Annotated in this window: 134 protein-coding genes and 3 tRNA genes; 63 read left to right on the top strand and 74 right to left on the bottom strand. The window is 63.5% G+C overall.

Annotated features, from left to right (window positions below; translation table 11 throughout):
• Window positions 1–525: 525 nt before the first annotated feature.
• The 6 genes from rplM (at window position 526) to Pla111_RS13455 (ending at window position 5,499) form a co-directional block, all read left to right on the top strand.
• The gene (gene rplM, locus Pla111_RS13480; RefSeq protein ID WP_146574970.1) at window positions 526–987 is read left to right on the top strand and encodes a 50S ribosomal protein L13; all 462 of its coding nucleotides are present in this window, start codon (window positions 526–528) and stop codon (window positions 985–987) included.
• A 68-nt stretch (window positions 988–1,055) separates the two neighbouring features.
• Complete coding sequence (gene rpsI / locus Pla111_RS13475) at window positions 1,056–1,460, top strand: 30S ribosomal protein S9 (protein WP_146574969.1); 405 nt, start codon at window positions 1,056–1,058, stop codon at window positions 1,458–1,460.
• A gap of 246 nt (window positions 1,461–1,706) precedes the next feature.
• The gene (locus Pla111_RS13470; protein WP_231931032.1) at window positions 1,707–3,380 is read left to right on the top strand and encodes a DUF1549 domain-containing protein; all 1,674 of its coding nucleotides are present in this window, start codon (window positions 1,707–1,709) and stop codon (window positions 3,378–3,380) included.
• A 51-nt stretch (window positions 3,381–3,431) separates the two neighbouring features.
• On the top strand, window positions 3,432–4,700 hold the full coding sequence (locus tag Pla111_RS13465; RefSeq protein WP_197525029.1) for a DUF1501 domain-containing protein: 1,269 nt from the start codon (window positions 3,432–3,434) through the stop codon (window positions 4,698–4,700).
• A gap of 87 nt (window positions 4,701–4,787) precedes the next feature.
• Window positions 4,788–5,189 (top strand): ASCH domain-containing protein, encoded by a 402-nt coding sequence (locus Pla111_RS13460; RefSeq protein WP_146574966.1) that lies wholly within the window; start codon window positions 4,788–4,790, stop codon window positions 5,187–5,189.
• Between the two features lie 237 nt (window positions 5,190–5,426).
• Window positions 5,427–5,499: transfer RNA gene (locus Pla111_RS13455), tRNA-Lys, on the top strand.
• Between the two features lie 42 nt (window positions 5,500–5,541).
• Here Pla111_RS13455 and Pla111_RS13450 read toward each other — a convergent pair.
• Window positions 5,542–7,332 (bottom strand): glycosyl hydrolase, encoded by a 1,791-nt coding sequence (locus Pla111_RS13450; protein WP_197525028.1) that lies wholly within the window; start codon window positions 7,330–7,332, stop codon window positions 5,542–5,544.
• Window positions 7,333–7,650: 318 nt separating this feature from the next.
• Here Pla111_RS13450 and Pla111_RS13445 point away from each other — a divergent pair, with 318 nt between their 5' ends.
• Both Pla111_RS13445 and Pla111_RS13440 read left to right on the top strand, forming a co-directional pair.
• Window positions 7,651–9,402, top strand: coding sequence for a PTS sugar transporter subunit IIA (locus tag Pla111_RS13445; RefSeq protein ID WP_146574964.1), 1,752 nt, complete (start codon window positions 7,651–7,653; stop codon window positions 9,400–9,402).
• A gap of 237 nt (window positions 9,403–9,639) precedes the next feature.
• Window positions 9,640–10,080, top strand: coding sequence for a thiol-disulfide oxidoreductase DCC family protein (locus tag Pla111_RS13440; RefSeq protein ID WP_146574963.1), 441 nt, complete (start codon window positions 9,640–9,642; stop codon window positions 10,078–10,080).
• Window positions 10,081–10,183: 103 nt separating this feature from the next.
• Here the strand turns inward: Pla111_RS13440 and Pla111_RS13435 are convergent, their stop codons facing one another.
• The 5 genes from Pla111_RS13435 to Pla111_RS17300 form a co-directional block, all read right to left on the bottom strand.
• On the bottom strand, window positions 10,184–10,897 hold the full coding sequence (locus tag Pla111_RS13435) for a hypothetical protein (RefSeq protein ID WP_146574962.1): 714 nt from the start codon (window positions 10,895–10,897) through the stop codon (window positions 10,184–10,186).
• 209 nt (window positions 10,898–11,106) lie between these two features.
• Window positions 11,107–12,450: an ATP-dependent protease ATPase subunit HslU gene (gene hslU / locus Pla111_RS13430; RefSeq protein ID WP_146574961.1), complete on the bottom strand. Its 1,344-nt coding sequence runs from the start codon at window positions 12,448–12,450 to the stop codon at window positions 11,107–11,109.
• Window positions 12,451–12,718: 268 nt separating this feature from the next.
• Window positions 12,719–13,069 carry an NUDIX domain-containing protein gene (locus tag Pla111_RS13425; protein ID WP_146574960.1) on the bottom strand — a complete coding sequence of 117 codons (351 nt, stop codon included), beginning with the start codon at window positions 13,067–13,069 and terminating at the stop codon, window positions 12,719–12,721.
• Entirely contained in the window at window positions 13,066–13,620 is a 555-nt protein-coding gene (gene hslV / locus Pla111_RS13420; protein ID WP_146574959.1) for an ATP-dependent protease subunit HslV, read from the bottom strand. The genes Pla111_RS13425 and hslV overlap by 4 nt, the downstream gene beginning before the upstream one ends.
• Before the next feature lie 58 nt (window positions 13,621–13,678).
• Window positions 13,679–13,855 (bottom strand): hypothetical protein, encoded by a 177-nt coding sequence (locus tag Pla111_RS17300; protein WP_197525027.1) that lies wholly within the window; start codon window positions 13,853–13,855, stop codon window positions 13,679–13,681.
• A gap of 146 nt (window positions 13,856–14,001) precedes the next feature.
• Here Pla111_RS17300 and Pla111_RS13415 point away from each other — a divergent pair, with 146 nt between their 5' ends.
• On the top strand, window positions 14,002–14,580 hold the full coding sequence (locus Pla111_RS13415) for an isochorismatase family protein (RefSeq protein WP_146574958.1): 579 nt from the start codon (window positions 14,002–14,004) through the stop codon (window positions 14,578–14,580).
• 66 nt (window positions 14,581–14,646) lie between these two features.
• Here Pla111_RS13415 and Pla111_RS13410 read toward each other — a convergent pair whose 3' ends face one another.
• The 12 genes from Pla111_RS13410 to rsmH all read right to left on the bottom strand — a co-directional run bounded on the left by Pla111_RS13410 (window position 14,647) and on the right by rsmH (window position 26,021).
• Window positions 14,647–15,660 (bottom strand): hypothetical protein, encoded by a 1,014-nt coding sequence (locus Pla111_RS13410; RefSeq protein WP_146574957.1) that lies wholly within the window; start codon window positions 15,658–15,660, stop codon window positions 14,647–14,649.
• A gap of 90 nt (window positions 15,661–15,750) precedes the next feature.
• Window positions 15,751–16,629, bottom strand: coding sequence for a UDP-N-acetylmuramate dehydrogenase (murB, locus tag Pla111_RS13405; protein WP_146574956.1), 879 nt, complete (start codon window positions 16,627–16,629; stop codon window positions 15,751–15,753).
• 115 nt (window positions 16,630–16,744) lie between these two features.
• Window positions 16,745–17,227: a tRNA (cytidine(34)-2'-O)-methyltransferase gene (locus tag Pla111_RS13400; RefSeq protein WP_231931025.1), complete on the bottom strand. Its 483-nt coding sequence runs from the start codon at window positions 17,225–17,227 to the stop codon at window positions 16,745–16,747.
• Window positions 17,228–17,314: 87 nt separating this feature from the next.
• On the bottom strand, window positions 17,315–17,638 hold the full coding sequence (locus tag Pla111_RS13395; RefSeq protein ID WP_146574954.1) for an HU family DNA-binding protein: 324 nt from the start codon (window positions 17,636–17,638) through the stop codon (window positions 17,315–17,317).
• A gap of 785 nt (window positions 17,639–18,423) precedes the next feature.
• On the bottom strand, window positions 18,424–19,122 hold the full coding sequence (locus tag Pla111_RS13390; protein WP_146574953.1) for a hypothetical protein: 699 nt from the start codon (window positions 19,120–19,122) through the stop codon (window positions 18,424–18,426).
• A gap of 487 nt (window positions 19,123–19,609) precedes the next feature.
• Window positions 19,610–20,260, bottom strand: a complete 651-nt coding sequence (locus tag Pla111_RS13385; RefSeq protein WP_146574952.1) for an amino acid kinase family protein — start codon at window positions 20,258–20,260, stop codon at window positions 19,610–19,612.
• Window positions 20,257–21,339 carry a hydantoinase/oxoprolinase family protein gene (locus Pla111_RS13380; RefSeq protein ID WP_146574951.1) on the bottom strand — a complete coding sequence of 361 codons (1,083 nt, stop codon included), beginning with the start codon at window positions 21,337–21,339 and terminating at the stop codon, window positions 20,257–20,259. The genes Pla111_RS13385 and Pla111_RS13380 overlap by 4 nt, the downstream gene beginning before the upstream one ends.
• Window positions 21,336–22,355, bottom strand: coding sequence for an ATP-grasp domain-containing protein (locus Pla111_RS13375; protein WP_146574950.1), 1,020 nt, complete (start codon window positions 22,353–22,355; stop codon window positions 21,336–21,338). Before Pla111_RS13375 ends, Pla111_RS13380 begins: the two co-directional genes overlap by 4 nt.
• Before the next feature lie 56 nt (window positions 22,356–22,411).
• On the bottom strand, window positions 22,412–23,482 hold the full coding sequence (gene lipA / locus Pla111_RS13370; protein ID WP_146574949.1) for a lipoyl synthase: 1,071 nt from the start codon (window positions 23,480–23,482) through the stop codon (window positions 22,412–22,414).
• Window positions 23,483–23,600: 118 nt separating this feature from the next.
• The gene (locus Pla111_RS13365) at window positions 23,601–24,737 is read right to left on the bottom strand and encodes a DUF3500 domain-containing protein (protein WP_146574948.1); all 1,137 of its coding nucleotides are present in this window, start codon (window positions 24,735–24,737) and stop codon (window positions 23,601–23,603) included.
• A gap of 70 nt (window positions 24,738–24,807) precedes the next feature.
• The gene (locus Pla111_RS13360) at window positions 24,808–25,089 is read right to left on the bottom strand and encodes a hypothetical protein (RefSeq protein WP_146574947.1); all 282 of its coding nucleotides are present in this window, start codon (window positions 25,087–25,089) and stop codon (window positions 24,808–24,810) included.
• Window positions 25,090–25,121: 32 nt separating this feature from the next.
• A complete protein-coding gene (gene rsmH / locus Pla111_RS13355; protein WP_146574946.1) occupies window positions 25,122–26,021 on the bottom strand; it encodes a 16S rRNA (cytosine(1402)-N(4))-methyltransferase RsmH in 900 nt (299 codons plus the stop codon).
• A 197-nt stretch (window positions 26,022–26,218) separates the two neighbouring features.
• On the opposite strand from rsmH, the gene queA reads away from it, so the two are divergent.
• Window positions 26,219–27,286 carry a tRNA preQ1(34) S-adenosylmethionine ribosyltransferase-isomerase QueA gene (gene queA / locus Pla111_RS13350; protein WP_146574945.1) on the top strand — a complete coding sequence of 356 codons (1,068 nt, stop codon included), beginning with the start codon at window positions 26,219–26,221 and terminating at the stop codon, window positions 27,284–27,286.
• Between the two features lie 73 nt (window positions 27,287–27,359).
• Here queA and Pla111_RS13345 read toward each other — a convergent pair whose 3' ends face one another.
• The 5 genes from Pla111_RS13345 to Pla111_RS13325 all read right to left on the bottom strand — a co-directional run bounded on the left by Pla111_RS13345 (window position 27,360) and on the right by Pla111_RS13325 (window position 36,440).
• Window positions 27,360–27,536 carry a Flp family type IVb pilin gene (locus Pla111_RS13345; protein WP_146574944.1) on the bottom strand — a complete coding sequence of 59 codons (177 nt, stop codon included), beginning with the start codon at window positions 27,534–27,536 and terminating at the stop codon, window positions 27,360–27,362.
• Between the two features lie 250 nt (window positions 27,537–27,786).
• Window positions 27,787–28,119, bottom strand: a complete 333-nt coding sequence (locus Pla111_RS13340) for a HesB/IscA family protein (protein WP_146574943.1) — start codon at window positions 28,117–28,119, stop codon at window positions 27,787–27,789.
• A gap of 161 nt (window positions 28,120–28,280) precedes the next feature.
• Window positions 28,281–29,462, bottom strand: a complete 1,182-nt coding sequence (locus Pla111_RS13335; protein WP_146574942.1) for a cysteine desulfurase family protein — start codon at window positions 29,460–29,462, stop codon at window positions 28,281–28,283.
• A 59-nt stretch (window positions 29,463–29,521) separates the two neighbouring features.
• Complete coding sequence (locus tag Pla111_RS13330; RefSeq protein ID WP_146574941.1) at window positions 29,522–30,160, bottom strand: phosphoesterase; 639 nt, start codon at window positions 30,158–30,160, stop codon at window positions 29,522–29,524.
• 139 nt (window positions 30,161–30,299) lie between these two features.
• On the bottom strand, window positions 30,300–36,440 hold the full coding sequence (locus Pla111_RS13325; RefSeq protein ID WP_146574940.1) for an alpha-2-macroglobulin family protein: 6,141 nt from the start codon (window positions 36,438–36,440) through the stop codon (window positions 30,300–30,302).
• A gap of 225 nt (window positions 36,441–36,665) precedes the next feature.
• Here Pla111_RS13325 and Pla111_RS13320 point away from each other — a divergent pair, with 225 nt between their 5' ends.
• Both Pla111_RS13320 and Pla111_RS13315 read left to right on the top strand, forming a co-directional pair.
• On the top strand, window positions 36,666–38,213 hold the full coding sequence (locus Pla111_RS13320; RefSeq protein ID WP_146574939.1) for an undecaprenyl-phosphate glucose phosphotransferase: 1,548 nt from the start codon (window positions 36,666–36,668) through the stop codon (window positions 38,211–38,213).
• Between the two features lie 113 nt (window positions 38,214–38,326).
• A complete protein-coding gene (locus Pla111_RS13315; RefSeq protein ID WP_146574938.1) occupies window positions 38,327–39,796 on the top strand; it encodes a hypothetical protein in 1,470 nt (489 codons plus the stop codon).
• Between the two features lie 242 nt (window positions 39,797–40,038).
• On the opposite strand, the gene Pla111_RS13310 is transcribed toward Pla111_RS13315, so the two are convergent.
• The 4 genes from Pla111_RS13310 to Pla111_RS13295 form a co-directional block, all read right to left on the bottom strand.
• Window positions 40,039–40,887, bottom strand: a complete 849-nt coding sequence (locus tag Pla111_RS13310) for an HNH endonuclease (RefSeq protein ID WP_146574937.1) — start codon at window positions 40,885–40,887, stop codon at window positions 40,039–40,041.
• A gap of 257 nt (window positions 40,888–41,144) precedes the next feature.
• A complete protein-coding gene (locus tag Pla111_RS13305) occupies window positions 41,145–43,361 on the bottom strand; it encodes a YfbK domain-containing protein (RefSeq protein WP_231931023.1) in 2,217 nt (738 codons plus the stop codon).
• A gap of 77 nt (window positions 43,362–43,438) precedes the next feature.
• A complete protein-coding gene (locus Pla111_RS13300; protein WP_146574936.1) occupies window positions 43,439–44,023 on the bottom strand; it encodes a sigma-70 family RNA polymerase sigma factor in 585 nt (194 codons plus the stop codon).
• A gap of 44 nt (window positions 44,024–44,067) precedes the next feature.
• Window positions 44,068–46,986: a CHAT domain-containing protein gene (locus Pla111_RS13295; RefSeq protein WP_146574935.1), complete on the bottom strand. Its 2,919-nt coding sequence runs from the start codon at window positions 46,984–46,986 to the stop codon at window positions 44,068–44,070.
• Between the two features lie 267 nt (window positions 46,987–47,253).
• On the opposite strand from Pla111_RS13295, the gene Pla111_RS13290 reads away from it, so the two are divergent.
• Window positions 47,254–47,493: a hypothetical protein gene (locus Pla111_RS13290; protein WP_146574934.1), complete on the top strand. Its 240-nt coding sequence runs from the start codon at window positions 47,254–47,256 to the stop codon at window positions 47,491–47,493.
• On the opposite strand, the gene Pla111_RS13285 is transcribed toward Pla111_RS13290, so the two are convergent.
• Complete coding sequence (locus Pla111_RS13285; protein ID WP_146574933.1) at window positions 47,468–48,619, bottom strand: GNAT family N-acetyltransferase; 1,152 nt, start codon at window positions 48,617–48,619, stop codon at window positions 47,468–47,470. The two genes, Pla111_RS13290 and Pla111_RS13285, sit on opposite strands and share 26 nt — an antisense overlap.
• A gap of 303 nt (window positions 48,620–48,922) precedes the next feature.
• Here Pla111_RS13285 and Pla111_RS13280 point away from each other — a divergent pair, with 303 nt between their 5' ends.
• Window positions 48,923–50,065: a hypothetical protein gene (locus Pla111_RS13280; RefSeq protein WP_146574932.1), complete on the top strand. Its 1,143-nt coding sequence runs from the start codon at window positions 48,923–48,925 to the stop codon at window positions 50,063–50,065.
• Here Pla111_RS13280 and Pla111_RS13275 read toward each other — a convergent pair.
• Genes Pla111_RS13275 through Pla111_RS13265 form a run of 3 tightly spaced genes read right to left on the bottom strand, consistent with a single transcriptional unit; the run spans window position 50,046 to window position 52,714 of the window.
• A complete protein-coding gene (locus Pla111_RS13275; protein WP_231931022.1) occupies window positions 50,046–51,758 on the bottom strand; it encodes an FAD-dependent oxidoreductase in 1,713 nt (570 codons plus the stop codon). The genes Pla111_RS13280 and Pla111_RS13275 overlap by 20 nt on opposite strands.
• A 39-nt stretch (window positions 51,759–51,797) precedes the next feature.
• A complete protein-coding gene (locus Pla111_RS13270) occupies window positions 51,798–52,328 on the bottom strand; it encodes a rhodanese-like domain-containing protein (RefSeq protein WP_146574931.1) in 531 nt (176 codons plus the stop codon).
• 44 nt (window positions 52,329–52,372) lie between these two features.
• Window positions 52,373–52,714, bottom strand: coding sequence for an ArsR/SmtB family transcription factor (locus Pla111_RS13265; RefSeq protein WP_146574930.1), 342 nt, complete (start codon window positions 52,712–52,714; stop codon window positions 52,373–52,375).
• 229 nt (window positions 52,715–52,943) lie between these two features.
• On the opposite strand from Pla111_RS13265, the gene Pla111_RS13260 reads away from it, so the two are divergent.
• The 7 genes from Pla111_RS13260 to Pla111_RS13230 all read left to right on the top strand — a co-directional run bounded on the left by Pla111_RS13260 (window position 52,944) and on the right by Pla111_RS13230 (window position 60,184).
• Entirely contained in the window at window positions 52,944–53,951 is a 1,008-nt protein-coding gene (locus Pla111_RS13260; protein ID WP_146574929.1) for an ROK family protein, read from the top strand.
• A gap of 159 nt (window positions 53,952–54,110) precedes the next feature.
• The gene (locus Pla111_RS13255; RefSeq protein ID WP_197525025.1) at window positions 54,111–55,142 is read left to right on the top strand and encodes an acyl-CoA desaturase; all 1,032 of its coding nucleotides are present in this window, start codon (window positions 54,111–54,113) and stop codon (window positions 55,140–55,142) included.
• On the top strand, window positions 55,139–56,209 hold the full coding sequence (locus Pla111_RS13250; protein WP_146574927.1) for a transaldolase family protein: 1,071 nt from the start codon (window positions 55,139–55,141) through the stop codon (window positions 56,207–56,209). The genes Pla111_RS13255 and Pla111_RS13250 overlap by 4 nt, the downstream gene beginning before the upstream one ends.
• A 219-nt stretch (window positions 56,210–56,428) precedes the next feature.
• Complete coding sequence (locus Pla111_RS13245; protein ID WP_146574926.1) at window positions 56,429–57,370, top strand: hypothetical protein; 942 nt, start codon at window positions 56,429–56,431, stop codon at window positions 57,368–57,370.
• 190 nt (window positions 57,371–57,560) lie between these two features.
• Window positions 57,561–59,459: a translation elongation factor 4 gene (lepA, locus tag Pla111_RS13240; protein ID WP_146574925.1), complete on the top strand. Its 1,899-nt coding sequence runs from the start codon at window positions 57,561–57,563 to the stop codon at window positions 59,457–59,459.
• Between the two features lie 85 nt (window positions 59,460–59,544).
• On the top strand, window positions 59,545–59,820 hold the full coding sequence (locus Pla111_RS13235; RefSeq protein ID WP_146574924.1) for a DUF6868 family protein: 276 nt from the start codon (window positions 59,545–59,547) through the stop codon (window positions 59,818–59,820).
• Between the two features lie 10 nt (window positions 59,821–59,830).
• Entirely contained in the window at window positions 59,831–60,184 is a 354-nt protein-coding gene (locus Pla111_RS13230; RefSeq protein ID WP_146574923.1) for a DMT family protein, read from the top strand.
• Between the two features lie 152 nt (window positions 60,185–60,336).
• Here the strand turns inward: Pla111_RS13230 and groL are convergent, their stop codons facing one another.
• Window positions 60,337–61,956, bottom strand: coding sequence for a chaperonin GroEL (gene groL, locus Pla111_RS13225; RefSeq protein WP_146574922.1), 1,620 nt, complete (start codon window positions 61,954–61,956; stop codon window positions 60,337–60,339).
• A 166-nt stretch (window positions 61,957–62,122) separates the two neighbouring features.
• Entirely contained in the window at window positions 62,123–62,440 is a 318-nt protein-coding gene (locus tag Pla111_RS13220; RefSeq protein WP_146574921.1) for a co-chaperone GroES, read from the bottom strand.
• 402 nt (window positions 62,441–62,842) lie between these two features.
• Between Pla111_RS13220 and Pla111_RS13215 the strand changes: the two genes are divergently transcribed.
• Window positions 62,843–63,112, top strand: coding sequence for a hypothetical protein (locus Pla111_RS13215; RefSeq protein ID WP_146574920.1), 270 nt, complete (start codon window positions 62,843–62,845; stop codon window positions 63,110–63,112).
• Window positions 63,113–63,124: 12 nt separating this feature from the next.
• Here the strand turns inward: Pla111_RS13215 and Pla111_RS13210 are convergent, their stop codons facing one another.
• Window positions 63,125–65,395, bottom strand: a complete 2,271-nt coding sequence (locus tag Pla111_RS13210; protein WP_146574919.1) for a penicillin acylase family protein — start codon at window positions 65,393–65,395, stop codon at window positions 63,125–63,127.
• A 225-nt stretch (window positions 65,396–65,620) separates the two neighbouring features.
• Window positions 65,621–68,209, bottom strand: coding sequence for a hypothetical protein (locus Pla111_RS13205; protein ID WP_146574918.1), 2,589 nt, complete (start codon window positions 68,207–68,209; stop codon window positions 65,621–65,623).
• A gap of 353 nt (window positions 68,210–68,562) precedes the next feature.
• Here Pla111_RS13205 and Pla111_RS13200 point away from each other — a divergent pair, with 353 nt between their 5' ends.
• Window positions 68,563–68,952, top strand: a complete 390-nt coding sequence (locus Pla111_RS13200; RefSeq protein ID WP_146574917.1) for a fluoride efflux transporter FluC — start codon at window positions 68,563–68,565, stop codon at window positions 68,950–68,952.
• Between the two features lie 33 nt (window positions 68,953–68,985).
• Here Pla111_RS13200 and Pla111_RS13195 read toward each other — a convergent pair whose 3' ends face one another.
• The 6 genes from Pla111_RS13195 to Pla111_RS13170 all read right to left on the bottom strand — a co-directional run bounded on the left by Pla111_RS13195 (window position 68,986) and on the right by Pla111_RS13170 (window position 74,387).
• The gene (locus tag Pla111_RS13195; protein ID WP_146574916.1) at window positions 68,986–69,468 is read right to left on the bottom strand and encodes a DUF4198 domain-containing protein; all 483 of its coding nucleotides are present in this window, start codon (window positions 69,466–69,468) and stop codon (window positions 68,986–68,988) included.
• Window positions 69,458–70,582, bottom strand: coding sequence for a DUF1559 domain-containing protein (locus tag Pla111_RS13190; RefSeq protein WP_146574915.1), 1,125 nt, complete (start codon window positions 70,580–70,582; stop codon window positions 69,458–69,460). The genes Pla111_RS13195 and Pla111_RS13190 overlap by 11 nt, the downstream gene beginning before the upstream one ends.
• A 27-nt stretch (window positions 70,583–70,609) precedes the next feature.
• Window positions 70,610–71,908, bottom strand: coding sequence for a hypothetical protein (locus tag Pla111_RS13185; protein ID WP_146574914.1), 1,299 nt, complete (start codon window positions 71,906–71,908; stop codon window positions 70,610–70,612).
• Between the two features lie 146 nt (window positions 71,909–72,054).
• Entirely contained in the window at window positions 72,055–72,762 is a 708-nt protein-coding gene (locus Pla111_RS13180) for a lamin tail domain-containing protein (RefSeq protein ID WP_146574913.1), read from the bottom strand.
• 305 nt (window positions 72,763–73,067) lie between these two features.
• Window positions 73,068–73,508 (bottom strand): Hsp20/alpha crystallin family protein, encoded by a 441-nt coding sequence (locus tag Pla111_RS13175; protein WP_146574912.1) that lies wholly within the window; start codon window positions 73,506–73,508, stop codon window positions 73,068–73,070.
• A gap of 291 nt (window positions 73,509–73,799) precedes the next feature.
• The gene (locus tag Pla111_RS13170; RefSeq protein ID WP_146574911.1) at window positions 73,800–74,387 is read right to left on the bottom strand and encodes a YiiD C-terminal domain-containing protein; all 588 of its coding nucleotides are present in this window, start codon (window positions 74,385–74,387) and stop codon (window positions 73,800–73,802) included.
• A gap of 213 nt (window positions 74,388–74,600) precedes the next feature.
• Between Pla111_RS13170 and Pla111_RS13165 the strand changes: the two genes are divergently transcribed.
• A complete protein-coding gene (locus Pla111_RS13165; RefSeq protein ID WP_146574910.1) occupies window positions 74,601–75,824 on the top strand; it encodes a metallophosphoesterase family protein in 1,224 nt (407 codons plus the stop codon).
• Window positions 75,825–75,918: 94 nt separating this feature from the next.
• Window positions 75,919–79,539 carry an AAA family ATPase gene (locus Pla111_RS13160; RefSeq protein ID WP_146574909.1) on the top strand — a complete coding sequence of 1,207 codons (3,621 nt, stop codon included), beginning with the start codon at window positions 75,919–75,921 and terminating at the stop codon, window positions 79,537–79,539.
• A gap of 190 nt (window positions 79,540–79,729) precedes the next feature.
• On the opposite strand, the gene Pla111_RS13155 is transcribed toward Pla111_RS13160, so the two are convergent.
• Both Pla111_RS13155 and Pla111_RS13150 read right to left on the bottom strand, forming a co-directional pair.
• A complete protein-coding gene (locus Pla111_RS13155) occupies window positions 79,730–81,268 on the bottom strand; it encodes a hypothetical protein (RefSeq protein ID WP_146574908.1) in 1,539 nt (512 codons plus the stop codon).
• Window positions 81,269–81,501: 233 nt separating this feature from the next.
• Window positions 81,502–82,938 carry an AI-2E family transporter gene (locus Pla111_RS13150; protein ID WP_197525024.1) on the bottom strand — a complete coding sequence of 479 codons (1,437 nt, stop codon included), beginning with the start codon at window positions 82,936–82,938 and terminating at the stop codon, window positions 81,502–81,504.
• A gap of 145 nt (window positions 82,939–83,083) precedes the next feature.
• On the opposite strand from Pla111_RS13150, the gene Pla111_RS13145 reads away from it, so the two are divergent.
• The 3 genes from Pla111_RS13145 to Pla111_RS13135 all read left to right on the top strand — a co-directional run bounded on the left by Pla111_RS13145 (window position 83,084) and on the right by Pla111_RS13135 (window position 86,638).
• Window positions 83,084–84,028, top strand: coding sequence for a lysylphosphatidylglycerol synthase domain-containing protein (locus tag Pla111_RS13145; protein ID WP_197525023.1), 945 nt, complete (start codon window positions 83,084–83,086; stop codon window positions 84,026–84,028).
• 76 nt (window positions 84,029–84,104) lie between these two features.
• Window positions 84,105–85,085: a glycosyltransferase family 2 protein gene (locus Pla111_RS13140; RefSeq protein WP_146574905.1), complete on the top strand. Its 981-nt coding sequence runs from the start codon at window positions 84,105–84,107 to the stop codon at window positions 85,083–85,085.
• 14 nt (window positions 85,086–85,099) lie between these two features.
• On the top strand, window positions 85,100–86,638 hold the full coding sequence (locus Pla111_RS13135; RefSeq protein ID WP_197525022.1) for a hypothetical protein: 1,539 nt from the start codon (window positions 85,100–85,102) through the stop codon (window positions 86,636–86,638).
• A gap of 40 nt (window positions 86,639–86,678) precedes the next feature.
• Here the strand turns inward: Pla111_RS13135 and Pla111_RS17295 are convergent, their stop codons facing one another.
• A complete protein-coding gene (locus Pla111_RS17295) occupies window positions 86,679–87,665 on the bottom strand; it encodes a hypothetical protein (protein ID WP_197525021.1) in 987 nt (328 codons plus the stop codon).
• Window positions 87,666–87,841: 176 nt separating this feature from the next.
• The gene (locus Pla111_RS13120; RefSeq protein WP_231931030.1) at window positions 87,842–89,281 is read right to left on the bottom strand and encodes an RNA polymerase sigma factor RpoD/SigA; all 1,440 of its coding nucleotides are present in this window, start codon (window positions 89,279–89,281) and stop codon (window positions 87,842–87,844) included.
• Window positions 89,282–89,666: 385 nt separating this feature from the next.
• On the opposite strand from Pla111_RS13120, the gene Pla111_RS13115 reads away from it, so the two are divergent.
• From Pla111_RS13115 to Pla111_RS13095, 5 genes are all read left to right on the top strand, one after another.
• Window positions 89,667–90,722 carry a hypothetical protein gene (locus tag Pla111_RS13115; RefSeq protein ID WP_146574902.1) on the top strand — a complete coding sequence of 352 codons (1,056 nt, stop codon included), beginning with the start codon at window positions 89,667–89,669 and terminating at the stop codon, window positions 90,720–90,722.
• Between the two features lie 12 nt (window positions 90,723–90,734).
• Window positions 90,735–91,526, top strand: a complete 792-nt coding sequence (locus Pla111_RS13110; protein ID WP_146574901.1) for an enoyl-CoA hydratase/isomerase family protein — start codon at window positions 90,735–90,737, stop codon at window positions 91,524–91,526.
• A 186-nt stretch (window positions 91,527–91,712) separates the two neighbouring features.
• The gene (gene rpmG, locus Pla111_RS13105) at window positions 91,713–91,889 is read left to right on the top strand and encodes a 50S ribosomal protein L33 (RefSeq protein ID WP_146574900.1); all 177 of its coding nucleotides are present in this window, start codon (window positions 91,713–91,715) and stop codon (window positions 91,887–91,889) included.
• Between the two features lie 113 nt (window positions 91,890–92,002).
• Window positions 92,003–93,763, top strand: coding sequence for a single-stranded-DNA-specific exonuclease RecJ (gene recJ / locus Pla111_RS13100; protein ID WP_146574899.1), 1,761 nt, complete (start codon window positions 92,003–92,005; stop codon window positions 93,761–93,763).
• A gap of 361 nt (window positions 93,764–94,124) precedes the next feature.
• Window positions 94,125–94,766, top strand: a complete 642-nt coding sequence (locus Pla111_RS13095) for a DUF642 domain-containing protein (RefSeq protein ID WP_146574898.1) — start codon at window positions 94,125–94,127, stop codon at window positions 94,764–94,766.
• A gap of 21 nt (window positions 94,767–94,787) precedes the next feature.
• Here the strand turns inward: Pla111_RS13095 and Pla111_RS13090 are convergent, their stop codons facing one another.
• From Pla111_RS13090 to Pla111_RS13005, 18 genes are all read right to left on the bottom strand, one after another.
• Window positions 94,788–95,654 carry a menaquinone biosynthesis family protein gene (locus tag Pla111_RS13090; RefSeq protein ID WP_146574897.1) on the bottom strand — a complete coding sequence of 289 codons (867 nt, stop codon included), beginning with the start codon at window positions 95,652–95,654 and terminating at the stop codon, window positions 94,788–94,790.
• A 163-nt stretch (window positions 95,655–95,817) separates the two neighbouring features.
• Window positions 95,818–96,300: a flagellar export chaperone FliS gene (gene fliS, locus Pla111_RS13085; protein WP_146574896.1), complete on the bottom strand. Its 483-nt coding sequence runs from the start codon at window positions 96,298–96,300 to the stop codon at window positions 95,818–95,820.
• A 39-nt stretch (window positions 96,301–96,339) separates the two neighbouring features.
• Complete coding sequence (gene fliD, locus Pla111_RS13080) at window positions 96,340–99,474, bottom strand: flagellar filament capping protein FliD (protein ID WP_146574895.1); 3,135 nt, start codon at window positions 99,472–99,474, stop codon at window positions 96,340–96,342.
• Window positions 99,475–99,716: 242 nt separating this feature from the next.
• Entirely contained in the window at window positions 99,717–102,161 is a 2,445-nt protein-coding gene (locus Pla111_RS13075; protein ID WP_146574894.1) for a flagellin N-terminal helical domain-containing protein, read from the bottom strand.
• Window positions 102,162–102,854: 693 nt separating this feature from the next.
• Window positions 102,855–103,079: a carbon storage regulator CsrA gene (gene csrA / locus Pla111_RS13070; RefSeq protein WP_146574893.1), complete on the bottom strand. Its 225-nt coding sequence runs from the start codon at window positions 103,077–103,079 to the stop codon at window positions 102,855–102,857.
• A 189-nt stretch (window positions 103,080–103,268) separates the two neighbouring features.
• Window positions 103,269–103,721, bottom strand: coding sequence for a flagellar assembly protein FliW (gene fliW / locus Pla111_RS13065; RefSeq protein WP_146574892.1), 453 nt, complete (start codon window positions 103,719–103,721; stop codon window positions 103,269–103,271).
• Between the two features lie 132 nt (window positions 103,722–103,853).
• Window positions 103,854–106,478 carry a flagellin N-terminal helical domain-containing protein gene (locus Pla111_RS13060; protein ID WP_146574891.1) on the bottom strand — a complete coding sequence of 875 codons (2,625 nt, stop codon included), beginning with the start codon at window positions 106,476–106,478 and terminating at the stop codon, window positions 103,854–103,856.
• A 48-nt stretch (window positions 106,479–106,526) separates the two neighbouring features.
• Window positions 106,527–108,236, bottom strand: a complete 1,710-nt coding sequence (gene flgK / locus Pla111_RS13055; protein ID WP_146574890.1) for a flagellar hook-associated protein FlgK — start codon at window positions 108,234–108,236, stop codon at window positions 106,527–106,529.
• A gap of 55 nt (window positions 108,237–108,291) precedes the next feature.
• Complete coding sequence (locus Pla111_RS13050; protein WP_146574889.1) at window positions 108,292–108,816, bottom strand: flagellar protein FlgN; 525 nt, start codon at window positions 108,814–108,816, stop codon at window positions 108,292–108,294.
• Between the two features lie 54 nt (window positions 108,817–108,870).
• Window positions 108,871–109,227, bottom strand: a complete 357-nt coding sequence (locus tag Pla111_RS13045; protein ID WP_146574888.1) for a rod-binding protein — start codon at window positions 109,225–109,227, stop codon at window positions 108,871–108,873.
• 62 nt (window positions 109,228–109,289) lie between these two features.
• Window positions 109,290–110,393, bottom strand: coding sequence for a flagellar basal body P-ring protein FlgI (locus Pla111_RS13040; RefSeq protein ID WP_146574887.1), 1,104 nt, complete (start codon window positions 110,391–110,393; stop codon window positions 109,290–109,292).
• Window positions 110,394–110,395: 2 nt separating this feature from the next.
• Window positions 110,396–111,073, bottom strand: a complete 678-nt coding sequence (locus Pla111_RS13035; protein ID WP_197525020.1) for a flagellar basal body L-ring protein FlgH — start codon at window positions 111,071–111,073, stop codon at window positions 110,396–110,398.
• Complete coding sequence (flgA, locus tag Pla111_RS13030; protein ID WP_146574885.1) at window positions 111,070–112,233, bottom strand: flagellar basal body P-ring formation chaperone FlgA; 1,164 nt, start codon at window positions 112,231–112,233, stop codon at window positions 111,070–111,072. Before flgA ends, Pla111_RS13035 begins: the two co-directional genes overlap by 4 nt.
• 56 nt (window positions 112,234–112,289) lie before the next feature.
• Window positions 112,290–113,090, bottom strand: coding sequence for a flagellar basal-body rod protein FlgG (flgG, locus tag Pla111_RS13025; protein ID WP_146574884.1), 801 nt, complete (start codon window positions 113,088–113,090; stop codon window positions 112,290–112,292).
• Window positions 113,091–113,152: 62 nt separating this feature from the next.
• Entirely contained in the window at window positions 113,153–114,049 is an 897-nt protein-coding gene (locus Pla111_RS13020; RefSeq protein WP_146574883.1) for a flagellar hook-basal body protein, read from the bottom strand.
• Between the two features lie 73 nt (window positions 114,050–114,122).
• Window positions 114,123–115,061 carry a hydroxymethylbilane synthase gene (gene hemC, locus Pla111_RS13015; protein ID WP_146574882.1) on the bottom strand — a complete coding sequence of 313 codons (939 nt, stop codon included), beginning with the start codon at window positions 115,059–115,061 and terminating at the stop codon, window positions 114,123–114,125.
• Window positions 115,062–115,109: 48 nt separating this feature from the next.
• The gene (locus tag Pla111_RS13010) at window positions 115,110–116,150 is read right to left on the bottom strand and encodes a DUF502 domain-containing protein (RefSeq protein WP_146574881.1); all 1,041 of its coding nucleotides are present in this window, start codon (window positions 116,148–116,150) and stop codon (window positions 115,110–115,112) included.
• Window positions 116,151–116,350: 200 nt separating this feature from the next.
• Window positions 116,351–117,163, bottom strand: coding sequence for a ComF family protein (locus Pla111_RS13005; protein ID WP_197525019.1), 813 nt, complete (start codon window positions 117,161–117,163; stop codon window positions 116,351–116,353).
• A 239-nt stretch (window positions 117,164–117,402) separates the two neighbouring features.
• Between Pla111_RS13005 and Pla111_RS13000 the strand changes: the two genes are divergently transcribed.
• The 4 genes from Pla111_RS13000 (at window position 117,403) to Pla111_RS12985 (ending at window position 124,053) form a co-directional block, all read left to right on the top strand.
• Complete coding sequence (locus Pla111_RS13000; RefSeq protein WP_146574879.1) at window positions 117,403–118,542, top strand: LptF/LptG family permease; 1,140 nt, start codon at window positions 117,403–117,405, stop codon at window positions 118,540–118,542.
• Window positions 118,543–118,640: 98 nt separating this feature from the next.
• Window positions 118,641–119,960: an exo-beta-N-acetylmuramidase NamZ family protein gene (locus Pla111_RS12995; protein WP_231931021.1), complete on the top strand. Its 1,320-nt coding sequence runs from the start codon at window positions 118,641–118,643 to the stop codon at window positions 119,958–119,960.
• 254 nt (window positions 119,961–120,214) lie between these two features.
• Window positions 120,215–121,051: a PEP-CTERM sorting domain-containing protein gene (locus Pla111_RS12990; RefSeq protein ID WP_146574878.1), complete on the top strand. Its 837-nt coding sequence runs from the start codon at window positions 120,215–120,217 to the stop codon at window positions 121,049–121,051.
• 128 nt (window positions 121,052–121,179) lie between these two features.
• Window positions 121,180–124,053, top strand: coding sequence for an alkaline phosphatase family protein (locus Pla111_RS12985; protein WP_146574877.1), 2,874 nt, complete (start codon window positions 121,180–121,182; stop codon window positions 124,051–124,053).
• A 100-nt stretch (window positions 124,054–124,153) separates the two neighbouring features.
• Here the strand turns inward: Pla111_RS12985 and Pla111_RS12980 are convergent, their stop codons facing one another.
• The 3 genes from Pla111_RS12980 to Pla111_RS12970 all read right to left on the bottom strand — a co-directional run bounded on the left by Pla111_RS12980 (window position 124,154) and on the right by Pla111_RS12970 (window position 127,039).
• Complete coding sequence (locus Pla111_RS12980; RefSeq protein ID WP_146574876.1) at window positions 124,154–124,969, bottom strand: WecB/TagA/CpsF family glycosyltransferase; 816 nt, start codon at window positions 124,967–124,969, stop codon at window positions 124,154–124,156.
• A complete protein-coding gene (locus tag Pla111_RS12975; protein WP_146574875.1) occupies window positions 124,966–126,297 on the bottom strand; it encodes a glycosyltransferase in 1,332 nt (443 codons plus the stop codon). The genes Pla111_RS12980 and Pla111_RS12975 overlap by 4 nt, the downstream gene beginning before the upstream one ends.
• Before the next feature lie 121 nt (window positions 126,298–126,418).
• Window positions 126,419–127,039 carry a PH domain-containing protein gene (locus Pla111_RS12970; RefSeq protein WP_146574874.1) on the bottom strand — a complete coding sequence of 207 codons (621 nt, stop codon included), beginning with the start codon at window positions 127,037–127,039 and terminating at the stop codon, window positions 126,419–126,421.
• Between the two features lie 262 nt (window positions 127,040–127,301).
• Between Pla111_RS12970 and nrdR the strand changes: the two genes are divergently transcribed.
• The 17 genes from nrdR to Pla111_RS12895 all read left to right on the top strand — a co-directional run bounded on the left by nrdR (window position 127,302) and on the right by Pla111_RS12895 (window position 142,930).
• Entirely contained in the window at window positions 127,302–127,772 is a 471-nt protein-coding gene (gene nrdR, locus Pla111_RS12965; protein WP_146574873.1) for a transcriptional regulator NrdR, read from the top strand.
• Window positions 127,773–127,921: 149 nt separating this feature from the next.
• Window positions 127,922–129,910: a signal peptidase I gene (lepB, locus tag Pla111_RS12960; RefSeq protein ID WP_197525018.1), complete on the top strand. Its 1,989-nt coding sequence runs from the start codon at window positions 127,922–127,924 to the stop codon at window positions 129,908–129,910.
• A 33-nt stretch (window positions 129,911–129,943) separates the two neighbouring features.
• Window positions 129,944–130,720, top strand: coding sequence for an LPS export ABC transporter ATP-binding protein (gene lptB / locus Pla111_RS12955; RefSeq protein WP_231931020.1), 777 nt, complete (start codon window positions 129,944–129,946; stop codon window positions 130,718–130,720).
• A 99-nt stretch (window positions 130,721–130,819) separates the two neighbouring features.
• A complete protein-coding gene (locus Pla111_RS12950; protein WP_146574872.1) occupies window positions 130,820–131,182 on the top strand; it encodes a J domain-containing protein in 363 nt (120 codons plus the stop codon).
• 129 nt (window positions 131,183–131,311) lie between these two features.
• Window positions 131,312–132,448 carry a UDP-3-O-(3-hydroxymyristoyl)glucosamine N-acyltransferase gene (gene lpxD / locus Pla111_RS12945; RefSeq protein ID WP_146574871.1) on the top strand — a complete coding sequence of 379 codons (1,137 nt, stop codon included), beginning with the start codon at window positions 131,312–131,314 and terminating at the stop codon, window positions 132,446–132,448.
• Window positions 132,449–132,475: 27 nt separating this feature from the next.
• On the top strand, window positions 132,476–133,408 hold the full coding sequence (locus Pla111_RS12940) for an LpxI family protein (protein WP_146574870.1): 933 nt from the start codon (window positions 132,476–132,478) through the stop codon (window positions 133,406–133,408).
• A gap of 436 nt (window positions 133,409–133,844) precedes the next feature.
• Complete coding sequence (locus Pla111_RS12935; RefSeq protein WP_146574971.1) at window positions 133,845–134,825, top strand: sigma-54 interaction domain-containing protein; 981 nt, start codon at window positions 133,845–133,847, stop codon at window positions 134,823–134,825.
• 712 nt (window positions 134,826–135,537) lie between these two features.
• A complete protein-coding gene (locus Pla111_RS17290; RefSeq protein ID WP_197525017.1) occupies window positions 135,538–135,714 on the top strand; it encodes a hypothetical protein in 177 nt (58 codons plus the stop codon).
• Between the two features lie 230 nt (window positions 135,715–135,944).
• On the top strand, window positions 135,945–136,454 hold the full coding sequence (locus Pla111_RS12930) for a hypothetical protein (RefSeq protein WP_146574869.1): 510 nt from the start codon (window positions 135,945–135,947) through the stop codon (window positions 136,452–136,454).
• Window positions 136,455–136,751: 297 nt separating this feature from the next.
• Entirely contained in the window at window positions 136,752–136,940 is a 189-nt protein-coding gene (locus Pla111_RS12925) for a hypothetical protein (RefSeq protein ID WP_146574868.1), read from the top strand.
• A 73-nt stretch (window positions 136,941–137,013) separates the two neighbouring features.
• Window positions 137,014–137,085, top strand: a tRNA-Gly gene (locus tag Pla111_RS12920).
• 111 nt (window positions 137,086–137,196) lie between these two features.
• Window positions 137,197–138,408 carry a tyrosine-type recombinase/integrase gene (locus tag Pla111_RS12915; RefSeq protein ID WP_146574867.1) on the top strand — a complete coding sequence of 404 codons (1,212 nt, stop codon included), beginning with the start codon at window positions 137,197–137,199 and terminating at the stop codon, window positions 138,406–138,408.
• A gap of 45 nt (window positions 138,409–138,453) precedes the next feature.
• Complete coding sequence (locus Pla111_RS12910) at window positions 138,454–139,629, top strand: hypothetical protein (protein WP_146574866.1); 1,176 nt, start codon at window positions 138,454–138,456, stop codon at window positions 139,627–139,629.
• 55 nt (window positions 139,630–139,684) lie between these two features.
• Window positions 139,685–139,915 carry a DUF1580 domain-containing protein gene (locus Pla111_RS12905; RefSeq protein ID WP_146574865.1) on the top strand — a complete coding sequence of 77 codons (231 nt, stop codon included), beginning with the start codon at window positions 139,685–139,687 and terminating at the stop codon, window positions 139,913–139,915.
• 21 nt (window positions 139,916–139,936) lie between these two features.
• Window positions 139,937–140,003, top strand: a tRNA-Gly gene (locus tag Pla111_RS17285).
• A 237-nt stretch (window positions 140,004–140,240) separates the two neighbouring features.
• The gene (locus Pla111_RS12900) at window positions 140,241–141,683 is read left to right on the top strand and encodes a ParB N-terminal domain-containing protein (RefSeq protein WP_146574864.1); all 1,443 of its coding nucleotides are present in this window, start codon (window positions 140,241–140,243) and stop codon (window positions 141,681–141,683) included.
• On the top strand, window positions 141,680–142,930 hold the full coding sequence (locus Pla111_RS12895) for a bifunctional DNA primase/polymerase (protein WP_146574863.1): 1,251 nt from the start codon (window positions 141,680–141,682) through the stop codon (window positions 142,928–142,930). Before Pla111_RS12900 ends, Pla111_RS12895 begins: the two co-directional genes overlap by 4 nt.
• Here Pla111_RS12895 and Pla111_RS12890 read toward each other — a convergent pair.
• The 6 genes from Pla111_RS12890 to Pla111_RS12865 all read right to left on the bottom strand — a co-directional run bounded on the left by Pla111_RS12890 (window position 142,927) and on the right by Pla111_RS12865 (window position 153,143).
• Entirely contained in the window at window positions 142,927–143,178 is a 252-nt protein-coding gene (locus Pla111_RS12890; protein WP_146574862.1) for a hypothetical protein, read from the bottom strand. The two genes, Pla111_RS12895 and Pla111_RS12890, sit on opposite strands and share 4 nt — an antisense overlap.
• Before the next feature lie 679 nt (window positions 143,179–143,857).
• Window positions 143,858–146,662, bottom strand: a complete 2,805-nt coding sequence (locus tag Pla111_RS12885) for a DUF5695 domain-containing protein (RefSeq protein WP_146574861.1) — start codon at window positions 146,660–146,662, stop codon at window positions 143,858–143,860.
• Window positions 146,663–146,887: 225 nt separating this feature from the next.
• Window positions 146,888–147,994 carry an aldose epimerase family protein gene (locus Pla111_RS12880; RefSeq protein ID WP_146574860.1) on the bottom strand — a complete coding sequence of 369 codons (1,107 nt, stop codon included), beginning with the start codon at window positions 147,992–147,994 and terminating at the stop codon, window positions 146,888–146,890.
• A gap of 9 nt (window positions 147,995–148,003) precedes the next feature.
• Window positions 148,004–150,697, bottom strand: coding sequence for a beta-L-arabinofuranosidase domain-containing protein (locus Pla111_RS12875; RefSeq protein ID WP_146574859.1), 2,694 nt, complete (start codon window positions 150,695–150,697; stop codon window positions 148,004–148,006).
• An 11-nt stretch (window positions 150,698–150,708) separates the two neighbouring features.
• Window positions 150,709–152,565: a FecR domain-containing protein gene (locus Pla111_RS12870; protein WP_146446818.1), complete on the bottom strand. Its 1,857-nt coding sequence runs from the start codon at window positions 152,563–152,565 to the stop codon at window positions 150,709–150,711.
• Window positions 152,565–153,143 carry a sigma-70 family RNA polymerase sigma factor gene (locus Pla111_RS12865; protein ID WP_197525015.1) on the bottom strand — a complete coding sequence of 193 codons (579 nt, stop codon included), beginning with the start codon at window positions 153,141–153,143 and terminating at the stop codon, window positions 152,565–152,567. The genes Pla111_RS12870 and Pla111_RS12865 overlap by 1 nt, the downstream gene beginning before the upstream one ends.
• A 562-nt stretch (window positions 153,144–153,705) precedes the next feature.
• On the opposite strand from Pla111_RS12865, the gene Pla111_RS12860 reads away from it, so the two are divergent.
• The 6 genes from Pla111_RS12860 (at window position 153,706) to Pla111_RS12835 (ending at window position 163,995) form a co-directional block, all read left to right on the top strand.
• Window positions 153,706–154,665 (top strand): hypothetical protein, encoded by a 960-nt coding sequence (locus tag Pla111_RS12860; RefSeq protein ID WP_146574857.1) that lies wholly within the window; start codon window positions 153,706–153,708, stop codon window positions 154,663–154,665.
• Window positions 154,666–155,112: 447 nt separating this feature from the next.
• Window positions 155,113–156,402 carry a hypothetical protein gene (locus tag Pla111_RS12855; protein ID WP_146574856.1) on the top strand — a complete coding sequence of 430 codons (1,290 nt, stop codon included), beginning with the start codon at window positions 155,113–155,115 and terminating at the stop codon, window positions 156,400–156,402.
• 49 nt (window positions 156,403–156,451) lie between these two features.
• Window positions 156,452–157,555 carry a DUF1559 domain-containing protein gene (locus Pla111_RS12850; protein ID WP_146574855.1) on the top strand — a complete coding sequence of 368 codons (1,104 nt, stop codon included), beginning with the start codon at window positions 156,452–156,454 and terminating at the stop codon, window positions 157,553–157,555.
• Window positions 157,503–160,223 carry a glycoside hydrolase family 127 protein gene (locus Pla111_RS12845; RefSeq protein WP_315851490.1) on the top strand — a complete coding sequence of 907 codons (2,721 nt, stop codon included), beginning with the start codon at window positions 157,503–157,505 and terminating at the stop codon, window positions 160,221–160,223. The genes Pla111_RS12850 and Pla111_RS12845 overlap by 53 nt, the downstream gene beginning before the upstream one ends.
• Complete coding sequence (locus Pla111_RS12840; protein ID WP_146446813.1) at window positions 160,220–162,262, top strand: beta-L-arabinofuranosidase domain-containing protein; 2,043 nt, start codon at window positions 160,220–160,222, stop codon at window positions 162,260–162,262. Before Pla111_RS12845 ends, Pla111_RS12840 begins: the two co-directional genes overlap by 4 nt.
• Window positions 162,262–163,995, top strand: coding sequence for an arylsulfatase (locus Pla111_RS12835; RefSeq protein WP_146446812.1), 1,734 nt, complete (start codon window positions 162,262–162,264; stop codon window positions 163,993–163,995). The genes Pla111_RS12840 and Pla111_RS12835 overlap by 1 nt, the downstream gene beginning before the upstream one ends.
• A gap of 66 nt (window positions 163,996–164,061) precedes the next feature.
• On the opposite strand, the gene Pla111_RS12830 is transcribed toward Pla111_RS12835, so the two are convergent.
• Both Pla111_RS12830 and Pla111_RS12825 read right to left on the bottom strand, forming a co-directional pair.
• The gene (locus Pla111_RS12830) at window positions 164,062–164,448 is read right to left on the bottom strand and encodes a hypothetical protein (RefSeq protein ID WP_197525014.1); all 387 of its coding nucleotides are present in this window, start codon (window positions 164,446–164,448) and stop codon (window positions 164,062–164,064) included.
• A 107-nt stretch (window positions 164,449–164,555) separates the two neighbouring features.
• On the bottom strand, window positions 164,556–165,623 hold the full coding sequence (locus Pla111_RS12825; protein ID WP_146574853.1) for a DUF1559 family PulG-like putative transporter: 1,068 nt from the start codon (window positions 165,621–165,623) through the stop codon (window positions 164,556–164,558).
• Between the two features lie 189 nt (window positions 165,624–165,812).
• Here Pla111_RS12825 and Pla111_RS12820 point away from each other — a divergent pair, with 189 nt between their 5' ends.
• The 3 genes from Pla111_RS12820 to Pla111_RS12810 are packed head-to-tail and all read left to right on the top strand — an operon-like array spanning window position 165,813 to window position 171,801.
• Entirely contained in the window at window positions 165,813–168,017 is a 2,205-nt protein-coding gene (locus Pla111_RS12820; RefSeq protein WP_146574852.1) for a beta-L-arabinofuranosidase domain-containing protein, read from the top strand.
• Window positions 168,018–168,037: 20 nt separating this feature from the next.
• Window positions 168,038–169,507 (top strand): sulfatase, encoded by a 1,470-nt coding sequence (locus Pla111_RS12815; protein ID WP_146446808.1) that lies wholly within the window; start codon window positions 168,038–168,040, stop codon window positions 169,505–169,507.
• Window positions 169,508–169,512: 5 nt separating this feature from the next.
• Window positions 169,513–171,801 (top strand): hypothetical protein, encoded by a 2,289-nt coding sequence (locus Pla111_RS12810; protein ID WP_146446807.1) that lies wholly within the window; start codon window positions 169,513–169,515, stop codon window positions 171,799–171,801.
• Window positions 171,802–172,275 lie beyond the last annotated feature (474 nt).

Below are 172,275 nucleotides of genomic sequence, written 5' to 3'. Positions count from 1 at the left end.
GTCGGGTTTAACTTCTTTGGGAACGCCAACAATCATTGCTCGACTCGGGGAGGAAAGGCAGCCGACTGGATTCGGGGGGAGAGTTTCGGGGGGGGTGAGTGGGTGGGGCCAAAGAAGCCGGCTAAGCCCGCGGGGGGCACTCGGTGGGGGGGGAGCCCTCTGGCTCGAAGATGTCAGGCTTGTATACCCAGCCGCGGCCGAAGGTCCCAGTCGTTAGTTTGCGCAGCGAAACCCGCAAAAGCGGGGAGATCGGCCAACTCACCCCCCGCGAGCACCATCAGGCCCCGTTTGGGCAAAAACACGTGCCTCAGACCGCTTGCAGGGGTCTGGGGGGACCGCTATCCTCTTGGATTCGACCTGTCGGGCCGGGCCCGAGCAGGCAGCACTTAGTAACTCACTAAATGGCGTCCCCGACCACAGGGACGGGCCGATACTCGGTCCGCAACCCACTGGTCGCCTGCCACGGCCTCGCACAATCAGCGACGCCGCTCGACGAACTTAACGATCCGGCCGAGAGCCATCGCGATGAGAAAGATCAGCCAAACCCACCAGCGCACCACCATCATGAAGCCCGCGGAAACGGATCCGCAGTGGGTTCTGATCGATGGGACCGACCAGATCGTTGGTCGCATGGCGAGCAAGATCGCGATGATGCTCATGGGCAAGCATCGCCCCACGTATACGCCACATGTGCTCACGGGTGACTTTGTCATCGTGACCAACTGCGAGAAGGTGAAATTCACCGGCAAAAAGTGGGAGCAAAAGACTTACGCCTGGTACACCGGCTACACCCGTCAGCGGACCATGACGGCCGAAGATCGGTTGCAGCGTCGCCCGGAGAAGATCGTCCGCGAGGCGGTTCGCCGGATGCTGCCGAAGAACAAATTGGCCTCGCAGATGCTGGACCGTCTGAAGATCTACGAGGGTGCCGAGCACCCGCACCAAGCCCAGCAGCCGCAGACGCTCGAAATCGCCTCCGCGAGCTGATTTTGTAGCGTCTGCAGCGCGCGACCCTCACTCCCTAACCGCTTAACGCACTCCGACTTCCGCGATCTATGGCCACAGCAGAGAAGACAATCGACGCCCTCGGCACCGGACGCCGCAAGACCAGCGTCGCGCGAGTCCGGATCCGTCCGGGAAGCGGCAAGATCACCGTCAACAAGCGTGAGATGGAAGAGTATTTCCCCACGCCGCATCACCAGAATCTGGTGCTTGCCCCGCTCGATTTCTGCGAGGTCCGCGGGTCGGTTGATGTGGTCATCCTGTGCCACGGTGGCGGCCTGACCGGTCAATCGGGTGCCTGCATGCAGGGCATCGCCCGAGCGCTGATCAAGCACGATAGCGAGCTGCACGACAAGCTCCGCGAGAAGGACTTCCTGACCCGCGACTCACGCATGAAAGAGCGTAAGAAGCCCGGTCTGCGTGGTGCCCGCCGCGGAACGCAGTTCTCCAAGCGTTAATCGCCCGCTGCAACCACCTACAGATTTCAAAAAGGTGTCCTTCGATTCTCGAAGGGCACCTTTTTTTGTTTGCCCCCCCTTTTGTGCCGAAAACGTGGTGGGGCCGTCCACAGGCTACCCGGCATTCGACTTTCTTTCGGCACCCCGCGGTCCATCTGGGGTTAAACTGCGGGGGCAAAGGTCTGCTGCCCCCGACTCCGATCGCAGCGGACCGCTAAGCAAGCAATCGGGAGGCTGCAACCGGTGATGACCAATAGCCCGCAATCCGCTCGCTTACGCGTGGTCGCCATCGCTTTTGGCAGTCTGACGCTGCTGCTGGCTTCGGCGACCTCCGCTACAGAGGGGGTGGATTCTTCTGCCCTGTCGGTTGCCCGCCAAGTCGATCAGGTCCTGCAGCAGCTGCCAGAGAACCGCGCCGCTCAGTTTGCACCGCTGGTGAACGAGGCCGCTTTTCTGCGCCGAGCATCGCTGGATGTGGTCGGCGTAGCCCCCCCCACCGCCGATGCGCAGCAGGCATGTGCCGCTGGAGACGCTGCGGTGACTCCTCAGCGCCGCAGGGCGATCGCAACGCAACTGCTGGAGGACCCGCGCTTCGGCGACAACATGGCGCGCTACTGGCGCGACGCGATTTTGGCGCGACGGCTCGAGGAACGGGCCCGAGTTGTGGCCGAACCGCTGGTGAAGGATCTGGCAAAATGGATCAACCAGAACGACGGCTGGGACGAGATCGCCCGCCGCTTTATCACGGCCGAGGGCTCAACGGATGAGGACGGTGCCACCGCGATCATCATGGCTCAGGACGGTCGCAGCGAGGAGATCGCGGCCGAGGTATCGCGGGTGTTCCTTGGCATCCAGATCCAGTGCGCCCAGTGCCACGATCACCCGTGGGACGAGTGGAAGCGGGAAGAGTTTCACGAATTGGCGGCATTCTTTCCACGGATTGGCCTTCGTCAGCGGCGTGACACACGCCCTCCGGTGTTCGATGTTGTGGTGAACGACCGTGCGGATCGCCCGCGTTTCCGCAAAGCGGACAACGCTAATCGGCGGGGCCGACCCGAACACTACATGGCAGACCTGGAACACCCCGAGGAGCCCGGCAAGCGGATGACCCCCCGGTTCTTTCTGACCGGGCTCGAGGTTTCCGTGGGGACCGAGGACGCCGAGCGCCGCGCGGCGCTGGCGACGGCGGTGATCGAGAACCCGTGGTTCACACAAGCGATCGTCAATCGCGTCTGGAGCGAGCTGATCGGCTACGGTTTCTACCCGACGGTAGACGACCTGGGTGCCGAACGAGAGGTTGTCGCTAAGCCGGCTCTCGACGCGCTGGTGGCCGGTTTCGAAGCCAACGGCAGCCGGCTGAAATGGCTGTACGAAACCATTCTTCTGACCGACGCCTACGCGCGGCAAAGCCGTCCGCGCGACGAAGCAACGGCCGGCGTCATGACGGCGACGGTCGCTCAGCCGCTCCGCTCCGACGTGCTGTTCGACACGCTCGTCCAGGTGGTTGGCGTCGCGCGGGAAGAGGATCGCCGGGCAAAACGAGCCCGCGCACAGCAAGGACCCCGCGAGCGTCTAGCCGAGGTGTTTGGGTTCGACCCGAGTGATCCGCGCGAAGATGTTGTGGGGACCATTCCCCAGTCGCTGCTGCTCATGAATTCGCCGGCAGTCCATCGGCTGGCAAAAGCCCGGCCGGGCACCCCCTTGGCGGAGCTTATCGCACAGCACTGCCCGCCAGACGGCGAGGCCAATCACCAAGCAGCCATCCAGGAGCTGTACTTCACCGTTCTGACCCGTAAGCCGACTGCGGAAGAGAGCCAGCGTTTGGTCGCCTACCTCGAGTCGTCCGCCCGTTGGCAGCCCGCCTACGAAGACATTCTGTGGGCTCTGCTCAACACGGCCGAGTTCAGCCACCGGCGCTAGCCTTCCCCCCCTGCTGGAAATCTCGCCCCAATGAGTTCACCGTGGATCTCGATGAGTCACGTGCAACGCCGCTCGCGCGGTTTTGATCGCCGGGATTTCCTGAGCCTTGTTGCTGGTGGAGCCATGACGATGGGCCTGCCAGCGCGGCTGGCGTTGGCAGCCCCCGTGCTGCGGCAGCAGCAGAAGCGGTGCGTCGTGCTGTGGATGGCAGGCGGGCCGAGCCATCTGGAGACGCTCGACCCCAAAGAGGCTGTTGCCGGTGCCGTTGGCTCAGCATCGATCGCAACCGCCGTGCCCGGCATCCACCTTTCAGAGAACCTGCCCGAGCTGGCAAAGGTGATGGACGAGGTCGCGATCGTCCGCTCGCTCACCAGCCGGGAGGGAAGCCACCCACGAGCCCAGCACCTGATGCAGCACGGCTACCTGCCCATGGGCGGGGTGAAGTTTCCGGCGTTGGGGGCCAACGTTTGCGACCAATTGCAAGCCGCCGCGGGAGCGCTGCCCGGCTATGTGCGCATCGGCGGGGGTCGTGTCTACAACGGCGGCGCTGGCATGCTCGGCGTTGAATACGCTCCGCTGGGGGTGCGTGATCCCAGCCGTCCGCCCGACAACACCACGGCGATGGTTTCGGGCGATCGGCGCGAGCAGCGCCTCGCTCTGCTCGATCTTATTCAAGCCAACTTCGGGGCCGCCGAAGGAGCCGATCGTGTCGCTGAACGCCGCCAGCTCGTGAACGCCGCTGAAGCAATGATCCAATCGCCCGGCATGGAAGCGTTCGACCTCGCGCAGGAAAGCTCTGCCGCACGCCAAGCGTATGGCGAGGGCCGCTTTGCTGAGGGCTGTCTGCTTGCCCGACGGCTGCTCGAGGCAGGGGTGACTTTCGTCGAGGTTGTCCAGAACGGCTGGGACAGCCATCAAGACAACCATAAGCAGGTCGCCGCCCAATGCGCCCAGGTCGATCGGCCTGCGTCCCAACTGCTCCGCGACCTGCGTGAGCGGGGCATGCTCGATTCGACCCTGGTGGTCTGGCTGGGCGAATTCGGACGCACGCCGAAGATCAACGCCCGCGGGGGCCGCGATCACTACCCCAAGGCCTTCAGTGCTTGGCTGGCCGGTTGCGGCGTGCGTGGCGGGCAGGTTATCGGGGCCACTGACGAGCAGGGTGCCCAGGTGATCGAGCAGCCGGTTTCTCCGAAAGACCTGCACCAAACGATTTACGCGGCCCTGGGCATCGACGCCGACTACGAGAACACCAGCTCAACCGGCCGTCCGATTCGATTGGTCGATGAGGGGACGCCGATCGAGGGGCTGCTGGGGTAGCGGTGACAGACATGTGTCGCGAGGGGGGACGGCAAGGTGGTTAGCGGTGTCGATTGCGGGCAGTACGATGCGGACCAATCCCCGCTCATGCCCCTTGAGCCTCGGAAAAGCGCTCAGCCCTTCGACGCATCGGATGCCATGCTGCTCTTCAAGCGGAAGTTTCTGGAAGCGATCCGCGCGGGGGAGAAAACCCAAACCATCCGGCTGTGGAAGCACCGGATGATGCGTACGGGGCAACGTAGCTACATTCCGGGCGTTGGCCCTATCCGGATCACGCTGGTCAACTCGGTCGAGTTGGAGAACCTCACCGACGAAGACGCCCGGCCCGACGGCTTCGACACCGCCGATGCCCTCCGAGCCGAGCTGCACACCATTTACGGTGATAAGCTCGCCGCGGGCTACCAAACGTTCCGAGTCGTCTTCGAGCGTCAGCCAAGCCCTGAGCCCCCTGAGACGTCTCAAGCCCCTGAGTCCCCGGCCGAAAGCTGAAGGCTCGACCAAAACCACGTGCGAGTCGCACGAACGTCTCGCGTTAGCGGCGATCCCCATCACGATCGGTACCGCAAAAATGACGCTACGGGTATCAGCAGCGCGATCCCTTAGGATGCGAGGGGGTCAGCAACGATTCGGGCCGATCTCGCCGGCACAGGCCCCGGTTAACAGCCGGCCCGGCCGGCCGGTTGACGAAGGTGTCGTTCTGCGTAAAGCTATTGCTAGTAAAAGCTTGAGCCCGTAGCTCAGTCGGTAGAGCATCGGACTTTTAATCCGTGGGTCGTGGGTTCGAGTCCCACCGGGCTCACTCACGGCGTGGTTTGCCTCGGCATTCTGCCACGCTTCTCTTCTAGCGGCGGACAGCGCACGCGGCGCTCATCATCCCAAGCATCAGCCCCAGTAGGGCTAAGAGATGCGGTTCGGGAACTTCCGCGACCCTCTGCTGTGAATTGCCCTGCTGGGCCTCGTTCCGAGCGGGTCGGTTCGTGGCGGGCACCGTGAGCGCCAAATAGTTGTCACGCCAAACGGTGTAGTCAGCCAGATCGACAACGCCATCGGCATTGGCATCGGCAGGCGAGGCGGCCGTGGCGAGCGCTGTGCTCAACCCGAAGTGTGAGCGCCACACACCGTAGTCGTCGGGATCGACGTCGCCATCGCCGTCGAAGTCGCCGGGTACCGAGGCCGGAAGTCGCCAGGGCATTGTCGGCAGCTCCGAAAGGTCGATTACTTCTTCGGCACCGACAATCGCTTGGACCTCAGCGGGCGTGTGGTTGCTGGCAACGAACTGCTCGTTCCACGGCATGAAGTAACTCCAGGCGACCCCGTAGCGGTCCAGAACCTCGGTCGGCGGAAGCGTACCGGTCTCGGTCAGAGCGATCAGCTTCTTGCCATCGAACTCCTCGAGCAGAGCGCCCCATTGGGTGGTCATCGGGTCGCCCGCTTCGCTGTAAACATCGACCCCCACGACATCTACATACTCATCGCCGGGATACCAGTCGCGCCAAGCAGACTCTCCCACCTGCAGGGTCGAAGCCCAGATCAGATTGTCCAGACCATGGTGATCGGTCAGTCGGTCGTACATGAGACGATAGAGCTGCTTGAAGCTCTCGGGACCGCTATCGCCCCACCAGAACCAGGCACCACTGGAGTTACCCTGAGCCTCGTGCAGCGGTCGCCAGAGCACGGGAATCTGTGCATCGCGAAACTTGGTTAGCTCAACCGCGATCGCATCGATGTCGCGCAGCAAGAGCTGGTAGCGTGAGCCGCCGGGGTCCGCGAGCGCGGCCCCCAGATCGAACGTTGTCGCCTCGGTATAAAACCCGCGCCACCATTCTTGCCCCGAACCGTTGGGGCCATCGATGAGGTCGGTCGGCGCGTTCCAGTGCCACATCAGACTGACCACACCGCCCGACTGCTGGGCCCACTGGATCATCCGCTCCGATTCGCCCCGGGGATCCTCTCCCCGCGCTAGCCGCGACGGAGAGTAGTTAATCAAGTCCGAACCGATCAGCGCGGGGAACACCCCGCCGGTACGTGTGAGATAGGTATCGCTCAGGATCTGGTTCTGGTTAGAAAACTCTCGCTGCTGGCCGAAGAGTGTCTGTTCACCGTAAGTGTTAGCCAGATAGTTCATCAAGAATTGCGTCCGGGGCGTGGCGTTGGGATTCACCAGCGTCGGATTGACGGGCAGTGCTCGGCGAACCGTTGCCGGTCGAAATTCGAAGTAATCGACATCGTAGTAGCCCCAGCTCTTCATCAGATCGATCGAAGTTGTGGGGCTATCGAGATAGAACTGCCCCGCGTAGCTCTCGGTAAAACTACTGGATTGATCGAACATGCCCGCCGAGCCCGCCCCGCCCACATTTAGCGAGTAACCCTTCGGGCCGTACTGCGATCGGTAACCAATCCATAATTCGTAGAGGCCCTGGTCGACCGAGACCGACACACCAACCGCATCGCCCTCGTTGTCGAAGCCGGTCACGTAGCCGCTACCAGAAAATCCGGAAACATTGCTAGCGACCTGCACCCCGGTAAGCGTGCCCAGTTCTGCTTCGTAGCGATAATTCTGTGCGTTGCCTTGATGGACGGGTCCGGCAATCAACAAGAAGACGCCAACAATGCGCTGCCAGAAACCGGACATCAGAATCACCCTCGAGAAAAGCCGTGGAGCCTGCGAACGCGCCCTCATCGAGCACGCTACTAGCGACCGCGTTGGGCTGAAGCGGCGTTCATTCTAGCTGCTTTCGCGAATGAAGGGGATGTCGCAGGGGCCATAATACGCTCCCCGGCGAATGAAGCGCATAGCAAGGGCACCGACCACGCCTGTTTTGGAGCGCGCCGCAGAACCGCCATTCGACTAGGATGGGGGTTCGGGGGTGGGTCAGGCTGGAATCGGCTCGCCTAATAGGGCCGCTCTCTCGTAAACGGCCTCGAACAACCACCGCCTCTTCACCGCCTTATGAGCTTGCCGTTCAGTCCCTCCGACCCGCTCTACCAGCTTGCGATTGTGCTCGTGGCGGGCATCGTTGGGGGTGAGCTTTTTAGCGCGATCCGCCTACCACGGGTCACGGGCTGGATCGTCACCGGCATCTTGCTGCGGGCCACGTCGGGTTGGCACGGCGAGGCTACCGGTCTATCGGCGTTATCGACCGAGGCGTTTCGCCCCTACATGAGCTTTGTGCTGGGCTATATCGCGTTCACGGTCGGGGCCGCGTTGCACTTTGCGAGCCTCAAGAATTCGGGCATCCGGCTCGGGATGCTCTTGCTCTGCGAAGCGCTCATTACACCAACGCTGGTCGTTGCAACGATGATGACCTTGGGGGCCTATCTGGCTCCGCAACAGATCTCGCTACCGACAAGCGTGCTGCTGGGGGCGATCGCGATCGCCGGGGCTCCCGGCACAACGGTTCTGGTGATCGAAGAAGCTCGTGCGAAGGGGATCCTCACACGCACGCTCCTCGCGGCGATCCCGCTGATCGACATGGTGGCGGTAGGAATCTTCGTCTTTGCGGCGTACTTCTTCGCGGAGAGCGGCATGAGCGGTGGGGCGTGGCTCAACGCCGGACCGGTGGCAACCGCCTCGGTCGCACGCGAGTTTGGCTTGGCCTTTAGCGTGGCCGCTGTTGGCGCGGTCATTGCGCTCGGATTGAACCGCACCGTCGTGAGCCCCGCCTACTTGGGTCCGACGATGGTGGCGCTGATTTTGGGTGCCTGGGGAGCCGCAAAGGGGCTCGGTGCCTCGGGGATCCTCGCTTGTTCTTTTGCAGGAATCCTCGTGTCGAACCTCCGACACGATACCGTACGCTCGACCGAAGCCTATCTGCACTCAATCGGTGCGCTACTCTTTGCCGCGTTCTACACGCTTGCCGGCATGAACCTGGACGTGGCCATGGTGCGCCGCGTGGCGGGGCTTGTTGCGCTGTATTTCTTGGCCCGCTTCCTTGGCAAGTACCTCGCTGCCTTCTTAGCAATGTCGATCGCTCAAGCTCCGGTCCAGATCCGCAACTACCTGGGGCTGGCCCTCGTACCGCACGGCGGTGTGGCGGTGGGGCTGATTTTGGCCGTGCAGGCCAACCCACGATTGGCGGACATCGCTCCGACTGTGACCAGCGTGGGCCTCGCGGCACTGGTGATCAATCAGCTGTTGGGGCCCAGCGGGCTGCGACTCGCCCTGAAGAACGCGGGCGAAGCGGGCAACGGAGCGCCCCGTTTGCTCGATTTTTTGGACGAGAACCACATCACGATCGGACTCGTCGGCGGGTCGAAAGAAGAAATCATCCGCACGCTGACTGCCCAACTGTACGCGATGCCCGATCGCCCCAAGGTTTCGCAAGAGGTCTTTGTCAACAAGGTTTTCGAGCGTGAATCCCTCGCCAGCACCTGCCTGGCAGAGGGCTTCATGATCCCCCACGCGATCCTCGATGGCGGGCAGGCCATCACCGGAGTCCTCGGCCTCAGCTCCCAAGGCATCGATCTGGATGCGCCCGATGGCCGACCCGTTCATGCCGTTCTGCTGCTGGCGACACCGCAGGCGGACCGTCAACGGCATCTCGAAGTGCTCGCGGCGTTCGCGCGTGCGATCACGCGTGACGCCGGACTCCGTGAGCAGCTGTACCACGCCCGCAATGCGGCGCACGCCTATGTCGTTCTGCACGCCGAAGACTCGCACGACATCAACTACTTCTTGGAAGACGCGATTACCCGGGCCTGAACGCTGCACTGATTGGCTCAGCACTGATTGGCTCAGCACTGATTGGCTCAGCACTGATTGGCTCAGCACCGGTTAGCTCAGTACCGCAGTCTGCCGATCAAGCCTCGTCCGACGCGACTGATCGGCCTGGTGTGCACGGTGTGGCTTGCCGGCTTGAGCTTGGCAATCGAGAGAAGCGTCCTAGAGTGCTAAACTAAGGAACACCGTCCGCAGGAGTTCTTCACAACCTCAATTGCAATGACCGCATTCTCCGCTACCGGCACAACTTCACCGGACTCTGCTTGCCCCCCGGTGGCGGCCGGCAAAGCCGTTGAAGTCTTTTACGACGGGGATTGCCCGCTCTGCCGGAAAGAGATCGGGATGCTGCGCTGGATGGACCGGAACGAGCGCATTCAGTTTACCGACATCGCGGCCGCAGGTTTCTCTCCGCCCGATTACGGCAAGTCGATGGAGGAGCTGATGGCCGAAATCCACGGTCGGCTTCCTTCTGGCGAGTGGATCCTCGGCGTCGAGGTGTTTCGTCAGCTGTACGCTGCGGCGGGTTGGGGATTGCTGGTTGCCCCCACACGATTACCGGGCGTACGACACGCTTTAGACCTGGGCTACCGCTTCTTTGCTAAGCAGCGGCTGCGACTAACCGGTCGGTGCCACGACGGGGCCTGCCGAATCGATCGGTAGTGCCGCATCGCACCTCACGCTTCCACAGCTCAAGCATGTGGTCGATTTTAAAGCGGTCGTTGCCGGAACACTTTACCCGACTTAGCTGTGGCTACTAGTGTGGCTACTTTTCGGCGTCCGGATGAACTTCGGCCGATCCGTTAATGATCTTGTCGGCACCCGCAACCTGCTCCATGCGGTACAGGATCGCGTCGGTCTCTTCCCGCAGATACTTGTAATTATCAAGCACAAAGCGTCGTTGGCGATCGTTGTCATTGTAAGCGACGTAGGCGATCCCCTTATCGATCCACTTGCGTTTGTCGATTTGGGTAACCGCCGCGAGGGGGAAGCTTAGTCCGCCGCTGGTTATTAGCTCGTTGTCGTCCACCTCAATCCAGCGACCATTGGTACTGATCAGCACGCCAAAGAAGTACGTCGTCGCGAGCGTGCAGAGGCCCGCCATGACGTACTGCATGATGATATCGTTATCCGTGTGGGCCTTCTCCGGTGGCTCAACCGGCCAGCTCTTCTCTTCGGCGATCGCGAGCCAGCGCGCCCACGCATCACTCTGATCACGAAGCTTCTCAACGACCCGTTTGTAAACGTCGTTGAGATCATGGGCTCCGTCTTGGCACTCTAGAAGCTCAGAGCGTGAGAGCTCGTCCTCGGCGATCACCATGATGGCATCGGACCGCACTTTCATGTCGGGGTAATTCACATACCCGTCGTAAAGGCTCCACAATCCAAACGCGAGCGCTCCCAGACCGAGCCACTTAAAGCGCGCGTAGAAGCGGGCATTGTTGACAGCGCGGATCGTCGATTGGTCGTAAAAGTGCACTATCTGCCTCGAACGAGATAAGAGCTCAGGGCGGTGTTGGGGCTTCGCTGAGAGGCCCCTGGTGCCTGGTGTGCAACTGGGGGGCGTCCGCCCTAGTCTAGACGAGATAACGAATTTCGCATCAGGTGGTTCACCACGTCGGCCGGCTCGGTCGAGCCCGAGCCTGCGTATCCGCGCTATTCGCTACAACAATCGCGAAAACCGCCCCCCTACAGGATGTAGCGGCTCAGGTCCTCGTCCTGGGCTACCGCTTCGAGGCGTTCGCGCACATAGGCTGAATCGATGGAAGCCGAGCCGCCACGCATATCGGGGGCCTCAAAAGAGAGCTGCTCGAGCAACCGCTCCATGATTGTCGCGAGACGTCGGGCACCGATATTTTGGGTCGATTGGTTCACGCTGTAGGCGTACTCGGCAAGTGTCTCGATCGCATCCTCGGTGAAGTCCACACGGACCCCTTCGGTCTCCATCAACGCCACATACTGCGCCGTGAGCGAACCGCGTGGCTCTTGCAAGATTCTGACGAAGTCCGCTTGTGTGAGATCCTGCAACTCGACTCGGATGGGGAAGCGTCCCTGCAATTCGGGCATCAGGTCGCTCGGTCGCGCCTGATGGAAAGCGCCCGCGGCAACGAACAGGATGTGATCCGTGCTGACATAACCGTATCGCGTCTGCACGGTGGTGCCTTCGACAATCGGTAGCAAGTCGCGCTGAACGCCCTGGCGCGAGACATCTGCCCCTTTGCCCCCGTCGCTTGCCACGACCTTGTCGATCTCGTCTAAAAATATGACGCCCGACTCTTCGGCAAGCTGAACGGCTTCGCTATTGACCTTCTCTTCGTCGATCAGCTTTTCGCATTCCTGCTCAAAGATCAGCTCACGTGCTTCGGCGACCGAGACCTCTCGACGGCGGACCTGTCGGGGGAGCATCTTCTCGAGCATCCCCTGCATGTCGAAGTCCATCCCTCCGCCGGGTCCCCCCATCCCCGGCACCATCATCGCCTTGGGCTTGCTCTCGATCGTCATCTCGATCCGGCGCTCTTCAAGTTCCGCGGCAACGAGCATGGCACGCATCTTTTCGCGGGTCCGCTCGTGTCGCTCCGCGGCGTCTTCGACGCCTACGCCCGTATCGATGGTGTGCGGCGAGGGGACCAGCTTGTCTAGCAGACGTTCGTCGGTCCGGCGACGAGCCTCAGGCTGAACTTCCTCGCGGAGTCGTTCACGCACCAATCCGATCGCGTTCTCGACGAGCTCGCGGATCATGCTCTCGACATCGCGACCGTAGTAGCCGACCTCGGTGTACTTGGTCGCCTCGATCTTGATAAACGGAGCGCCGGTGAGCTTTGCCAGCCGCCGGGCGATCTCGGTCTTACCCACCCCGGTGGGTCCGATCATCAGAATGTTCTTCGGCGAGACCTCTTTACGCAGCTCTTCGCTCAGCTGTTGGCGGCGCCAGCGGTTACGGATCGCGATGGCGACGCTCCGCTTGGCGTCGGCCTGGCCGACGATGTAGCGGTCGAGTTCTTCGACAATTCGTTTGGGTGTCAGGTCGTTCACTGAGGATCAGCTTGGTGCAGGATGGCGTTCTATCGTGCGGAGGCCTTCGACGAGTCGGCCGGCATGGCCAATTGTCGCCCCTATCCGGCCAACTCGTTAGGGGCCTCGCCCCGCTCGCTTACTCGGCAAGTTCGATCGGCGCGGTTGGCAAGTTGTCCTTCAGGAGCAGCGACAGCAGCTTTGGCACCCCGCGTGGGGAGAAAACCTGTGTGGCCGCCGCGGCTTGCAACTCGGCGGTTGTCCACCAGCGATGCTCGCAGAAAATCTCTCATTCAAGCCGAGAGGCGTGGGCGTGGCTCACCTCGATAACGCTGTTCAAACGCAGCAAAAAGTAGTGTGAATCGGAATCGATGAGCCGCTTCCCCCAACGCCAGCGAAATTTCCGACGCCACACGCACGGACCAAGCTCACACGCTCGATAGCCGATCTCTTCGTACAGCTCACGCAGCGCTGCTTCGCGGGGCGACTCACCCTGCTCGCAACCGCCGCCGGGGGTGATCCACAGGCTCGGCTGATCGATCGCGGGGTCTTCGACGCGTAAGAGCAGCAGTCGCTCTTGGGCGTCGATGAGCAGGACACGTCCTTCAACGCGCGACTCGGCAAGCGGCGGGCCGCTCATGCTGCTGTCGGCCCGATCGTTTCCACGACCACATTGTGGTTCGAGTAGACACAGATATCCGCGGCGATCTTGAGCGCCTCGCGAACGATCTGTTCGGCCGGCAAGGTGGTGTGGGCGAGCAGGGCACGGGCCGCGGCGGTGGCGAAGTTGCCCCCCGAACCGATACCCAACACACCATCCGAGGGCTGGATAACGTCTCCGGTGCCCGAGATAAGCAGCGTGTCGCGGCCGTCAGCAACGGCGATCAGCGCTTCGAGTCGCCGCAGCACTCGATCGGTTCGCCAATCGCGAGCAAGCTCGGTCGCCGCGCGCGGCATGTTCTTCGGATGGTCTTTGAGCTTGGCCTCAAAGCGTTCGAGCAACGCAAAGGCGTCTGCCGCCGAGCCCGCGAAACCGGTCAGCACGCGTCCATCTGAAAGGGGACGCACCTTGCGGGCGTCGGCCTTCATGACGGTGTCGCCCAAGCTAACTTGGCCGTCACCCCCCATGGCGACAATGCCGTCACGGCGGACGGTGAGGATGGTCGTCGAGCGAATTCGGGGACGATTCATTGCGGTTATTCTCCGTGTTACGCTCCCTCTCGCTAGCCCCACGGACTACCGCAGCGGCTCATCCCGAGGCCGTCAGCAGCGTCTTGGGCTTGCAGAGGATCGCTTTACAAGCCGCTGCCCGACCGCATTTGACGCATACAAAGCGGGGCTCCGCAACGATCTGCGTTAGCTCAGCGAAGCGCTCGCGCAACTCCTTCTTTGACCAATCACACAGATTTTTGCGGGGCTTGCTCATGGCACCAAAATATAGGGAGGGGGTTCGAGCGGTAGCATCCTTCGGGTGAGCCTGCTTATCGTACCAATCTTGCTCCGTGCCAACGCCCCAGGGGGTCGGCTCGCGATCGATCCGACTCTCTCTCCCCCCAACCACACTCCCACCCGATGGCCGCTCCCCTGCTCCGCAGCCCTGACCTGATGAACCGCAACGACACCGTGCTGCTGGTGATCGATGTGCAAGAACGGCTGCTGGCGGTGCAGCCCGAGGCCGGCCGGATCATTTGGAACTGCCGACGCTTGCTCGACGCCGCGCAACCGTTGGGCGTGACCGTTGCGGCACGTGTGCAGGCACCAGAAAAGCTCGGTCCGCTCGCCACGCCGCTGGCCGAACGTTGCCCTGAGCCGATCGGCAAGACCTCGTTCTCCGCCGCTGACATCACGCTCCAGCTCGACGCGTGGCGCGACGCCGGCGTGCGGCATGTGTTGCTCGTGGGCATCGAGACCCATGTGTGCATCGCCCAGACGGCGATCGATCTGATCTCACGCGGCTTCGATGCGAAGGTCGCGGTGGATGCCGTCGGATCGCGTCACGAGGAAGACCACACCGTCGCGCTGCGACGCATGGAATCGAGTGGCGTGATGCTCACGACGACCGAAGCCGTTCTTTTTGAATGGTGCGTCAACGCCCAGGACCCGGCCTTCCGCAGCATCAGCGCGCTCGCCAAGGAAACGCTCGACACGTGATGGCTCGTGAAGCGGGAGAGTAAATCCAACCGATCGTTCGCCCCCGCAACCACGACGGGATGGCTTCTACTTGATAGCTTCGGGGGTTGTCGCTTGGGCCGTCTTGGCGGGCGTTTCGCCCTTGGCGACACGCGGCTCGATACGCAGCTGATAGCGAACATCGATCCGACGCGGCGTGCCGGCAACCGAGTCGAGCGGGCCCGTCTTGGCCACATACTGCTGGAGCCGATTGATTTTCGCTTGGAAGCTCGGCTCGCCGGCCGGTGCCATTCCTTCAACGGCACCCCAGACGATTACCGTGCCGCTCCGTGTCCTTAGCACAAAAGTCGGAAAGGCCGCTGATCCACGGCGTTCGGGTTGCGGATTTGCTGCAAGGTCTTCCAGGCTAAGCGTCTTCCACAGGGGTCCTAGCCTCGCCGCTAGCCGAGAAGCGCCCACAACGCGCACGTCGTTCCAAGCGGCCCCGACGGCAGGGGGCCCGGGCAGCCCAGCCGCCTCCAGCGGCGATAGCCGCAGGCGGGGCAACGCCGCGAGGTCTGCGCTGGTCATTCGACCCCGCGGCAGCCGGACAGCCGATTCATCGAGCGGTTCCGAGCCGGTGCTGGTAATCGCGAGGGCGGCCGGAACGCGGTAGTCGAGCTCGATTGCTACGCGATTGGGCGGCAGCCGGCGGACCCGCCCGACTCGCAAGACATAAGGGCTGCGGGCAAACGCGGCGGCCAAACGCTGCTCCACTTGCCCGGCCTCATCAAGCACCGAGAGCGATTCGCCCGCTCTGTCGAGTCCGGCCGACTGCAGCGCGGCACGCTTGAAATCCGGATCGATCCACGCTGGAGCTGGAGTCACCTGGATCGCATCGGCCTGGACCCGATAGGCCGCCGTAGCGCGAACGCTTGGCTCCACACCACGCCACCCCAGACGCCCGATACCGAGCACCGCGATCAGCCCCACCAGGGCCGTCAGCAGCCGGCCGCGCGAAGAGGCGAAGAGCAACGCCACACGCGAGTCCGTGTCCGGGGTGTGCTCCGCGGCACGAGCCGACTTGCTTGCGGGCTTCTTAGCGTTAACACGGGCGGGCATGCGATCCTCGGCACGGCAGAACACCGCGCCGAGCCGCCTAGCGGCGGCAGCCACGAGGCGCGCAAACGACCTCGACGCGGAACCGCCGGATTACCAAATCTCAATCGCGAGCTCTAGTTCGACTCCCATCCGCTGGCGGACGCGATCGCGCACGTTGTCGATCAGCTTCAGAATGTCGCTAGCAGTGGCACCATCGCTAGCGACGATAAAATTGGCGTGCTGTTGGCTGACCTCCGCGGCTCCGGAACTCGCCCCTTTGAGCCCCGCCTGGTCGATTAGCATGCCGGCGCTCATGCCACGCGGGTTGCGGAAAATCTGGCCTGTGCGCTGGTGCGACATCGGCTGGCTCGCCTTGCTGACGATCCACTGCTTTTGCATCCGCTTGGTCAAGACGGCCGGATCAACCGGTTCGAGCTGAAAGACGGTTTCGAGGATCACTAATTCGTCGAGGCTGCTCTCGCGATAGGCGAACACCAACTCATCGCGCTGGCGGACGATCGTCTCGCCCGAGCGGGTCAGGACGGTCGCCTCGACAACCCACTGCCCGATATCCCCTCCGCGACCGCCGGCGTTGTGGTGCAGCGCTGCGCCAACCACGCCCGGGATGCCGATCAGGGGGTCGAGCCCGGACAGGCCGGCTCGAACGGTCTCGTTGATGACTGTGGCCATGACCGCGCCGCCGCCCACACGAACGCGATCCCCTTCGACCGTCACGGACTGGAATGCCGGGTGATCGAGCGACGTGATAACCGCATCGACGCCGCTGTCGCCTACGAGCACGTTCGAGCCCCCGCCGAGCATGCGGATGGTGGCACCCTCGTCGCGGCAACGTTTGACGAGCGTCACAAGTTCTTCGAGGTCCGTCGGCTGCGCCAACCACGATGCCGAGCCGCCCACGCCAAACCAGGTTCGTTCGGCCAGCGGGGCGTCGGCCGTCAGGATCGATTCAAGACCAGTGGCGAAAGGCATCGCACAGCACCGTGTTTTGAGGGGGTCGGCAGCGTTGGCCGCTAAGCACGCGTCAGGCCTGTATTCAAGGGGAATCACGCCGCCAACGGAAGAGCCGGGGGGCGATCCGGTCCGGTCAATTGCCGGTCGGCCCGCTTTGCAAGCCGAACTGCCGATGCGCCTCGTAAGCGGCCACGGCGACGCTGTTCGAGAGATTCAGGCTACGGACCAGCTCAGAGGTGGGGATCCGCAAGCGGCGGCCGGCCGCCTGATCGAGAATCTCGCTGGGCAAGCCGCTCGACTCGCGACCGAAGACCAAGGCATCGCCCGGCTGGAAATCGGCGTCCAGATAGCCGCGGTCTCCCCGCTTGGTGAAGCACCATAGCCGCTCGGTTGGCAGCTCGGCGAGCAGCGTCGGCCAGTCGTCAACCACCTGCCAGTCGAGGTGCTGCCAGTAGTCGAGCCCGGCGCGACGCAGGTGGTGATGATCCACGCGGAATCCTAGCGGCCGCACCAACCACAGCTTCGCGCCCAGAGCAACACACGTCCTCCCGACACTTCCCGTGTTGAACGGGATCTCGGGCTGATAGAGAACGATATGTAATTGGGGCGAATCCACAGCGAGCCCGATCCTTGAGCAGCGAGAGCCAGCACAAAAAAAGGCGGGCCTTTCGGCCCGCCTTCTGGTTGTGATCCTAGGTGCGGATCAACCAACCATGTCCTTGAGCTTCTTGAGCGGGCGAATCTTCACCACGTTCTTGGCGGGCTTCGCCTTGAAGATCGTCATCTCGCCCGTGAACGGATTGCGACCTTCGCGTTCCTTCGTGGCGGGCTTGTGCTGCAGCGTGATCTTGCACAGACCGGGCAGCGCGAACACCTTGGGGGCGCCACGGCCGGTGAGTGACTTCTCGATCTGAGCGTCGAGCGCCTCAAACACCTCGCTGACCTGCTTCTTGGTCAGACCGGTGGTGTCGGCGATGTTTGCGTAGATCTCGGTTTTGGTAAGCGGTTTCGGGGCGGCTTTCGCCATGGGTTCAGATCCTCGTCCGGTAGCCTGAAATCCGTCGCAGGGTCCGCCCGGCAACGGTAAAACGTGACAGCTTTGTCGATTGGGTCAAACGACCGCGTGATTAAAACGTTGCCGATCGAATCGCGACAAGGCGAAAAATCGCCTATTTCCCGAGAAAAACAACCCCCCACCGGTTCACTTCCGACCGGGGGCACCGTTTGTAGGCCCCCTGCCGGATGCTCCATACAGACCGCGCAAAGCGCCTGGTCTGATGGATCTAACCCTAGTGCCCACTTTAGGTTAGCAGCCGAATCGGAATGATCCTCCGACAGCTCTTCTCGGCATTTCGTTGGCGTTAATCACGGCCGCGAAAGGTACCCCAGCCGCCTAAGACCGTCGCAAAGAAAACCGAGCCGAAACATGCGATCAGCAGGCTTTACTTCGGCTCACCGCTTCCCCGCGACCACCGAACGGACCCAATGCTTCGTCCTGCCGGGGGCTGGTCAGCGGGGGAGAGAACCGCTAGGTCGCGGCAGCGATCAAGGCCTCTTAAAGGGGGCTGCGAAGCGATGCTGCCCAAGGCGACGCGGTCGTAGGGCATCGGTATCCCGTGTGCTGGGGAGCCGCTTTTCGAACCGTTGTGAGGGCACCTACAAACCGGCCCGGTACGCTCATCGAGCAGGGGGCGATCGACAAAGCCATACCGCTGCTCACCGACCTGCTAACGCAGAGGTAGGTACAAGAAATCCCGGCGGTCGCAGGGCGACCACCGGGATCAGATCGATTGCTTGTTCTGCTTAAAGAGATCAGACGCGGCGACGCGTTGTGACTCCCGCAAGCAGCGTGCTTGCGACGAGGGCCAGCGAGGTCGGCTCGGGGATGGCCATTTCGCCGGTGATCGTCATCGCTCCGGAAGCCACAAGGCTACGGATGCCGTTTTGGCCATTGATGACCATCACCTCAGTGGCGGTAAAGCTGACGAGGACGTCTTCCGCGTACTCAATGCCGTTGGGAAGCGACTGACCGACCACCTTGCCCTCGGCGAACCAGTTGAAGAAGTTCAGGCTCGCGATGGGGGTCGTAACCAGCACGTAGTTGATGTCGGCGATGCCGATCTGCAGCTTGTGACCGGTCGCGGTAAAGAAGTCGAAGCCGAAAGCGGTCGGGTTGCCTGTTCCACCTGCGTTCGAAACCAGTGCGCCGGTTGACAGTTCCGAGCCAAGATTTCCGATCAGCAGGTCACCGAACAGAGCGTCCGGAGGATTCATCAGCATCGCGGCGGTGGAACCACCAACCTCAACCTCGAAGGAGCTAAACGTCCGTGCCTCAGCAGGATTCAGGTTGCCGCCAAGCGGACGGTTGAAGTCGGTCAACTCGCCGGTCGCGCCGTCGAAGGCGATGTCAAAGTTGCCGATAATGGTGTTGATGAGAGCCGCCTCGGAAGAGGTCGCGGCAAACAGCCCCGTAAACACAAACGCGATCGCCGTTGCAGTGCGTAGAAGCATGGGAGTCAGTCCTTAGATGGTGCGCCTAGACCGAAGGGTCGGGGCTGGGGCTTTTGGTTTTTCAGCTTGCGGCTGGAGGAAACGCGCTGCGTCAGTGCATCGCGGAATAAACTGGAGGCACAAAAAAAGAAGCGGCGACATGAAACTCGCCGCGCTGAGCACCCATATCGGGAGCCAGGGGGAGAGTCTCTTGTCACCGCTTCTGGATTAGTTCTGCTCGGTTGTTGGGCCGGTGGGCCGTCTGAATTTGCTGAATGCCAACAAAAAACGGCAATCAAACCCCACGCTACATCGGCAATATGCCGACTGCGAGAGAATTGATTGCCGTTTTCTGGATTAGCGGTCCGGTTATTAAGCTCATTAAAGGCGGGACGGGCCGACACGCTTCGCGTCGACTAACCTACCTCACACATAGTGATTAGAAAGTGCCGGCGGCTGGGAGTCAACGGATTTCCCCACTAGAACGGCAAAATTCTTCTTCATGCGGTTAACTGCACTCCGATTGGTTGCCTGCTGGGTCTGGTGCTAGGCCCGCCTCGGCAACCCCCAAGCACCTTACCGGAGTTCCCCGGGGCAAGATCCGGTCGATACTCGGATCAACGTAACCTAAAGCTGACAAGTCTTTTAGCGACCGGCAGCCGGCGGGAGGGGAAACCGCCTTGAGCAGCACCAGACGGCCTGGTAACAGCGCCGCGATGCGGGCCGCGATCGAGTCGCTCGTCACGTCCCACGAAGCCTCCAGCCGCTCGCCGGGAGCAGCGGGCTCGGCGGTCCTCAAGAAGTAACCGGTCGCCATGAGCCAGTCACCAGCCATATTCTGCCGCACCGTCTCGAACGACTCCGTGTAGCGCCAGTCCGGTAAGCGGCTTGCTAGCAGCCGGGTGTTGGTGTCCATCGCATCGATCGCGGCCCAGTGGCTTGCCTGCGCCGAAAAAGGGTTGGCCCGATCGATCTGCCGCAGACCTTCCACCATGGGCCCACCGCCGACGATCAGCAGGCGCTTCGTTGCACAGCGTGCAGCCGGACTGCCGAGCCAGCCGCACAGCGCTGCGACTCCCCCCGGCGACGCCAGCCAGCTGCCGCCGACTTTGATCACCATCGGCATCGCCATCTCAGCGGCTTCGTCCGATAAGCTCATTGAGCGGCGTGGCTCCCTAGCTTGGCGTCGGCCGAGGGCTGCGCGATCTCGAGGTCAGCCAACCGTGCCGCGGCATAGGCCGGCCCACACTCGCTGGCGATCGGACCGATCGTTTCCGACAAGCTAACAAGAGGGTTCTGCCAGCCGCGCAGTTGCTTAGCGTAGCGAACAACGAAGTCGCCCTCGCCGGCGGCGATCAAGGTCGCCCCGGTCGGGAGGAGCCGATCGAGGGCTTGAGCCGTTAGGGCGACCTGTTTGTCGGCGACGGCTTGGGCCACCGCGCGGGCGTCGGCGAGCGTAAAATCCTCTTCGTCGGCACACACACAGCGCGCTAGCCGTCGCTGCGTAGCCCCGAGCGACAGGGGCATGCCGTCTGCCGTATCGGTGCGTTCGCTGGCAGGCAGCGCCCCCTCAATCAGCCACACGTCGGCGGTGGTGGCGAACCATTCGGCGGCGATCGGGCACTGCGTACCGCGGTAGGGCAAACGATCCACTAGCGCACAGATCGGCGTGCGACGAACGCCTTGGTACAGCAGCTCGCCGGCGATGAGCCGCTGCGTATCATCAGGGCTTTGACCAAGGATGCGTCCCTCGCTGAGCAGCGTCAGGTCGGTCGTGGTTGATCCCACGTCAACCACCATCGCGACCGCAGCACCGGTTTGGGCCGCCGCCCACCGAGCCAGCAGCCGCCAATTAGCGGCAGCCACCAGCAGGGGTTGGGCCCGCGCCGCCGCGCTACCAACCCAGCGATCATCGTTCGTTGCGATCCACAGGGGCGAATCCCCGGCCAGCTGGCTCAGGGCGTTCACAATGTGCGTTACCCCGGCGGCCTTGGTCGGATAGCAATCCGCCAGCTCACCGGTCATCGTCGCGGCGTAGGCATCAGCCGGCGGCAGCCGTGTGATTAACGCGCGGAGTGCCTCGCTCAGCAGTTCGGGCGTACGCCACAGCGCGAAGGGGGTCGAGACGGAAACCACGCCGTCGCTCGCCTTGAGGTTCGCTCCGCCGACATCCAGGCCGACCCAGCGGGAAGGCTGACCGGGCGGCGACTTGGCGAGAGTTGGCGGCCCGGTGCTCATAACGCCGCGTAGTAGACCGTGCCATCGGCATCGAATTCCAGCGGGCGAGGATCGAATGAAAGTGTCGCCCGCCGCCCCTGTTGGGCGTCGATCATCGCGGCCACCAGCGACTCCCGACAGGCCGCCCGCAAGCCGACCAGCGACGTCGTTAACCGCGGGTTAACCTCAATGACCAAGTCTCGCGCACCGGCAGGATCATCTCCCAGCACGAGGTCGATCCCCAGATAGCCGACCGCCGCCGGGAGCGCCGCGAGCGTCGCGCGGGCCAAGCGGTGCGCCCGCTCGGTGAGCGCGTCGGGGAGCGGTGTCTGGCCGCCCAAGTAGCGGAAACGTCCGTCGCCACTGAGCCTTTGTCGGCACGCTGGCAGCAGCAACGGCTCGGCGGTACCGTCGCTAATCAACGCCACACTCGCCGGCATTCCAACCGCGTAGCGCTGCAACAGACGGGGCCAAGCGTAAGCCGGAGGAGCATCGGCGACGCTCATAACCGCATGGGTATCCTGCGAGCCCGCACCGTCAATCGGTTTGATCACCGCCGGATACGCGAAGTCACGTGGCAGGGGCGCACCGGCTTCGAGGTACAACGACTCGGGGGTCGGCACGCCGGCCTGCGACAGACACGCTGCGGTAAGGCGTTTGTCAGCCGTCAGACGCACCACCTCCGATCCGGGCGAGGCGAGCCGAGCGCCAACCTTCTCGGCAGCACTGACCGCTGCGAGCAAGGCCCCGTCGGTTTCCGGCGCGATCACAATCGTGGCGTCCGCTTCAGCGGCGAACTCGGCGAACAGCCGATCGTGCGCCGAGCGCGAGTCGACGCTAGTGATTTGGGCCGAGGGAACACCGATCAGTGGCACGCCGAGGTCACGCATCAAGGTCACCTCGATCCGAGCCGCGGCCGCATCGGCAGCAACGGCCTGAACCATCGCGAGGCCCTCGCGCAGCAACGAGTCGGGGAGGCGTCCCTCACGCCCGGCCATCCCCCCGCCGGTGACCCACTCGTAAACAAAGAGCCGCATGAAGCGCTACCGATAAAACGGGCCGACAACACGCTCCGAGCACAGCATGCCGCGCGTTAGGCGTCTGGTCTGGTAAGGGGCTCGCGACTGAGCGACACGACGTCGGGCTCAGTCGTGGTGAGCAGGTCTTCAACACGCCGCCCGGTGCGGGTGGCCTCGTAGAGGATCCCCGCCCGAAAACTGCTGCGCACCAGCGGGCCCGAGGCGACACCGGCGAAACCTAAGTCGTAGGCCGCATCGCGATAGGCATCGAAGCGCTCAGGCGAAACGTATCGATCGACCGGCAAGAAGCGCTCGCCCGGCAGACCGGGGGTGAGATACTGGCCCAGCGTGACAATATCGACAGAGGCTTCGCTGCGTAGCCGCTGGAGGGCGTCGAGCACTTCTTGGTCCGTTTCGCCCAGGCCGACCATCAGGCTGCTCTTGGTGGCCAGGCCGCCCTCCGCCACGCTGCCCGGGCGGAGTCGCTTGGCTTCGCGCAGGATCGCAAGCGATTGAGCGAAAGAGGCCCGCGGGTCGCGAACCTGCTTATCTAGTCGGGGCACACACTCCACGTTGTGCGCGAAGACCCGCAGGGGCAGCACTCGGGACTTATCCGCCTCCGAACTCAGCGGCTCGGGCAAGGTCGTGCCAAGCAGCAGGCGGAGCGCCGCAGGGTCGCCGGCCAGATCGCTGCCGAGCAGTTCGATCCCCACCTCAGGAACGCGGCGGTGTACCGCTTCGATGCAGGCTCGGTAGTGACCGGCACCGCCATCGGGCAGATCGTCGCGATTGACCACCGTCACCACCACGTACTTGAGTCCCATCCGCTCGACCGCGTTGGCCAGGTGCTCGGGCTCATCGGCTTCAGGCAGAGCAGGAGCCTTCAGCGTTTGGACGCTGCAAAAGCGACACCCGCGCGTGCACTCTTTGCCCGCTACCATAAACGTGGCGGTGCCGCGGCCCCAGCAATCGTGCAGATTGGGGCAGCGGGCTTCTTCGCAGACGGTGTGCAGCGCGTTGCCCTCCACCGCCCGATCCGTGCGATTGAACAGCCGCAACGCCTCGCCCGACGGCAGCTCGGCCCGCAGCCACGACGGCAGGCGTGGGCGGGTCGTCTTGGCGTCACGAGGGGTGGCGGTTGTCATTGAAAGCTGATCGCTGAGGGTTCCGTTCCGAGCAGAAGTGCTACGCACGCATTATTGACGTAACGCCGCTCTCGGCGAGGGGGCAAGAGCCGGCTTCTCACAAACAAACGAGGACTGCTCAGTGATCCTCGCGGTAATGCCGCCGCAGCGTTTGCTGGCCAAAGTCGTCGTCGGTCGAGTGCCAAACGGCGTGTACATGGTTCGCTTCGACAAAGTCGTATTCCAGCACAAACGTCGGTCCGTGGACCCGAAAGTAATGCCTATTGTCGGTGAGCCGATCCTCGGCGACGGACGCCCCACCAGCCCAGGCAAAGTACAACCGCTCAAACCCCGCGGTTTCGATCTGCTCAAGCAGTTGGCTGGCGAGTTCGGGCTTAAGCAGCCGCGCGAACGTTTCCACGAGTTGGTTGACCCGTCCACGTTGCTCCAGGGTCATCGCTTGCACCGACAAACCCAGAGGTCCTTCCACCGCGGGAGGTGCTCCCGGAACACCGAAGACGTCTGCCGGGGCGATATCGGCAATAGTGGCGAGGGCTTGTTGCTCGGCATCGAGCGAGGCCATGACCGCACACCCGAGATCGTCCTCCGCGCCGAGGGCCCGTCGGCCTTGCGGGGGGTCTCCCTCAACTTGGGCGGGGCTGGCACCAAGAAACAGCGGAGTCGCAACCACGGTGGGGGCCGTCTCCACCGACGTAAAGTTCAATGAAATGTGATGCCCCTCGATCCGCCATCCCCAGGCTTGGTCGTCCGCCGCGGCGGGATCACCAAAGACCGCGATCCAGTAGCGATCTGGGTCGCGAATCGATTCCACACCGGGGCGCTCGGCCTCGATCTCGCGGAGCACCAGTTCGAGCGAGCGGATCGCGGCGACCTTGTTCCAACCCCGTTCGCTTAGCACCGTCCGAAGCAGCACTTCAGCCGCAGCCCGTTGCGACGGGGTCATCGCGCCTAACGCGATGCCGCGACGCGGTTTGGGCACAAAGTGCCAGTCGGTGCGGATCTCGCTCCCAAAAGGGAACACCGCTTCCCTGCGTTGCGAAGGGTCTAACAAGGCGAGCCACGCAACCGTCGCGGTCCGCATGGCCTGGGACGCCGGTGCCGTTTGCTCAACCGGTTGCGAAGCCGCCTTCACCGCCGGTGCTGTGGGTTGGGCCCGAAGTGACACGGGAGCTACGAGCATCGCCAGGACAACGGCGAACGCGACCTGCCAGGACCTCTTCGAGGACCGCTCGGCGCGAGGGGAGTGGTTCTTCATTCCCCCAGTCTAGCTACGGGAAGACTCACACGGGTGCCCCCCTCATCAGCGTGGCTTTGCCGCCCGAGGGCTAGCGATAAAGCGGGGCGTCACGCCGCTGGTCGGCGATTTCCGCCGCGCGGAGCACGATCGGAGGAGGCGTTTTAGGGGTCGCCAACGCTTCGGACGGGTTGTCGGACGGTCGCGGAGCGATCGGTTCGGGACGCGGCCGACTGCCGGTTACGTAGTTGATGACCGCCAATCCGACGACGACGATCAGGCACGTGATGGCCGTGAGGAACCAGCCGACGCGCGAGGCGTCGTCGGTGGCCGGGGAGGGCTTCGGTTGGCTGGCGGGCTGTTCGGTCGGCATTGGCCGGCTTGTCGCAGGCTTTGCCCTGCGCGTCAACAACGCTCTGCGACCCGCAGCTTCGCGCTCCGCGAACGCGGATTCGCGGCGATTTCCTCCGCGGTGGGTATCAGCGGCTTGGATGCTAGCGGCCGCAACCGTTCGTCGCGTCGAAAGGCAACTTTCACCAGCCGATCCTCGAGCGAATGAAAGCTGATGACGACAAATCTGCCGCCCGGTGCGAGCAGCGTGGGAAGAAGTTGAAGGGCCCGCTCGAGGTGATCGAGCTCGGAGTTAACGGCAATCCGCAGTGCCTGAAACGTACGGGTCGCCGGATCGATACGAGGGTCGTAGTTCTTGGGCACGGCCCGCCGGATGATGTCCGCCAGATCCTCGCTCGTCTGGATCGGGCGCTCACGACGGCGATCCACAATCGCGGCAGCAATTCGCCGGCTGCACCGTTCTTCGCCGTAGGCATAGATCAAGTCCGCCAGGTGCTCGGCACTTAATCGAGCGATCAGCTTGGTGGCGGGCTCACCGTTGTTGGGATCAAAACGCAGATCGAGCGGTCCGCGGGCGTGGAAGCTGAACCCCCGTTGACGGTCTTCGAGCTGGTCGCTGGATAGCCCCAGGTCGAGCAAAATGCCGTTGAGCCGCTCGATCGAGGCCTCGGCAAGGACTTCTGCGGCTTCGGCATAGCTCGCGTTCGAGACGAGAACGGGCAGGCCTCGGAGGGTCGTTTCCGCGCGGGCGACCGCCACCGGATCGCGATCCACGGCCACAACGCAGCCGTTGGGGCCCACTTGCTGAGCGATAAGCCGCGTATGCCCGCCCCCCCCCAGCGTACCATCGAGGATGATATGCCCCGGCTGGATGGCGAGTCCTTCGATCGCCTCCCGAGGCATGACGGGGACGTGAAGGGTCGAAGCGGGCGGCGGCGATTGCGGTTGGTCCATTCTCCGCTTTGCTATCCTCTGGGCCCTGCGGCGGCAATGGGCTCTGGCTTCCGCGACGGCAATGGCCTTGGGGCGCAGCGGCGGCGACAGCCTCGTCACACTCTGGTGACAATCGCGTGACCCATCGCCGGGCCGCCCCGCCTTGCTTACGATGCCCCGTTCGATTGCTCTCCCCCCGCGAGCCGCCCCAAGAAACGATGCCTGACGACAACGATGCCCTGCTGTTTGACTACGATCTGCCGCGTGAGCTGATCGCGCAAGAGCCTCTGGCCAACCGGTCCGACGCGCGGCTGCTGGTCGTCGATCGTCAGGCGCAAGAGCTCTCGCACCACTACGTGCGCGACCTGCCCGGCCTGTTGCAGGCCGGCGACCGACTCGTGCTGAACGACACCCGGGTGATCCCCGCAAAACTCGTCGGCCACCGCTCTGCGACCGGCGGTGCTTGGCAGGGATTGCTGCTGGGAGTCGAGCCCAACGGCGACTGGCGGATCGTCTGCAAAACGCGCGGCCGACTGCAAGAACGCGAGTGCGTGACACTCACCGACCACGAGGGCCGGGAAACCCTTAAGCTGTGGCTGCTTGATCGACTCGAAGGAGGAGAATGGCTCGCCCATCCCGAGAGCGAGACCCCTTCGGATGAGTTGCTCGCCCAGGTGGGCCGCGTCCCTCTGCCGCACTACATCCGCGGCGGCGATATGGCCCCGACGGATATCGAGCGCTATCAGACCGTCTACGCCCGCAAGCCGGGGGCTGTTGCCGCGCCGACCGCCGGATTGCACTTCACGAAGCCCCTGCTGCGCAAGATCGAAGAGGTAGAGGTCGACTTCGCGGCGGTCACGCTGCATGTGGGGCTTGGAACCTTCCGGCCGATAACGTCCGACACCCCCGACAAACACCAGATGCACGCCGAATGGTGCGAACTAACGGCCGAGTGTGCGCAACGGATCAACGGCACGCGGGCCGCGGGGGGCCGGATCATCGCGGTGGGTACCACCGCGGTACGCACCCTCGAGACCGCCGCTCAACACGCTCAGCCGGGCGAGGCGGTTGGCCCGTGGCAGGGTGAAACGCAACTTTTCATTAGACCGCCCCACCGATTTGCCGCGGTAGACGGGCTGATGACCAACTTCCACTTTCCACGCACTACGCTGCTGCTGTTGGTACAGGCGCTGGGTGGGGTTGAGTTGGTTCGTCGTGCCTATGAAGAAGCCCTCCGCGAACGTTACCGCTTTTACAGCTACGGTGACGCGATGCTCATCTTGTGAGGCAGAGGGGAGGACGGCAGGAGCCGCACGCATCAGCTGCGCGGAGGAACGCTTCCCGTGGCGTGCGGTTCGGTTACGAACCCAACGCCCCCGAAAGCTGCGTCGCAGAGCTGTTGTAGCTGTTGCCCGCGGCGTTCGACATCGCCAGCACCGATGCGATGCACGCCCCCGCGATAAACGCCAGGACCACCGCGTATTCGACGGTGGTGGCGGCCTCTTCGCGGCGGATCAGACGCGAGACTCGACGCATCGGTGCGGCTCGGTTTGGCGACGAAAGGGCGGACAAGAAACGGCTCTGCCCAAGAAGGGCAAACCGACACACTCACCAGAAGCCTAGCCCGCGCGGACAGCGGGGGACCGCAAGAAACCGAGAACGGCCCCGCTGAGATGGCTCAGCGGGGCCGTTCTGCGCAATTTATGCTGATTGTGCGGGCAAAACCTACCCAACGCCGCGGGAGCACCCCAGCAACCTTGCTGGCCTTCCCGCGTGTCGGGTTCGATCAGGCCTGGAATGAGCTGCCGCAGCCGCACGACTTTACGGCGTTGGGGTTCTCGAACGTGAAGCCCCGCTTCTCGATGCCGTCGTAGAAATCGACCGTGGTGCCGTCGAGGTACAGCGCGCTCTTCTTGTCCACAACGACCGAGACGCCGTGAAAGTCGAACTTGCTATCGACGGTCTCGTCGTAACTGGTGTCGAATCCCAAAGCATAGGAAAAACCGCTGCATCCGCCGCCGGTAACCCCGACCCGCAGCACGGTGCCTTCCTCCAGCTTCTGGTCATCAACGATCCGCTTGACTTCGGCCGCAGCCTTTTCGGTGAGCACAACGCCCATAGAACTCTGCCCTTAATGGTTGACAGCCGGGTCAGACCCGGCGACTAGGTGATTCAATACCCAAGTATAGCCATCTGTGCCGTGGGGGGAACGGAAGTCGTCAAATCCGTGGCATATACCAGCGCTACCCCTGCCCCCCGATCTGCGCTATGACCGAGGAATCAGCCCTTACGCAGCCGGTGCACGGCGTCGCCGATGGCCTCGATGGCCTGCTCGATCTGGGCCATCGTGTTGAACCGCCCGACGCCTAGCCGGAGCGTGCAACGGGCCTCGTCGGCCGAAAGTCCCAGCGCGCGAAGCACGTGGCTCGGCTCGGGATCGGCCGAGGAGCAGGCGGCACCGCTGCTCATCGCGACTTGGGGGGCTGCAAGCATAATCGTCTCGCCATCGACCTGGGGGATCCACACGTTCAGATTGCCCTCCAGGCGGGCGGTTGTCGCGGGATCGGGGCCGCACATTCGGAGGTCGGGAATCTGGGCAACGAGTCCCGCTAGCAACCGATCGCGCAGGGTCCGCAGATGACGGCGCTCCTCCTCAAGCGTTTGCGTGCAAAGCTCCACCGCACGAGCGAAACCGACGATGCCCGGCACGTTGTGCGTGCCGCTCCGTCGGCCCCGTTCTTGGCCGCCCCCCACCACGAGCGGGGCAAGCCGCACGATCGGATCGCGACCACGGACATACAATGCCCCCACCCCCTTAGGCCCGTAGAGCTTGTGTGCTGAGAAGCTCATCAGATCAACGCCCAGAGCTTCGACATCGATCGGAAGCTTGCCGACCGCTTGTGTGGCATCGGTATGCAGCAGAGCCCCAACGGCGTGCGCCGCAGAGGCAAGCGGGGCGAGGGGCTGGATCACACCGATCTCGTTGTTCGCCAGCATGACCGAGACCAAACAGGTGTCCGAGTCGATCGTTTCGGCGGCTTGCTGCGGATCGACAACACCGGCTTGCGACGAGGTGTGGGGCTCGACCGATAGAAGCGAAAGTCGGTGCGTTCCCCGCGCGAGTCGTTCCAACGGTTCCAACACCGCGGCGTGTTCCGTGACAACACTCACCAGATGGTCGCCTCGCCGGCGGGGTCGCTCGGCAACGCCGCGGATGGCCAGATTGTTGCTCTCGGTCGCACCGCTGGTGAAGACGATCTCCCCCGGCCGCGCACCGATCGCCCCTGCAATGGTTTCGCGTGCTTGCTCAACCGCTTCGCGAGCGGCATGCCCGTAAGCATGCCCCACGCTACCCGCGTTGCCATACGCCTCGGTAAACCACGGGAGCATCGCTTCCACCACACGCGGATCGACCCGCGTGGTGGCGTGGTTGTCCAGATAGATCGGTTCGCTGGGTGCCATGCGGCTGACGTTTAAAACGCTAGCGCTTAAGGAAATGCCGTCGCAGCGCGGTCACGCGATCAGCCAAAGAGCGCGCGAACCGCGATCTGCGACCAGGACTCGTAGTGCTCGATCTGGGACAAGATCTCATTTACCGGCAGGAAGCGGGCGTCTGCCAGGTCGTCTTCACACGGTGTGACCTGAGGGGATTCGACATCGAAGACGTGAACGACCCCCAAGTGAACGAGGCCGACGGGGGTCTCATCGTCGTTGATCAAACCGACCATCTGTTCGCGATAGGGGCCTTCGATGCGCACTTCTTCCGCCAGCTCACGCTCCAAGCCGCGACGGTACAGTCCCGCATCGGCTGCCGCCTGCGAGTGGTTGGCGTCAAGCGTCGAGATGTGCCCGCCGACACCAACGCTTCGCTTGGCCCGCAACCGCGACTCGCCTCCGCCCTGCCCGCGCTGGTAGGTGAACAGCCAGACGACACCCTGAGAGTCCGTATGCCTCATCAAGACGTAGGGGATCAACTGCTTGAAGGAGGGATCCTCTTCCATCGCGCTGCGTGGCCGATAGGCAAGTGCGCTGCTCGCCAGCAACGGCTTCAGATAGCGATCCACCTCCGCCGAGAAACCCTGAAAGTGACCGATCGCGTGCAGCTCAGTGGTAGGGACCACGAGCACCTGCTCTTCGCTGACGGTAGAGGTAGCCGACATCTTCGCTCCTGATGTTGTATTACTTCTCCGCGGCCAAGGGGGCAGCGGGGTCGCGCCCGGCCTGGATCCGCTCGGGCCGGATTCCGCAGGGCCCTCAATTGACAGGCCTTTTGCCAGAAGCACCGGAGTATACCGGCTCTCACGGCTTGGCGGACCGGTCCACGATCTCCCAGCGGTTTTCATCGCTGTTGCCTCGAAGCCGCGGGGCATACATGCCGGTAACCGTCGCGGGCAGAGCGGCGTAAACACCCGGGCTCTCGGCCCGCAATCGATAGCGCAGCGCGTGCTCGCCGCGTGGCAAGGACCGCACATAGAACCGGGCCCCCGCGTCGCGATACTCGGCATAGGCCCCCAGCCCGGCTCCCAGGTAGCCGCTGCGGGTATCGACCGCCTCAAAACCGGCCGCGCGCGGGTCTTCGATCACGACATACTCGTAGTCGTTCTTGCTGGTGACGATCAGTTCGACCTCGAACACCGCCCCACTTGGTGCCACACCCCGGTGCGGCGTTGCCACGCGGCGCGGCGCGGCCTCGTCTGCGAGAGCGTCTTGCAACAGATACAAACGACGTTCGATCCGCACCTCAAGTCCGGCTGCGCGCAGGTCGGGCTCCAGCGAGAAGTAGCTCAGCGAAGCGCCCGCGTAGAGTCGGCCTGCGTCTCGTTTGCGTAGCTCAAGCGTATGCCGTCCGGAGTCAAGCTCTTCGCCACGCAGCACGAAGCGACCGTCAAACCGCAGCGCTTCACCGGACTCGACCCGCGTTTGATCGCGTTTACGACCGTCGAGCCACACCTCGTACTCGCCCTCGGCGGCGGCCTGACCGCTGGCAAGCGCGTACTCCGAAAGGGCCTCGATCACCAAGGCCGTATCGCGGGTGCTGTTCCACCGTGCGCCGTCCAGCCGGGCATCGACCAGATGCTTGACGATCCGCGAGGCGGTCTCGCCGAGCGGTTCGGTGGCCGCAAGCAGCCGCAAGAACATGGCGTGGGTCTCGTACTCGCTCCCGTACCAGCGCCACCAGTTGTCGTCGGGCAGGTTGAGCCGAGCGGTTTGGTTCTCATCATCGACGGCAACGTATTGCCGCAGGTTGCGCAGCACGCGGTCGCGTAGCATCGCAGGCCGCGGATTGTTCGCCGCTGCAGAGGAATTGGCCTCGGCGTGCAGGGCCAAACCGAGCATGGCCCGGCCGTAGACCGCCAGCTTGAGCCGATCCGTGAAGAGTCGCTCGCGCATCGCTTCGTTGTGCTGCCCGGCTTCGGCGAGCGTCAGATGGACAAGGGCGTCCAAGTCGTCAGCGTAAGGCTTGCTGGGCGAGTCGGGATCGTTCGGCTTGCCCTCCGGACCGTAGTTGTCCCGAGCGCTGAGCTCGACGCTGCGGTGCGCATTGAGCCACGCGATGCCGCGGTCGAGCATCGGCTCGGCAACGGCGACGCCGCTCGCCCGGGCAGCGATCAAACCCCGCACGACCACGGCCGTGGTGTGGGCTGTGCTACGTTCGGTGAGGCCACTGAACCAGCCCCACCCACCATTGGAGAGCTGCATCTCCTCCAGTCGGCGGAGTCCCTCGGCTACAAGCCGGTCGACCTCACGCAAGTTGTTCACGGATTGCCTGACGCCGTCCGGCGGGCCCACCAGACGATCTGCTCCGGCTCTCTCGGCGAGATCGACCCCCAACTGCTCGACTGTACGACGGGTAATGACCGCGGGCAAAAAACGGTTGAGGGTTTGCTCGGTGCAGCCGTGCGGATACTCGATCAGGTAGGGCAACGCGTCGAGCATCGCGCCGACCAGGGTCGGCGTATAGCGCAACTCCAGCCGGGTTGTCTCGACACGCCGTTTCTCGGGAACAACCAGCTCAAGAGTCGCTTGACGTTGGTCGGGGCCCAGCGTTGCGCTGAAGGTTTCCGTGCGGAGGGACCCGTGCACTAGCACCGTCAGGGGCAGTTGAACCCCGTCACTCGCGACCAGGTCCGCTTCCGGATTCGGTCGCGCCTCGGCAAAGACCTGAACCGGCGTCTCTCCGGCAGTGCTGGCCTGCACGGTCCAGTCGATGCGTTGTTCGGCACCGGCGGGAATCGGCACCACGCGGCGTGCGTCGCTGGGCAGCTTCAGCGACTCTCCCGCGGCTTCCAACCAAACCGTGACCGACTGCGGTGTTGTTAGTTTGTTGTGTACAACGGCCGAAAGGGTCGCGGTGTCGCCTTCGACTAGTTGGCGTGGCATCTGCAAGCGGACCATCAGGTCCTTGCGCGTCACGACCTCGGCAGAACCCTCTCCGACACGCACGCCATCGCTGATGGCCCACACCCGCACCCGCCACGCGGTAAGGCTCTCGGGAAGCGTGATCGGCAGCACGGCGAAGCCGTCGGCATCGGTCACTACCGCGCCGACCCACAAAGCGGTGTCAGCAAAGTTCGTGCGGAGCGTTGGTTTCTCGCCTGCTGGCTCGGATTTTGCCATGGCGCGCGTCGCCATGGGCATCCCGATTGCCATATCTGCAACTTCGCTGATAGCACCGGCTCCGCCTCCCCATCGCACGCCCCTGCCCAGGATCCTATCGCCAGGATCCGCGAGCAGTAGGTCATCAAAAACGCCCAGGTACCCCATCGTCAGGCTATCAGGCAGCTGAATCGGGTAGCTGCCCGGGCTCTCTAGCGAGGCAGCGCCTGCGGGCGAATGACTACGCCGCCACTGCCAGAACCGCTTGACGAAATCTCCAGCCGATGCCGCGCCCGCCAACGCATCGACGCTACGGTCATAAACCGCCACGGTCGCTTCGCCAACGATCGGCACGCCTTGCGCATCCGTTAGCCGAACGCGCAAGGTTCCTTCTTGTCCCGGCAAGTAAGCATCCGCCGAAGGCACCACCTCAACGTCCAGCACACGCGGAGCGGGAGGAACCACAATCTGCTTGACCGCCGTGTGCATTCGTCCCTCGGCAATCGTCACCGCCTCGACAAAGATGTTCGGCTGATCGGCTGCGGTGATCGGCAACTCGAACACGTAGCTCTTCCCGGGGATCCGGATCACCTGGGGAGGAGCGTAGCTGCTCTGTTCCGCCCGCAAGAACAACGCCACGGTCGAGTTGGGTGCGTCGGTGCTGATTAGCAGCCGTGCGGTGTCACCCACCGCATAGGTGGGTTGGTCGGGAACGATCTCAACCGCGTTGTAGCGGAAGCCGTCGCCGTCGTAGCCCGGCCCGAGAATCGAGAACAGCACGCCCCCCGTGACCTCCGCCCCGTCGATCGCACGGCACTGATACACCAGCCGATAGCGGCCCGGTTCCGATGCTTTGAGTTTGAGACTCGCTGCTCCTTGCAGATCGGTCGGAGTATCCCAGGCCTGCACTTCGGTCTCTTCCAGGGTCGTGAGCTTATCGGCAGGGTCCTGGTCCGATCGCTCAGAGCGGGTCACCTTGTAAAGCACAAATCGTCCGGCACCGCCGACCGCTTTACCGTCGGGCAGCCGCACTTGGGACGTGGCGTTGATCGTTTCACCGACCGAGTAGAAGCCCCGCGCCAACCAGACCGTCGTCACGGCCGGCTGCTTCGACACGAGCACTTTCCCCGTCGCCGATTGCGTTCGGCGTGAAGCGTCGGTCACTTCGACCGACACCGTGTACTCGTAGCCCGGGACCGAAGGCGCGAGATCCTGGTCATCGCCGTCGGTTTCGATGCTAAGGCGGAGCCGTCCCGAGGCGTCCAGCCGACCTGTGCCCGAAAGCACGGTGGTCGCCGGCGCGCTCCAGCCGGGCGTGTTCCACTCGGGCAGCGGTGCCGGGCATCCCCATCGACCCCACTGCGGATACCAAGGGGCGTCTTCGGCGAGCCAGCCATAGCCCCGTCCGTACAACCAGTCCCACGGAGCCGGCGGCAGTGGCGAGCCCGACTTAACTCGACGCTCGACGCGATAGGTAACGCTAGCGCCAGCCACCGGATCGCCAAAATAATAGTCGGCCCCGATCACGGCTTCGAACGGTTCGTTCCAGCGCACCGCTTCGGCCGGGCCCTCAACCGTCACTTCGAATTCGGGTTTGCGATACTCTTCGACACGAAATGCGCCGCCCCCAAAACCGACGATCTGGATCCGATACACCCCCAGCGGAGAGCCCGCCGCGGGAGTGAACTCTCCCGCCAAGCCGCCATAGGTTGTCGCGGTCAGCAATCCCTGCCAAACCTGCTCCCCTTGGGGGTCGGTGATCTCGACCTCAAACGCCTGGTGCGCAAACTCGTTGCTTGCCTCGGTCGGAGGCTTCGAGTAATCGGGGCGTGCGATCCACGCCTTAAATTTAACCGTTGCCTCCGGCCGATAAACCGGTCGATCGGTTACCACGTAGGTCCGTGTGGCATTAGGTAAGCCTTCGGCGGGCTGGCGCCGCCAAAGCCGCTCAAAACCCAGATAGGCAGAACGCCCATCGGTGCCGCGTGCACGGCAAAGCCATTGCATCGGCTCTTCATCGGCGGCGGCCGGTTTGAGAAACACTCCAACCCAGCCGCTCGCGTCGATCTTGGCTTCATCACGAAGGGTTTCGATACGCGGCTTGGTGCGCTCCTTGCCATAGCGCGAGCGGTAGCCAAATAGGCGGACCGTGGCGTCGGTAACGGGGCTTCCGTCGCGAGCGTCGAGCACGCCGAGCACCATGCCCTCAGCCGCAGGCTTGCGCACCAGTGCGGTGTCCACCACGCGCACGATCTGCTGAAACTCGCTCCCTCCCGCCGGTCGGCCTGTCACCAGATAGACGCCCGCTTCGGGGAGCGGCACAGAGACCACGGTCGCGGTGTCGCCGTGATCGGCGGCGCGTGGCGTCGGTGTCGACCATTCCGCTAACAAGGGCCCCAAGTACTTTGCCGCTTCAGTTTGGAGCATCTCCCAGCCGAGTCCCTCGAGCATCTGCAGACGTTCGGCCGACTCGCCATCGCTGGCTTCCAGGGCCTTTTCCAGATCATCGAGAAGCGTGTCTACCGCTATGCGTCGCGCGGTAAAATCAATCCGTTCGGTATTGCGATGCTCGATCCGCAACCGCGGGGCCTCGCCTGCCACGTGGCGGGTCTCGCCCCAAGCCGAGGTGCGGGCCCACGGACGTATGATCTGATCCAGTTGCTCTGCTGCCAATTCAGCGTCGAAATCGTTGGCCGACTTCTCGGCAGTTTGCAACGGCACTTCCGCCAGGGCCGTTCGGAGCACATCGGCCGCGCGACCGCGTTGACATCGATTCAGATACTCCTCCGCCAGCGACTGCCAGGCTCCGTACTTGGCCATCCGACTCATAAATCGGTGACCCTCGGGCAGGGCATAGCGCTTTGCTCCCTGCCCAACGTCGGCGATGACCTCGTCGTCCCCCAGCATCGATAGATCGGTGACAAACGCATCGTCTTCGGGATAATCATTGTTGAACGCGCCGATTCCAAGAAACTCTTGCAAGAACTCGGCGTAAGCGAGTTCGGCATCGGCCGGGCCATCGGGATCCAGGCGCCCCCATTCGGCGAGGGCCCATCGCCACCGCTCGCCGTCGGTACGCGCGGCCTCCCAGCTCTCCGGAATCTCGTGCAACACCAGCGTGCCGTCTTCCTTCAAGAGCAACGGCGTAAGGGTCTCTTCGTTTTGTCTGTCGAGCGGCGGCAGGCTTTCCAGATCGGTCAGCAATTGAAGCGGGGGCGCACCGCGCGAGTAACTCTGCGGGAAAACATTGCTGGCCAGTTCGCGGGCGATCTCGGCACGCAGATCAGCCTGGGAGTCGCTCAACCGTAGCGCTCGGGTCAGCAACTGCAAAATGCGCACCCGATCCCGGGCTGCGGCATTCACGGAGCGATCACCCCCGCGCCAGGTACCCCGCTGGAACACCTCTCGCAGCAGCACCCCATATGCGGGGAGCGCCCGATACCCGCGCGCCGCGGCAAGCAACAGCGCCGGATTGGTGGCGTAGCGTTCGACCGCCGCCTCGATCAACGCATCGGCTTGGTCAATCCGGTTGAGCTCGGACAAGCAGCTTAGCGCTGCGCTCAGATCCGTCGCATCGGCGTCGCCCACTTCGAGGCGCTGCTGAGCCTGTTGCAGGGCTTCCTCCCAATAGCCCTCCGTCATCGCGGCAGCGACGGCGGGACTGCTTGGAAGTGATTCGTTGAGAGTGATGGCAACACTCGGCAAAGGATCAGCGGCGCGTACCGGTCCGATGACTCCCAATGTGACCAGAACGACCAACGGGAACACCACTTGGCCCGTCCGCCGGTTAGCGGTCCCGAGAGCGGGCAGCAGGCGTTGTAAGAAAAGGCTGAAAATCGACATGCCGGCTCCGTCTGACACGCTCCCCCAAAAGTACCATCCTGCGCGACCGGCAGAATCCCCCTGGGCTACGGCCCTCAACCTACCGGATTCTGTGGCTTAGGGCATCCGAGGGGGGTCGTCTTTACCGCTTGGGGCCGGACAGAACCTAGGTTTGGGGGTCTGCCAGTCGAGGCCGAATCCGCCTCCGCTGCGCACTCCCTTCACCTAAGACCCGACGACCCGCTGATGAGCAACCTGCAACGCGGCATCACGACGGCCCCTTCGCTGCTATCCAGTCTGCATCGCCTGCTCGACGGGGTTGCGGTAACCGTGGTTTCGTACCTGGCGGCGCAGCTCACCCCGACCGGTGGCGACGCGGGACACTCGCTCGTCAACGAGTGGCTTGGCGTTACCGCGGCGGCAATTGTCGGCTTCCATATGATCAGCGAGCTGACCGGGGTCTACCGAAGCTGGCGCGGAGCGCGGCTGCGCGGCGAGTTGGGCTGCCTGGCGCTCACCTGGGCCTACACGGTCGCCACGCTACTCGGGGTCGGCTTGATCACGGGTTACAACGCGCGCTTCATGTATGAAACCAAGATCGTCTGGATCCTGGGCACACCGGTGGCCATGCTGGCGCTGCGCTCGCTGCTGCGCTTGGTCCAGCGTCGCTTGCACGCCGAGGGATGGAACGCCCGGCGGGTGGCGATCTGCGGCGTCAACCAGCTGGGCATTCAGCTCGCTCGCAACCTGCAAGAATCTCCCGAACTGGGTCTCAAGACGGTCGGCTTCTACGACGATCGGGCTTACGATCGGCGGCAAGGGCAGCGACGCTCAGCAAGCCGCGAGAAGACGCCGACCGCTTCCAGCGATTCCGATCGCCGCTCCGAAACGGAGTTGGCCAACGTGAGCGCCACGCGCAAGGCGACCGTTCCGGCCGATCTGGGCGAGGTCGTCGGTGGGGTCACCGAGTTGCTCGAGGCCGCTCGCCTCGGTGAGATCGACACGATCTACTTGACATTCCCCATGCGCGCCGAAGCCCGCATGAGAAAGGTGCTCAACCGCTTGGCGGACACGACGGCCGATGTGTACATCGTCCCCGACTTCTTTGTGTTCGAGTTGCTCCACGCGCGGCTGACCAACGTCGGCGGACTGCCGGCCGTGAGCATCCACGAGAACCCGCTCTACGGCATCGATGGTTTGTTGAAGCGCGCGGCCGACCTCGTTTTTGCCACCTTGCTGCTAGCGATTCTTGCGGTGCCCATGATGGTGATCGCGGCCGCCGTGAAAATCACGAGCCCCGGGCCGGTCTTCTTCCGCCAGAAGCGTTACGGGCTGGACGGCCGCGAGATCATGGTCTGGAAGTTCCGCAGCATGCGGACCGACCAGTGCGAAGTCGGCACCGCCGGCACGGTCCTGAAGCAAGCCACGAAGGGAGACCCGCGCATCACACGGATCGGGGCCTTCCTGCGGAAATCGAGCCTCGACGAGCTGCCGCAGCTGTTCAATGTCATCGGCGGATCGATGAGTCTCGTAGGCCCCCGGCCGCACGCCTCGGCCCACAACGAGCAGTATCGCTCGCTGATCGACGGCTACATGCTGCGTCACAAGGTGAAGCCGGGGATCACCGGCTTGGCGCAGGTCATGGGCTATCGGGGCGAGACCGAAACGCTCGACAAGATGGAAGGCCGCGTCCGGTACGACCACGAGTACATCCGCACCTGGAGCTTCTCAATGGACATCGAGATCCTTTTGAGGACCGTGTTCGTCGTCTTTGGGCAGAAGAACGCCTATTAGGCCGCACCGCTGGTTGAGCGCTCCCCTAAGAAGAAAGCGACCACGCAGAAGTCGATCCGATCTGAACTAAGATCCGAAAGATTTGCGCCGGTTCGGGGCCGATAACGCTACTAATGGTTGTAGCGATTCTCCGTACCGTGCTGCTTGCTACGCTAGCGTCGCAGACGTTCGCGGGAGAAACACTGCGCCGCTTGCCTCCCGTGCAAGCAACCGCCGCGTACCCGACAACTTCTTCCCCAACCGGCAGACTCACGCCGCCTGCCTCGGTGATGATCGCGGCCGCCTACGAGGCACCGCACACGACATCACCTGCGGTCGAAGAACCGCCAGCGCTGCTGGGGTTTGAATCCGGGGACGACGGCGTGCCGCTGTACGAGATCGGCGCGGTGTTCGATAAAGGGCTCTTTATCCGCTCGACCGATCTGCAAGCACGCCCGTACGCTCTGTACGTTGGCGCTCGGATGCAGCTGAGGCACACCGGCTTCATCCGCGACGAAACCACCTGGACCGATGCGGCGGGCGTTACGCGTGAGATTCGCAATCGCAACAACTTCGACACCGAGCGGCTGCGGCTCAACCTGCAGGGCACGGCGATCGATCCCGCGCTGAGTTATTACGTGGTCGTCGATGGCGACGCCGACGGCGCTTCGTCCGCCGACTTTCTCGCCTACATCGCCACCTACGAATTCGACCCCGCCTTCAAGGTGCGGATGGGCCGCTGGAAGGCCGCCAGCGATCGCGAGTGGCTCGAATCGTCGCGCTTCTTCCGGATGACCGATCGCTCGCTGGCGACCGAGTACTTTCGCGTCGGCTTTACCGACGGCGTGTGGCTGCTGGGCGACCTGGGCGATCACTGGAGTTACGAAACGTCGCTCACCAACGGGTTGCGCACCTCTACTCGCCGTCCGTTCGATCAAGACGATAACCTCGGCGCCGCGGTGACGATCGCTTACGAGCCGCTCGGCGACTTCGGCCCCGGCGAAGCGGACTACGCCTGTCACACGACCCCCGTCGTGCGGCTGGGTGGGAGCTTTGCGTACGACAAGGCCGACGACCGGAGCGACGCCGGCTTCCCGCTGGGCGATGATAGTTTTCTTACGCTCTCCGACGGCACGCGGCTGAGCGACGTGGGGAGCCTAGCGCCGGGCGTGCGTCTGCTGGGCGATCGCGTGCTGAAGTCGTCGCTCGACTGGGGCGTGAAGTACCGCGGCTGGAGCTTCTCGGGCGAGTACTTCATCCGCTCGATCCAGGACCTCGTGGCCGATGGTCCGTTGCCAATGACGCAGTTGTACGATTACGGCTATCGGGTTGCAGGCGGCGTGTTTCTCGTGCCCCAGCGGTTCGACGTGAACGCCGGCATGTCGCAAGTCTCTGGCTTGTACGGCGACGCCTATGAGTACCTCGTCGGCTTCAACTGGTACTGGGGTTCGGGCCAGCGCGACGGCAAACTCGACGACCGCGTGAACAAGTTCTCAATGGACGTGCTCGAAGTGAAGGGGAGCCCCGTCACGAGCACGCCAGCCGACTTCATCGCCGGCGACGACGGCGTGATGTTCCGCACGCAGGTGCAAATCGGCTTCTAGCGGCGGTTCGCTCACCACGCTTGGTCAGCAGCGATACCTGACCCGAGAGCCCGGTTCTTGTTTGCCCGGCCGCTTGTCCGTGGCTGGCAGCCCGAGAGGTTGGACTATGCTAGCCAAGACACTGGCGGAGCCAGTGGCACGCATAAGACGGATCTACGAGTGCCACCCGCCGAAGGATCTTCATTTGACTCGCCAACCGATTAGCGGTCCGGGCGCCAACCCGCGAGTGGCTCCGCACTACCTCAGCGGAAAATCTTCTCGCGATGGTGAGCCATGTAGGCCTGTGTCCCCTCGTCAGGGCCCCTCCTCAGCGCCAATCCCTCCAGGCGCAATAGCTGTCTCTCGCCGACTGGCAATCGCTCCGAGACCATCAGTCGGCCCGCGGGATCAAACGTGATAAGCCCCGCGTCGAACAACGCGTCGGTAGTGGCGACCAGAGGCAGGCCGTTGGCCGGGTCGAGCCGTTCTTGGTTGTCGCTGTCGCGCCACGGCTTGATGTGCGAGGCCCGCACCGCTTCGAGCGTCGCGACTCCGGTCACGCAGCAGCGGCCTCCCCAGCGGGCGAGCACCTCCGACCGGAACCGCCCCTGACCGACGCGGGCGTTGGCCAGCCGCTCCTTCTCGGTTTCCTCGATCCTCATGCGGAGGATCTGCTTGAGGTCGAGAATCAACGTGCTCTCGGCCGTCGGCGGCTTGCGGAGTTCCGCGACTGGGATACGCTTGGCGACGACGCCGTAGGTCGCCGCCCCCTCATCGATCACGCCGCCGAACCGCAGCAGCGACTCGTTGTCGAACGACTTGATTTTCCGCCGGGCCGAGTTCGGGTTCTTCACGGTGCAGACGACGCCGTACCCCACGGCTCCCGCGCGGATCGCCTCGACGTGCCGCGCGCGTTCGGGGAAGCCCGCCGACTTGCCAGACCAATCGGCGTTGAGCAGCAGGCTGCGTTCTCCGTCGGGGGTGGATTCGATCTCATCCGCCCACACGCGTAAGAACACCTCGTTAGTCACCGGGTTGGTGGCGCCCCACGCCCAACGGGCGTTGGCGAGGTTCGCCCCGAGAGTCTCTGTAAAGAAACGGCTGATGCTCATGAGGACCTACCTCCCTTGGACCGCCGGGTGGCACCGGCAGCTCATCTTATAGCGTGCCACTGGCTCCGCCAGTGTCTTGGCTAGCATAGTCCAACCTCTCGGGCTGACGCCCACGGACAATCGGCCGGGCAAACAAGAACCGGCTCGCTGAACCTAAAGCGGCCGAGGGTCGATACTAACCACTGCTCTCCTCTCCCGATATGAAATCGACTCGGAGCGTGGCGCTGTGTCGTTGGGCGCCATGCTATCCCGGATGATTACTGCTGGGAAAGGCGTTTGGCTTCGCGCACCAGGCCCAGGAACTCGGCGCGGTCGCCGTGCGGGTCGTCGCCCAGGTTGCTCTCGGCCCGCTGCAGGACGGCGTCGTAGGACGCGGCGCCGCGATGCTGTGAGTTCCGCAGCAGCAGCCCGAACTCCGCTACCGCCGAGGCGAACTGGAAGTCGGCACTCGCGTCGGTAAGGGATGCTTCCTCGTCGACGAGCGGGAACTCCAGCTTGGTGCTCGTGTCGCCGTCGGGCTGCTTGTAGCGGATCTTTAGCGTCAGCAGCTCAGGCGATTCGGGCAACTCAGGCGCGTCGGCTTTTGCCGTCTGAGCGCTGCGTTCTGCCGGCTCCTGCTGATACTTGAGCGGATCGACCCCCTCAGCCAAACCGGTCGGGACGATCTCATACAGGGCGGTCACCGTATGGCCGGCACCGATCTCCCCGGCGTCTTTCTGATCGTCGTTAAAATCCTCGGCGGCGAGCAGGCGGTTCTCGTAGCCGACAAGTCGATACCGCGCGACCTGCTGCGGATTGAACTCGACTTGCAGTTTCACATCCTTGGCGATCGTGACGAGCGTGCCCGACATCTGCCGCACCAGCACGCGATGGGCTTCTCGATCCGAATCGATGTAGGCGTACACGCCATTGCCGCGTCCCGAGATGGTTTCCATCATCGCGTCGTTGAGGTTGCCACGCCCGAACCCAAGCACCGAGAGAAAGACGCCCGTCTCACGGGCTTTGGTCTCAACCAAATCGCCCAGTGCGGTGTCGCCCGTCAGACCGACATTGAAGTCGCCATCGGTGCACAGCAGCACGCGGTTCATCCCGCCGGTGATGAAGTTTTCTTCGGCTGTTTGGTAGGCCAACTGGATGCCGGCACCGCCGGCGGTTGATCCTCCGGCGGTGAGCCGATCAAGCGCAGCGAGGATCGTCGGCTTGTCGGCCCCCGAGGTGCTCGGCAGCGCGAGACCCTCGCTCGACGCGTACACCACGAGCGCAACCCGGTCGTTCTCACCCAACTGGCGTACAAGCCGTTTCAAACCTGCGACCAGCAGCGGCAGCTTGTTGGGCTCGTTCATCGACCCGGACACATCCACCAAGAACACAAGGTTCGAGAGCGGACGCTTGTCAGCCAGCACCTCGCGTCCCTTGATGCCGATCCGCACCAACCGATGCCGCGCATTCCAGGGACAATCCGCCACTTCAAGATTCGCGGCAAACGGAACCTCACTCTCGGCCGCGGGAGCCTCATAGGCGTAGTCGAAGTAGTTCACGAGTTCTTCAATCCGCACCGCATCGGCGGGCGGCAGCTGATGACGCTGCTGCAAAAACTGGCGAACATTGGCGTAGCTGGCCGTGTCGACATCGATCGAGAACGTGCTGAGGGCTTCGGCCCCCTGGGCGAGAACGAACGGGTTTTCGTTGATCGCGGCGTAACGATCGCCCCCCGCGATTCCGGGCAGATGTTGCCAGGAGAATGCCTGATCTGCCTGCCGGGCACGCAGATCGACGCGGCCTTTAAGTTCCCGTCCGTAACTGTCTGCCGAGAAGACGAAAGGAGGGCTCGCGGGCGAAGCGCTGGACGCGGGCGTTCGGCCGGAATAGCTCGGCGATTCCAGCGCGGGTGTCGCCCCTGAGCTGATGGCGGATGGCGTTCGCGCTGGTTTTGCGGCAACTCCTTCTGCTGCCTCCAAGCCGCGTTGGAGCCGATCGGTATCGACCCCTTCGCTGCGGCCAAGCCCTAAGGAGTCGGGGGTTTCGTCCGCGAGAGCGACGCCGCCTCGAGCGCTCTTGCCGAAACTAGCGCCGCTCGCCTCCTCGGTCGGCATGGACTCGGATTTCGAACTAAACGATTCTCCGTCGGCCACCGCGGAAGAGCGCTCGCGGTTGCCTTGCTCAGCCGTAAAGGGCTGCTTTGGCATTGGCGGCTTGGAAGCGTCCGCGGGCATGTTGATCGCCACCTGATCGGCCTCTTGCAAACCGTTCGGCAACAGCCCGACGCTAATGCCAACCAGCAAGCAAGCCGCGATCGCCAGCGAAACCCAGCGCCACCGCGCGGGTTTGCTTTCCGCAAGCGCAGCACCGGACTGACCACGGGACAAGATTGCCTCGCGCAGGTCGGGCGGTGTTTCGCCACCTACCGCCTCGGCTAGCAGACGATCGGTTACCCGGTCGTGCAAATCGTTCGTTGAAAGATTGCGTTCAGACATGACCATCGCCTCGCTGGGGAAGCGTTAAGGGGAAAGATTAGAAGGTTGGCACGCCGGCTTCACTGTCGGTAACCGACCTACGGCAACGAACGTCGCCAGCGCTCGACACACTCACGCAGAACCGCCCGGGTGCGCCGCAGGAGTGATTTCACGCCATCAGGAGACAGGTCCAGTTCGGCGGCGATCGCCTCACGACTCGCTTTGTCGCGATAGTGCCGATCGATCGCCTGGCGCGAACGCCCCTCGAGCTGAGTAACGCAGTCGCGGAGCGCTTCCAGTTGATCGTCCCACAGCTCGGGCTCACGCTCGATCCAGACTGCCTCGGCCGCTTCGAGGTCAATCACGGTGGCTTCGCGTTGCTGACGACGGCGGAGGGTGAGCAATTGCCGGCGTGCTACGGTACGGAGAAAGCAGGCCGCTTGGGCGTCGCTGCGGTGCTCGTAGTCACTGCGCGTGACCGCCAGAAAAGTATCTTGCGTTAAGTCGTCTGCCTCGGATTCCTGGGCCCCCAGATAGCGCAGATATCGCCATAGGGCGGCCTGATGAAGCTGCACCAATTCAAGAAGACGGTCTCCGGGACCCTCTCCCGGGGGCTTTGTGGCGCGGCGGAGGTCCATTCGCAACGGCTGGCTGACGGCGTTCATGCCCCTACAGCGGCGCACGATGTCCAGAGGGTGCAAGAAATCGGGAAATTTTTTCGCTAAGACTAATCGACTAACAGAAATCCGCACCAAAACAGCGGGTGCGATCCATCGACGCCCGCCTCGGCCTCCTCGGCCGAAACCCGCGGCTCGGCGCCCAGATTCAACAGCCGCGTTCGGTTTAGCTCGACACTGCGCCGCCACGCCTCGCCCGGCGGTAACGAACGCACGCCCACCATGAACTCTGCGATCAGCTCTCGTTCATGGAGCCCGCCGCTCGACCATTGCGACATCAGCACGGTTGAGGTTCCCGGCGCCAGCAAGGAACAGACCGCATGAAACACCTCGTCGCCAATCCGCCGCGTGCCGCGCTTCCGCGAGCGTAACGCGGCCTGTAAATCTTCCGCTGCCGAATGGAGGCCGGTCAGCACCACCATGGTGGGTGCCACGGTCGGCAACCGTGTCCAGCCCTCGAGTGTTGCGAAACGACCGCGGCCGGCCGGCAGCAGTCGCAACGCAAGGGGAGCCTCGATCTCTAGATCTTGATCGATCGAGATGATCGCGGCATCGAGCAGTGTCTTGAGGGCTGCTGGCGATGCGGCGGGCTTGGCCTCGATCACCACCGCGCCGGGGGCGCGTTGCGCAATCGGGTCTTGCGGGGCATCGGCACCGGGTAAGAAACCAATCACTCCCGTTGTTTCGAGACGGCGCCGCTCACCGCTTGGCTTTAGCGCGTGTCCCAGTGTGGGGGCCAGCGCGAACGACCGCTGCTCGATCAGAGGGGCAAGCCCTTTGGTTTCGTCGCCCACCATCAGCGCCGGCCAGGGGGTGTGCCACAGCGAGGCGTCGGGGATAATTGTCAGGTGATCGGCCGACCGTATCTCGGCCGGCGCGCCGCTGAGCAAGAGCCCCGCCAGCTCGGCCGACGCGTCGCGCCACGCCGTGTCGACGAGTGCTGCTACCGTCCAGCGTTGCTGCCGACCAACCCCGGCAATGAGCTTCAGCACCGCGACCAATTGACGATTCGTTTCACGTTCATCACCGATCCGCCAGGCCTCGACGCCGGTGGGCGACACCGCCATGCCGAAGACCTCGCCCGCCCCAACGCGCAAGAGCAGGATTGCGCTGCCGGGGGTCAATTGCTTCGTGATTTCTTTGCCCGCTGATGGGGCTGCGACGAGCGGCGTCGGTAACCGCGAGAGCGCGATCTGCGTGAGGATCGCCTCGCGTGCGTCGAGGGTTGCCTCCCAATCACGCTGATCTCGAGCGGAACCCGCGGCCAGTTTGAGCTTGGCCAGCAGCGGCTCAGCACGAGCCGAGAATTCGACAAAGTCGCGGCGGCGATCGAGGATGGCCCCCTTCGCATCAACCGCCTTATCTCCCAAAGCCTCGGCAGAGGTTTCGAGTAACAAGCGTAAGCTCAAGACGCGGCCGCCTAGTGGCTGCCCCGCCAGAAACCTTCGCCGCGATTGCTGCTCGGCCACGGCAAGCATCGTCTCGGCGCTACGCCGGACCGTTGCTGCGGCAAACCAGCGATCGAACGAGTTGGTCGATTCGTCAGCCAGATCCGCGAGCGTATCGAGCGGATCGTCACGCCAGTCGGCAGCGGACGGATCGGCGAGCAAACGCTCGTACACCCGTTCGGCGTTACGTGGCGAGAGAAGCCCCGATTCGATCGCCGCGTCGGCGATACCGCGTCGGTATCCGCGCAATGAGTAGGACCTCTGTTTGGTGATCAGTTGGGCCGCCTGCAGTTCGGCCTTTGCGCCGGCGCCCTGTTGGGCGGCAACGATCAGCGAAAGCCGTTCGGCCTCGCGTCCTAAGGGCCCGCGCCCCACGAACCGATTGCGGCCCATCACACCCCGCAACAGCGCCGCCGCGTCGGCGGGCCGGCGGGCTTCGAGCGCGCACTCGGAAAGAGCAAGTCGGCAGCGGATGGCCGTCTCATCCAGCCCGCGCTGCGTGCACCACGCCGCCATAGGCTCAAGCCAAGGAAGCGGTCGGGGGTCGATGCTCAGTTGCAACTGATGGGCGTAGCGAACCGCCTCAGCGACAACCAGATAGTCTTCGTAAGCGACGCCCGCCATCGCGGCGTCGTGTAGCAATTGAGGAGCGACGGCTTGCTGCGCTTCGAGCGCAAGCCGCCCCTGCGCCAGCAGCGCGATCCCGGTAAGCGGGTGATCAAACGGCCCCATCTGCGTGGCCTGTTGCAAGTGAGGCAGAGCGGTCTTCGGGCTCTCGAGCGAGAGGGCGGCAACGCCCTGCCACAGATTCACCCAGGCGTTGCTCCAGGCCGTTGCCGGGGCTAAACCGCCTCGCGCAACAAGATCGCTCACCGCTTTTTGACGCGCGTCGTAGGGTGCCAGCGGGCCAAGCAACTCACCTCGACGGTAGATCGACCAAGCGACACAGCGGGCGAGCTCTTGGGCATCGAGCTGCCAGAACTGCGCCGCTTGGATGATGCCCCCTTGCTGAGCCTGCTGCGAATTGTCGATGCGTCCAATCGTTGCCAGAAAAGTCGCCGGCACGTCGCAATAGCGGGCTGCCCGCAAAGGTCGAGCCCAAGCCGGCATGCGGCGTGGCAGATTGAGGTCCTCACGCACCGGCTGGTTCAGCTGTACCGTCGTAAGCCAAGCACGATTCGCCATGAAAAGGTCGATCGCTTGATCGAACTGATCCAGAGCGGCCGCGTGTGCGCCCTGCACGAAGTAAGTCTCGCCGAGCATCGTGAAGTAACAGATCGAGTCGATCCACCGCGCTTCGGTCGTCTTGATCCCCCCACGCAGTTCCGAGACGAAGCCGCGTTCCGCCCGCGTGTAGTCGGCGGCGTAAAGATCGTCCAGAGCCGCAAAGTAGCCCGCTCCGGGGATCGCCCGGCCCGTCTGCGCTGCCAGCGGCACCGCTGCTAGCAAAGCCAGGATCGGCAAGGCCAGCAACGCCCGGAAAGGCAAGTAGGCGGAGCAACGACGGCGGAGGCGGTTCATAAACACGGTCTTGCAAGCGTACGCGATAACCCGCCTAAAACCGGCTTTCTCGCCCGAGTTTGTGCGAAACGAGGCGCTTCTTCGTGAGCCATCGCGCCTAGTGGTTCGTCTGGCGTGGAGACTTTTCTCTCCGGATTGGTCCGATTGTGTGGAGTTTACCGCTCGTAGCGACGATGACGGTGGTAACGGCGTGAGATTCGTGCGACCGGCTCGCTTGTTTGCCTCCCCTCGCTCCCGCCGCTGACCGCTTTCCGGAGACGACTAGCGATGAATAAGGGCAATCAGACGGCAACGGCTTATGGCATGGTCGCTGGCTTGCTGCTGGTGGCTTGTGCCGCGTTGACCGGGTGCCAGATCGATGTTGCGGGGCAGACCCTGCCCAGCCCCTACTATCTGACCGACGATGTTCAGTACTACGCGCCGAGCTCGGAGTTCAAGCTCGCTAAAGAGGCGGCCGCGTTGAAGGCCCAGTCCGAAGCGATCAAGAGCGAGCAGCAGTCGAACTAACGGCCTTGCCAAAAGGCCGACCAAGCTGCGCCCGCACCCAGCGGCCCGCGCCAACCAGTTGCGGACGCCATGCCGTCAACGGCGTGTGGGTGATGCGTGCGGTGGTGGTGACCGACGTGCGGTACCGCTTCTTGTAGTTTTCGTCGCCGGCTCCTAGATCAAGGCGGCGATCGCCCAACGCGAACGCCCGTTCGATAACCATACCAAACAACACGGCCCCGGCGCCCTTGGGCGATGCGGGGTCGTAGCCCATTCGTAGCCCGCTGGTTACGCCATGGCAGTGGTGCCCGTAGAAGAACGCTGACGGAACGCCGTCGATCGTGAGCAGATGCAGGTCTAGCATGCCGAGCCGAGCAGCCTGCTCATGAGCGGTGCGGAGCATCGGGTTCACACGGCGGTCACACAGCGTGTTGCCCGTGTTCGAAGTCGCTTGCCACGTGAGTCGCGAAACCGCCACGCAGTGCTCGAAGAGATCCCACCGCGGATCGCCGCCCCCCTCGCACAGAGCGGTCGGACGGTAGTGTAGGTGCTCGACGACACCGGCCCGTTCAAGCTGGCGACGTTGACGCCGCAGCTCATGCCGCACCTTGTGAGACCGCGAGTACAGGTAGGAATCCCAGTCCGCAAAGTGATCGCAATCGATCACCGAAGTCGACCAGTCATTCGACAACGTCGCACTAAAACCGGCCCCACGCATCGCCCTTAGGGTGCGGCCGTGATCGTCGGAATCGTGCGCCGTCCAACGCGGCTCAAAGACATCCCAGGTGCGTGGGGTCTGGGAGATGTGCCGCATCGCCAAGGTCATAGTGGCGGTCGTGAACGGGCCAATCGGGCCGTAGACCGTGCCCCAATTTTCGAGCGGGTAGGTGAGCACCGTTACCGGACCGAGGCTGCCGCTCTCGCGGACCTCGCACAGGGGCACGATTCCGATCGGTCGTCCGCTGCTACGAACGATCAGCACCCGCAGGCGTTTCCCTTTGCCGTGGTGGTTCCAGTAAGCGGTCAGCCACTCGAGTGTATGGAAGAAAGAGGCACCCGGTGTTTCCGCGTGCAGCGCTGACCATGCCAGATGGTAAGACTGAAGGTCTTCGATCCGATTGATTTCGATAACGTCGGTTCGACTCATCGCTCGCGTTGCTCGTTTGGAGGCGGGACGTTTCGGACGACCGGCGGAAACCGATCACGGCTTCGCTTCGAGCCAGATACAGAGCAACCGACGTACCCACCGCGTTGCAGCCCCTTCGGGGGGCCGCGTTTTCGTCCTGATTGTCACAGAGCAGCGCTCAGCGGTGGCCCGATCGCCTCGTGGTGCGAAAACACCACCTCTCCGGCTCAGCGTCGGTTGCCGTTCCGCGACACAGTCGCCATGGTGAGTGGTATTCCGGCAACAAAACGAAGCTCTGCACGCCTCCTCCCCTGAGGACGATAAGTGGCGAAACCTGCTGACCTCCCCTGCAACCTCTCCCTGGAAGCCGCCGTGCTCGCGGCCGGTCGGCGGATCGTCTTGGCGGCTGCCGGTGGAGGCAGCGGAGCCATCGGCCGGCTGCTGGGTGTCCCCGGTGCTTCAAAGAGCGTGCTCGAAGCGATCGCCCCCCAGGCAGAGGCAGCGCTAACGGATTGGCTCGGGGCGAAGCCTGAGCAGGCTTGCTCCGAAGAAACCGCCCGCGCAATGGCGATGGCGAGCTGGCTTCGTGCCCGGCGGCTCGCGCCCCATGCCGAGCCCCGCACGCTTATCGGCATTGGTGCAACGGCGAGCCTCGTGACCGATCGGCCCAAACGGGGCGAGCATCGTCTGTACGTTGCCGCTCAGACCACCGAGCGGACTCTGGCACTGTCACTGCATCTGGAAAAAGGGCGACGCACCCGGGCGGAGGAAGAATCCGTCACGGAGCGGGCGCTCCTCGCCCTTTTGGCCGACGCCGCCGGTGTCCGCGAACTCGACCTTAGCAAGTCGCCTCCCGGTATCGAAGCGAGCATCCGCCGTCACGGCAGCGAAGAACTCGGCGCTTTGCTCTCCGGAGAGCAAAGCGTGTGGGCAACGCCAGATGCTCCCAAAACGCCGCGCTTGCTGCTTCCCGGATCGTTCAATCCGTTCCATGAAGGGCACGCCCGCATGGCGGCCTATGCCGAAAAGCTACTTGGCAGCGTGGCGGTCTTCGAGCTGTCGCTGACGAATGTCGATAAGCTACCGCTCGACTTTTTGGAGATTGCCGAGCGTCAGGAAGGGCTCGCTCAGCGTCCGCTTTGGATCACGGCAGCGGCTACCTTTGTTGAAAAGGCGCGCCTGGCTCCGGGCTGCGTCTTTGCCGTGGGGGCCGATACCCTGCAGCGCCTCGCGGACGCGCGCTACTGCGGCGGCGATCCGCAGGAGCGTGATCGGCAGTTTGCCGAGTTCGCCGAGCGCGGGTGCCGATTCCTGGTCTTCGGCCGGACGATGGGCGAACGCTTCGTCGCGCTGGGCGATCTCGCCCTCCCCCCGAAACTCGCCACCCTCTGTGACGCGGTTAGCGAGGAAGCGTTTCGGCTCGATGTCTCTTCGACCGAGCTACGCGCTAACGGGCAGCCGGGCTGACAAGCATCGGCGCGGCGAATTTCTGCCGATAGGTCGTGTATCCCCCGGAGAGATTCCGCACCTTATCGAATCCGCTCTGCAGTAGCACACGCGTCGCCAAGTAGCCCCGCATGCCGACTTGGCAGTAGGCAATTATCGCCCGCTCGCGCGGCAGCTCTTGCAGCCGCGCGCGCAGTTCTTCCATCGGGATGTTGATCGCGGCGGGGATCGCTCCCCGCGCAAATTCAGCCGGCGTTCGCACATCGAGCACGTAAGCACCCGCGGTGACAAGCTCCTCGATCTGATCGGCGTGAACAATCGGCTGATCGCCGCGAACCACGCCCGCCGCCACAAAGCCCGCCATATTCACCGGATCCTTGGCGGATCCGAATTGCGGCGCGTAACACAGCTCGGCTTCCTCAAGATCGAACACCGTCATGCCGGCTTGAAGCGCCATCGCGATCACATCGATGCGCTTATCGATACCCGCTCCGCCAACGGCTTGGGCCCCTAAGACACGGCCGTCTTGCGGATCAAAAACCAGCTTCAGCGAAATGCGCTCGGCTCCCGGGTAGTAACCGGCGTGATGCGCGGGGTGGACGTAGATCTTCTCGTGAGCAATCCCCGCTGCACGGCAAGCTTTCTCGCTGAGCCCGGTCATCGCGGCGGTGTGATCAAACAGGCCAACGATGGCGGTCCCCTGCACACCACGAAAAGTAGAAGTGCGCCCAAAGCACGCGTCTGCCGCGATGCGTCCCTGTCGGTTCGCGGGTCCTGCGAGCGGGATCCGAGTGGTTTCTTTTGTAACGACGTGTCGCACTTCCACGGCGTCTCCGACCGCGTAGATGTCCGGATCGCTAGTCTGCATGCGGGGATTCGTCACGATTCCGCCGCGCGCAGCGACTGCGAGCCCGGCGGCGCGGGCCAGGTCGTCTTCGGGGCGGACCCCGATCGCGAGCACGACAAAATCGGCTTCCAGAACATCGCCAGCCGAGGTTTCAACGCTGATGCCGCAGGGCAACTCACCGAAGGCGGTCACCTCTTCGCCGAGTCGCAGATCAACGCCGCGGTCGCGGAGCGTTTCCGCAAAAGCCGAAACCATTTCCGGATCCCAGGGCGTGAGCACCTGCGGATTTCTTTCGAGCAGCGTTGTCTTGATTCCCCGGCGAAGAAGATTCTCGACCATCTCGATGCCGATGAAGCCGCCGCCAACCACCACCGCTCGCCCCCCCGCTTTGCTAGCGGCAAGCAGACGGTCCGCATCGGACAGATTCCGCAACGTGTGTACGCGGGGCAGATTAACTCCCGGCAGCGGGGGCCGTAGCGGCGCAGCACCGGGCGAAAGAATCAGTCGATCATACGTTTCGACATACTCCTTGCCGGTATCGACTTCGAGAATGCGCACCGTCTTTCGAGCACGATCGATGGAAAGGCATTCGTGCCGCGTGCGGACATCAAGTTTGAGACGCTCGCGGAGCAGCTGCACGGGAGCAACGAGCAGTTTCTCGCGGTGAGCGATCTCGCCACCGATGTAGTAGGGCATGCCGCAGTTAGCAAAAGACGGCTCGTGCCCCCGCTCGATGAGGAGGATCTCGCTGTCCTCGCTCAATCGCCGCGCGCGGGCGGCCGCGCTCGCGCCCCCGGCAACGGCCCCCACGATGACGATCTTAAGGGGAGGAGTCTTCGCTACAGCGGCGGAAATAACGTGGGTCACGGCAAGCTCGGGTGAGATTCGTTTGGGAAGAGATTCGGGTTAGCGGGTGCAGCTGGTCGCACGTTGATTCCAAGGCATCCGGGCCAAGAGCATGCCCATCCCACAGGTGTCCGTGACCCCCGCAAAGACCAGGCCAGCGCCCACAAAGCCGGCGAGCCCCAACCATGCCGGATGCACCAACACCCCCAACAGGACGCTCAGCACCACGAGCGACCCGGCAGCGATACGGACCTGACGCTCAAGCGAGATCGCCTTGGCCCCCCTCACCAGCGGCAGCCCGCCGGATTCGCAAGCGGAGGTGCCCCCCTCGACGTTCACCAAATCGAGAACCCCGGCCGACAGCAGTTTTTCGCAAGCCTGCTTTGCACGCCCGCCGCGTTGACAGATGACGTGCAGGGTTCCCGGCTGGTTGAGAAACTTCGACGGATCGAGCCGATCAAGCGGCACGTTTCGAGCGCCCTCGACGTGCGCCTCGCCGAACTCGGCGGGAGTGCGAACATCGATCAACACCACGCCACTGCTCAACTTGGCGCGAAGCTCTTCGGGAGTGATCGTAGGAACTGCGCTCATGAGGGGTTACCCGGGGTAATTGGTTGAAGAATTTCTCAAGGGTTTCAAGCGGCACCGAAGCGTGACTCGATGCAGGTCAAGATCGCCGTCAGATGCGGGACGTGTTCCTCTGCCAAGCGGTAATAGCGGCGGCGGCCTCGTTGGTCTGCCACCAAGAACCCGCACCGCTCCATCAGCCGCAGGTGCTCCGAAGCAGCGGGACTCACGATTTCACAAGCCGCGGCAAGCTCGCCCACGGTGAAGTCCCCCTGGCGAACCAGCTGCAGCATCCGCAGCCGGTGCGGGTGGGCGAGCACACGCAGGCACTCGGCGGCTTCGGCGAGCTGATCCAGCGGCGTGATTCGGGGGCCGGCTGGCGGAGCCGATGTGGTTTTCTTCTTTCCCATAACACATCAATATATCGTCACATTCCGATATATCAATAAGTTTTTTTGCCGCGGCATCTTGTCGCGACAACTGTCGTAGACGGTGCGCTGAGCCAGGGCTGGCTTGCCGTTGGCGGCTCAGGTTCGGAATTGCGAACCAGCAGCACGCCCCTTACGATCCTTGTGCGTTAGCCGCACACCACGAAACCCGCTTTCCTTCTCGCTCAACTCGCAGCCCCACCGCTCAGCTATGCCCGAGGCCAACCAAGCGGCGGTCTACGCCGGTATCGATATTGGCGGAACCAACATCAAGATCGGGCTGGTTGGCGACGACGCTCAACCGATCGCGTTTCGTTCGATCCCTACCCAGCAAGAAGACGGACCCGGAGCCGTGGCGGAGCGTGTCGCTGCGACCCTCCAAGAACTTGCCGCCGAGGCGGGTCTCAAAAAAGCGTTGCACGCGGTCGGCCTCGCTTCGCCCGGCCCGATGGACCTCAAGGCCGGCATGCTGCTCTGCCCCGGCAACCTGCCCGCTTGGCACAACACACCGCTTCGGGATCTCTTTGCTAAAGCCACGGGCCTCCGCGTCAACTACGAGAACGACGCCAACGCCGCGGCCTATGGCGAATACTGGGGCGGAGCCGGGGCCAAATACAACAGCTTGGTGATGGTCACCCTCGGCACGGGCGTGGGCGGGGGCATTATCCTCAACGATCGCGTGCTCGACGGCGAGCACAGCTGCGGCGGCGAGATCGGCCACATCATTATCGATGCCTCTCCGACTGCCCCGCTCAACTCGCTCGGGATTCGCGGCAGCCTGGAAGGCTACTGCGGTAGCTACGGCGTGGTGGCGCAGGCGCGCCGCATCTTGGCGGATCAGTTCGTCGAGACTTCGCTCCGCGATAGCATCGAAGCGGGCGAAGAACTCTCACCGCTACTGATCGCCAACGCCGCCGAAGCGGGCGACGCGATCGCCCATCAGATCGTGCTCGATACGGCTCGTTATCTGGCGATCGGGATCGTCACCGTGGTCCACACGATCGATCCCGAAGCCGTCGTCATCGGTGGATCGCTGACCTTCGGCGGTGCGGGTCACCCGCTGGGGGAGCGTTTCTTAGCGGAAGTGCGGAACCAAACCCGTCAGCGGTTGATCCCAAGCCTTCGCGACGCCATCGCCATCGACTTTGCCGAGCTTGGCGGGAACGCGGGCTACATCGGTGCCGCGGGGCTTGCCCGAGCGGATTGCCTCAAGGGCTAAGCCCCCACGCCGAGCCGTAGTGGCAACCGACGCTCGATCGGTTTAGCCGCGATTTTAGGCTCGATTGGTCGTACCTTGATCGTTTGACCTAGACCGGCGTTAGACCGCAAGCGTAGGTTGCGGGGCTCCAACCGTATGCACCACGCAGGCCGCCCCCGAATGTCGCCCCCGAACGCCGTAGCCACCCCCTCGGCAGCGCCACGCCGGATCGATTGGCCTGCACTGGCAACGGTGCTCACGATCCATCTTTTGGCCGCCACGGCGTTCTCACCGTGGCTTTTCAGCTGGTGGGGCGTGGCGCTGGCCATCGCGGGCTGCTACGTGTTCGGCACGCTGGGCATCAATCTGGGGTATCACCGCCTGCTGACCCATCGGAGTTTTCGCTGCGCTGCGTGGCTCGAACATCTGCTTGCCGTGCTGGGCGTATGCTGCCTCGAAAAAACTCCAGGGCATTTTGTCGCGACCCACCGAGCTCACCACCAACACTCTGACCGCGAGGAAGATCCCCACTCGCCGCTTGGTTCGTTGTTTTGGGGACACGTAGGATGGGTGTTCGTCGAGAATCCCTCGCTCAACTCCGCGGCCGCCTATGAAAAGTACGCCCGCGACGTGCTCCGCGACCCTTTTTACCTGGGTCTCGAACGCAATCTACGCTGGGTCTGGGTCTATGCGGCCCATGCCGCGCTTTTTTTGATTGCCGGCTTTGGTGCCGGATGGCTCGTGAGCGGATCGGCACAAGAAGCCTTGCGACTGGGCCTGAGCGTGCTGGTGTGGGGGGTCTTCGTTCGCACGGTGCTTGTTTGGCACATCACATGGAGCGTGAACTCGATCGCGCACACCTGGGGCTATCGCAACTACGACACACGCGAGAATTCTCGCAACAACTTCTTGGTGGGGCTCATCAGCAACGGCGAAGGATGGCACAACAACCATCACGCCGATCAGCGTGCCGCCGCCCACGGCCATCGGTGGTGGGAAATCGACGTCACTTACGCTTCGATCCGGCTGCTGCGTGCTTGTGGGCTGGTGTGGGATATCGTCCCCGTGACGGCGGTGAGGGAAGCTGCCGCCGCGCCGCTGCACCACTTGCAACCACGCTCAGAACCTCCGAGAAAGAAGGCAGCAGCGCCGCACGCTGCGTCACACAGAGCACCTGAGCTGACTCCCCGCCAGGAATCCAAGCATCCATGACCACGCCACTCGAATCGCTCATTGCCTGCGGAACCAAGCTGTGGCTGGACTCGGTCGATCCCGAGCTCGTCGAGCAGAATCTCGATTACGGCGCAACGGGTGCCACATCAAACCCGGCAATCATCGCCGACCTGATCGGCACCGGGCGCTTCGATGACCTCATCGCCGAGCTAATCTCAGAGGGTTTCGACGACGACGACATCGCATGGGCCATGGCCGACCATGTCGTGAGTCTCGCGCAAGAAGCTTTTCTACCCATCTGGGAAGACACCGGCTGCGACGACGGTTGGGTGAGCTTCGAGCTCGACCCGTTGATCGAAGACCCCACGCTTAATCTGCCGCACGAAGAGCGTGTGGCGCGGTATATCGAGCTGGGCAACGAGTGGAGTGTGGGCCAAGAGAACCGCATGATCAAGGTGCCCGCTACCCCTGCGGGGATCGACGCGCTCGAGGAGCTTGCCGCCGCGGGGATCACGCTCAACGTGACCCTGCTGTTCACGCTCGAACAGTACGAGCGCGCGCGCGACGCGGTGTGGCGTGGTGCCCTGAGGAGAGAGACACTCTCCGGCTTCAAGAGCGTCTACAGCATCTTTGTCTCGCGGATCGATGTGTACACCGATCAGCACTGTTCGGAACTGTCCGCCCCAACCCGCGGACAGGTCGGCATCGTGAACGCCAAGCAGGTGTGGCAGGCTAACCAAGACTTTTGGAAGAAGGCCGCCGCCCAGCACCCCGAGCTGGACCTCCACCAAGAAATCATCTTCGCGAGCACCGGCACGAAGAAGCCGGAAGACAAGGCCTGGAAGTACGTCGAGGCGCTCGCCGGGAGTGACATCCAGACCAATCCCCCCGCTACCAACGCTGCGACACAAGCCAGCGGGCTGACCTTCGGCCGCCGTGTCGATGAGCAGGCCGCGCCCGCGATTCTGGCCAACATCGCCGCTCAGGTTGATTTCGCACACCTGGAAACGACGCTCATGCGCGAAGGGGTGCAAAAATTTGCCGACCCGCAGAAGCAGCTTCTGGAGACGATCGCCCGCAAGCGGGCAGAGCTAGCGAGCCGCTAGCCGTGAAAAGCAAGGCGTCGGCTTCGACATCGCGCAGCGATCACCGTTGCTGACCACGCTTAAAAAAGCTTGCCTCTCGCTAGAGAAGTTGCTTGTTTGCGGTTTCCAAGCCGCCTAGCATCGCGAGTGAGGATTATCTCACCTGACCGGTCCGAATTTTCGGTGTCGATCTCCGTGTGTGCCCTACAAGAGCCCATGTGTCCCCTTCCAGAGAAAGCCATGCGCCGCCCTGCCCTGCTTTGCTGCACCGTCGTTTGCCTGCTGCAAGTTGCCCCCTGCGGTGCCGTCGATCTCGAAGCGGTCCGTCGGCAGTGTCTTGGGACCTGGGAAATTGAGTCCAACAACAACGGCGTGCGTCAACGCAACGTGAAAGAGGTCGACGAGGATCACGAGACCGTCACGATCTATCTTGACGATGTCGTCTCGATGAAATGGCGCTGTGAGTGGCAGCTCGAGGCCGTCGGCGAATTTGTGCTCTACAAGTTTGGCAACTTTGAAAGCCTTGAGGGCGGGCGGGTCTTTCCGCCTAGTTATGCGGGACAGTACCTGCTGAAAGTCACGGACGACGCATGGTACGAAATGGTGCGTCTGGAGGCCGACGCGATAGGCCCCCCGCGTTTCGACGCGTTTCGTCGGGTGACTACGGGGGCCAATCGCCCCGTGCGGCCTAGCAATTCGCGTGTCGCCCCTTTGGCACCAACCGCCCAATTTGTCCCCGGCAAAGCGACGCGGCTGTGGCCCTCGAGCAATGCCGAACCCTTCCAGATCAACCGCTCCGACGATCAGCGGAAAGCCGAACTCGAACAGCTTGCGCTGGGCACCTGGCGGTGTGAACGCCCCGACGGGACGGTCATCGAAAAACTCGTTGAACCCGGCGTCGAGGCGGTCCGGCTGAGCCGCGACGGCAAGACCGTGCGGATCTGGAAGACCGACTGGGAGATCCGCGTCGCGGGCGGAGTGGCGACTTTCTGGTTCAACAATTACCAGCTCCTGGAGGGAGAGCGGTCTGCCCCCGACGGAATCTCCGGCGGATACGCTCTGTCCCTTGTTGACGGCACCTGGACCGAGGTGACGGGCATGATCGGCACAGCACCGAGCCCCCCCGCGCTCAACGTTTTTCGTCGTTTTGAAGGCCAAGCGGCGGCGGCCAGCAGCCCGTGAAAGCCCGACGATAGCAGCCTGAAGCCGAAACCCTCGGCGGGCGTCGCTCTTCCGTTGCCGGTGGTGGCGAGGTCAAATAGACGGTTTGCCTGTAAGTTGCCGTCCCTCACCGAGCAAAGTGCCGCTCAGCGTGCTCGGCGTACCGATTGGCCCCGCCTTCGCTCCCTCCGACACCGCTCGACACGCCGCAATGGCCGACGTCCCCGCTACGCCCACGCCGACCCCCCCCAGCGCCAGCCCGGGCACCTCTGCCAAACGCGGCAAGCAAGCCCCGCTGATCGACCCCGCGCGGATCCGCAACTTCTCGATCATCGCGCACATCGACCACGGCAAGAGCACCCTCGCGGATCGCCTGCTAGAGGTGACAGGCACGGTTAGCAAGCGCGACATGAAGGAGCAGCTGCTCGACGACATGGATCTCGAGCGGCAACGCGGCATCACGATCAAGGCCCGCGCGGTGTCGATGCGCTACACGCACCACGGGACCGAGTACGAGCTCAATCTGATCGATACACCCGGCCACGTCGATTTTCAGTACGAGGTCTCGCGTTCGCTCACCTGTTGCGAAGGAGCGTTGCTGCTGGTCGATGCTTTCCAGGGGGTCGAGGCCCAAACGGTTGCCAACGCCTACAACGCGATCGAACACAACCTTGAGATCATCCCGGTCCTCAACAAGATCGACCTCGTCCACGCCCGGCCCGAAGAGGTCAAGGAAGAGATCGAGCAAACCCTCGGTCTCGACGCCGAAGACGCGATCGGCTGCAGCGCGAAGACCGGCCTCAACTGCCAGGCCGTGATCGACGCGATCATCGCTCGCGTTCCCGCCCCCACGGGCAAGCTGGACGCCACGCTCCAGGCGATGGTCTTCGACAGCGTTTACGACGAGTTCCGCGGCGCGATCATCTACGTGCGAGTCATGAACGGCGTCGTGCGCAAAGGCGACCGCGTCAAGTTTCTCCAGGCCGGCACCGCCCACGAGGTTGTCGAGCTCGGCCAGCTCGCCCCGCGCCGCGTTCCGCGTGAGCACCTGTCGGCCGGACAGGTTGGCTATGTGGTGTGCAACATCAAGTCGCTTGGCCAGGTCCACATCGGCGACACGCTGAGCGTCGCCCAGGGCGAACCGGCCGCCGCCCTGCCCGGCTACGAACAACCCAAACGGATGGTCTTCTGTGGGCTGTACCCCTCCGACGGCCAAGACTTCGAGAACCTGCGCGAGGCGCTCAGCAAGCTCCAGGTAAACGACCCCAGCTTTGTGTTCGAGCCCGAGACCTCCGACGCCCTGGGCTTCGGCTTCCGCTGCGGCTTTCTGGGCCTGCTGCACATGGAGATCGTGCAGCAGCGGCTGGAGGGTGAATCGGATATCGACCTCGTCCAGACCGCGCCGAACGTCACCTACCGCATCAAGGTCAAAGACGGCGACTGGATCGACGTTCACACGCCGCAGCGCGTGCCCGCCAACGGCGATATCGAAGACTTCCAGCAGCCGATTGTCCGCGTCAGCTTCGTCCTGCCGGTCGATTACATCGGTGGCATCATGAAGCTCTGTGCGGACCGCCGCGGGGTGTTTGTGCGGCAAGAGTATCTTTCCCCCACGCGGGCAATGCTGGTCTATGACCTAGCTCTGGCCGAGGTGGTGTACGACATGCACGATCGCCTGAAGAGCATCACGCGTGGCTACGGGACGATGGACTACGAGCTGCGCGGCTACGAAACCGGCGACCTCGTGCGGCTCGACATCTTGGTCAAGGGTGAGCGGGTCGATGCGCTCTCGATCGTGTGCGACAAACGCGACTCCGAGACACGCGGCCGGGCGGTCATCAAGAAGCTCAAGGAAGAGATCCCGCGCCACATGTTCGAGGTGCCGCTGCAAGCCGCCATTGGCACCCGCGTTGTCGCGCGCGAAACGATCAAGGCCATGAGCAAGAACGTCACCGCCAAGTGCTACGGCGGCGATATCAGCCGCAAACGCAAGCTGTGGGAAAAGCAGAAGGAAGGGAAGAAGCGGATGAAGTCGATCGGCCAGGTCGATATCCCACAGAAAGCGTTCCTCGCGGTTCTGGAAACCGGCGAAGAAGAGGGCCGCAAATAACCCGGGCGGCCACACGCCCGCAGGGCGAGCGCTGGGATCCGCTAACCCGAGCGATCATTTCACCCCCCCGCGGAGGAACCCGAAAATGACCCGCCAATTTCTCAGCGCGATAGCCAACCCGTTCGGCGTCTGCTTCCTGGTGGCGATCGTGATCCAGGCGCTCGGTCTGGTGTTGTACCTCACGCTGCACGACACCGCGTACGCGATTCACGCGGAACTCTTTCGGCTCAGCCCCGAGGCGTTCGACGAGGCGGTCTACGAGATACTCGCGATGATGAAGGGGCTGAGCCTGATTCTGTTTTTCGTGCCCTGGGCAGCGCTGAAGATCGCCGCACCGTGGTACCCGGACCAGCACGGCTGAGCGCGCTCCGATGTCTCCCGTCTTGACGACGATCGCCCTGCTGACGCTCTCGAATGTGTTCATGACGTTCGCGTGGTACGCGCACCTGAAAGAGCTGGGGCACAAGCCGTGGATTGTCGCCGCACTGGCCAGCTGGGGCGTTGCCCTGTTCGAGTACCTGTTGCAGGTGCCCGCTAATCGGATCGGCTACACACGGCTCGACCTGGGTCAGCTCAAGCTGCTGCAAGAGGCGATCGCCCTCTCGGTGTTCGTGCCGTTCGCCCTGTTCTACATGAAGGCGACGCTGCGTTGGGATCACCTGTGGGCCGCGCTGTGCCTTGTGGGGGCGGTCTATTTCGTGTTCCGCACCCCGGCCACGAATTAGCTCACGCTGGCGGTTAGAACCATGCCAAGCAGCGAGAGAGTGACGCGCGTTAAGCACAAAAAAAGCCGCCGGCTTGCGCCGGCGGCTTTGTCGTTTCTTCGTATTTTGATTTAGCCCCGGATCTATGACCCGGGGCTAAAAACTCACTCGGCTCAATACATGTCGTCCATGCCGGGTGCCGCCGCGCCCTTCTTGTCCTTCTTCGGAGCCTCGGCGATCAGCGCGTCGGACGTCAGCATCAGCGTTGCTACGCTCGCCGCGTTCTGCAGGGCCGTGCGGGTTACCTTGACCGGATCGATCACGCCCGACTTCACGAGGTCTTCGTACGTGTCGGTCGCGGCGTTGTAGCCCTCGGCACCCTTGGCGGAGGCGACCTTCTCGCACACCACGCCACCATCCTTGCCGGCGTTGCTGGCGATCGCCGTCAACGGGGCACGGCAGGAGCGGACGACGATGTTGTAGCCGATCTCTTGATCGTGGGTGAGGCCGGTGGGCTTCACCTTGCTGGAGCAACGCACCAGAGCCACACCGCCACCGGGCAGGATGCCTTCTTCAACGGCCGCCCGCGTGGCGTGCAGCGCATCTTCAACACGGGCCTTCTTCTCCTTCATCTCGCTCTCGGTCGCGGCACCAACGTTGACCTTGGCCACGCCGCCAGAGAGCTTCGCCAGCCGCTCTTCGAGCTTCTCGCGGTCGTAGTCGCTGGTGCAGGCGTCGATCTCGCGGCGGATCTGGTCGATCCGGCCCTTGATGTCGGCGCTCTTACCGGCACCTTCGATGAGGGTCGTGTTGTCCTTGCCGATGATGACCTTCTTGGCACGGCCGAGATCGGCCAGGCCGACGGTCTCGAGCTTGACGCCCAGGTCTTCAAAAATCGCTTGTCCGCCGGTGAGCACCGCCAGGTCGGCGAGCATGGCTTTGCGGCGATCGCCGAAGCCAGGAGCCTTGACCGCCGCCACGTTGAACGTGCCGCGGAGCTTGTTGATCACGAGCGTGGCGAGCGCCTCACCCTCGATGTCTTCAGCGACGATCAAGAGCGGCTTGCCGCTGTTGACGACCGCCTCCAGGACGGGCACCAAGTCCTTGACGTTGGTGATCTTCTTTTCGTGCACGAGGATGTAGCAGTCCTCAAGGACACACTCCATCAGCTGCTGATCGGTCACAAAGTAGGGCGACAGATAGCCGCGGTCGAACTGCATGCCCTCGACCCACTCAACCTCGGTGGCGAGGCTCTTGCCCTCGTCGACGGTGATCACGCCATCTTTGCCGACCTTTTCCATGGCCTTAGCGAGCATGTCGCCGATCTCGCGGTCACCGTTGCTGGCGACCGTGCCGACCTGGGCCATTTCCTCGGTGCTCTTGACCTTGATCGAGAGCTTCTTGAGCTCGGCGGTGATCTCCTCGACGGCCTTCTCGATGCCCTGCTTCATCTGGACGGGATTGACCCCGGCCACGACGGCTTTGAGGCCCTCGTTGAAGATCGCCTCGGCAAGCACGGTGGCCGTGGTCGTGCCGTCTCCGGCGATGTCCGAGGTCTTGGCGGCGACCTCCTTCACCATCTGGGCACCCATGTTTTCGTAGGTGTCTTCCAGCTCGATCTCCTTGGCGACCGAGACGCCGTCCTTGGTCACGGTCGGCGAGCCGAACGACTTCTGGATGATGACGTTGCGGCCCTTGGGGCCGAGCGTGACCTTCACAGCGCGGGCCAGCTTCTGCACGCCGCGACGCATGGCGTCGCGAGCTTCTTGATCAAAGGCAATCATCTTTGCCATGAGAGATCTCCGTTTGGGATGATTTTTGGCTTGGGTCAAACCACCCGGTGCAAGCCGGCGGTTTTAGTAGGGCGATTGGGATTGGAATTCGTGGGTCACCACCAAAGCGGCGCTCCGTGCTGGGCGTCGCCGACGGTGGTGGCTTCGACACCTGTTTCCGAGACGCTTATTCAACGACGGCGAGAATGTCGGACTCGCCCATCAGCAGGTATTCCTCGTCGCCCAGTTCGATCGTCTCGGGGGCGTAGCTGGTGAACAGCACCTGGTCGCCGACCTTCACCTGGAGCGTGCCACGGCTGCCGTCGTCCAGCAGCTTGCCGGGACCAACGGCGACGATCGTCCCCCGATTAGGCTTTTCCTTCGATGAATCCGGCAGCACGATGCCGCCAGCGGTGACGTCCGACGAGGCGAGACGCTCGACGACAACCTTGTCGCCCATCGGCTCGAGCTTGACCTTGGTCTTCTTCTTAGTGGCGGTCGCCATGACGGGGTTTACCTGCGGAGTGAATGACGTGGACCAACAGTTGATACGCGATCGAGCGACGCAAGCCGCCCGGGATCGATTTCTTAGGGGCTCTGCGGGGCGGGGCTCACGGCCAAATGGCTGCCAAAGCGCACCGATAACACAGATGTCTACCCAAGGTAAGCAACTGCGGTGCCAATGGATGTGCGACCGACCCCGCCCCGAGCCGATTGCTAGAAAACCAATGAAAAGCCGCCAAGCCGCCGCAAAATGGCGGTCCCCCCCTATGGTCGGCACCCCACCCTGCGCACCGCCGACCGAGTCGGCAGACCGCCACAATGGCAGACTCCGCTGTTGCCCTCGTCTTCTGCCGATCGGGCGTATAATTCCTCAAACCGCCCGGCGCACCGCTAGGCACACGCCATGACTTCTGAAGCCACGAGGAGCATCCCGACCATGCGTCCCCTCCAAAAATCGCTAACGATCGCCGCGCTCGGGCTGGGGTTCTGCCTGATGGCCTGTGAGGCGGTCGAGGCCGGTCCCCAATGGCGGCTCCGCCGGTGGAGCACCCGGGCCCCGATCGATCCGTCGATCCGCACGTCGGTCTCGTTCCGCGCCCCCACGCAGAGGTGGCCGGCAACAACCCGGCACTTTTACAGCGGCGGTCCGCGCGTGCGCGTCGTTGTGCGTTAGCCAACCGCTCGGCTAGCCGCCAAACGGCGAACGCGCTGGGGTGACGAGCGGCGTGGGGGGGACTGCGCCCACCAGCGGCTTATACCCCCCGGTACGCCAGCGCGCAACGTCCGACTGATACCACTTGGATAGATGGTTCTCGGAAGGCCCGCCCGGCAGATTGGTCCAGGCGGTGTCGGTGGAGAGGTCGGCCACAAAGTGGTAGCTCGGCGCGAAGGTCGATTCGCGGCGGGCGGTCGCCTTCAAGTGCCCCTGAAACAGGGTCGCGTGGCAGCCCGGCATCGGCGTGCGTGAGGACTCGTACCCCAGCAATCGGCCGGTGATCGATCCGCCGCGACCGCTATAGAACCGATTGATGAAGTGGAACGCATTGACATCGCTCCAGCGCTGGCCGGCTGGATTGCGCGCAAGTTCCTCCGCCGCTCGGTCTGCCGCGCGGCGGATAAGCGCTCCTTTATCGCGATCCTGCCACCAGGCACTCGTGACCTTCGGAAGCATGCGATCGCACGCCGTTAAGAGCATCGCCGAATAGCCGATGCGTGTGGTGAGGTAAAGCATGCGGCGCCAGCCGATCCCCTGCTCGGCACCGAAAATCTCGAGCAGTACCAGCCGATAGAACGCGATGAAGAGCGGGGCACCTTCGCTCGCGGGGTCGAAGCGGTGGTCCCAGTGCTCGAGCCGACGCCGCACCACATGCTCTTCATCCAGGTGGGTAAGAAGCACCGGCAAGAGCTCACGAGCGTGAAGGCTCGTGACGTCGTACTGCAGCCGCTGCATGTCTTCGACCGTAGCGTGCGCGAGTTCCGTCAGCCGTTCATCGATCCGTCGGCGACGGTAATCGTGCAAGCCGTGCGAATGCAGCGGGGCGCCGTCCGCCAGGTACATCTCCTCGTTTGCCGAAGCCACGAAGCCGCGAGAGGGATCGTACTCGCGCGGCAAGCGCTCCGCCGGCACCACGCCTTGCCAGTGGTTGGTCGGATCCCACGCGGGAACGGGCACCAGTCCCGACGCGCGGGCACGCACCGGAAGCCATCCCGAGGCTTGCTTGCCGATGTGCCCTTGTCGGTCGGCGAACACCCACACGAGTGACGGATGGGGCGACTTTTTCACGACCCGCATCGCCTGCTCGGTCGATTCAGCCGAGATCACCTGGAGCCAGGCTCCGATCGAAGCGCCCCTTCCCGGGCGGCTGCCGACCCACGCAACCGAGAGGTGCTTGCCGGCCTCGGTTGGCTCTTCCGTAAGCACGCCAACGTCGTTCGCGTAGACGCGTTCCACGAGGGGTTCGGCCCCTTTGCGTTGGATCCGTTCGATGCGGGGCTGATAGCCGATCCATTCGTCGCCGCGCCGATACTGCCATCCGGCCGCGGCGTCGGGGCGGATGTCTTCGATAAAATAATCGCTCGTGTTGGCGTGCATGTAGGTGACACCCCACGACAGCCGCGGGGTTCTTCCGACCGCCATCAGCGGGCACCCGGGCAGGGTGGCCCCCAGCGCGTAGTCGGTGCCGCCGTCTTTGGCCGGCCAACGCAGCACCACCTCGTACCAGATGGCGGGCAACCGATTGACTTCCAGATGCGGGTCCGAAGCGAGCAGCGCCGCGCCCGTAGCGCTGCGCGCGGGCCCAATCGCCCACGCGTTGCTGCCCGCCAGCCGGGGCAGATCGGCGAGCACCTCCAACGCATCGTCGGAGAGTTGTCGCGCCATCCGCACTTCGCGCAGCGGTGCGAAATCTACGCCGTCCAGGTAGGGTCGAAACAGCTCGCGAAGCCGTTCATCATCGACGCCCAACTGGATCAACTCGAGGAGCACGCGCTCCGCTTCCTGCTCGCCGACCGCAAGGCCCGCGAAGCTCAGCAGATTGCCGATTAGCAACACCGCTTCTGCGTTCCACGCGTCCGGACGGAAGCCGACGGCCCACATCGGCAGGGTCCGACCGATCGGTGCCAAGCCATCGTTCACGCCACGACAATAGGCCTCAAGCGGAGCGAGCACGTCGGCAGACAGCATGCCGACCTCGTCGGAGAGCCCCCGCTGGATGCCCGAACGGCGCAACAACCGATCCATCTCGACCAGCTCGGGGCGATTCGCGATCCGCTCAGCCGCGCGTCCCGACGCCACGGTCCGCGCAAAATGCATCTGCGTCGGACGATCAACCGCGTGCAGGTAGCCAAGCAGATAGAGCGCTTCGTGCCAGCTCCGCGCTTCGACATGCGGCACCCCGGCCGCATCGCGGTAAGCGGTATGCTCGACGCGAGCCGCCTTAAGTTCGAGCCGTTCCATGCTTACGAGTCTAGCGGGTGACGCTTCGGATCCCCTGCGTTGCGTGACTTTTTTGGGTGACGTGGTCCACCGTCGGGCGAATCTTTCTCCGTGACGTTGTGGCTTGATGCTGATGTGTTTCTTTGGCGGATTATCTCCTTTGTGGGTCTAGCGGCAGGGGAACGATAACAGCGTTAGTTTGTGTGGCCGCTTTTTGTCGGCGGAGGGGCAGGTTGCGGTGGTTCGCTATCGGACGTAAGTCCCAAGCTGTAGATACGCGATACTCGTCGCACGCGGCCCCATGGCCCACCCGAGCCAGCCGTCTTCAATCACCAGCTGTGTGGTCGCCAGATCCGCGAGCTTGGATTGCAGGTCGATCGTGCGCTCGGCATCCTTCGCTAGCAGCGTGAGCCGTCGATTCTCGCCCAGCACCTTGCCCAGCACCCCGTGCAGGTGAAGCCGGCTTGCGGTCCGCATGCGACCTTCAATCTGCGGTGTGCCGTCTTGCACTAGCTCAGGGCCGAAGTCACCAACAGCGGGACGATAGAACGTGTGAACCTTGAACGCTCGGTGACGTCGCCCGGCAACGGACAGCTCGTCAATCGCGAGTGTGAGCCGCACGCGGCCCTCGGCAAAATTCACCCGCACGGGCTCGTGTGCCGCGAATCGAATCGTCGCCTCTTCCGTCGTTGCTTCGTCAGCGGTTGCTTCCAGCTGCAATCGGCCCTGGATACGTTCACGCAGTTCGGTAGCGGTCAGCCGTGCACCGGCGAGCTCCAAGCCTTCGATGGCGTTGTTGACGGCAGAATCATGCAGCTGAACGCTGGCCACGCTGTCGCTCGGGGCACGCATCCGCGGCGTATGAGCAGCAAGCTGTGTGGCTCCTGCCAGCCGTACACGACTGATGACCCGGGTCTCGGTGGTTCGCATCTCGAGCGGTGTAACTTCAAGGCCCAGTGCAGCAGCCCGGCCAATCAGCCCCGCTTGGTAACGATCTTGAAGCTTCGCCATCGCTTCAGCGGCCCGTTGGTCCAGCGTTTGTCGAACCTGCTGTTCGATGCGGGTCTCAACCTGACGCTTGGCCCGAGTGCGGACTTCGCTGTAGCGGTCACGGGCCGTCGAACGCACAAACGACCCCACAAACGGCACGCGATCGTACTGCGAGGTGATCCCCGTTAGCTTTGACTCGGAGTTTGCTTCGGCTAGCGACGGGGCAACGTGCATGCCGCGCGGATCGACGACGATCAGCTTGCGAGCCGAGAAGGTTGTTTGCCCCCGGCTTCTTAGCCGCGCCGCTCCGCCGTCGGAGACCGTCGTCGATGACACGGCACCGTTCGCTTCGAGGCCCAACCGCCAAGCCGCCTTGTCGGGGATCAAACGGATACCGATCTTGGTCTTAGTGACCGAGTGCCCACGTACCGGTGTGCCGGCGATCCGGTCCCGGACCGGTGCCGATGTGGGATCAGGGCTGGGCAGCAAGCGATTGATCAGGTCCGCGGAAAGCGCCATCCGCACGTTGGCGTTGCGGTAGTCGCGTTCAATGGTCTGTGCCAAAGCGGCAGCCTCAGCCGTCGGCGCCAAGGCTAGCTGGTTCGCCACACTGGCGATCTTCTCGGCTTGAGCAGCCGACGGAGCCGACTCGTAGCGTTCAAGATCCGCGGCGACACGCTTGGCAACACTCAGTGTTTCTGCCTCGGGATCACGCAGGGTCGAACCGATGTCAGCCGCATCGTTCATCGCCCACCGGGCGCTCTCTAGCCGCTTGGCGAGAATCGCTTGGGTGGCGGAAATGGTCGCGTCTTTCGCCTGCCAGGTAGCGATCCGGCGCTCGAGGGCGTAGCCCGCACGCCGCATTTCGGTCGCTAGTTCGGGTGCCGCTGCGTTGTCGGCCATCGTCTGGGCTTCGCCGGCGGCAACACTCAGCGAGGCTAGCAGCGAGTTGACGCCCGCGGTACCGCTCCGCGGACTCGCGACGAGGGTCCGCAGCCGATAGGCAGTCGCCCACGCCCAGCCCGCCGCTTCGCGATCTTCGGCGACCCGGTCTAGCAGCAAGCCGATCGACTCCGGCAACGGATAGGCCCCGCCGATGGTGCCGGCTTTCAGGTACGCGCTAATCTGCGGCAGCGCGTTTCGCGATGACGAGCCCGAGCGACGATTGATTTGCGGAGCCCGCAACGTGAGAGTTGCTGTCGACATTTCAGCGGAGGGCATGCCCTCGGTGAAATCGTCCCACGCCGCAACACCGCGGCTTAGCAACGCAAGCTGATCATCAAGGGCGTTCGGCCATCCGGCCGTATGAAGGACGTGTGGCACCCTGCGGGCTACCTGACGCGAGAGGAAAATGCCGACCTGCTTTGTCCAGCGCTGCTGCGCGCTGATCAACAGCGGTTGATTCGGCTCGGAGTAAGCGATGCGCTCGTGCGTGATCCGGCCGGCGGTGCGCCTTGCTGCCGCGGGTCGGAGCAGAACAAAGCGGGTCGAGCGGAAGGCCGCCGACTCAATCGCCGATTCTGCCGCCAGATCGGCAAGCGACGGGCCTAAGAACACCACCGAGCCGTTTGCAGCGCGGGCACGAGACGAATCGAGCATGGCCGGCGAAGTCGTTGGCCACGGCAGGGGGGGCAACGCCCGCACGACCCCCACGGAGGGCTCCGCGGGCGGCAGTCTCCAAGCAGGCCACGCCAGCGGTGCTAGCGGCCCGCGATCGACCGAAGTCAACAGCTGACGGTCCGGTGGCGAGTCGGGCGCGCGGGTTACCCACCAGCTCAGCACGAGCGCTGAAGCGGCCAGCGCTAACAACCAAGCCGGTGCGGTTTCGATTCGTCGAGGGTCCATGCCTGCCGCCTCCTGCAGCGAGCTTGCATCAATTGTGTCAATCGAGAGCGGTCCAGTCGCTCTTCGCAGTCGCGGGACCTGGGCCCCTTTGGTAGTCTCGGCAATCTGAGAGGGCTAGTTGAGCGAGTCAGGCAAACCGCAGGCACCGCAGGCAAGACGGCCCCCGAACAATCGGCCTACCCCGACTAACAGGCTTGCCGGAAGCGGATTACCGACGCCGTGACCACCCCGATCGCGGTTGTCCGCTCAGCCCTGATCGCTAAAAGAAAGGCCGCGGCCAGCACACTGCCTGGCCGCCTCGGCGCACACCTAGCCGTGCTTAATAAAGATCGATCCGCCCCAAGGAAAATCGCTTGGATACCGCTTTACGGCTGATGATGGTCGCGCTGGGCGGTGCCATCGGGGCGACGCTGCGCTACACCATTGGCATGGCGTGCGAACGCAGTTGGGGCGCGGGGTTCGGCTACGGAACCCTGCTAGTGAACGTCTTGGGGTGTTTCCTGCTCGGAGCGCTCATGCACCCGAGCTGGATCGCTGACGTCCGCTTCGGGCCGCATGGCCATGCGGCGTTGACGGCAGGCCTGCTCGGCGGGCTCACGACATTTTCCACCTTTGGCTACCAAACGCTGCGTCACGTCGAGTTGGGCCAACCGGGACTAGCGCTTGCCAACGTGGGCTTGAATGTGGTGCTGGGCCTCGCCGCCGCAGCAGCAGGTCTTGCCGTGGCCAAAGGGTGGAGCTGACGACCGCTTGTCATTTGAACAGGCGACGCAAGCTCACTCCGAGTCGGTCTGGCCTTTGAGCATGGCAGAGGTCAGCTCCACGACGATGTCGTTGATCTCCCCCTGTTCGACGCGGAATCGGCCGGTCGGCACGGTCACGCGCGAGAAACGCTGCCCCTTGCCTTCGGCAAGATTCACGACCGTAACCCAATGCTCGCCAACAACAGCGCCGTCATCCTGCTTATAGGTGCTGAGCGTAAACCGGCCCTCGCTATCGAGCAGTCCGAAGGCGGCTTTGCCCGCTTCGATTTCGCCCGCCGCTGCGACCGGTGCGAACATCACCTTGGCGTTGGAGAGCGGCTTGCCGTCGAGCGTGACCTGCCCCTCAACTTGCGCTAGCGGGAACGGAGCGCTGTCGCAGCCGATTGATACGCACGTCACACCAACCGCCACAAGCCAAAACGCTGCTTTGATCGCTGCGGAAGGGCTCCGTAACTTACGCCGCAAATTGTGCTTGGTTGGGATTTCACAGTCCATTGATAATCTGTCCGTCATGGCGATGGCCCAGCAGGGCGTAGATCCGTACATCGGTATTCTCGGAGAATAGCCGAACCGATCCATCGACAAAACAGAACTGCACTCCGCCCGGGTGCCAGCCCATCGCACAGTCGTCGCTCTTGCGGCCTCCTGGCAAGCGGAGTTCGTCGAACTCGCTAAGGGGAAGCGCAATCCCCGAAAGGTTGCAGTTGATCGGATCACGCGTTTTGAACAAAACGCTGCCATCCTCTTCGTAGCTGCCGATCCACGTTGGAAAATTCTTGGGGGCAACCGTGTAAGCTGACTCGCCGACGGCGATCGTCTTGCTCGTGCCATCGGTCACGTCGGTGATGCTGATCCCCAGCTTGGGTTCGCGCTGGATGGTGTCGAGCACGCCATCACCATCGTAGTCGTTCTCCGTGCAGGGGCCCTCTTTTTGCGCCTCGGCGGTTCTAAGAAACATGCCCCGGTCGCACGATCCCCGCGACCCCTTGTAATGGCTTACCGCATGCCCGACGTGCATGAATGGCGCACTCGGAGTGGGGCTGAGGTTCGACCGATAAAAGCTGCTATCCACACCAAACTCGGGCATCTCTACCGACGGGCACAGAAAGGTACTGATGCGGGTGTCGGCAGCGGATAGGGGCAGCTTGCCCAGATTGTTTGCGACCGCAAAGATCATTGGCTGCCACGGATTTCCCCGAAAATCGAACGTGAAACCACCGGTCGAGACCACCAGATCATTGTTAACGAGCCGGTCGTTCACCGCTTGCTCTTCGATGAACGGCAGAAGTCGGCTGGCCCACCCCAGGCCATCCTCCTCCGTGAATCCGGCAGGTATTGGTTCTGGCTGCGAGTAAACGCCGCGTGGGAACTCGCCGTAGGTGTCGTGGTGATTAATCAGCGCCAGACCGACCTGCTTGAGATTGTTCGAGCACAGCGATCGTCGGGCCGCCTCGCGCGCCGCCTGCACCGCGGGCAGCAGCATCGCAATCAGTATGCCGATGATGGCGATCACCACTAGCAGTTCAACGAGGGTAAAGCCGCGCGGACGCGACGTGCTTGGATTGATCAATGCCGGAGATTCCTTCCTTACGCGAAAAAATATTTGCATCGAAAACGAGAGCGCTTATAGACCCTCTCAGTTTTGACGACGGCCCCGTGAACCCATCGCCGTCACGGCACCGATCAGGCTCACGAGGATCCCTGCTGTCGGTTCAGGGATGGCCCGCGAGAACGACAGGCTGCTGCCCGACGATCCGGGCTGGCCGAAGTTGGCGGCCCAGAGGGCGTAGTCGGCGCTATCGACGACGAAGTCGTGATTGGGATCCGCGGCCGGATGATCCGACTCGCTCGCAGGAAACAAGCCACCCGGGCCGGTCTGGCCAAACGTGTCACGCCACACGGTGTAGTCCGCGATGTCAACGTAACCATCGCCCGTAAAGTCACCCGTGATGAAGTTGGGGCCCCCGATCGTGTCGGTCAACCGCGTCCCGTACGGAACGTTCTTGCTCGACTCGAGGATCGGCACTTGCGGGGCGGGCGTCGCGGGGTTGCCGTCGCTTGCCGGGTGGTCGGGGATCGTTCCGGTAGCGCCCGACTGCCGATAGTCGGCCCCGCCGATGAAGCCCGAGCCCGGGTTATCGGTGATGTTCGAGACATGCCAATCGGCTGCGGTTTGACCCGTTGAGTTGCCCCAACGGCCGAGGTACTCGATCTCAAACGGCAGCACAACGAATGTTGCGCCCGGTTCAATCAGCGGCTGAAAGCCGTTGGGGATGCCCTCGACGGGCCTGGCGCCGAAGTTGATGGGGGCGTAAGAGCGGGCCGTGAGCGTTTCGTCCTCTTCAGCGATCGCGACCGCGTCCAGAACCTGCCAGCCAATCTTGCCCGTGGGCACGTCGAGTCCGTCGTTGCCAAGATCCAGGTCCTCGCCGACCACGGGCGCGGCACCGCTGGCGTTGCGGATCAGCATCGCGGTGAAGGCACCGTTTTCGATCCGGCCGTTGCCCCCTTCGTCCGTATGGCCGACGGTGCTGTTGGCACCACTGCCAAAGCCGGGGTCGGCACCAAAGATGAGATCCGGGCCCGCGTTAACCAGATTGTTGCCGAGCGGATTGATCTGTTCCGGTTGGTAGCGAAAGTCTTTCTGACGGATCGAAAGAAAGCCGTTGCTACCTGTCGTGTAGGCCCCCAGATCAAAGATGTTATCGATCAGGCCGGCGTTGGTGATCTCGCCTTCTAGGAAAATCAGATAGTGATTCGCAAGCGACTGGTTGGGCAGCCCGCGGATCTCGATGTACTCGTCCTTGCCGTCGCCTGAGTTCGACGGCGGGTCGAACATGATCTCGTTGATGAACAGCTCGGCTGTCGCGGAGGTGGCGACAAACGAACACAAAAGGAATGCGGCGATAAACAGCTTGTGCGATACGATCTTCATGGACGAGTAGGTTCCATCGTGGAGTACCGGCCAGAGCCGGGAAGCGTATTTGGGCCGTACGAAGCGAGGCGAACCGAGATCGAGTCGAGCCATCCCGCCGGCCTCGGCGGAGGACGGCGGGATGGCGTTGGTGCGACTCGTGAAGATCAGCTGCGGGCGCGCGCCGTTGCGGCGGTCGCGAGCGTCAACAAGCAGAGCGCGATGGTTGCCGGCTCGGGGATTGTCAGCTCAGCGGTACCGGGCGAACCCACCAACACCGCGGTGTCGTTGGGGAGCCCCAGGTTGTCATTGAAAAACGGAGCCGACTCATAGGCACCGTTCAGTCCAAGAACCGACAGGGTGGCGGGGCCCATCCCGGTGGGGTCTTCGAAGGTTGCCAGATCGCCACCACCGGTGTAGTCGAACGCATCGATCAGGTCGCCAGCCGAGTTGAGCAGGTTGGCCTGATCGCCTGATTGGCCCAGGTTGCCGCCACCGTTGGTCAAACCAATTGTGATGCCAGGACCCCAGAGGGCGTTGAATTCATCCACCGCACCGAACTGTCCGTTGCCGATGTCCAACGGGTAGTTGATGGCGTCAATCGGATTGATGTCGAGCAGAAACACGGCCGACTCGCCCGGTGCCAGCGTGTAGGAAGTCAGCTGACCGGCGTTGGCAAGCGAGGGCGTTGAGTCGTCGTAGTACAAGTCACTTGTATCGCCGGCGCTCGTCCCGAAGTTGGTGACTTCGATCCAGTCTTGTGTTCCGTCCTCACCGGACAAACCAACAAAGACCTCGGTGATCTTGAACATCGGCGTGGCTAGCGCGGTGCTCGAAGCAGCAACCAACACACTAAGCATCAAAACTGACTTCATTAGTCTCTCTCCAAGGTGGGAGGATGGCGCTCGGCCATCCGTTCAGCGAGGGGCGGGGGTAGCGATTCGTTGCGTGCCCTGATAGCTGCAACGTGTCCGGATTATTCCTTCCCCAGGCCAACCGTTGATGAAGCCCCTGTTAAGAAGGCGTGATGTTTCCGTGAAGCGAGCTGCCCTGCGGCTCCCCTCGCCTGCTGGCCATCTCCCTGCACGCCGAAAGAATCGGCGCAGCGCAAAAAAAGAGCCTCGAGCGGCGGTGCCGTTCGAGGCTCTCAGAAGAATCGTTGGTTAGCGCTTCGCGACGCTTAGCCCTGCTTGATCTCGATCCGACGGGGCTGTGTCTCGGGACGCTTCGCGATCGAAACGTGCAGCACGCCGTCGTTCAGCTTGGCTTCGATCGTGTCGGGGTCGACCGTATCGGGCAGATCGAGCGTGCGGGTCACTTTGCCAAACCGACGCTCGTTGTAAACGAACTTCGGGGGCTCCGCCGCCAGGGTTCGTTCGAGCGTCAGCGTTAGCTGACCATTCTCGACCTGAATCTCGACCTTCTCGGCATTGACTCCGGGGGCGTCGATTTCAAGATGCAGCCGATCGTCGGCCTCGTACAACGAAGCCGCTCCGCCCCAGCCGCTCGCCGCAACGGCGGCTCGCGCCGGCGCGAAGAACTGACTGACAAGCGAATCAAGATCGGAAAAGGGGGGGGCCAAGTGGTTGCGAACACGATTGGTGGGGGTGCACTTATTCATGATTTGCCTCCTTCTGGAAACGGTGAAGAAAGTAAAACGATTACCCCCGGCCGGGAGGTGTTTTCTGGTAGCCCGCCGAGCAGTTCACACAGCTCGTGGGACCGAAAAACCTCTTATGCAACCGCAGTGCCAAACGCTCGTTAATCGCCGTAAGTCATTTAAATATAAAGGCTTGCAATCGACGAAGCAACATGCAGGCCGGACAAGAAGTGCCATTGTGGCGGTTGTCAGCGAGGTTTACCCGGGGCGGAAACCGCTCGCGAGATGCCAAAATGGCTCTCGATGCCGGTTTCAGGCTCGGCTGCCCTGCGAAACCACGTAAGAGCCCCCGTACAACACCGCAGGGCGCTCGGAATCGGTCCCCTCAATCTGCACCGCCAGCTCCAGCTTGGCCTGCCCTTTCTCTTGCAACATCGCAAGAAAGTAGCGCAAATCGCCCTCGGGAGGCGGCAAACAGAGGGCCGCCACATGGTCTGTATTGACCGGCTCGCGGTACTTGATGCTGCTGCGGCGGAGCACCACCGCCCCCGCGAGGCCCGCTTCGCCGAGGATCAGGTTGGTCATCCCCCAACCCGCCAAGGTACACAGCGCGTTCAGACTCCCAGCAAACGCGGTCTGATGGGGGTTGCGATTGGGCTCCAAGGGCATCGAAACCCGCAAACCCTCGGCAGAATAGGATTCCACCGTAAATCCCATCGATTTGGTGATGGGGATTTGGTCGGTGATCGTTTGGGCCAATCGCTGCAGCAGCGCTGAGCGGACCGGATCGGCGTTCGGCTCTGCGGGGGCAGAAGAAGGAATCGACTTCATCCGTGTCTGAAAGGCTAAACGATCCGGGAAGGGGGGGGGCCTGGAGCCATCGGGAGTGGCACGAGCCATCGTTACACGCCCCAAAAGCTTAAGCTAGCCGATCCCACCGAGGCCGCCCACTAAAGAGAGAGGCCGGCGGGGCTGAGAAGGGTCCCGCCCGTGTGGTAGCTGAAGTTGGAGGATTGCGTCATGCTGGGTAGATTCTAGCGAGTGGGCGAATGCCGCAAGCGCGAGGGACGCGCGCGGAACCTTCGCCCAACCCCCCAACGCACGGAGGCGTTCATGTCCAAGCCGACCGCTCGGCTGGTCCACGCCAGCGACCTGCACATCGACGCTCCGCTGAGCGGGTTGCCGATGGCCCCCGATTTTCTTCGCGAAACGTTGCGCGACGCGCCGCGTCTGGCGGCCGAACGCGTCTTTGACACGGCTCTAGCGGAAGAGGCCGATGCGTTGCTGCTTGCCGGTAACGTGATCGACCTTAAGCAAGCGGCACCGCGCGACCTGGTGTTGCTCGTCGAACAATTCCGTCGGCTAGAGAAGCGTGGCGTGGCGGTGTTCTGGGCGGGCGGAGCGATTGATCCGCCCGAAGCCTGGCCGCGGAGCACCCCGTTGCCCCCCAACGTGACGGTCTTCCCCGTGGGACGGGTCGAAACCCACGAGTTGCGAAGAGGCGGAGAGGTCGTTGCGGTTGTCCAAGGTGTGAGCCGCCGGAGCGGCGGCGATGCCGATACTTCGGGCTTTCGCCGCGACGCCCACGGCCGCTTCACGGTCGGTATCGCGTTCGGCACGAGCGACACCGCCGGCAAGGAGGGCGATCGTGTTGACTACATGGCGCTGGGCGGGCGATCACGCCGGGCGACCGTCGACCATGAACCGGGAGTGGCCCACTATGCGGGCGCACCGCAAGGTCTCACCCCACGCGACGCGGGCCCCTCGGGTTGCAGCGTCGTCCAGGTGGATGAGCAGGGGAAAGCCAAAACTCGCTTCGTCGCGACCGACTTGGTCCGCTGGCAAGAAGAACAGTTGGAGTTCACCGCAGGCGTTAGCGCCGCGGAACTGAAGGCTCGGCTCCGCGAGCGTCTCGATAAACTGCGTATCCGCTCGAAGGGAGCCGACCAGCTCGTTTGCTGGAAGCTGCACGGGGTTGGCCCGATCGTCGCGCAGCTGCGCGAAGACGGACTGTGCGAGGAACTGCTGAAAGACCTGCAACAGTACGCCGGGCGTGAACAGCCGCTGTGCTGGACGTACGCCGTGCGCTGCGAGACCCCCTACGACCCGCCCCACGAGCAACTCGATCAGGAAACGATCCTCGGAGACCTGCTGCGTCAGGTGCAGGTGCTGCGTCGCAACGACGCCTTTGCGTTGGATCTTTCCGAGATGCTCCCCAAGCCCTTGCCGATGTCCTCGCTCGCCGAAGTCGCCAAAATCCGCGACGCCACCGATCGTGCTGACCTGTTTAACCGCGCCGCCAAGCTCGGCGTGGCTCTGATGACCGAAGAGGCGTGAGCCCCGTTGCTCAAGCGCGGTCCAATCTGGCCCGCCCTCTGCCGCTGCCCCTCGTAAAACACGTCGCTCGCTCCCCGACTCAGGCCGTTCCGCTATGAAATTAACCGAGATCAACGTCGAGGGCTTTGGGGTCTGGAACGATCTGCGGCTGCGTCAGCTCTCGCCGGAGATCACGGTCTTGTACGGTCCCAACGAGGCCGGCAAGACGACGCTCATGCATTTCCTGCGGGCGATGCTGTACGGCGTCACCCCCGAGCGTCGTGAGCGCTATCTGCCCCCGCGCAACGGCGGCCAACCGGGCGGGCAACTGGGCGTTATCAGCGACGACGGCCCCTTCGAAGTGGCCCGCTACGCGGAGCGCGGCACCACCGACCGTGGCCGGGTTCGTATCACCCTGCCCGACGGCGAAGAACAGGGCGACCGCCTGCTCCGCGAAGCACTCGAATCGGTCGATGAGCGCACCTACACCAACGTGTTCGCGATCGGGCTGGACGAGATCAACGAGCTCGGTGCCCTCGAGGGGGCCGAAGCAGCCCGGTGGATCTATCGTCTGACTTCGGGCTTGGATCGGGTGTCGTTGTACGACGTGATCCAGGGCTTACGATCCAGCCGCAGGCAGCTTCTCGGCCCGGCGGGAGAGCCCTCGCTGCTGTATGAGCTGTACGCGCGACGCGAGACAATTCAGGCCGAGATCGGTGAACTCACCATCTCGAGCCGACAGTGGGCCAAGCTGGCCGTTGAGATGGATGAGGTCGAGACCCACTTCCAGCAGCTCTCGATCGAGCTGAAGCAGGCTGAGCGCCACGCTAGGCGGATCGAGCTTGCGGTGGGCCTCAAGCCGCTGTGGTCGGAACGTTTGCGGGTGGAGGAACAGCGTGCGCTGCTCGATTCGCTGCGTCCGCTCCCCGACGGGGCACTGGCGCTGCTCGACTCGCTGAATCAGCAAGCCGAAGAACATCAGCGCAAAGGAGACGTGCTGCGCGGTCAGCGACGCCAAGTGATTGCCGAGATCCGCGAACTGGGTATCAACGAAAGCCTCCGCCGCTCGTGCTGCCGATTGGATGCGCTGAGCGAGCAGCAAGAATGGCTCGAATCGCTCGAGCGCCAATCCGCCGAGCTGAGCGAAGAGGTTGAGCGGCTCGACACACGCGCCGACTCCGAGCGGGCCCGGCTCGCGAAGCTGTGGCGGCACAAACCGACGCCAGAAGCCGCCCCGGTCCTGAACGAGGACACACTCGATCATCTTCAGCCCGCTGCCGCAGCGGTCCGCGAGGCAGAACAACTCGTCGTCGAAGCGAAACGCGAGGTCGACTCCCGCCGCGGTGCCGAGCAAAAGTACGCCTCGCAGATGGAGTCGGCCATCACCTCGAGTGACAAGCTCGGCTTGCCCCCCGATATCGAGTCGGCCGGCGAACTTGTCACGACACTGCGTAAACGGCTCAAGGCCGAGCAGAAGCTTGAACAGACCCGTCGCCAAGCGATGGACCTCGAGCAATCCAACCGCGACCTGATCGAGCAGCAGGTCATGCCCATCGAGTGGTTCATCCCGCTCGCGATGGCGTTTGCGTTGTGCGCCATCATGACCTTCCTGCCTTTCTTCACCGGGGTCGAACGAAGCGCGACTTGGCTATTTTGGCCCGGGGGAGGCCTGGCGTTGCTGTTTGCCCGCTTTCTGTTCGAGGACAACCGGGCCGACCAGCTCGACGCGGTCCGCCAGCAGGTTGATCTCGCCGAGCGGCAGATCAGCGAGGCGCAGCGCGATCGCGAAGCGCTCGCCGGAGACCAGCCGATGGCTGAGGGCTCTGTCGTGCTGCGGCTACAGAACGCCGAGCGACATCTGGCGGAACTCGAGCGGATGCTGCCCGTCGAGGCCGAACGCCGTCGTGCCAAGGTGCAAGCCTCCTCGGCCGAAGAAACGCTCGCGTTGGCGAAAGAAGAATTGGTCGCGGCAGAAAAAGAATGGCGTTCGGCGTTGCGGGCCGTGGGTCTGCCGGACGAAACCACCGCCGCAGAACTTGAAAAGCTGGCCAATCAGTACCGCGGCCTGGCGGAGCTGGAGCAACGCTCGCAAGGCAAGCAAGAAGAACTCGAACGCATTGAGCGCGAGTACGCCAAGGTGGTCAAGCGTATCGAGGCGCTTGCTGAACAGGCCGATCTCGTTGTCGAAGACGCGGAGCCGCTCGACCAACTGAGTCATCTGCTCAGCGAGCAGCGGCTGCAACAGAATCGGGTCGAACACCGCAAGAAGCTCCAGGAACGTTCACGCGACCTCAAAGAGAAGCAGCAGGCGGTCGCCGCGGCAGCGCAGCGGGTTGAAGACGAGCGCCAGTCACTCTTCCGTTCCGCCTCGGTGACGGACGAGGAAGCTTACCGACGACTCGCCGCGCAGCACGATGAGGCGCGTCGTTTCGAGGAGCAGCGAGCCCGCATCTCGCGCGAGATTGTTGCCGCGATCGGCAAGGCGGGTGCGGAAGAAGACTTTGTCGAGCTGCTCGAAGGCCCCGCCGCCGGACGCCTCGACACGCTGTGGAACGAAGCCAACGCCAAGCACGAGGAGCTGGAGCAGTCGCTCCGCGATCTGGTCGCGCGGCGCGGACTGCTGCAGGCACAGCGTCAGGCGATGATCGACGACACCTCGCTTGCTGATCGGCGGGTTGAGCTCGGGCTGATCGAATCGCAGATCGATCTGGCACGCGAGCGCTGGCGCGAACGGGCGGCCGTGGGAGCCATGCTCGAACTCATCCGCAACGACTACGAGGAGCACCGCCAGCCGGAAACCTTGATCGAAGCCTCGAAGTACCTGGAGCGGCTCACCCGCGGGCGGTACCCACGGGTCTGGACCCCGCTGGCGGATGATGTCCTGCTGGTGGACGACGCGGACGGCGTCTCGCTGCCCGTGGAAGCGCTCAGCCGCGGAGCCCGCGAGCAGCTCTTCTTGAGCGTGCGGTTGGCTTTGGTGGCAATGTACGCCCGCCGGGGCGTGCAGCTGCCGATGATCTTGGACGACGTGCTCGTCAATTTCGACGACCGGCGGGCACGGATCGCGGCCGAGGTGCTCACCCGCTTTGCGGCGGACGGGCACCAACTGCTGGTCTTCACTTGCCACGAGCACGTTTGGGAAATGTTCAAGTCGCTCCAGGCCGATGTACGGCGTCTGCCCGTCCACTATGCCGACCAACTTACCGACGAAGTGCAGCCGATCGAGCCCGCTCTGATTGAGCCTCCCGAAGAGGACGAAGAGGAGCTTGTTGTCGAGGATTTCGTCGCCCCCGAGCCGGCACCGCGGCCGAAGAAGCGTAAGAAACGCCGACCCGAACCGGTTGTGGTGGTAGAACCCGCTCCCCCGGTGGCCGAGCCTCTCCCCGCGGTTGAAGCGGAGTACGGCGAGCTTGCGGCTGAGGCTGTCGAGGCCTCTTACTCGGTGATCGAACCCCTACCCGTTTTGGCACCAGCCCCCGCGCCGCTCAGGGAGCCGGCGACGGTGTCACCCGAATTGGAATGGGAGTATGCGGCTTCCGTAGACGCGCCGTACGAAGCCGAGGCTGCGGAACTCTCAACCGACGAAACGCTCTATGCCGCCGAGCCGACCGAGCGACTCGGGTGGCGTGATGACGACAGCCCCCCACAGCGCAACGGCTACCGCATTGAACCCGAGAACGCCGCGGACTCGTGGCTGGAAGAGGCAGAAGCCGCTTGGGCCAGCGTGGTCGATTGAGCCCGATTCTCCACGCCCGGTAGCACGCCTGGTAGCAGAGATCCCCTCAGGAGGGGGTCCTCCGACAAGACCCGCTTCCCCACGGATAGGACTACCGCGAAAGCGGCGTCGCGGGGCGGGGGATCACCGGGTGCCGTTTGACGGCGTAAGGTGAGGGTGCCGCACTTCTTGTTAAACCGACGTACGCCGCTTACAGGGCCGCATTGGCGTACGACGAGGGACCGCGGCGGAGGGCAGCTCGGTACTTGTTGCGCGTATCGAGGTAAGTGGTCCACACGTAGAAGTTCAATGCCAACGAGCCGATCAGCAACACGTAGACCAACCCCCTGTTGAGCGGGTCCGTTGTTTCAAGGGGAACGTTGGCATTCGTTTGCTGATTGTTCGCGGGGCTGCCTCCGTCAGTGGCGCTGGTAGCGGCAGCGGTGCCAATCGGCGGCATGTTTGCCCAACTGTTGCCGTTGGCCGGGTCCGGGTTTTGGCCCCCGTTTTGGTTGCCTTGTGGCGCAGGCCAATTCGTTGCCTGCGATGCCGAAGTCGGGATCACGCTTGGCGGCGTCAGGAGCGGCCCCCCCGCTCGACTGTTGTCGAACAGGCTTCCTCCCGAGTTCTGACGGGCAAGCGGATTGGCATTCTGGTCGTTGTAGTAGGCCGGGTTATTCGTCGGCGGGTATTGCTGACCTGAATATTGCAGAGCTGGGTTTTGCTGCTGAGCGGTTTGCTGGCTTGGGTACGATTGGCCTGGGTACGGATTTTGAGGTTGGTTGTTGTATCCCGGCGGAGTGTTTGTGGGCCCGTAGCCGGGCCCATAACCGTTGGCAGCCGGCGTTTGAGCGTTATTGCCGTAGTAGGTCGGATCACTCACCGCCTCTAGCCGGCTGGGGCGATCGAAGGTGCCATTGGTTAGCGTGGGCTCCCCGGCGAATGATTGAGCGATATTCCCGGATGTTGTTCCACCCGACGCTGAGGGATTGGGATACTGGTAGGAATAGCCGGACTGGTTTTGCTGCGGGGGCAGGTTGTTATCAAAAGGATCGGGCGGCAACGACGATCTTGGGGCGTTGGCGGAAGTACCGTCCCACGAGGGAGGGGGCGGGGTTGCACGCTGGGCCATCTCAGCCGCTTGACGCTGCCGAAAGTAATCCGGATTGCCCGCGTTGATTGTGTTCCGGCCGACGTTGCCGAGGGATTCGGCCGAGCTCTGCACGCCGTTGGCGATCCCCTCGAAGAACCCCTGAGTGCCTTGCCCCAAGTCGCTGAGTGACTGTCGCGTGGCCTCGGACAGATTGTTGCCAAACTCTCTCAGCGGACCCTGCTGGGGGGTCGCTTGGCCAAATCCTTGCTGCAAGCCCTGAACGTTGAATTGGCTCGGGTTTTGGTAGACCGTTTGACGCTTCGGCTCGGGCCACGGCACCGAATCGCCTGAGGCCTCGTCGATCACCGGCTTGGCAACCGTTTGCAGGTGCGACTCGGGATGCCCGGCAATGCCCTGCGGCAACGGGCCCTCGCCGAAGCGCACCCGTACGCTGTCGATCGGGCCAACCTCGGCTGGCACAACACTCGTCAGCTCGGTGGTGTCGCCCCGTGCGATCGAGCGCAGGTCTTCGCCCGAGAGCTGCACGATGTAGTCGTGCTTGGTAGATGTCGCGGTGACGGCATCGGAGCGGACGGGCTCCCATCCGTAGTTCACCCCGGCCAAGAAGACCAACAAGCAGGCGCTGGCGACGCTCATCCGATTCCCTCCACAAGTAACGCCGGTCATGGGGCCACCCCCCTTTCACCCGGGGTAGCGCGCAGCGCCACGCCCGATCGACGTTGTAATCCTAACGGTTGTACGAGCGCCGTGGCGAGCGTTCGACCCGATGATCTACGCTGGTGCCAGCGGCGTTTTGGCAGTCTAGCGAAAGCAGTCAAAACGCCCTAGTCGAGTCCTCCAGGGCGGCAGGCCCCGCGGATACCATTATTTCATGCGGTTTCCGACGGGGGCGTGGCGTTGAAGCTGTCCAGTTCGCGACGGAGCATGCCCAGCAACGCCTGCATAAACGCCACAAGCATCGGCCCCACGAGGATCCCTACCGGCCCCAGCAGCTGGATCCCGCCCAAGATGCTCAGCAACGCTAAGAGCGGATGCAGATTGGACTGACCATGCAGCACCAGCGGCTTGATGACGTTGTCGATGGTCGAAACGATCCCGGCTCCGTAGACCGCTAGCACCACCGCCGCAACGGTGTCTTCCTGGACGAAGAACACCCACAACGCGACCGGGATCCAAACGGCGGTCGCTCCGACAAACGGCACGATCGCCAGCAGCATGGTCAGCACCGTCAGCAGGAAGACGGGCGAACCGGCGTCGAGGGCAAACTGGTAGCCGATCCCGGCTAGCAATCCCTGCACAACGGCTGACAGCAGCGTAGCGACAACGACCGCACGGCTAACCGACGCAAACTTGACGAGCAACTCGTGCTCGTACTCGTCGTCCAGCGGTGAGAGATGCATCAGGGTTTCGATGATCTTGGGACCGTCGGCAAAGAAGTAGTAGAGCGCAAAGATCATCACCACCAAACCGATCGCCGTGCTCACCAGCGCCTGGATGCCGACCAGGCCCAGGCTCACCGCTTGCTGCGCTGAGTATCGGGCAACGGCCCGTAGCGTCGCGTTCGGATCGAACGTTTTGTCAACGTTGTCGTGGTACCACCGCAGCGGCGCGTTGGCATAAGCCCGCAGCCGATCGATCCAGCCCATCACGGGCGGATCGGCGTCTTCCTTAGCCGTGGTAGCGAGGTCGGTTGGCTCGACCGCAGGAGCGTCTGGCGAGGTGGCTGCTGCTGAGCCGGATGGCTCCGACGGGGCGGATTCGGCGGGAAGCGACTCGTTGGCAGACGTTTCGACCCTGTTGGAAGGACGATCCAGCAGCAGCGGCGAGAGTTCGCCGAGGCTCACGCCATCGTCACCGAGCGACTCGATCAGCTCGACATCGTCCTGCAGCACGGTGCGTACGATGCGGCTGGTCTCGACATAAGCCCGCCAGCCGAGCACCAGAGTAGGCACGAGCACGCCCAAAGAAACGACCAGTGTGGTGATCAAAGCGGACCGATGGGGACGACCCCCGGTGATCCGCAGGGACCATTGCTGCAAGGGTTTGAACACCACCGCCAGCACGGCCGCCAAGAACAGCGGCACTACAAAGCTGGCCATTACCCGAAAGAACAGCACGCTGATCAGCAGCACAACGGCCAAGAGCACGATCAGCGAGATCACGCGCGGGATCCCTTGAACGGGCAGGCCCCCCGCAAGCGGCGTGGGGGCGGAAGCCACGGTGGCGGCGTCCTGTTCGGCGTCGCGGTCGGGCGGGGCGACCTGGCTCGGGGTCGGCGGCTGTTCTTGAGACGGTTCGGACGCCATGCTCGGAGCTGCACCAGGAAAGACGCGGAAGTGGGTCGGGACTGCTGACGATCCTACCAGCAAGCAACGGTTGGGCGGAACGCAGACCCGGTGGCTCTCGCTCTGCTCCTTTTTTTCGCCCTCTGATCGTGATTCCGCAGGCCTCGTGACCGCTCCCGCTCCGCCCAAGCCGTCGCTCGCCAAGCACCCGTTGTGGCTGATTGCGAAGATCGCGATCTTTGCCTTGGCGATCTGGTTCGTGGGGGGCGCGTTTCGCGAGTCGTGGCACGCCCTGCAGGCCGAGGGGCTGCGCATCGATCCGCTGCTCGCGATCGCCTCGGGCGCACTGCTGATCGCGGCCCAAACCCCTTCGGCTTGGTTCTGGCGACAGTGCCTGCGCGCCCTGGGCGAGCCCGCGCCCTATCGGGCGACCGCCGCCGCGTATCTGGTCAGCCAGATTGGCAAGTACATCCCGGGGAAAGCGGCGGCCGTGGCGATCCGCATCGATCGGATGATTGGTTTCAACACCCGACCGGCCGCGATCGCGGCTTGTTCTTTCTATGAAACGCTCACGCTGATGGCGGTTGGGTGTGTGATCTCCGCCGTGCTGTTAACGCTCCGCATGGGGTCCGAACAGGGGTCACTGCCGTGGATTGCCGCCGCCTTCGCGGTGCTGTGCGTCGCTCCCACGACCCCGCCGCTGGCCAAGTGGCTGACGCGGAGGCTAGCGAAGATCGATGTCGAGCGGGCACCGCGCGGATTTACCTGGCTACTGATGGCAGAAGGCGGGATCGCCTCGCTCGCTGCTTGGACGCTGCTGGCGATGAGCGTCTGCTTGGCCGCACGGGCGGTGGGGGTTGATTCGGTCGTGGCCCCCGCCGATTGGCTGCTGGCTGCGACCCTGCCCGTGGTTGCCGGTTTCCTCTCGATGTTGCCCGGCGGGGTCTTAGTCCGCGACGGGCTGATGCTGGAGGTGCTTGCCCCCACAACAGGCCAAGCCGGAGCGCTCGCCACCGCCGTTGCCACCCGCATCATCTGGATTACCGCCGAAGTGCTGGTGTGTGTTATTCTGGTAGGTGCGTCGGCGCGGCGTACCAAACGCCCGGCTTAAGCAGCAGCCTGGCGGGCATTGGCCCTCTCCGCCGGCAACCCGCCCTCTCCCCCTGCAACCAACTGCCCCGCCTGTCATGCCCCGCGCCGTATCAGTAGTGATCCCGCTGCTGAACGAGGCATCGTCGCTGGTGGAGTTGCACCGTGAGCTGAACGCTATCGCGGAAGCGAGCGACTACGCGCTGCAAACAATCTTTGTCGATGATGGATCAACCGACGCCTCGTGGGAGGTCATCCAAAGCTTGGCTGCCCAGGATCCCACGGTCGAAGCGATCCGGCTGCGCCGCAACTTTGGCAAAGCCGCGGCGCTCGACGCGGGCTTCTGTGCAGCGTGTGCGCCGATCGTGGTGACGATGGACGCCGACGGTCAGGATGACCCCGCCGAGGTGCCGCGCCTGCTCGCCAAAATCGACGAGGGCAACGACGTCGTAAGCGGCTGGAAGATTGACCGCAAAGACCCGTGGCACAAACGCTGGCCCTCGCTAGTGTTCAATGCCTTAGTTAGCTGGCTGACCGGTGTTCGGCTGCACGATCATAACTGCGGGCTCAAGGCTTACCGCCTCGAAGCGGTCGAACAGCTACGCCTGTATGGAGAGCTGCACCGGTTTATCCCGGTCCTTGCCGCCGCTCAGGGCTTCCGCATTGGCGAGGTGGCGGTCCACCATCGCGCTCGCGAATTCGGTAAGAGCAAGTACGGCGCGACGCGGCTGATCAAGGGGCTGCTGGATCTGATGACGGTGAAGTTCCTGACCGGCTACGGCGACCGCCCGCAGCACGCGCTGGGCAGTGTCGGCCTGCTGGCCTTCGGAGCGGGGTGCTTGGGGCTTTTTTACCTGGCGTGCCGCTGGGTTATCTCACGCGTGGCACCTGGCTTCGAACCGATCCATCTGCACGAGACCGCGGCGATCTTCTACGCGCTGACGCTGTGTCTCGTGGGTGCCCAATTTCTCGCGGTCGCTTTGCTCGGGGCCATGGTCGCGGCTTCGCGTGAGAGGCCCTCTTACGTGGTGGCCCAGCACACCCTTGGCGAGGCCGCCCGCCGACGCGAGGCCTCATGACCCAGCGCGATCCGTTGCGAAACTCCCCGATCGATCCCTCTACGAGCCACAGCAACAATGCGGCACGGCTTCGCTGGGCCGTTTACACCGTCTTGATCGCCTTGGCCCTGGGCCAAGCGGCCGGCAAGATTCTTGCCGTAAACTCGGTGGACCTCCGCCGGTTAGAAGACCAACGCGTCAAAATCGCCCTCGAGCGCGAGCGCGTTCGGCTCGAGGCCGATGGCATGACGGGCGTGGCGCTCGAGCTGCGGCTCGAAGCGGTCGAGAACGAGGTCCGTGACCAGCAAAGGCTGCAAAGGCCGTTCCTGAGCGCTAACGATCGCAGCCGATGGCTCGCCATTCGCGCGCTCGCCGAGCAGGGGACCTTCGAGATCGATCGGCTGCTCGAGGAGCGCACCTGGGACACGATCGATATGGTGCAGCACGCCAATCGCGACGGTGAGCTCCGCCTCTATAGCAGCAAGCCGCCGCTGCTGATGGTGCTCATCGCGGGCCCCTACTGGCTGCTCATGCAGCTCACAGGGATGACGCTGGGCACCCATCCGTACGCGGTTGGCCGAACGCTGCTGCTGGCCATCAACGGTGGCGCACTCGCCTTGTTGCTGTCGATGACCGCGGTGCTTATCGAGCGCCACGGACGCGGCGACTTGGGCCGCCTGTTGGCGATGGCGGTCGCGTGCTTTGGCACGCTGCTCAGCGCCTTCACGCCGGTGCTTAACAACCATCTTATCGCCGCGGCGGCAACCGCGGCGGCGTGCGTCGGTTGGAGCCGCTTGCGTGCTAGCGATCAACAGCTTAGCAAGCTGTCGCTGTTAACCGGCATTGCGGCGGCGTTCGCCGCGGCGAACGAGTTACCAGCGCTCGGGCTGACGGTGCTGTTGGGGGCTTCGCTAGCGATCCGCCGGCCGCTGGAAACGCTCACCGGCTACCTGCCCGGCGCGGCCCTGGTAGGAGTCGCGTTCTTTGCCACCAATTACTGGGCTCACGATAGCTGGCGCCCCCCCTATGCCCATCGCAGCACCGTTGACCCAAGCGATAACTGGTACGACTACGAGTACACGCTCAACGGTCGAACCCGTGAAAGCTACTGGCGCAACCCGAAAGGGGTCGATATCGGCGAACCCTCCAAAGGGGTCTATGCCTTTCACACGCTGGTCGGCAAGTACGGCGTGTTTTCGCTGACGCCGATCTGGGTGCTGAGCGTCGCCGGTGGGGCCTGGCTGATCGCGCGGGGTCGGCCCCTCGATCGCGAGCTGGCGCTAATCACGCTGGCGATCACCGCGGCGTGCTTGGTCTTCTACCTGGGCCTCCGGCCGCAGGCAGATCGCAACTACGGGGGTGCCACGAGTGGCCTGCGCTGGCTGTTTTGGCTCGCGCCGCTGTGGGTGACCCTCATCCCGCCAGCGGCTCAAGGGCTCAGCCGACGGCGGGCCGGCTTGGCGCTGGCTTGCACGCTGCTGGTCTTGTCCGCCCTTTCGGCTGCCTATCCCACTTGGAATCCCTGGCAGGCACCCTGGATCGCCGATTGGGCCGATGCCCTGGTTGGCTCGTAACGCAAACGTCGGCAGCCGAAACCGTCTACCGGAACGGGCCCTAGTAGTCCGTGCTGCCGAGCGATTCGTCAGAAGTCTCGATGGCTGGCTGCGGACGCACCGCGGCACGCCGCACCGCTTCGGTAACGTACGCGACGGCGGTTGTGATCTCGTCCGTCGAGAAGTACGGCGAACGCACAAAGCTGCGGGCGGTGCCGTCCAGCTTTGCTGCCAGTTCGTCCCAACTGACCTGGCTGTTGAGATTCCACACCGCGGCCTGTGCGGCACCACGCTGCAACTCGCCGCGCCCAAATGCCTCAAGCAGCTCGATAACTGCCGGCTGTTCGGCAAGGTGCTCTTCAGCGGGAATTAGTTCATAGGGCTTGCTGGACGAAGGGACCTTCTTGCCGTGGTCAAGACACAGCAGGGGGACATCAATCTTGGCTTCTTCGGCGGGCGGAATGCTGAACTGTCCGCCACCACCGCCACCGCCCCCCAGGCCACCGCCGCCACCGCCGCCACCAACCGCTTGGCCGCCACCGCCGCCACCGCCAAGTCCGCCACCGCCAGCGCCGCCACCGCCGCCGCCGCCGAACTGCCCCAACACCGGGCGGCCGACAAAGGCGCTCGGCACACGCAGCTCAAGCGGCGTCTCGCGCAGGTTCTTGATGATGATGCGGCCGCGGTGATCGCTCTTGGCGATGAACGTGACTTCAACGGCACCATCTTCTTGGGCCGCAAACAAATCGATCGGACCGTCATCCGAGGCGGGCTCTTCCTCTGCCGATGCATCTTCGGCGAGAGCCTCTTCCTCGCCGGCCACGGCAGCCGCCTCTTCAGCAGCCTCTTCCATGGGTGAAGTCGCTTCGGTGGCGGATTCGTCCGAAGTGGCCGCGGGCACGTCGGCCGACAGCTCGGACAGCGTCGCTTCCACGACGGAGGGCTCGACAACCGCGGCATCGGCGCCGTGGGCGTCTTCACCCAACCATGCGGTTACCGCGACCAAGCTCGCCGCGAAGACCAAGTAGTACATAGCACGGGTGCTCATCGACGAGGGCTCTCGGTAGCAGGGCGTGACAAAGTAGCGGGGCATGACGGGGGGGCTCAGTGGATGACACGGGGGCGGCTGGCCCCCGGACGCATCCCGCCCAGACTTCCTAGACTAACCACGAAGCGCCGCTCTTCCAAGCAAACCCGCTTCGGGAACAATTTTTCGGCCGCAGATCACATCTCGGCCGGGATTTCCACCCCGTCCAGGAAGCTAGCCAGCGACCGCGATCGGTACGGCTGCTGCAGCTTGCGAACCGCCTTGGACTCAATCTGCCGGACCCGCTCACGGGTTACCGAGAAGATCTTACCCACTTCTTCCAGGGTGTAATTGTAGCCGTCCGCTAAGCCGTAGCGGAGCTTGATGATCTCGCGTTCGCGGTAGCTCAGCTCGTCCATGACCTCGTTGAGCCGCTCCTTGAGCATCTCCAGGTTCGCATCGTAGAGGGGGTCCTCGTCGCGCTGCTCCTCAAGGAACTCGCCAAAGTAGTTGTCCTCGTGGTCACCAACGGGCTGGTCAAGTGACAGCGGCTGACGGGTCATCTTGAGGATGCAAGCCGCGTCGTCCATCGACATTCCCGTGATCTCGGCTACCTCTTCCGGGTTGGGCTCGCGGCCGTGCTGCTGCACGAACTCGGCGGACACCGCCCGGATCTTGCTCATGGTGTCGATCATATGCACCGGCAAACGGATCGTGCGGCTCTGATCGGCAATCGCCCGGGTGATGGCCTGACGGATCCACCAGGTGGCGTAGGTGCTGAACTTGTAACCGCGAGCGTGCTCGAACTTATCGACCGCCCGCATCAGACCGGTGTTGCCCTCTTGGATCAGGTCCAAGAAAGACATCCCGCGGTTGCGGTAGCGTTTGGCGATCGAGACCACCAACCGCAGGTTGGCGGCCGACAGACGCCGCTTGGCAGCGTCGTAACGTTCACGCCGTTCCTTGGTGCGGGCCACGAGGTGCGCGAGCGTTGCCGGGCTCTCTTGGGTCAGCCGCATCAGGTAACGCAGTTCGTGCCGCAGTTCGTCGGCGTGCGACGTACCGAGCAACCGCTCCGGCTCAGCCAGCTGCTCTTTGATGACCGCCATGCGGTGGCCGATCTCGTGCAATTGATCCATGATCGGCAGCAGCTTCTGTAGCCGCAGGTTCATCTCTTCGACCAGGCGAATGATCTTGTTGCGGCGGACAATCAGCCGCCGCCATGCCGCGCGGCGTTTGGCGGGTGTCTCGCGGCGATCGATCGCTTGCAGATAGTCGGGCGTGGTTTGGTCGAGCAACCCGTAGATGGTTCGCAGATTGGGACCCAGACGTTGCAGCACACGGCGCTTCTCGGCGGTGTTGGTGACCGAGATCTCGATCGTTCGATCCAGGCGTAGCTCTTTACGGTGAACCTTCTCCAGCAGATCGACCGCTCCCCGCAAGACAAAGTCATTGCAGAGCATCGTGCGGCGGAAGCGGTTGCGTGTCGCCTCGATGGCTTGAGCGGACGAAACCTCCTCGGCCCGATTCAGCATGGGGATTTCACCCATCTGCATCAGGTACATCCGCACGGGATCGTCCACATGCGACTCGGAGGAATCCTCGTAGACTCGGTGGCCGCTGTCGGGCGGACGCACACTGCCCGTCGGGGCGGAACTCGTCTTGGCGCGTCGGCTGGCGGGCGCAGTGCCTTGCGGCTTGCCGCCGTTGACCGGGGTGGACTTGCTGGTGGCCTTCTTGGTGGCGGCTTTGGTGGTCGGCACGGCAGAGACCTCAAATCAGAAGAGAAGAGCCGGAAGGCGAGCGGCAGGCGTCCGCTCTGGCTACCCGCTATGCAGCGGCCAGGCCAGCCGCTGCCAGAAGGCTGCCGGATCAGCCTCAAATCCTTTGCTACCTTATGGTTACGCAACACGCCACCATTTGGTGCTCGGCCCCCAGGCGTTGCGGAAATTCCACGCAGGGCCTAGGCATGTTTACGCTTCGCCACTTCACGCCACGCCCGCTAACTCCCCCCGCCCCGCCATGTCGCCGCTGCGATTCGTGTCGGCGGCCCGGTTAGCCGCCGCAACCTTCTCGCCGCTCGAGCCCTGGCGGATCGACGATCGGCCAACCGTTGCGGTGCTCGATCTGGCGAATGACTCACCGCCGCTCGCCGCGAGCCGACTCGCGGCCCTGGCGGCGGGGATCGGCCCCTGGCTCGCTCTGCACGGCGAGCTGGCCCTGATGGTCGCCACGGGCCCCCACGCTCCGACTGCTGCCGCAAGCCGCTTTGCCACAGCTTTATCCGAAGTGGCGGGCGATCCGCTCCTCGGCGTCCTGCGTGGCGAGAATCTGGTTGAAGGTTTCGAAGAGTTTCTCGCGGCGGGCGTTGGCTTCGCTCATTACCAAACACAAGCCTTGCTGGCGAACGATCCGCGCTTGCCGCTCGCCGGATGGCGTTCGACACCGCCAGGTCCCGTTGTGGCGGCGCTGCAAAGCCCTGTGCGGTGCCTCTTCGGACGCGGCCTGGACGCCACCGCGGTAGGAGCCGCCGCTGCTGAGTCCGCAATCGGCGGAGAAAACCTCGCGACGGAGCGGGTCTGCCGAGCCATCGAGCTGGCTCACCGCGCCTTCCAAGATCACGAAACCGAGGGGATGCTCCACGACGACCAACCCTCCACTGACTTAGCGGAGCCCCCTGCCGGTGATCCCCCACCAACGAACGCCCCCGCCGAAACAGTGCCCGTTTGTTTTGCGCTGGATGAAGGCTACGCGCTGGATGTCCCCCTGCCAGTAAGCGAGCCCCTCAAGCAGCGCCTCGCGTCTATCGCCGCAACGGGCGTTACCTGGCATCCGCTGCCGAACTCCGCCGGGTTACGCCTGTCGGCCCCCCAGCGTAAACCGCTTCAGCAAACGGCACAGCGGCTCGATCTGTTCGCCCCGGCGGGGACGTTCGCTCTGCCGCTCGAGGGGCTGATAACGCGGCGGACGGCCACTTGGCGATCTCACGCTCCGCGTGTTCTGCTCGAACAACTGCTGCCGCTCGGCGTCGATTGCCGCCCCGCGAGCCGGTGGCGCGATGAGCACGCTCTCTCGTAAGGAACTGTGCCGATGATCCTGCAAAGCGATGCGATCCAGGTGCGGGTTGATCCGCCGATCGCCACGATCACGCTCAACCGCCCCGACGCCGGCAACGCCCTCACACGGGCCATGGTATCCGAACTCCAGGTCGCGCTGGGCGATGTGCATGCTGAAAAGCGCATCCGCGCGGTAGTGCTCGCCGCCCGCGGTGATTCGTTTTGCGTGGGTCGCGACGTGGCGGAGATCGCTCCCTCAGAAGACACCCTGGCCGACATGGTCCGCTGGGGAGACGAGGCCCGCGAGTACCAGGAGCTGCTTGTGGCGATGCTCCAGCTCCCCAAGCCGTTGATCGCAGCGGTGCAGGGACCAGCGCTGGCCGCCGGAGCGGGGCTTGTCCTAGCCTGCGACGCCGCGATCGGCTCCGACGCAGCCCTGTTCGGCTTCCCCGAGCCCCGACAAGGAATCGTCGCGGGCGTAGCGGCCCCGCTGCTGGCGTTTTGCGTCGGCGGGGCGGTCGCCAGTCGGCTGCTCGTGCTGGCCGACACGATCGACGCCGCCGAAGCCCATCGGCTGGGGCTTTATCACAAGGTGACGCCCACTGACCTCACGTGGGCCCAAGCGTGCGACTGGGCCCGCACGGCCGCCGAGTCGGCCCCGCAGGCGGTGGGCCTCACCAAACGGCTGCTGTACGACACCGTGGCCGAGCAACTCATGTCGCAGCTCTCAAGCGGTGCCGCCGCGAGCGCCACGGCCATGACAACCGACTCCGCCCGCGAGGGGCTCGCCGCCCATCTCGAAAACCGGCAGCCCGAATGGCCGTAGGAAGGTCGCGACCCCCCTGCCGAGGGGTGCCCGATCTTTCCCGCCCGACTCGTCGTGCGGACACCTTCCCAAGCGGCGGCTCAGCCGATATCTTGCGGGGCTTGGCGGTACCTCCGCCGACTTACACAGGCCGCGCGTCCTCGCACGTGCGGTCGATCGAGCCCTACAGCGCCCCCCGATAACGCCATGGCCAAGAGCGGCGGAAAACGCAAGAAGAAGGTTGAGAGTCTGTTCCTCGTGTGCGAGGAGACAGGCGACTACAACTACACGATCCGCCGCAAGCCGGGTGGTGAGAAGCTGCGTTTGAGCAAGTACTCGCCGCGCCTGCGCAAGCACACGATCCACGTCGAGAAGAAGAAGTAGCACGGCGTGGGGTTCGCTTGGTCGCGGTGCCCCCCGGCGGTTCGCGCTGATCCTCGTAGGGTCTGCTTTAACTCGGGGGCAGTGGCGGCTTTACCCCCAAGGTCAGGGACGGCATGGCCAAGCAGTGGCGTGTGGCGACGCACGATCCGGCCCGGATCGCGGCCCTTGAACGGGCCGCCGGACTGCCGACCGTTGTCGCACAACTGCTGATCGCCCGCGGGATCGACAATCCCACGACTGCCCGCGATTTTCTTGAGCCCAAGCTCACCGGGCTCCGCGATCCCCAGCTTCTGCCCGGCGTCGAACGCGCCTGCGATGTGCTCCTGGAGGCCCTCCAGCAGCGCAAGCCGATCGTCATCTACGGCGACTACGACGCCGACGGCATGACGGCCGCCGCGATCCTCTTGCGATGCCTGCGGCTGCTCCGTGCCGACGTGCGGTTCTATGTGCCGCACCGCATGGAAGAGGGCTATGGGCTCAACGCCGGCGCGATCCGCACCCTGGCCGACGAGGGGGCCCGCACCATCGTGACAGTCGATTGCGGCATCGCGAGCCTCGCCGAAGCGGATCTGGCCCGTGAGTTGGGCATCGATCTGGTGGTCACCGATCATCACAAGCTGGCCGAACGCTTGCCGCACGCCGCGGCGATTGTCCATCCGGGCCTGCCCGGTGAGGACTATCCGTTCACCGGCCTGTGCGGTGCCGCGGTCGCCTTCAAGCTGGCCTGGGCCCTGTGCCAACGGGTGACCGACGCGCAGCACGGCGGCCAAGGCGGCCGCGTTTCCGAACCGATGCGGCGGATGCTCATGCAGGCCGTCGGGCTTGCCGCCATCGGCAGCGTGGCCGACGTCGTGCCGCTCATCGACGAGAACCGCATCCTTGTCCGCCACGGTCTCAACGCCTTGCGGCACAGTCCCGTGCCGGGTGTGGTGGAGCTAGAACGGGTCGCGCAGCTCGGCAAGAAGCCCGACCTGTCGGGCGAAGATCTGGGCTTTGCGATGGCACCGCGGCTGAACGCCGCCGGACGGCTCGGCCAGGCCGAGCTGGGCGTCGAGCTGCTGGCGACCGACGACCCGCGTCGCGCGGCCGAGCTGGCCGACTATGTCGATGAGCTCAACGAGCAACGCAAGAGCGTCGAGCGGAGCGTGCTGCTCGCCGCCCGCAAGCAGGCCAAAGACCGGTTCGATCCGGCGCACGACCCAGCACTGGTGCTCGCAGACCGGGGCTGGCATGCGGGGGTGATCGGCATCGTCGCGGGCAAGCTTGCCGAACAGTACCACAAGCCGGTGGTGGTCGTATCGCTTGATAAGCTCGGCAGCAAGCCGGGCACCGGTTCGGGCCGCAGCATCCCCGGATTCGATTTGCATCGCGCCTTCGCGGCAGCGGGCGAACACCTGGCGAGCCACGGCGGCCACGCGGCCGCGGCGGGCCTACGGATCGACGAGGCGAACCTTGATGCCTTCCGCATCGATTTCTGCGCTCACACCGCCCAGCAGCTGGGACCCGACGGCCAAGCGGGCGAACTCCGCATCGACGCCGAAACCTCGCTTGCCTCGCTAACCCATCAGACCGTTACGCAGATCGAACGGCTCGCCCCCTTCGGACACGGCAACGAGCGGCCGATGCTGTGCGCGAGTGACGTCCGGCTAGCCGGTCCGCCGCGGCGCATGGGAGGAGCGGGTCGGCACCTGAGCGTCGATCTCGAACAACACGGTGTGAAGCTGCGGGCGGTGGCCTTCGGCGCGGGCGACTGGGAAAACGAGCTCCGCGCAGCGACCGGCCCGCTCGAGATCGCCTTCCAGCCGTTGATCAACACCTTCCGCGGGTACCGCACCGTGGAGATGCGCCTGGCAGACTGGAAACCGGGGCAGTGAGATTTTCGCCCGCCAATTAACTGCGTTTTTCGCGGCCGCGTGTGATGCTCACGGCTCGCTCAACGATCAATCTGAGCGCGAAGAGCCGGTTGAGTAAGAATCGGTTTCAGAGGTTGAGGGGTGCCCCTCTGCATGATCCCCCACGACAACCGGCACTGGTCCCCGATTGGGGCGTGGCGAAACGCTGCTCCGAGAAACGAAATTTGCAATCGTTAGCGCTGCGGGTTACCTCGGCTCGTGATGACCCTATCGCAAGGTGTCTGGCGCGGGCGATAGTTCCGCATTGGCGTCTCCGAGTAGCAAGGACCGGAGTCGTTTGGGAAGGAAAACCCCCTCTTTTCTTCTTGCTGGAGGCGACCTCATGCAATCAGCCCCCGCTTGTCTGTTCACGGCGTTGGCCTTGGCCGGTGCGATGACAACCCTGGCGTCCGCCAACCTGATCGCTAACGGAAGCTTTGAGACCGCCGCTGGTTCGACACCGGCTCTGTGGCAGGCCGTGGGGAACCTCGACCTGAGCGCGGGGCAAGCAACGACCGACGGACTGCTGGCGGTCGCGTTCAGCCTCGGCAACGTGCCCTCGAACGGATCGCTCGCCCAGACCGTCGCCACCACGCCGGGTGCCACCTACGAAATCGCTTTCGATTTGGGCAAGTACTCGGCGAATCAACCGATCGAAGTGGCCCGACTTGCGGTTGATATCTTCAGCGCAGCGCCACTCCCGGCGGCAGATACGGGCGACCTGATCGCGGCAACCGTACTGGACAACACACCGGGCCCCGGCGTTTCGACACCCGACGCCACCGTTTACGACAGCTACGTCTTCAGCTTTGTTGCCACGAGCAACAGCACAAGCGTACGGTTCCTGGATTTGTCCGATGCCCCGTCAAGCGGCGGCGGCTTCGATGCGATGCTCGATAACGTCACGCTGACTGCCGTGCCCGAACCGGTGGCACTCCTGCTGCTGCTGATGGGCTTCGCCGGCATCAAGCCGCGGCAACGCTAACGATCGACTCGGTGCGTAGCGCTAGCGACCAACAAACTCGGGCTCGACCAGCTCGGGCAGCACGCCCGCTTCGTAGCCGCGGCGGAGGAAGAGGCGGACCGCTTCGCGTCCCTTGTCGCCAAAGTCGCGTGTCCAGTCGTTGACATACATGCCAACGAACTTGTCCGCCTTCTGGTTGTCCAGATCGCGGCCGTATTGCAACGCGTAGTCGAGCGCCGGTTGGCGATGGTCTAAACCGTAGTCGATGCTCTGGCCGAGGAGCTTCTCGACGGCCAGGATCGTCTCCGTGCCAAGGTTCTTGCGAATGGCGTTCGCCCCCAGCGGCAAGGGCAAACCGCCTGTCTCGTCGTACCACCAGCATCCTAGATCGACGATGAGCTTCAGGTCTTGGTCACCGTAAGTGAGCTGCCCCTCGTGGATCAGCAGGCCCGCATCGACCGGCTGGCCTTCGTAAACGCCCGCGGCGACGGCGGGAATGATCTGGTCGAACGGCACCAGGACGTGGTCAAAGTCGCTGCCCAAATACAGGCGGAGCGACAGCGTCGCGCTCGTGAGTTTGCCGGGAATCGCGATCCGCTTGCGGCGCAGCTCGTCGGTGGTGCACGGCTCGCGGGCAACGACCATCGGGCCGTAGTTGTCGCCCATGCTTGCGCCGCAGTTGCACAGCATGTACTTGTCTTGCAGGAAGGCGTAAGCGTGGATGCTGACCGCGGTCAACTCGAGCTCGCCCGAGAACGCTCGCTGATTGAGGGTCTCGATATCAACCAGCTCGTGGGTGAACTGGTAGTCGCCCGTGGGGAGGAGGTCCTTGGCGAGCGCGTAGAACATGAACGCGTCGTCGGGGTCGGGGCTGTGTCCGACGCGGATGAGCTGCTTAGTGGCGGGCATGAGAGCGACGAATGGAGGGGAAGGCGGGCTAGGTTTCGGGGCAACCGACGCTGCGGCAGCCCTCACGGCAGTGACCGCAAGCCGAGGCCTCGGTTCACTCCGCGCTTCTAAAACCCTACCCCGATCGGCCCTCACGCTCCAGCCAGCCCCAGCGGAGATCCGCCTACGCTTCGAGCGTCAGCCCCGGCGTGGTCACCGGCGAGCCACCCAGATGAGGCTTGGGGGCGGCGGTTTTGGTCGCCGGCTTGGCAGCGGCTGACTCGTCCCGGGCCTCGGTGGTGAGCTTCTCGCACGCCTGACGCCAGGTCTCGCGTTGGAACTCCAGCACACGCAGGGCGTCGGCCATCAGCTGTTTATCGAGGTTCACGTAGACGCTCGTCAGCCGGGCGTAAACGAACTCGTACAGCTTGGCGAGCTTCGCATTGAGGTCCGTCTTCTGGTCCTTCACGCCTACAAGCAGTTCTTCGACAATGTCCAGGGTCCGCATCAGGGCGGGATGCGCCGCGAGCTCGTCTTGCCGCAGCACCGCTTTCTCCGCCTCACGACCGAAGCGCAGAGCACCATCGAGCAGCATTAAGTGAAGCTGCGCCGAGTTGGCCGTTTGGACTCGGGCCTCGAGGTATTCGCGGTTTAGATTGGTGGACATCAAAAAAATTCCGTTCGCGTAACGGGGAAAGCGAGGGGGTTATCTGTTCTGGATCTGGATGAACTGGATATTCTCTAGCGCCGTGGTGTTAGATTGCAGCAGGGCGATCGTCTCTTCCAGGCGGATAAAGTCCAGCAGCAAGCGATCACGCTCACGGTCCAAAGAGGCCGTCATCAGCTCGATCCGCGAGTCGTTCGCTTCGATCGTGCGCTGCAGGGCGTCGGAGCGGCTGGAGAGCAGCGAGCTGCCGGCTCCGGCAAGCTGATCAATCGTCTGGGTCAACCGTTTGGCGACGCCGCGCTGATCGTCTTGAAACAGCCGTTCGACGCCTTCGGGATCGTCGGCAAACGCTTCGGTTAGCTGCGTGCGATCGAGCGTCAACCGGCCTTCCGCGTTCAGGCTGATCCCGACCGCTTCTAGTGAGCCGTAGTCGGTGCCAAAAATGGCCCGGCTCGAAAGGATCCTCGAGAGATCCGCATCGACCCGCAGCGCCTCGTTACGACCGAACAGAATTCCGGTGGTGAGCGTCTCTTCGTCGAACGACGTAAAATCATCGAGTGACGTACGCAACGAGTTGTACGCATCGACGAAGCTCTGCGCTGCATTGACCAGCGGCGTGTTATCGACCGTCACATCGATCCGCGCGGCGGTGCCCGAAGCCTCGTTGACCGTCAGGTTGATCCCGTCGATCACGCTGTTGAAATCGTTTGTCTGCGAACGAACCACCACGCCGCCCGACCCGCTGGGGCCGAACAGTGCCGCGGCATCGGCCGGCCGATTGGTCTCGGTGAACGTGAGCTCGCTGTCGCCGGTGTCCAGGAGCAGCTCAAATGCGGCACCCGGTTTATCGGCGGTCAGCACGAGCCTTGACCCGTTCAGATCATTGAGCACCGAGGCCGTGACGCCGGCATCAAGCTCGTTGATCCGCTTCACTAGCGCTTCAAGTGTGCCGTCGGTCGCGGCATCGGCCGAGAACAGAAAGCCGCTGTTGATCGTCTGCTGGCCGGAGGCGTTGTTGGTGGTCGAAGTCCGAGCGATCTTGAGGTCGGCGGCGGCGGTTCCGCTGCCCCGATCGACCACGCTCAGGCTGCCCTGCCCCCCCGCGTTGTCGGTCAGCACGATGCCCGTGCCCGCATCGTTGAGCGATGCCGTCACCGCGACGCCATTCTGGGCGTTGATCTTGCTGATTACATCATCGATCGTAAACGCTTCGGCCCCGGCCTCTCCCAGATTGACAAAGGCCGTGTTGCCCGCCGAATCGGTGATCTCGAAGACCCCCAGGTCGATGCCCTCACCCCCATTCAGCGAGGCGAGCGAGACGCCGTCGGTTGTGGCGGCAAGGGCGTCCAGATCGATCTCGTAGCCATAAGAGCCGTTGATCGTCGCTTGGCCAGATCCGTTGGTGGTGGTCGAAGCCCCCAGCAGGTTGAGGTCGGCGGCCGTCGTGCCGTTACCCACTTCGACCACCGTAAACGAGCCCGATCCCCCTGCGGTGTCGGTCAGCAAAATGCCATCGCCCGACGAATTGATCTCTGCCCGGACGTTAAGGTTCAGTGCATTGATGGCGTCGATCACGTCGCCGACGGTCTCCGCCTCGTCGCCGATCTTGTTCAGATCCACGGCACCGGAGATCCCCGCCGAGTTGGTGATGCGGAAGTCGCCCACGTCGATGCCGGCTCCGCCACGCAACGAGTCGAGCCGTGTCGAACGACCAACGGTCTGGCGGCTCAGCGTGCCCGAGTTGACCGACGCCACCGCGGCATCGACAGCGATCCCTAGGTCGGTGGCCGTTGTGGTTGCGCCGCTGTCGGCAACCACCAGATTGCCCGATCCTTGTGAGGTGTCGGTAAGGGAGATCCCGCTGCGGGCGTTGTTGATCTGTGCCGCGACACCGATCCCTGCGTTGTTGATTGTTTCGACAATTTCTTGGAGCGTCTCGGCACCAGAAAGATCGATGGTCGCCGTGGCTCCACTGCGATCCGTGACATCAATCTGACCCAACTCAAAGCCGGCGCCGCCGTTGAGATTCGCGAGCAACGTGTCACGCAAACCCGAGACAAGACGCCCGGAAACGCTGTTGTCCGCAACACCTGCCGAGCCCGTATCGATGCGCAGGCTTTCTGCCGAACCGAAGTCGCTGGTGACCGTCAAGTTGGCGGCCGTTGATCCGGTGTTATCGGTAAGCGTTATCCCACGTCCGTCCGCGCGGATCGAGGCGGTGAGCTTGCCGTCGTTACCGTCAGCCGAATTGATGGCGTTGATCACATCGCCCAGCGTCTCGGCACCTTTGAGATCGACGCCCAGGTTCGTGACACCGTCACGCAGCGAGATATTGAGATCATCAACGCCTTCGACGTCGCTACCCGTATCCACTCCGAGACCGTCGTTGAGGGTCTCTAGGCGGGTGTTGACCGTCAGGCTGTAGACGTCGGCTCCGGTGATGGAAGTCGTGGCTCCCGCGGCAGTCAAGCCGGCCAAGCCGAGCCCTTGGGCGGTGCTGCCGAGACCTACATCCCGCACGGTGAGCGTGCCCGTGCCACCTGTGTTGTCAGTCAAGACGATCTGGTCACCGTCGATCGAAGCGGTGACGTCGATGTCGACCGAGGTGTTGATAGCGCTGAGCACGTCATCGATCGTCTGGGCTGCGCGCAGGTCGATGACCGCTGAGTCACCGTTTTTGTCGTTGATCTTGATCTGACCCGGCGCGACGCCGTTTCCGCCGTTGAGCTGCGCGAGGTCGATGCCCTTATCAACCTGCCCGCCAAAGCCCAGGCGTAGCGTGCCCCCGCCGAGGGTGTCGTCCAGGCTCTGGAAGCTGCCCGAGACCAGTTGGTGGGCCGAAGCGGTGCGAAGCGGCGTGAACTCATAGCTGCCGGCACTGGGCGAAGCTCCCGCGGCAATCCGAGCCGTTACCGCCGTGCTCGATGACGCGGCTTTACGACCAGTGAAAGTCGAAAGCGAGTTGAAGCGCGAAGCGGAGGAACGCAGTGCCAGCACGCGTGCGGAAAGCTGATCGATGGCCGCCCGCTCGCTGCGTAAGCCCGCGGTGCGATTGGACAGCAGCGTCCGGGGCCGCGCCGACAGCGAGATCAGCTGATCGACGGTCTCTTCGATCGGCAGCCCGGAGATCAAGCCGGCCGAGGTCGTGATGCCGGTTGAGGAAATCCGAGACATGCGATCGCTGTGCGAGGCGGGGCAAGGGCTAGAACGGTGCTAACTGCACTATCAGCCTAGGTTACGGCTGGTGCGCACACGTCCGCTGTCAGTATCGGCTGGGTAAAGCTGGCGGCTTCACCTGCAGCCGGCCGCTCCTGCTTAAACGAAAAAACCGGTCCGTTCCCCACCTTGGGGAACGGACCGGCTCGTACGTCGTGTGGATGCTAGCGGCTAGGCCGCCAGACTTACCGCTCGCGACCTTAACCCAACAGGGCCAAGACGTTCTGCGGGTTCTGGTTGGCGATCGCCAGAACTCGTGTGCCGGACTGGACGAGAATCTGCGAACGGGTGAGGTTCGCGGTTTCTTCGGCGAAGTCGGCGTCACGGATGCTGCTCTCGGCCTCGGTGAGGTTCGTGAGCGTATCGTTCAGGGCGTTCTTGTTCGTCTCCAGCGACGTCCGCTGGAAGGCGCCCAAGCGACCGCGAAGCGAGGTCACCTGATCGATCGCGTCCTCAACGATCCGCGCGGCGGTCGTCGGGTCGCTCGACAGGTCGGCCAGGCCACCCGTGCCGAGCTGGAACAGCTTGCCACTGGTGCCGCCCAGGCGGGCGGTGTTCACACTGCCGATGCCGAGACGGGCCTGCTGGTTGCTGACCACGTCCGGGCCAAGCTGGAACAGAGCACCGCCGCCAGAAATCGTGAAGCTGGAAGTGCCGGTGAAACCGGCTGTCAGCGTCGCCGACAGGTCAAGCGTCGCGGTGTTGATCGACAACTCGTTGCCGTTGCCGGTTGCAACCACGCCGTTCACCGAGGCCACGACATCGGCTCCAACCGAACGCTGACCCTGGCCGACGGCCGTGGTGAACGTGCCAGCGGGAGTCGCTCCGGTGCCTTCGCTGATGACGCTGATGTCAACAAACGCGTTGCTACCGTAGCCAGACGAGGTCAGGTCGAGCGTCGTCGCCGTCGTGGCGTTGGCGGCAGCCCGAACGCCGGTGGCGTCGCTAACCAAGTTGATGCCCGCGATCAGGTCGGTCAGCGATGTGCCGACGCCGAACGAAAGCACTTCCGAGCCGTTGGCTCCGGCCAGCTCGAACACAACCGCGGCCGACAGGCCGCCCGCAGCCGTACCGCCGGTCAGCGCCAGGGCTGACGGAGGAGCGCTGTTCGTGGCGTTGTAGGTGGCGGATCCCGAGTAGGTCGCGGTCGCGACTTCGGCGATGCCCTCGATCGCAGCACGGATCTGCTGGACCGTGGTGTTGCCGGTGTCGTTGACCGTCACGGTGTAGCCGTTGGTCGCGTCACCGGTGACAACGGGCGTGCCCGCGGTCGCCGACGAGTTCTCGGCCAACGTGATGCTGAAGCCGGTGTTGCCGGCAACCGTGGTGATCGCGATGGTCTCGGTGCTGGACGTCTGATCCGAACCGTTCGACAGCGTCAACGCTGCCGGCGCGGTGTCGGCGCTGCCAAGGAACGAGCGGGTGCTCGTCGATGTGGCACCGACTTCGGCCAGGCCGTTGATCGCGGAAGTGATATCCGCAACGCTCGTCGCGACGGTGTCGTCGATCGTGATCGTGTAACCGTTGGTCGCATCGCCACCAACCACCGGGGTCGCACCGGTGCCGTTGGCTTCGACGATCGTGATACCAACGTTACCCGAGATGCCAGCAGCGGCACCGGTAACGGTGATCGACTCGGTCGAGGCGTCTTCGCCACCGGTCAGCGACTGCGCGGTGAGCGACTGAGCCGCACCAGCACCAGCTGGAGTGGTGACGTTCGAGGTGTCGAACTCGGTCAGGCCGTCGATCGCCGTGGCGATATCGCCGACGGTCCAGTTGCCGGCATCGTTGGTGATGTCCGCGTTGACCGTGATCGTGTTGGTGCCCGAGTCGTAGGTGGCACCGAGCGACGAGGTCGTGTCAACGATGTTGATCGCCAGCGTCGAGGTGTTACCAGCCGCACCGGCCGTAGCAGCGGTGATATCGAAACCACCGTTGGTCAGCGCGATGGTGCCCGAAGCGGCGGTCGCGGCGATGCTCAGGTCGATCTGGCCGGACGACGCCTGGGCGGCGGCGCTGACGGCGGTGATCGCAAGGCTGCCGGTGGAAGCCGTTGCGGCACCACCAGCGGGGATGTTGGCAACGCCGACGGTGGCTTGTGTGGCGGCGGTCGTCACGTTGACGTCCACAGCAACCGAACCCGTGGCGCCCAGGTTGGCCTGGTCGATCTGCAGGTTCGAGATGTTCGAGAAGTTGGTGCCGGCGGTCGTCGTGAAGTCGAGCGAGCCGTCCAGCAGGCGACGACCCTGGAAGGTCGTGGTCTGGGCGATCCGGTTAAGCGCTTCGAGCGACGAGTCGACCTGAAGCTGGTTGGCCGCGATCTGCTCGTCCGACAGGGCGCCGGAGTTGGCCGATTCGGTCACCAGGCCGCGGATGTCGTTCAGCAGCGAGCTGACCTGACCCAGAGCCGAGTCGGCCGTCGCGATCACCTGATTCGCACGGTCGGTGTTACCGATCGCACGGCGGATCGACGTGATGTCGCTCCGCAGGTTTTCGCTAGCGATCAAACCGGCCGGGTCGTCCTTGCCGGTGTTAATCCGCAAACCGGTCGACAGGCGCGTGAGCGACTGCGACAGGCTAGCGTTGGCGTTCTGCAGGTTGTTACGACCAACCAGCGAACTGACGTTCGTATTGATGCGTGTCATCGCACTCCCCTTAATGGTCCGTGGTACATGAGGCACACCGTGCCGCCCCGCGGGGTTGCACTGCGTGTCGTGGCGTCGAGGGAACCTGGGTCCCGACCGCCGTCTTGTTGTTGTCTTCCGTGCGGTGACTCTCTGACGGCCGATCGTGGCTCAGGAGCGTGCGTCCACGCGCCTCAAGTTCACGGTTCAAACCCAGCGAGCGATCCTGAACAATGGTTCCGTAGCCCCACCACCTAACGAAGGGATGAGGACCTACGCGAACGTATCGTCTGCTGAGTGCGCGCTAGTGAGTGCAAGCACTGATTCCAAGAGGTCTTCTAGGTCCCCCGTCCCCGCAATCAGCACAACCCGCATAACGCGTTGCGAATCCGATTTTCGGTAGGGTGGGCCACCAAGTCCGCGGCGTTAAAGCCGTTGCATTCAGCAACCGGCACCGGAGCGAAATTGCTGAAGACAGCGTTGCTTGACACCGGCTTGGTCGAGAGAACAACGACCGGCGATCTTCACGACGGCCTTGCCAGCAGGCCGTCGGGGTGCCAAGCACAGCCGCTTTTCTGCGCAGAACACGGCGCAGGTCAGAAAGAAAAGAGGGAACCGCTAATGAATGTCTCTGTCGAGACAATCGGTTCCCGTGTGAGTCAGCGGGCAGAAAGATTGGCAACCAATCCCGCTTGGCTCCGTTAACAGGCGGAACTATTCCTTGTCGCCCGTCACGCCGCGTGCGTCGTTGGACGAGATCTCGCTCGCGCGACGGTTTTCACGCTGGATCGCCTCGTAAACCTCGCGGCGGTGAACGGGGATCTCGACCGGAGCGTCGATCCCCAGCCGAACCTTATCTCCCCGCACATCGACGATCGTGACCACCACGTTGTCGCCAATGATGATGCTCTCGTCGCGCTGTCTTGAGAGGACCAGCATGGGGTCATTCCTTGCAAGGTGGCCGACGCGGGAGCATGCGGACCAAACGAATGGATAGGTAACAGGCACGGGTTGCGTGCAGGCAATCCGTCAACACCTGCTGCTATCGGACCCCTCAGCCGCTGACCTGTATCTGAGCCCGCCACACTCCGGTTGTAGGGCCTTTTCGGCCCTGTTTGTGAATCCGTCTTAGGCGGAGCGACGCATCGGCAGGCGGCGTCCGAGCCAGTGACGCACCGGATGATCGTCCTTAGCGATAATCTGCCGGCCCCGACGGGTTTCCAAACAGACTACCAACGGGGCCTTGAGGTTCAGCGACAAACCGCCGCCCTGGGGGCCCGAGTCGTGATGGCTCACGCTGACAACCACCTGCAAGTCAGAGTCTTGCGGAGCCTCGAGCACCTGCAGATCGCGAGCGGCAACCCTGACGCGGTATCCCGAAACAAACCGGCGGGGGCTCACAATCGCCAGGGCGACTTCCGCCCGATCCAGCGACTGGAGCCAGCCCAGGCCTTCGTTTTGGGCATCGGCGAATACCACCCACCGACGACAACCCTCCAGACCGATCAGGCCCAGCGGGAAGTCAATGATATCCGAAGAGCGGATCTCGACCGCTCCGAACCGTGTGGTGTTGATCTGCATCGCCCGCTTCCCTGTCGGAAGTGTTCTGCTGAGTCCGATCACGCTCTCTGAGCGCGCATGCCACTGCTATGTCAATTGGATCGGCTACGCCGGTCGATCCGGTACAACTAAAACGAGCGGCAGCGGACCCGCTTAGATGAAGTCAAGGATCGATAGCGATAAGATCGTTGCGGAGGTCCGCAACGAAGCTTCTAGCGATGCTTGCTGAGCCGTCAGGTCGGAGATCACCTCGACCAGATCCGCATCGATCTCGCGCGACAACGATTCTCGGAGCGTCGCGTCTTCGGTCGCCAAGCGATCGCTAACGTCTTCGAGCGTTCGTAGCCGGACGCCGATTTCGGCACGGCCGAAGCTCACGCGGTTGATATCCGCGTCGAGACGATCAATTTCACGACCAACCTGCACACCGTCGCCATCGAGCAAGGCTTGCCGCATCCGGCTCAGCGTATTGAAGACGCTATCCACCTCAAGCGTGTGGCGATCCGTCGACGCCGCCGTGGCCGTGGTAGTGGTGATCGAGGTATCGGTTTCGCTGAAGAAGCCGAGCCGCTCGGCGATTTCTCCCGAAACCACCATCGAATCCGCCTCATAACCGCCCGTGGCCGCGAACGACTGCACGGCGACCGGGGCACTAACTACCGCCGGAACGGTCGGTGCCGTGACGGTGTAGCCCGCCAGGGCGTTGCTGATCGCCGTGGCGATCGCATCCGTGTCGGGCGTTCCGCCGCCCAGATCGACCGTAATCGCATCGCCTACCACGCTGGCTGTGAGCCCTCCACCGAGTGAATCGATCACCTCGATCGTGAACGGCCGGTTGCCTGCCAATCCGGGCGTATCGGCTGTCAGCGTGAGCACATCGCCGCCGATCGTCGCTGAACCCGTTGCTGCCGCGGCGGTATCAACCGCGTCGGTGCGCGTGAGCACCAAGCCGTTGCCGACCGTCGCCAGTTCCGCCGTAACAGCACCGCCGGTCTGTGCCGCGATCTGGGCCCGCAGGTCGGCGACGGTCGTGACGGGCGGATCGCCCGTCAAGTCAATGTCGTAGGTGGTGGTGGTACCGGCGTCGCGAAGCGTTATCTGAAAGCGGTTCTGAGTGGGGCTTTCGTCGGCGCTCGACGTCTCGATCACAACGCCAACGCCCCGATTGAAATCGGCGAGCCGGCTCGCATCGGTATAGGTGCGAACGCCCAGCGCGGTCGCGGTATTTCCACCGTTTTCGCCAATCGTTAGATCGGCACCGCTGCGGCGCGAACGGATATCCAGCCCGTTGCCGGCCGCGTTGATGCTCGCTGCCAAGCCATACTCACGCTTGTTGAGCAGATTCAGCAGGTCCTGCACCGTCTCGGCAGAAGACGTATCGATCTCGAAAGTCTCTTCACCGCCGTTGGTGATCTGGAGACCACCGCTCAGATCGAGCGTCGTCCCGCTGCCGCCGTCGATCCCCACGCCGAGCGAGGCCCCGAGCGCTACCGCTCCGGTTCCGCGTAAGTTGGCCGTGGCTTGGTCGCGTCGATCAACCTGGGCCGTAAACGTGCCTTCGGCGTTGATCGCGGCGGCTACCTCGGTGGCGGTCGTACTGCCGGCAACGACGGACACGGTCAGGGTGTTGGTCGCTGAAGTGTACACAGCCGCTGCCGCAGTACCGGCTACGTACTCGACCGTCACGCCATTAAAATCCGCACCGTTCTGGTTGGCAGTGATCGTAAGATCGTTGTTGTCGCCCGGCGAAACAATGCGGCCGCGTGCGCGGGTGCCCACCAACTCGTCGAGACGGTCGGTAATCGTCAGGCGGGGGTTGAGATCGGTCCCCTGCAGACTGGCCGTGGCAAGCGTCAGGTTGCGGATGCCAAGCTCGCGCGCTGTGGCACCTTCAGCAACTTCCTCGATCAAGAACTCGCCGTTGGTTGCCGTCAGACGCAGCCCGTTGCCTGACACCTCAACCGCTATCTCGGCACCTGCGGGCGCCCCCGCTTCGATCAATCGAGCAACGTCGCCGACGGTTGAGGCAGCGCTCAGATCGATCGTGACAGTTGTTGTCGGAACCGTCGTCGCGGTGGGATTGAAAGTCAGTGAGATGGCCCCGCCCGGGCTCAGTCCCAACCCGCCGTTGATCTGTGACAGACGCGTCGTGGGGTTCAGCTGGGGCTGAAGATCCACCACCCCGCGCACGGCTTCGGACAGGCCACCGAGCACTTCGTCGCCCGGGGACGAATTATTGAACAGGTAGCCGATATCGATAAAGGTTTGTGACGACAACTCGTCACCGTAGTAATCGACGAAGCCTTTGTAAGCCGAGTAGGGGGCATTGGCCGTCTGGGCACCGCCCAGCAAGTGGGTCTGGGTGAGGGTCGTGTTGCCCACGCGCTGCAGATCGAGCATCAGCTGATCGATCGTGTTGATGACCGCGGAACGCTGCTCATCGGTCGATAGCGTGCCGACCACCCCCAGCACCTCGCCCCGCAAGCTCGAAAGCTGCGAAGAAACATTCGCCAGCGACGATTCGGTCGTCACGAGCGCTGCTTGGGCCCCTTGCAGATTGGTCGCTGATTGCTCTTTGCGCTCGATCGAACGCTGCAGCGCCATGGCCCGCTGTGCGGCCGAGGCATCGTCGCTCGGCAAGAAGATGCGGTATCCGGTGCTCAGCTGATTCTGCAGCCGGAACAGCTCGTTCTGGTCGCTCTGCACCTGCTGCGTGATCCGTTGACGGGTCAACGCACCGGTCACACGGGTCGACGATAGCGGCAGGATATTTGACACAGAATCAGCCGTCGAGCGGTTGAGGGGGAAGAATCAGAGGGCCGAGATTTAGATCGCGACCAGTGCGTCGAGCATGGCTTGAACTACCGAGATGTAACGCGCCGTGGCCTGATAGATCCGCTGGAGCGAGATCATATCGATCGCCTCTTCATCGATGTTCACACCACTGATCGACTGGAACTCGCTTTCCAGGGTCGATTCGAAGGCACCCAAGCCGTCGGCGATCGAGCCGGCCACGGTCGATCGTTGCGACAACTCGTTGACCATTTGGTCGTACTGGTCGTAGATCGAGGCCCCGTCGAGCGACGCCAGGGGCTGATCGGCAAGCGCCGCCAGCGCGATCGCGTTGCGGCCTTCGACCCCGTCCCGGCTCAAGGCAAACTTACCCGCATTCGCGATGCCGCTGAGTTCACGATTCGTACCGATGTTGGAAGACCCGCTGCCGGTAAAGAACGAGTTAAGACCGAGCGAAGCGAGCACGCCGCTCGTGTCTTCGGCGAACGTGAAGCGGGTATCGCTCGTTTCAGAGGCCAGCGTCAGTCGGCCATTCACGTTGATCGAGGCGCTGATGCCCGTCACGTTGTCGAGCTGCTCCGCTAGATCGGCAAGCGTGGTCTTGGGATCGCCGCTAGTGCCGAGCAGATCGATCGTGATCCAAGTCGGCGTGATGACGCCCGTATTTGTGTTCGCTACGTCGAGACGAAACTCGCCGTTGGTGGGGGAGAACGTGAGCCCCGCCGCGTCGAGAGCGGCGTTGGGATCAAGAACGGCTTCTTGGGTGGTGAGCGTATCGAAGCCCACCAGGCCCTGCCCCTGTGAGTAAACCTTGTTGAACTCGTTGATCAGGCTCTTGGCGAACCCATCAAGCTGGTCGCGGAAGCCATCGACGACCGTGTCGCGAGACTGGGTCAGGCCGTAGATTCGACCGCTCGCAAGGTCCAACCGCTTGCCGCTGTCGGTAAAGACCAAGCGTGATTCGGCTTCGCCCGTGCCATCGGCAACTTCGAGAGAGATCTCGCGTCGCTGCCCCTCGAACACCAAGAATTCGCCACCTACTGCGATGCTCAGACCGCCACTGGGCTGCTCGACCACGGTCGCATCGATCAGGTCCGCCAGGGCGTTTAGCTTGTTGTTCCGCTGGGTCCGGAGCGCACCGGCGTCGCTCGAACCGACTGAGCCGGCCTCGGTTTGCGTGATTCGGATGTTGAACTGCTGAATCTCGAGCGCCAGTTGATTGACTTGGCCGACCGAGGTCGCGATCTCGTTGTCGTAGTTGTCGCGCAGCGCTTTGGCCCGTTGATCGATGCGGCGGATCTCGCCGGCCAGCCGTTCACCTTCCAGCACGGCCAGGTTGCGTGACGAGTAGGGATCGCCTGCCGTGGCGTTGTTGGTGTTTTCGATCGCACCGAAGAACTTGGTCAGACCCGTGCTCAGATCGTTATTGGTGAGCTCACCCAGCAGAGCCTCGAGGTCCTTGTAGGCCTCGTTCTGGATGTCCGCTGCCGCACGATCCGCCGAAGCGTCGCGCAGCTGGTTGCCCAAGAAGTCATCGATCTTTTGCGTGATGCTATCAACCACCACGCCGAGGCCGATATTCAGGCCTCCGCGACGCTGTACCGGCGCGGGCGCGTAGTTAACCTGCTCACGAATGAAGCCTTCGGTGTTAGCGTTGGCAATGTTGTTGCCAACCACCTGCAGGCCGATCTGCATCGCCTGAAGCGTATTGCTAGCGGTCTGCAGCGATCCGAAGAGCGACATACCGAGCTAACTCCGCCAGCGCGCCCACGTGCTAGCGGCGCGCGTGGTAAGCTGGTCAAACCGCGTGATCGAGTAAAGAGCCGCCCGCCGCTGCGGGCCCCTTCTTCTGGTAAGTCGGCGGTTTACGGCCGCCGGTAGCGACAATCTCGACCATTTGCGAGAGGTGCAGCAGCGTCCGCTGCACGAGCACCCAGTTGGCGAGGCTGTGGTGCTGCACCAACCGTGCGCGTTGCTGTGCCGAGCGCAGCGCCGGCCTCAGCCTCGCGGCACCTTCCAGCGAAGCCGCCAGCATGCGCAGGTCGGCCTTTGGCTTGCCTTGGCCGCCGGCCTCGGCGAGCAACTCAGCGCGGCGTTCTTGGCAGTCGCTCAACCGCTGCGTGAGTTTTTCTTCTTCCGGCTGCAGCGCTACCAGCCCGACCCGATCCGAAGCCATGAGCATCGCTCGCTTCTTAGCTAGCAGCGCTAGCAAGTCCGTCTGCACGCCGGACAGCTCCTCGAGCAAACCCGAGAGCAAGCGTTCCCAGTCAGCGTCGGATCGCTCATGCCGGGGGGCCGGGGCAATGTCGTTGGCAGCGGGCATGAGTAGCGACCGAGCTAAGTGAGCGTAAAGTTGAGCCGAACCAAAAGAGATTGATCAGTAGCGACGGAGGGCATTCAACTGATCGAGCGGAGCGCTGGGCGTAGCTTCGGCCAGCAGCCGTGCTTGGCCAGGGAACTGCTGTTCAAAGAGCGCTTCGCTGATCGAGGCCCCCTGCCCTTCGGCCAGATTCGTGGCCATCTGCGCATCGAGGCGTGATTGAAAGTGCTTCTCGGCCGATCCGCCGTGGAAGTAGGCCGGCTCGCCCACGCTCTCACGCATCACCTTGAGCATCGTCCCAAAGAGCGTCTCGCCGACAAACTGGCCGAAGGTTTCCTTCAGCTCGCGTGCCTCGGTAACGGGGTCGGCCGGCTTGAGGCCCTGCTGGAAGGTGATCGAGGAGAGGGGGCTCATCTTATTCGCATCCGTTCGAGTGAGTCGGTTCTGCCAATTGGCGGCTGAGCGGCAAGCGGGGGCTACAGAATGATCAGCTTGGCGTGCAACTTGCCGGCCTTTGCCAGGGCCCGGATGATGTCGATCTTGTCGTCCGCTGAGACTTTCAGGTTCGACAGCGCTTCAAGCAGGCGATCCAGCTTGGGCCGGGTTGTCTGACCATCGGCGATCGCCATGAAAGACGTGGCGGATTGCGTATCAACGGTCAGGTTGCGGTGCGTGTAGAGCACGTCACCGATCGCGACGTCGCCATCGACAACGATGCTGCCCGTGCGGGTGTTGACCACCACCCGCGCTTCGGGTTCGGCAAAGATGATGCGTGTATCCATGAGGTCGCCGATGAAGGTCACCTCGGCCCCGTGCGAGGTTGTCGTGCGACGGCTTTCCTTGGGGATCTGCACGCGGATGTTCGCGGCGTCGAGCGCCTGGACGTAGCGATGCACGTCTTCGCGGGCGTCGCGCATGTAGTCTTCTGAGTAGCTCGTGCCGAGCTGCTCGGCGACTTCCATCGCGACATAGAAGCCAGCGTGATTAGGGTCCAGGACGAAGGTCACCCAGCCGTCTTCGGAAACGTAACTCGTGGTCACATCGCGAACCATCTGGCAACCACCGATGACGTGACCGACCATCGGCTGTCCGGCCATGTCGAGCTGAATCGGTCCTTCGCAAACGGCGTAGACCGTGTTGTCTTGTGTGTTGGGCCCCTGCAGAGACGCAAAGGCCAGCCGCCCGCCCAGCAGGCTCTTGCCGCTGAGCGCGCTGACGTGGCAATCCAGCTTATCGCCGCTGCGGGCACCGGTTGCGGGAACGGTCGCGGTGACGATCACGCTCACCGCGTTCTTCACGTTCCGCAGCGCTTGCTGGGTCGCGTCATCAAAGCGACCCGTCTGCGAGATCGGGTTGCCCATCAGCTCCAATGATCGGGCCAGAGCCCGCATGGTCGCCGGATCGTTCTGGGCACCGGTGCCGTTGAGTCCAACGACCAAGCCGGGGCCGCGCAGCACGTTCTCTTCCTGTCCCTTGATGCGCGCGATGTCGCGCAAGCGAATGTCGTTCTGCCCAGCGGCAACGCCGGCGAGGACGGTCATTAGAAGTGTTGTGAGCGCGGTGAGCTTGATGCCGTGCATGATCAGAACGCCTTGGTCTTGCCGTACCAGCGAGAGAGCCAGCCGCGTGAGTAACCGTCACGCACCGCTCCCTCTTCGTACTTACGGATGTTCAGGTCCGTGATCGCGTTGTCACGGATCGTTAGGTCGGGGCCAATCTGCTGCCGCGGAGCCGTTCCCATCAGGTACGTGACCCACACTTCTTCGTTGACTTCGATCGAGCGACGCCCCTCGATAACGAGGTTTCCGTTAGGGCGGATATCGACCACTTTGCAGGCAATCGGAAACGTGAGAGCCTCGCGCTGTTCGATCGACGAATCGGCCCGATACTGGCTGTTGAGCGTGCCGGCAATCGTTGGATCGCCGCGCCGCTGGGCCGCCGGGAAGATGCTCTTGCCGTCAAACGCGATCCAGTCCGTGAGGACACTGCTAAAGGCACCGATCTTGGTGGATTCGCCGTTGCCCTCGCTCTGCATGACCGAGCGGTAGTCGACCAGCACCGTGATGATGCTCTCCACTTTCAGCGGTTGGTTCATCGCCTCGGGCGGCAGCGCCTGGTACATGAACGAGCTGTTCTGCAGGGTCGCACCGTTCGCGGATTGTGTCGGGCGTACTAGCAGCAGGCTCGAATCCTGCGCGGCGGCCACCGCCACAATCGCCTGCGCGATCAGCACGCCTGCCATCAACGTGAAGCGGTTCATTGCCATCCTCCAAGGCGGTCACCCGCCGTTAGTCGCTCATCGGGACCGGCTCCGAGTATGGCGAGTCGACCGGGGCCAACCACGCGGGCATCGAGCCGTTGCCGATCTTCGATTTCGACCGCCACGAAGTCGCCTTTGCGACCATCGTTGCGAGCGATACCACGCACGCTGACCGTGATTCCCACCACCCCGCTGCTGACCGTCACCGGTTCGCCGCGGCGCACCAGGAGAGGGCCGACGCAGTTGTTAGGGCTCAAGGGCTCATCAGCACGCAGGCTTCGCTGGGCCTCGAGCCCAACGACCTGATCGAGTGCGGTAAAGGCGTCGGCGGGGGCGGGGCGGACGCTGGCATCTTCCGGAAGCAGCACGACATTCGCCGCCGTCAGCAACCCGCCTCGTGGCACGGAGCTGAGCGTATAAATAACCAGACGCACTTCGCGAAAAGTCACGGGCAGTGTCGCGGCGGCGTTTGCCGTACGGAAAGTTACCGCCACCGGCACATCAGGTCCGATGCTGTCCGCGGCGGGCAGTGTCGGTTGGGCACCGGCAAGATCCAGCAGCATCTGGTCGGGCAGGCCCGTCGTATCGATCGATTCGGCACGAACTGTCGGCGGCACCCCCGCGGCGGTCGCCACTTGGTTGACCGCGGTGAGCATCGCGGCATAACGCTCGCGGCGTTCGCGGGGCGAGACCCGCACCGGCGAACCGGAGGTCTTCTGTTTGCTAGCCTGCGCCGCCGGACGAAAACCGGTTGCCGGTCTTGAAGCGGTGGTCGAGCGAGGTGTGGGACGCCACTGGCCGGCTTCGGTGGGGCGCGCCTCAACGGCAAACGGCTGGGCGGGAGCGGCGGGGCCATACACCTGCGTGACGATCGCTCCTTGAAAGCGATGAGCGCTGAGGGCCTCGCCGCTAGCCTGCAGCAGCTCGCGGGTGGCTTGCGCCCGTACGTGTAGCGACTCGCCGGGCGAGGGGATCGGCATCAGCGGCAGCAGACGCAACCGCTCGCGCTCGGTCGCATCGTTCGTCTCGATCTGGGCGATGTCTCCCAGACGAACGATCGAAGCCAATGGGCGGGCTACGTCGCGGAAGACGATATCCGCCGCACCGGAGCCGGAACCGGTCAGCAGGATCGACAACAAGAAGGCGAGCAAACAGAACACGAGAACCACAACACGGGGGAAGAACGAGGATTAACGCGACGCTAGAAACTCAGGGACTAGCGACGCAGGTTGGCGATCAGCTCCATCACCTCGTCGCCCGCCCGCACGACCTGCGAGTTCAGCTCGAAGCTGCGCTGCGTGTTGATCAGGTCGATCAACTCGGTTGTCGGATCCACGTTCGACGCTTCGAGCGATCCCTGACGAATCAGGCCCACGCCAAGCTGCCCCGGCAAACTCTGCACGGCGTTGCCGGAGGCTTCCGTGGGACGGAACAGGTTGTCGCCCATCTTCAGCAAGCCGTCGGGGTTGATGAAGGTTGTTAGCTGAAGCTGTCCGAGCTGGGTGTACTCAGGATTCTCGCTCGTGCTGAACGAGATCGAGCCATCGGCCGTCACCAGCACACCAGTAGCATTCGGCGGGATCGTGATATTGGGTTGCAAACGGAAGCCGGTGTGGGCCGACCCGAGCACCAGCTCGCCGTTGGCGTTGAGTCCAAAATTGCCGGCGCGAGTGTAAAGCTGCTCGCCGTTGAGGCCCTGAACCTCAAAGAACCCGTCCCCCTCGATCGCAAAATCGAGCTGGTTGCCGGTCTGCTGGAACGAGCCCTGATCGAAGTCGCTCTGGGTGCTCGAAACCCGCACGCCCAGGCCCACCTCGATGCCGGTGGGGGTGATGTTGCTGTCAGCGTCAGTCGAACCAGGAAGCCGTTCTTGGCGATAGAACAGGTCCTCAAAGTTGGCTCGGTCTTTCTTGAAGCCGGTGGTGCTGGTGTTCGCCAGATTATTGGCGATCACGTCCAGCTTGGTCTCCATGGCGTGCATGCCGGTCGCGGCGGTGTACAGCGATTGGAGGCTCATGGCGTCGTCGGGGGGTAGAAAGGAATTGTTCGTTGGGGGGGAAGCAAGCGGGCTGAGAGCGGTTACGCGCTCAGCACGCGACCGATCAAGGATCCGGTCGCTTCGTCTTGGTGGCGGATCATTTGCGTGTTGGCTTCGAAGGCGCGCTGGGTCTCGATCATGGCCATCATCTGCTGGGTCGCGTTCGAGCGCGACATTTCGAGCCAGCCGGCACGCACCTCGCGGCCTTCGGTCGGAACCGGCACGGTCGGCGTGCGCGAGCGGAAGGCGTTCGAGCCCACCTTGGTCAGGTCCCCCAGTGAAGCGGGCATCTCGAGTGCGAGCGGAATCCGATTCGATCCTTGCTGCAACGCGCCGTCGGCCGTGATCTCCCAAGGCTGATCGGGCGTGACCTCGATCAGTCCGCCCCCCGTATCGAGCATCGGGCGGCCCGTGCCGGACGAGACCAAACGATTCTGGGCGTCAATAATCATCGATCCTGCGCGGGTCAGCAGCGGTTCGCCCTGTTCGCCCTGCACGACAAAGAACCCCTCGCCGATGATCGCAACGTCGCCCCGGTCGCCGGTGCGTTGGAGTTGCCCCGCGGAGTAGTCGGTACGGGTCTCGATGGTTTTGACACCGCCACCCTGGTCATTGAGCGTGCGCGAGTAGGGCGGAACCTTGCCCTGCTGAATCGCCTCGGCGTAGCGCGACTGAAACACGGCGACGTCCGGCTTGAAGCCGACCGTATCGACGTTGGCGATGTTGTTCGCGATAACTTGCAGCCGCTTCGATTGGGCCTGAGCGCCCTCGGCGGCGAGGTACATGCCGTACGACATGGTTCCGTTCTTTGCTAGCAGGTTGCCCCCCTGCTTGCGAAACCCCTCTATGCACGCGGCGCGCCAAACGGGCCGTGAACCGAGAAACTGCCCTAAACGAAGAACCTCGTGCCGCTCTTGCGAGGTCGCGCGCGACCGCATCGGCAATCAACGCCGGTTACCGCTTTGCTCGATCGGCAAGAACTGCCGCTCGACGGATCGGCCGATCTGACCGCTAGCGTGCGCGCAGCAGATCGGCGGCCCCCTGGGCGAGCAGGTCCTCAGCGACCGCCCTTCCCAGCGCGACGGCCTGAGCGGGGGTCGCACACTCGGCGGCACTTTGGGCGTCGAGCCGGCGCTGGCCGTCTTCACGGAACACGCCCACGGTCAAACACAGAGCAGCCCCCTCGAGCCGGGCCCAAGCCCCCAGCGCGGCCAAACAGCCCCCTTCGAGCCGGGCCAGCGCGCTGCGCTCCGCTAGCACCGCAAGATGCGTGATCGGATCGTTCAGCGGCGTTAGGACGGTCTGTGTGGCGGTGTCGGCGGCGCGGCACTCGATGCCCAGGGCCCCCTGACCCGGTGCCGGCAGCATCTCGGCGGGGGACAGTCGGCAAGCAATCCGATCGCTCAATCCCAGCCGGTGCAGGCCCGCTTCGGCCAACAAGATGGCGTCGTAATCGCCGGCATCTAGCTTCGCGAGGCGCGTCTCGACGTTGCCGCGGAGGTCGCCCACTTGCAGGTCGGGTCGGGCGTTCAGCAGCTGCGCGCGGCGACGGTAGCTGCCCGTACCAACTAGCGCGCCGGCGGGCAGCTCGGCGAGCGAAGCGGCGTGGTGCGCAATGAGGGCATCGGCCAGCGGCGCGCGGGGCGGGGTCGCTACGACCTCCAACCCCGGCACGGGCGTCGTGGGCAGGTCTTTCAGGCTGTGCACTGCAAAGTCGATCCGCTCGTCGAGCAACGCCTCTTGGATCGCTTTGGTGAAGACGCCCACCATGCCGATCGTCTCGATCGGTCCCACTTGGCGGACGTCGCCCGCGGTGCGAACCTCGACGATCTGGACGGCAACGCCGGCGTCCGAGAGTTGCTTGGCAACCCATTCGGCCTGCCAGCGCGCAAGCTTGCTGCCGCGGGACCCCAACCGGAGCGGAGCAGTCGTGGTTGTCGGTTGCGTCATTTCCCTTGCGCTATCAGCGCCCCGTCCCTGAGGTTTTGCTTAGCGGGGCTAAGCGTCGTCGGCTGTGCCACTAGCCGGGTGGCCGTGCTGAGAGATTCCGCCGCTCGGCAAGCCGTTCGATCCGGCGCTCGATCCGCTTGTGCGGACCTCTAACACAGGCTTGGGGCTAAGCCCCCCCTCGGCCGTCTGAGCGCGGTTGCTTACCCAGCGCGTGATCTGGTGGGCTGGCACCACCACGCCACAGCTCACAATAAACTGGAAGGCTTGGTCGATCGTCAGATTTAGATCGACCGACTCGCTCTTCTTGATGGTGATCGTGAAGCCCGTGAACGGCATGGGCGACGTGGGGATAAGCACGCTGAGCACCGGTTCATTGGCCGCGCTCTCAATATCAAGGAGGCTTTCGCCCGTGCAGAAGGCCACGGTCCAGATCCCTTTGCGGGGGTACTCAACCGCCACGACGCGTGAGATATCGAGGTCGCCATCGGTGAACAAGAAGTCGGTCACCTGCTTGACCGACGAATAGACGTTGCTCACGAGCGGAACGCGGTTGATGAGCCGTTCGGTCCGATTCCAGAAGAAGTTGCCGATGCCGGCCGCCAGAAATTTGCCCAGCAGATACAGCAGCAGCAGGAAGACCGACAAGAAGATCGGCACCACGATCCACGGTTGCAAGAACCGCTCATCGACATAGCGCCGGAGATACTCGCGGGCGCTGTCGGGCTGCGGGTCTTTCCGCTTGAGCGAGTTCTCGACCTCGGAGTAAACCGTGTCTGAAACAAACAGCCCGTCGGGGGCTCGGCGCCAGAGCGTTTGGTTATCGTCCGAGACCGCGGCCCCGTCCTCGGCAGGAGGTGTCTTGAAGTCGGCGGCAGCCCGAACGCCAAAAGCGTACTCCACCAAGACGTAGCGGACCGTGTCTTCGAGCGGCGTGAGCACATACCGGGCGACGGTGCTGCCAACCCACAAGAAGATGACAATCGTCAGCAGCGGTGGCAGCAAGACGCCAAGCCCGCGCAAGACGGCCCGTCGGAACGGGTCGAGCGGCGAGGGGGGGGGCGATTCGGGCAGCGGCGCGGTGGCGGCCATGACAGGCGCAGTCCCGGCTAACGGGGGGGCGGAGCGGATTGCTTCAGTAAGTGAGGCCCGCCTTGGCCGATCAAGCCTGCAAGACCCGGAGGAAAACCCGCCGGTCCGCGGAGCCGCCTTGCTCCGTCATTCTTCGCAATCGGCTCCGGTTATCAACCGGCAACAGAGAGCTTACCCAGACGGACCTGCTTCGCGACGCCTCAGCCGGGCGCAACTCGCCGAGCCGCGACAACCGCCACGACCCGCGCGGCACCAGCCCCCCGCAAAGCCTGCGCGGCAGCTGAGCAGCTCGATCCGGTCGTCAGCACGTCATCAACCAGCAAGACTGTTCTCCCCGTTAGAGCCGCACCGGACCGAACCGCAAAGGCGCCGCGCACGTTCGCCGCCCGGCTGCTGGGGGCCACCGCCGTCTGCTGCCGAGTCGCCCGCCGCCGCCAGAGGACCGGCGTCGCCCTCGTTGCGAGCCCCTCGGCCAGCCCCTCAGCCAGGCACTCGGCCGAATTGATCCGCCGATTCAGGCGTCGACGCCAATGCATGGGCAGCGGCACGACCAGGGGCGAAAGCTCCCCGGGCCACCGCTCGCGTACGCTTCCCGCGAGCAATCTCCCCAGCCCCCGTGCCGCCGCGGCACCCTGCGGATGCTTGGCTTCCAGCAGTAGCTGTCGCAGCACACCCCGGTAAACGCCCCGAGCTACCACCGATTCAAAGGCCCATCGCTCGTCGCGGCAAACCGGGCAGTCTTGCGCGGCAGGGATCCCGACAGTCTCTGCCGCCAGGGGCGTTGCACAGCGAAGACAGACGCGGAGACTCGGGGGAACGAGTTCGGCTCGACAGGCTTCGCACCAATCAATGCGGGCGTGGCTTTCTTCTTGTAGTTGCCCGCAAGCCAAGCAGCGGGGCGGCGCTATTAAGTCCAGCAGGGCACCGCTGACACCGCGCACGACGAGCGAAGCCCCCCCGCGTATCCGCCGGGCAACAACCGGCAGCCAAATCTGGGGAACACGAGCTGACAAGATAACGACACTCTTGACGGGCCAGATTGGGGGTCTGCTAGCACACCGCCTTCTCTCCGCAGCGATGCGGCTGATTCTCCGCAGCGGCGTAGCTGGCGTTACCGCTAGCATAGTTACCCGCGCCCGCCGAAACCGTGTTGACCCCGCGGCGGGTGCGGCGGGACACTCTGCCGCCCGACCGCTCGCCCGTTCGGTGGACACCCCCTCCGCCTTTGTCCGATTGGCTCACGCCCTGCCCTATGTGCACGATCGATCGTTACCTGCTCCGGCAGTACGTGCAGATTTTCTTGATCTGCTTCGTGAGCCTTGCCGGCCTGTATATGGTGATCGATGCGTTCGGACGGCTCGACGACTTTTCGCGGGCCGGGGGTTCGTTTCAAGACGCCTTTGTCGCGGCCGCAAAATACTACGGGCTGCAATCCCTTAACTTCTTCAATCGCACGAGCGGCATCTTGGCGATGATCGCCGCGATGTTCACGGTCACTTGGATCCAACGCCATAACGAGCTGACAGCGCTGATGGCGGCGGGGCTGCCCCGTTTGCGGGTGCTGCGGCCCGTGTTGCTGGCGACGGCGGTCGTCGCGGTGGGAGCCGCTGCGGTGCGCGAGATCGTCATCCCTCCGCTGCGGCACGAGCTTTCGCTCGATTCGAAAGACCTCGCCGGCGAACAGACCGTCCCGTTGAAACCGCGCTACGACATCGCCACCGGCATCTTGATCGGCGGAGACTACGCGGTCCCCGCGCGGCGCGTGCTGCTGAACCCGAGCTTCATGCTGCCGCCCAAGCTTTCGGCCCAGTACGGCCGGCGGGTGGTGGGGAGCGAAGCGGCTTACATCGCCCGCGAAGGCGAACGCCCGCCTGGCTACTTGGTCAAAGGGGTCACGCAACCCAAGGGAATCGCTCTGCAGGCCTCGCTGCGCGGTGAGAACAACGAGCCCCTGATTGTTACGCCCCGCGACGCCGCCTGGCTCGGGAAGGACGAGGCGTTTGTGGTGACCGGCGTCTCGTTCGAGTTGCTCTCGGCGGGGGCCCAGTGGCGCGACCTCGCCTCAACCGCAGAGATCGCCCGAGAGCTTGCCAGCCCGAGCACCGAGCTGGGTCCCGACGTGCGTGTAGCGGTGCATGCCCGACTGGTACAGCCGCTGGCCGACATGACGCTGCTGTTGCTCGGGTTGCCGCTGGTGGTGTCGCGCAACGCCGCGAGCCCGTTCCTGGCGATCGGGCTCAGCGTGGCCGTGGTCGCGGCGTTCTTCCTGGTGACCCTCGGCGGGCAGGCGCTCGGCGCGGGCGGATGGCTCCAACCGTCGATGGCGGCCTGGCTTCCGCTGCTGGTGTTCGGCCCGATCGCGGCGGCCCAATTCGAAAGTTTGCGACAATAACCCGAGGACGCCATCGCCCGGGCTGACTATGCTCGCATTCTTTCTGCGCGGCGTAGGCGTCGCGCCTGCGACTTTCCACTTTTATAAGGGTGGTCCCGGTGAGATTGCTTGTCCCCTCCTTCATCCGCTTGATGGCGAGTTGCCGAGTTGTCCTTGCCGCAGCCGCCTTGTCGGCCGCCGCACCATCGGCAGTCGCACCATTGGCAATCGCTTCGGAAGCGGCTGTCGTTTCAGAGGCAAAGCAGCCACCTGTGGCGGAGCGCGTGGTGCTCGGAATCGATGTCCTCCAACGCGAAGACTATCGGCTGCTGCGGGGCAAGCGTGTCGGGCTGATCACCAACCACACGGGGCTCGATTCGGCGGGGCACTCCACCGCCGACCTCTTCCATAACGCCGAACAGGTAGAACTCGTACGGCTGTTTGGGCCCGAGCACGGCATTCGGGGCGAACTCGATCAAGCCCAGATCGCCGACGGCGTTGACGAACCGACCGGCCTGCCGGTGGTGAGCCTGTACGGTCCCCGGCGACAGCCGGAACCCGAGCATCTGGCGGGGCTCGACGTGCTGGTGTTCGACATCCAAGACATCGGCTGTCGTTTCTACACCTACATCTCAACCATGAAGCTGGCGATGGAAGCGGCCTCGCAAGCCGGCATCGACTTCGTGGTGCTCGACCGACCCAACCCGATCGACGGGGTGACGATCGAAGGGCCGATGCTCGACGCCGACGCCGAGTCGTTCGTCGCGTGTCACTCTTTGCCGCTGCGACACGGCATGACGACCGGCGAACTGGCACAGCTGATCGTCGCCGACGCTCAAGCGGCGGGCCCCACGGAAAACCCACTCGCCAACGTTAAGCTGACCGTGGTGCGCTGCGAAGGCTGGCGTCGCAACGAGACGTGGGAAGCAACCGGACTGGTCTGGACGGACCCGTCGCCCAACATGCGGCGTCTGTCGCAGGCGCTGCTGTATCCGGGCGTCGGGTTTTTGGAAACGACCAACGTTTCGGTAGGTCGTGGCACGGATACGCCCTTCGAACGGTTCGGTGCCCCGTGGATCGACCCCGCGGAATTCGCCGCGGCCCTCAACGCCGAGCAAACGCCCGGCGTGCGCTTCGTGCCCCGCTGGTTTACCCCCACGAGCAGCAAGTTCGCGGGCGAGCGTTGCGGCGGGGTCGATTTGATCCTGATCGACACCCCGTCGCTAGACGCTGTCCAGGGGGGGCTCGCCATGGCGCGCACCCTCGCACTGCTCTACCCCAACGAGTGGGAGCATGCGTCGCTAAAACGGCTGCTAGCTTGCGAGACCCTCCACCAAGCGATCGTCCGGGGCGCTCCGCTCGACGAGCTTTGTCGGATCAGCCGAGAGGGCCTCGACGCGTTTGCGGCCCGCCGCCAGCGGGCCCTGCTCTATCCGTAGCACTGAATCCGTAGCGCTGAGGTTTTGTCGCTAGCTGACGTCGTACCCGGCCGTGCGATTCCCCTGCCTGCTTTGCTTGGGCCCCTGCGTACTTGGGCCCCTGCGTACTTGGGCCCCTGCTTTGATTGGGCCCCTGCGTTGATTGGGTCGTAGTCGCTGGCGGGGATGGCACTTTTTGGTCAGAATGACGCATCCCTTTACCGCGACCCCGGTTCTCCGTTCGGTCGCGTTCGATTTGCCTGGAGACTTTTGCCGTGCCGCAACGCCCGTCGCACCCCCTTTCGCCCGCCGCCGAAGATCGTCTGAACGCCTATCGGCGCCGATCGAATGCCGCGACGAAAATGGCTCCCGCGCGGGGAACAAAGTCGTGGGGCGCGTACGCCGCGGCGACCGGAGCGGCCATGGCCGGTGCACACACGGCCGAGGCCGCGATCGTCCACGTTACGCCCGCCGATCCGCTGCGGGCCGTCGCGGCGACCACCAACGCATCGCAAAGTCGAAACTTGGCCCTCGATATCGACTTCGATGGGGCCATCGACCTGAATCTGTTCGTGGGAACCTACTCGGCACAAACGCCTTTCACCTCGAACGGCACTCCTTACGTCTTTGATGGCGATATCGGCGTGGCGCTCGGTTCGGGCCCGGGCGTGATGGCCGGCTGGCAGATCGCGCCGGGTAATATGGGCTCGAACCTCGCCCAGATGCTCTCCTCGGGCAGCAACATCTCTGCAGGGCAAAGCTTCAACGCCAACGCGCTCTTGGCTTCGTTCGCCGTTGGCGACATTCAGACCAGCAATGGATCGAGTGTTTCGGCATCGGTTGGCTTTGGGTACGGCGAGTTTCCGGTTGGCGGCACCGGAGTGGCGGGGTTCCGCTTCCAGAAAGAGGGGGCGACCCACTACGGCTGGATCCGGGTGCGCATCGAGGCCAACGAGAAGGGTTTGCCCGCGGTGGTCGAAGCCCTCGAATGGGCTTACGAAGACGAAGCCGGCAAAGCGATCCGGGCGGGCCTTGTTCCCGAACCGGCCGGTTTGGCGTTGCTCGCCGCGGGCGCTGCGGGTGTCGCGGCTCTGCGCCGCCGTCAGGCTTGATCCATGTCACCGTCAAGCTTGACCCGTGCCGCCGTCAGGCTTGATGGGTGAAGCCTCTCGCTGCTGCGGGGGATAAGGACCCGGGCCGTGTCTTCAATGAGTGCGACGCCTCTTGCTAAGGGAGCCCGATGAGCCAACCCCGCCGGCGTGTGCTGCTTGTTGGCTGGGATGCCGCGGATTGGAAGGTGATCCATCCGCTGATGGACGCGGGGCAGATGCCCACCCTCGAGCGGCTTGTCTCGGGCGGAGCCATGGCGAACCTCGCCACGCTCCACCCGGTGCTCTCGCCAACCCTGTGGACTTCAATCGCCACCGGCAAGCGGCCTTTCAAGCACGGCATCCACGGCTTCACCGAGCCCACGCCTGACGGGCAGGGGGTGCAGCCCATCACCAACCTGTCCCGCACCAGCAAAGCGCTGTGGAATCTGCTCGGGCAAGAGGGCAAACGGAGCGTGGTAGTGGGGTGGTGGCCGTCACACCCCGCCGAGCCGATCCACGGCGTGATGGTCTCGAATCACTTTCAGCGGGCCCTCGGCCCGCCCGAGGTGCCTTGGCCCCCGCCACCGCACAGCGTCCACCCGGCGGCGCTCACCGAGTCGCTCGCCGCGCTGCGGATCAACCCCAACGACCTGCCCGCCGACGCCATCAGCGCTTTCGTGCCGCGCGCCGCGGAGATCGATCAACAGCGCGATCAGCGATTGGGCGCGTGCGCTAAGACACTGGCCGAAGCGGCGAGCGTTCACAGCGTTGCGACGCATCTTTTGGCAAGCCAAGAATGGGACTTCGCCGCGATCTACTACGACGCGATCGACCACTTCTGCCACGGGTTCATGAAGTATCACCCGCCCCGTCAGGAGCACATCAACCAGCGCGACTTCGAGCTCTACGGTGGGGTGGTGAACGCCGCTTATCGGTTTCATGACATGCTGCTCGCCCGCCTTATCGAGATCGCGGGGCCCGACACAACCGTACTGTTGATGTCGGATCATGGTTTTCATCCGGATCACTTGCGTCCGCGCATCATTCCCGCCGAACCGGCCGGGCCGGCGATCGAGCATCGCGACTTCGGAGTGTTCGTCCTGAACGGTCCGGGGATCCGTTCGGACGCCCTGCTGCACGGACTGAACCTACTCGATATCGCCCCGACAGTGCTCACGCTGTTCGGGCTTCCGATCGGAGAGGACATGGATGGCAGTGTGGCGTACGACGCGTGGATCGAACCGCCACCAATCACCACAATCCCCACGTGGGAAGCGCGCCATGAGGTTAAGCCGGGCGGAACCATGGGGCTGCACCCACCCGAGCGGCGGCTGGACGCGGCCGAATCGCAAGCCGCACTTCAGCAGATGATTGAACTGGGCTACATCGAACCGCTGGGCGATGACCAGCAACTGGCGGTGCGGCGGACGGTGCGGGAGCTGCGTTACAACCTGGCCCGCGCGTACATGGACGACAGCCGCCACGCCGAGGCCGCTGCGATCCTCACCGAGCTATTTGCGGAATGGCCGAGCGAGCATCGGTTTGGCATACAGCTAGCCATGTGCTTCCGTGCGCTCGATCGGATCACCGACCTGCGGGCCGTGACGGAAGATCTCGCGACCCGGCGGCGTGCCGAGGCCGAGGCGGCATCCGCACAGCTACAGCAAGCGCTGCTCGCGCTCCGCAACGACCGCCGCGAGAAACTCGCGGCCGGCGAATCGCCTCCCCGCCTGAAACCAGCGGCGCGCCTCGGTTTGCGGCGCCTGCGGAGTCTGGCCCGCTACAGTCCCGCCGCGATCGATTATCTGCGGGGCTATGCGCTGGCGGCCGAGGGCAAGGTCGAGGAAGCGGTCCGACAGCTTCGCTCTGCCGAATCACATCCCGCCGCCCAGGCCGGGCTGAGCCTGCAAATCGGACAAACCTATTTGCAAATGCGCCGCACGTCTGAGGCGTGGCGTTGCTTCCGGCGGGCCCATCGGATCGATCCCGACAACGCGCACGCGCTGCTTGGCATGGCCCAATGCGCGTTGCGCCGCGGCCGCACCGATCGGGCGATCGACGACGCGCTCGAGTCGTTGGCGCGTCGGTACAACAATCCGCTCGCGCACTTCACGCTCGCCCGAGCGCTCGCTCGGCGCGGGCAACCAGCGGACGCGATCGAAGCGGCGAAGCGGGCCCTGGAATTCAATCCTAACTTTGCCGCCGCTCATACGCTGCTCGCCCACCTGCTCAGCGAAACCGAAGAAGCGGCGGCGGCAGATCATCGCGCAACGGCGGATGCGATCCGGGCCGCAAAGCGATCCGCTCGGCTGCGGCGTGCCAGCTCTCCAGAACAAGCCTGGCAACCGCCCCACGCGCAACCCCCGGCACCTCTGCAGGCACGCCCTCACGCAGCACCGCCCGAACCCACCTCTCAAGATCCGCCTGGAACCAGGATGACGCACCCCCCTACAGAGCCGATCACGATTGTCACCGGCCTGCCGCGGTCCGGCACCTCGATGATGATGCAGATGCTGGCCGCGGCGGGGCTGCCGGCGTTTGTGGATGGCGTGCGAACCCAAGATGAAGACAACCCGCACGGCTACTACGAGCACGAGGCAATCAAGCGGACCGCCCGCGACCCGGGCTGGGTGCATGAAGCGGCAGGCAAAGTAGCCAAAGTCGTCGCACCGTTGCTGCCCCACCTCCCCCCCAACCTGCCTTATCGCGTAATCCTTGTTGAGCGTGACCTCGATGAGGTGCTGGCTTCGCAGCAGAAGATGCTCGCTCGCCAGGGGGCCACCGGAGCGGCGCTCACACCGGACCGATTGCGAGCCGTCTTCCTCGCGCAGTTGGCTCGCACTCGCGAGTGGATGGCTGCTAACGCGGCAGAGAGCTCGCTGACGATCAGCTTCTTTGAGGCGCACACCGACCCCCACGCAACGGCAGCGCGCGTCGCCGAGTTCCTCGGCTGCGCCGAACGCGCACCCATCATCGCCCAAGCGATCGATGGCCGACTGCACCGCAACCGGGCTGACCGTTAGCGCACGCTCCCAATCGCCGTCTGGTCATTTTCGGCGTCCTTACTCGCGGCCACGATCGCGATGGGGAGCAGCGCTGACGCGCCATGTCCGAGGGGCAGCACTAGCGATTACCGCCCCGTAGTCGGGTGGCGGCGGCGCGGGCGAGAAACTGGGGATTGCCCAGCACATAGCGACGCCACAGCCGACCGGGATCGGCCACCAGCCGTGCGGCCCACTCGTGGCCGATCCGCCGCAACCACTCAGGCCCCCGTGCCTGCTCGCCCGCGAAGTAGTCAAATGTGGCACCCAACGGCCAGACCACAGGGGCCTCGATCCGGTCTCGATGCGTCAGCGTCCAGCGCTCTTGGAGCGGGCTACCCATGCCGATCAGCACCACATCCGGACGCTCTTCGGCAATCTGGCACAGCAACGATTCGGTGACGGCTTGATCCAAGTAGCCGTGATGCACGCTGACGGGGCCCAGCGGACCGTGCGAGGCGGTGATCTGCTCGACAGCCCGTTCGACCACGCCTGGCTTGCCGGCGACTACAAAGGTGCGCAGCGGTGGCACGCCTGCGGCAGGCCTGGCAAGGCGCTGGAGCAGTTCCGGCAGCCAATCCGCGGCCGTCATCCGCGGCGGCTCGGGAAGTCCCTGCACGCGCGCCCCCCAACCGATCCCTTTACCGTCGCAGTACACCAGATCGCACAGGTCGTTCAGGTAGCGCCTCAGCAGCTCGTCGCGCGCGGCAAGGTTTGCCACATGCACGTTCAAATAACCAACGGTGCGTTTGCGGCCCTCCGCGCGCCCCGCCAGCGCAGCGGCCACTACGTAGTCAAACAGCCCCTGGCGATCAACCGGATCCAGCGCTAAGCCGGTTACCAGGCAACGCGGCGGCAGCGGCGGTAAGCCGGGCTGGGTTGTTGATGGCTGGCTCATCGGCCATGGCCTCCCGCGGCGGGCAGAGTTTGCGCCCACGCCATCAACTGTTCGGCTTGCTTGAGTCGGTTGAACTCATCGGGTAGGCCGGCAAAGGCGTGCCGTGCTAAGTCGGCTGAGGCAAGGTAACGCTCCAGGGCATTCTCGATCGCGGGTTGATCGTCTTGGTCGGCGACCAGGGCATCGGGGATGTGGTCGCAAGCCAGCCGCACGGTTGCCGATTCATGCGGACCGAGGATCAAGACCGGTCGCCGCACCGCGGCGCAGTCGAACAGCTTGATCTTGATGTCTTGCGTTTCGGGGCCCGTGTGGACGAGCAGCAAGTCGGCTTGCCGTGTCGCGTGGAGCGACTTTTCGTAGGGCTTCCAGCCGTGCAGAACGATCTCCAAGCGGTGCGGATCGGGCGAGGGTGGAACGGGCTCGATCACCCGCCCCGCAAGTTCAAAGCGGAACCGGCGGTTGCGTCGCTGCGCCACCCCCACCAGCGCCGCCAGCAGGGCATCGAGCCGATGGTTCTGCCACAGCGTGCCGCTAAACAGCAGATTCACCGGCTCATCGGCCGAGCGCTCGGCGGGAGGAGGCAGAGGCAGGGGTTCTTCGAGAATCGCTTCTACGCCGGTCGGGTCAAAGCCGTTGGGCATCCACCGCCACTTGGCACCGTCATGGGTGTTCCAGAAGTCGGCAGCAAAGTAGCCGGCATGCCGCGCGCGGATCTTGGTCAGTGTTTTGGGGCTGACGACGGTTAGCCCGTCGGCCCGGCGCAAAACGAGGCGTTCGAGGTGCCGATTGTATGCACGGTATGCCGCGTTGGGGTGGGGGAAGAAGACCGGGTGAAACCAATCGTCGCGGAAGTCAGCGATCCATGTGAGGCGCTTGCCGAGGCGCTGCTTGAGCGCTGCTCCCACCAGATGGACGCTGTTGTAGGGGCTCGACGTGAGCACCAGCGTGGGGCCGTCGTGGCGCTGGATCGCTTGGCGCGCCGCGCGGGCCAGCGGACCGTTGGCCTGGCGGCGTTGGTCGGGCAGCAGCAGCCAGGGGCGCAGCCGGGCCGCCAAGCCCCGCTTCTCGGCCGCGGTTGTTGATTCCGCCTTGGTCGCGGGCCCGCTCCGCGCAAGACGGGCCACATCAACGATGCGCGGCGTCAGCACCGTCGCAGGACCAACGTAACGCTCTTCCGGCTGATAGTAGGGATCGCGCGGATGAGCGGCGGGGGTCACAACCGTGACCGCATGACCGGCAGCCGTAAAGCCGTTCACCCATCCGAGCATGCGTCGCGCACCAGGCCCGCCGATGGGCGGGAAGTAGTGCGTCACAAGGACCGTGTGCATCGGGCAGGAGCCGGGGCAACTGGCGGCGGGGGGGTCATCATGGCAGGCAGCAACCTGCCGGGGGCTGGCTCTCCAGCATGGTCGGCGAGGAGCCAACCCGCAAATCGGATGACCAGCCGCCTCAGATCGACTCGATGTGCAGACCGCGACTGCGTCGCTCGGTGCGGCGGGCGTCGTCGATCAGGTCGGCAACCTCACGGACGCGGTCGATTCCCGGCAGGATGAGCTCGGGGCTCGTCCGATCGCTCGACGAGACGACAATCGTCCCCACGCCCAGGGCGCGTTCGATCGGGCCCTGCCGATAGGTGACGTCGTCCACGTCGATAAGCTCCACGCGATCGACCGTTCGCCACAGAAGCCCCGATTCATGGACCAGCCGCTGATCGCTAAGGGTGTAATGGACACTCAGCCGGCGATACCAGTAGAAACCGGCCGTTAAGAGCCAGCCCAGGGCGATCAGCAACAGCGTGATACCCCAGCCCTTTCCGCCCAGGCCCATCATTAGCGCGACCACGAGCGTAACGAGCGTCGCGATCGCACCGCCAAACCAGGCCCCAATCATCGCCTTGGGCGAGTAGGAGCCGGTCCACAGAGAAGATTCCTCGATGCTGCCCCCCTGTCGGCTACGGGCCAATTCGGTGAAGCGGCTCTTGGGATCGCCTGCGGAACCGCTGGCCGAGGGGTCCGGGTCCGCTGAGGGATCACGGTCGGTCGAGCGAGGGGGGGGTGTCGGCTCGTTCATCGGGCGATAGCGGCGCCAGCAGCGGCCGTGGCTCGGGGGCGAGGGAATCAGTATTAAGCGGGGCGGGACCTGATCGATCCCTCGTCGGGCGTGAACCCGTTATACCCGGGGCGGCCCCAGGCGTGAGCACACTTCGTTGCAGAACCCCCCCTCTTGCCGCTCCGCTCAAGAAAAATGGCCGCCCGGCGAAGAAAATCGAGGACAAAGATTAAGCCGGGGGATCCGCTGGGCGAGACGCCCGGCGGCGGTGTATAAAGCGGCCATGCGTTGCCCCTTCTGCCGCCACGATAACGACCGCGTGATCGACTCACGCGCCAGCAACGACGGCACGTCGATTCGGCGGCGCCGCGAGTGTTTGCACTGCAATCGGCGGTACACCACCTACGAGCGGCCCGAAGAGACCACCATCAAGGTCGTCAAGAAGGACGGTTCGCGGGCCCCGTTCTCGCGCGAGAAGATCCAGCGCGGGCTCGAACGCGCCTGCTGGAAACGCTCGATCACCAGTCGGCAGGTCGAGAAGGCGGTTGACGCGATCGAGAACGATGTCTACCAAAACTACGAGACCGAGATCGAGAGCCGCGACCTCGGGCTGCTGGTTATGGAGCATCTAAAGGAGCTGGACGAAGTGGCGTTTGTTCGGTTTGCGAGCGTCTACCGGCAGTTCAACGACGCCCAGGACTTCTTCGAGGAACTGCGGCCGATGCTCGACCGGACCCTGAAGACACCGCGTTGATCGGCCGGGCGATCGTGCGATTATTTCAGCACCCAGCGTTCTAGCCGCGGAACTGCTGATCCGCCCCGGCGTCTGAAACCTGCCTAGCGTCGGTGCGCTCGGTACCGCTTCCCGCGCTAACCAACCTGTCCGACCCCCGACCACTCGGCATGGCGAATAAAAAAACTCGTACAAGCAATCGGGCCTCCGATGCGCCGGCAACCACAGCCGCACTGAACGCCACGACCCCGCCTCAAAAGCACCCCAGTGCACGGTTCGGCCGCGAGACGGTCGATGCTCTGGTGATTGCGTTCGCAATGGCGTTCTTGATCCGCACGTTTCAAGCGGAGCAATTCGTGATCCCGACGGGGTCCATGGCTCCCACGCTGATGGGTGCCCACAAGGATGTTCACTGTGCCGTATGTGGCCAGCGTTACCGGATCAACGGCAGCACCCAGAATGCGGTCGCCGAACAAGCGACCGCACAGCTGCAAGCCCGTCAGATCAGCGCTGCCGACGCCAAGCAAGTGGTGCTCGCCAACGAATGCGTTGCGGGCGCATGCCCCAACTGTCGCTACGTGATGCCGCTCGATGAACGCGGCTTGGAGCGTTTCGTGTCTGCCGGGGCCGAGGCAAGCGCCTCGAATCTCGACTACCCGGGCGATCGGCTGGTGGTGAACAAGTACGCCTACTCGTTCGGTGACCCCCAACGCTGGGACGTCATCGTCTTTAAGTACCCGGGCAACGCGACCCGCAACTACATCAAGCGGCTTGTGGGCCTGCCGGGCGAAGAGCTGCGAGTGTTCCAGGGAGACCTCTACACCCGCCCCACGGGGGCGTCCGAGCCCTTCTCGATCGCTTCCAAGCCCGCCACGACCGTACTGGCGATGCGTCAGCTTGTTCACGACACTGATCACGACCCCGCGGTTTTGTTCCAGGCAGGATGGCCGCTGCGTTGGCAAGGCGAAGGCGCTTGGAAAGTTGATGTCGAGCCCGCCGGAAAAGTCGTCAACCAGCGCTATCGCCTCGGCTCGGCTGCCAGTCAGACGCAGTGGCTCCGCTACTGTCACACGCTGCCGACCGAACCGGTATGGGATCGCGTGCTCGGCGCACCCGAGAAAAAATTGGGAGCGGTGCCCGAGGCCTCTCTGATTACTGACTTCACGCCCTACAACACCGAAGTAAGCCGAAAAGAGGTTGCCCTTCGGCAGGCGTTCACGCTGTCGCCCGTGGTGGGGGAGCAGCGTATCGATATCGGCAAGCTTGGTCGCCTGGGGGTTCACTGGGTCGGCGACCTGCTGGTCGAAGCCGAGGTAACGGTCGACAAACTCGCCGAGGGAGCCGCCGAGTCCGAATTCACCCTCGAACTTGTCGAGGCCGGAACGCACTACCAGACGGTGATCGATCTGCGTACGGGCACAGCACAAGTCGTGCGACGGGGCTTCGAGTCGGAGACGATCGAACCGATCGCGACAGCCACGACACCGATCCAAGGCACGGGGAGTTGGTCGTTGCGCATGGCGAACTTCGACGACCGGATCCGCTTGTGGGTTGATGGCACAGAGATCGACTTGGACGGGGCGTATGACCAGAACGCCGCGCTCGACGAACGATCTCAACGGTTGCCCCGCACCAGTGAGGACGATCGGGGCGACCTCGCTCCCGCGGCGGTCGGCGGGCGTGGTGCCGAGCTAACGATCCCGCGGCTGGCTATCTGGCGAGACATCTACTATCTGGCCGACAGCGATAAGACCAACACGCCCGGGATCGTGACCGACCTGGACCTGGAGGGGGTCGCGGACGATCTGGTGGCCCGCAATGATCGGCGTGGCTGGCCCGCGGCGCTGATCGATCTGGCCCGCCAGCCCGAAGACTGGCTGCTGCTAGCAAATCGCCGGCACGTTGAGTTCTCGCTCGCGGAAGACCAGCTCTTCGTCATGGGCGACAACAGCGGGTACAGCCTCGACGCCCGGCTGTGGGCCGGGGGCAATGGCCCGGACGGCGGCACCCCGGGCGGATCGTATCTGGAAAGTCGGCTGCTAATCGGCAAGGCGACCTGGGTCTATTGGCCCCGGGCTTGGTATACCTTGCCCACCGGCGTGTCGGGCGTACGGATCCCCGTGGTGCCCAACTTTCCCGACATGCGCTTGGTGCGCTAGTTTGCTAGCAGCGCTCCGCCCCTCATTTTCGCCTTGCGACGCAACCACCGCGAAAGGATTCGCAACATCATGGCACTGCTCGAAGCTCAGGGGCTCGTCAAATCATTCGGACGCCGTCGTGTGGTGGACGGCGTTAGTTTTGAGGTCGAGCCGGGCGAAATTGTTGGACTGCTAGGGCCCAACGGTGCCGGCAAGACCACCTCGTTCCGGATGACCTCGGGAATGGTCGATCCGGACGCCGGCAAGGTGAACCTCGGCGGAAAAGATGTGACTAACTGGCCGATGCACCGTCGCGCTGCCGAGGGGGGCATGGGCTACTTGGCGCAAGAGTCGAGCGTCTTCCGCAAGCTCTCCGTCCAGAACAATCTGCTGGGCGTGATGGAGATGCTCGGCATGGATCGCCGCACGCGCCGCCGCCGCTGCGACGAGTTGCTTGAGCAGTTTGGTATCACCAAACTACGCCGCAGCCGGGCGATGTCGCTCTCGGGGGGCGAACGCCGGCGGCTGGAGATCGCTCGGTGTTTGGTTTCCAACCCCAAGATCATCTTGCTGGACGAACCGTTCACGGGCATCGACCCCGTGACCATCGACAGCATTCAACAGATCGTCCGCGATCTGCGCGACGCGGGCATCTCGATCCTGATCACCGATCATCAGGTGCGCGAAACCCTGGAGATCACCGACCGCAGCTACGTGGTCAAATCGGGGCAGGTGCTCTGCCACGGACGGCCGAACGAGGTGCTTCGCCATCCCGAGGCCCGGAAGCACTATTTTGGCGAGGGAATGGACCTCTCGCTGCCCGCGGCGTGAGCCGCCTCGGCTCGCTGCTGTCAGTCTCTGCGGCGGTGCGATAAGCTAAGGTCACTTGCGGCGTTTCTCGCAAGCCGTGCCCCTTAGCCACCGCGTCTCATGCCTAACGCTCTGGACGCTCTTGCGATCGCGTGGTTCCTGTTGCTAGCACTCGGTCTGCCGCTTGCTGGTTGGGCGCTGATGGGACTCGACTATCGGGCCTACCTGCGGTCGCTGCGAAGGGCCCTAACGGTTGTCAAAAGTTATCAGCAAGGCTTGCCTGCCTGGGCGCTGCGCGGACGGCCCCGCTGTTTGGTGGCCCTGGATTTACCGCCGGGCTGCACGCGTGAAGAGGTTCTCGCCGCTTACCGTCGGTGCGTGAAGCAGGTGCATCCGGATCGTGGCGGAAGCGAACGCGAGTTTCAGCAGCTGCAGCAATGGCTGACCGAAGCTCTCGCTTATGCGGCGAAGTCCGACGCTTGATCTTGCTGCGTGGCACGCCGGGGCACTAAGTTCGATCCCCCCGACTTGCCGCCTCACGGGTCTGCCCCCGGGGCACCCCGTTTGGACGGCTTAAAACACGATCGTTCCGCTGACTGAAACGAGCCAAGGATGGCCTCTTCTCAAACTGCGCTGGCCGGCATCACGCTGGGCGAGCTCGCCGAACTTGTGGGTGCCGAGCTGCGTGGCGACCCCACGCTACGGGTCACCTCTGCCTGGCCGCTGGATGACGCCGTGGCCGGATCGATCACGCTGATCGATCACGCCGATCGCTACGCACGACTCGCGGACTCCGGTGCCGCCGCGGCGGTCATCCCGCTCGAAGCTCCGCCAGCAGCGCTGACGACGGCGCTGACGACAGGGATGACAACGGCCCTGCCGACCCTGGCGGTTGCCTCGCCCCACGCTGCGTTTCGTGAGATCGTCGCGCGGTTCCGGCCTCCCGCGGCACGGCCCCAGCCGGGAGTCGCCCCGTCGGCGGTTGTCTCGCCAACGGCAACCGTCTCAGCGCAAGCCTCGATCGGGGCCGGCGTGGTTATCGGCGCGCGTTGCCAGATAGCTGCGGGTGTGGTTATCGGCCCGAACTCGGTGATCGGCGACGACTGCCAGATCGGCGCTGACTCGTTCCTTGCCGCGGCAGTGGTCTTGTACCCGAGCACGGTTGTCGGCCAGCGTTGTCGGCTGCACAGCCACGCAACCCTCGGGGCCGATGGCTTCGGTTACCAACAAGAAGACGGCCGCCATGTGCTGGTGGCGCAGCTGGGCAACGTGGAAGTAGCTGACGACGTGGAGATCGGGGCCGGCACGACGATCGATCGGGGCGTTTACGGCCCGACCCGCATCGGCACCGGAACCAAGATCGATAACCTCGTTCAGATCGGACACAACTGCCGGTTGGGCCAGCACAACCTGATCTGTTCCCAGGTCGGCATCGCGGGCAGCACCACCACCGGCGACTACGTGGTCATGGCCGGCCAGGTGGGCGTCCGCGACCATGTTCATATCGGCACGGGGGCCACGCTCTCGGCCATGGCGGGCGTGTCGAACAACGTTCCCGACGGCGAGATCATGCTCGGTGCGCCCGCGACACCGCTGCGTCAGCAGAAGCTGCAAATGGCGGCCGTGGCGAAGCTGCCGCAACTTCGTAAGGAGTGTCGCGAGATGCGCCGACAGCTCGATCAGTTGCTCGCAGCGGCCGGCAACGAAGCGGCTGATAGCGCACGCGGTGCCGCCGATCGCGCTGCCTGAACCAAGCCACGTCACCACCCGCTAAGCATGCCCGTCAGTTTTTCCTCACCGAGCCGCCTGCGCTCCCTCGGCGACACGCGGGTCCAAGCGGGCGAGACCGTGGGCTTGCTGGCGGCCTGGGGAACATTTCCGTTTGAGGTGGCTCGCGCGATGCGTGCCGCGGGATTGCGGGTTTGCTGCTTGGGCGTTCGGCGTCATGCCGATCCGACGATCCGCCATCAGGTGGACGAGTTCCATTGGATCGGTGCGGGTCAGCTTGGCGGTGCCATCGCTCGCTTCCGTCGGGCGGGGGTTCGTCACGCCACCATGGCGGGCAAGTTTCATAAAGTCGAGCTCTATCGGCCCTGGGCCTGGGCCCGGTACCTGCCGGACTGGACCGCGGTCCGGACGTTCTATCCCTATCTGATCTCGTTCACCGGCGATCGGCGCGACGACACGTTGCTGACCGCGTTTGTCGAAGCCTTTGCCGCAGGAGGCGTCATCATGGGCCCCGCCACCGACTATGCCCCCGAACTGCTCGCCCCCGCCGGTACGCTCGCGGGGAGCTCGCCCGGCGAACGCGACTGGGCCGATATCCGCTTCGGCTGGGAACTCGCCAAGCAGATGGGAGGTCTCGACGTGGGCCAGAGCGTTTGTGTCAAAGATCGCGCGGTGATTGCCGTCGAGGCCATCGAAGGAACCGACCGCTGCATCGCCCGCGCGGGCGAGCTGTGCCGGAGCGGGGGGTTCACGGTCGTGAAGGTCGCCAAACCCCGGCAAGATATGCGCTTTGATGTCCCCACCGTGGGCGTTGGCACGCTCGAATCGATCCGCGTGGCCGGTGGCCGGCGGCTTGTGATCGAGGCCGGAAAAACGATTCTGCTGGACCGCTCCCGCTTTGCCCAAGAAGCCGAGCGACTCGGCATTAGCGTCGTCTCAGTCACCGCCGAGGAGCTGGCGGGCCAAAGACGCACCGCTTAGGTGCGGCATACCGCAGCATTGCGGCTTAAGGCGGGCGGTGAAGGCGTTGCTATCACTACTAGTGCCAGAAACCGCAAACAACAAACCCTTTGGCTGAAACGGCTTATTTGCCCAGACGTTCTAGTTGAGGTTTCTTTCAAGGCTGCCTAACATGAGAGGTACAGAGAAGGCTTAACGCTCGTCTGGCCTGAAAAAGGGCCCCGACCGCTAGGCAGCAACCGGGCACGGAGGCGTGCTCTTTTGACTACTCATCGGAAACGAAAAAGGGGGTGCTGGTGACCTGTGGGTGAAGTGACAGCGCGGCGTCTCGAAGAGACGCTCATCGCCTCGCTTCATTCTCTCCGAATCACTTGCCGAACGATGGTTGAGGCGCCGTCAGTGGTAAGAGGTATCGGGTTACCAGCCGCTCCCCAGGTCGTTTCGACCGAGGCGAGGCATGCCGCTAACGGCGCACAACCCGATCCCGACGATTCACCAGCTCACGTCGTTACCGGCTACGGATAACGATGCGTGGGTGCTTGGAGAGACGCCACGGGTCCGACAGCTCGCGCACCACGCCGAGAAGGCGGCCGAGGTGCAATGCACCGTGCTGCTAACCGGTGAAACCGGCACGGGCAAAGAACTCTGGGCCAAAGCCCTGCACCGCATGAGCTCGCGTAGCCATGCCGCTTTTGTGCCGGTCAACTGCGCCGCCCTGACCCCGACCCTGGCCGAGAGCCAACTGTTCGGCCACGAGAAAGGGGCGTTCACCGGGGCCGCTGGCCGCAGCTTGGGCGTGTTCCGCGCCGCCGAAGGGGGCGTTGTCTTCCTCGACGAAGTCGGCGAAATGCCCCTCGAATTGCAGCCCAAACTGCTGCGTACGCTGCAACAAAACGAGGTCACCCCGGTTGGAGCCTCGAACCCGCAGCGGGTCAACGTTCAGATCATCGCCGCCACAAACCGCGATCTCGAGGTAGAGGTCGCCGAGGGCCGCTTCCGCGAAGACCTCTACTACCGGCTCAATATGGTTGAGCTGAAAATCCCCGCGTTGCGTGATCGTTCGGAAGATATCCCGAACCTGATCGCGTTCTTCTCAGATCGCTTCGCTCACAAGTACTCGCGGCCGCGCTGGAATCCCACGGCCGACACGCTCGCCGACTTCTTGAACTACGCCTGGCCAGGCAACGTGCGTCAGCTGGCGCACGTGATCGAGCAGGGCTACGTTCTCGATTGCGAGCCGACGCTGCCCAACCAGCGTGTCACGACCCACAGCAGTCCTCAGCTGCCGTGTACCGACCTCAACCGCCTCCGCGATCTGGCGGTTTCTCAGGCGTTGCGGGCCACCGGCGGCCACAAGGGCCGGGCGGCCAAGCTGTTGGGCGTACACCCCAACACCATGACGCGGCTGCTGGCCGGTCGTGACCATTCGGCCAACTAGTTTTGGCTTAGGCCGTCTTAGTCTCTCAGCAGGAAGGCCCGCCCGCCACGGATCCGGCGGTGCCCTGCGCGGTCGCTGATCGCCCGCCCAGGGCTCGGTGCTGACTTGTGCCCGTCCCTCCTCTGCGGCTTAAGCCCCTTGCTGCTTTTCGATGCGCTCTGCGGAGCGGTCGCAGGACGCACGCACGCATGATGGGGTTGCTACGGTGCGCTCGGGCTTGGTACGGAGCGTCCCGGCACATGGCGACCATGCTCACCAGGGTCGGCACACTTGCACCGAGAGCGGCACCAACGGGGGCACCCCGTCCGGCCCTTCGCGCGAAGCGATCGCAGGCCCCTGCGATCGCTTCAATTCGAGTGAGCTTGCCGACCCGTATTACCCCCCTCGCGCGGAGTCCACCAAATTGGTGAAGCCTCCCACAAACGGGGAAACGCGCTTTTAGCTCGGCAAACGCAGCGTGAAACTCACACCGCGGCCAACTCTCTCACAAGAACAGGGAGAGCACCGCGGCGCGCTAGGCGGGGCCCCTGAGCAGTGTCAGAAATCGCAAACGGTCTGGCCCTAAGCACTTAGCTCCACGGCCCCGCGGCTCGTGCCGGAATGGCACGCTTCTCGCTTAGGTGACGGTGTCGCAAATGCTGGCCACCGGTCGGTGAGCCACGCAGCAACAGGTGTTTCAACGCTTGTCAGCAACCGATACCAGGAGAGGTCAATGAGTACCGAAAAGAACTACGGAAACGATTACGACGCGAGCAACTACGAGCGCATCGAGCATCGCTCTGGTGCCGCCCCCGGAAAGCGTAGCCGCCCGATGACCAAGCGCGCTGGCAAGAGCCCGCAATCGGTCAACGGAATCCACAAGCGCCGTCGTCGCAAGATGGCGTGGTGATCAAGAGTCGGCGTATCGCGCCCTGCTTAGCGCGACGTCGCTAGAGAAAACGATGCGGCGTTGAAGGTCGCCGTTGGCAGCCACCCCCGTATCTGCACGCAGGATGCGTACGGATTCGGGCGGCTGCAACGGGGTCACTTGAGGCGCACTTTCGCAGCGAAGCTCAGCGTCCTGCTTTCCCCCCTGCGCAGGACGGTGGTCTTCGTGTCCCTACTAGGAATGCTCTCAAGATGAGCCAAATTCGCTCCCCCGGCGGGACGGTACGACCGCCTACGCCCACACCGCGGACCACCCCGCGCCTTTCGCCGACGCCGCGCTCCGTGCGGTCGTTCGGCGATTGTGCGTCGCTGGTCCTTGTTACCGATCCGGCCCGCAGGCGGGCCGTCACCCAGGCCGCCCAATCTGCCGGCTGGCGGGTTGTCGCGTGCCAATCCCCCGACGAGACCGCCGCACAGGTCCAGCAGTGGCGGCTGCAGTTCGCGATTGTCGAACTCGCGGCGGGCGATCTCCCACAGCGCAGCGCCTTGCGCCAGAGCGTTCAGCAGCTGCGCGAAGCCAGCTCCCCGTTGCTGATCGTGGCCGACCAGGCACCAACGCACGAGGACGAGCTCTGGGCCCGACAGATCGGCGCTTGGCTCTATCTGCCGGCGATGACCGTTGGCGAGGAACTCACCCAGCTCTGTCGCGAAGCGCTGTATAGCGTCCGCCGACAAGCGACGGCACAAGCGCCAGTCGGCTAGGCGATCGCATCTCGTCTCCACCACGTGCTCGACAAACTCAAACACCGCACACGCACGGCTGCACACATACCCCCCGCTCCTAAGACGCTGATAGCGGTGCCGCCAAACCTGATCACGATCTCGGATTTCCGTTCGACCTAAATCCGGACCTGTGTGGTAGGTTGGCCTTACGGCTCACACGATTCAGCATCTCTGATTGATTGCCTGCTCGAAGCTTATTGCGACTCGCCCCCGTTCTTTTGCCAAAGATACGGGCCGGGTCGGCCAAGCTGCCGAGACCATGGAGGAACCGCGACGATGAGTAGCACCCAACGAGGCATCGCAGCCGGGTCCGTTTGTTTATGGACCGTTGCCATTGCGGCCCTGGTTGCGTTGGCAATCTCGGGCACGAGCCTGACTCCGGCCGTGCCGGCCAGCGCCGCGGGCGATGCACCTGCCGAAGCCGCCGCGACGGTCTCCGTGGATTCCCTCGACCGCACCGCCTAAGGCCGGTCGCCTTTTTCTGCCAGCGGGCCGTTGTCAAGCGCCACGCGCAGGGCGTATGCTTTGGATCGCCTCAGCGGGCGTAGCTCAGTGGTAGAGCGCTAGCTTCCCAAGCTGGATGTCGAGGGTTCGAACCCCTTCGCCCGCTCTAGTCGGAAACTCAAACGGCGTCGGACCTTAGGCCGAACCTCGCGATGGTCGCGAGAGCTGCCAGCAGACCTAAACGGGAGTAGTCACTACTCCTGAAAGGTACCAAGGCATGCCCAAACGACCCTCTAAGGCGGCGCGTCCGCCGCGTGTTCCTTCCTACTGCCTCCACCGTGCCAGCGGTCAGGCGTACGTCAAAGTCCGGGGCAAGGTGACCTATCTGGGCGTGCACGGAAGCGAAGCCAGCCGGACCGCCTACGCGGCGGCCGTGGCTGACGTTCTCATCGGACGCGAAGTCCAAGCCCCCAAGTTCACGGCTAGCGGCTCCCCCCACGTGGTCACGGTTCGCGAGGTCTGCGACCGGTTCGTTACCTATGCCCGTGGCTATTACGTGAAGTCTGGCAAGGTGACTGCCGAAGCGGGCATGGTGGCGACTGCCTGCGGGCATGCGGCCGCGCTCTTCGGCGATCAACCCGCTGAGGCTTTCGGACCGCTCGCCCTCAAAGCCGTACGCGAGCGGATGGTCGCTAAGGGGCTGGCCCGTAGCACCGTCAACCAATCAATCAACCGCTTGCGGCGCGCCTTCCGCTGGGCTGCTGGTGAGGAGTTGATTCCCGCGAGCATCCCGGCCGCGCTGGCGATGGTCCCGGGCCTGCGCGCTGGACGCACCACCGCTCGCGAGACGTCCCCCGTGCTCCCGGTGGCTGACACCGCCGTTGACGCCACCGTTGCCGAGTTGCCCGAGGTTGTGGGCGATATGGTTCGCCTCCAGCGGCTAACCGGTATGCGGCCCGGTGAGGTCTGTAGCTTGCGCCCCTGCGACGTAGACCGTTCGGGCGAAGTCTGGACCTATCGACCCGCAGAGCACAAGACACAGCACCACGGCCGCGAGCGCGTTGTCTTCATCGGTCCGAAGGCGCAAGGCGTGTTGCTCAAGTATCTGGCGCGTGATGCGCGAGCGTGCTGCTTCCGCCCCTGCGATAGCGAAGCACGGCGTCGGGCTGAAGCGCATGCCCTGCGGGTGACTCCGCTCTCCTGCGGCAATCGACCCGGCTCGAACGTAAGCGAAGCCCCAGCGACCAAGCCCGGCAATCGCTACAGCGTTTGCTGTTATCGCCAAGCGATTACGCGGGCATGCGAGAAGGCGGGCGTCGATCAATGGCGACCGAACCAGTTACGCCATACGGCCGCCACCGAGGTTCGCGCTAGGTTTGGTCTGGAGGCTTCGCAGGTTGTGCTCGGTCATTCTACCGCGCGCACTAGCGAGATATACGCCGAGAAGAATCTAGCCGCCGGGGCTGCTGTTGCTCTGGCTATTGGTTGAAACGTTATTGGCTCAGCTACAAATAAGCCTATCCAGCTAATTCACATGCAAGATAAGTATGATTGCCGAGACGAGGAAGAACAACTGAAGGCTATCAAGGATTGCCTTTGTGAATTACTAAGCGACCTAATCGCTGCGCAAGCACTAGCTAACGATTGGGATAGTGACCTATCCCAGCTAGAGCCTTCAGGGGCAATTGCAAAGGCAGTTGATCGATTTATAAAGCAAGCTTTCAACGCCTACCAATTGGTAGACAAGAAGCACTGCGCGAAGGTCCGAAAAGCTTTCAAGGCAAACGAAATTGCAATGCACGGTAATCAGTTAGCTTGGTCTGGCATAAAGAAATTGTGTGAGCATCGGCTTGGTAACGATTGCTGGCAGTTTATTCAGGCAGGAAGGGAGGTAGATTACTGGTCAATAGTGCTTGCCCTACGAGATGATCCGATCTCTCGCACGCTGCTCTTTTCTTACGTCTACCGCGTGCTTGGGGAATGGTGGATGTCCAAGCACCATTTATTGCATAGATCACAATGCGAGACTCAGATATCGGTAGATCAAGCTATCGATTGCGTGGAGATAGCACGCTGGTCAATTCAGGCAACGCAGATCGAAGGCCAGGGGCACGAAGCGGTTTACGAGAGCACCGTAGTTCCTGAAGCCGTGCGACCCGCGCTGCTTCAATTCTCTCGAATAGCGAGGGCTTTCAACGATAGCGATCTTGCCGATGAGATGAGCTTTCTTGGCTGCGAGATTGGCTATCTGCAGTGGGATGGCCGTGATGGCGATTTGCTAGGCCGCTGGAGCACGCAGAAAGGAATTAAGTTTATCGACGATGCTCTCGACGCGATGCTAATTAGGGGCCTAACCTACCTATCAGAGGGCATACCTGCTGTAGACTTGGGAAGCGCGGGGCAGGGTTGGTCACGACGGCTCAAGGTGAACCTTGAGTCTAACTCTGTGATACTAGACCAAGAGTCTTACAGCGTGACTCCTGATTCTGCAAATCTGCTAGAAGCGATGCTCAAGGCTTATCCGCTACCGGTAACGGCAAGCAAATACTCGACGAAGCCGGAACGTTTGCGCAAGGGATGGCCTTTGCAGATTCAGAGGATCGTTGAGACAGATCGCCACGGATACCGCCTTGTCGCTCCAAGTGGGGATTGCAGTCGTGAATGTCGGGATACCCCGACCAAAGATGACGTAATGTTGGACAGCGATTAACGCGAAACAATGCGGCCGTTGGATCAGTTTTCCTTCGAACCGCAGAGGTTTCGCAATGCTTAAAGTTTCTCCCGGCGACAATCTGTTGCCCGTGCCGACCGCCGTCGAGAAGGCGATTGGGTTCCGCCCCCACCCCACGACCTGCAGCCGCTGGACCCGCCAGGGCGTGCGCGGCGTGCGACTGCAGGTCGTCATGGTTGGGGGACGGCCCCGCACCACCGAGCGGGCCGTCATCGAGTTCGTCGAGGCGCAGACCGCCGCGACTGCGCCTTCGATGAACGCCTAGTTTCTTCCCGACTTGCCAGGAGGGCCGGGGCTTGGAGCCAGGCGAGGCTTCCCATCTTTCCGCGCGGGTTCGATTCCCGTCCGGTCCACCTAGGCGGTTTCCTAAATAGGAAACGCCCGGCGCATGAATAGCGTCCGGGCGCTCCGTAGCCAGCGAGGCTTCCCGCCATGATTGTAGCAGTACGCACCCGAGGTGCGAGCGCTAGACGGAACACTAACCGAGAAGTCCGTCGAATCGTCGCCCTGCTGGTTGAAGCCAGCAAGGGCGCACTAACGACGGCGGATAAGATCGCCGAGCGTACCCCCGAGAGTCGGAGGTGCGGACGATGAAGGCTCCAAAGAAACGTAAGCCGAGCGCGTCGCGGAAGCGTTCCGAGGCAAAAGTCGGACTAGAACGACTTCGGCACGTAGCGCCCGAATCCCTACGCCCCTCACCCGAGAATGACCGCCTCTATCGGCCCGTGCTGCCGACTGACAAGGCAGTTATCGAGTTGGCCGACAGCGTCCGCGAGAACGGCGTTTTCGAGCCGATCGTCGCCACGGCTGACGGGTTCATCGTTAGCGGTCACCGGCGGCGCGTCGCGGCGATGGTTGCGGGCTTGGCGACGGTCCCGGTTCGGTATCTCGACAAGCGACGCGGCGAGTATCTCGGCGAGGAGTTCGTCGCCCTCCTGCGCGAACATAACCGCCATCGCGTGAAGTCGGTTTCTGAGGCGATACGCGAGTCGATCGTCGATGCCGACCCAGAGGCGGCCTATATCGACTTGCTCGGCCACCGCGACCACGTCGAGGAGGACCTGCTAACCGCTGTCAACCTGAGCGGCAGCATTCAGCGCAAGCGAATCAGCGGGGCGAAGTCGGCGATGGTCGCGGCGATCCTCAAGGTAATCGAGGAGCACCGCGCGTATCTGCCGATCAACGATCGCAAAATCCACTACGAGCTAGCGCAGCATCACCGGCCGCTAAGGCACACAGCGAAGCCCGATTCCCAATACGCGGCCGACCAGCGGAGCTATCGCGACCTCTGCGACCTCCTAACGCGCATGCGGGCCGAGGGCATCATTCCGCACCACTTGATTAGCGACGAGACCCGCCCCGAGAAGGTGTGGCGCTGCTGGCCGAACGTCGAGGCGTTCTTACGTGATGAGGTGAGCGAGTTCGCGCGTGTCTTTTGGCGTGACCTTGTCCAAACGCAGGAGGTCCACGTCGAGGTGGCCGTCGAGAAGAATACGGCCGTGAAGATTATTGAATCTGTCGCCATGCGGTACACGATTCCGGTAACTTCGCTGCGCGGGATGCCGTCGATGCCGACCAAGCACCGGATAGCCGAGCGATTCAAGGCGACGGGTAAGTCACGGCTTGTGCTCCTGCTGGCGACCGACTTCGATCCGACAGGCGAAGCGATCGCCGAGAACCTTGCAAAGAGTCTGCGCGACGAGTTCGATATTGAAAACCTGCTCGCCTATAAGATAGCTGTCACGCCCGACCAAGCGGCCGATCTGGGCGCGCTAGAGAGTGTCGAGGGGATCAACCTCAAGGCGGGCGACAGCAAGGCAAAGCGTTTTCGGGAGCGTCATGGCGAGGACGTTGTCGCCTACGAGTTGGAAGCGCTTAGCGTTGCAGACCTCCAGCGATTGACCGCCGAGGCGATCGACGCGGTTCTCGATACCAACCTTCTCAACGCCGAGCGCGAGCAGGAGAAACTCGACGCTGCCGAAGTAGCCAAGGCGCGACAACGGTTGCTCCTCGCCATGAGTGAGGAAGCATGAAGCGCGAACTAGAGGAGGCACGCGCCTACGTTGAGCGCGGATGGTCGATCATTCCGATGCGGATGACGGAGAAGAAACCCTGCTATCGGTGGAAGCGATACCAACGCAACCCAGCATCGCCTGCGACCCTCTATCGGTGGTTTCATGCCACCGACAACGGCGTTGGCGTAATCTTCGGCCAGGTGTCTGGCGGTCTGGCGTCGCGTGATTTTGACGATGCCCGAGCGTATCACCGCTGGGCAGAAGCACAGCCTGCCCTAGCCGCTACGCTGCCAACCGTGGCGACGCGACGCGGATTCCACGTCTACGCCAACGCTTGGCCGGAGAGCGTCGAGGAGGCCCGTAGGCGGCTCCGTGGGCGACCGGAAGGAACAGGTGCCATTGCCCTAGGGGATGGCGAGCTGCGGGCTGGCGTGGGCTGCTACAGCGTTCTCCCGCCGAGCACCCACCCGAGCGGGCACGTTTACGGCTGGGCTGTTCCGCTGCCTGAGGGCGAGTTGCCGTGGATCGACATTTGCGAAGCGGGTTTCTTCGCTGCGCCTGCCGTTGAGGCTGCCGTCGAGGTCGATCGTTTTCACGGATGCCACACAGGGGACACAGTAGACACAGTAGACACAAGCAATAGGGGTGAAGGGGAAGGGAGAGAAAAGTACGATAGCGAACAACGCGACTTCACGATTTACGTCGAGTTGACCGTCGAGGAGGCGATCGCGGGCTCGCTCCCGACCGATGGGGGACAACGCCACCGCCAGGTTTTCGAGTTCGCCAGGAGGCTGAAGGCGGTTCCTGATTTAGCCGAGTTGCCCGGGCGAGAACTAAGGCAATACGTGCAAGAATGGCATCGTCGCGCGTATCGTGCGATCAATACCAAGCCTTTCGAGGAAACATGGATCGACTTTCTCAAGGCATGGCAGAATGTCCGCACCCCCTACGGAGGAGGCGTCTTGAGTACCGCTTTCGCTCGCGCGTGCCGTGCCGGTTTGCCGGAGGTCGCGCAGCACTACGAGCAATCCGAGGTCCAGTTGCTGGCCGGTCTGTGCCGCGAGTTGCAACGCGGCGCAGGAGACCAGCCGTTCTACTTGTCTTGCCGCAATGCGGGGCGACTGCTGGGCGTCGATCACAAGCAGGCGAACCGCTGGCTGTACCTGCTGGTTGCCGATGGTCTGCTAGTCGAGGTCGAGAAGGGGAACGTCAAGACTCGCAAGGCGTCACAGTACCGATGGCGTGGCAATAGCGGCGTTGCCTAGCTGACCTCACCCAACAAAGGGAGTCCATCGTTAAACCAAGCCACGTCGCCAGCCGGTTCCCAAATAACGAGCCCAACCGAATCGAGTTCGCCCAGATAATAGCGTACCGCTTGTTCGGGGAAGGCGAGCAATTCGGCGAGGTCTGCGACGCGCGCGCCATGCCCCCACGATTGTTCGAGGTAGATCACCGCCTCATGCACTGCGATATGAGTGCGGTTTAGCGAGGCGTAGCGTTGGAGCGGAGTCATACGCAGAAGGGTACGCCCGTTCACCATCTTTGCCGAGCCGCAAAATCCGGTAGAGGTGACAACGGCGAAGCCCAAGCGGTAGTGGGGGGCCTCATGCACCCGGGGGGGGTGGCCGAAACTGCCGAAGCGCTCAATTCATCGAGACCCGACCCTTAACGCAAGAATTGGCGAAAATCGCCCCATCGGAACAGCGAGAGAGACCGCCTAGCGCCGCCCGATATGAAAACGACGTTGGATGCCGCGTACCGCTGAGGTAGGCCGGGGGGGCCAGGAGGACCCGACCGGGCCCGGGTGCTTGGAAAGCGTCACCTGCTATGGGAAGAGCCCGCAATCGAGCTAAATTGGTCAATCCGCCGCGGACCACGCCTACTTGCGCGCCATACCGTTCGGGCGAGTCACCGATAAGTTGGTCTCGGAGGGAACGCCGGGCAATCCGAAAGCTGCCGAGGTTGAGCTGACCGACGCGGATTCGGCGAGTAGCTAACCTGCCGAGGCTGGTCCACCCGCTGAGCCTCGGACCGAGCGGCTTGCCTACTTTGGCCTGAGGCACAATACCTTAGAGCGTGTGATCAGAACTGATTTTGGTCGATGTGGGATGGTAGCGACGATGGCGGATTGTCACGTGAGATTCTCAAAATGGCCAGTCGAACGCATACTCAGTCCACAGGTCTCTCGAGAACTACTGACGCTGTACAAGTGCCGTGTGCCGGCGTACCCCGCTCACGTCGAACGAATGATGGATCTTCTGCCCCCGATCGCTGTCAAACGAACGGATGTGCTGGCCGTTTAGCACGAAGGCATACTCTCCGTCAGGCAACCCACTGACTTCGAATGAGCCTTGGTGAGCAACGCCCGAACGGTTCTCAAGCTGGAACTTGAGATAGGTCAAGTCGTCGTTAAACAGCACCTCTTCCGACTTCTGTAGGCCGTCGGTGTGCAGCGTCAGGTGGACACGTTCCGATCCCACGAGCAGATGCAGGCGGCGGCGTACGCCGTCTTGGGGCACAACGGTGTTCCAGCCGTCGCGCGAGCCGTAGGAACCCCCGATCGCAATCCTGCCGAAGAGGGGGTCGTCCATCACGACGGTGGCAGCCGCGCGGATGCCGCTTGCTAGGCCGTGGTCGATCTCTCCGTCGTAGGGCCAGATCCCCCGGGCCGAGGTCCCGGTAGCCCAGTTCTCGCCGTTCTTTAGCGTCTGAAAGCACCAGCCCGCCGCCCCGTCGTTCTCTTCGCCCGGATACCAGTAGCCGTATCCTGATTCGGCGGTTCCTGAGTTCACAAGGGCCCAAGAGCTCAACAACGACGCGTACCCCAGCCGCACATACGGCGCGGGGTCGTCGCTGTAATGCAGGCCGTAGTCCAAGACGGCCCAGCCGGCCATCTGCGACATGTAGTCGAGCGTGTTCGCTCCGACCCGCGCTGAGCCCAGGTAGTAGTACGTGGCTTCCAGCGACCCACGCATAGCGATGTTGGCGTCGATCTGCCTCTTCATGAACAGTTCGGCGTGCTCGGGCCGAACGTCCGGGTGCGAGTACCAACGGTTGCGGTTCCGATCAAACCAGAGGTTTCGGTCGGGCTGCATCGGGTTCTCGATCGCGTAGCGCGCTATCGCGTGCGTCGATTCGAAGGCGGTCCTGTCGAACACGAACTCCGAACCGAACGGGAACGGTTCGTCGTAGAGGAAGTACTTGACCTTCTTCTCCCACTCACCCCGAAGCCATTCGGCTTCCTGATCCATGCCCTCCTGCCGCAGCGTACGGATGAGATCGATGAGGTACCGCTCATGGAAGTTGCCGAGCTTGTAAGCCCAGTCGCTGTACCCTTTGTGCGACCACAGCGGCCGCCCGACCAAGTGGATCGCGTAGGGAACCCGGAAGTACGCTTGGGCCGTGCCGTACGCCCTCTCAAGGTACCCCTGGGCGTCGAGGTAGGTCACCAGGTTGGGGTACTGGTCGGCGATCCGGTACATGTCGTAGTAGAGCATGATGAAGGTCGTGTAGTCGAACGACCTCCACAAGCGTTCTGCTCCCAACCCGGTTCCCTGGGGGACGCCGAACATCTTCTCGTACGACCGGATACGGTCGGGCAGCGTCGTTCCCCACGCGGTCGTGCGGTTTAGGTACCAGTTCTCGCTGCCGTAGATCCCATAGGGATGGGGATGCTCTTGATTGGTGCGCTGGAGCTTCCCCCAGACGAAGTGCTCCAGGTAATACTCGAGCGCGGCGATCTCGTCGGCGTCGGGCAGAACAACGTTCTTCTCAGCGACCAACACCGCCTTCGAGTTGGAGGGGTCGTCCGACCCGCCCACCATGTAGTCCTGCAGGCCGCCGGTGTCCTCAGGACCGCGCAAGGCCTTCTCTCGCATGTCCCAGAGGCTGAACAAGCCGTTGTACCACTTGCCGTTTCGATGCTGTTGCTTCTGCGTGATGAAGCGGGCGCGCTTTCGGTAGAGCGTCTCTAACGACTCCGTGCTGAAGAACTCCAGTTTCAGTGAGCGGCCTCCGTCGTAATCCACCCGGACGGCGTTCTCGCCCAGCCGCGAGAAGCCCAGTTCGTAGACATGGACGTCCGGCTGGGCCTCCCCGAGGTAGACGATGCTCGTCGCCTCGGGGTGCTCCGGCTGAAGGGTGAGAGTTCGGCTCCGGGTGCGCAGCGCAACGCGAGCCGTCAGGTCAGTCGGCAGCGTCATGCCTGGAACGACGTACACGTCAAGGAGGCCGTCGTCGTAGAGGATGTCTCGGACGTCACGTAGGTTGTTGGCCCAAGCGAAGGTGAAGCCGTAGCGAGCGGCGTCGTTCGGCTCTCCCTTCGGCGCCAGGGTGACGCCGGTGTGGGGCTGGCGCCACGTGCCCTGTGGCGCGTCGGGACCGCTACGGGCCGAGTGGACGAAGGCGGTGTGACCGGCGTCGAAGTACTCCAAACGCGTGGCTCCGCTCGGCGTCATCACCAAGATGGGCCCAAAGCCGATCGCTTTCGTCCAGTAAACGAATGAGCCGTGACCGGCGACGAGGCGATGACGGTTTAGCCGGCTCTCGTACGTCTTGCGGACGGCGTCCTCGTCCTGCAGGTCACCGCCGACGTAGTCCGTGTTCATCCGGAGCGGGAGGCCGAGGTCCCCGACCTCGAGCGTTTGCTCGCCAAGGTTGCGTAGCTTCAGAATCCAGGCCAGACGCGAGGCGCTTAGGGCGAACGTCTTGACCAGTTCGAGGTCACCGGGCAGCCGATAACGCACCTCAACGCCGTTCGAATCGGACTCAACAATGTAATGGGCGCCAGGATCTCCCAGTCGCGCGGTCCGCCACGGTTCGCCGGGGCGGCGATAACTGAGCGTGACGTCCCCGAGAAGGTGACCCGGCTTGATGAATTCGGCGCTGTGCGGGTCGTGATCGCACTTCAGGCTGGTGACGCTGCCGCGTTCCTGGTCGAATACCAACGCGAACCCGGCTCCACGGAGCTCTGACTCTGCCGCATGAGACGGGCTCACGCATAGCAGAATATGCAGCGCGACGGTTACGGTGGCACGACCGTTACTTCTGCATCGCCGATTAGGCAATCTGACAGCACGCGCGAGCCGGCGAAGCGAGTGGCCAATCCGCGGGCACAGAGCCTGCCGAGCGAGCGATAGTTTGTGCGGTGCGGTGCGCTGCATGGTCGCCTCGCCGACCTCGGCGCCGGTTGCTGATCAGGATTGAGCGACGCGGTGCCCTTCTTACTGGGTGAAGAATCGCAAGACCGTGGTGCTCTCGTAGAGCTCACCGGGCCGGAGGATGGTGCTCGGGAAGTGCGGCTGATTCGGGCTGTCGGGGAAGTGCTGCGTCTCAAGGCAGAAGCCCCCGCGGTGCACGTAACTCTTGCCGGACTTGCCGAAAAGCCGTCCATCCAAGAAGTTTCCGCTGTAGAACTGGATCCCCGGCTCGGTCGTTCGGATCTCCATCGCCCGGCCCGATTCGGGTTCGTAGACGCGAGCCGCAAGGACGAGTGACGCCGTGTCTCCCTCTCGGTTGAGTACCCAGTTGTGGTCGTACCCTCCTCCGAATTGGAGCTGCTCGTTTTCGGTGCCGATGTCTTTTCCGATGGATTTGCTAGTCCGGAAGTCGAATGGTGTGCCAGTCACGGGTGCGATCTTCCCCTGCGGGATCAGGCCTTCGTCAACAGGCGTGTAGCCGTCGGCGTTGAGCATCAGCTCATGGCCGAGGATCGTTCCGTCGCCCTCGCCACGCAGATTGAAGTACGTGTGCTGCGTAACGTTGACCGGCGTCGCCTTGTCGGTTGTCGCGCGGTAGGAGACGACCAACTCGTCCTTGTCGGTGAGCCGATAGACCACTTCCAGATCGAGATTGCCCGGGTATCCCTCTTCGAGATCCTTGGCGCGGTACGTCAGCCGCAGCGCGTTAGACTCCGGCAGCGGCTCCGCAGCCCACACGACCTTGTCGAAGCCGATGACGCCTCCGTGGAGATGGTTCTCTCCGTTGTTACGGGCGAGCTCGTAGGATTCGCCGTCTAAGGTGAACTGCCCGCCCGCGATCCGATTGCCATAGCGGCCAACCACGGCCCCGAAGTACGGTTTGTCCACCGCGTTGATGTAGTCTTCGACACGGGTGTACCCGAGTGCGATGTCCGCCAGCTCGCCATCGCGGTCCGGCGTACGGATCGAAGTGATGATCGCCCCGTAGTTCGTAATGCGGACCTCGATGCCCGAGGCGTTCCGCAGCGTGAACAGTCGGATGCTGTCGAAGTCTTCCTCGACGATCTGCGCGTGGCAGCTGGTTGCGGCTGACACGGACATGCCGCACAGAAGCAGGGATCTCATTGACATGGGGCGTCTCTATGGGGATGCATCGCGTGAGTTGTCAGAGGCTTGTGCTGCCGCCGGCGGTTCTCGTGTCGAACCGCCGATCCGCCATTCCAACACGCCGGCGGAAGCTTCGGGCGCGAGCTGCACCTCGATCCTCAGCGCGGTGGTGACAACTGGGGCGAAACTGGTCACGTTGAATCGATTGACGTCGGTCCCGTAGGGACCGTCTGTCTGCACCGGCTTCCAGTCTTGGCCATCCCGATAGAGCAGCCTCCACGAAGCCGGCACACGGCAATCGGCTTCGTTGATCGCCTTGTCGAAGGGGCCGGTGGGGGCGTGGTCGTACCGAGACGAGTCGTCGCACCAGTAGACGCTCACGCTACGGAGGTCGCGTGGCTGATCGAAGTCGGCTTGGAGCCACTCGGTCGTGCCGGTCCTTGGCAGGAAGGTCAGGCGCGGGATCGCTTGGTCGCTGGACGCGCAGGGGAGCAGACCATCGGCCATCGCCGAGAGCCGGTCATCCGCAGAGCAGTAGGAGGCCGCGGGGGTGTAGGACAAGTCGGTGCTGGCAACGCCTCTCCAACGCCTGAGGCCGCGGTCGTCGCCCGCTTCCGGAAACACACTGATCCGCAGCGGCGCGGCGCCCATCGGCAGCAACGTGAGCGGTTCCGTGGGCGCCTCCGAGTAGGCGGGGCTTTGCTGCAACCGGCCGCACATGCCGGTGAGATCGACGGTCCACTCAGGGATGCGTTTCCCCTCGCAACGGATTGCTACGGGTGATGAGTCCGGAGCGAACGGGTAGTTGGACCGCGGCCATTCGCGGTGCTCGACGCGGAAGTTGTCCTCAACCGGTAGCTCTTCCAGCACCAAACCGTAGTTCCAAGGCGTCGTTGGATGAAGCTCGAACGCCGGCCACGCCTCGAGGTCAACGACGGGACGCCACTGCGAATCGACCGCGGCGGTGTCGGTCGGATCGACGACTACCTTCGTGCTGCCGATTCGCAGTGCGTAGGTAATTGGGCCGCGGCTGACGCTGATGCTGTTGTGATTGTCTCGCCAGCGATGGACTCGCACGTCCATCGGCATCCGCAGCGTGACGGTGTCGCCGTGCTTCCACCTATGCTCAATCCGGACATAGCCACCCTGCGCAATGTTCTCCGCCACGACGACGTCGTTGAGGGTGACCTCGGTCCGCTTGGACCATGCGGGAATCCTCAGGTAGAGAGGGAACTTCGCGGGTGAGTCGGGCGTGATGTCGAACACGACCTGCTCTTCGAAGGGGTAGCGGGTCGTTTCAACAACGCGGACGGCGACACCGTCTCCGACAACTGCCTCGACGACGCTCGGTCCGTAGCATGCCGCCAAGAGTCCGTGGTCGTTCGTGGCCAACCAAAGATACTCTATGAACCGCGGCCAACCCTGCGTGTGATTGTGTTGGCAGCACCGGTGGCTCAGCGGATTGAAGTTGAACATCGGCCCAACGTTCTCAATCCCGGGCGAATAGTCGCGACTATCGCTAACGACAAGATTGGGGCTCGTCAGATAACGGAGCGACCGGTAATCGGGCGCGAGCGTCGCAGGGAAGGTGTTGAAGGCGACATCCTCGACGTGGTCAGCCCAGAGGGGATCTCCGGTAATGACCAGCAGCTGCTGATCGGACCGGATCTGCTCGACGACCGCACAGGTCTCGATGGCCTGCCGCGGATCACGATAGCCCACGCGAGCATTTTCATCGGCGGCGAACATCCCGCCCGGAAATCGGCCGTAGCTCTTCCGAACCAACCGGAAGTTGTCGTACGCGGCGCGCAGGTCACTTGAGTCTCCGGACTGCAGGTAGTACGTCGCGGGCTCCCCGAAGGCCTGCGCGATGTTGACGCCGTGCCAGCTAGGAAGGTCACCGTTGAGACGCCAGTTGGCCGTGTTCCGATGCACCTTCTCGGCGAGGCCTAGCAACCACTCTTCTTCCGTGTGATTGAACAGCCAGTAAACGACTTCAAGCAGATCGCCGCCCCGATAGTATTGCCAGAAGTGCGTGAGCATCTTCTCATCGGGAATCGTTGCCACGTAGCGGCAGTACCCGAGCATCAATTCTAAGACGCGGGGATCTGCCGTGCACTCGTAGTAGGACTGGAGGCAAGACAGCATCAGGATGTTGGCCCAGAGGTCGGGCGAATCGTCGTCGCCGAAGATCCGCCGGGGCCCGAAGTCTCCATTGGGTCGCTTGCTCGCGAGGACCGCTTCTATCCACCCGACGGTTTCGGCGTTCAAGTCTCCATCATCGAGAAGCTGCGCGAGCAGGATCGATCCGCGCAGCCAGTAGGGCACCTCCTCCCAGCCCCACTTCCCCCTGCCCTGTGGATCGACCCACGCGTTGCCGTCCTCTTGCAGCCAGGCGCTGACTTCCTGAAGTCGGCCCGCCAGCCCCGCTCGCTGGCGGCGAAGCGTCTCCAACAGCCAGCCCCGTGGTTTGACACTGCCGATCGGCAGCTTCACAAAGGCGGCGGGCTGCAGCGGCGGCCTATTCGACAGGTAGTGCGAATTGCGGACGTCCGTCGGTGGACGCGTTAACGCCGAGATGCTGGTCTCGCCACTCGCGAGCGGGCCGACGACGACCACAAGACTCACGGTGATGATGACCGTCGGCCACCAACTGCGCGGGACGAAGATCGCCGGAGCTGCGCTGAGAGGTCGAGCGACCGATTGCTTGATCAGAGGGTCCCCCATCGCCGTACGCCCTACCGACTACGAACCAGCGACAGATCGAGCAGCCGTGCCAAGCAGAGGCCGTCCGTTCCTGGCTGACACGCAAGCGGCGGCTTGTCTTGTAATCGCAGCACAGGATCGACCAGCACGACATGGTCGACCTTCGGATCGCCATCGGAGTCGGTCGCCACGAGGGTAAGGAACCGATTGCTCGGGCTCAGCTGCACGACGATCGACGCCTCGCCGTCGTCCGCGTTGAAGTCTAGCCGGCTGTACTTCAGCTTTCCGTCTACGAATACACGCAGATCCGCTACTGACTGTTCGAGCACCCCTTCCTCGTCGGAGACGGCTCCGAGGTTATGCAGTAGGGCACAGAACTCGACGACGTCGGCTCGCTGGGCGTCGCTGATCGAGCCGAGGTCGAACGTGATTCCGACGTTGGCGTGAAGCCCTAGCACGCCATCTTTGGCGTCTAGCAATCGCCGATGGACCGCTTCGAGGGTTCCGCTACCCCACAGGTCACGACGGTTCGCCGTCCGGAACTCATTGTCACGATCAATCTCGGAGCTGCGCCGCGCCCAGATGGGACCCCATGATGTCCCGTTGTTCGGCGGCAGGTGAACCATGTGGCCATCGGAGTCGATCTGCATCTCTCTCGCGTTCGCGCGAGGTATAAAGACGCCATCCACCATCGGATTCCAGGGAGTCGCCGTGAACTGGGTGTCTCCCCGCAACGCCCGCTGGCGATCCGGTCCTACCCAGGGAGGAGAGCCCCAGTATCCGGTGCGTGGGTCGATCGATCCAGCGATCCTCGCACGAAAGTAGTCGTTACCACCGACCAGATCGAGCAGGCTCACAGTCCCCTCGGCGCCTCGGGGATCGGCTGGTTGCAAGAGATCGCGGCGGTACGGGTAATCAGGTTGCCCGCGGAGCACAGTAGGAGACCCATTCGAGTCGATCCGCATCGACATACCTTCCCGTACCCGACGCATTGGCCCGCCATCGCCGCTGTCCTTCAAGCTGTGAACGTGGATCTCACCCTCAAACACGGTTACATCAGTTCCGCTGGGTCCGACCCCGACTCCAAACTCGGTCCCGATATCAACGACCGTCGCGGTAGGAGTTACCAGCACGAAGTTAGCGCCATCCGCCCGGCCCGTGACGCAGCCCCTCATCAGCCTCGCTGACGTGCCGCCGGTGAATTGGACCGACGCCGGTGAGCAAAGCACAAGATTCGCCCCCCCGCTGAACTCCACCTGGGCAATACCCGACTCGATGCCCAGAATGTCGCCGGGGCGGAACCGCATCAAGAAGTCCGAAGGAACTTTCCCACCACTCCACCGAACGTCCGGCGTCGCCGCGGTAAGTCGCGCGACGACTGAATCTGAATCCGATAGCGCGAGATCTTCCTCGCTCTTCGTGAGGTCTCCCGCGTAGGCGTCGCCCGCGGCGACGAAGCCACCGGTAGCCGACAGCCTGTAGTACCATCCGCCGATCGCCAATATGAGGACGGCAGCAGCTGTGGTGGCGATTGCTACTCGATTCTTTCGTTGTCTAGCGGCTCGCAGATCGACAGGCGAATAGCGTGCGTCACTTGGCATCGAATTCGCAGCTACGACCGACCACTCACTTCCGTCGGACCCGGCGCTAGAAGCCTCATCCGGGGGCCCGATACCGACAGCCGAACGGATGACTTGCCACTCATCTGCCGCACCGCGAGAGTGTGCCCACCTACGCATGCCTTCGCGGAGGTACGCCGCGTCGACGTACTCTTGTTGGACCGCTTCGTCGCCGGCCAAAGCCTCGTTCAATGCAACGACGTCCGCCTCGGACAACTCGTCGTCGACGAACCGCATCAACAAAGCTTTGATCGTGCTGCGTTCAGCCATCAGCCCAGACCCTCGGCTCGGAGTTTTGCCTTGACGCAGCTGAGCAACCTCGCACGCACTCGTTCGAGCGCTTTGTACATGCCGTTGGCAGACAGGCCTATTCTCTCAGCGATATCGGCCACGGGAATGCCGTTTCCGTATCGCATCCGAATCAGCATCTTTTCCTTATCTCCGAGGGCGTCAATGCACGCTCGCAGGGCCTCCAGGCGGTAGTTCAGCCGGTCCAAAGAGTTGATCTGCAGCTCAGCTATCTCCTCAACGACCTCCGTGCTGAAAGTCACCTTTGCACTGCGACGCTTTCGGTAGTACAGAAGCACTTCGAACTTGGCGATCGTGCAGAACCAGCGGACGAACGCTTCGTCTGGCGGTTGATCCGTGCAGCGGAAGTCGTGCATCTTGCGGAACGCCGCCATGCATGCGGTCTGAAAAACGTCATCTACGTCACTCGCGGGCAGCATCAGCGACGCGATGAAGGCACGCACACGGGTTTCGTGGGTCACCACCAAGCTGACAAAGGTCTCCGGATCAAGATGTTCTTCCGGTCGATGGCGTCCTTCTGGCGGTTCTCCCTTAGGCACGTCTAGATCCTGCTTGAACGAAGTTCGCGGAGGCAACCCGGTCCTACTAGCGACAGCGTGATGAGCCGATTTCTGCACAGAAATCCCTCCAGTTCGTAGACGAGAAGCAGCAGGCGCGGCCTGACGACCGCGGAGCCCTCGGTCAAGAGTCGCATGCAGAGCACGCGCAGGCCAGGGCTGAGCGACCCACCGGCCCGAAAGGACAACGCCGGCGACGACTCGCCCCGGTCGTGTTGCGGCAACAAGCGTGGGACGAAGTTAGCGGATTTTTGTGCAAAGGATCGCGGGCGGTGCAGTTGTAGTCATAGGGCGGCCGGCTCGCGTTCAGACGCAGCTCTTGTCAGACACGCAGGCACAGCCTTGTCGCTCGACTGGGCAGCTGTAAGTGGTTCGGTAGCAATGGCTTGCCGTGATTCCGAGCAACGCGAGTATCAGCAAGGCCGCAATGGACCAGCGGCCAGACGATCATCTGCGTGTCATGAGGCAGCCCCCACGACTCCTCGTCTCCACTTCCTCGTTCCTCTATTTCACCTGTGCTTCTCACACCAAGAAGGAGAGTCTCATGAAGCTGCGAACCTTGCTGAGCTGCGCCGCTGCGATCGGCGTTATGGCTTCCGCTTCGATGGCCCTAGCCGATGCCCGATGGACGGGCGCGGGAGCTACTGATCGTTTCGACGACCCAGCCAACTGGGATACTGGCATCGTGCCGAGCAGCCCCACCGACAAGGACAACGCGGTGACAGACGGCAACGTCGCGCGGAATCTGCTCGATGGCACCAACATTCTTATCGAAGACGGAATGAACGTCGAAGCCTTCGCCGTGCAGATCGGGCACCCGAAGGAAGGTGCCTTCGGCTCGCAGGCGGCTAGCAACACGCTGACGATGACCGGCGGCTCGCTGACCACTCAGGGCAACTTCCTGTTCAACGTAGGCCGTGGAACGAACGTGCTGCCCGGCCAGCTGGTGCAGTTCAACATGTCGGGCGGGGTCGTGAACGCCGCTGGCATCACCGTTCCCGAAGCGTTCGGCCCCGGTGTGGGCAGCGTCGGAATCAACGCCGAGATGCACGTCAGCGGCGACAGCATCGTCAACACCGACTTGCTTCGCCTCGGCGCCCAGGATGCCAACTCCGTGGTCACGATCAGTGACAACGCTCAGGTCAACCTGACCGACGACAACAACGGCTTCGCGCCGGGCGTCTTGTGGATCGAGGCGTTCGAAGCCGTACCGGTAGGGACGTCGCTACTGGATATCCGTGACAACGGCGTCCTGACCGTTCACGGCGAGTGGTGGACCGACGAGAACGGCGATGGCATCCGTGGCGCCGCCACGAAAGCGGAAGCCGACTATATCCGCGACAACTACGTCAACTCGGGTTGGATCGTCGGCGACGGCGGCGCCAGTCCGATTGGGGTCAGCTTCTCGAACGGTGTCATCACGCTTCGAGCGGTGCCCGAGCCGGCTACGGCCGCTCTCTTGCTGGTTTCGTGCCCGCTGCTGCTCGCGCGTCGGCGGGCTTAGCTCGTGACGTTGGGGTGGGAGAGTAGCTGCACGCAATGATAGGCGAGGGTCTCCGGTCAGCGGCCGGAGACCCTCGACCTTGCGTCTTGCGGTGCACAGCTAGGGGAAGTGCGCCGAAGGCGAGACTTCACTTCCTCGACGCACAGCCACCCGCCCCGAATGCGAGCTGCGGCTGGAGGGTGCAGCAGTTCTTGATGGCCACGGCAGGTTCACCAAGTGAGTACGACAGACGCCATCAAAGATCGCGGCGGGTTCACTCTCGTCCTCGGGGCCTTGGCTGGGATCACGTTCGGGCTGGGCGCCGCACCCGAACCGGGGAGCTGCCTGCTGATTGGTCTCGCCGCATCATTCGCGCGGGCATTTGGTTACCGCCCGCCGCGGAGCCCAAGTAACTGCAAGACCATACCAACCACAAAGCCACTCACTTCGTAGGCAGGGAGAATACTCGTGCGTACCACCTACACTACGGCCGCCATGGCAGCCTTGCTTGTCGCGTCATTGGACGCCGATGCCCAGGTGAATTCCTGGATCGACGGGGGAGCCTCCAACCTGTGGTCGGACGCCGGCAACTGGTCGATCGGCGTCGTGCCGCTCGGTTCGAGTCAAGATCCACTCGTTGGCTGGGACGATCCCAACGGGATTTTCTATCCGCTCACCCCCGACCCATCCGACGACGGCCCGGTCGGCAACAACAACGTCTTTCTCGACACGCCCAACGCGACAACTCTCATCGATTCGTCGGTAACGGCGAACGCCTACGGTGTCCGAATCGGTGGCGACCGTGGCGCCCCCTCGACTCTCGAGATCACGGGCGGAACCCTGCGTATCGGGGTCGATCCGGACGCGCCCGACGATGCGAACGCGGTCGGCTGGCACCTCGACATCGGTCGGGGCTTTAACGACAGCGGAGACCCCGATTCGACACAGCGTGTCGATATGTCGGGCGGGACCGTGATCACCAACGGCCTCTTGATCCCGGAGCAGTTTGTCGATGACTCGCTGCCGGACCCAACGGACTCGGCTCCCTTGAACGGCGAGCTGGTCATGAGCGGCGGCGTGATCAACGCCCGTTGGATGAACCTCGGCCAGCTCAAGGGGAACGGCACGGCGTTGCTCTCGGGCGACGCCGAGATCAACCTCGCGTCGAACGTTGCGGGCGACCCGGCCAACGGGGGTCACCTGAGTTTCAACCGCAATTGGTTCCTTGACGGACTCCCCGTCCCCTCATCGGGGGACGTCCACATGGACCTGAGCAACAACGCGGTCATCTCGATCTTCGGTCACGTCAGCGAGTTCATCGTCTCACCCAACCAGGTAGAGGTGGATCGCTACGAAGGGTATGTGGACACGCACGAGCTCACCGCGTGGGGCGGCACGGCGGCGCCGGTGATCACGCTCGACACGACGACGGGCCCCGCGCCGTTCATCACGATCGAAGCGCCGACGGTGCCGGGGGACTACAACAACGATGGCGCTGTTGACGTCGCCGACTACACGGTGTGGCGTGACAACCTGGGCGGCTCGATCACACTCAACGGCGAAGACGCCGACGCCACGACGCCAGGCGTCGTCGACCAGGAAGACTACGACTTCTGGGCCGCCAACTTCGGCCTCACTGCCGCCGACGTCTCCCCACTGCCGCCGCTCGCGGGGACCGCCGTACCCGAGCCCGGCGCAGTCTTGCTTGCTCTGCCAGGACTAGCGCTGGGACGAGGCCGGCGAAAGCGATCCCAGTAACACGCGTTGAACACCTGAGTAAGTCGTTCTCTACGAGGTCTTCATGGTTATGTCATACGCTAGGACTCGGGATGGATTCACGCTCGTCGAGCTTCTCGTAGTCATCGCGATTATCGGGATCCTCGTGGCGTTGCTCCTGCCCGCTGTGCAGGCGGCGCGTGAGGCCGCGCGACGCACCCAGTGCACTAACCAGCTGAAGCAGTTGGCGCTCGGATGCCTGAACCACGAATCGACGCATCAGTTTCTTCCCTCATCGGGTTGGGGGTTCCGATGGACGGGCGATCCCAACCTTGGGGTTGGAGAGCATCAACCAGGAGGGTGGACGTTCTCGTTGCTTCCCTACTTGGAAGAGGGCGCCGTTGCCGCGATCGGAGAAGGACTATCGGATGCAGACAAGAATGCAGCACTGCTTCAGCAGAAGCTGACGCCGATCGGCATCTTCACTTGTCCGAGCCGCGATGGCGGGGGGCTGGGGCCGGGGCCGGAGGGCTCAATCAACTCCGATCCAGTTCCAGGTGGTATCGTTGCGAAGACCGACTATGCGGGAAACGGCGGGTGCGGAATCCCCTCGATGACGACGATCGACAAATCGCCTCGGCCTGCCGGTCCGGGCAGCAAGTTCTGTGCTGAGAAGTACCCAGCGTCGCTCGGAACGCCACTGTGCTCCGGGATGGTCACGCGAGAGACCGCCAGCAAGTTTGACGGGGTCTTCGTGCCCCGCTGGCCAGTCGAGCTTCGTAAAATTGTGGACGGCACAAGCAAGACAATCCTCATTGCCGAGCGGTGGTTGCACATCAGCCTGCAGGGCGCTGATGGGGCGCCCGTTCCTTCTAACAACAACTCGATGTACCAGGGCTACGACTGGGACACGATTCGGTGGGCATCGAGCTTCACTAACCCTAGCTTCGAGCAGTTTGGGATGTTCGCGATGCCGAAACCCGACACGGAGGACCAGCACCCTGATTTAGGTAACGGGCAGATGTGGAGCTTCGGCTCATCGCATCCGGGCGTGTTCGTCGCCTCATTCTGCGACGGGTCCGTGCGAAGTCTGACGTATGACGTCGACCCGGGTGAGATGGAGCGATTAGCCGCGCGAAACGATGAGGGTGGTCCTTGCGTTGGCGCCGCAGCGCTGGCTGCCGGCGCGCCGTAGCTGGTTTCCCGCAGGCAAGCAGTCCGAACGACGCGGGCACGCGAATGCACTAAGACCGCAACTTGGACGGTGCTACATGATAAACACGACCAAACGGCTGAACGCGGCGACCCTCGTCGCGGGAGTCGCAGCTGCGATCCTCTACGGACCATCGCTCGACGCCGGACCAAGAGTTACCCCGGACGCTAGGCACGCAGATGGAAACGGAAGCGACTACCCGATCAGGCCCGTCCCGTTTAATGAAGTCGAGATCACGAGTGATTTCTGGCGACCGCGCCTGATAACACAGCGCGAGACGTTGGTGCCGTTTGCCTTCGAGCGGACGAAGCCGGGCGTGGAACATCTTCGAGCTGCGCGTGATCACCTTGCTGGCGCTCCGACGCCCGATCATCGCCCGCATCGGTTTATCGATTCCGACCTATACAAGGTGATGGAGGGGGCCGCCTATCTCTTGCAGTTGAGACGCGACCCCGAGCTAGAGGCGTCGTTGGACGAGCTCGTGGACCTCATTGCCGAGGCGCAGCATGCGGACGGCTACCTCTATCCATCGCACACTACCGGGGTCGGCACGTCTCGTCAGATGATGGGCGACGCTCCGTACGAGTTCGTCGTGCACAGCCATGAGTTGTACAACGTCGGCCACATGTACGAGGCGGCGATCGCCTACTACCGCGCCACTGGTAAAGGCAAGTTTCTCGGCGTCGCGAAGAAGAGCGCTGATCACGTCTATCGGGTCTTCTTCGAGGGCGACCCCGAGTACAACGGCGGGCAGCCCGTCCTGCAGGCGCCGGGCCACCAAGAGATCGAGCTCGCGCTGGTAAAGCTCTACCGCGTTACCGGCGAGCAGAAGTACCTCGACATGGCCCAGCGGTTTCTTGAGATCCGCGGCGTGACGTACGTGCCGGACGGCGAAGGGGTCATGGCGCCCACCTATGCGCAGCAACACGCACCGGTGGCGGAGCAAGACAAGGCGGTGGGGCACGCTGTCCGGGCTACCTACCTGTACTCGGCGATGGCCGACGTGGGGGCGCTCACCGCGAAGCCCGAGCTTCAACGGGCGCTCGAGCGGATCTGGGCGAACATCGTCGATACGCGGATGCACATCACCGGTGGGCTCGGGGCGGTGCACGGCATCGAGGGCTTCGGTCCGGAGTACGAACTACCGAACGCCGACGCCTTCAATGAGACGTGCGCCGCGGTCGGAAACGTGATGTTCAACTACCGGATGTTTCTGCTTCACGGCGATGCGAAATACCTCGACGTGGCTGAGGTGGCGCTACTCAACAACGTCTTAGCGGCGGTGAACCTCGACGGCAATCGGTTCTTCTACGTCAACCCGCTGGAGGCCGACGGCAAGCACCCCTTCAATCACGGAACACCGGGGCGAGCGCCCTGGTTCGGCACGGCTTGTTGCCCCTCGAATCTTGCACGGCTCTTGCCCCAAGTTCCGGGGATGGCGTACGCCCACAACGGCGATGAGGTCTACGCTACTTTCTACGCCGCCAGCCGGACCTCGTTGGAACTGTCTTCCGGCCGTCTCGCGATTGAACAGACCACCGAGTACCCGAACGAAGGCGACATCGAGTTCAAGCTAACGCCTGAAACGCCGACCAGGTTCTGCTTGTTACTCCGAATCCCCACCTGGACTAGCGACCGATTCGTTCCCGGCGATCTGTATCACTACGCAGACGACTGCAACGACAAGATCACCCTGCTCGTTAACGACGAGCCGTATCCGGTCTCTGTCGAACGCGGATTCGCTAAGGTCGATCGAGTCTGGAGCCGCGGTGACACCGTGAAGCTGGGCCTGCCGATGCCGGTTCGCGTGTCGGAATGCCACTCGTCTGTCCTAGCGAACGATCAGCGGATCGCTTTCACCCGTGGCCCGCTTGTGTTGTGCGGCGAGGGAGTCGACAACGGCGGTCCGGTGCAACGCTTCTTCTTCAAAGAGCCTCCGCGCACGACTTCGGCGACGACCTCGACAGCCACAATCGCATCGGGGAGCTTCCTGCAGGTCGCCTTACCCGCCGAGACGGTGACCGCCGAGGGCGGCGTTGACCAAGCAACACTCAACCTCACCCCGTACTACGCCTGGAACAACCGGGGCGTGAGCTCGATGTGTGTGTGGTTCCCGCGGACACGCGACCTGGCGCAGTTTGACCCACTGGCGCTTCCGGACGACAGCCCGTTCGTTGAGATAGCCGCTTCACACACGTTCGAAGAGGACGCTCTCTCCGCGATCGCAGACAACCACGAACCGCGATGGTCGAGTGGCAACAAGTCGACACGCTGGTCGAGCCGGCCCCGCACGGGCGAGCCGCAGTGGGTTGAGGGACGGTTTGCGAACGCCCGACGCATTCGCAGCGTCGGCGTCTATTGGTTTGACAACAACAAGGATGTCAAGACGCCCGAAGAGTGGTCGCTGGAGGTCAAACGGGAAGGAAGCTGGTCTCCGATGGATCTCTACGTGACCGACGAGTATGGGACGCGTGTTAATCAATACAACGTTGTCCATCCCGCCGCGGGGCTGACCTGCGAAGCCATCCGTGTGAACATGACGCCGCAACAAGATGCGAGTGTGGGGATCTTGGAGATCGACGTCGTCTTCGAAGAGAACGACGTTGTTCGATCGGCGAAGGGTGATGCGTCAGAGGCCCTTGCCAAATGACTGACTTACGTCGTGCACTGGCGGCGGTGCTCCTGCTCGTATTGCCGACGGGAGATGCGCACGCCGAGCCGCGACGGCACTCTCACTACCTGACGAATCGTGCGCCGTTGGCGGCGAAGCCCTATACGGAGCTGCCACTCGGCGCGATCAAGCCGCAGGGTTGGCTCCACGATCAGTTGGAACGCCTCGCCGCCGGGATGACAGGTCGGCTCGACGAGTTGTACCCGGAGGTCGTTGGACCGAGGAACGGCTGGCTGGGGGGAGACGGAGACGGCTGGGAACGCGGTCCGTACTGGATCGACGGCTTGCTCCCGCTCGCCCACCTCCTCGACGACCGGCAACTCCTAGCGAAGGCGGAACGCTGGGTCGAGTGGACGCTCGAGAACCAAGCGCCGGACGGGTACCTCGGTCCCGTTCCCTTCGATTCACCCCCAGCGGCCGAGCCTGGATTGCAGCGTGACAAGCGGCGCGACTGGTGGCCGAAGATGGTCATGCTGAAGGTGCTCCAACAGCACTACATGGCCACGGGCGATGAGCGGGTCGTCGAAGCGCTAACGCGGTACTTTCGCTACCAACTCCAGCGTCTGCCGAAGACGCCTCTCGGGCATTGGACCTTCTGGGGTAACCGGCGGGGCGCTGACAACTTGCTGGTCGTCTACTGGCTGTACAACGTTACCGGTGAGCCGTTTCTACTGGAGTTGGGCGATTTGGTGCACGGGCAGACGCACCCGTACACGCACATCTTCCTGCATCGGGACGACATCGCGCTGCACGGCCCTTTCGACGAGCGGCAGTGGACGGCCAAGGACTCGGCCGCCTATCCGTTTCACTGTGTCAACCTCGCCCAGGGGCTCAAGGCGCCGATCGTCCGCTCACAGGCGGACACCTCGCCAGAGCATCTCCGTGCCGTCTGTAAAGCGCTGGATGACCTCGAGAAACTGCACGGGCAGCCGCACGGCCTGTTTGGCGGCGATGAAGCACTGCATGGCCGCGAGCCTACCCGAGGGTCTGAGCTCTGCACTGCCGTCGAGATGATGTACTCGCTGGAGAAGATGCTAGAGATCACAGGCGAAACCGAGTTCGCCGATCGGCTTGAACTCGTGGCGTTCAACGCGCTGGCTTCGCAGGTCAGCGACGACTGCCTGACCCGTCAGTACTTTCAGCTCGCGAATCAGGTCACGGTGACTCACGGCATCCGCAACTTCTACAACAACGAGTCCGATCGGATGGTCTTCGGGCTCTTGTCGGGGTATCCCTGTTGCACGTGCAACCTGCATCAAGCGTGGCCAAAGTTTACGCAGCACTTGTGGATGGCTTCCGCAGATGACGGTTTGGCGGCGATGGTCTATGCCCCGAGTCGCGTCAAAGCTCGAGTCGGCTCCAAGGGATGCGAGGTGACGATCACCGAGAAGACCGACTACCCGTTCCGCGAGGTCATCGAGTTCCGTATCGAGGCCGATCAAGAGGTTCGGTTCCCCTTCCACTTGCGGATCCCTCATTGGTGCGCTGAACCAGAGATCAGCGTCAATGGAGAACCCCAAGCGCCGGGCGAGCCAGGGGACATCGCGGTACTCGATCGACTTTGGCGGTCAGGCGACACCGTGACGGTTCGTCTGCCGATGGAACTCAAGATGCATCGCTGGCACGAGGACAGCGCCAGCTTGCAGAGGGGCCCGCTCGTTTACGGATTGAGAATCGACGAGCAGTGGAAGCAACACGCGGAGTACTTGGAGGTCCATCCGGCGAGTCCCTGGAACTACGCCCTGCTGGAGCCGTCGCTAGAATCGCTCCCGGACCACTACCAGGTCGTGGAACGGACCGGCGCGCTGCCGGACAACCCCTGGACGCTCTCGTCGGCGCCGCTCGAGATCAAGACGACAGGCGTGCGACTTCCTCATTGGAAGCTGTACAACGGAGATACGGGGCCGATCCCTTGGAGCCCGCAGCAGCGTCCGGCCAAGTCCGAGCCAGAGCCGATCACGTTGGTTCCGTACGGCTGCACGACTCTCCGCATCAGCGCCTTTCCAACGGTCTTCTGATGGCTGCAACCCGTTATATGGCGACCTTCGCAGAACGGTTCCTCGCATTCGTGCTGTTGACGTCGGTGCTATGCGGCGAGGGAGTCGCGGCGCGCCCGAACATCGTCATCCTGTTCGCCGACGACCTCGGCTACTCCGACATCGGCTGTTTCGGAGGCGAGATCGAGACTCCGAACCTCGATTCGCTCGCGCAGAAAGGTCTGCGGCTGACACAGTTCTACAACACGGGCAGGTGCTGCCCTTCCCGGGCGAGCCTGCTCACGGGTCTCTATCCCCATCAAGCGGGCGTCGGGTTGATGGTCTACCGCAGCTACCCCGGCGCGGGGTATCGTGGGCGCCTCAACGACGAGTGCGTCACGTTCGGTGACGTCGCTAAGTCAGCCGGCTACCGCACGTATATGGTCGGAAAGTGGCACGCGGGCCACACGCCGGAGGCGCTTCCCGAGGTCCGAGGATTCGACCAGTTCACCGGCGTCTACCTGCACATCGACAGCTATTGGAAGGTGCTCAAGGGGTGCGACGTTTATCGCGACGGCGAACTCCTGATCGAGGCGCAAGAGAACCCTACCAACCCGTACCACCCCGAACAGGAGTTCTACACCACCGACTTCTTTACTGACGCGGCGATCGACTACCTCCAGCAAGCAGCAGAGCGTCCGGCCGAGCCGTTTCTCCTCCACGTCTGCTTTAACGCGCCGCACTTCCCGCTCGAGGCGCCGGACGAGCTGATCGAGAAGTACCGAGGTCGCTACCTGAAGGGGTGGAACCAGCTCCGCGAGGAGAAGTTCCAGCGTATGAAACGCATGGGCCTACTCCGTTCGGGGCAAAAGCTGCCCCGAGGCCGAAGGCACGAAGAGGTCGCTGTCGAGGGGCTGGTGTTCAAGGACCTGCTCGACCGCGAGTCCCTGCCCGCTTGGGACGAGCTGTCGCCCTCCGAACAAGAGGAGTTAGACTTCCGGCGTGCTTTGTACGCCGCTCAAGTCGACCGTATGGATCAGGGAATCGGGCGCATCGTTGAGCAGCTGAGGCGCCAGGACGCGCTCGACAACACCGTGATCATGTTCTTCTCCGACAACGGATGCTCGGGGGAACTCGACCTGTTCGGCATGAACTGGCCGGAGCACACCCGGTCGACCTACTCTCAGTGGCGCAAGGCGGGCGGCTGGAGCATCTCGCAGGGGCAGTGCTGGGCGCACCTCTCCAACACGCCACTCCGCAAGTACAAGCAGTTTGTCCACGAAGGCGGCATCGCCTCACCCTTCGTCGTGCATTGGCCCGCGGGCATCGAGCGCACAGACGACATCGCAGATGAGCAGATCTTCCACCTGATCGACGTGATGCCGACCATCTGTGACCTCGCGGGCGCGGAGTACCCAAAGATGCACAACGGGCGAGAGATCAAGCCTGCTCCGGGGATCAGCATGGCGCCTTACTGGACTCAGCGGGCCTCAGAACCCGAGACCCGTACGCTCCTCTGGCAGCACCTGAACCACTCGGCTGTGCGTCGGGGCGATTGGAAGCTGGTGACGCTAGACGACCGCGATCCGGGAAGCTGGGAGCTGTACGACCTCTCGACGGATCGGAGCGAGACGGAAAACTTGATCGGCGAGCATCCGCAGATCGCGAGCAAACTCCGCACAGCTTGGAGGACCTGGGCGGAGCATTCGAACGTTGTGCCGTTCCCGGAAACTCGCGGCAGTTCGCGCCCCAACCCGTTTCCCGTTCCGCAGTAGGACGCTTCTAAAAGATTGCCGTGGACCACACCTTCTCTCCCTCTGTGTGAATACGACGGCGACGCATTACTCCTCGGGCTGGTAACCGTACGGCCAGGAGAGAACGGCGAACTCACTCTCGTTTACTTCTTTGATCCGCAGCCCACAGGTAATGGCAAGCCGCCGCCCGTCAACGCCGAGACGCTCGTAGGCGAGCGGCGCCGCGGAGCCCGCGTACACCCCGGCGACATCGACGCCCCAGACGATCACGAACGGCTGGCCGTCTCGCGTAGAAGTGAGGGTCTGATCCGGATCCGTGATGGACGCCTTCTCGAAGATCGGCAGGAGTTCGTCCACGGACCGCGGCGGCCTTCCCAGGTCGGCGGCAGCGTAGGCGTAGATGGTGGCGATCCCTCGCAGCCGCGCGTGGTCTGCGGGGATGCGTGTGACCGTTTCGTTAGGTCGACATGACACCGACGTCAGGGCGATGGCGATCACCGTGACCGCGAACCGAAGCGACCTGGTCTTGGGCGAGAGAGGCGACGCCTCCGATAGAAGTCTTGGCATGTGAATCGCCTCGGTCACGGCCCAACGCCGCCGTCCCTGCGGTTGCAGACCCGAGCGAACGCGATGCCATCCACGTCGTAGCCGAATGCGGTCACCGACCCGTCAACCATGACGCAGTTGAACGCAGTCGGATGGGCAGAGCCGAAGAAGTTGTACTGCTGGTTGCCCTGGACGCGACTTGCCGGACGGTCGGTCAGGTAGGTGTCGGGCCTGGGGCGGAGTACGGCGAACCGCTGCGTGTCCCAGCTACGCCCCACGTACCATCCCGCGTTGTCTCCCCAGGAGCCTCCCTGCGTCCACAGGCCGTTCACGTACTTTTCGCCGAAGAGCATCGTGCGGGACGTCCCGTCCGTGATCAGATTCGTGCGAACGAGCGGATTCTTGAGCGGATTCGTCGTCGCCCCGACAACGTTGGGCTCGTACCAGATGATGGTTCCCGTCTGGAAGCGGCATCGGCAAAACGGGTCGGGCGTGAGGCCCAGTGTCCGAAGCCCGTTCTCCCCGGTGTCTCCTCCGTTGCCGACGTAGTCGCCCAACACCGTCGAGCTAATGCCGCCTTCTTCCCCTCCATAGAACGTCGTCGGACGACGGCTTGGGCAGCTGATCAGCGGCGGTTTTGCGGCGCGGATCGCGAAGTCGTTCTCAAGCGCCCAGAGGTCGGCGTGCTCGATGAACGGGAGCAGCTGGTAGCGCCACCCCCAAGATTGATCGCCAAGGATGGCCGGGCCGAGGTACCCGCCGCTGTCGCCTCGCCGAACTTCCCGAGGGAATGTCCAACCCCATCCAGCGGTCGGAAAGGCCTTGTGTGTGCCCTCGTGCAACAGCGCGGCGATCGCTAGCTGCTTGAGCGTGTTCATGCAGTGTGTGCGGCGGGCCGCCTCACGCGCGGATTGCACCGCTGGCAGTAGTAGGGAGATCAGGATCCCCACGATCGCCAGGACGACCAGCAGCTCGACGAGCGTCGTCGCGAGCCGCCCACCGACCGGGACGCGGACGGCGGCGTTTCTTGACTTGGAGCACACGGCGGCGCTTCGCGCGTTGCGGAACTGCCGTTGCCAACCCCGCAGATTGTGCGCTGGCATCGGCTCAATCGGGACGCCCCTTGTAGGGCTACAACCAGACGACCACGAGTTTGCACGCAATTCCTCGGACGCCGGTGAGAACTCGGGCGAAATCGACCAGTTTCTCGTCAACTTGTCGTCGATCGGCGCTGTAGCGGAGTGACGTCGTCAGCTAATCGGCCACCACCCTATCGCGCTCGCGTTCCTCCCATGATGCGACTGCTATTGCTTCTGAACTTCGCGGCGGTCGCCGCGCCCGATCTGCACGCAGCCGACGAGCTGTCCCAGACTGCCTACGCCGCCGGGCGCCAAGGCGACCGAGCGATCCGCTCCTTTAACTACCGCCACGTCGAGTTGCTCCCTTCGCGGCACGAAGCCCAGTTCCGTCAGGTGCGTGACTTCTATATGCGGCTACGCCCGAACGACCTTCTTCGTGGATTCAGGCTCAAGGACCGAGATTGGGCGCCCGGCAAGGACCTGGGGGGCGCCTATAGCGAACGGCCGCTTTCCTTCGGTCAATGGCTGGCGGGCTTTGCCCGCATCTACCGCGTCACCGGAGACGTCGCCGTCCGCGACCGCGCGGTCTACCTCATGCGCGAATGGGCAAAGACCATCGGCGAAGACGGCTCCTACGGCTACGAACACGGCCAAGGCGGGCACTACGACTACGACAAGTTCGTGGGCGGCCTCGTCGACATGTACGAGTACGCCGGCTGCGACGACGCGCTCGGCTATCTCGACAAGATAACGACCTGGGCGGAAGCCAACCTCGACCGATCCAACGAGTACGCCCTCCCCACAGAGTGGTACACGCTGTCAGAGAACCTCTACCGAGCCTACGAGCTCACCGGCGAGCAGCGCTACGATGACTTCGCGAAGGTCTGGGAGTACTCCGACTTCTGGGACGTGCTCGCGACTCGCGGCGATGTCTTTGCTGAGCTCAAGCACGCCAAGCAACACCCAAGCTACCACGCGTACAGCCATGTCAATTCTCTCAGCAGCGCCGCGATGGCGTACAGCGCGAACGGTGAGCAGCGCTACCTCGACGCGATCGTCAACGGGTATGATTTCCTGAAGGACACACAGCTCTTTGCCACCGGCGGGTTCGGCCCCGAGGAGAGCTTCATCGTGCCAAACGGCCTACCAGAAACGCTGGTGGGCATCCGCCGCGGCGAGGCGAACGTCGATGTACGATTCCACTTCGAGACCTCGTGCGGCTCTTGGGCCGGCTTCAAGCTCGCTCGCTACCTGATGGAGTTCACCGGCGACGCCCACTACGGCGATTGGATCGAGCGGCTCGTCTACAACGGTGTCGGCGCCATGCTCCCGATGAACGACTACGGCATGATCATGTACGGGTCGAGCTACAACACGTACGGCGCGCAGAAGTCGCTCAGCACGGTCTGGTTCTGCTGTCAGGGATCGCTGCCTCAGACCGTTGCTGACTACCACAACCTGATCTACTTCCACGACGACGACAGCCTTTACGTCAATCTGTTCCTCCCGTCCGCGGTCGAGTGGCAGAGGCCGGTGGGCCGTGTGCGTGTCGTCCAGGAGACCCGGTTCCCGGAAGACCACGTTGTCCGCCTCCGCATCGAGACTGACACAGCGAAAGAGTTTGGCGTCAAGATCCGTGTGCCCTTGTGGGCCTCAGACGGAGTCGGTGTCGCCATCAACGAGCAGACTCAAGACGTCGAGACCGTGCCCGGCGCCTGGGCAGAGCTCAAGCGGGAGTGGTCCCCCGGGGATGTCGTCACGCTTACCTTCGACATCACGCCACGGGCGGAACCGCTGCCAGGGTACGTCTCGCCGGTTGCCGTGATGTGCGGCCCCGTTGTCATGGTGCAGGCGACCGCCCGCGACACGGAAGACGCACTGCCTGCCGATAGCGGGCTTCGATACCCTGCGGACTACCTGGAGGTTGGCGCCGACGTCCGTATCAATCGCGCACGCAACCTCCACACGAACCAAGAACTCCGGCCGTTCTACGACGTCAACGCGGGTGAGTTCTATCTCATGTACTTCAATCGCGAAGGCCGCAAGCGGATCGCTCTGACCGGTGTGCAGTTCGCCGGCGACTGGCGAACTGAGGGCGCGGCGAGACGCAGCGAAGAGCGCGGAGCAAGCTTCTCAGCCAAGTTCAACGGGACGGCGGTCACCTGGAAGGGGCGCCGATTCGACGACGGAGGGATCGCGGCCGTGGCAATCGATGGCGAAGACTTCGGCGAGGTCGATCAGTACGCCTACGCGGGAGTACATGTCGGCCGTATGGACCAACGCGAAGTCCCCTTCCGGTGGTCGGCCACGGACCTTGCTCCGGGTGAACACACGATCGAGGTGACCGTGATCGGGCGCAGCAACCCGGGGTCCTCCGGCACAGCGATCAACGTCTCCGGTCTTTCCGCTTTTCCTTAGACTCAACCACGGGTCGGATCATGCGTCGCATCATCGTGTTCTGCCTGATGGGGTTTCTCTGCTCATGCGGGGTTGCGTCGAGCAAGCCGAACATCGTCCTGGTCTTTGCGGATGACTTGGGATGGACCGACACCTCGGTCCCGATGATGCCAGACCTTGCGGATTCCCGGAGCCAGTTCTTTCAGACCCCCACGCTGGAGCGAATGGCCAGGAAGGGGATGGTGTTCTCCAACGCCTACGCATGTGCTCCCACGTGCACGCCCTCTCGGGCCGGCATCCAGTTCGGCAAGACGCCTTGCCGATTGCGGCAAACGGTCGTTCACGACGTGCTCGCAGCGGAACGTGGGATCGATTGCAAAGATGAGGTGTCGATCGCCGAGAGGATCAAGCGCATCGACTCCGAGTATGTCACGGCGCACTTTGGCAAATGGGGATTCCACCCACGGTCTCCGGAACACGCCGGATACGACGTTTCCGACGGCAACACCAACAACGGTGAAGGCGACTATCTCGACGTCCAAGCGAGGACGCCGCTGCCACCGGAAGACCCAAAGCGGATCTTCAGCGTCACGCGGCGGGCCATCGACTTCCTGGAGGAGCAGGCGTCCGCGGGGCGTCCCTTCTTCATGCAGGTCTCCCACTACGCGGTCCACGTGGGACTCGCTGCACGGGAGAAGACGATCGAGAAGTACCGCGATCTCGCTCGCGCCAAGCAGATCGACAAGAAGAATCTGCCTACCTACGCTGCGATGATCGAGGACTTGGATTCGAGCCTTGGCGAGCTGCTCGACGCCCTAGAGCGGCTCGGCATCGACGACGATACCTACGTCATCTTCACGTCCGACAACGGTGCCGAGATGTTTCGGGCGAAGGGCACCCTGCGAGGTGGCAAGGCGCAGCTTTGGGAGGGGGGCATTCGTGTTTCGACCCTTGTGGTAGGCCCAAGGGTTATGAGCGGAGCTACCTGCGACCATCCGGTCGCGGGCTGGGACTTGTACCCCACGATCAACGATCTGCTCGGAGGCGACGCCCTGCCGGTGGAGTTTGATGGCGGCAGCCTTCTCGACGCCTTCGAGAAGGGGAACGAGGGCGTCATCTCACGAAACACGCCCGAGTTGATCTTTCACTTCCCCTGGTACGGAGGCGCCCTGCCGATGTCGGCCATCCGCGATGGGGACCTTAAGCTCGTCATGAACCTGCATACCGACGAGGTGCGTCTCTACGACCTGGCGCAGGACCTCGCCGAGACGACCGATCTGTCCGAGCGGCTTCCCGAGCAGACCGCACGACTTCGCGGACGGCTACTCGACTACCTTGACGAGGTCGAAGCCGAGGATCTTGACGATATGTTCGACGCGAGAATCCGCGAACTCAATCGCTACGTGCAGCGGGAGCGCGAGCGTCCCGAGCCAGACCAAGCCGTACTGCGACGACATGCCAATGCGTTGGAGAGCACACATCGCGCTCGGGCGGAGACCGAATGGAGGTGAGCGCTGTGATCAACCTGTCTCGTCGCGTGAGTCGGCGCTTGGTGATCGCTTGCGCATCGGTTGGTGCGTCCTGCGTCGTCGCACACGAGGCGGAGGCGGGCGACCCGCCGCCGTACACTGACTACTGCGAGATGCTGAGCCAGGAGATCCAAGGCCGCAAGCACGCCTTCTTGGCCGGCAACAAGACGTACTACGTTGGCGGCGCCTACCACTGCTACCAACCGCACGAGGACGAGACGCTCGGCCTGACGCATCCCTTCTTCCACGACCTGCGTGGCCGTGGCTTTGGGCTCGCTAGGCACGAGGGGAGCGGATACGGGCACGACTTCCGTGGGTGGGAGTTCTATATAAACACACGCGTCGCGTATGGCACGGTCCTCGTCGATGGCAAGCGCTATCGCACGCCGGCACCCGTGTCGATGACGTGGCGACCCGACAAGGTTATCTGCAAGTACAAGGTTGGTGGGGTTCGCATCTACGAGGAGAAGTTCATCGCCGGCAACGATGCGGGGTGTTCGATCATCCGATCGGACAAGCCGATCCGGATCGAGTTCGAAGGCCGCAGCCTCTACTTCCCTAATCAGAGTCTTCGATCAACGGCGACCGTGCGCTTCGACGAAGCCGGCAACGCGGTGCACGTCGCAGAAGGTGGTGAGGTCATCACTCATCCGGTCCGAGATGAGACAACCGCCGGCAAGCTCATCTACGATGGGATGAGCACGGTCTTATCGGCTTCCAAGCCTATCGAGCGATTCGCGTCCCGCGTCGATGACATGGGGCAGTGCCACTACTCCTTTCAGGTTCCTTGCGACCGACAGGGGACGGCGATCGCCTGGGCAATGGACGACCGCTACGACCAGGCAAGGGACGCCGCGCAGGCGGTACTGTCAGACGCACCAGCCGCCTTGGCGGCAAAGACCGGAGCCATGAACGACCTGCTGAACCGCCAGGTCCCCTACTTCCGATGCTCGGACGAGGACCTGGTCAAGGTCTATTACTTCTTGTGGTCGATCTACCTGATGTACTACATCGACGTTCAAGAAGGCTGGGAGACTCACCCGCACACGCAAACGGCGGTCAACAACTTTCTGGGGATGCACCGCTACGACGCTAACTTCCAGATCAAAGTCGGCGCGTGGACGGCGGACAAGCGGTACTACGCGTACGGGAACGTGCTGCACTGGAAGCCGCTGCTCCCCTACGCGCGTGACGGCGGGAGCTTGCCCGACAACAAGGGGATCGCTTGGTACTCGCCCGTCTGGGGCACGACGACCGAGCATGTGATCGGCGCTTGGCAGATCTACCAACACACCGGAGACGAGCAGTTCCTGCATGACTGCTACGACGACTACTTCCGCGAGCTGTTCAAGGACGGCATGCACAGTCATTGGGGCTGCCACTACGACGCAGCCGAGCGCCTCCGTGATATGGCCGCACTCACTGGCGACGCGGACCCCGACCGCTGGTTGCGGCTCGTCCAGATCGACGGCCGGGAAGCTTGGCTCTCGTCCATGTGGGAGAAGGAGCGTCCTCGCTTCTTCGGAGGCGGGCGAGAGCACCCGAACTGGTCCGGCTTCGCTTACCTCCGCAACAGCTACTTCCCCGAAGCCTGGGCGCATGAGATGGCGCGCGAGTGGGCCGTTGACACCGAGAAGGGATTCTTCTGGAAAGTCCCCCTGTCGTCACGTGCGATTCCCGCGTTAGAGAATGTCTTCGATCCGGAGTTTTCCTCGACTCCCGACACGAACTACTACGCCCTGCTCGGCATGTACAAGAGCCGCGTAGGCCGGATCGCGAATCAGTGCGCCCTGGCTCACCTGAGGGGCTACAACATGCATTGGGGGATCCCGATCGCGCCAGAGGCTTGGGGCGCAGGGCCGGAGCCTTGGGGCGATCAGTACTCCAACTTCAACGCCGGGAAGATACTCCTTTTCTTGGAGGGGATGGCGGGGATCGAGTACTCGGTTCCCGATGATGAGCTGACGGTTTGCGACAACATGCCCGAAGAGTGGGAGTCGATGGAGGTTCGCTTCCCCGTCGACAGCGGCGGAGTCAGGCACTGGCCGCGGATCTCCTACCGGCGCAAGGTGACCGAACGAGGTGTCGAGAAGTCCATCTCCGTGGAAGGCAGCCCGCTAGAGCGTGTGACGATCCAGCCGTGGCTCGAGGAGGGGCGCCTGAAGCGAGCGACAAAGGGTTACAGCAGAAGGGGCCAACCCCGCGACCACGTCGGTTATCGGTTCAAGGGTTCGAGAGACCCATCGGTTACGCTGTTGATCGACAAACGGGAGTGACGAAGCGCCCATGCCCCGCAGGGTCCGACACCAAGGCCTATCGCCAAGCGTGATTCTGCTCTTCCGTCTTGAAATTGGGCAACTCCGGATGAGCGATTCTGACCAAGGTGAAATCCGGGGGAGGAAGCTCCTTCGATAGAAGGGAGGAGGAGTGCATTATCAAGAGGCTGGGTAAGGCGGATATGGTCTCGGGGGCTTGTAGGGGTCAGCGGGGTCAACCCTGTAGGTCCATGGGTCCGCTCGAAAGCGGGTAAATCGACCTAGTAGTCGAATTGCCGCCCTAAGCGCTTGCGCCTGCCCCTAGGGCTTCCGCGGAGCAAGACCGACCGCAGCCATCTTTTCGTACAACTTGCTGAGGTTGCCTCACCCGCGGCGGGTTCCAGCCGCAACGTACTCGCGTCGGTACCCGTCACCTCGGCAGGTTAGCTCTTCCGCGAATCCGCCCCTCGAATGTCGCTTTTGCGCAGCCGATCT

Origin of the sequence: Botrimarina hoheduenensis, from assembly GCF_007859815.1 — a bacterium.
GTDB lineage: Bacteria > Planctomycetota > Planctomycetia > Pirellulales > Lacipirellulaceae > Botrimarina > Botrimarina hoheduenensis.
This window is presented reverse-complemented; position numbering and strand designations above follow the sequence as displayed.

Excerpts from the sequence above, each read along its gene's own strand:
- rplM (WP_146574970.1), top strand. The coding sequence starts at position 526 with ATGAGAAAGATCAGCCAAACCCACCAGCGCACCACCATCATGAAGCCC.
- rpsI (WP_146574969.1), top strand. The coding sequence starts at position 1,056 with ATGGCCACAGCAGAGAAGACAATCGACGCCCTCGGCACCGGACGCCGC.
- Pla111_RS13470 (WP_231931032.1), top strand. The coding sequence starts at position 1,707 with ATGACCAATAGCCCGCAATCCGCTCGCTTACGCGTGGTCGCCATCGCT.
- Pla111_RS13465 (WP_197525029.1), top strand. The coding sequence starts at position 3,432 with ATGAGTCACGTGCAACGCCGCTCGCGCGGTTTTGATCGCCGGGATTTC.
- Pla111_RS13460 (WP_146574966.1), top strand. The coding sequence starts at position 4,788 with ATGCCCCTTGAGCCTCGGAAAAGCGCTCAGCCCTTCGACGCATCGGAT.
- Pla111_RS13450 (WP_197525028.1), bottom strand. The coding sequence starts at position 7,332 with ATGTCCGGTTTCTGGCAGCGCATTGTTGGCGTCTTCTTGTTGATTGCC.
- Pla111_RS13445 (WP_146574964.1), top strand. The coding sequence starts at position 7,651 with ATGAGCTTGCCGTTCAGTCCCTCCGACCCGCTCTACCAGCTTGCGATT.
- Pla111_RS13440 (WP_146574963.1), top strand. The coding sequence starts at position 9,640 with ATGACCGCATTCTCCGCTACCGGCACAACTTCACCGGACTCTGCTTGC.
- Pla111_RS13425 (WP_146574960.1), bottom strand. The coding sequence starts at position 13,069 with ATGAGCGGCCCGCCGCTTGCCGAGTCGCGCGTTGAAGGACGTGTCCTG.
- hslV (WP_146574959.1), bottom strand. The coding sequence starts at position 13,620 with ATGAATCGTCCCCGAATTCGCTCGACGACCATCCTCACCGTCCGCCGT.
- Pla111_RS17300 (WP_197525027.1), bottom strand. The coding sequence starts at position 13,855 with ATGAGCAAGCCCCGCAAAAATCTGTGTGATTGGTCAAAGAAGGAGTTG.
- Pla111_RS13415 (WP_146574958.1), top strand. The coding sequence starts at position 14,002 with ATGGCCGCTCCCCTGCTCCGCAGCCCTGACCTGATGAACCGCAACGAC.
- Pla111_RS13410 (WP_146574957.1), bottom strand. The coding sequence starts at position 15,660 with ATGCCCGCCCGTGTTAACGCTAAGAAGCCCGCAAGCAAGTCGGCTCGT.
- murB (WP_146574956.1), bottom strand. The coding sequence starts at position 16,629 with ATGCCTTTCGCCACTGGTCTTGAATCGATCCTGACGGCCGACGCCCCG.
- Pla111_RS13395 (WP_146574954.1), bottom strand. The coding sequence starts at position 17,638 with ATGGCGAAAGCCGCCCCGAAACCGCTTACCAAAACCGAGATCTACGCA.
- Pla111_RS13390 (WP_146574953.1), bottom strand. The coding sequence starts at position 19,122 with ATGCTTCTACGCACTGCAACGGCGATCGCGTTTGTGTTTACGGGGCTG.
- Pla111_RS13385 (WP_146574952.1), bottom strand. The coding sequence starts at position 20,260 with ATGAGCTTATCGGACGAAGCCGCTGAGATGGCGATGCCGATGGTGATC.
- Pla111_RS13380 (WP_146574951.1), bottom strand. The coding sequence starts at position 21,339 with ATGAGCACCGGGCCGCCAACTCTCGCCAAGTCGCCGCCCGGTCAGCCT.
- Pla111_RS13375 (WP_146574950.1), bottom strand. The coding sequence starts at position 22,355 with ATGCGGCTCTTTGTTTACGAGTGGGTCACCGGCGGGGGGATGGCCGGG.
- lipA (WP_146574949.1), bottom strand. The coding sequence starts at position 23,482 with ATGACAACCGCCACCCCTCGTGACGCCAAGACGACCCGCCCACGCCTG.
- Pla111_RS13365 (WP_146574948.1), bottom strand. The coding sequence starts at position 24,737 with ATGAAGAACCACTCCCCTCGCGCCGAGCGGTCCTCGAAGAGGTCCTGG.
- Pla111_RS13360 (WP_146574947.1), bottom strand. The coding sequence starts at position 25,089 with ATGCCGACCGAACAGCCCGCCAGCCAACCGAAGCCCTCCCCGGCCACC.
- rsmH (WP_146574946.1), bottom strand. The coding sequence starts at position 26,021 with ATGGACCAACCGCAATCGCCGCCGCCCGCTTCGACCCTTCACGTCCCC.
- queA (WP_146574945.1), top strand. The coding sequence starts at position 26,219 with ATGCCTGACGACAACGATGCCCTGCTGTTTGACTACGATCTGCCGCGT.
- Pla111_RS13345 (WP_146574944.1), bottom strand. The coding sequence starts at position 27,536 with ATGCGTCGAGTCTCGCGTCTGATCCGCCGCGAAGAGGCCGCCACCACC.
- Pla111_RS13340 (WP_146574943.1), bottom strand. The coding sequence starts at position 28,119 with ATGGGCGTTGTGCTCACCGAAAAGGCTGCGGCCGAAGTCAAGCGGATC.
- Pla111_RS13335 (WP_146574942.1), bottom strand. The coding sequence starts at position 29,462 with ATGGCACCCAGCGAACCGATCTATCTGGACAACCACGCCACCACGCGG.
- Pla111_RS13330 (WP_146574941.1), bottom strand. The coding sequence starts at position 30,160 with ATGTCGGCTACCTCTACCGTCAGCGAAGAGCAGGTGCTCGTGGTCCCT.
- Pla111_RS13325 (WP_146574940.1), bottom strand. The coding sequence starts at position 36,440 with ATGTCGATTTTCAGCCTTTTCTTACAACGCCTGCTGCCCGCTCTCGGG.
- Pla111_RS13320 (WP_146574939.1), top strand. The coding sequence starts at position 36,666 with ATGAGCAACCTGCAACGCGGCATCACGACGGCCCCTTCGCTGCTATCC.
- Pla111_RS13315 (WP_146574938.1), top strand. The coding sequence starts at position 38,327 with ATGGTTGTAGCGATTCTCCGTACCGTGCTGCTTGCTACGCTAGCGTCG.
- Pla111_RS13310 (WP_146574937.1), bottom strand. The coding sequence starts at position 40,887 with ATGAGCATCAGCCGTTTCTTTACAGAGACTCTCGGGGCGAACCTCGCC.
- Pla111_RS13305 (WP_231931023.1), bottom strand. The coding sequence starts at position 43,361 with ATGTCTGAACGCAATCTTTCAACGAACGATTTGCACGACCGGGTAACC.
- Pla111_RS13295 (WP_146574935.1), bottom strand. The coding sequence starts at position 46,986 with ATGAACCGCCTCCGCCGTCGTTGCTCCGCCTACTTGCCTTTCCGGGCG.
- Pla111_RS13290 (WP_146574934.1), top strand. The coding sequence starts at position 47,254 with ATGAATAAGGGCAATCAGACGGCAACGGCTTATGGCATGGTCGCTGGC.
- Pla111_RS13285 (WP_146574933.1), bottom strand. The coding sequence starts at position 48,619 with ATGAGTCGAACCGACGTTATCGAAATCAATCGGATCGAAGACCTTCAG.
- Pla111_RS13270 (WP_146574931.1), bottom strand. The coding sequence starts at position 52,328 with ATGAGCGCAGTTCCTACGATCACTCCCGAAGAGCTTCGCGCCAAGTTG.
- Pla111_RS13265 (WP_146574930.1), bottom strand. The coding sequence starts at position 52,714 with ATGGGAAAGAAGAAAACCACATCGGCTCCGCCAGCCGGCCCCCGAATC.
- Pla111_RS13260 (WP_146574929.1), top strand. The coding sequence starts at position 52,944 with ATGCCCGAGGCCAACCAAGCGGCGGTCTACGCCGGTATCGATATTGGC.
- Pla111_RS13255 (WP_197525025.1), top strand. The coding sequence starts at position 54,111 with ATGTCGCCCCCGAACGCCGTAGCCACCCCCTCGGCAGCGCCACGCCGG.
- Pla111_RS13250 (WP_146574927.1), top strand. The coding sequence starts at position 55,139 with ATGACCACGCCACTCGAATCGCTCATTGCCTGCGGAACCAAGCTGTGG.
- Pla111_RS13245 (WP_146574926.1), top strand. The coding sequence starts at position 56,429 with ATGCGCCGCCCTGCCCTGCTTTGCTGCACCGTCGTTTGCCTGCTGCAA.
- lepA (WP_146574925.1), top strand. The coding sequence starts at position 57,561 with ATGGCCGACGTCCCCGCTACGCCCACGCCGACCCCCCCCAGCGCCAGC.
- Pla111_RS13235 (WP_146574924.1), top strand. The coding sequence starts at position 59,545 with ATGACCCGCCAATTTCTCAGCGCGATAGCCAACCCGTTCGGCGTCTGC.
- Pla111_RS13230 (WP_146574923.1), top strand. The coding sequence starts at position 59,831 with ATGTCTCCCGTCTTGACGACGATCGCCCTGCTGACGCTCTCGAATGTG.
- groL (WP_146574922.1), bottom strand. The coding sequence starts at position 61,956 with ATGGCAAAGATGATTGCCTTTGATCAAGAAGCTCGCGACGCCATGCGT.
- Pla111_RS13220 (WP_146574921.1), bottom strand. The coding sequence starts at position 62,440 with ATGGCGACCGCCACTAAGAAGAAGACCAAGGTCAAGCTCGAGCCGATG.
- Pla111_RS13215 (WP_146574920.1), top strand. The coding sequence starts at position 62,843 with ATGACTTCTGAAGCCACGAGGAGCATCCCGACCATGCGTCCCCTCCAA.
- Pla111_RS13210 (WP_146574919.1), bottom strand. The coding sequence starts at position 65,395 with ATGGAACGGCTCGAACTTAAGGCGGCTCGCGTCGAGCATACCGCTTAC.
- Pla111_RS13205 (WP_146574918.1), bottom strand. The coding sequence starts at position 68,209 with ATGGACCCTCGACGAATCGAAACCGCACCGGCTTGGTTGTTAGCGCTG.
- Pla111_RS13195 (WP_146574916.1), bottom strand. The coding sequence starts at position 69,468 with ATGGACTGTGAAATCCCAACCAAGCACAATTTGCGGCGTAAGTTACGG.
- Pla111_RS13190 (WP_146574915.1), bottom strand. The coding sequence starts at position 70,582 with ATGCAAATATTTTTTCGCGTAAGGAAGGAATCTCCGGCATTGATCAAT.
- Pla111_RS13185 (WP_146574914.1), bottom strand. The coding sequence starts at position 71,908 with ATGAAGATCGTATCGCACAAGCTGTTTATCGCCGCATTCCTTTTGTGT.
- Pla111_RS13180 (WP_146574913.1), bottom strand. The coding sequence starts at position 72,762 with ATGAAGTCAGTTTTGATGCTTAGTGTGTTGGTTGCTGCTTCGAGCACC.
- Pla111_RS13175 (WP_146574912.1), bottom strand. The coding sequence starts at position 73,508 with ATGAATAAGTGCACCCCCACCAATCGTGTTCGCAACCACTTGGCCCCC.
- Pla111_RS13170 (WP_146574911.1), bottom strand. The coding sequence starts at position 74,387 with ATGGCTCGTGCCACTCCCGATGGCTCCAGGCCCCCCCCCTTCCCGGAT.
- Pla111_RS13165 (WP_146574910.1), top strand. The coding sequence starts at position 74,601 with ATGTCCAAGCCGACCGCTCGGCTGGTCCACGCCAGCGACCTGCACATC.
- Pla111_RS13160 (WP_146574909.1), top strand. The coding sequence starts at position 75,919 with ATGAAATTAACCGAGATCAACGTCGAGGGCTTTGGGGTCTGGAACGAT.
- Pla111_RS13155 (WP_146574908.1), bottom strand. The coding sequence starts at position 81,268 with ATGAGCGTCGCCAGCGCCTGCTTGTTGGTCTTCTTGGCCGGGGTGAAC.
- Pla111_RS13150 (WP_197525024.1), bottom strand. The coding sequence starts at position 82,938 with ATGGCGTCCGAACCGTCTCAAGAACAGCCGCCGACCCCGAGCCAGGTC.
- Pla111_RS13140 (WP_146574905.1), top strand. The coding sequence starts at position 84,105 with ATGCCCCGCGCCGTATCAGTAGTGATCCCGCTGCTGAACGAGGCATCG.
- Pla111_RS17295 (WP_197525021.1), bottom strand. The coding sequence starts at position 87,665 with ATGAGCACCCGTGCTATGTACTACTTGGTCTTCGCGGCGAGCTTGGTC.
- Pla111_RS13115 (WP_146574902.1), top strand. The coding sequence starts at position 89,667 with ATGTCGCCGCTGCGATTCGTGTCGGCGGCCCGGTTAGCCGCCGCAACC.
- Pla111_RS13110 (WP_146574901.1), top strand. The coding sequence starts at position 90,735 with ATGATCCTGCAAAGCGATGCGATCCAGGTGCGGGTTGATCCGCCGATC.
- rpmG (WP_146574900.1), top strand. The coding sequence starts at position 91,713 with ATGGCCAAGAGCGGCGGAAAACGCAAGAAGAAGGTTGAGAGTCTGTTC.
- recJ (WP_146574899.1), top strand. The coding sequence starts at position 92,003 with ATGGCCAAGCAGTGGCGTGTGGCGACGCACGATCCGGCCCGGATCGCG.
- Pla111_RS13095 (WP_146574898.1), top strand. The coding sequence starts at position 94,125 with ATGCAATCAGCCCCCGCTTGTCTGTTCACGGCGTTGGCCTTGGCCGGT.
- Pla111_RS13090 (WP_146574897.1), bottom strand. The coding sequence starts at position 95,654 with ATGCCCGCCACTAAGCAGCTCATCCGCGTCGGACACAGCCCCGACCCC.
- fliS (WP_146574896.1), bottom strand. The coding sequence starts at position 96,300 with ATGTCCACCAATCTAAACCGCGAATACCTCGAGGCCCGAGTCCAAACG.
- fliD (WP_146574895.1), bottom strand. The coding sequence starts at position 99,474 with ATGTCTCGGATTTCCTCAACCGGCATCACGACCTCGGCCGGCTTGATC.
- Pla111_RS13075 (WP_146574894.1), bottom strand. The coding sequence starts at position 102,161 with ATGACACGCATCAATACGAACGTCAGTTCGCTGGTTGGTCGTAACAAC.
- csrA (WP_146574893.1), bottom strand. The coding sequence starts at position 103,079 with ATGCTGGTCCTCTCAAGACAGCGCGACGAGAGCATCATCATTGGCGAC.
- fliW (WP_146574892.1), bottom strand. The coding sequence starts at position 103,721 with ATGCAGATCAACACCACACGGTTCGGAGCGGTCGAGATCCGCTCTTCG.
- flgK (WP_146574890.1), bottom strand. The coding sequence starts at position 108,236 with ATGTCGCTCTTCGGATCGCTGCAGACCGCTAGCAATACGCTTCAGGCG.
- Pla111_RS13050 (WP_146574889.1), bottom strand. The coding sequence starts at position 108,816 with ATGCCCGCTGCCAACGACATTGCCCCGGCCCCCCGGCATGAGCGATCC.
- Pla111_RS13045 (WP_146574888.1), bottom strand. The coding sequence starts at position 109,227 with ATGAGCCCCCTCTCCTCGATCACCTTCCAGCAGGGCCTCAAGCCGGCC.
- Pla111_RS13040 (WP_146574887.1), bottom strand. The coding sequence starts at position 110,393 with ATGCACGGCATCAAGCTCACCGCGCTCACAACACTTCTAATGACCGTC.
- Pla111_RS13035 (WP_197525020.1), bottom strand. The coding sequence starts at position 111,073 with ATGAACCGCTTCACGTTGATGGCAGGCGTGCTGATCGCGCAGGCGATT.
- flgG (WP_146574884.1), bottom strand. The coding sequence starts at position 113,090 with ATGAGCCTCCAATCGCTGTACACCGCCGCGACCGGCATGCACGCCATG.
- Pla111_RS13020 (WP_146574883.1), bottom strand. The coding sequence starts at position 114,049 with ATGCGGTCGCGCGCGACCTCGCAAGAGCGGCACGAGGTTCTTCGTTTA.
- hemC (WP_146574882.1), bottom strand. The coding sequence starts at position 115,061 with ATGACGCAACCGACAACCACGACTGCTCCGCTCCGGTTGGGGTCCCGC.
- Pla111_RS13010 (WP_146574881.1), bottom strand. The coding sequence starts at position 116,150 with ATGGCCGCCACCGCGCCGCTGCCCGAATCGCCCCCCCCCTCGCCGCTC.
- Pla111_RS13000 (WP_146574879.1), top strand. The coding sequence starts at position 117,403 with ATGTGCACGATCGATCGTTACCTGCTCCGGCAGTACGTGCAGATTTTC.
- Pla111_RS12985 (WP_146574877.1), top strand. The coding sequence starts at position 121,180 with ATGAGCCAACCCCGCCGGCGTGTGCTGCTTGTTGGCTGGGATGCCGCG.
- Pla111_RS12980 (WP_146574876.1), bottom strand. The coding sequence starts at position 124,969 with ATGAGCCAGCCATCAACAACCCAGCCCGGCTTACCGCCGCTGCCGCCG.
- Pla111_RS12975 (WP_146574875.1), bottom strand. The coding sequence starts at position 126,297 with ATGCACACGGTCCTTGTGACGCACTACTTCCCGCCCATCGGCGGGCCT.
- Pla111_RS12970 (WP_146574874.1), bottom strand. The coding sequence starts at position 127,039 with ATGAACGAGCCGACACCCCCCCCTCGCTCGACCGACCGTGATCCCTCA.
- nrdR (WP_146574873.1), top strand. The coding sequence starts at position 127,302 with ATGCGTTGCCCCTTCTGCCGCCACGATAACGACCGCGTGATCGACTCA.
- lepB (WP_197525018.1), top strand. The coding sequence starts at position 127,922 with ATGGCGAATAAAAAAACTCGTACAAGCAATCGGGCCTCCGATGCGCCG.
- Pla111_RS12950 (WP_146574872.1), top strand. The coding sequence starts at position 130,820 with ATGCCTAACGCTCTGGACGCTCTTGCGATCGCGTGGTTCCTGTTGCTA.
- lpxD (WP_146574871.1), top strand. The coding sequence starts at position 131,312 with ATGGCCTCTTCTCAAACTGCGCTGGCCGGCATCACGCTGGGCGAGCTC.
- Pla111_RS12940 (WP_146574870.1), top strand. The coding sequence starts at position 132,476 with ATGCCCGTCAGTTTTTCCTCACCGAGCCGCCTGCGCTCCCTCGGCGAC.
- Pla111_RS12935 (WP_146574971.1), top strand. The coding sequence starts at position 133,845 with ATGCCGCTAACGGCGCACAACCCGATCCCGACGATTCACCAGCTCACG.
- Pla111_RS17290 (WP_197525017.1), top strand. The coding sequence starts at position 135,538 with ATGAGTACCGAAAAGAACTACGGAAACGATTACGACGCGAGCAACTAC.
- Pla111_RS12930 (WP_146574869.1), top strand. The coding sequence starts at position 135,945 with ATGAGCCAAATTCGCTCCCCCGGCGGGACGGTACGACCGCCTACGCCC.
- Pla111_RS12925 (WP_146574868.1), top strand. The coding sequence starts at position 136,752 with ATGAGTAGCACCCAACGAGGCATCGCAGCCGGGTCCGTTTGTTTATGG.
- Pla111_RS12915 (WP_146574867.1), top strand. The coding sequence starts at position 137,197 with ATGCCCAAACGACCCTCTAAGGCGGCGCGTCCGCCGCGTGTTCCTTCC.
- Pla111_RS12910 (WP_146574866.1), top strand. The coding sequence starts at position 138,454 with ATGCAAGATAAGTATGATTGCCGAGACGAGGAAGAACAACTGAAGGCT.
- Pla111_RS12905 (WP_146574865.1), top strand. The coding sequence starts at position 139,685 with ATGCTTAAAGTTTCTCCCGGCGACAATCTGTTGCCCGTGCCGACCGCC.
- Pla111_RS12900 (WP_146574864.1), top strand. The coding sequence starts at position 140,241 with ATGAAGGCTCCAAAGAAACGTAAGCCGAGCGCGTCGCGGAAGCGTTCC.
- Pla111_RS12895 (WP_146574863.1), top strand. The coding sequence starts at position 141,680 with ATGAAGCGCGAACTAGAGGAGGCACGCGCCTACGTTGAGCGCGGATGG.
- Pla111_RS12890 (WP_146574862.1), bottom strand. The coding sequence starts at position 143,178 with ATGACTCCGCTCCAACGCTACGCCTCGCTAAACCGCACTCATATCGCA.
- Pla111_RS12880 (WP_146574860.1), bottom strand. The coding sequence starts at position 147,994 with ATGTCAATGAGATCCCTGCTTCTGTGCGGCATGTCCGTGTCAGCCGCA.
- Pla111_RS12875 (WP_146574859.1), bottom strand. The coding sequence starts at position 150,697 with ATGGGGGACCCTCTGATCAAGCAATCGGTCGCTCGACCTCTCAGCGCA.
- Pla111_RS12870 (WP_146446818.1), bottom strand. The coding sequence starts at position 152,565 with ATGGCTGAACGCAGCACGATCAAAGCTTTGTTGATGCGGTTCGTCGAC.
- Pla111_RS12860 (WP_146574857.1), top strand. The coding sequence starts at position 153,706 with ATGAAGCTGCGAACCTTGCTGAGCTGCGCCGCTGCGATCGGCGTTATG.
- Pla111_RS12850 (WP_146574855.1), top strand. The coding sequence starts at position 156,452 with ATGTCATACGCTAGGACTCGGGATGGATTCACGCTCGTCGAGCTTCTC.
- Pla111_RS12845 (WP_315851490.1), top strand. The coding sequence starts at position 157,503 with ATGAGGGTGGTCCTTGCGTTGGCGCCGCAGCGCTGGCTGCCGGCGCGC.
- Pla111_RS12840 (WP_146446813.1), top strand. The coding sequence starts at position 160,220 with ATGACTGACTTACGTCGTGCACTGGCGGCGGTGCTCCTGCTCGTATTG.
- Pla111_RS12835 (WP_146446812.1), top strand. The coding sequence starts at position 162,262 with ATGGCTGCAACCCGTTATATGGCGACCTTCGCAGAACGGTTCCTCGCA.
- Pla111_RS12825 (WP_146574853.1), bottom strand. The coding sequence starts at position 165,623 with ATGCCAGCGCACAATCTGCGGGGTTGGCAACGGCAGTTCCGCAACGCG.
- Pla111_RS12820 (WP_146574852.1), top strand. The coding sequence starts at position 165,813 with ATGATGCGACTGCTATTGCTTCTGAACTTCGCGGCGGTCGCCGCGCCC.
- Pla111_RS12815 (WP_146446808.1), top strand. The coding sequence starts at position 168,038 with ATGCGTCGCATCATCGTGTTCTGCCTGATGGGGTTTCTCTGCTCATGC.